Raw genomic sequence first — 221,287 nt, 5'->3', positions numbered from 1 at the left:
GGCCGTGTTTTTGGCTGGTGTTCCTGTGTCTCTTTTTGCAGCAGAACCTTTATCGAATGAAGCAGGGTTGAGTGGTTACTGGCTTAGTCAGGACCATGACGGCGTGTTCAAAATTGACCGGTGCGGGCAAAAGCTGTGTGGCCATCTTATTGGTCTGCGTTATGAGGGCACCGATGTGCCCCACGGGCATGACGGCAAAACAGAATGTAATCTGCTGATGCTAACGGATTTTCATCCAATGGCCGACAGTAATGAAGGGCGCTGGGCGGGACACATTCTGGACCCCGATACAGGGCACCTGTATGATTCGCAGATATGGTTGTCCCAGCCCGATGTGCTCAAGCTGCGTGGCTATATCGGGCTGCCCATTTTTGGTGAAACCCAGACATGGACCCGCTATACCGGCCCCGCAATGGGGCCTGTGTGCAAAATCCCCGACGCAGTTAAATAATGTGGCTGGTCTGGAGTGGGTCAGTACCGCCAGACCAGTAAAAACGTTAAAATCAATACTTTGTAAAAGCGGCAATGTAGTTAATGCCAAGGTCGCGGGTTTCTTTCCAGCCCGTGGGGCTAGGGGCCATGCCAGCTATGGCGGTCATGCGCAGGCCTGCTGCACGGGCATATTGCCCCAGTTCGGATGGCTGGATGAACTTGCGCCATTCATGAGTGCCCACGGGCAGCAGCCGCAGAATATATTCAGCACCAATCTTGCCAACCGCAAGGGAGCGCAATGTGCGGTTCATGGTGGAGACAATGACCGTACCCTTTGGCCCGGCAAGCTGGGCAAGCATGTCCATAAATGCCGCAGGATCAGTGACATGCTCAATAATTTCTAACGCAACAACCGCGTCAAACTGACTGCCTTCAGCCACAAGGTCTTCGGCACTGCCGTTGCGGTAATGCAGCGGGCCTGCATGTTCGGGGAGCGGGCTGGAGGCCAGATGCTCCTTTGCCGCGGCAATACCATTGGCCGAGGCATCCAACCCAAGTACGTCGTACCCGGCTGTGGCCAGTGCCTCGCTGGCCAGTCCGGCGCCACATCCGATGTCCAGAATTTTTGCACGGCGCGTTGTGCGGCCCCGCAATGGAAGGTGTCGGCAGGCCCAATCTATGCGCAACGCATTCATGGCGTGCAGTGGGCGCATGGGGCCAGAAGGATTCCACCACTGCTCCGCAAGGGCGCTAAACCGTGCGATTTCCTCATCAGAGACCGAAGAGGCCGCGTGTGGGCTGGTGGCGTTCATGCAACAAAATCCTTTCCTGCTGGTCTCCCCGCTGGACGAAAGGGGGCCGGGAAGGTTATGTGACGCGCCTTGTAACGCTGTGCAACCGTTCCTGTTCGTCTTTTCTGGCAAAGTCAGGAACAAATGGGGATGGGTGGCATGTTCTGCGGCTTGTCTGGTGGAGAATAAAGCTATGTCCGGTTCCGCACCCCGGATTGTCATGAAATTCGGCGGAACGTCTGTCGGCGACCTTGATCGTATTCGCGCCGTGGCCGAACGCGTCAAAAAACAGAAAGACGCAGGATGTGATGTTCTTGTTGTCGTGTCCGCCATGGCGGGGGAGACAAACAGGCTTGTCGGTTTCTGCCAGTCCCTCTCTCCTTTGCATGACCCCAAGGAATACGATTCCATTGTGGCCACGGGCGAGCAGGTGACAAGTGGCCTGCTGGCCATTGCGTTGCAAAAGCTTGGTGTGCCCTCGCGCTCGTTCGCGGGGTGGCAGGTGCCAATCCTGACCGATTCGGCGCATGGTAAGGCCAGTCTGGATTCGATTGATGGCGCAAAGCTGCTGGGCTGCATGGCCGAGGGCATGGTGCCGGTTGTTGCGGGCTTTCAGGGTGTTGCGCCTGATGGCCGAGTTTCCACCCTTGGGCGTGGTGGCTCGGACACCTCGGCCGTGGCCCTTGCCGCTGCGATCAAGGCGGATCGGTGCGATATCTACACCGATGTGGACGGTATTTACACAACCGACCCGCGCATTGTGGCCAAAGCGCGCAAGCTTGATAAAATTACCTATGAGGAAATGCTGGAACTGGCCTCTGTTGGCGCCAAGGTGCTGCAAACCCGCAGCGTAGGCCTTGCCATGCGCGAAGGGGTGCGCGTGCAGGTGCTTTCCAGCTTTGCAGATGGCCCGGCTGTTATGGAAGGACATCTTCCGGGGTCTTTGGTGGTGGATGAGGACGAAATCGTGGAAAAGAAACTGGTTACCGGCATTGCCTACTCCCGTGATGAAGCCAAGCTGTCGGTCCGGCGTATTCCGGATCGGCCCGGTATTGCCGCCGCAATTTTTGGCCCCATGAGCGAAGCCCACGTGAACGTGGACATGATCGTGCAGAGCACGGGCGCGGACGGCACGACCAACATGACCTTTACCACCAGCAAGAGCGACTTGCCGCAGGCGATCAATGTGCTGGAAAGCGTGCGGGACTCCGTGCAGTACGAAGAACTGGCGACCGACCCGGATATTGTTAAGATCAGCGTTGTGGGCACAGGTATGCGTTCGCACGCAGGCGTGGCCAGCACCATGTTCCGCACACTTTCGGAGCGGTCCATCAACATTCAGGCCATCTCCACCAGCGAAATCAAGATTTCGGTGCTGGTGGCGGCGGAATACGCAGAACTTGCCGTGCGGGCGCTGCATACCGCATACGGGTTGGATAATGTCTGATCAAAGCAACGCGATTGCCGCGACCGATGCTCCCACACAGGTAGAACTGCAACGCGCCCGCAAGCGGCTGGATGCGTTGTGGCGGCGTGGGACCGACTTTTTGGGCACGCAGTACGCCATTCTGGGCGGGGCCATGTCCTGGGTGAGTGAGCGTAATCTGGTATCCGCCATTTCCAACGCTGGTGGGTTTGGGGTTATTGCCTGCGGGGCCATGGAACCTGCACGTCTGGCGGAGGAAATTAAGGCCACCCGTGCCCTGACCGACCGTCCGTTTGGCGTGAACCTGATTACCATGCACCCGCAGTTGACCGAACTGGTGCAGGTCTGTCTGGACGCGGGTGTCGGTCATATTGTGCTGGCCGGAGGTATTCCGCCCGGTGCGGCCATCAAGGCGATCAAGGACGGTGGGGCAAAGGTTATTGCCTTCTCTCCCGCGCTAGTTCTGGCCAAACGTCTGGTTAAAATGGGTGTGGATGCGCTGGTTATTGAAGGAGCCGAGGCTGGCGGGCATGTTGGTCCGGTTTCGCTAACGGTTCTGGCGCAGGAAATTCTTCCCCATATTCAGAGCGTTCCGGTGTTTGTGGCCGGTGGTCTGGGGCGGGGGGATGCTCTGCTCTCCTATCTGGAACTGGGGGCGTCTGGCGGGCAGTTGGGCACGCGCTTTGCTGCGGCCGAGGAAAGTATCGCTCACGAAAAATTCAAAAAAGCGTTTGTGCGTGCCGCCGCGCGTGACGCCATAACCTCTGTGCAGCTGGATGACCGTTTTCCGGTTATTCCCGTGCGCGCTCTGGGTAACGAAGGCGGGCGGCAGTTTGTTGCGCATCAGGCAGATGTTATCCGCCGTTTTCAGTCTGGCGAATTAACGCGTGAGGCCGCCCAGCTTGAGATCGAGCACTTCTGGGCGGGGGCGCTGCGCCGTGCCGTTATTGACGGCGATGTTGAACAGGGGTCTGTTATGGCAGGCCAGTCTGTTGGTATGGTAACATCTGTCCAGCCTGTGGCACAGATTATTGAAGATATGGTCGATCAGGCTACTGTGGCTCTGGTACGTCAACAACGTCGTATGGATGCGGATGGCTGAATACGCCCAAGGTTCCGATCATGAGCAAGGCTCGCCATTACCCCCGCTTCCGGATGTGGAGGTTCTGGGGGTAGGCGAAGCTTTGCGTAAGCGCCGCGAGCAGCTGGGGTGGAGCATTGGCGATGTTTCCGACTGGTTGCGGATTCGCAGCGTTTATCTGGATGCGCTGGAAAGTGGAAATTCCAGTGTGCTGCCAGCAGAGGTCTATGCTCTGGGTTTTTTACGGACATATGGGCAGGCCCTTGGGTTCAATCCCGATCAGATGCTCAAGCTTTACCGGCAGGAAGGGCGGTTGGGCACACGCAAGCCCGATCTGGACTTCCCCGACCCGCCACCTGATCGGCGCCTGCCGCCAGCCGTCAGTATTTCACTGGGGCTGGTCGTTATTCTGGCAAGCTATGTGGGGTGGTACTGTTTTGTTGGTCACGCGCCGCCTGTGCCAGAGCGCGTGCCACCTGTGGCAACCCTGATGCCCGGCGAAAGTGCAAAAAATGCGCCATCGCCGCAGGTCGCCTCGATTTTACCTGACCACAACATGGCGCAGGTTCCGCCAATACCTGTTGCCGTGCAGGCCGCTCCACCACAAAGTATGCCTGTTCCGGCTAATAATGGCGCGGAGGCTGCCCCTACAGTCAGTGCCGCCAACACCGCAGAGGCAACAACACCTCCCGTAGCGTCTCCACCGCAAAATCAGGTCGCGCCAGTAACCGCGCCTGAAGTGGAGCCGCCCTCTCACACGGAACCGGCGGATACGGCTGTAGCCAGTGCAGACGCCCCCCTTATGCTCAAAGCCACGGCTCCAAGCTGGGTGCAGATCAAAAATGCGGGTGGCAAGGTTGTCTACGACCATATTTTGCAGCCGGGCGATGCATGGACTGTTCCCGCTGATAACGGGCCGTATAGCCTGACTGTGGGGAATGCGGGCGGTATAACCCTTGCTCAGGGAGCAATGACCACCCCACCATTGGGGAAAAACGGTGCGGTCTTGCGCCGTATTGCCCTTACGCCAGAAATGGTGCGGCAGGTGCAGGCCGGGGGTGGTGTAAGCACCACGCCCGCTCTTCCGGCGGTGGTTGCTCCTGTGGAACCGGAGGCAGGTTTGCCACCCAAGGTTACAAAGGTTGATGTGCCAAAGCCCGATCAGCCCGCAGCGGTTTCTGGCGCTGGGGCAGGCGGTGCTGCCGTGGCTCCGGTTGAGACGGTCAAACCCGCGCCACACCGGGCGGTAACCCCTGCGGAGCCAAGTGCGGATGACCTGAACGCCCGCCAGCTTAATGGGGTTGGCGCGCACTGAATGGCTCTTTCCATGCTTTATGTGTAGCCAACCGGCCTTGATTTTGGCAGGAAAGCACCAAACCTAGAGCGGGAGACGCCGCAGCGCCGAAATGCGGCCAGACCTCCCCCAACTGTCGTCTCGACAAAAGGATGCAAGATGAGCGGCTACCGGCCTTACCAGCATATCGAGCGTCGGAAATCTCGGCAGATCCACGTCGGCAAGGTAGCCGTCGGTGGAGATGCCCCGATTTCCGTCCAGACCATGACCAATGCCCTGACCAGCGATGCACAGGCGACCATTGAGCAGATTCGCCGTGCCGAACTGGCAGGTGTGGATATTGTTCGTGTTTCCTGCCCGGATGAGGAAAGCACGGCAGCACTTGCTGAAATTGTAAAGGAAGTGAACGTGCCGATCGTGGCCGATATTCACTTCCACTACAAACGTGCGATCGAGGCTGCCAAGGCGGGGGCTGCGTGCCTGCGCATCAACCCGGGTAACATCGGGAGTGCGGAACGTGTGCGTGAGGTGGTTCAGGCCGCCAAGGATTACGGCTGTTCCATTCGTATTGGCGTTAACGCCGGGTCGCTGGAAAAGCACCTTCTGGAAAAATACGGCGAGCCAAACCCCGAGGCTCTGGTGGAAAGCGCGCTCGAACACGCCAAAATCCTTGAAGATCATGACTTCCGTGAATTCAAGATCAGCGTAAAGGCATCGGACGTATTCATGGCGGTTGCGGCTTACCAGCAACTGGCAGATGCGTGCGATTACCCGCTGCACATTGGCATTACCGAAGCAGGCAGCAAGCGTGCCGGTACGGTCAAATCCTCCATCGGGCTAGGCAATCTGCTCTGGGCCGGGGTGGGGGACACCATGCGTGTTTCCCTTTCCGCCGCACCGGAGGAAGAAGTGCTTGTTGGGTGGGATATTCTTAAATCCCTTGGTCTGCGCCACCGTGGGGTCAAGATCATTTCCTGCCCATCCTGTGCCCGTCAGGGCTTTAATGTGGTGGAAACGGTCCAGACACTTGAAGACCGTCTGGCACACATTAAAACCCCGCTCACGTTGTCCATCATCGGGTGCGTGGTCAATGGTCCGGGCGAAGCGCTCATGACCGATCTGGGTGTGACCGGTGGTGGCTCTGGCCGTCACATGGTCTATTCCGCAGGAAAGCAGGACCATACCATTGCTGCGGGCGACATGATCAGCCACGTTGTTGAACTGGTTGAAGAACGCGTGGCTGCCATTGAGGCTGAAGAAGCCCGTGCAAAGCAGGAAGGGGCCACCCCCGAACTGCCGGATATGGCGTCCGCCAAGTAAGTTCGCCTCTCACCCGCCTTGCGCCTGCGGCATGTTCGGGGCGTGTGGCGGGTCTTATTTTGCCCAATAGACATAGATATAGGGCGCAAACCTGCAAAGGTTCTGCGTCAATCAGGAAAAACAGGCCGTGAGCAGCATTCAGCCCGTAAGAGGAACGCACGATCTTATTGGAGAAGAGCAGCGCCGCCATGCGCGCGTGGTCCAGACCGCGCGCCATATTGCCGGACTCTACGGGTTTGATGAATGGTCCACCCCCATTTTTGAGGAAACCCGCGTATTCTCCCGCTCTTTGGGAGATACATCGGATGTGGTTTCCAAGGAGATGTATTCCTTCAATGACCGGGATGGGGAAAGTCTGACCCTGCGGCCAGAAGGGACGGCGGCCGTCTGCCGCGCGCTGGTGACCAATGCGCTCACCCAGTCGTTGCCTCAGAAGGTGTTTTATACCGGTCCCATGTTCCGGCACGAGCGGCCGCAAAAAGGGCGTTACCGCCAGTTCCACCAGATCGGGGCGGAACTGCTTGGTGCTGCCGAACCGCTGGCCGATGCGGAAGCCATCGCTCTTGGTTACGCTGTGCTTGAAGCACTGGGTGTGGCCCAGTACGTAACGCTGGAATTGAATACGCTGGGTGATGCCGCCAGCCGGGATGCCTGGCGGCAGGCGCTGGTTGCGTATTTTTCAGCACATGGGGATAAGCTGTCCGAGGATAGCCGCGTAAGGCTTGAAAAAAACCCGCTGCGCATTCTCGACAGCAAGGATGCAGGCGATCGTGAGCTTGTTGCCAACGCGCCTATGATGGAAGAATTCCTGACCTCCGAGGCCCGCACCTTCTGGGATGAGCTGCGCCAGAAGCTTGACCTGTTTGGCATTGCCTACACAGTTAACCCCGCCATTGTGCGTGGTCTGGACTATTATAACCATACCACGTTCGAGTTCGTGACCAACCGCCTTGGCTCACAGGGCACGGTGCTGGCTGGTGGACGGTATGATGGTCTGGTCAAGCAGATGGGTGGGCCGGAAGTGCCAGCAATTGGCTGGGCAGCCGGGGTTGAACGTCTGGCCATGTTGCTGGAAGAGGCGCCGCAGGCTCCGCGTTCTGTTGTGATCATTCCCGTTGGTACGCCAGATGAAAAAGCCGTGTGCCAGATTTTGCAGGCTTTGCGCCAGCAGGGCGTGCGGACCGAAATCGGCTACAAAGGCTCGCTGCGCAAGCGTATGGAGCGGGCAGGCAAGCAGAATGCAAGCCACGTGCTGTTTTTGGGCGAAGACGAACTGGCCCGTGGCGTGTTCCGTGTCAAAAGCATGGAAACCGGGCAGGAAAGTGAAGTGGCCACTCAAGCCCTGCTGTCTGATGCGCGGAGCATTTTTGCGTAATGAATCTTGATGAACGGCTGGACCGGATTGCCAGTCGCGCGCTTGAACTGGAAGCGCATCTGGCAAGCGGTCTGAGTGGGGATGCTTTTACACAGGCATCCCGCGAATATGCGGAAATCGAACCTGTTGTCTCGCGTATTAACGACCTGCGGGCAATCGAACTGAGCATTATTCAGGCGGAAGCACTACTGGCCGACCCGGAAATGCGGGAGCTTGCAGGGGAAGAACTGGCCGAGTTGCGTGAGCAGCTTCCCCGGTTGCAGCGCGAGGTCCGTCTGGCGCTTCTTCCCAAGGATGCAGCAGACGAACGCAGTGCCATTCTGGAGGTGCGCCCCGCCGCTGGTGGGGATGAAGCCGCTTTGTTTGCGGCTGAGTTGTTTGGCCTGTACCGCCGTTATGCAGACCTAAAAGGCTGGCGCTTTACCGTTATGGATTATGACGAAAGCGAGCTGGGTGGTCTGCGTGGTGGCATTGCAGAAATTAGCGGCAAAAGTGTTTTCGCTCGGCTTAAATACGAATCTGGCGTGCACAGGGTGCAGCGTGTTCCTGCTACAGAGGCGCAGGGGCGTATTCACACCTCCACGGTTACGGTTGCCGTTCTGCCCGAAGCGGAAGAGGTTGACGTAACCATTAACGAGACCGAACTGCGGATAGATGTTTTTCGCGCATCGGGTGCTGGCGGGCAGCATGTGAACAAAACCGAAAGCGCTGTGCGCATTACCCATTTGCCAACGGGTATTGTTGTGTCCATGCAGGAGGAGAAAAGCCAGCACAAGAACCGTGCCAAGGCAATGAAGATCCTGCGTGCGCGCCTGTATGAGCGTGAGCGTGAGCAGGCTCATGCCCATCGTGCGGCGGACAGGCGCTCTCAGGTTGGAACGGGTGATCGGTCAGAGCGGATCCGGACCTATAATTTTCCGCAAGGACGGGTAACGGACCACCGGATTAACCTGACCCTGTACAAAATTGACCGCGTAATGCTGGGTGAGCTGGACGAGTTTGTGGATGCGCTTACGCAGGAGGAACAGGCAGCCCTTATGGCGGATGCGGGGTTCTAGCCAGCCTAGCTGATCGGGGTGGAGCAGACTTCGCCCCGGCCGGGAATGCGTTCGGCGGCTTCTGGCGCTTGCGGGTCGACCAGAAAAAAGTCCGTAAAGCCATCGGATCCCAAGGCATCAAAATGGTGGCCATCGGGGTTGTGCAGGATGCCGCTGCTGCTGACCTCGTGCGTTTCCGTCCGGCCATCTACGGTGCGAATGGTAATTTCGCCGCACAATGTGTAGGTGTGGTCAAGGCGGCCCTGTGGGGTAGGAATGCGAACCGTCTTGTAGCGCGTGGTGTCATCGAGTCGGAATACGGATGCCAGTTTGCCGTCCAGATAGATGCGTGAGACTTCGGAAATTTCCATGTCAGCTTTTTCGTCCGTGACCGTAAACTCGCCTGCCGTGGCACAGCGCAGGGGGGCGACCAGCAACCCTATGGCGGTTAACAGAACAAAAGACCGAAGAGTGAATGAAAAGCGCGAAGCGGGCATTGATGTGTAGATCGGGTGATTTGTTGAAATGACACATCAAAGCAAAGCAGAAAAAACACCACACCACCAGCCCATACAGGACCTGCTTGCCAGAGGTGCGGCACTTTTGCGCGATGCCGGGGTGGAGAACCCCCGTAGGGAGGCGCGTCTGCTACTGCAACACGCGCTGGGGTTAACGCCGGAGGCGCTGCTTGGACTTTCCTCCCGTGCGGAAGTTGCAGCCGAACCATTTTTGGCATGGGTGCGCCGTCGGGCACGGCACGAACCTTTTGCCTATATTACAGGCAGTAAAGGGTTCTGGAGCCTTGATCTGGCGGTCTCTTCCGCATCCCTCGTGCCGAGGGGGGATACGGAAACCCTGATTACCGCTCTGCTGGAACTGTACCCGGACCGCAATGCCGCTTTGTCGGTTCTGGACCTGGGAACGGGAACGGGCTGTATTTTGCTCGCAGCTTTGGCCGAATACAGGAATGCTTGGGGGGTAGGGGTGGATATTAACCCCGCAGCAGCCAGTTTGGCCCATGTTAATGCCCGGCGGTGCAACATGGCAGACCGTGCGCTGGTTATGGCTGGCCAGTGGGCGGAGGCTCTAAACCCGCAAACCCGGTTTGATGTTGTTTTTAGTAACCCACCCTACATTCCCACAACGGACCTTGCCGGTCTGATGGAAGAGGTCAGGGCGCATGAGCCTGTGCGTGCGCTGGACGGTGGGCAGGATGGTCTGGATGCATACCGTGACCTGTGCGCCCGGCTCCCGCATCTGCTGCGTGATAACGGGGTTGGTATTTTTGAAATTGGGATCGGGCAGGAGCAGGACCTGCGCGCTATAGCCGCGCAGAACGGGGTGGATGTGGTGCGTGTGCTGCCTGATCTGGCGGGGATTGCCCGCTGCGTTGTGCTACGTCACGGGCAGGCATCTACTGGAATATGAAAAAACCGGTTGGCTTTGTGGTTGGGCGTTGTTATTGTGATCGTGCTCAGTCCTGCGGCGGAATGCAGATAAATAAAATCTGCCACGGTGGATGAGCGGTAAGGGCTTTTTTCCCGGCAATAAAAACAGGTTGTCGCCAAAAACCCATTCCGAAAAACAATTCGGCCTTCATTCAGGAACATGCCTTTTGTATCGGACTGTTTCTTCATGCAAAGTGCCATGAACAGGAAAGCACTGTGATAAACCCATGAATGTAAAACGGATGCGTACCAGACACCATCGCTCCAGCGGGAGCAATGGAGCGTCCAGGCAGTTAAATGGCCAGATTCCCATGAACCGGAATCATGTTTTTGACAGTCATGGCCCCGATGTGCGGGTCAGAGGCACAGCACAGCAGCTTTTTGAAAAATATCTTCAGCTCGGTCGTGATGCGACAGGCAGTGGTGACCGCGTGGCGGCTGAAGCGTATTTCCAGCACGCCGAACATTATTTTCGTATTCTGAATGCCATGGCGCAGGCTGCCCAGCAAAGCCAGCAGGAGCGCGCCGAGCGCCAAGCCGCCAGACAGCAGCGTGCTCCGTCCCATTCCTCCGAAGATGAGGAAGATGATCAGGCGGATATGGATCATGAGGGAACGTCCGAGACCAAAGACCTTTCCACCGAGCCGCAGCCTGAATTATCCGAAGGGTAATTGAGCCAGACACCTGCACCCGACCTGTGCCATGATTATGGAGTGGGGGTGTAGGGTGGCTCTGCGGTGGTTGTTTAAGTGAAGTTCTCAGGCTGGGTCAGTATTGCAGCCCGGAGTAAATCCAAATTTTTATTTGAAATGGGAACTGTATAAAACCACAGAGGGTTTATCCCTGATGGTTTTTGCTATGCATTTTGCAAGAACAGTAGCAGTATTCGGTCTGGAAAAGACGCTATAACCATCAGGAATGAGTTCTTCCTTGTGGGGAAGATCGGGTAAGAAGATGGAAACTTTTATTTAAGGGGAAAATCACCGAGGTCTCTTGATATGTCTCAAGAGTATAAGGTGATGGTAGCGGCGGAAGGATTTGAACCTCCGACCAAGGGATTATGATTCCCCTGCTCTACCACTGAGCTACGCCGCCATTGGTTGGTGGCGGTTATGTATCTGTTCCAACGGGGGGCGTCAATCCACCAGATCAGTTTTTTTTTAGAAAACTGATTGGTTGGAAGGAATTGGATCACTGTTCCAGATTGCCGGCCCCAAAAATATAGTTGCTGACCTGCTGCTCAAGGCTGGAGGGTTCGAGCGTATGCGTGAGCATCTGCCCCGCCTGGGCCAGTGTTGTGGCTTTGCCCGGTTCGATCATCAGTGCATTGTCGGAGGAGAGGGTGCCGCTGCCAATTGTCAGTATGCTGTCTGTTGGCAGGCGAAGTGCGCCATCCAGCCGGAAGCGGACAATGGCCATTTGGGATGCGGGGTCGAGCGTAATGCTGGAAACGCGGCCCACCTTTACTCCGGAAATATCCACATCCGCGCCGCGAGCCAGCCCATTGGCCGAAACAAAACGGGCGGCAAGTTCGTAGGATGTCTTACCCGGTGTTTTTTGGGTGTTGGTCGCGTACAGGCCAAACCCAGTTGCCGCGGCCAGAACCAGAGTACTGCAAATAATAGCGCCTATGTGGTTTTGTCGGCTCATGGTCGGTTACGGCCCTTATGATGCAAAGTGTGCTTGCGCAAAAAGTTAAACAGGACGAAATCCTTGCAGCACTTAGGCGCATGGTGCAAGGACAGCAGTCAGATATCAGCCAGTTTGGAACCCTAAACCTCCATGTCCCTTTTTCAGGCACTTATCATGGCGCTGCTTCAGGGCGCTACAGAGCTTTTTCCTGTCAGCAGTCTTGGGCATGCTGTTGTCCTGCCGTCTTTGCTGCACTGGTCATATGATCTGCATGATCCGACATTCCTGCCATTTCTGGTTATGTTGCATATGGGGACATCTGTCGCGCTGCTGGTTTTTTTCTGGCAGGACTGGCTGGCTCTATGCAAAGGGGCGTTTGGGGCGTTCGGGCACCGTATTCAGTTGGAAAGCCTCCATATTCTGTGGCTGATCTGCCTTGCCACCGTGCCCGCCGTTATTGTTGGCGGCCTGTTTGAACATTGGTTGCGCAGCGTGTTTGGCTCTGCGTCTTCTGCCGCGTTGTTCCTGTTTTTGAATGGTGTTCTGCTGCTGCTGGTTGAAAAACTGCGTAACAGTGTTGTTCGTAAGGATGTCCGTTATCTGGCAAGCCTGACATCGCGCGATGCGTTGTTTATTGGTTTTTTCCAGTGCTTTGCTTTTTTTCCGGGTCTGTCGCGCTCGGGGGCCACAATCTGTGGTGGCCTGCTCCGTGGATTGCACCATGATGCAGCCGCACGGTTTTCGTTTCTTATGGCTCAGCCCGTTATTATTGCGGCAACGGTGCGTGAAGCGTTTAAAATGCGCCACACCCCCATTGATCCGGCCCAGATGCATATTGCTCTGCTGGCAGCCGTTGTGTCCGGGGTAACCGCTCTGGCCAGTACGGCTTTTCTGATGCGTTATTTCCGCAAGCATGACAGTTGGGCGATGTTTCCTTTTGCGTGGTACTGCATGGTGGCCGGGGGAGTCGCGTTTTTGATGTTCCACTTCGCAGCGTAAGTGGTCGACAGGATGAAACGTGGTCGTGCCCCTTTGCTGCGTAAAACGCTTGCCAGAGTAGAGCTTGAGAATGGGCGGCAACGCCTGAAAAAAACGCTGGGACCATTGCAGTTGACCATGCTTGGCGTGGGTTCAACCATTGGTGCAGGCATTTATGTTATGACTGGCACGGCAGCAGCCAATTATGCCGGGCCTTCCATTCTGCTGTCTTTTGTTGTGGCGGGGATTGCCTGCCTGTTTACCGCTTTGTCCTACGCGGAGCTGGCATCTGTCATGCCTGTGTCGGGGTCGGCCTATACCTATGCGTATGTGTCCATGGGGGAAGGGTGGGCGTGGGCTGTTGGCTGGCTGCTTTTGATGGAATACGGCATTTCCTGCGCGGGGGTGGCTGCCGGTTTTTCCGGGTATGCCGCCAGTCTGCTGGAGGATTTGGGTCTTCATGTGCCAGCCGCTTTGCACACCACAACGCTAGGTGTGACCCATCAGGGTTCGGATAGGCATATTGTGGGGGACTGGCAGTGCGACCTGCTGGGGGCTTTGTCCATTGTGGCTGTGACCGCGCTGCTCATTGTAGGGGTGCGGGAATCCTTTAGAATCAACTCGCTTATTGTTGTGCTTAAAGTTGGTGTGCTGGCGGTTTTTGTGGCGCTGGGTGTCTGGGAAATGCACCCGGCTTACTGGACCCCCTTTATCCCCACCTATCAGGGTGGGTTCCGCTATGGTGTGCCGGGTATTTTTCGGGCGGCATCAGTTATCTTTTTTGCCTATGTCGGGTTCGAGGCGGTTTCCACCGCCGCGGCCGAGGCCAAAAACCCCAAGCGGGATGTGCCCGTGGGCATTGTGCTCTCACTTGTGATCTGCACGGTGGTTTATATGGTGGTGGCCGCTGTGCTGATCGGTGTTGTGCCGTGGCAGTCGCTTGATGTGGCAGACCCGCTGGCCATTGCCGTTAACGCCATGCACCAGCCATGGCTGGCCCTGTTTGTTAAAATTGGCGCTGTGGTTGGTCTGTGCTCAGTGCTGATGGGGCTGCTGTATGCCCAGAGCCGCATCTTTTTCGCTATGGCGGAAGATGGTCTGCTGTTCCCCATTTTTTCCCGCCTGCACAGGCGTTACCATACCCCGTGGCTTGGCAGTATTATGCTGGGGAGCGTGGTTGCGTTGGCAACTGCGGTGCTACCCATTGATATTATTGGTGATCTGGTCAGCCTGGGCACGGCAACGGCGTTTGGGATTGTCTGCTTTACCGTCATATGGATGCGGAACACGGCCCCGGATTACAAGCGCGCTTTTGTTGTGCCCTTTGGCGGGTTTGTGCTGCGCGGCGTGTGGGTCGGCTACGTGCCATTACTTGGCATGATCTTTTGTGGATTTATGGTGGCCCCGCTCTGCTGGGACATGGTTCTGGCGTTTATGGGGGGCGACCCCGTGCCCGTATTGCTTCTTGCGTTTTATGCTTTGTGTGGATGGAGTTGTTACCGCTTTTATGGCCGCCATCATTCCCGCCTTGGACGGGAGCAGAGGGCCACATTGGCGGATGGCTCCCTCTAGTCATTAAGAGGGTAGGACGCCAGCAGCTTTTTCTGTTCGCGCCATAGGCGTAGCCCGTACCACAGGTTTGTGGGCTTCCAGCCTGCGGCCTTGTTTTTTGCCCCTATGCGATAGCTCTCGCCATAATGCAGGAACTGTGCGGCATATGCTTCGCGCAAGGTGGTGCGGGAATCCCAGATGTGAATGGCTTCCGCCCCCACGCCGTTGATTTCGATGATTTCAAAATTTTCGCCACGCGCCAGATCGTCCACGCTGCGGAACTTCAGATCAATCCGCCCGAAATAAAAATCGGGAATATCCTGCATGATCCGGTCGATCTTCTGCGTGAGTTCTGGCGTAATGTCAGGGATACCGTTGCGAAAAACAGCGCCTTTGCAATGATTGCCCGCAAAAACCAGATCCAGTCTTTCGCCTTTGGCGGGAATGGTGTTCAGGCGGTGTTGCAGGCGGGGGGTGTAGATGTGCAGAACCTTGCTGGTGCGCACGTCCTGTTTGAGTAATTCCAAAACAGTATCCTTCCCGTTGCCGGTCAGGAAAGGAATGTCCTTGTATGTCAGGGAGGTCAGGCGACCTGCTGGTTCGTCGGGGTGGCGAATGTAAAACAGCCCCGCCTCGTGCGGCCACGTAATCAGTCTTTGAATAACCAGTTCGACATTGCGTGGGAATGCAGCGCAGACCTGCGCCAGTTCGTCCTGAGAATGTACCAGTTTAACACCCGTGCCGTTGCACCCGATATCGGGTTTGACCACAACGGGGAATTCCAGCCCTTTGGAGCGCATGGCCTCCGTAGCGGCCGCCAGATCGTTCTGGCCAGTGGTCAGCGTGGCGTATGGTGCAATCCACTGGGTTGCATAGGGGCCTGCCATATCCAGCAGGTCACTCTTTTTTTCCCCACACAGACCGCCTGTTGTTATGCGCGGGTTGGCCGCAGTTGGCAGGGTTACGTCCCTGTAGCGTAGGCCCAGCAATATCCAGTATGCCACAACAGGTGTGTAAAACAGCCAGCGTGGCCAGAATTCGAACAAAGAGAGAGGATTGGGCTGTTTGTCGTGCTGGGGCATGGGCAGGGTCATATCTTGTGTTTTTGGGTGCGTGCAACCAGCCGCCCCATAAGAATGATAACAACAACAAAGCCCCCAACCCCAACCCAGCGCCATGCGCCAAGATGGGCCAGCAAAGCCCCCCCAACGCGGAGGGAAAGCATGAACAGGGCTGTTGTCCAGATCAGGGTGGCGCAAAGAGTTGCCGCCGTAAAAACAGATAATCCCGCACGGAAAAAACCACATGCGGTGTAAAGGGGCAGGCGGGTGCCGGGAATAAAACGGCTGATGAACACAACCCCAAACAGGTTTTTGCTCAGCCACGCCTGCTGCGCCTGAGCAGAGGGAACGGTAATCCAGCGTTGTGCCGGGGGCCATTTGGCAGCAAGAGCGCCCAGTGCGTACAGACCCACATCCCCCAGAACAATACCGACATAAAGGGAGATCAGGGCCAGCGGGATGCTAATTGTGTGTAAATGGACCTGAATGGCCGTAATAACGGTTGCCGCATCTTCCAGCACAAAGGTGGCCAGAATAACAATCAGAACCTGCAAAAGAGGTTGAGTGGCGGTCAGTTCCAGAAAATGGTCAAGCACAACGGAGCCTGGTCTCCAACACGGCGGATATGTTCAGCTTTTGCTGAGAACCTGCGGCAACAGGCTCTTTTACGCGACGCATGTCAAGCTTTGGGGAGCAAAGGCGCACTCAGCACCGGCATATGCCGTTCTCCATAGTCTACTGTAGATTAAAGAGAACAACATAGCCTGACAGACGTGTAAAAGCAGGATAGTGTACATGCCTGTGTCGTCTGCAAAGCGGATCGTGCCTCATGTTACGTAGAAAGTTTTTGTCTGGGGGCGGCGCTCTGCTGGTGGCCCTGCCTGTTTGTGCGCGCAATGCGGCGCAGGGGGCGAGTGGTCGCTATGCTGCATTTCTGGCTGGGGTCCGGCGGGAGGCTGTGGCTCAGGGGGTTTCTGCCTCTGTGGTTGCGCAGGCGTTTGCGCATGTGTCTGCCCCCAACCCTAAAGTGTTGCAGGCAGACCGGCATCAGCCTGAATTCACCCTGACATGGGCACAGTATAAAGACCGCGTTCTGAGCGAGAAAAAACTGAACGATGGCCTCTCCGCCATTCAGCAGCGGGCGGACATGTTGGGGCAGATCAGCGGGCTGTATGGTGTGGGCAGGGGCGCCATTGCTGGCATATGGGGGCTGGAATCCGCTTACGGCACGCGTATGGGCACGTTTTCGGTTATCGATGCGCTGGCAACCCTTGCCTATGATGGCAGGCGGGCCAGCTTTTTCCGCACGGAATTGCTCAAAGCCCTTCATGTGGCCGAACAGGCGGGGGTGCCGCCAGCAAATATGCTTGGCAGCTACGCGGGGGCCATGGGGCAACCGCAGTTCATGCCCAGTGCGTATTTGCGCTATGCCGCAAGCTACCCCGCAGGCAGGCGGGTGGATATCTGGCATAATGAGGGGGATGTATTTGCCTCCATAGCCAATTATCTTGCCCGCTGTGGCTGGCAGGCCGGACAGCCCTGGGGGGAGGGTGTGGTTCTGCCCGATGCAATGGAGCAGTCCCTTCTGGGTCGCACCCATGTCAGACCGCTTGCGTGGTGGGTGCAGCAGGGGGTAAGGCCCCGTGCTGGAGAGTTTGATATGTCCGTGGGTGAAGGTGCGGTTATCCGCCCCGATGGACCGGGTGGCGAGGCATTTATTGTATACCATAATTTCAACGTGATCCGACGGTACAATCCATCAGATTTTTATGCATTGGCCGTAGGGCTTCTGGGTGATGCCATAACGTGAAAAAAGTCGTTTTCTGGGGTTGTCTGCTGCTGGCGTCGTGTTCTCCCGCGCCGTCATCCCATCCAGACGTGCATTATACCGTGGGGACTGCATGGCAGGTGCAGGGCCAATGGTTTTACCCGCGTGAGGAGTTTGCATGGCAGGGAACCGGCCTTGCCGTGCGCCAGAACGGGCGTGAGGGGGAGTTAACGGCCGATGGTGAGGTACGCAGCATGGCCACCATGACGGCAAGCCATCCTACGCTTCAGTTGCCTGCTATTGTGACCGTGACAAATCTGGAAAACGGGCGGCAGGTGCGTGTAAGGGTTAACGACCGTGGGCCTGCACAGTCTGGCCGTGCGCTGGCCCTGTCTACGCAGGCGGCCAATCTGCTTGGTATGGGGGCCAACCCCGCTCAGGTCAGGATTGTGGAGGACGAATCCGCAAGTCGCCAGTTGGCGGAAACCCTGCCCGGAGGTGTTGCCTTGCAGATTGCTTCTGCCCCAAGGGAGCAGGTTGTGCAGTCCAGCCTTGGTGGAGCAGGGGGGACTTCAGTCGTGGCAGTTGGTGGTGGGGCGGAGGCTCCCCCGGCCGCAGGCGGCGTAAGGCTGGCTGATATGCCGGTTGCTTACGCGCAGGGCTATGCGGCTCCGGGTATGCTGTGGGTGGAAACCATGGATTTTACCTCCCGCTCCGCAGCAATGATGCAGGCTGGCGGCCATGGTGGCGTGGTCAGGCCGGTAATGTCGGGCCAAAGCATGATGTGGGCTGTCCGGCAGGGACCGTTTGCGACTATAAGTGCCGCAGACGCAGCCCTTAAACGGGCATTGGCTCATGGGTTAAATGGTTCTCACATCGTCGTCGAATAGGGAATAGCATTGCAGACTCGACGGTTTTTACTCGCAGGGGGCGCGGCCCTTTTCTCTGGTGGGCTGGGGGAAGCGCTCGCACGCCCCCGGCATGGGGCGGCGTCTTCCGCCGTGCCTGCAACGCCCGCACCAGTTGGGGGCGTTGTGCCCGAAACACCTGCCTCCACCCCGGTGGGGCCGGTGGATACAATGGCGCGCTGGGCCTGTATTCTGGATTATGGCAGCGGTGCTGCCGTACTGGAAAAAAATGCGGATGAGCGCATGCCGCCATCCTCCCTTACCAAGATGATGACGGCTTATGTCACATTTGGCATGTTGCGGGCCGGGCGGCTCAAGCTGGACCAGATGTTGCCGGTGAGCGAGCGCGCATGGCGTATGCAAGGCTCCAAAATGTTTGTCCCGCTGGGGCAGAGCGTTGCCGTGCAAGACCTTATTCAGGGCATGGTCATCCAGTCCGGTAATGACGCGTGTATTGTGCTTTCCGAAGGGATTTCTGGCTCTCAGGAGCAGTTTGTGGCCCTGATGAACGATACGGCGGCCAAGCTGGGGCTGACCAATTCGCACTTTATGAATGCAACGGGCTGGCCTGCGGACAACCATTATATGTCTGCGCGGGATGTGGCGTATCTGGCGTTGCGCCTGATTCATGATTTTCCCGAATATTACCATTTCTTTTCTGAAAAAGAGTTTGTTTTTAACAAAATCCATCAGGAAAACCGCAATATTCTGGTGGTCAAGGGGCTGGCGGATGGCCTGAAGACCGGCCACACGGATGCAGGCGGGTTTGGTCTGTGCGCGTCCTCGGAGCGGGATGGGCGGCGTGTTATTATGGCCATTAACGGCCTGCCAAGCGATGGTGCGCGCGGGCGTGAAGGTGAGCGCCTGATGGGCTGGGCATTTGCGAATTTTGAAACCGCCCAGATCATCAACAAAGGCGAGATCGTGGAGCAGGCTCCTGTATGGATGGGGGCCAGCCAGACCGTGCCTCTGGTTGCCGCGCAGGAGTTCAGAATGCTGCTGCCCCATGGGTGGAAAAACAGCACGCATGTGGCCATTGACTATGATAGCCCGCTTATTGCGCCCGTGAGCGAAGGGCAGGTTGTGGGGCAGTTGAGCGTGGTTTTGCCCGGCGGCAGAAAAGCCAGCATTCCACTTGTGGCAGGGCAGGGTGTGCCCGCTCTTGGCCTGCTGGGGCGGGCCGCCAGACGGCTGCATCTGTAGTTATGATGTCTGGTCTGTTCATCACGCTGGAAGGGGGGGAGGGCGTTGGCAAGTCCACGCAGCTCCGCCTGCTCAGGGATGCCCTGCAATCGCAGGGGCATAAGGTGCTGGCTACGCGCGAGCCGGGTGGTTCCCCCGGGGCCGAGGACTTGCGGCAACTGCTGCTGTTCGGGAAGAACCCGCTCTCCCTCCGGGCGGAAATTCTAACGCATTTTGCTGCCCGGTTTGATCATGTGGATAAGGTTATTCGCCCTGCTCTGGCCGAGGGGCGGATTGTGCTGTGTGACCGGTTTACGGATTCCACCATGGCGTATCAGGGCTATGGACGGGCGGAGGGTGACCCGGCCATTCTGGACCTGATTGCGGTGTTGCAAAACCAGTTGGGTCTCACGCCGGACATGACTTTTCTGCTTCAGGCGCCAAGGGATGTTACACGCCAACGGCTGGCCGTGCGCGGGGTGCCAACAGACCGTTACGAACAGGCGGACGAGGGTTTCCACGCCCGTATTGCCGCAGGGTTTGGAGCCATAGCAGAGCGGCAGCCCCAACGCGTGAAATGCATTACAACGGCGAATTGCAGCGAAGAGGCTGTGAACAGCCTGATCATGAAGGAAATTTTGTCCAGATTATCCCATGTCTGATACCTCGGGCATGTCTGTGCGCATGGCGTCTCTCCAGTTATGCGGGCATGGTGCGGAACTGGCTTTGTTCCGCGAAGCACTGGCCAAAGGCCGCATGCCCCACGCATGGTTGGTGACTGGCCCACCGGGTATTGGCAAGGCTACGTTTGCATTTGCGCTGGCTCGCATTCTGCTGGGTGGGGAGGCGGAGGAGCACCCTGTTGGTCGCCGTATTTCCGCTGCAACACATGCTGACCTGCTGGTGGTCGAGCGTGGTTATGACGAAAAAAAACAGCGCTACCGGCAGGAAATTGTTGCCGATGATGTACGCCCCATCAACGCCTTTTTGCGCCGTACGGCGGCAGAGGGTGGCTGGCGCGTGGTTATTGTGGATGGTGCTGAGTGGATGAACCGCAGTGCAGCCAATGCGGTTCTTAAAATATTGGAGGAGCCGCCCCCGGCCACCGTTCTGGTTTTGACCAGTTCAGCACCGGGGCGTTTGTTGCCAACCATACGGAGCCGTTGCCGCAGGCTGGAACTTGCGCCTTTGCCTCAGGCGGATATGCGCCGGGTGCTGCATACATTATGGCCGGACCTGCCGGAGCAGGATTTTCTGCGTATTTTGTCACAATCGCATGGAGCGCCGGGTAAGGCTGTGGCATTGTTGGCAGATTCAGGTGGTGGTGTGGCCGCTCTGGTTGCCGAGGTCTTGCAGGGTGTTTCCGCCCTGCGCGGGTACGAAATTGCCGAAACTGTTCTGCGCAAGGATTACGGTTTTGGTCTCTTTTTTGCCCTTCTGGCGGACCAGTTGCAAAGCACGGCGCGGCAGGCTGCAAAGGCAGGCAGCAGCCAGTGCATAACCCTTGCCGCCGCATGGGAGCAGATTATGCGCGTTCATACCGAGACGGAACGCTTTAATCTGGATAAACAGGAAGCACTTATTGAAGCCATGACGATTGCGAGCCCAGAATGACCCGTCGTTTCTATGTGACTACCCCCATTTATTACGTGAACGGAGCACCGCATATCGGCCACGCCTACACGTCCATTGCTGCGGATGTTATGGCGCGTTTTCATCGTCTGGCGGGGGATGATGTTTTTTTTCTGACAGGCACGGACGAACACGGGCAAAAAGTGGAGCAGGCAGCGCAGGCTGCCGGTGTGGCCCCCAAGGAATTTGCGGATAGTGTTTCGGCCAATTTCCGCTCCATGGCCGATGCCATGGCTATTTCGTACGATGATTTTATTCGCACTACGGAGCCGCGGCATATTGCCAGCGCACAGGCCCTTTGGCGCAAGGTGGCTGATAACGGCGCCATTTATCTGGATGCGTACGAAGGTTGGTACGCCCTGCGTGATGAATGTTTTTATGGCGAAGATGAACTGGTTACCGGCCCGGATGGCAAAAAAGTTGCTCCCACAGGTGCTCCTGTGGAGTGGGTTAAGGAACCATCCTATTTTTTCCGCCTTGCCGATTATCAGGACCGCCTGCTTGAACTGTATGAACAGCACCCGGAATTCCTTGGTCCACATGGCGCACGCAACGAAATTATCAGCTTTGTCAAACAGGGGTTAAGGAACCTCTCCATCAGCCGCACGAGCTTTAAGTGGGGCATTCCCGTACCGGGGGATGACCAGCACGTTATGTATGTGTGGTTTGATGCGCTGGCCAATTACCTGAGCGCGCTAGGCTACCCGGATACAGATGCGCCACGTATGGCGTACTGGCCTGCGAGCCTGCATCTTGTGGGTAAGGATATTGCCCGCTTCCATGCCATTTACTGGCCCGCCTTCCTTATGGCTGCGGGGATTGAGCTACCCAAAAAGGTTTTTGCCAACGGCTGGTGGACCATTGAAGGCCAGAAAATGAGCAAATCCCTGGGTAATGTGGTGGACCCAAGGGAACTGGTGGCTGATTTTGGGCTGGATGCAGTTCGGTTTTTTGTGCTGCGTGAAGTGCCTTTTGGCGGGGATAGTGACCTGTCCCGCAAGGCGCTGATTACGCGCAATAATGTGGAGCTTGCCAACGATCTGGGCAATCTGGCGCAGCGGACCCTCTCTTTGGTTGCGCGCAACTGTGGGGGTATTCTGCCCGAACGGCGGACCTTAACGGAAGAGGACCAGAAGCTTCTGGGGCAGGTGAATGTGCTGCTACAGCTTCTGGCCGCACAGTTTGAGCGGTGTGCGCTCACCGATGCGCTCGAAGATGTGTGGAAGGTAATCCGCGCCTGTAACGCCTATATCGACCATCAGGCGCCATGGGCGCTGCGCAAGACCGATGTGGAGCGTATGGCCGATGTGCTGCGTGTTCTGCTGGACGCGCTACGCGGTATTGCCACCATGCTTCAGCCCTTCATGCCACACAGCATGGCCCGCATGCTTGACCAGCTTGGCGTGGCGGAGGACGAGCGGACATTTGCAGCCCTTGAGGTGATTTTGCCCGGTGGGCGGCAACTGCCTGCGCCGCAGGGTATTTTCCCCCGTTATGTTGAACCGGAGCCGTCATGACCAATGCAACCATGCCCGGATTGATCGACTCCCATTGCCATCTTGACCATTTTTCGGACGAGGAACTGCCTGTTCTGCTCAATGCCGCCAAAGATGCGGGGCTGAGTGGCATGGTCACTATTGGCACCCGTCTGGCCCATGCCGCGGAGCAGAAGCGCCTGACCGGCTTCAGCAGCCCGGATATGCGGGTATGGTGCACGGTTGGCACACACCCCGACCATGTGGAGGAAACTCCCGTACCGCAGTTGCAGGATATTGTGGCGCTGGCCGATGCCCCGGAGGTGATTGGGATAGGGGAGACGGGGCTGGATTATTTTCATGGGCAGGAAAATGTACGCCCGCTCCAGCAGGAGAACTTCCGTAGGCATATTCAGGCCTCTCGGGAGCTGGATATTCCCGTTATTATCCATGCGCGGCAGGCGGATGCGGATGTGGCCGCTATTTTGGAGGATGAGTCCGCCAAAGGGGCTTTTCCTATTCTGCTGCACTGCTTTGCCTCTGGCCCGGATCTGGCCCGGCGGGTCGTGGCTCTTGGGGGGTATGTCAGTTTTTCAGGCATTGCGACATTCCCCAAGTGTGAGGAAATCCGTGCCGTTGCCCGTGAACTCCCCATAGACCGTATTCTGGTCGAAACAGATGCCCCGTATCTGGCGCCCGTGCCCCAGCGTGGCAAACGGAACCAGCCTGCTTTTGTGGCACACACGGCGGGCCGTATAGCGCGCGAGCGTGATCTGGATGTGGCGGTGTTTGCTGAACATACAACACGCAATTTCCAGCGGTTGTTCCGCAAGGCACGCTAGAGCGGGAGAGAGCCGGGTATGAAGGTTAATGTGCTGGGGTGTGGCGGCTCATCTGGTGTGCCTGCCTTGGGTGGGGTGGATGGGCGTGGCCAATGGGGTGCGTGCGACCCGGCCGAACCGCGTAACAGACGCTCCCGCGCATCCATTTTTTTACAGATGGAGAATGGGGCGGGTGTGCTGGTTGATACAGGACCAGACCTGCGCGCCCAGTTGCTTGGGCAGGGAATTAGTGCGTTTGAAAATGTGATCTACACCCACGCACATGCTGACCACGTTGCAGGTATTGATGAGCTAAGGGGCGTTAACCGCCAGATTGGCAAAGCCATTAACGCCTATGGTACGCCCGAGGTGCTGGGAGAACTGCAGGAGCGGTTTGGTTATGTTTTCAAGCCGAACACAACGCCCTATTTTTTTCGTGCGGCATTGGATGCCCAGCCTGTTGTGCTGGGGCAGCCCGTAAACATTGGTGGCTACACGTTTACCCTGTTTGAGCAGAACCACGGTTATGTTTCGTCCACGGGCATTCGTTGCGGGGTGTTTGCCTACAGTACGGATGTTGTGGAACTTCCAGAAGAGTCCGTGGAGTGCCTGCGGGGCGTGCATACATGGATGGTGGACTGTTTTCAAAAAACACCACACGGTGCCCATGCCTGGTTGGACCGGGTGCTGGAGTGGAAAGCGCTGATCCAGCCTGAGCGCATCGTTCTGACCCATATGGGGGCGGATATGGACTGGGGCTGGATGCAGGATAATCTTCCGCAGGGAATGGAAGCCGCGTGGGATGGCATGAGCTTTGAACTCCCCGACCCTCCTCATGCTTTGTAAAAAAGAGGGGCGGGGAGTTTTTTCCCCAAATGGGATTTAGCGGCTCATCAGCACTGTAATGCTCGCGCTTTCCAGCACGTGGCGGGTTACGCCGCCCAGAATAAGCTGCCGCAGGCGGGAGTGCGAATAAGCCCCCATAGCCAGCATGTCGGCCTCGAACTCCCGGCAGGCGGCCAGCAGGCCTTTGCCCACATCGCGCTCAACAGGCTGAAACTCGACCGCGTCTGCCTTAATGCTATGAGCGGCCAGATACTCCACCACGTCTTTTGCGCTGGGGCCACGGCGCTGGTAGTCGCCGCAGTGCAACACCCGCACGGCTTCGGCCGTTTGCGCCCATGCCAGTGCGCCACGGAGGGCGGAGGAGGATTCCGCCGTTCCATTCCAGCCAATGCAGACACGCTTGATCAGCCCCACCGGCGCGGTGCGTGGGGCCATGACCACGGGGCGTCCGCTGTCAAACAGAACGGCATGCAGTGTTTCGGATGAGGAGACCTCATCCCCGGAATCGGGGTGGGGTACCAAAGTAAAGTCAGACAGGCGGGCCTGAGCGGGAATAATTTCGCTTTCGGGGCCACGGGCCACAGTAAAGCTTATGCTTGGGGCATCTTCGGGATAAGCGCTGTGCAACGGCACAACCTTAATATCGGGGTTTTCCGCGGCATAACGTTCGAACAGCGTGTGGACGTCATGGGCATGGCGCGCACTTTCGTGATCAGCCGAGCGCATAAGGTCTTCCACCATGGCGCCAGACATGCCCTCGCCAGCCAGCGGGGCAATGTCGCGCCCGTCGGGGCGAACGTGCAGAACGGCAAGATGCGCGCCAAAGCGGCGGGCAAAGTTGCCGCCACGGACCAGAGCGGCCTCGGCATTGGACGTGCTGGGGAGTGGTAGCAGAATTTTGCGGACGTCTTTCATCGTGTCGCTCCTTTACTATCTGTGTGCGCAGTGCGCGGAATGGCGGCAGATATGGCCTGATCGCTTATGGATATAACCGCGTGACGTCCCATCCGTTCCCTTGGTGTTCCCATATGGCCCTGTCATGCAGGCGGTATGGGCGTTCCTGCCAGAATTCAAAATGCTGCGGGCAGACCCGGTAGCCAGACCAGTTTTTGGGGCGGGGAATGGGGCCGTTCCCAAACTCGGCTTCTGCATTTTTCAGGCGTTGCTCAAAAATATCACGGTCAGCCAGTGGGCGCGACTGGTCGGAGGCAATGGCCCCAAGGCGGGAGACGCGGCTCCGACTCGCAAAATAAGCGTCTGCTTCCTCATGGGAGACTTCAGAAATATCGCCTTCGATTCGAATCTGGCGGCGCAGGCTCTTCCAGTAAAAGAGCAGGGACGCGCACGGATTGGTCGCGAGTTCGCGCCCTTTGCGGCTGAACATGTTGGTGTAAAAGACAAACCCCCTGCGGTCATGCCCCTTGAGCAGAACAACACGGGCGGAGGGGCGGCCTTCTGCCGTGGCCGTGGCCAGCACCATGGCGTTGGGGTCACAGGGTTCCGCTTTTTCGGCGTCCTGCATCCATGCGTCAAAGAGCGTGAACGGGTCCGCGCTCAGGTCGATCAGGGGCTGATCGGTAAAGGGGACGGAGGGGGCGGCTGTGTCTGTTTCCGGCATGGTTCGGACTCTTGTCTAAATGTCATGGAAAGGGGCGTTGCTCGCTTTCGTGTGTGATTCCATACTCCTGCCCGATGCGAGTTAAAAGCACGGCCATGCGTCTTTGGGCTTGTTTCACGCGCCGGTGTATGCGACCACGCCTACAGAAAACCCAGAATTTTTTCCGAAACAAGTAGGTTGAGGTTCCCACATGTCTTCTCCCAACGCCGAGCTGCCCGCAAAAGGTACGCTGATGAAGGGCAAAAAAGGTCTGGTGATGGGTGTTGCCAATGACCGCTCTCTCGCATGGGGCATTGCATCCGCAGTGGCCGCGCAGGGGGGCGAACTGGCATTTACCTATCAGGGCGAGGCGTTGGGCAAGCGCGTGCAGCCTCTGGCGGAAAGTGTTGGTGCCAAGCTGGTTCTGCCATGCGATGTAACCGATGATGCGGCCATAGACGAAACATTTGCCACAATCGAACGCGAATGGGGCGAGCTGGACTTTGTTGTTCACGCCATTGGCTGGGCCGACAAGCAGTTCCTGCGTGGCCGTTACGTGGATACCCCGCGGGATGCGTTCCTGACTGCGCTGGATATTTCGTGCTATTCCTTTACAGCAGTCGCACGCCGTGCCGCAGGGTTGATGAAGAACGGCGGTTCGCTGCTGACTCTGAGCTACTTAGGGGCCGAGCGCGTTATGCCCCATTACAATGTGATGGGCGTTGCCAAGGCAGCTCTTGAGGCTTCCGTGCGTTACATGGCCGCAGACCTTGGGTCTGAGGGTATTCGTGTGAACGCGGTTTCCGCCGGGCCGGTCAAAACGCTGGCTGCCAGTGGTATTGGCGATTTCCGCTATATTCTGAAGTGGAACCAGTACAACGCACCACTGGAACGCAATGTGATGCTTGAAGAAGTGGGTGGGGCAGGGCTTTATATGCTCTCCGACCTGTCCTCCGGTGTTACTGGCGAAGTGCACCATGTGGATTGTGGGTACAACACGGTTGGTATGAAAAACCCGACCGCCCCCGATATTTCCGTTGCCGGAGACTAAGCACCGCCGTGTCCTACAATACTTTCGGGCATATGTTCCGGGTTACAACGTGGGGCGAAAGCCATGGCCCCGCGATTGGCTGTGTTATTGACGGTTGTCCGCCGCGTATTGCGCTGAGTGAGGCTGATATTCAGCCTTTTCTCGACCGCAGGCGGCCGGGGCAGTCGGCATTTACCACGCAGCGGCAGGAACCTGATCAGGTTCGTATTCTGTCTGGTGTGTTTGAGGGGCAGACGACCGGCACCCCCATTGCCCTGATGATTGAGAACACGGATCAGCGTTCGCGCGATTATGGCGATATTGCCCAGACCTATCGCCCCGGCCACGCTGACCTTGTTTATGATCTGAAATACGGCATTCGGGATTATCGGGGTGGCGGGCGTTCCTCCGCGCGGGAGACGGCCTGCCGCGTTGCCGCAGGGGCTGTGGCCCGCAAGGTGCTGGGGAGTGGTGTGCAGGTGCGTGGCGCCCTTGTCCAGCTTGGCCCCAAGGATATTGACCGGACCCGCTGGGACTGGGCGGAAGTGGAACGCAACCCGTTCTTTGCCCCCGATGCCGGAGTGGTGGAGGACTGGGCGGAGTATCTGGCAGGCATTCGCAAAGATGGTTCGTCCATTGGTGCGGTGATCGAGATTGTAGCCGATGGTGTGCCAGCAGGGCTGGGTGCTCCCATCTACGGCAAGCTTGATGCGGACATTGCCGCAGCGTTTATGAGCATTAACGCCGTTAAAGGGGTGGAAATTGGCGATGGTTTTGCCTCCGCCGCCCTGACCGGGCCAGAAAATGCGGATGCCCTGTTCATGCGTCAGGGCGCATTGGAGTTTGGTTCCAACCACGCAGGCGGTGTTCTGGGTGGCATTTCCAGCGGTCAGCCCGTGGTCGCCCGCTTTGCGGTCAAACCGACCAGTTCCATGCTGACCCCCGTGCCGTCTATTACAAGGGACGGGGTGGAAACACAGGTCATTACCAAAGGGCGGCATGACCCATGCGTGGGCATTCGCGCGGTACCCGTAGGGGAAGCCATGATGGCCTGCGTGCTGGCCGACCATCTGCTCCGCCACCGTGGGCAGGTAGGGGATAACCCTACCCGAGCAGGGCGGCCTCCAGCGTAATTGGCGCCCTGAACAGCTTGGACACAGGGCACCCTTCCTTGGCTTTGTTGGCCAGTTCCAAAAACTGCGGTTGCGTGGCGTTGGGGACTTTGGCCTTGAGGGTCAGAGCGATGGACGTAATTGCAAAACCTTCATCCGTTTTGCTCAGGCTGACATCCGCCTGTGTATCTATGGAGGTTGCTGTTAGCCCCGCATCCCCCAAAATGAGCGACAGGGCCATGGAAAAACAGGCCGCATGAGCCGCCCCCAGAAGTTCTTCAGGGTTGGTGCCGGGCTGCCCTTCAAAGCGGGTGTTAAAGCCATAAGGCTGCTGGGTTAATGCCCCACTCTGGGTGGAAACGGTCCCTTTGCCAGTTTTAATAGCACCTTCCCAATGGGCGCTGCCATGTTTGGTTATGTGGCTCATGCTGGTTTTATCCTTTTCCGTGTGTCCGATATATTTTCTCGAACATCGTATAGGGAGCCAACGCCTTGGTGGGTAATAAAGTTCACACCGGGTGCGCTGCTCTCGCAGAGATGAAAAGGTGTTTGGGCCAGAATGTGCCTATACTGCGTTCAATAATATAGCCGTGAATGTTCTGTAAAACCTTGCAAGCAGGCAGGAGTAGGGGCATTCCGGCTTATATCTTTGGCCCCGTTTCCATGCGCAGGCGCTGTGGGCGAGGCTGATAACGCGGAGACCATAATGAGTTCCACCACGACCGATACCGCTTCTTCCGTTGATGTCGTCCTGATCGGCGGCGGCGTCATGAGTGCTACGTTGGGGACATTGCTGCGGCAACTCCAGCCTGACTGGAGCATCAGCGTTTTTGAGCGTCTGGGCAGCGTTGCGGAAGAAAGCTCCAATGCGTGGAATAATGCAGGTACCGGGCATTCCGCTCTGTGCGAACTAAACTATACCCCCCAGGGGGCTGACGGTACGGTGGATATTACCAAGGCCGTGGGAGTGAACGAACAGTTCCAGATTTCTCGCCAGTTCTGGTCCTATCTGGTGGAAAACCAGATTATTGTCTCGGCCAAAAACTTTTTAACGCCTGTCCCGCATATGAGCTTTGTCTGGGGGGACGATAACGTGGCGTTCCTGCGCAAACGTTACGAAGCACTCTCCCAGCATCCGCTGTTTTCGGGCATGGAATATACGGAAGATACAGCCCAGATTACGCAGTGGGCACCGCTGATCATGCGTGACCGGCCCGCCGGGCAAAAACTGGCTCTGACCCGCAGCCTCAAGGGCACGGATGTTAATTTTGGGGCGCTTACCCGCCTTTTGTTCACCTACCTTGCCAGCACTCCGGCCTGTACACTGCACACCCAGCATGAAGTGAGTGATATTGCCCGCAATGGCGCTGATGGCTGGAAGCTGAAAGTGCGCGACCTGCGCCAGAACACCCAGCGTGAGGTTCATGCGCGGTTTGTCTTTATCGGCAGTGGTGGGGGCGCTCTTTCCCTGCTGCAAAAAACCGGCATACCCGAGGCGCGTGGCGTTGGTGGTTTTCCGGTTAGCGGGCAGTTCCTGCGTTGCACCAACCCGGACCTGATTGCACAGCACCACGCCAAGATTTACGGCAAGGCATCCGTGGGGGCGCCCCCCATGTCCGTTCCGCATCTTGATACGCGCATGATTGATGGCAATCCCGCATTGCTCTTTGGCCCCTATGCCGGGTTTTCCACACGCTTTTTGAAGCAGGGTTCCCTTATGGATCTGCCGCTGTCTGTACGTGCGGACAATATTGGTCCCATGCTGGCTGTTGCGCGCGACAACTGGGCTTTGACCAAATACCTGATCGAGCAGGTTATGCAGACGCAGGGTGCACGGATTAAAGCGTTGCAGGACTTTATTCCCAACGCGCAGGCCAAGGATTGGGAACTGGTTGTGGCGGGCCAGCGTGTGCAGATTATTAAAAAGGATGCCGCCAAAGGTGGTGTTCTGCAATTTGGTACGGAAGTGATCGCCAGCGAGGATGGCTCTGTCGCGGCTCTGCTGGGGGCATCCCCCGGTGCATCCACTGCGGCCCCGATTATGCTGAACGTTCTACAGAAATGCTTCCCGACCAAAATGCCGGAATGGACGGACAAGCTGCGCCAGATTATTCCGTCCTTCGGACAAAAACTCGCCCGTCACCCTGATATGTGCGAAGCGATTTTTGATAAAACAACGCAGGTACTGGGCCTTATCCAGTAATCTGAAGGTTCCCCCGTATTCTGGTCATACGGGGGAGCAGCCATAGCCTGACTTCAGTCAGATATGCTCATATCCGCACGGTTCCACCAGTGGGTCTGCTGGGGTGTGGTGTGGGGAATAAAGTCTGCCGGATCGCCCTCAAAGCTGACTGTGTTGGTGGGCGTTTCCTCAATGCTCAGTTCAGAGCAATATAAAACCCCGCCTTCTGCTTGCAAAAAGGCATTGACCTTGGCCATGAGCAGGCAGGTCATCAGTTCAGTTGTTGGGTCACCCGGCGTGACCACAATGCGCGCGGCCCGTGCGGGTTCGTGCGTTTTGAACCACGCCAGAAGCGGGTCATCTCCGGCAAGCTGGAAGGCGTGGTCCAGCCGTTCATCCACAAATCGGTGCCAGGTCTGTTTGGCTTTTTGAAACGAGACCGGCATGTTTCCAGCCCCGTCCAGCCGGGTCGGGCTGGTGGGTTTAAGCCGAACGGTTACAAACTCGTTGTGGCCATGGGGCAGGGCGCAGCTCTCGCTGGCACCGTGGATAAGGCGGTGGCCCATGGAAAAACGACGTGTAAAAATAAGGTCAGGCATGCTGGTCTTCTGCTTTGTAGGCTTCCCATCCTGCGCGGCGGAGCTGGCAGGCAGGGCAGGTGCCACAACCGTACCCCCATGCATGGCGCACATTGCGTTCGCCCATATAGCAGGTATGGCTTTCGTGGTTGATGAGTGTGACCAAAGGTGCACCGCCCAACTCTTCCGCCATGACCCATGTTTCGGCCTTATCCAGCCACATCAGGGGCGTGTGCAGGACGTAGCGGCGTTCCATGCCCAGATTAAGGGCGACCTGTAGGGCTTTTATGGTGTCGTCCCGGCAGTCGGGGTAGCCGGAATAATCGGTTTCACACACACCTGTTACAATGTGGCGTATGCTCCGGCGTGCAGCGAGGGCTGCGGAAAATGTTAAAAAAATCAGGTTGCGGCCGGGCACAAACGTGTTGGGCAGACCGTTCTGGGTCATTGCAATTTCGGCATCACGTGTGAGCGCTGTGTCAGAAATATCGTTCAGGGCATGCAGGGGCAGGGTGTGGTCTGGCCCCAGACGTTCTTTCCATTGCGGGTTCTGGGCTGCCAGCCCGTCCCGTATGCTCTGGCGGCATTCCAGTTCAATGGCGTGGCGCTGACCATAGTCAAAGCCCACGGTTTCCACGTGTTTGAAGCGCGATAACGCCCATGCCAGACACGTTGCGGAATCCTGCCCACCGGAAAAAAGTACAAGAGCGGATTCGGTCTGTTCCTTGGAGGACAGGGGCATGATCAGGGTATTCCCGTCAGCTTATGGGTTTGCAGGGACAAAGCCCATTGGGGGTTTTGCAGGCAGTAGGCAATGGCGGCCTGTGTATTGGCCGCCTGCGCCGGACCATCCATTGGCTGTAGCCAGAAATGCGAAAAATCCAGCCCGGCCACATTAGTCGGATCCAGCCCTGCCTGAGGGTAGACCAGTTTGAGTTCAGCACCATGGGTTTGCACCAGTGGTGCCCCGGCCTTGGGGCTGATGCACAGCCAGTCTATACTTGGGGGAGCCTGTACGGTGCCGTTACTTTCCACGGCAATAAAAAAACCTCTGGCATGCATGGCGGCAATAAGCGGTGCATCAAGCTGGAGCAGGGGTTCCCCCCCCGTAAAGACCACCAGAGGGCGAGCGCGGGGATTAGGGGCAGATTCCGGCCAGAACCCGGCAATACGGTCGGCCAGTTCCTCTGCGGTGTGGAACCGGCCACCACCGCTGCCATCGGTGCCAATAAAGTCGGTATCGCAAAACTGGCAGGTGGCCTGTGCTCTGTCCTCTTCCCGGCCGGACCAAAGGTTGCAGCCGGTAAAGCGGCAGAACACGGCCACGCGCCCTGCCTGCCCGCCTTCGCCCTGCAGGGTCAGAAAAATTTCTTTAACTGAGTAAACCATTGAGAGTCTTACAGGCCGATCCCGGTCGTATGCATGCCCAGATTGTCCAGCAAGGCCCGATCACGCTGGGCTTGCGGGTTGGGGGTGGTCAGCAGCCGTTCTCCATAGAAAATGGAGTTTGCACCCGCCAGAAAACACAGGGTCTGTGTTTCGTCATTCATGTTTTCACGCCCTGCGGCAAGGCGTACGCGGCTTTTGGGCATGGTAATGCGGGCGGCGGCAATCATACGCACAAAGTCCAGAGGGTGTACTTCATCCGCTTTGGCCAGTGGTGTGCCTTCCACGCGTACCAGCAGGTTGATCGGTACGCTTTCGGGGTGGGCTGGCATGTTGGCCAGTGCTGCAATCAGGCCTGCGCGGTCGGTTTCGTTCTCGCCCATGCCCACAATGCCACCACAGCAGACATTAATCCCCGCATCACGGACATTGGAGAGCGTGTCCAGCCGTTCCTGATAGGTGCGGGTGGTGATGATCTGGCCATAATATTCGGGGGAGGTATCGATATTATGGTTATAAAAATCCAGACCGGCCTGCTTTAGCCTTTGGGCCTGCGCATCATCGAGCATGCCAAGAGTTACGCAGGTTTCCATTCCCAGTTCTTTAACGCCTTCGATCATGGCGCAGACTGTTTCCATGTCCCGTTCTTTGGGGGTGCGCCAAGCGGCACCCATGCAAAAACGGCTGGCCCCGGCGGCTTTGGCTTTTCTGGCTTCAACCAGCACGTTTTCGATCGCCATAAGCTTTTCAGCTTTTACGCCGTCTTCGTGCAAAGCGCTCTGGGGGCAGTAGGCGCAATCCTCCGGACAGCCTCCGGTCTTGATCGACAGAAGGGTGGAGATTTGTATCTCGGTCGGATCAAATGTTGCGCGGTGAATCGCTTGGGCCTGAAACATCAGTTCAGGGAACGGAAGATCAAGCAGCGCCTGCACTTCGGCAACGCTCCAGTCATGGCGTATGTCCAGAGCTGGAGTGGTGGGGCGGGAAAAAGAGGGCGAACCATCAGGCATGGAATGTCAACCGAACCAGATATGCTAGAGGAAAGAGCAGTGCAGCATATCGTGTTTGCACCGTCAAAGCCAGTTTTTAGCAGATGCATGAAGGGGGGCATCTGCACGTCCCGCCTTCACAACGGACGTAAAGTGTTTGAATACTGGTGCCACGTTAAGTCGAACACAAAAACCATAAGGTGGGTATGATGACAAAAACAAAATCGGTTCTGGGTGTGGCGCTGGCCATGGGCGCACTTGGCGCGCTTGCCGCATGCGACCAGCACCCGCAGGAGCGTTCTGGTCGCGGCGTGGGGCTTTTGCGCATGCCCAACCCGGCTTCGGTTTACTGCGTTAAAAAAGGCGGGGAACTGAAGATGGAAACAACGGATAAAGGGCAGGTCGGATATTGCCATCTCCCCGATGGCAGCGTGGTTGAGGAATGGACGCTGTTCCGGCAGGAGCACCCCCGCCAAGCCGATTAAACGGCAAGACAGGAGACGTTTTTGATGAGTCGCCCTCCTTTTCCACCGTTTGATGCCGTAACTGCTGCACAAAAAGCCCGCATGGCAGAGGATGCATGGAACTCCCAGCAGCCAGAAAAGGTTGCCCAAGCCTATACGTTGGACAGCGAATGGCGGAACCGGACAGACTTTGTGCGGGGGAGGGCGGAAATTGTTGCGTTTCTGGCCCGTAAATGGGCGGACGAACTGGATTACAGGCTGATCAAGGAGGTCTGGGCATTCCGGGAAAACCGTATTGCCGTACGCTTTGCCTATGAGTGGCATAATGCGGCGGGCTTGTGGTTTCGTTCCTACGGGAATGAGAACTGGGAGTTTGATGCTGCCGGGCTTATGCACCGGCGGCATGCATCCATTAACGATCTGGCTATTACCAATGCCGAGCGGCTGTTCCACTGGCCAAAGGGCCGCAGGCCGGACGCACACCCGGGCTTGAGCGAACTGGGTTTGTAAGTCGTAGGAAATACACCACGGCCCGGCATGGGCAGGGCCGGTGGTCTGCGCTTGTATCTGCCCGTTCTGGGGCCGTTTTGCACAGATGAAACCAGAGAGTGCGGATGCCCTGTTTGCGCTTATTGAATAGCATAGAGCGCAAGGTGGAATGAATAGGGCGCGCCAGAGTGGTTTTGGGCACGATCTGCGGCCAAAACCTGTTTTGGGGCATAACGGTGGGGGCAGATCTGTGCTAGGTAAACGCACTTCTCCAACTGACCCCACCGGCAAGTCGTGGTGGATAAAACCGGAAAATTGAAGATGACAGTCCTGCCGACTTTCAGTGACGTGGTTGCGGCTTCTGCCAGAATAAAGGGGCAGGCCCATCGCACACCTGTTCTGAGGTCGCGCTATTTTAACGCGTTGAGCGGTGTGGAGCTGTTCTTTAAGGCGGAAAATTTCCAGCGGGTCGGAGCTTTCAAGTTCAGGGGCGCGACCAATGCAATTCTGGCGTTGCCAGAAGCTGTGCGACGGAAAGGGATTGTGGCTTTTTCCTCCGGCAATCATGCACAGGCCATTGCCTGCGCCGCGCGTGAGGCCGGAGTGCCTGCGGTTATTGTTATGCCGACCGATGCCCCCGCCATGAAGCTGGCCGCAACCCGTGGATACGGGGCAGAGGTTGTGACCTATGACCGGTATTCTCAGGACCGGGAGGAAATTGCAGCCCGCCTTGTGGCGGAACGGGGTGGGACTTTGCTGCCCTCTTTCAATCACCCGGATATTATTGCGGGGCAGGGTACGGCAGCACTGGAACTGCTGGAAGAGACAGGGCCGCTGGACGCATTGTTTGTGCCTGTTGGCGGCGGTGGTCTGGTCTCGGGTAGTGCGCTTGTCGCGCATGAGGTCGCGCCGGACTGCGCGGTGATTGGCGTAGAACCCGCAGCGGGGGATGATGCCCGGCAGTCCATGGCCGCAGGGCATATTGTAAAAATTGCCGCACCGCGCACCATTGCAGATGGCGCGCAGACAACAAGCGTGGGCGACATAACATTCGCACTCATGCAGCGGTATGTCCGCGACATTGTAACTGTGGACGATGCTGCTTTGGTCACAACAATGCGCCTGCTGGCAGAGCGGATGAAAATTCTGGTTGAACCCACAGGCTGCCTTGCTCCAGCAGCCGCTCTTGCCGCGGCTCCGCAATGGCGGGGGCGACGTGTGGGGGTGCTTTTGTCGGGTGGGAATATCGACATCAACAGATTTGCCCAGCTTGTCAGCTAAGGCGGCCAGAGACGGGTTTCTGGCTTGGGTGGAGGGGGGACTATGACGGCGTTATTGCATCGCACCGATGACGAAATTCTTGATATGTTTCCACGCCTGAAAAACCTTGGCGCGAGTGCATTTGGTGAAGATGCCGATACTTTTGGTGAAACACTGTATGACGTTATTCACGATGAACCGTACACGCGGGATCTGACGTTTAAGGTTCAGGCGGTTAACGAATTACAGGTATTGCTGGCTTACAGCAATGAAGACGTGCAGCGGGTCAGCGCCGTTGTGCTGGGTATAGACCCGACAGCAGATGTTCAGGACCCACCTGAGTGGGGCAATTTTCCAAACCTGTGGGCATTCTGGTGTGCTGTCCTGTTCAGTTTCCAGAATGACCCCGAAGTGGAAGCCGGCAAAAGGATTGAGCTGGAACCATTAGACCATCTGGGGGCGGGTGGTTATGTGCTGTCCAACCATGTCGCTCTCACGGATGAGCGCATCACGTATCGGTTCATCGTGGAAAAACGGCCAGCAGTCTCATGCTTCATATCGGCGGAAGAGGCGGAGAATGTCATTGGTGAGATACTCGAAAAAAACGCCGATAAAATCGATGACTGGCTCAAAACCGCAAGAGTGGGAGCCAAACTGGAGATTGGAGGCCCCGTTTCGGAAGAGGGGGCGTTTGTCATCCATGCCGCAGACCGGACACGCAGGCGCGCACGATACATTCAGGTTGCTATCGTCAATAAAGTATTGAACGGGATGGCCTATTATATCCATACCATCAAGCTGTATTGAGTCTGACGCTTGGGTCATCCCATCAGGGGGCGAACTTCACCCTGGACATCTTAGCTTTATGGGCACAGCTAAAAGTTGCATAAGATATATTATGCCAACAAAATTGGGTGTGCGTGGGTGATCATGAGATCGCGCTTGCGGGGTCATATAGTCGTTCAGATCCGCTTCGATGTGTGGAGAAAATGGTGCTGATGCATAGCTATTTGCGCCCCAGATGACCCGTTGGCGCTGGCGCGTGCCGGAGATAATGAGATAATTGTGTCATCCCCCGGCCATGCATGGTCGGCTACCATGATTTCCAACCAATACACACAATAAAATCGTGCAATGCGGGCTGCGGTGGGGAGGATTGTCTATTTTTATGTGTTGTTATTGCCCGAATATATCTATAAGGGGTCGTTAAATAAGGTTCTGTCATTCACTGTGGTGGGTTGTGGATATTTTGTCTTCTGGCAATACAGGTGTTGTAGAGCAGTTGCGCGCCGTGCAGGACGACCCAGTTCGCCTGCTGCGCACAGCGCATGAACTGCTTGGCAACAGGCTGGCGATCATGTCGTCTTTTGGCGCGGAATCTGCCCTTTTGCTCGCCTTTGTGGCTGAGGCCGACCCGGATATGAAAGTCCTTTTCCTCAATACAGGCAAGCATTTTCCCCAGACACTCACATATCGCCGCGAACTGGCCGATGCTCTGGGGTTAACAAATGTTGAGGATATAGGCCCCTCACCAGAACAGGTCAGCGACCGTGACCCCACGGGGGAACTCTGGGCGTTTGACCCCGATGCCTGCTGCAACCTGCGCAAGGTGGAGCCGTTACGTGTTGCATCCTTGCCGTATGACGTGCTGGTCACCGGTCGCAAGCGTGGGCAGGCCGCCACACGCGCCACAATGACCATTGTGGAAGAGCGTGATGATGGCCAATTACGGATTAACCCGCTGGCATTCTGGAGCGCGCAGGATATTGCAGCTGAAATGCAGCGCCGGGCCTTACCGCCCCATCCACTTGTGGCAGAAGGATACCTGTCCATCGGGTGTGCGCCATGCACACGTCCGGTGGATGGGCGTGAAGATGCCCGGTCGGGCCGCTGGTCCGGCCTGAACAAAACCGAGTGCGGAATTCACATAGCGGGCTGACCCGCTATGCCGTGCTTGAGGAATTAGCCTTACCCGTCAAAACTACAGGGTCGTGGAACATGGATCATCTTGATCAACTGGAAGCTCAGAGCGTTTTTATTCTGCGGGAGGCTTATCGTAAGCTGAAGCCGCTAGCCATGCTGTGGTCATTGGGTAAAGATTCCAATGTTATGGTCTGGCTTGCCAAAAAGGCGTTCCTCGGGCGGGTCCCCTTCCCTGTTATGCATGTGGATACGGGGAAGAAATTCCCCGAAATGTACCAGTTCCGTGACGAATATACCAAAAAATGGGAGCTGGACCTGCTGCTGGGCGACTGCCCGCCAGTAGAGGAAATGGACCCCTCCCTGCCGCCCGCCGCCCGTTCCGCCGCGCGTAAGACCGCAGGTCTTGCCGCCATGATCGAAAAGCACAAATTACAGGGTGTTATTGCCGGGATCCGGCGTGACGAGCAGGGTACCCGCGCCAAGGAACGTGTGTTTAGCCCGCGTGGTGCAAGCCACAAATGGGACATTCGCAACCAGCCGCCCGAATTCTGGGACCAGTATGCCACCCCGCACGAAGAGGGCATGCATATTCGTGTGCATCCGCTTCTCTCCTGGCGGGAGATTGATATCTGGCGCTACATTGAGCGCGAAGGCATTCCGCTGGTTGACCTGTATTTTGCCAAAAATGGCAAGCGTTACCGTTCCTTGGGCGATGCGGACATTACCTCCCCTGTGGAAAGCAATGCCGCCACTCTGGCAGAAGTGATCGCGGAGTTGGAAACAACCAAAACGTCTGAACGCTCGGGCCGGGCCATGGATCATGAATCCGAGGATGCCTTTGAACGCCTGCGTGTTGCTGGTTATCTCTGATAGAGTGTGGATCGGAAAAAACGAAAATGAGTGATACGATTTCTTCCTCTCAGGATGCCGCAACCCCAATCGTAATCGTCGGGCATGTCGATCACGGCAAATCCACGCTTATCGGGCGTCTTTTGCATGACACGGATAACCTGCAGGACGGCAAGGTTGCCCAGATTATTGAATCGTCCAAAAAGCGCGGCCTGAAGATTGAGTGGAGCTTTCTGCTCGACTCTCTCCAGATCGAACGCGATCAGGGCGTGACTGTTGATTCCACACGTATCCCCTTCAAGCTGGGTTCGCGCGAATACGTTATTGTGGATGCCCCCGGCCATCGCCAGTTCCTGCGCAATATGATCACGGGTGCTGCTGACGCCGAGGCCGCCGTGCTGGTGGTGGATGCGGTGGAAGGTGCGCGCGAGCAGACCCGCCGCCATGCCATGCTTTTGCATCTGATCGGGATCAGGCACGTTATTGTGCTGCTCAACAAGGTTGATCTGCTTGATTTCGATCAGGCCAAGATCGAGGCTGTTGAGGTCTCTGTTAATGAACTTCTGGGCAAGCTGGGGCTGGAAGCCGCCTATTTTGTTCCCGCCTCCGCCCGGGATGGGGACAATATTGCCAGCCGCTCCGATCGTATGGCGTGGTACAAAGGCCCAACCCTGACCGAAGCACTGGCCCGTGTGCCAACACCCGCCTCCCGCTCGGATCTGGCGCTGCGCTTCCCTGTGCAGGATGTGTACCGCTTTGGTGACAAGCGCTACGTGGCTGGCCGTATTGAACGCGGTCGGGTGCGTGTGGGGGACACCGTTGTTATTGGCACACAAAAAACCCCTGCCCGCATTGCCTCAATCGAAAGCTGGCACACAGCCCCCCATGTGAGTGCCACGGCTGGCCAGTCCATTGCCGTTACGCTTGAACCAGACGTTATTCCTGATCGTGGCGATCTGCTGCACCATGTGGATACCCCACCCACACAGGCATCGCGCGTGCGTACTCGCCTGTTCTGGCTGCGGCAGGAACCCTTGCGTGTGGGTGAGAGCTTCCGCCTGCGTCTGGCAACGGCGGAACACGCGGTTACTGTGGCCAGCATTGAATCCGTCGTTAATCTGGACGACCTGACCATGCATCCGGGCACTGAAGTGCCGCCCGAAGGCTTTGCGGAAATTACGCTTGCTGCTGCGGAGAACATCCAGTTCGATGCCTTTGCACCGGGCACGCCCGATGGGCGCGGTGTTCTGGTGGACCTGCAACAGCGTATTGTGGGGGGCGCGCCCCTTATTGGCCCGGCTGAAATTGCCGTGGGTGAAAAAGCCATTCATCCGAGTGCCAGCGCGGTTACCACACAGGACCGCCAGCGCGTTAAAGGCCACAAGGGCAGCGTGTTCTGGCTGACCGGGCTGTCGGGGGCAGGTAAAAGCACGCTGGCTCGCGCGGCTGAAAATGCTCTGTTCGCAGCAGGTGTGGACGTCAGTGTGCTTGATGGGGATACGCTGCGGGCTGGCCTGTGCAAGGACCTTGGTTTTGCTGAGGCCGACCGGACGGAGAACGTGCGCCGCGCGGCCGAAGTGGCGCGTATTCTGCGCGATGCCGGGCAGGTTGTGCTGGTGGCCCTGATCTCGCCCCTACGTTCTGACCGCGAACTGGCCCGCCAGATTATTGGCGAAGGGTTTGAGGAAGTGTTTGTAGATGCCGATCTGGGCACCTGCGAACAGCGTGACCCCAAAGGCCTGTATGCCGCAGCCCGTGCAGGCAAAATTAGCGGCTTTACAGGAATTGATGCCCCTTATGAGGCCCCTCAGGCGCCTGCCCTGCGTGTGGCAACGGGTAACGGAAGCGTGGAAACAGCTGTCTCTCAGCTTGTGTCCTTCGTGGAAGGCAGTGTGCGCACCGGTGGTAACGCCCGCCTGCGTTCCTGATATGGCAGTAAAAGTGGCTGTTCGGAGCTAAAGCGCCCGGCAGTCACTTTTCAGGCCGCGTTGTTCGCCTGTAAGGTATGATTTTTCAATAAGGTGGGCAGGCAGATATATGAGTGCTGTGTCATGACACTGTCTCGTCTTGCTTTTTTCAAAGCAGGTGGTTCCGCCCTGCCCGGTTACAGGCTGTCATTAACGCTTACACTGGCGTGGACAGGCTTTTTTATTATCCTGCCATTATCGACCCTGCTGGTTTACCCCTGGCAGGGTGGCCCGGCTGCCATGCTGAACGCTCTGCATGACAGCCGCATGCTGGCGGCCTTGTGGACAAGCTTTTCCTGCGCCGCTATTGCCGCAGCGTGCAACATTCCTTGCGGGCTTTTGCTGGCATGGACGCTGGCGCGGGGGAACCTGCCGGGGCACCGTCTGGCGGATGCGCTGATCGACCTGCCCCTTGCGCTGCCTACGGCTGTTTCGGGCATTACGCTGGCCACACTTTATGGGCCGCATGGCTGGCTTGGGTCCTTGCTGGCGGTGTTTGGTGTTAGTGTTTCCTACAACAAGGCCGGTATTGTGCTGGCTCTTATGTTCGTTGGCCTGCCTTTTGTGGTGCGTGCGGTGGAGCCGGTTCTGCGTAACCTGCCGCAGGAACTGGAGGAAGCGGCCCATCTGCTGGGGGCAAAGCCGTGGCAGATTTTTTTGCGGATAATCGCAGCCCCCGTTCTGCCTGCCCTTATAACCGGGTTTGGTCTGGCTTTTGCCCGCGGCATTGGGGAATACGGGTCTGTCATTTTTATTGCGGGAAACCAGCCGTTTAAGAGCGAAATTGCACCGTTGCTGATTGTGGTCAGGTTGCAGGAGTTTGACTACCCGGGGGCCACGGCCATTGCTCTGGTGCTGCTCTGTGTTTCGCTTCTGTCACTCGCATTGATTGGTGGCTTTCGCCGTCGTTTTGCTTTGTGGAGTGAGCCAGCATGACCCGGTATGTTGTGTGGGGTGCAAGCTGGCTTTTTATTCTTGTTGTGCTGGTCACTCCCCCGGCGCTGGTTTTGACAGAAGCGCTCAAGGACGGTCTGGCAGCATCACTTGCCACATTGTCCGACCCGGATGCGCAGTCTGCTATCTGGCTCACACTGCGGGTGAGTGCCGTAGCCGTTATACTCAATACCGTTTTTGGTATTCTGGCGGCGTGGGTGTTGGTTAAATTCCGCTTTCCGGGGCGGCAGTTCCTGCAAATTCTGGTGGAATTGCCTCTGAGCATTTCTCCTGTTGTTTCAGGTCTTGTCTGGCTCCTCCTGTTTGGTGCGCAAGGGTGGTTTGGCCCCATGCTGGAGCGGTGGAATATCCACATCGCCTTTGCTGTTCCGGGTATTATTCTGGCTACGTTGTTTGTAACGCTGCCTTACGTTGTGCGCACCGTCATGCCGGTTATGGAGGTACAGGGGCGCGATGCGGAGGAGGCTGCCGTATTGGCCGGGGCTGGGTTCTGGCAGGTTTTGTGGCACGTAACCCTGCCCGGTGTGCGCGGCGCCCTGCTCTCTGGTGTGCTGCTGACAACCGCCCGGGCGTTGGGCGAGTTTGGGGCTGTCTCGGTTGTGTCCGGTCATATTCCCGGCGAGACGGAGACCATGCCACTGCATATTGAAAATCTGTACAACGGGTATCAGTCGGTTGCGGCCTTTACCATGGCGGCTCTGCTGGCCTTTATGGCCATGAGCGCTGTTCTGTTCAGGTCCGCGCCAGAGTGGATTGCAAGGTTGCAGGAGAAAAAGGCGTGAGTATTGAGGTCTGCAATCTGGTCCGTCTGGCGCCGGGTGCCCAGCAGCGGCTGCTGGATAACGTATCGCTCAAGGTGCCCGATGGTGCATTTGTTGCACTGGTCGGGCCTTCGGGCGCTGGCAAAACCACGCTGCTGCGCGCCATAGCCGGGCTGGATAACTGCAACAGCGGTTCGGTCCTGCTCGATGACAGGCCCATGACCAGCGTAAAGGACCGTGCTGGTCGTATGGGGTTTGTGTTCCAAAATTACGCCCTGTTCCCGCATATGACGGTTGCGCGCAACATTGCTTTTGGGCTGGACGTACAGCCCCGTGCGGAGCGCCCTGCCCGCGCCCAGATTGCTAGGCGGGTGGAAGAATTGCTGGAGCTTATGCAGTTGCAGGGCATGGGGGGCAAACACCCTGCCAAGCTGTCTGGTGGTCAGCGGCAGCGTGTTGCACTGGCCCGTGCATTGGCGACCGGTCCACGTGTGCTGCTGCTGGACGAACCCTTTGGCGCGCTGGACCCTATTGTTCGTCGCTCCATTCGGGCATGGCTGCGCGAGTTGCATGATACGCTGGGCCTGACCACCATTCTGGTCACGCATGATCAGGAAGAAGCGCTGGAAGTGGCGGATCGTATTGTGGTCATGCAGTCTGGCAGAATTGTGCAGGATGCCTCCCCCATGGATCTGGACGAGCAGCCTGCGACTGAATTTGTCATGGAATTTCTGGGCGAGGCGGTATCTTTCGCCGGAGAGGTCCGGCATGGCCGCATGATCCCTGATGATGCACTGGTGGTGCCGTTTGAAGTGCCGGAAGGTGTGACGGACGGACCGGTGGTCGCCATGATCCGCCCTTACGAAATGGCCATACAAAAACCTAGCTCCGAGCAGGATGTACTGAGCATTTACGCCGCTCCAAGGGGTACGCGTAACGGCTACAGGCATTATACGCTCCAGCTTGGGGAGCGGATTGTTCCGTTCTACCGACCGGTTGATGAGGCCGATGTGCAGGTGCAGGGAGTTGCGCTGGATATTAGCCGTTCCCGCCTGTTCCGGCAGGGCCTTTTGTGTGCATGATACGCCTCTGATGCGTGATATGTTGATAAAGACGAAAATTTATGTAATTTTCTGTCGTGGAATACGCGGAAAGGTATTAGCGTGGATCGCAGGAATAATCGTCGTGATACTGAGGGCTGTAGTGTTGTTACGGCCAACCGTCTGCTTGATGGCCGGATTGTCTGGCTGGACGCGCAGGGCAAATGGCAATTGACCATTGCGCAGGCCTGCCTGTTCCCTAATGACGGAATAGAAGCCGTGCTCAGCGCCCAGAATGCCCGCGCAGGCGCGGATAACGTTGTGGGGGTTTATGGCGTTCAGGTGGAACAGACCCCGCACGGGCCATGCCCACGCACCACGCGCGAACGTATCCGTGCTGATGGACCAAGTGTTCATTCTGAATTTACGCCCTTATGGCAGCCCGCCCCCGCTGCTGTAAGTGGTTCTTGAATAAAACCCGACGGACCCAAACCATGCCCCACTCTCCCCAGCCCCCAGCAGATGTCGGCCGGTATGCATATGACGCGGTTGACCGTACTTTCCTCAAACAGCGGGTCGAACAGTTCCGTGATCAGGTGCAACGCCGGATTTCTGGCGCTCTGAGCGAGGATGAGTTCAAACCCCTGCGGCTCATGAACGGCCTTTACCTGCAACTGCATGCCTACATGCTGCGGGTGGCTATTCCCTACGGTATTGTCAGCGCCGCCCAGATGCGGACACTGGCGCTTATCGCCCGCAAGTATGACCGGGATTATGGGCATTTTACCACGCGGCAGAATATCCAGTTCAACTGGATCAGGCTGGAAGATACCCCCGATATCCTGAATATTCTGGCCGATGCGGAAATGCATGCGATCCAGACCAGCGGGAACTGCATTCGCAACGTTACATCCGACCAGTTTGCCGGTGCCGCGCGCGACGAGGTACTGGACCCCCGTGTGCATGCTGAAATCCTGCGCCAGTGGTCCACTTTGCACCCGGAATTTACGTTTTTGCCGCGTAAGTTCAAAATTGCCATTTCCGGCAGCACGCAGGACCGGGTTGCAGCCCGTTTTCATGATATCGGGCTGCTTGCGCGCAAGGGCGATAACGGGCGTGCGGTGTTTGAGGTTTATGTTGGCGGTGGTCTGGGGCGTACCCCAATTATTGGCGTAAAGCTGCGCGATGACCTGCCCGAAGAAGACCTGATTGCGTATCTGGAAGCTGTTCTGCGCGTGTATAACGCGTACGGACGGCGGGATAATATTTACAAAGCCCGTATTAAAATTCTTGTGCAGGCTTTGGGGCTTGGCGCTTTTCGGGATGAGGTCAATGCCGAGTTTGTGGCCATGGACCGCAGCCGTTATCGCCTCCAGCCCGAGGTGGTGGCGGCCATTCGCGCACGTTTTGCCGCTCCTGTGTTTGAGGCGGATGCCGCCGCAGGCTCGGCCCAGCTGGCGGTGCAGACCAAAGCAGACCCAGCTTTTGCCGCGTGGGTTGGCACCAACACGCACCCACATCAGCAGGATGGGTATTGCAGCGTTACAATTTCGTGCAAGCCGTCGGGTGGTATTCCCGGAGATGTCACATCCGCCCAAATGGATCTGCTGGCCGATCTGGCGGAGCAGTACAGCTTTGGTGAGTTGCGGATAACCCATTTGCAGAATGTTGTGCTCGGGCATGTGCGCAAGGACCAGTTGTTCGCACTCTGGCAGGTGCTGACGGCCAATGGTCTGGGCACCGCCAACATAGGCATGATTACCGATATTATCGCCTGCCCCGGGCTGGATTACTGCGCTCTGGCCAATGCGCGTTCCATTCCCATAGCCCAAAAGCTTAGCCAGCGTTTTTCCAACGCAGCCTTGCAGCAGGAAATAGGAGCGTTGCGCCTGAATATTTCTGGCTGCATCAATGCCTGCGGTCATCATCATGCGGGGCATATTGGTATTCTTGGCGTTGATAAACGCGGGGAGGAAGCCTTTCAGATCACTCTGGGGGGAAATAGTGGCGAAGACGCCTCCATTGGCCAGATTATTGGTTCGGCCATGTCGGAAGATGAAACGGTTGATGCAATCGCCAGAATTGTTGATACCTATCTGGTCCAGCGCAAGCCGGGCGAACGTTTTATAGAAACCTGCCGCCGCCTAGGCGCCGCGCCATTCAAGGACGCAGCTTATGCCACTGCTTGAGAACGGTCAGATTGTACAGGACGGATGGACGCTGGTTCAGGACGATCAGCCTTTACCCGATGGTGACATTCTGCTGCCTCTTTCCCGGTTATCCGAAGGGCTGGGGCGTAATGGCAAAGGGCGTTTAGGCGTTGTGCTTAAACCGGATGAACGGGTGGACACGCTCAAGGAAGCCCTGCCCCGGCTTGATCTGGTCAGTCTGCACTTCCCTATTTTTCGGGATGGCCGGGCCTTTACGCAGGCCCGCTCACTGCGTGAGCATCTGCACTTTACAGGGGATGTGCGCGTAACCGGGCATTTTTTGCCAGACCAGTATGAGTTCCTGCTCCGCTGTGGCGTGAGCCAGTTGGTCATTCCCGAACAGAGCGATCTGGCGGTGTGGCACAAGGCGCATGAGCGGATGACCATAGCGTACCAGCCTTCTGTTCTGAACGAGCAGACGGAAGGATTTGCATTCAGGCGGTTCCTGTCTCCCTGAGTGTACGGCGGTGCCCAGAGTCTGGAAGAGTGTAAGCGGGCTTATTCGTTCAGTTGCCGTGTGTTCCATACGGACTTATCTCGGTTTCGCATTGCGGACCACGCGCTGGACATTCAGAATTGACCCGCAATCTTACCTCTACCTGACCAGTCAGGAAGGGCGCACGGCTGTTGTGGCTTTCTGGCATGAGGTCCTGCCCCTTACTCCCGCCTTGTGGTGGTGGGCAGAACGGCAGAACCCCGCCGTAAGCCTGCGTGTGCTGGTCAGCCGTAATAGCGATGGCCGGGTTATAGCCGATGTGGTCGCACCGTGGCGGATATGGTCCATAGCTGGCTCGTCGGACGCAAGGGGCAAGTGCAAGGGAGGGGCAGCGGCCATGCGGCGCATGCGCGCCAGCCTGCTGCATGGTTGTCTGGTTGCCATTACGCCCGATGGTCCTTGTGGACCACGCCGCCAAACCCGCCGAGGAGCCGAGGCTCTGGCGCGCTTTGCTGGCAGACCTGTTATTCCCATTGGGGCATCCTGTAGTGGCATCCGCCTGAAATCATGGGATAAAATGCTGCTGCCACTGCCCTTTGGCCGTGGTGTGTTTGTCAGTGGTGCGCCGGTATGGCCTTTGGCCGCAGTTAAAACACCAGAACCCGGCATAAACCTGCAAATGCAACTGAACAGGTTGATGGATCAGGCCCAAATGGAAGAGCCTCACACGGGCGAGCACGCCGTTCTTCTTCGGCCGCATGCAACATGCCCTTCCCGCGTATGGAAGGGGCTTGGAGCGTTGTTGGCTCCTGTTCTGCCTCTCTATCTGCGTTGGCGGCAGGTCAAGGGCAAAGAGGTTGCCGGGCGTGTGCGTGAAAAAATGGGCTTTCCCTCACGTGCCCGTCCGTGTGGAAAACTGTTGTGGTTCCATGCGGCCAGTGTGGGAGAGGCTTTGTCTATCCTGCCACTGGTGCAGGCCTGTTTACGGCAAAAAGCAGATGTAAACGTGCTGGTCACAACTGGCACGGTTACGGCCAGCCAGATTGTGGCGCAACGCTTTGTGCACGACCGGGTGCTACACCAGTTTATGCCGCTTGATGTGCCACGGTGGAGCCAGCGTTTTTTGGACCATTGGGCGCCGCAGGTCGCAATTTTTACCGAGAGTGAATTATGGCCCACGGTTCTGGGGGCATGCCACGCGCGTAATCTGCCTGTTGTGCTGGTTAATGGTCGTATGTCTGCGTCTTCTTTCCGGTTGTGGAGCCATCTGCCCAGTGTTGCGCGGCGTATGCTGGAGCCTTTTGCGTGGGTCTGCGCCCGTACGGAAGAAGATGCACGGCGCTTGCGTTCCTTAGGGGCTGTCACTCAGGTCGCGCCCGGTGATCTTAAAACCGCAGCCCCTGCCCTGCCGGTGGATCAACCGGAGTTGGCGCGACTGCGGGCTATTATAGGTGCGCGCCCCGTTTTTGTGGCGGCCTCCACGCATGGGGGGGAGGAAGAGCAGGTCGCACGTGCTGTGGGTCTTGTGCGCCAGACATACCCCGACCTGCTGACCATTATTGTACCACGCCACCCCGAGAGAGGGGCAGATATTGCAGCCGGGTTAAATGCCGCACCAAGGCGTGCACAAAATGCGGTACCAAGCCCTCAGGACGCTTTTTGGGTCTGCGATACTCTGGGCGAGCTTGGACTTTTTTTCAGGTTGGCGAGTTGTGTCTTCATTGGCAATAGCCTGCCCGGTTGCCATGGTGGAGGGCATAATCCGTTTGAGCCTGCGCGCATGGGGTGCGCAATGGCAACCGGACCACGCATCAATAATTTTGAGGAGGCTTTTCTGGCGCTCCATGGCTGCGTTCAGGTTGTGCAAGATGACCGGAGCATGGCGGCATGGGTCAGGCAGATGCTCTCCAGCATCGAGGAGCGGAACCGTTTGGGGCAGCAGGCGCAACACGTGGCAACGGTGAATGAGGCTTTGCCCGATGAACTGGCAAAGCAGGTTCTCGCCCTCATATGGTAAGGCTTTCTCCACCGGCGTTTTGGGCTAATCCACAGGCCAGATTATGGTCAACCCTGCTCGCGCCCATTGCGTGGGGGGTGGCGATTGCCGCACGGCGCAGACTGCGCAGGTCTGGGTGGCGGGCATCTGTGCCAGTGCTGTGTTGCGGTAATGTAACCGTGGGGGGGGCGGGAAAAACCACGGTGGTCATTGATCTGGTACAACGCCTGATTGCACGGGGGCACCACCCCCATGTTCTAACCCGTGGCTATGGCGGGCGGGAGAGAGAGGGGACCCGGGTTGACCTTGCCTCCCATACAGCGCGGCATGTGGGGGACGAACCACTGCTGCTGGCGGGTTACTGCCCGGTATGGGTTGGAGGAGATCGTGCGCTAACTGCGCGGTTAGCCATAGAGGCCGGAGCAGATTGCCTGATTATGGATGACGGGCTGCAAAACCCATCCTTGCAAAAAACATTTTCGCTGCTGGTTGTGGATGGTGCCGTGGGGTTCGGTAATGGGCATGTTCTGCCCGCAGGCCCATTGCGGGAACGGGTTGCGGATGCTCAGGCCCGGACGGATGCGTTGCTTGTGATCGGGGCAGACCAGACGGGGGTAAGCAGGCAGATGAACGCCCTACCCGTTTTGCGGGCTGATTTGGAACAGGTTGGTCCCCCCCACCACATTACGGAGCGTCCCTGTGTGGCCTTTGCTGGCATTGGGCGGCCAGATAAATTTTTTAATGGGCTGCGTGCCGCCGGGGTGGTTCTGGCCCAGACGCTTTCTTTCCCCGACCATTACGGGTATAAACCGCGCGATATAAAGCGCCTTCAGGCACTGGCCGATGGGCTGGACGCACAGCTTGTTACAACCCCCAAGGATGCGATGCGCCTGCCTCACTCTTTTCGTCGCAATGTTGTTGAAGTGGACGTGCGGCTTGTCTGGCAGGAACCAGACATGCGCGAACGCTTGCTGGATATGTTTTTGGCCAAGCCCGTATGAGCCGCCGGATTATTGCCTTGCGTCACAGGCTGGAAGCAATGGTGGCTACGGGGCTGGTGCGCATTCTCGAACGCTTGCGCCCCGATCATTCTTCCAACCTGCTTGGTCTTTTCTGCCGTATGGTGGGGCCGTTTCTTCCAACGTCCCGCGTAATAGAACGTAATCTGGAACTGGCTATGCCAGAACTGGGCAGGCTTGAACGCAGGCGGATTGTGCGGGGGGTCTGGGAAAATCTGGGCCGGACCTTGGGCGAATTACCCCATCTTGCCTCCCTTGAGGAAAATACCCTTTCAGGGCCGGGGTTTGAGGTGCAGGGTGCCAAGTATATGGAGCAACAGGCTCTGCATGATGGGCCTGTTCTGTTTGTTTCTGGCCATATTGGTAATTGGGAAATGTTGCCCCCGGCCGCCGCACGGCATGGTGCATCCTTTGCATCCTTTTATCGTGCGGCTGGTAATCCGTTGGTCGATGCGCTGCTACGCACCCTGCGCAACAGGGCTATGGGGGGCACGCCTGTTCCACTTTTTGCCAAAGGGGCCAGAGGTGCGCGGGAATCCTTGGCCTACATAGCTGCCGGTGGGCGTTTGGGCATGCTTGTTGACCAGAAAATGAATGATGGCATTGAGGCCAAATTTTTTAATCGTCCGAGCATGACGGCCCCTGCCCTTGCCGCCATGGCGCTGCGGTACCGCTGCCCGGTTGTTCCCGGCTATGTGGAACGTCTGGGGCCAGCAAGGTTGCGTATTGTTGTGGAACCACCACTGGAGTTGCCGAATACGGGCGATAAACGCAAAGACCTGCATCTGTTGGTGCAGATGGTGAACGACCGGTTGGAAGTGTGGATCAGAAAAAACCCTTCAAGCTGGTTGTGGCTGCATCGGCGCTGGGCAAAAGACCTGTACCGTTAGGCACGTATGCCCATGCAAAACTGGTATCAGTCGGGCTTGATGTGAGCAGTCACAAAAATATCTGGCATGCGGGGGCATGAGGCATAAAGCGGGTCGCCCTGTAACAGGCTTGGCGGTATGGTGGCGGCGTTTACACTTTATGTTGGAGTAGCCATTTCCATGCCAGCCCTCCCCAGCCCTGCCCTTGCCTACCGACTGGAAGCCGCACGGGCTGTTGTGCATGACGCCGCCCGACTGGCCATGTCCATGCGGCCCCCGCCGGGTGGACCGCAGGGAGAGCTGAAGTCCGCTCAGGATTGGCTGACAGAAACAGATGGCGCGGTGGAAGCCTTTATTGCGCAGCGCATGCAGGCTCTTTTTCCTGAAGATGGTTTTCAGGGGGAAGAAGGAGGCGTAAGCCGCACAGGTAGCCTGCGCTGGGTTGTGGACCCGATTGATGGCACGTCCAATTACGCCCGCGGCCGCTGCCGGTGGTGTGTATCGCTCGGCCTGATGGATGGGGATGAACCCGTAGCCGGTGTGATTGATGCGCCTGCACTGGGTGAGGTCTATACCGCTCTGCGCGGGTATGGAGCTTTTCTGAACGGCAAACCCATCAAGGCATCCCCCATAAAGGACCCTGCCCGCTCCATGATTGAAATGGGCTGGAGCGGGCGTGTGCCCAAACCTGTTTTTATGGACAAGATGGACGCCATTATGGCGCTCGGCACCATGCCCCGCTCTGGCGGATGCGGCGCACTGGCTCTGGCGGATGTCGCCAGTGGTCGGCTTGATGGTTATATTGAAATTGTTATCAACCTGTGGGACGTGGCGGCGGCCCTTCCTTTGTTGGCCGAAGCCGGAGCGGTTGTTTCTCCTTTTCTGCAAAATGGCGGGTTGACCGGGGGCGCTACCATTTTGGCTGCCAACCCACATATTGGGCCGGTATTGGCCAAAGCGGTTTCCATTCCGCTGGAATAAAAACAAAACACAGACAGGCCTTTCTCGCGCCACAAAAGCATGCTTTTTTAAGCATCAATTTACCGGCCTTATCGTGGAGAAACCCCGGATGCATTTCTTTAAACGGCTGTCTTCAGTTTCTCTGATCCTTGCCGCGACCATGCTGGCATCTAGCGCGCATGCGCAGACGGCTGACAATGCGCAATCTACCGTTGATAAAGCAGCATTGACCGTGCAGGATATTTTTCTGGGTGCAAATGGTCAGAGTTCATTGGTGAGTAATCTGGCCAAAGCCCGTGCGGTCATGATCTGCCCGGCCATGTTCCGGATGTCCATCGCATTTGGCGGCGCACATGGAGAATGCGTGCTGCTGGCGAAGGATGCCCGAGGGTCCTGGTCTGATCCGGCGTTTTACAAGCTAAGTTCCGCCTCCTTTGGTATTCAGTTTGGTGTGCAAAGCTCCCAGATTGTCTTTTTCATCATGACCGATCGTGGCCTGCAGGCGCTGCTGGATAGCCAGTTCCAGTTTGGCTCCAATGCGGGGGCATCCTTTGCCAATATGAGCACGGCAGTTGCCAGTTCCAATGCAGGCGCGAGCAACACGGATATTCTGGTCGCCCAGAAGTCTCAGGGGGTGTTTGCTGGTGCCTCACTCGGTGGCAGCAAGCTGACCGTCAACAGTGATGAAAATCGGGCTTACTACAAACAGAGTGTTGGCCCGGAAGATATTGTTGTGAGCATGCGGGTCAATAATCCGGATGCTGATCCCTTGCGTAGCGTGCTTATGCGTTATGCCCGCAGAGCCCAGACAGCTGCCACAACAGCCCCCCGCACAGGCGGGAGTGCTGCCACAACGGATGCAATCGATAGCGATAGCACGGGCGCAACGGCCCCCAGTGGCGGAATCCAGCAGGAAAACCTGTCCCCTGCGCGTTCTGGTACGCGCTAAAAGCGGCAGAGTTGTACCAGCCACTTAAAGCCTTATGGTTTTAGTGGCTGGTTTTTTGTTTGCGGAAGAGCTGAACATTATGATTGTGGTCCACTAATGTGGCTGCAAAATTATGCCCCCCCGCGCCATTAGCCACAAAATACAGCATATCTCCCTTGGCCGGGTGCGCTGCTGCTTCCAGTGCCGCACTGCCGGGGGAGCATATTGGCCCCGGAGGCAGACCCATATTGACATACGTATTGTATGGGCTTGGGGTCTGAAGGTCCGTATGGGTCAGTGGTCTGTCCAGTGGCGGCTTACCCTGCGTAAGGGCGTAAATAACGGTTGGGTCAGTCTGCAACCGCATGCCTTTTTGCAGACGGTTGTAAAACACGCGTGCAACCGATGGACGCTCATCGGGCAGCGCAGTTTCTTTTTCAATAACCGAAGCCAGGGTCAGCAGGTCTTGTGGGCTGTTAAGCGGCAAACCGTTCTCTCGTTCCGCCCAGATGTTTTTTAATGTCTGGGCCATACTCGCCTGCATGTGGGCGAGTAGATCCTTGCGTGTGCTGTTGCGCAGAAAGGTATAGGTTTGCGGAAGTGTGCTGCCTTCAGCTGGCAGAGGAGCATCTCCCGTAAGCAATGGCGTGGCTTGAACCAGAGCCTGAATTTGCCAAGCTGTTAGTCCCTCTGGGATCGTCAGCTTATGTTGAACTGGCTTGCCGTGCCGCAAAATCCATAATGTCTGTTGAATGGACGCATAAGCGGGAAAGTGCAGTTCGGCTGCATGCAGTTGTCCATCCGCACGAGTCAGTGCAACTGCGCTTAAAAATACGCGACTACTCCACCAGTCTGCTGGAATAACGCCTGCATTTTGCAATGTGGTTAAAGTGCTTGCGTAGTTGCCATGGGGAACCACAATATCCTGCTCGGTGGATAATGGTCCGGGCGATGTGTAACTCTGCCAGCCTAAAAAGGCGGTAAGCCCCACGCCTGCAAAAAGGGCAAAAACGCCTCCTCCAGACCATTTGAGAAAACAAAAAAGTTTACTATGGCCTGAAGGAGAGGATGGTCGTTTTTTAGGTTTAGACGCCACGCACGATCAGGCTGGCGTTTGTTCCGCCAAACCCAAAGCTGTTGGACAGGGCAATGTTGATCGGGCGCTGCTGCGCGGTGTGCGCTACACGGTCGATCACACTCTCGCGCGATGGGCTGTCCAGATTAAGCGTGGGCGGTGCCACATTATCCCGGATGGCAAGAATGGAGAAAATAGCTTCTACCGCCCCTGCTGCCCCGAGCAGATGGCCCGTAGCGGATTTGGTGGAGGACATGGCCAGCTTTTTGGCATCATCGCCAAACAGACGTTCCACGGCTTCCAGCTCAAGGTCATCGGCCATGGTGGATGTGCCATGGGCGTTCACATAGTTAATGTCGGCCGTTGTCAGGCCAGCACTCTGTAGTGCCGAACGCATGGCGCGGTATGCGCCATAATGACCTTCCGATGGTGCGGTAATATGGTAGGCATCGCCGGACATGCCGTAGCCGATGACCTCGCCATAAATTTTGGCGCCACGTGCTTTGGCGTGCTCGTATTCTTCCAACACGACAATACCGGAGCCTTCCCCCATGACAAAACCATCACGGTCCTTGTCCCATGGGCGAGAAGCCTGCTGCGGTGTGGCATTAAAACCGGTGGAAAGGGCGCGTGCGGAGCAGAACCCGGCAATGCCTAGCGGGCAGACCGTGGCTTCAGCACCACCGGCAACCATTACATCGGCGTCACCAAACATAATCAGGCGGGCGGCATCACCAATGGCATGCACGCCTGTTGCGCAGGCAGTGACAACCGAATGGTTTGGCCCCTGAAACCCGTATTTGATGGAGACGTGCCCAGATACAAGATTGATCAGGGCTGAAGGGATGAAAAAGGGCGAGAGCCGCTTTGCACGTCCTTCATGCACCGTAATGGAGGCGTCATAAATGGTTTGCAGGCCGCCAATGCCAGAACCGATCATAACACCGGTGCGACATTTTTCTTCTTCGGTCTGAGGTTTCCAGCCGGAGTCCTCAACCGCTTCCGTTGCGGCAACCAGACCCATATGGATAAAGCGATCCATTTTACGCTGGTCTTTGGTGGGGACCCACTCAGAAAGCGTGAGTTTCCCTTCCTCGCGCGGTCCGTTCGGGACTTCGCCCGCAACCTGCGCAGGCAGATCACTCGCATCGAACTGCGAGATTGTACCAATCCCGCTCTCGCCTGCGATCAGACGTGACCATACGTTTTCAACACCGAGGCCGAGAGGCCCGACGATGCCCATGCCGGTGACGACAACGCGTCTCCGTCCAGAATTCATTCCGGCCGAAAGCAACAAACCAGCCCGCTCCCCATTCGACACATATCTGGTCCCTCAGCCATCTGAGGGACCATAGTCCTGTAATTTAAGGCAGATGGCCCGAAATCAGGCGGCTTTCTGCTTTTCGATATAGTCGATGGCGTCTTTCACCGTGGTGATTTTTTCTGCGGCATCTTCGGGGATTTCGACATTGAAGGCTTCTTCAAACGCCATCACCAGCTCAACGGTGTCAAGGCTGTCAGCGCCCAGATCGTCAATGAAAGACGCTTCCGGTGTGACCTTGCTTTCCTCAACGCCGAGATGCTCGACCACGATTTTTTTAACCTTATCAGCGATTTCGCTCATCTGTCTTTCTATCCCATATGCCTGCCTACCGAAAATGGCAGGTTGTTCAGGTGTTTAATCTGCGACGGACCTTGATACTGGCGGAGAAGTGGGGAGGCAAGTGCCCGCCCGGTTCCGGCCCAGCAGTAAGGTGTTGCGCGCGATTAGCACGTTTTATCTCTCCACGCCAAGGCAAACCAGACAAATACATCTGTGTTAAGCCCAAAACAGCGTGGTTGCGCTGCATGTGTGGCACATCTTAAAGCATTTTGCACCACCTGTTCTAGCGGTGCATATGCTTTTCATGTGCTTCAGGCCATGACCATGCCGCCATTAACATGCAGCGTTGTGCCGGTAACCCACTGGGCCTCGTCCGATGCCAGATACAGCACGGCGGATGCAACATCATCGGGCTGACCAAGGCGGGCAAGCGGAATGGAGGACAGAAGTTTTTCCTTCTGCGCGTCAGCCAGAACGTCGGTCATTGGGGTTACAATAAAGCCGGGAGCCACAACATTGACCGTAACGCCGCGAGGACCAGCCTCCTGCGCCAGAGATTTGGTCATGCCCACCATGCCAGCTTTGGCTGCGGCATAGTTGGCCTGCCCGGCATTGCCTGTTGTGCCAATGACGGAGGCAATATTGACAATGCGGCCCGCGCGGCGGCGCAACATGCCTTTAAGTGCTGCGCGGCACAGGCGGAAAGGAGCTGCAAGGTCAACATTGAGAACCTGATTCCAGTCCTCGTCCTTCATGCGGATCGCGAGCATATCCCGCGTAAGGCCTGCATTGTTGACCAGAATATCCAGTGGCGCGCCGGCAACGTCCTCAGCCTTGGTGATCAGCGCGTCCGCTTCTGCGGGTTCGCTCAGGTTGGCAGCGGCATAGAACGCCCCCTCCCCCAGTTCTTCCGCCAGTTCGCGAATAACGGCCTCACGCGTGCCAGACAGCACAACCTTAGCGCCCTGAGCATGCAGTGTTCTGGCAATGGCGTTGCCGATACCACCTGAAGCACCCGTAATGAGTGCGGTTTTTCCATCCAGTCGGAACATGTTGTGCAACCTGTTTTAGAGGGATTTGAGAAAGGTTTCGATATCCGCCGGTGTGCCGATGGACAGGGTCGAAACTTCGGGGGCAATACGGCGGACCAGACCCGACAGAACCTTGCCTGCCCCGATTTCCACAAACGTATCAACGCCCATACCGGTCATGGTGGCCACACTCTCGCGCCAGCGTACGCGGCCCGTTACCTGCTGGACCAGATTGGTGCGAATCGTATCCGCATCGGTTTCACGCTCGGCGGTTACGTTGGCAATAACGGGTACAACTGGTGCCGCAATATCTGCCTTGGCCAGAGCCTCGGCCATAGCGTCTTCTGCCGGTTTCATGAGGGAGGAATGGAACGGGGCGGAAACTGGCAGTTTGACCGCGCGTTTGATCCCCATTTCCTTTGCAATGGTAATGGCTGCGTCAATTCCAGCCATTTTGCCCGAAATAACAATCTGCCCACCACCATTGTCGTTGGCGATTTCCGTGCAGCCGCTGGCACTCGCACGGGCGCAGACCTCTTCCGCCTGCGCCAGTGTGACACCAATGAGTGCCGCCATGCCGCCTTCTCCCGCAGGTACGGCGCGCTGCATGGCCTGCCCACGCAGGCGCAGGAGTTTGGCTGCCTGAGCAACGTCAAATGCCCGACCTGCGGCCAGAGCCGCGTATTCGCCCAGTGAATGCCCGGCAAGCAGGCTAACCCGACCGGCCAGATCAAGCCCGCCATCCTGCTCCAGCACACGTATGACCGCCATGGAAACAGCCATAAGGGCTGGCTGGGCGTTTTCGGTGCTGGTGAGGGTTTCTATCGGACCTTCAAAAATCGTTTTTGACAGATGTTCGCCCAGAGCATCGTCAACTTCCTGAAAAACCGCGCGGGCGGCGGGAAAAGCTTCAGCAAGCTCCTGCCCCATACCAACGGACTGGCTGCCTTGTCCGGGAAAAGTAAATGCGTAAACGGCCATGATACTCACTGTTTCAAAAAACGACGCCCGGAGGCGGATGGATTGCAAGGAGTGGACGGAAAGAACCCTCGGGCCGCAAACATATACCGCCCCATGGTTCTGCCCTTCCGGCTGGCAAAAGCGGGGGCAGAATAGGGCGTGCGTTAACGCGGCACAATACGCCAGACCAGAACGAGGAGCGCATCCCACGGAATTGCAAGGCTTTCATGCCCAATGCGCCGTAATTTTACGCCCAGAGGCACGGCTGGGCGCACCTGTGGGGCAAGTGGCAGGGTATGGGCCCGCCACCCTGCCATGCGCAGGAGCAAAAAGCAGCGTAGGGTGTGCAATGGGCTTGTAACCATAGCAACCGGTACGTCCCTGCCCACACCGAGCTGAGTGAGGATGCGTGAGCAGAGCACAACAGAATCAAACGTATCTGTAGCGTTGTGTTCCATCATGATCTGTTGCGCAGGCACACCAGCCTGCGCCAGAAGATTCGCCATAACGGCGGCCTCAGTGAACCCGTTGCGAGCAACACCGCCTGTTACAATGTAGATTACCGGCCGTGTTGCGCCATAAGCCAGCGCGGTCTGCACCCTTGCCAAAAGAGCCGGTGTGGGTTTGCCGTTGGGGTGCAGGGCTGCGCCAAAAACAATCAGGGGTTCGGGGCGGCCTGCTTGTGGGGCGTGTTGCAAGTGGGATCAGGCAGGTGGGCGGAGCAGAACGCGATTCAACCGTTCCAGAGTGCTAAAGCTTTCCTGCCAGACATGCCGGAATTTTTCCGCGTTAACACCGCGTGTGGCCAGAATTTCAGCCAGTTCGCCCACAGTTCTTTCTCCGTCAATAAGTCGGAGAATACCGCGTGTCTGGGGTGGGAGCGGAATGGGCACAACCAGCGTACCAAAATGGAAAGGCAGCATGTTGTCTGGCGTCATCTGTTTGGCCAACTCCGCCCCCGGAATTTCGCGCATAATGGGAACGGCGCTTGGGTCCAGTGGGTCCGGCTTGGGTGGGGCTGCATGCTTACGCACAACATAGGCCACATGGGTTGCCATGTTCCCAACCAGATCCTCTGCAATGGCGGCTTGCGTTTGCCATGGCAGGTTTGTCAGGCGTGAGCGCAGGCGTGGGTCGGGCAAAAAGAGTGCTGGATCGTAGCGTGCCGGTTCCATAAGTGCTGTGGGTTCCAGCCCGGCCTGCTCCAGTAGGGCCAGAAAATCGGTGATGGTGTAAGAGCGGTCTCTGGGGTTGAGCAGCAGGTCATATAGCCCGGCATCTCCACCGGAGAGATGGTCGCCAAAGTTACCATTCTGGTGCAACCATGCCGTTGCGGGCAGGTTGCGCATAATGCGGCGGGCAACATCGAGCCGCTCTTCTGGCTGCTGCGTGTGTGGCGCCAGTTTTTCCAGCGCATCTTGCAGCATGTAAACGCCTGTTCGGCCATAAGGTGCATAGACCATCAGGCCCATGCCCCCGTGCGGGGCAAGGTGGCGTTCCAGAGTTTGCAGTGCCGCTACCGGGTCAGGCAGATGGTGCAGCACTCCGCAGCAATCAATATAATCAAACGCTCCCAGTCCAAGTGTGTCCAGTTCAGTCAGGGACCCCTGCACAAAGCGGATATTCTCCAATGCGCGGGTTTTTGCCCGCGCCTGTGCAATGGAAAGCGCCTTGGCTGAACGGTCTAGGCAGACAACTTCCGCCGGGCGCGCAACCCGTGCAAGCTGCGTTGCCAGCATAATTGCGGCATCCCCTGTTCCACAGCCTGCCACCAGAACCCGCAATGCCTGACTGCGGGGGCGCTGGGCGCCAAAAACCCAGTAATCCACCTCGCGCAGGTGGCTGGGACTGCCAATGAACAGGCGGTGGTTTTCGTCCTGCGGATTGCGCTCGGGGTATGGGTAGGCCTCGTACTGGGCTGCAAGCCCGGCATCACGGTCGTCTGCTGGGGGGGAGTGTGTCATGCGCCGTTACCTTTAGCGGGGAAGGAGCTTTCCGCGCTGCCATGCTTCAGCAGCTTCATCGGCACTCATGCCTTCTACCCGCATGGCGTAATCCATGGCGCTAATGATTTTGGCGCTCAACATCAGTTCGTCCAGTTCATCCACAAGGTCCGTCTCCAACTCGTCACGCAGACCATCGCGGAGTAGAAGAGTTGCCTCCATATCTGCCCCCATGGCTTTTTTGGGGTCATTGAGGATGCGCAACCCGCCCTGATGGAACAGAAAACAGGGTTGGAACAGGGGCAGAATACTGGGCGTTTCCGCGCCAAGGGCAACGTTTAGCCTTGCAAGCGCTTCCTCATCAGGCAGCACGTCAAGGCTAAAGCCCGCAGCGGCCAGATTATAGGCGCTTAACACCTGCTCCATGCGTTTTGCCAAAGAGTGAGGTGTGACAATAACGCGGCAGACATCTTGCCCAGCGGGGCCAGCCAGATCGCTCAAAGACGTGAGGGGGCTGTTCTCGTCGGAAATGCAGCAGCATGCTTCTGGCCGGAACAGGCTGCCCAATTGTGTGATGCCGGGCGAAAGCAGGGAGGAATCCTCATCCGGTAGCCATGCGGCAACGTAGAGATCAATTTCCCCTTTGTGCAGAAGATCCGCCAGGGCCTGCTTGGGGCCGGTTACAATTTCGGGTTCTACGTCGTTGGCTTCGAGAACCCGAATGATTGTGGCTGCCGTCGCCTCATGAATGGTGGACTCAGGATAGGCGAGTGTCAGGGATGTCATTTCGGGTTCCTCTGGATCGGTCGGGACTGCAGGACGTCTGCCCTGTCCTTGCCGCACCGCAAAGTGCAGTGGCAATCCCTCAAATGGAAATATCTGCTTCCATCGGGCATTTTATGCAGGTCAGGGCAAAGAAAAACCGCCACCCCAGCATGGGAATGGCGGCTGAAAAGCACCAGAAAAGTAGTTTTGGGGGGTCAGGCGGCAACAATATCCTGTTTGACCGGCAGAACAGGGCGGATCATGTTCAGGGCATCCGCAAAGGATGAAAACTGGCCCAGAGTGTTGTCACGGACTGCATCCATAACAATCCAGCGGTTGCCGCGGGAGTAAACCTTGTAAGCAGGATTGGACGTTTCGCGCACCCACACCAGAACATAGCCGGAGGACACGCCTGCCTGTTTTTCTTCTGCGGGAAAAATATCTGCATCGCAAATACCCATGGGCTGGCTGGCGGCAATCCAGCGGTCCAGATAATCGCGGTGGCGGCACATGATTTCCATCTGGAACGGGATGATCTGGCAGATGTTCTGTGTTTCCGACTGGTGCAGCATATGTCCTGTATCCCCTACATCAAAACCCGGTGGCTCTTTCTGATTTTGAGAGTAAGGGCGAAACCCGACGCCGCGCTACAGGAAAGAGCGTCCTTTCGCCTCATAAAAGGGCAGGTTGAGGGGGTAGTGACGAAAAAAACACAGAAACGCCGATTGTGGCGGTAAATTATGCACAAAAAATATCCTTATGATTAAAAAATAGGCACGCAATGCGGTCTCAAGAGGGCCGAGAGTGAGTTCTAATTAAACACGTGATCTTTTGCAGGGTTGCTCGCCGGATTGCATGGGGCCTGAAAGCTGTCTGCATGAACTCTCAGGCAGAAGCGTAACGCAGCTTGGTTGCAATCGGTTTTTGGCTCCGAGTTGGGGGGGCTTGTTTTTCCAGAACGGCTTTAAGTTTGTTAAAGGCTTGTGGGGTGGTGTTGGCTGGCGGTTACGGCCGTGGCCGATTCTTTCAAAACCGCTCTGATTATTCCATGCAGGCTGTGCCGGTGCTTATCCCGCCATAACGCAAGAGCAGTATGCGGCTTTATCCATTTTTCGGACGGATTGTGGTGTGTTCTGTGCCGCATCGTTTTTGCGGGGGATGGAACGTATTCCGGCAGGCTTCAGAAAGTGCAGCATCACAAATTTGTGACATGAAGAAAAGTGCGTGAAGCTGGCGCGGTTTTCATGCTTTTCTGTGGCAGCACACTTATGACTGTGCTACGCATGCGTTGGGCATGTTTGCAGTATTCAGGAGGGGGAATGATGGGCTTTTTGTTCAAAGCACGTAAACCTGTCAACCCATTCTGGCAGTTTGCCCGTTTTTCAATATCCGGAGAAGCTTCCGCCTTCTCCGCACTCCAGGATCAAGACCGTTGAAAAGTAACAGGACCGACCGCAGCCCCCGTTCTCCTCGCCGCGGCGGATTTGATGACGACAATTATATGTCGATGCCTTCTTTCGGTGAACGCCCCGCTTACGGTGGCGGCGGTGACCGTGGTGGGTTTGCTCCGCGTCGGCCCGCTGGTGGTCCGCAGGTTATCGCTTCCGGCCCGGAAGTGGGTGCAGCCGTCAAGTGGTTCAATGGCGAAAAAGGCTTCGGCTTTGTCGAACTCGCTGATGGATCTGGCGATGTATTCCTGCACGCCAATGCGCTGTCTCAGGCTGGTGTGCAGGGTGTAAACCCCGGCGCCACTCTGGTTGTGCGTATCGGTCAGGGCCCGAAGGGTCGTCAGGTCGCCGAAGTCATCTCTGTTGATGAAAGCACGGCTCAGCCGGAACGTCCGCGTAGCCCCGCTGGTGGTCGTCCGGGTTTTGGCGCACGCCCTGCGGCTCGCCCTGCTCCTGATCTGTCCGACGCTGAAGACACGCGCGGTACCGTTAAATGGTACAACGCTGTTAAAGGCTTTGGCTTCATCACGCCTGAAGGCGGTGGCAAGGACATTTTCATCCACGCTTCTGCTCTGGAACGCTCCGGTCTGCCCGGCCTGAATGAAGGTCAGGGTGTGAACGTGAAGGTTGTTCAGGGCCAGAAAGGTCCGGAAGCTGCTGAAGTGACCTCTGCCTGAGGCACTGCTTTTTAGCGGTAAGTAAGAAAAAAGCCTCGGTTTAGACCGAGGCTTTTTTTATGGCCGATTTCTGGCTGACTGGTTTTCAAAGCCAGCACGGTATTGCGGGTAGATGAGGGCTAGTAGTCGCCCTTCCCCTTGTTGCGGATCAGGCGGGCTTTGTCGCGCTGCCAGTCGCGGTCTGCCACGGTCTGGCGTTTGTCCACGCTCTTTTTGCCAACACCCAGACCAAGGGTGACCTTGGCAAGCCCCCGGTCGTTAAAGTGAATGTCCAGTGGCACAAGGGTAGCCCCCTGCTTGGCGATGGCCCCCATGAACTTTTGGGCCTGCTTGCGGTGCATGAGCAGTTTACGTGGTGCGCGCGAATCAAAGCGGGAAAGCACCCCGCCCTGATATTCGGGAATGTAGCTGTTAAAAAGCCAGAGTTCACCGTTGCGCTCGCCCGCAAAGGATTCGCCAATTGTTGCGCGGCCCAGTCGCAGGCTTTTAACTTCTGGCCCTTTAAGCACCAGTCCGGCCTCAACGGTTTCCTTTATGGCGTAGTTGAAGCGCGCCTTACGGTTTTGTGCGACCATGCCGTGGGAGATCATGGTGCTTTTGCTCGATTTTCCAGCCATGTTCAGCCTAGCAACCCGACTTCAACCAGTGCCTGCCGTACTTTATGGCGTGAGTCATCGCTTAAAGGGGCCAGTGGCAGGCGGCAGGTTTCCCCGGCAAGGCCAAGCAGGCTTGCCGCATATTTGGCGGGTGCCGGATTGCTCTCGCAGAACAGGGTGTCATGCAGGGGTGTCAGGCGGTCCTGAATGGCAATGGCCTCCTGCGTCCGCCCTGCTTGCCATGCGGTCTGAACGGCGGCGCACAGGGCTGGGGCAATGTTGGAGGTCACGCTAATGCAGCCATCTCCCCCCGCAGCCAGAAAAGCCACCGCCGTGCCATCTTCACCAGAAAGCTGGTTAAAGGGTTTATCCACCGCGCGACGAACCTGAAGTGGGCGGAACAGGTTGGCCGTTGCGTCCTTTACCCCGATAATATTGCCGTGCTTTGCCAGACGGGCCGTTGTTTCCACGCTGATGTCAATAATCGAGCGGCCCGGAATATTGTAAAGAATAACCGGAATGGAAACCGCGTCAGCCACCGCCATGAAGTGCCGGTAAAGCCCTTCCTGCGTTGGCTTGTTATAGTAGGGTGCCACAACAAGAGCGGCAGCGGCCCCAGCCTGCTCGGCATGGCGGGCAAGGTCTACGGCTTCGGATGTGCTGTTGGAGCCTGCGCCTGCAATAACCGGTACACGGCCATTGGCAATTTTTATCGTGCGCTCAACAACCGCATGGTGCTCGGTGTGTGACAGGGTCGGGCTTTCCCCCGTTGTGCCGACTGCGCACAGGCCAGCGGTGCCTTCCTTGATCTGCCAGTCCACCAGTTTTTCAAACGAGTCAAAATCCAGGCTACCGTCCCGGTTCATCGGGGTGATGAGTGCAGTGATGGAGCCGGAGAAGAATGTATGAGGCATGGAGCAGTCACTTATCCTGGAATGGCATCTGCGGGGGCGGTGCGCGGTGTATCCTGCCCGTTGGCGGGTGCATGGCGCCGAAAGGGCGATTGTTGATAGACGCCTAGAATTGTGGCGTTTTTGGAGAAAAATTCAAGTTCGGCCAAGGCTTTGCCCAGATGGGAATCGCCGGGGTGGCCTTCTACATCCATCAAAAACCGTGTGGCGGCAAATGTTTCGCCCGACATGTAGCTTTCCAGCCGGGTCATGTTAACGCCGTTGGTGGCAAAGCCGCCAAGCACCTTGTAGAGCGCGCCGGGGCTATTTTGCACGCTGAAAAGCAGCGTGGTCATAACATGGGGCGTATGGGGGGCGGGTTCATGTGGTGTGCGCGCCGTAATATAAAAGCGCGTGGTATTGTGGGAGGCGTCTTCCACATTACGCTGCAAAATTTCCAGCCCGTAGAGTTCCGCTGCAAGGGCCGAGGCCACGGCTGCGTCTTCAGGGTTCTGCCAAAGGGCAACCAGTTCCGCAGCCCCTGCCGTATCAAACTCGGTAACCGGGGTCAGGTTATGGTTTTTAATCAGGTTGCGGATCTGGGCCATGGCAACGGGGTGTGTATGCACGCGGCGGATCTGGTCCATGCGTGTGCCGGGCACAACCAGCAGGCAGTGTTCTACTCGCTGGAAGTGTTCGCCAATAATATGCAGCCCCGCAGCAGGCAGAAGCGAGTGAATATCTGGCACACGGCCTGCCAGACTGTTCTCACACGCCAGCATGGCCTGTTCAGCCTTGCCTGCGTGTACGGCATCTATGGCATCGGCAAAGCTATGGCATGGCAGGGTGGTCCAGCCGGGCCGGGCGGCGCGGCAGGCCATATCGGAATACGCACCATGCATGCCCTGAAAGGCGATAACTTTGTCCATCATGGCCTTTTAAGCTCCAAGCAGGCGGCGTGCCCGTTCCAGATCCTGTGGTGTATCAACCCCAAACGGTGCGATTGCAATACGTGCACAGCCAATACGCATACCATCTTCCAGTGCGCGAAGCTGCTCCAGACTTTCACGCTTTTCCAGTCCTGATGGGGGGAGTTGCACAAAGCGCGCAAGGGCGGGCCGCCGCCAGCCGTAAATGCCAACGTGGTGCCACAATGGGCCTTGCCCCCAGGGAATGGGCTGGCGAGAAAAATAGAGTGCCGCCGCCTGTTGCGTGGTCTGGTCAAAATGGCATGCAACCTTGACAACCGATGCCGCTGTCGCCTCCTCTTCCGAGGCAATGGGGGCAACCAGTGTGCCAATATCAAATGCGGGATTATCCATAACCCCAAGTACTGCGCGCAGTGTGTTCGGCTCAAGGGTGGGCAGGTCACCTTGCAGGTTGATAATGGTGTTGTACTGCCCGTGTGGATCAAGTGCCTGCACGGCCTGCCAGACCCGGTCTGAGCCTGATGGCAGGTTGGCATCGGTCAGGATGGCCGTGCCCCCGGCGCTGGTTACCACGTTGCAGATTTCTGGTTCGGCGGCGGCAACCACAACCGGGCCAATATCCGCCTTGAGTGCCGCGTCCAGCACATGCACGATCATGGGGCGTCCGGCAATGTCGGCCAGCGGCTTGCCGGGGAGCCTTGTGGAGGCAAGTCTGGCGGGGATGACAACAAGGGGTGGCATGATCAGCTTGCTCCAAAGAACCACGCGGCTTATAGCCGTGGAAAAGCGCCGCGCAGTCTAGGAAAGCTGCAATGCAAACGCAACCAGTGATAAACAGGGCAGAAATGCGGATGGATGGCAGGTTCCTGAACAGGGTGGCGGTTTCGGTCCTGCTGAGTGCTGTGGCTATGGGGGGAGCACTTGTCACCGCCCGTTCCGTTGTGCCGGATACAGCGCCAGTCACCCCTGTTTTTCGTCTCCCTTCCCAGCAGAGTGTTGCTATTGCGCCGTTTGTGCAGCGCGCGAGTGTGGCGCATGGTGGCCAGTTGGTGGGGCATATTTGCACCCAGTGCCATGCGCTTGTCGCCGGGGGCGAGAGCGCAGGACCGGTTCTGGCTGATGTTGTAGGGCGTACCATTGCCTCCCTGCCCGGCTATGCCTATTCCGCCGCATTACGCCAGCATGCCGGACAGGTCTGGGATGACCAGCGACTGTCCGACTGGCTTATGGCCCCTGCCCGTTACGCTGTGGGGACACGCATGTCTTTTGCAGGCTTGTCAGACCCACAGGATCGAGCGGATGCGATAAGCTACCTGCATACCCTGCACACTCCCTCCCCCACCCCGATAACAGGACCCTCCCGATGAGCCAGCAACAGACGATTGATCAGTTTGTGGATGTGGCAACCATGCTGGCAGATACGGCGCGGAGCGTTGTGCGCCCGTGGTTCCGCCGCGGTGTGGATGTGGACAGCAAAAAGGACGCAAGCCCGGTAACGGTTGCCGACCGAACCGCCGAGCGGGTCATGCGGGCCATTCTGGCGGAACGCCTGCCCGAGCACGGTGTGTTTGGTGAAGAGTTCGGGCAGAATAATGCAGGCGCGGACTACCAGTGGTTGCTGGACCCGGTCGATGGCACCCGTGCCTTTGTGACCGGTCGTCCGCTGTTTGGTACGTTGATCGCGCTTTTTTACAAAGGTGAGCCGGTACTGGGTATTTTGGATCAGCCCGTTCTGGCTGAACGCTGGATTGGTGTTAAGGGGCGCAAAACCGTATTTGCTTCCACCTTGGGGGGGCAGGCCTGTACCCGGCAGGGCGTGGCGCTGGAAAGTGCGGAAATGTCCTGCACATCGCCTGAGATGCTCGAACTGGCCCCGCATGACAACTGGAAGCAGCTCAAGCAGCAGGCCCGCCGCATGACATGGGGGGGGGATTGTTATGCTTACGGCCTGCTCGCCCTTGGTCAGATTGATCTGATCGCTGAATGTGACATGAATCCATGGGACTGGGGCGCGCTGGTGCCGATTGTGCAAGGCGCTGGTGGGGTCATGAGCGCATGGGATGGTTCCCCCTTGCGCATGAACGGAGACCGCACGGTGCTGGCCGCAGGTTCGGCCGCCCTGCACAGTGAAGCCGTGCGGATTCTGCGCACGGGTTCATAAGATTTATTAAGGGCAATATCGGCAAATTTGGCGGCTCAGACTATGCATTGGCCCAGTTTTGGGATAGGTCTGCGCTTCGGTACAACAGCGATGGTCAGTCCAATATGAGCACGAGCACGCACCTGTCCCTCTCCAAGGACAAGATCCGTATTCTTCTTCTGGAGGGTATCCACGATAGTGCCGTCGCCCTTCTTAAAGCCTGTGGTTACGAGAATGTCGTACGCCATAAAGGAGCGCTTGAAGGCGATGCGCTCAAAAAAGCGCTTGAAGGCGTGCATATTGTTGGCATCCGCTCCCGTACGCAGTTGACCAAGGAAGTCATTGAAGGTGCTGATCGCCTGATGGCCATTGGGTGCTTCTGCATTGGCACCAATCAGGTTGATCTGGAAGCAGCACGCCTGAACGGGATTCCTGTTTTTAACGCGCCTTACAGCAACACGCGCTCCGTGGCCGAACTGGTTATGGGCGAAATTGTTATGCTGATGCGCCGGATTTTCCCCCGCTCGGTTGAGTGCCACCAAGGTGCATGGACCAAATCCGCAGCCAATAGCTGGGAAGTGCGCGGCAAAACCCTTGGTATTGTGGGTTACGGCTCCATTGGTTCGCAGCTTTCCGTGCTGGCGGAAGCCTTTGGCATGCGGGTTGTCTACTACGATGTGGTGGACAAACTTGGCCACGGTAACGCCCTGCCGGTAGACACGCTTGATGACCTGCTGGCCCAGAGCGATGTTGTCAGCCTGCATGTGCCCCAGTTGCCGACCACGGCAAACCTGATGGGTGCGGAACAGATTGCCAAGATGAAGAAGGGTTCCTTCCTCATCAACAACGCACGTGGCAATGTTGTGGACTTGGATGCACTGGCCAAGGCGTTGGAAAGTGGCCACCTGTTGGGGGCCGCCATTGACGTGTACCCCAAAGAACCCAAGGGACCGGGTGATCTGCTGTCTACCCCCATCATGGGGCTGGATAATGTTATTCTGACCCCGCATATCGGTGGTTCCACAGCGGAAGCGCAGGAACGCATTGGCGTGGAAGTGGCCCGCAAGCTGGTCGAATACTCGGATGTGGGTTCCACGTTCGGTGCAGTCAACTTCCCCGGTGTTCAGCTACCACAAAGCCCGCGTGGCACGCGCTTCATGCATGCCCATCACAACATCCCCGGTGTTATGATGAAGCTGAATGAAATTTTCCTGCGCGAAACCTGCAACGTGACCGCCCAGTTCCTCCAGACTGATGGAGAAATTGGTTATGTGGTGATCGAAGCCGATACAGGAGGCGACACCGATCTGGATGATCGTCTGCTCAAAGCCCTGCGTGAGCTGGATGGCACGGTACGTGCCCGCCTGATTTACAAAGGTCGTTAAGCATGGGCTGCGGAGAGCAGGAATGATTTATTCCCGCATCCGCAGCTTTGCATTTTCGGGTATTGAGGCCCGACCTGTCTGGGTTGAGGTGCAAATCTCGTCAGGCTTGCCTGCATTTCTGGTTGTGGGGTTGCCAGACAAGGCGGTTGCCGAAGCGCGAGAGCGCGTACGGGCCGCCTTGACCGCCATAGGGCTGGCACTTCCAGCCAAGCGCATTCTTGTTAATCTTGTGCCTGCGGACCTCCCCAAGGAAGGCTCGCATTTTGACCTGCCCATTGCATTGGCCCTGCTGGCTGCCATGGGGGTCATTCCCGCGGAAGAAGTGGGCCGCTACGCAGCCCTTGGCGAACTCTCGCTCGATGGACGGCTTAACCCTGTTTCTGGCGTGCTCTCTGCATCGCTGGAAGCCGCTTCCATGGAACTTGGTATTGCGTGCCCTATCCAACATGGGGAAGAAGCCCTGTGTGGTGGAGATATCGCCATTCTTGCGGCACCAGATTTGCTGGCGTTGATCAACCATTTTACTGGCCAGCAAATCCTTTCCTGCCCTGTTTTTTCCAGTAACGTCCCTTCTCCCGCCACCTCAGAACCGGACCTTGCGGACATCAAAGGGATGGAAACTGGGCGTAGGGCGCTGGAAATAGCGGCGGCTGGTGGGCATTCCCTTTTACTCTCCGGGCCGCCGGGGGCTGGCAAATCCATGCTTGCCGCACGGTTGCGCGGGTTGCTGCCGGACCTGCTGCCATCGGAAAGTCTGGCTGTTTCACGCATTTATAGTGCTGCGGGATTATTGAAGGATGGCAGACCCATGCGCCGCCCTCCCGTCAGGGACCCGCACCATTCCGCCAGTCTGCCTGCGCTGGTTGGTGGCGGCGCGCGTGCCAAACCTGGAGAGATCAGTCTGGCGCACCATGGCGTGCTGTTTTTGGATGAACTGCCAGAGTTTTCGCGCGCAGCCCTTGAGGCCCTGCGCCAACCGCTGGAGACCGGGCAGGTCAGCATTGCCCGTGCCGCCGTGCACGTAACCTACCCTGCCCGCTTCCAGTTAATAGCGGCCATGAACCCCTGCCGTTGTGGGTATATGGGCGATGCTATGCGGGAATGTAGCAAAGCCCCCCGTTGTGGGGCGGATTATCTGGCCCGTCTGTCCGGCCCACTTATGGACCGTATTGACCTGCACGTAGCCATGCAGCCGTATGAACCGCTTGGTTATATGACACAGGCGGATGGAGAGACGAGTGCTACGGTTGCACAGCGCGTAGCACACGCCAGAGCACGGCAGACACACAGGCAAGGCGCGCACAAGAATGCCGAAGCGGCACTCAATGTTCTCTCCCTGACCAAAGATGCGCAGGATATGGCGCAGGCCGTGGCTGAGCGGTTTAGGTTTTCAGCCCGTGGGTATACGCGCCTGTTACGTGTCGCCAGAACCATTGCCGATCTGGCGGATGCGTCAGATGTAGAGCCTCAGCATATTGCCGAGGCTGCCACATTCCGGGTCCGCTCTAACCCGTAAGCTCTTTACAGGCTGTGATGCAGAGCATTGAAGGCCTGCTCCAGATCGTCAATCAGATCCTGCGTATTTTCCAGACCAATTTGCAGCCTGAATGCGGGGAGTTCTGGCTGTTCTGTGCCAAAACTGCGCGTTATGCCGCCAGTGGTCGGGAGTACGAGGCTCTCATACCCGCCCCATGAGGCGCCAATGCCAAACAGGCTCATGGCGTTGATCATGCGCTCCATGTTCTGCCGCGTGTATGGGGTGTTCAACACCACGCCAAACAGACTGCCTGCACCAGTAAAATCGCGCTTCCAGAATTTGTGGCCGGGGCAGTCTGGTAGTGCCGGGTGCAGGACCTGTGCAACCTCTGGACGCTGCTGTAGCCATGTTGCAACCTGTAAGGCCGTGCGTGCCTGCTGCGCCAGACGGACCCCCATGGTGCGCAGGCCACGCAGAGTCAACCAGCAGTCATCGGGGCCTGCAAGCTGGCCAAGCTGGATGGAGGCATCGCGCAGGATATGCCAGCTTGCCTGATCAGCCACGGTTACAGCTCCGGCAATAACATCCGAATGGCCGGAGGGGTATTTGGTCAGCGCCTGAATGGAAACATCCACGCCATGCTCAAACGGGGCAAAAATGCCAAATCCCCATGTGTTGTCCAGAAAAAGCCGGGCGCCATGCTGGTGTGCAACGTCTGCCAGCATGGGAACATCCTGCACTTCAAACGTGTGGCTCCCTGGGCTTTCGGTAAAAATGATGCGGGTATTGGGCCGCACGTACTCTTCCACTTCGGACCTGCTGGCACAGGGGGGGAAGTAGGAAATATCCACCCCAAACCGCCTGAGCATGTTTTCGGCAAAGCGGCGGGTTGGGCCATAAACACTATCGGCCAGCAGGCAGTGATCGCCTGCTTGTAAAAAAGCCAGCAAGGGCGTTGTGCATGCAGCAAGGCCGGAACTGACAATCTGGCAGTCCGTGCCCCCTTCTATATGGGCGATCAGCTTTTCCAGCTCATGCTGGGTGGGGGACCCCATGGCGCCATAGATACTGACGTGGTCATAACGCTCCTGCCCCTTGCGGTTCATGCTTTTGAGCGAGGGAAAGAGCACGGTGGAGCCGCGCTCTAACGCTGGGTTTACATAAGTCCCTGCCTCTGGCGGGGCTGCACGGCCTGTGTGGGTCAGGGCTGTGCCGAGTTTTTGCCATCCGGCATCAACACTGTTGCGCTCAGTCATGTGTTTTATCCATTGTAATGGGCATGTCTGGCGTGCTGCCCCATTCTGCCCAAGATCCATCATACAGGGCGTTGGATGTAAATCCTGCCAACTCTAGTGCAACATTCAAAACGGCTGCGGTCATGCCTGAACCACAGGTGGTTATGGGGTGGGTTGTGGCAGACACGCCTGCTTGCAAAAACAGGTTCTGAAGTTGTGCGGGGGGGAGGAAAAATCCGTTTTCATCCAGAACAGTTTTGTAGGGAATATTGCGCGCACCCGGCATATGCCCCGATTTTACGCCCGCGCGGGGTTCGGGGGCGGTGCCGTAAAAACGCGCAGCACTGCGGGCGTCCAATATGGGGCGGTTTTGCAGCCGGATATGTTCAAGCATATCCCCCAGCCCGGCCAGACGCGCGTATTCCGTTCTTGGATGGTAGGTTTGCGGAGTATGCCGCGCCCCATCCCCTTGTTCCACGGGAAGGTTCTGCTGCTGCCATGCGTTGAGACCCCCGTGGATAATCTGGGTTTTTTCATGCCCGAACAGGCGTGTCATCCACCATGCCCGGCAGGCGGAAGCCACATTGCCCTGATCGTAAAAAACAATATGTGTCTGCGGTGTTATACCCAGTTCGCCAAACAGATGCGCAAATCGCGCGGCGGAAGGCACGGTATGCGGCAAAGTGCTTTGCGGGTCGGAAAAAACATTGATGTCAAAATACTGGCTACCCGGAATGTGGCAGGCCTTAAAATTTTCCTGCGGGTCAAATGTTTCCCCGGGCAGCGTTGTTGTCGCGTCCAGAAAACGGACAGTGCTGTCCTTTGCAAGTGTTGGTAGAAAAGCACCGGGAATGAGAGGAGACATGACCAAAGGCCTTATGGAATTTTCAAAACAGAACATTCACGTTCACATAGTCCGTGGCAACTGGCAAACGTGTTTATTGGATTTGCGATGGGGTGCACAAAGCCTTTATCGGAACTGACTGGAAAGTCAGTGCGGAATGCGCCATACCATTAAACCGATCCGCCGTTGTCTTGATAAGAGAGACACAGAGTTTTAAGGCGTTCCGTGGTTTATTGCGCGCATGACAGATGGTCACACATTGACGGCTGAACGTATTCTCCGGTTTTTATTGCTGGCAGGGATCGCATACGGTTGCATAGCCGTACTGGTGCCTTTTTCCTCCGCCCTGCTCTGGGCGGGTGTGTTGACCTACACCACATGGCCTCTGTTCCAGTACTTGCGGCGGAGTATGGGGGCTAATGCTGCCAGCCTGATCATGACCGTGCTGTGCGCTGTTTGTGTGGTGTTCCCTCTGGCTCTGCTGGCATCGGCCTGTGTGGCGTCCGGCCCACGCTGGGCGCTCCAGCTGACAACTCTTTTCGGGCAGGTCAACCAGCTTCCTCCCCTTCCCCGCTGGTTGGACAACCTGCCTGTTTTTGGGCCGGATATTCACCATCGCTGGGCATTGTGGAGCCGGAACCTCGGGCTTGCAGCCGCAGAACTGCGGCCTTACGCGGGGGGGATTATCCAGTCGGTGCTGAGTGTGCTGATGCAGATGGCCAATGGTGCGCTGCATCTTGTTACGGCACTGTTTATTTCCTTCTTTTTCTGGATCAGCGGTTCCATTTTGTGGGACACGTTGCAGGCTGTTATTCTGCGTATTGCCGGACTTCAGGCCGGACGGCATCTTTCCATTATTGCCAGTACGGTCCGTGGTACGGTTTACGGTATTCTGGGCACCGCCATTATTCAGGGTATCCTAACCGGGCTGGGGTTGTGGATGTTTGGCGTGGCCGAGCCTGTTATTTTGGGCGGTATTGCCGCATTTTTGGCTGTTTTCCCTGTTGGCGCGCCCTTGGTGTGGATACCGGCTGCCGTATGGCTGTTTGTGACCCACCATCAGCTTAAGGGTATCCTGCTTATTCTGTATGGCGTGGTTTTTATTTCTGGCGCGGACCATCTGATCCGTCCGCTTTTTATCGCGCGCGGGTCAAAACTGCCTTATCTGCTGACCGTACTCGGGGTTATTGGTGGGTTGCTGGCATTTGGTGGCGTGGGCATTTTTCTGGGGCCAGTTCTCCTTGCCATCGGCTTTACGCTGACCATGGAGTTTGCTCAGGGCGAGCCGGCACGGCCACCACTGGATGATACAAGGAATATTGCACCATGAAACGCCGTCTGGCCCGTTTTGTTGAGCTTGCCTCCAAAGGACGGCGTAGGCATCCGGTAGCCAATGACACTCCGGGTGTGAAGATTATAAGCTGGAACCTGCTACGCCGAACCGGAGCCACAGTGCACGATGTGGCGGCCCTGATAGAGGCGGAACAGCCAGACATTCTGCTTATGCAGGAAGCCACGGTGGAAATAGACGTGCTGCCCGATGTGATCGGCGGGCACTATGCGCGCTCTCCCCTACCGGGGCGTATTCACGGCGTAGCATGCTGGAGCCGTTTGCCTTTTGCGCGGCCACCGCGGGCATGCACCATTCCCTCTGGGCCGATTGTTAAACGCCACGCCCAGATAATAGATTACGCCCAGTTTTCTCTGGCCAATGTGCATCTCTCCCATGGGCAGATGCTAAACCGCAGGCAGTTGCGGCGGATTGCTTCTTTACTGTCCGCGCCATGCGCTATTCTGGGGGATTTTAATCTGGTTGGGCCAACCCTCGTGCCCGGCTTTGCCGATGTGGGGCCAAAAGCGCCAACGCACCGCATGGTTGACCTGCTTCCCATCCGGTTGGATCGTTGCCTTGTGGAAGGCATGGTCTGCTCGGATGCGCAGGTCCTGCCCGTTTTTGCATCGGACCACAGGCCAATAGCCGTTACGCTCCGGCCAGAAATTGGCCGACGGGTGGCGGTGGCCGCTTACAGGTAGGGCATAAACAGTCTGGCAAAGGAATCCCGTATGCGGGTCAGGGTGTTCCGCTTGTCCAGATCATAATGTGTTAGCCGGTGGTTGCGATGCTGACATATGAAGTCATCCATGATTTCTGCCATGGTCACGTCATATGTTTCCATATTGATTTCAAAGTTCAGGCGTAAACTACGAATATCAAGGTTGGAACTGCCAACAAAAGACCATGCCTTGTCCACAACCATAAGCTTGGAATGGTTAAACGGCGGGTTGGCGTGCCAAACCCTTGCCCCAGTATCCAGCAGGGGCGAGATATTGGCAGCGCAGGCCCAGTCCAGTGGGCGATGATTACTGCGTAGCGGAATAATAATATCCACCTGCACACCACGCAGGGCGGCCAGACCAAGTTCAGACAAAAAACGGGCGCCCGGTAAAAAATACGGTGTCATCAACCGTATGCTTTTGCGTGAGAGCGTAATGGCCTGCAACATGGTGTATTCAATTTTTTCCAGATCCGTATCCGGGCCAGCCGTAACAATACGGGCCAGAGACGTGCCCTTACCTGCATGTTCTTGCAAAAACAGGTCCCGGTTCAATCGCTCCCCGGTTGTAAAAAACCAGTCCCATGCTGCAACCTGCGCCAACTGGTGCACAACCGGCCCTTCGATCCGAAAATGCGTGTCGGATACGGGGTGGCGCGGCTTGCGCGTGACCAGATTATTGTCGGCAATATTCAACCCCCCCATGAAGCCGATACCGCCATCCACGACCAGAATTTTGCGGTGGTTCCGCAAATTCAGGAACGGCATGCGCCACGGCAGGAGGGAGTGCATGAACCGTGCGCACGGAACCCCTTCCCTTTTTAAGTAACGGTAGATGGGGGATAAAAAATACCCGCTGCCAATGCCGTCTACGAGAACACGTACATTGACCCCTCTTTTATGGGCGGCAATCAGCCTGTCCGCAAAAAGCTGTCCGCTTGCATCGTGCCGAAAGATATAGGAACACAGGAGAATACTTTTGGTCGCTTTTTCAATGGCGTCCAGCATATGTGGGTAAGCGCCGTCTCCATCGTGCAGGCAGGTTATGCTGTTATTGCCAACAACGGGGCGGGTTGTCAGTTTACCCACCATCAAAGCCAGAGGTGCAAACTGGCCGTCCAGCTCTCTGTTCCATGAGGAAAGGTCTGCCCCTTCCTGCCTGTGTGCGGTACGGTCCCCCACCAGTTTTTTGGCCAACCGCGTTACACGGTTTATCCCGAACATAAGATAGAGAACGGTGCCCAAAAACGGCATGAGAACACAGATGCCAATCCACCCTATGGCAGATGACGTGTTCCGTTTTGTTAGAAGAATATGCAAACTGACACTGGTAACCAGAGTCAGGCGCATACACGCAACAAGAAAAGCTGTTGTGGAAAACTGGAGATCAAAAAGCATGGTGGAGAGAAGGCTTTCACAACAAGCGGCTGACGTCCACAGCATAGCGAATAAGTGTTCTGCAAAACAGGTGCGTATCTCTACCGCAAAGCGCGCCAGAGGTCTTGCCTCCTACCAGAGCGGACTGGCGGCGGAGGATGCTGTTTGCCAAAAACTGCGGAGTGCTGGTTGGAATATTCTGCTACAAAGAGCCAGAACGCGCCGGGGTGAGATCGATATTGTTGCACAACATGGCGCAATGATCTGTTTTATTGAGGTCAAACAGCGCCAGACATTGCAAGACGCAGCGGAATGTCTGTCCGCAGCACAGTCTGGCAGATTGTATAGAGCGGCGGAGTGCCTGCTACAGAGCCACCCGCACTGGCAGTATGATGAACTGCGCTTTGACCTGTTTATGCTGGATGCCAACGGTCAGATGGAATGGCTCGAAGATATTATTCGCCAGATGTAAAAAGGCTGACCAATAACCGGAAGAACCTGTTCAGGGGTAAACGCTATACTCAGGTACGATGGTGGTGCTTGCTGCTATGGACCACGGTATGCGCGGTCGGGTGGTAGCTGACCAGATGCACCATTTTACCATGTTGCGCAGAGGCCAGAACCACTTTGTGGGAGGTCCGACTGCTGGCCGATGAGGCATGACGAACAACATGCCGCACACGGATAACAGGTGGTGGAGCAGTCAGGGAGGCAAAGGTTAATTTGCTGGCTTCCAGATCGGAAAGAACGCGTTCCGCATGCACTGAAGAACTGGTGGCTATTACACTCAGACCAATACTGGCCAGAGCAAAAAGCCCGCGTACAAACGGAACTCGCGTCATTAACCTTAGCCCCCTGATCTTATGTCTGCCTGAAACTATACAAAGCAATTGCAGGCTGACAACCTATAATTCAGGCGGATGCGTTGCAGGCGATGTTTTTTTCCTGCAGCAATTTCTGCAGTTCACCAGTCTGGTACATTTCGGTCACAATGTCGCACCCGCCGACAAACTCGCCCTTAACGTAAAGCTGGGGGATGGTCGGCCAGTTGGAATAGTCCTTAATGCCCTGACGCAGTTCAGAATCTGCCAGAACATTGGCGGCTTTGAACGGTACGCCAATATGCTGAAGAATCTGCACAACGCGGGCAGAAAAGCCACACTGTGGGAAATCAGCATCCCCTTTCATGAAAAGCATGACAGGGTTGGAATCAATGTCCTGCTGGATGGTCTGCTTGATGGAATCAGTCATGGTCAGTAGTCCTTGATCGTGTGGAAGACGGCCTTGGTCAGGGAGCGGACGTACGAAGGGCAAGTGCATGCAGCTTGCCTCCCATATGCCCTTCAAGCGCATTATAAACGAGCTGATGCTGCCTTACACGCGGCACATCACGGAAGGCCTCGCTTACAATCGAACAGGAATAATGATCCCCGTCTCCCGCCAGATCGTCAATCTTGATCTGGGCATCGGGGAACGCCTTCAGAATATAAGCTTCAAGTTCTGTGGCAGACATAGCCATGGTGCTGTCTCTTCCCTATTGGTCCATCAACGCAGGAAAAAAGCTTTCGTGCGCGGATTTAAGGCGTGCAGCAGATATGGTGACACCGCTGGGCAGAATCAAATCATTTCCACCTGAGCGGCCCATCAGGCGTGCAGGCACCCCTGCCTGTGCGGCTTTGGCGCAAAAAGCTGCGGCATCGGCAACACAGACCAGATAGCGGGCCTGATCCTCACCAAACCAGAAGGCTTCTGGGCGGATGCCGGAATCAGGGCTTTCCAGTTCGCACCCATGACCTGACGCCATAACCATTTCGGCAGCGGCAACAAGAATGCCCCCGTCTGCAATGTCATGGCATGCGCTAATCTGCCCGGCCTGAATTTCGGCGCGGACAAAATCCCCGTTCCGTTTTTCTGCCGCCAGATCCACCGTTGGGGGTGCGCCTTCCTCACGCCCCAAAATCTCACGCAGCCAGATAGACTGGCCGAGTTGTCCTTTGGTCTCGCCAATCAGCACCAGATCGCTGTTGGCCTGCATGCCAAGACCAATAGCCTTGGACACATCTTCCAGCACGCCAAGTCCACCAATAGCCGGGGTGGGCAGAATGGCCTGCGTTGTGCCATCGGGCATCCGGGTTTCGTTGTACAGAGAGACGTTGCCGCTCACGATGGGGAAGTCGAGAACCTTACAGGCCTCTCCCATCCCTTCGAGTGCTGCGATGAACTGCCCCATGATCTCCGGCTTTTCAGGGTTGCCAAAGTTCAGGTTGTCCGTCACGGCCAGAGGGCGCGCACCGGTTGCGGTAATGTTCCGCCATGCTTCAGCTACGGCCTGTGCCCCGCCAGTGCGCGGGTCCGCCTGACAGTAGCGTGGTGTGCAGTCCGTGGTCAGTGCCAGAGCGATCTGTGTGTCGTCCACTTTAACAATGGCCGCATCGGCAGCACCGGGGCGGCGGACTGTCTGCCCGCCTACTGTGCTGTCATACTGGTTCCATACCCATGCGCGGGAGGCAAGATCGGGCGAGGCCACAAGCTGGAGCAGCATGGCATCGAGGGAAAGCGGTGCGTGCACACTCCCCAGTTCATCCGGCTTTGTTGGCGCAATGGAGGGACGGTCATAGACCGGGGCTTCATCTGCCAGGGGTTCGAGCGGAATATCGGCTTCAAGCTGGCCTTTATGCTTGATGACAATATGCCCGGTTTCGGTCAGGTGACCGATAATGGCAAAGTCCAGTTCCCACTTTTCAAAAATCTTGCGGGCAAGCTCTGTACGGTCGGGGCGCAGGACCATGAGCATGCGTTCCTGACTTTCGGAAAGCATCATCTCATATGCGGTCATGTTGGGTTCGCGCTGGGGCACGGCATCAAGGTCCAGCTCAATGCCCACGCCACCTTTTCCAGCCATTTCTACAGCGGAAGAGGTGAGGCCAGCAGCCCCCATGTCCTGAATGGCGACAATGGCGTCTGTCGCCATAAGTTCCAGACAGGCCTCGATCAGCAGTTTTTCAATGAAGGGGTCGCCCACCTGCACTGTTGGCCGCTTGGAAAGCGCGTCCTCATCAAACTCGGCGGAGGACATGGTGGCACCATGAATACCATCCCGCCCTGTGCGAGAACCAACATAGACAACGGGGTTGCCCACACCTGCCGCAGCAGACAGGAAGATGCGGTCCTGCCGGGCAATGCCCACCGTCATGGCGTTTACAAGCGGGTTGCCATCATATGCAGGGTGGAAGTTGATTTCCCCCCCCACGGTTGGCACACCCACACAGTTGCCGTAGCCGCCAATACCGCGCACCACACCGTCCACAATACGGCGGGTCACAGGGTTTTCCGGGCTGCCAAAACGCAGGGCGTTCAGGTTGGCAACCGGGCGCGCGCCCATGGTGAACACATCGCGCAGAATGCCGCCCACACCAGTGGCCGCACCCTGATAGGGTTCGATAAAGGAGGGGTGGTTATGGCTTTCCATCTTGAAGATGGCGGCATAACCCTGCCCGATATCCACAACACCTGCGTTTTCGCCCGGTCCATGGATAACCCATGGTGCTTTGGTGGGCAGGCCACGCAGCCATTTGCGGGAGGATTTATAGGAGCAGTGCTCCGACCACATGACGGAAAACACACCGAGTTCCGTCAGGCTGGGCGTACGGCCCATGATCGACAGAACACGACCGTATTCCTCGCCCGTCAGGCCGAATTCACGCGCCAGGGATTCATCAACGGTTACAGGCTTATTCACCGGACAAGAGCCTCCACCAGACCTTCGAACAACGGCAGACCGTCCTCTCCCCCCATGAGTGGATCAACCAGATCCTCGGGGTGGGGCATCATGCCGCAGATACGTTTGTTTTCGCTCAGAACACCGGCAATGCTGTTCACGCTGCCGTTCGGGTTGCTGGCTCTGTCATCCGCCTGCACACGCCCTTTGGCATCGGCGTAGCGGAAGGCAACGCGGCCCTCGCCTTCGAGTGCTGCAAGGGTCTGGGCATCGGCGGTATAATTGCCATCACCATGTGCTAGCGGCGTGCGGAAGATGTCTCCCTTTTTCCAACGCCGGGTGAAGGGGGTCCCTTCAACCTCCACGCGCAGGTGGCAGTCCTGCGAGAGGAACCGCAGGTCCGCATTGCGCAGCAGAGCGCCGGGGAGCAGATTGCTTTCCGTCAGGATTTGGAAGCCATTGCAGACACCCAGAATGTGCCCACCCCTGGCGGCAAAATCACGCACAGCGCCCATGATGGGAGAATGCGCCGCCATGGCGCCGCAACGCAGGTAGTCACCATAGCTGAAGCCACCGGGCAGAACGACCAGATCAATACCGCTCAGATCTGTCTCATGGTGCCAGATCATACGGGGAGCCTGCCCGGTCACGCGCCGCAGGGCAATGGCCATATCCCGCTCCCGGTTCGTGCCGGGAAATACGACAATCGCTGCTTTCATTTTTTCACGTCACACGGGTAAGAGTCATGCAGGGCCGTGAACACACTCTCGCCTACTGGTTTGGCCAGAGAGTCAGGGTGTGCTTTCAGCCAAGTCAGCACCTTGGCGCGCATGGCGCCAATGTCTTCCGATGCGGGAACACAAAAGCCCGTGGGGGCTGTGGCATCGCCTGTATTGCGGGCGTTGATCTGGGCGAGGGTCACGCCATCGGTCAGGCCGCTCAGATAGGCATCGCATGCTGTGCGGGTGGTGGAACTGGAGCACATTTTGCCCAGAGCGCCCGCCTTCATGGGGGCCAGCCGCTGGGCGTGGGCCAGACCGGGAACTGCCAATGCGCCAGCAAGGGCGATCAGGGCAAGGCGCTTCATGCCACAACCTCGACCGAGTAGTCCTCGATGACCAGATTGGCCAGCAGGTTACGGGCCATTTCGCCCGCTTTTTCGTGCGCTTCCTCGGCTTTAACGCCGAGCAGGTCCAGTTCTATGATCTTGCCAACGCGTACGTCCTGCACACCATCAAAGCCCAGTGTGTGCAGTGCGTGGCCAATGGCCTTTCCCTGCGGGTCCAGAACGCCGTCCTTCAGCATGACGGTTACACGTACTTTCATTCTCAAACTCCCAAAGTACCCGTAGGGGTTACTGAACTGTTTCTGGGCCCTTCATGTCGCCCGCGGCACCGTTTTCGGGCAGAATACCCATGCGGCGCGCCACTTCCTGATACGCTTCCTTCACGTTGCCGAGGTCGCGGCGGAAGCGGTCCTTGTCGAGCTTTTCGTTTGTGCGAAGGTCCCACAAGCGGCAGTTATCTGGCGAAATTTCGTCAGCCAGAACAATGCGCATGTCCTCGCCTTCCCAGCAGCGGCCAAACTCAAGCTTGAAGTCCACCAACTGGATGCCAATGCCGCTGAACAGGCCGCACAGAAAGTCGTTTACGCGCATGGCCATGCCCGTAATGTCTTCCAGGTCGTGGGGGCAGGCCCAGCCAAAAGCGATAATATGGTCTTCCGAGACCAACGGGTCGCCCAGTTCGTCATTCTTGTAATAGAATTCGACAATCGGGCGCGGCAGCCGCTGGCCTTCAGGAATGTTGAAACGTTTGGAAATGCTGCCAGCGGCAACATTGCGGATCACCACCTCAAGCGGAATGATCTCCACTTCCTTAACCAACTGCTCACGCATGTTGATCCGGCGGATAAAGTGGGTGGGAATGCCAATTTCTTGCAAGCGGAGCATCAGATGCTCGCTAATGCGGTTGTTGAGCACGCCCTTGCCGGTAATCACACCGCTTTTGGCACCATTGCCAGCCGTGGCATCGTCCTTGAAGTATTGCACAAGGGTCCCCGGTTCTGGACCTTCAAAGAGGATTTTGGCTTTACCTTCATAAAGCTGGCGGCGACGGGCCATGATGATCCTTACCTGTCGAAATGTGTAAGGGCGGCTGGGCGGCCGCCCCAAAAACCGGGGGAACCAAGCATGCGGTTCACCCCTTTATTGACCCAGTGTTCATAGCAGGCTTCCCGCGTGGAGGATACAGCCTGTAAGTGACGGGGCTGGCCTTACTGCTTGGGGCCAGCCTCGCCAAAGATTTTTTCAAACTGGAAATCCAGCGCCTTCAGGTGCTGGCGGCTGTCCATGGCAGCGTCAAGCACATCGGCTGGAATGCGGCCCGAAATTTCAGCGTCATCAGCCAGATTTTCACGGAAAGTCTTGCCTTCGGGCGTGCCCAGCTTGGTCCATGTGGCCATCGCGTTGCGTTGGACAATACGGTAGGCATCCTCGCGCGACATGCCTGCTTTGGCCAGAGCCAGCAGGACCTCGCCCGAGTGCACGACCCCGCCAAGGCTTTCGATATTGGCGGCCATGCGGTCGGGGTAAACCACAAGTTTGGAAATCATGCCCGACAGGCGGGCGAGCGCAAAGTCCAGACCGATGGTGGCATCGGGGCAGATGTTCCGCTCAACCGAGGAATGGCTGATGTCGCGCTCATGCCACAGGGCCACGTTTTCCAGTGCCGGAATAACAGCGGCACGGACCAGACGGGCAAGGCCGGTCAGGTTTTCGGTCAGCACCGGGTTGCGTTTGTGGGGCATGGCGGAAGACCCCTTCTGCCCCGGATGGAAGAATTCCTCAGCTTCGCGCACTTCCGAGCGCTGAAGGTGACGGACTTCCGTTGCAAGCCGTTCAATGCCGCTGGCAATGACAGCCAGAGCACAGAAAAATGCTGCATGGCGGTCACGCGGGATAACCTGTGTGGAAACAGCCTCAGCCTGGAGGCCAAGACGTTCGGCAACATAGGCTTCTACCCGTGGGTCCAGATGGGCGTAGGTGCCGACCGCGCCGGAAATGGCGCATGTGGCAATTTCGGCCCGTGCGGCTTCAAGGCGGGTTTTGTTCCGCGCGAACTCGGCATAATGGCCAGCAATTTTGAGACCAAAAGATGTGGGTTCGGCATGAATGCCGTGGCTGCGGCCAATGGTCAGCGTGTGTTTGTGTTCAAACGCACGGGCCTTCAGGGCGGCCAGAGTTTCGTCCAGATCCTTGAGCAGCAGGTCGGTGGCTTGCACAAGCTGCACGGCAAGGCAGGTGTCCAGCACGTCCGAGGAGGTCATGCCCAGATGGACAAAGCGGCTTTCCGGGCCAACTTTTTCGGCAAGCCATGTCAGGAATGCAATGACATCATGCCGGGTTTCGGCTTCGATTTCATCAATTCTGGCAAGGTCGGCATCGGAAAAAGCGGCCATGGCGGCATCGCCTTTTTCACGGACGATCTTGGCGGCTTCCTTGGGCACTGTCCCGTATTCGGCCATGGCCTCGCAGGCCAGAGCTTCGATCTCGAACCAGATTCGATAGCGGTTTTCAGGGGACCAGATTGCGGCCATGACGGGGCGGGTATAGCGCGGCACCATAACGCGAATTCCTTAACCAGAACAGTTAGAACCTCAGAACAGGTGGCGCCTCTCTAGCGGATTTCGCGCATGTCGTCTGCCCGCAATACGGAAAACTTTGACATTTTCTGCCATGTGCCAGAAATTCCCGCCATTCAATGCTTGTTTTGGAATCGGAGTTATTGTGGCCAACCTATTTGATTCTGCCAGTTTTCCGGCAGTAGCCGCCCTCCTGCAGGTTGTGCTGATCGATGTGACTCTGGCCGGAGACAACGCGGTTGTCATTGGCATGGCCGTGCGTTCGCTCAGTGGGGCGCAGCGGCGCAAGGCCATTTGGGCTGGTGTGGGGCTGGCTGCTGTTATCAGGGTATTGCTGGCGCTGGTTGCGGTCAAACTGCTCGCCATTGTGGGCCTGACACTGGCCGGTGGTCTGCTGTTGCTGTGGGTATGCTGGCGTATGTACCGCGAGATGCAGCATACGCAGGCGGAAGATGGAACGGGTGCGGCCGCACCAGGCAGCCTGCGTTCGGCCATTATCAAAATCCTGATCGCCGATTTGTCCATGAGCTTGGATAACGTGCTGGCGGTGGCTGGGGCTGCGCGAGAACATCCGGGCATTCTGGTTATGGGGCTTGCGCTGTCCGTGGTGCTTATGGGGCTTGCTGCATCGCTGATCGCGCGCCTGCTGGAGCGTTACAAATGGATTTCGTGGGTGGGGCTGCTGGTTGTTCTTGCCGTTGCGGTGGAACTGATCGTAAGCGGTGGCGGAGAGGTCTGGGGCCATTTGTCCTGAACCTGACGCAGGTGTGGCAGGCAAGCTCTTAACTCCCCGGCACAAAGAGCTTGCCAAATTATAAGAAACCCGTTGAATCTCGGGTATGACCCGTTTTTATCCTTCATGGCGGCGGCAGCTTGTCGCTGCGGTTTCTCTGGTCGGTTTTTCCCTGACCGCCTGTTCTGGCCCATCGGCTCAGCAGGTGTCTGCAACTGCGGATGATGGACCGGCCGGGAGTGCGGCTGCCTCACAGGGGGCGCCGTTGACAGGCAGCCTGAACGACCGGCTGGAAACCTGGCTCCGCCTTGTCAGCCCAACACATGCGAGTGCACAGGATTACGCGGATTTTTTGCAATCCGGCAGTATATGGCCGCGCTGGTCAGTGCTGACCCTGCGCATGCAGCAAGCGCTGGCGAACGAGACGGATGCACAGGTTCTGGCGCGTTTGTGCCATACCCAAAAGCTGACTTACGCTCCAGCCCTTGCACAGTGCGCAACGCAACTGGCGGATGATAAGCCACTCCAGCAACATCTGGCGGGTGAAGCCCTGACAGCCTGGACGGACGGGAACGATACCTCCACTGCGGCCAGTACGCTGGCTGCAACATTTGGCGCAGTGCTGACCCCCCAAAGCTCATGGCTGCGTTTTGACCGGCAGGAACGCACAGGGCTGCTCAGTGCCGCCCAGCAGACCCTGCCCTACCTTTCCACCGCCCGGCAGCCTTTGGCGCAGGCGCGTCTGGCGTTGCGGAATAATGACCCAACCGCGCAATCCCTGTTTGACGCCCTTCCCCCTTCTTCTCGCACGGACCCGTGGCTGGTGCTGGATCTGGCGCGCTGGCTACGCAAACAGCAGCGTTACGATGATGCCGTGGCATTATGGAAAGCAGGCGCGGTTGAAGCGGAAAGAACAACACGTTCCAAACTGTTCTGGCGGGAGCGGGATGGGCTGGCGCGTGAACTCATCCAGCAGAATCGGGCGCAGGACGCCTTTGCCGTGGCGAATGACACGGTCGCTGATGGGGAAAGTCGGCTGGATGCCGTGTTTCTGAGCGGCTGGATCGCGCTGCGTATGCAGCATGATACGGCAACGGCGGAGGACTTTTTTCGCCAGCTTACAGGCTCTTCGTCCCTTATTACCCGCAGCCGTGGGTTTTACTGGCTTGGACGTGCCCGTGCGGCCGGGGGCAACATGGCTTCCGCACAAGCGGACTGGACCCGCGCAACGGCTTACCCCGGCACCTATTACGGTCAGATGGCGGCAGCAACACTGGCTGGTCCGGGCAATGCCCTGTTAGCGCCAGAGCAGGTGCCAGCCTTGATCGTGCAAAATCTCAGGGCGGCCAACAATGCCGCTCCTTCATCTTCTGAAGAAAGTCTGCCGACTGGCAATGACCTGCTGCTGGCTGCTCTTAGGCTGGCATCCATGGGGGATAAGGACCACACGCGCGATTTTTTGAATCTGTTTGAAAAACAGGTTACACAAACACAGCAGCGTCAGGCTCTTTCCTCTCTGGCCTTGCGGCTTGGTGTGCCGGATATTGCCGTAACCATTGCCCGCCATGCGGGGCGGGATGGGGTGTTTATGCTGCGCTCAGGCTGGCCCCTGCCCTACACACCACCACAGAGCACTTTGCCGCGGGATTTTGTTATGGGTCTGATGCGGCAGGAAAGCAGCTTCAACCCAGATGCCATCAGCCCATCCAATGCGATCGGGCTTATGCAGCTCAAACCTTCTACAGCAGCGGATATGGTCCGTGCCGCCGGAGTGCCCCCCTCAGCCGCCACAGCTCAGGGGCTGCGGGACCCGCAGAATAATATGCAACTGGGCACAGCTTACCTGCTCCACATGCAAGATCGGTTCGGCCCCATAGTTCCCTATATGGCCGCAGCCTATAATGGCGGTCCCACCCGGTTAGCCAGATGGTTAAGCACGGCAGGCGATCCCGCACGCACCGGCGGCGACATGGAACAGATGGTCGACTGGGTGGAAAACATCCCCTACGCCGAGACACGGAATTACGTGCAGCGTGTGTGGGAAAATATGATTGTTTATAAAGCACTGGAAACACCATAATGACCCCTGCCCGTCTGATTGCAACTTTTGGTGGCTGTGGTCTGGCCCCCCGTGCGCCCGGTACCGTCGGGTCGGCTGCTGCGTTACTGGTGGGGCTACCCCTGCTCAGGCGGCCACGCGCCTTGGCTTGTGCTGCCGTTGCGGCAACGCTTGTTGGCTGGTGGGCTACAACCCGTGCAGGGGAAGGTGAAGACCATAGCTGGATTGTGATTGATGAAGTGGCGGGGATGTGGATAGCCCTGCTGGCCTGTTTGCCCGACAGCACTGCAGGTGAAGACGCCGCCAAAATCACGCATCGGTTATTATGGCCAATTGTAGCATTTGGCCTGTTCCGCATATTCGACATTACCAAACCCGGCCCCATTGGCACGTTGGACAGGCGGCATGATGCTATCGGCGTGATGGGGGATGATGTTGTGGCAGGCGTTGCCAGTGCGGGCTGTGTGCTGGCGTTGCGTAAAATATGGGCTTTGCGCTCGTAAAAGGGGCAAAATATGTGTGATCAGGCGGTGGTTTTTGGCCCTGCGGTTCTGGCGGAGGCAGCGCGGGTTCTGGATGTGTTGCGCCTTGCTGGTATGCGGGTTGTTACGGCAGAAAGCTGTACGGGTGGTCTGGTCGCAGGAGCGTTAACGCATTTTGCCGGGTCGTCAGATGTGACGGAAGGTGGGTTTGTAACTTACTCCAACAGCATGAAGCAGGCTGTGCTTGGTGTGCAGGCGAATACACTGGCGGCTTACGGAGCGGTGAGTGCCCAAACGGTCGAGCAAATGGCCGAAGGGGCGCTAAACGCCTGTAGCACAGCGGGTATTGCTGTTTCCATTTCTGGCATTGCAGGACCAGGTGGAGGGAGTGAGGACAAACCTGTTGGTCTGGTCTGGTTTGCAACGGCGTTGCGGGGGCAGGCAACCCACACAAGTCGGCAGATATTTGCTGGGGACCGGGCAAGTGTGCGCGAACAGGCCATAGTGCATGCCCTAACTCTTATTTGCTCCAGACTGTAAGCTGCCAGTAAGGCCGGGCTATTGCCTGTCAGCCGGGTTGTAAACGGGGGCTTCCAGTAATTCGGGAGCCATAACGCCTGTGCCTCTGGCTATGGTGCCATCTGGTAAAACAGGCGGCGCTGCGGACTTTTCTGGCTCTACCGCTTTGGCGCGCTGGGTCTGGGCCAGACTGCGGGCGTTAAGGGTATCTGTCGCGTCCGGGGTGTCAGCCTTTGTATGTGGGCGTGCCGTTTGCACCCCTTGTGATGGCGCATTGTTTGCCAGAGCGTGTGCGGCAGGCGTTAGCAGCCCCCCAACTGCGAGCAGATAAAATAGCTTAGGCATGATCCACTCCCTTTTGCTGATAGCCTGACTAAGACCCTGTGGGGGCTTTGCCGCGCGGTTCAGCTTACCGTTTTCTGGCCCGAAATAGCAGGGTTTGTTGTTGCGGAACCCGCCGGTAGGGTTGGGGGGCCATAAACTTCTTTAGCACGCTTGATAAAGGCGGAAACCATAAGGCGTGTTGCCTCGGTAAAGACCACCCCGATTGCGGCCTGGAGAATGCGGGAGTTGAACTCAAAGTCGACAAAAAAATCGACTTGGCACCCACTGGCATGCGGCATGAACTTCCACACATTGCGCAGATAGCGGAATGGACCGCGCTCGTAGCGGACGGTAATTGTGGTAGGCCGGTCCAATGTTACGCGGGAGGTAAAACTTTCACGGAACGGGCCAAAGCCTATGGTCAGGTCGGCAACAAGTTCTGTTTCGGTGCGTGTGCGTAAGCGTGCGGCAACGCACCAAGGTAAAAAAGCCGGGTAGTGTGCAACGTCCGCAACCAGATCAAAAATCTGGTCAGGGCGATAGGGCAGAACACGCGTCTCTGCGTGTTTAGGCATTACAGAGCCTCCTTCAGGCGTTTGTTGCGTGCTTCGCGGAGTTGCGCAAAGTCTGTATCGGCATGGTAGGAAGACCGCGTAAGGGGGCTGGAGCTTACCTGCAAAAAGCCTTTTACGCGCGCCATGGTGCCGTAGTCCTCGAATTCTTGTGGTGTCACAAAACACGCAACGGCAGCGTGTTTGACCGTGGGCTGCAAATACTGCCCCATTGTAATAAAATCCACATCAGCAATGCGCAGATCATCCATGACCTGAGCGATTTCCATTTTTTCTTCCCCCAACCCCAGCATAAGCCCGGACTTGGTAAAGATGGAGGGATCAAGTTGTTTAACCCGGTCCAGCAGGCGCATGGACTGGTAATAGCGCGCACCCGGCCGAATGGTGGGATACAGGCGCGGTACGGTCTCCAGATTATGGTTGAACACGTCCGGGCGGGCTTTAACAACCACCTCTAGCGCCTTGTCCTTGCGTAAAAAATCCGGGGTCAGGATTTCGATTGTCGTGCTGGGGGATGTGGCGCGTATGGCCTGAATAACATGGGCAAAATGCAGCGCGCCGCCATCGGGCAGGTCGTCACGGTCCACGGAGGTAATAACCACATGCCGCAGGCCCAGCCTGGCCACGGCTTCGGCCACGCGTTCAGGTTCGCCCTCATCCAAGGGTTTGGGCAGGCCAGTGCTGACATTGCAGAACGCGCAGGCCCGAGTGCAGATTTCCCCCATGATCATCATGGTGGCATGGCGCTGTGACCAGCACTCCCCAATATTGGGGCAGGCGGCCTCCTCACACACAGTGACCAGCTTGTTATCACGCATGAGGGCGCGTGTTTCGTGGTATGTCGGGTGGTTGGGCGCTCTAACGCGTATCCACTCCGGTTTGCGGGCAATGGGGTTGTCCGGTCGGTGGGCCTTTTCCGGATGCCTTATCCGGCTGGTCCCACCTTTTCGATGATCAATCTCAACACGAGTAGACATGACTTCGCCCATTTATACCCAAAGAGTGCAGATAGAACTGGAATGCCCTCGCCTGCCCGTCAAGGCGTGAAGTGGCGATGAAAAGGAAACGGGACATCAAACCCTAGAGATTGATGCCCCTCCCCTTGGTAAACTGGGACTAAAAGTGCAAAGCGCCATCATAGGCAGCAAGAACGGCCTCATGCATGGATTCAGAAATGGTCGGGTGCGGGAAAATGGTTTCCGCCAGTTCTGCTTCTGTCAGTTCACCCGTGCGGGCAATTACGTAGCCCTGAATCATCTCGGTTACTTCCGCACCAATCATGTGGGCGCCAAGCAACTCGCCTGTCTGGGCATCAAAAACAGTTTTGATCAGCCCGTCAGGCTCACCCATGGCAAGGGCCTTGCCGTTGGCAAGGAGCGGGAACCGGCCAATACGCACCTTGTAGCCTGCGTCACGGGCTTTGGCTTCGGTGTAGCCAACGGAGGCGATCTGCGGGCGGCAATAGGTGCAACCAGGTACTTTGGTCGGGTCAATGGGATGGACTTTCCGGCCTGCAATGGCTTCCACGCACATAACGGCTTCATGGCTGGCCTTGTGGGCGAGCCATGGTGCACCTGCCAGATCGCCAATGGCATAAACGCCGGGTTCGCCCGTACGGCACAGGGCGTCTGTGACCACATGCGTCCGATCGACCTGAATTTTTGTACCTTCCAGCCCGATATTTTCTACATTGCCCACAATACCAACGGCGGAAATGACCCGTTCGGCAACCAGAGTGTCGGTTTTACCATTGTGGGTCACAGGAATGCGGACATCGGTTGCCGTTTTTTGCAATGCGCCAATTTTGGCGCCGGTCAGTACGCGAATACCCTGTTTTTCAAACGCCTTACGCGCAAGCTGGCTGATTTCCTCGTCTTCAACAGGAAGGATACGGTCAGCAACTTCCACTAGCGTTACATCCGCGCCCATATTGCGATAAAAGGATGCAAATTCGGTACCAATGGCGCCAGAACCAATGACAACAAGGCTCTTGGGCATGGTTTCTGGCACAAGGGCTTCCTTGTAGGACCAGACAAACTGACCATCCGGTTCCAGCCCGGGCAGAATGCGCGCGCGTGCACCGGTTGCCAGAATAACATGCTGGGCGGTCAGGGTTGTCGGGGGAGCGCCGTCCTTGGTGACAAGAACCTTGCGCCGCCCATTGGCGGCAGTACCATCCAGCTTGCCATAGCCATTAAAAACCGGAACCTTGGCTTTTTTAAGCAGATGCGCAACACCGGCTGAAAGCTGCTTGGAAACGGCGCGCGAACGGCCAACAATTTTCTTAAAATCAAAGCTTACGCCCTCGGCCTTAAACCCATAGGCAGGCAGGTCGTGTAGCAGATGATTGATTTCCGACGCCCGAAGCAACGCCTTGGTGGGAATGCACCCCCAGTTAAGGCAGATGCCGCCAAGGTGCTGGGCTTCAACCACAGCTACGGAGAGTTTAAGCTGGGCGGCGCGCAGGGCGGCAACATAACCACCCGGCCCACCACCAATGACGATAACGTCAAAATCTGTCTGGCTCATGGTGCCAAATTTCTCCCGCAAAAGGCCGCGTTACAGAACAAGAGCCAGAGGCGACTGCACAATGGAGCGGAAAGCCGAAAGCCATTTGGCTGCCAATGCCCCATCCACCGCACGATGATCGACCGAGAGGGTAACGGTCATGACCGTTGCTACTTTTATCTCATCACCGCTCACAACGGGCTGCCGTTTGCCTGCCGCAATGGCCAGAATGGCGGCCTGAGGCGGGTTCACAATCGCTGCGAATTCCTTGACGCCAAACATGCCCATGTTGGAAATGGAGAACGTGCCGCCCTGGAATTCCTCGGGTTTGAGCTTACCTGCGCGCGCACGCGTGACCAGAGACTTGGCTTCCTGACTGATCTGCTTCAGGCTTTTGCGGTCTGCTGCGCGCACGATGGGCGTGATCAAACCTTCATCGAGAGAGACTGCGACCGAAATATCCGCGTCCTCATGCAAGATCATGGCGTCATCGGTAAAGGAAGCATTGACTTCCGGCACCTGTTTAAGAGCCAGAGCGGCCGCCTTGATCAGCATATCATTGACCGATAGCTTGAATGCATCTGGCCCGCTATCGCTGGATAGAGCGTTCAACTGCGAGCGTAGCGCCATAAGCGCGTCCAGTTCCACATCCATGGACACATAGAAGTGTGGAATGGTGGCCTTGGATTCACTCAAGCGCCGGGCAATGACCTTGCGCATGGTGGAGTGTGGCACCGTACGGCTAGCCCCCGCAGGGAGAGGCACTGTGTCCGGCGTGTGCGGCTGTGGCGCTGCGGCCTGCTGAGCGCCTGCCGCCTCCACATCGCGTTTGACAATGCGCCCATTGGGGCCTGTGCCTTTGAGGGTGGCAAGGTCCACACCTTTTGCCGCAGCAATCCGCCGGGCCAGAGGTGATGCCACAATGCGGTTGGTCGGGCGTTCTGCCTGCTGTGGTGTTACGGCAGGTGCTGGCGCGCTGGCGGTCACGGCAGGCGTAGGAGCCGCTGCCGGTGCCGCGTTGGCTGTAGCGGACGCAGTGGAGGCTTCAGGCACGGCTTCCCCTTCCTCCACCATAATGGCGATCGGGGTATTCACCGCAACGCCCTCAGCCCCTTCGGGAACAAGAATGCGGCCAAAAATGCCATCTTCTATGGCTTCCACTTCCATGGTGGCCTTGTCGGTTTCGATCTCGGCCAGAACATCGCCATTGCTGACCGTATCGCCCTCCTTTTTCAGCCAGCGGGCAATTTTACCCTCTGTCATGGTGGGGGAAAGGGCGGGCATCAGAATTTCAATTGCCATCTTGCAACACCTCAGATCAGGCTGCGCACGGCTTTAACCACGTGCTCAGGCTGCGGGAGAGCCAGTTTTTCCAGATTGGCGGCAAATGGCATGGGAACATCCACGCCCGCCACGCGTACAGGCGGGGCATCCAACCAGTCGAAGGCATGTTCAATAACCTGCATGGCAACCTCGGAGCCTATGCCAGCAAACGGCCAGCCTTCTTCCACCGTAACAAGGCGGCTGGTCTTTTTTACGCTGTTGACAATAGTGGCTGTATCCAGCGGACGAATGCTCCGCAGGTTGATCACCTCGGCCTCAATGCCCTGTTTGGCAAGTTCGGCCGCTGCATCAAGCGCTGTGCCAACCGCAATGGAGAAGGCAACAATGGTTACGTCCGTACCAGCACGTTCGATTTTGGCTTTGCCAATGGGGAGAATAAAATCCTCATCAACCGGGCAAGGGAATTTCTGCCCGTAAAGGATTTCGTTTTCCAGAACAATGACCGGGTTGGGGTCGCGGATAGCAGCGCGTAAAAGCCCCTTGGCATCTGCCGCGGACCATGGTGCAACAACTTTAAGACCGGGTACATGCCCGTACCAGCTTGCATAACACTGCGAATGCTGGGCACCCACGCGTGCGGCAGCACCATTGGGGCCACGGAAAACAATGGGGCAACCCATCTGCCCGCCTGACATGTACAGCGTTTTGGCGGCGGAGTTAATAATGTGGTCAATAGCCTGCATGGCAAAGTTCATGGTCATGAACTCAACAATCGGTTTAAGCCCGGTCAGGGCTGCCCCCACTGCCATGCCCGTAAAACCGTGTTCGGTAATAGGCATGTCCAGCACGCGCTTTTCACCAAACTCCTGCAACAGCCCCTGCGATATTTTGTACGCACCCTGATATTCAGCGACTTCCTCACCGAGCAGGAAGACGTCCTGGTCACGCCGCAGTTCTGCCGCCATGGCATCCCGCAGGGCTTCACGCACGGTAATGTCCTGCGTTTCACCCCAATCGCGTTCAGGCTCTGCGGTTGTATCCGTTATGGGGGCTGCGGGCACACTGGCCTGTGGGGTAGGCTCTGCCGCAGGGGCGCTGGCCGGTGTGTTCACACTCGACTGGCTGGCCACGGTATCGGGCACGGCCTCGCCATCTTCCACAACAATGGCGATCGGGGTGTTGACAGCAATCCCCTCCACACCTTCGGCGATGAGGACACGGCCAAGAACACCGTCTTCAATGGCTTCAATTTCCATTGTGGCCTTGTCGGTCTCGATCTCGGCCAGAACATCCCCAGCCGTAATGGTTTCCCCTTCCTTTTTCAGCCAGCGGGCAATTTTGCCTTCTGTCATGGTGGGGGAAAGGGCGGGCATTAAAATTTCAGTCGCCATAATTGCTCAGGCCTCCAGCACAACGTCCGTATAGAGTTCAGAAGGATCAGGTTCCGGGCTCGTCTGTGCGAATTCGGCTGAGTCGTTCACGACGGCTTTAATTTCGGTTTCCATGGCTTTTAGTGTGGCCTCTTCCACCCCGGCATCAAGGAGGATGTGTTTGACGTGCTCAATCGGGTCACGCGTTTTGCGGACCTGATCGACTTCATCACGCGTGCGGTATTTGGCCGGGTCGGACATGGAATGACCACGGTAGCGGTAGGTCATCATTTCCAGAATGTACGGGCCTTTGCCTGCCCGGCAATGTGCAACGGCCAGAGCGGCGGCAGCATGCACGGCTGCCACGTCCATGCCATCAACCTGTAGGCTGGGAATGCCCCATGGTTCGCCATTTTTATACAGATTGTGAGAGGCCGAAGCCCGCTCGATTGCCGTGCCCATACCGTATTTGTTATTTTCGATGACAAAAATACAGGGCAGCTTGTGCAGGGCCGCCAGATTGAAACTTTCGTAAACCTGTCCCTGCCCTGCCGCGCCATCGCCAAAATAGGCCACGGCCACTTCATCCGTACCGCGATATTTGTTGGCGAAGGCCAGACCAATGCCCAGAGCGACCTGCGCACCGACAATCCCATGTCCGCCATAGAAATTTTTCTCGCGCGAGAACATATGCATGGAACCACCTTTGCCATGCGAGTAGCCCGTGGCGCGACCGGTCAGTTCTGCCATAACGCCACGTGGGGTCATACCTGCAACAAGCATCTGGCCATGATCACGGTAGGATGTGATGAGTTTATCCCCATCCTTCAGGCACATCTGTATGCCCACCACAACAGCTTCCTGCCCGATGTAAAGGTGGCAGAACCCCCCGATCAGGCCCATGCCATAAAGCTGTCCGGCTTTTTCTTCAAATCGGCGGATCAGCAGCATGTCGTGGTAAGCGGTTAAAAACTGCTCCCGGGTCAGTGATGGGCCATTGCCACCGACTGCGCCGACCTGCTCAGATGTTGTTTCCATGTATGGACCCTCTACGATACATAGGTAAATGCGTCTTAACGTAATGTCTTGGCGGCCAGAGGACTGGTCGATCCGAGCATTTTATCCTGTTTTTTGTATAAAAAAATGCTGTCTGATCAGGGCACCTTGGTCATTTGGCGTTATATTCTCCTGATCTGCCACCGCTTTTGTGCTGTAGCCGGGTGTTGTCTATGCGCATGCCGCGATCAACGGCCTTGCACATATCGTAAAGCGTCAGAGCCGCAGCGGATACCGCAGTCAACGCCTCCATTTCCACTCCGGTTGCGTCTTTTGTTGTAACAGTCGCGCTGATCTCGATTTTGTCATCGGCGGGAACCAGATCAACCGTTACGGAGGACAGGCGCAAAGGGTGGCACAAAGGAATAATGTCAGCCGTTTTTTTGGCCGCCATAATTCCCGCAATCCGTGCCGTTGCCAGCACATCCCCTTTGGGCATGGAACCCGAGACAATAAGGTCCAGAGTCTCGCGGCGCATATGCACCTCAGCCGCGGCAATGGCCTTGCGGACTGTCTCGTCCTTGCCGGATACATCGACCATCCGGGCATGCCCGGATGAATCCAGATGTGTCAGGGGCTGTTCGCTCACGATTATTCAGACCCAAGCAATGTGCGTGCGGCCGCACCCGGGTCAGGCTGGCGGAGCAGGGTCTCCCCGACCAGAAAACCGGTTACGCCAATGGCGGCAAGCTGCGCAATTTCCGCATGCGTTTTAATCCCGCTTTCGGAGATGATAATCCGGTCGGGTGGTACTAAAGGCGCAAGCAGGCTGGTGGTGTTGATGTCCGTGGTCAGGGTTTTGAGGTTGCGGTTGTTAATCCCGATCAAAAACGTGTCCAAAGCCAGAGCACGGTTCAACTCGTCTTCATCGTGGACTTCAACCAGAACGTCCATGTCCAGACCTTTGGCGTGGTCAACCAGTTCGAGCGCCATTTCGTCCGTCAGAATAGACATGATCAGCAAAATGCAGTCCGCACCGATCATCCGGCTTTCGTACACCTGCCATGGGTCCAGAATAAAATCCTTACGCAGGACAGGCAGCGCGCAGGCGGCCCGAGCCGTTGCAAGATCCTCGTTTGCACCATGAAAGCACGAACTTTCGGTCAGTACGGAAATGCACGCCGCCCCGGCCTGTTCGTATGCAACGGCGATACGCGCCGGATCGTAATCTTCTTGCAAAATACCAGCCGAAGGAGATGCTTTTTTGATCTCGGCAATCAGGCCCACAGCGCGGTCGGCTGCTTTTTCCTTCAGCGCACGACCAAAGCCACGGGGGGATTCCTTGGTTTCCTGCGCTTTGGCCACAACTTCCTTCAGCGGGTGCAGTGTGGAGCGATGTTCCACTTCCAGCCGTGTCCGCGCACAGATGCGGGAGAGAACATCTGGTAGTTCATCTACTTTGCTGTCTGGTGTGACGGCAGAGGCAGCTACAGTGGACGTGGAGGATGTATCGTTCATGATTGTCCTGTCATGTCTCAGGCGTGTGCATCGGGGAGCGATGCACGTAAACCATTGAGCACTGCAAAAGCAGTACCATTGTCGAGCGAGCGTGCGGCGGTTGCCACACTGTTCTTGAGGCTGGCCGGGTCAATCTGGCCATTCCGCAAGATGGTCTGTTGACCGGCGACATGCAGCGCAAATGCCGCGTTCAACAGAACAGTATCACGGTATGCACCATGCGCGCCACGCAGGAGTGCTTCAAGCGCCTGCGCATTGTGCTGTGCATCGCCCCCTTTAATGGCGGAGACGGGGGCGTAGGGCAAACCCGCCATGTCGGGTTCGATCTGGTAGGACTGGATCTGCCCGCCTTCAAGCGCCACAGCCTGCGTGGGGCCAGCCAGTGTTATCTCGTCTATACCATCCTGCCCGTCCTGCGGCTGGCCGCAAACCGTCCATACACATTCTGACCCCAAGCGGGCCAGAACCTCTGTAACGGGCCGAAGCCACTGGGTGGAAAAAACGCCCATAAGCTGCCGTTTGACACCCGCAGGGTTGACCATTGGCCCCACCAGATTGAACAGCGTGGGCAGGGCCAGAACCTTTCTCGCCCCTGCCGCGTGCCGCATGGCCGGGTGATGGTGTGGTGCGGCCATAAATATAACATGGTGGCGGGCAAGCTGCTCGGCAAGAACCTCTGCCTTGGCAGACAATGGCACGCTCAGGGCCGCCAACACATCGGATGCGCCGGAAAGGGAGGAAATGGCCCTGTTCCCATGCTTGGCCACAGGCACCCCAAGGGCTGCGAGAACAAAGGCCACTGCGGTGGAAACGTTCAGGGTGCCGTAATTATCGCCACCCGTACCACACACATCAACCGTGTTTGCGGGGGCGTTGGGCACCGGGTACATTCTTTGGCGTAGAGCGGTTACCGCGCCAAACAGTTCGTCCTGTGTTTCCCCGCGCACGCGCAGGGCCATCAGAAAAGCGGCAATCCGTTCGGGTGGCACATTGCCATCCATAATACTGCCAAAGGCCGCTTCCGCTTGTGCAGCGCTCAGGGTTTTGCGTTGCGCAAGGCTGGTCAAAATACTGGAAAAAAAAGCCGGGTCCTGCGTGCCTGTCGCAGCAATTATGGGGTCAGGCATGGACCATGCCTGCCTTCCATGCCCGTGCGTTGGTCAGAAAATTACGGAGCAGGTCATGCCCGTGTTCCGATGCAATGCTTTCGGGGTGGAACTGCACACCAGAAATGGGGTGCAGTTTGTGCCGGATACCCATGATGATACCATCAGCCGTCCATGCCGTGACCTCAAGGTCATTGGGGATGCTGGAGGGTTCAAGGGTCAGGCTGTGGTAGCGGGTTGCGTTGAACGGGCTAGGAAGGCCCGCAAACACATCGCTCCCGTTATGGAAGACGGGGCTGATTTTGCCGTGCATGGGGGTTGGCGCGCGCACAACCTGCGCCCCGAAGACCTGCCCGATCGACTGGTGGCCAAGGCATACGCCAAATACCGGTATTTTGCCGGATGCTGCGGCAATCAGGTCACAGCAGATGCCCGCCTCGTTAGGGGAGCATGGGCCGGGGGACAGAACAATGGCATCAGGTGACAGGGCCATGGCTTCCGCCACGCTTAATGCATCGTTACGGCGGACGTCACATTCCTCGCCCAGCTCACCCAGATAGTGAACAAGGTTAAAGGTAAAGCTGTCATAATTGTCGATCAGTAGGATCATGGCGGAATGATGACCTTTTCGTGCGCACGGGTCAAATGACGTGAAGGAAAGGCGCGGCTATATGCGCCCTGCCCGCGCCATGACCAGAGCTTCCTCGGCAGCGCGGAAGACAGCCCGCGCCTTATGTTGTGTTTCCTCGTACTCGGATTCCGGCACACTGTCCGCCACAACGCCGCAGCCTGCCTGCACATGCATGGCGCCGTCTTTCACAACGGCCATGCGCAGGCCAATGCAGGTGTCCATGTCCCCACCTGCCCCAAAATAGCCAATGCAGCCAGCATAGGTGGCGCGGCGGGTGCGCTCGACTTCGTCAATAATTTCCATGGCGCGGATTTTGGGGGCACCAGTGAGCGTGCCTGCCGGAAAAGCCGCAACCAGCGCATCCAGTGCTTCCAGATCAGGCTTGAGCATACCCTCCACATTGGAGGAAATGTGCATGACATGGCTGAAGCGTTCGATCACAAACCGTTCGGTCACCTTGACCGAACCGGGAGTGCAGACGCGACCCACATCGTTGCGGCCCAGATCAATGAGCATCAGGTGCTCGGCAATTTCCTTCTGGTCGGCCAGCAGGTCCTGTTCCAGCGCCAGATCTTCGGCTGCGGTCTTGCCCCGTGGCCGTGTGCCCGCCAAGGGGCGGACAGTCATTTTGCCATCCCTGAGCCGCACCAGAATTTCGGGCGATGACCCCACGAGCGAGAAGGCCCCAAAATCCAGATGGAACAGGAAAGGCGCGGGATTGATGCGCCTGAGAGTCCGGTAGAGGGCAAGCGATGGCAGCGCAAAAGCCGTTGAAAAACGCTGACTGGGCACAACCTGAAAGGCATCCCCTGCTGCAATGTAGTCCTGAATACGGGTAACGGCTGCGCAGAAATCCTGATGACTGAACGTGGAGGTTGGCTCCGTAAAAGCCGGGATGCCTGCCTGTGGGGCGGGTTGGGGGAGCGCACCACTCAGGCACGTTCTGGCACGCTGGAGGAGTGCCTGTGCGCGTTCCCATGCATCTTCAGCACTATCGGTTGCGCTGGGGCGGATTGGTGTTGCCAGAATGAGTTCATCTGTCACCGTATCAAACACGGCAAACAGGCCGGGGCGCATCAGAATGGATTCAGGCAGGTTCAGGTCGTCTGGCGGGGCATCGGGCAGATGCTCCATCTGGCGCACCATATCGTACCCCAGATAGCCGAACAGGCCGCCAATCATGGGGGGGAGTTCTGGTGGCGGGTCCATGCGGGAGGCATGGATAAGGGTGCGAAGGCTGGTTAGTGGCGCGGTCGCGTCTGGCTCTGCGTGTGTTGGCAGGCCATTCTGGCAGGTGCTGGTGCTGACCTTGCCATTATGGCAGGTCCAGACAAGGTCGGGCCTGAGTGCAATGACAGAGTAGCGGCCACGGGTTACGCCGCCTTCCACACTTTCCAGCAGTAAGGTGTACTGGCCGCTGGCTCCATCAAGATGGGCCAGTCGCATATAGGCGGATACTGGGGTTAGCAGGTCTGCTGGTTCGACAGAGTAGATAATCGACCCCCTGCCCTCTTTCCATGCGGTGGCACAGGCCTCCCGGCTGGGGGATGCCGCTGTGTGTGCCTTCATGCCAGAACTCACTGGACATTCCCCCCAAATCCAGCGGCGGACAGCGCTGCCTGAATGGCGGAATTGTTAATGTGTGGGGGTACCCGTTTAGTAAGGTCCTGCACATAGCTGGCGGCGAGGTCATCGCCATAAGCCTGTGCCAGATTATTCCGCAGTTTTTGCATAACATCGGCCGAAGCAGGCGGGGTGGGTACAAAAACCTTGGTGACTACAGCAACAAAAAATGTATCCGCGTTTTCGGCCATGACGGCCTGTCCCGGCTTCATGTGCGGAATATAAGTGGCAATCTCGGACGGCAGAGCTTTGTTGGGGTTGGCAAAGGAGAAAGGAATATCGCGGGCAATCTGAATGCCGGATGCATTCTGGCCTGCAATGCTTCCCTTCTGGCGTGCTGCCAGAAAGAGCGCTGTTGCCTGCTGGTCGGCTGTATGGTGGCGGGCATCGGCCTGCCATGCGGCCAGAACGTCGGCTTTTGCCTGTTCAAACGTGCGCGGGGTGGCGGGGGTTATGGAATCAACCTCTACTGCGAACCAGCTATTGTCCGGCCCTTCGATCAGGTTCGGGCTGTCCCCGGCTTTTTGGATAAAGATCTGGTGCACAATGGCATCACGCAGCTTACCAGATGCCGGAATCGGAGCAGGCTGTTTTTCCGCCGTGTTCCCCTGAGCATCCAGCGAGCCGGAAATGGCCGCAGCCCCCACGGTGTCGGGAATGGCGTCCAGCCCTTTGCCTGCAATGGCGTCCTGTAGCTGCCGGCGGCGTTCGGTTACAACAGATGGTGCTGCGGCAGTGCGGTACTGCTGCAGAATTTCCTGTTTGGCGTCCGCAAAGGGCGTGCTGTGTGCGGGCAGAACTTTGGTGACCCGGAAAACAGACCAGCCCATTTCGGTTTTAACCGGTCCCATGACCTGCCCCTGCGGTGCCTGAAACAAGGCTTGTTTGAGCACGTCCGAGGGAATGGTCGCCGGGCGCGCGCCCGGCATTTCCACCGAGGCCGCACCTTTGACTGCACTCTGCGCCGTCTGCCAGTCGCCCTTGAGCTTCCACGCATCGGCAATTTTCTGGGCGTCAGCTTCCGATGTGGCCGTTATGAGCTGGATGTTGCGTGTTTCTGGCACGTTGTAGTGGCTGCTTTGCTCTTCATACACATGCTTGAGCTGCGCATCATCCATTGTAATCGTATCCGCCACGGTTTTGGGGGACAGAACAACAATACGCGCATGCCGCAGTTCGGGGGTGCCAAACTGCCACAGATGGTTGGCATAATACCGCTCCAACGTGGCGTGGTCCGGTGTTGGCAGGGCAGGTTGTGCGGCAACGGGAATGCTGATCAGATCAACCATACGGGTCGTGGCGCCGTAATTGACCAGAGTGTTGAACATGGTGTTGGAAACGGTCCCACCCTGCGCCATGGGCTGGAGCAGGGTGCGTACAGTCAGGTCATCACGGATCATGTCCAGCACCTGCTGTTCGTTCAGCCCCTGCGCGCTAAGGCGCTGGTTGAACACGCTGCGGTCAAACTGGCCTGTCGGCCCTTTGAAGTAAGGGAGTGCGAATACCTCGTCCCTTATGGCGGAATCCGGCACGATAATTTTAAGCTGGCGTGCGGCTTCGAGCAGTTCTGCCTGTGCAATAAGGCGCTGAAGAATCTGGCGTGCGATCTGCCCCTGCATAATGGGGGACAGAGCAGACGGGTCCTTAACCCCCATCTGCTGGGTAATTGTTGGCATTTCCGAGCGTAGGGCCATGGCCAGATCACGCGTGGGTATGCGGTGCTGGCCAACACGGGCCACCACATCGGTCTCTTCGCTCATGAAGCCGATAACGTCGCCAATGCCCCAACTGACAAAAGCCAGAAAAACAACAATGGCAATAACGCGGCCCAGCCACGATTCAACAAGTACTCGGCGCAGGTAGGAAATCATGACCCTATGGATCCACAGCTCATCATAAATGGTTTATGCTGATTGCAGCACATCTTGGGGCGGCACCATAAGCGGAGGTGTGCCGCTTGACCAGACATAACCGTTGTGGGGCAGCAATAAGGTATTGACCCTCTCTTGCCCCCGGGTGTGAGTGTATGGTTTAGCCTGTTGCCAGCAGCGCCATGGTAGACGCACAGGTTGCACTTGGCAGCACAGGAACTGGAGGAAGGGTATGAGCAGACAGATTATTGTCGGCAACTGGAAAATGAATGGCACACGCCAGGACGCGCAGGCGCTGGTGCAGGCCCTTGTTGGTGGTCTGCCCGCATCCGCGCCGGATGTGGTCGTCTGCCCGCCCTTTACGCAGCTTGCGCTTGTCCAGCCCACATTGGCAACCTCCCCCATTGGTCTTGGTGCGCAGGATTGCCACAAGGACGCGGCCGGGGCGCATACGGGGGACATTTCTCCCGTCATGCTTGCAGACCTTGGTGTGAGTTATGTGATTCTCGGTCATTCCGAACGGCGGCAAGAGCATGGCGAGCTGGACGAAACCGTGCGTGAAAAAGCCGTAGCCGCCACCAAAGCTGGCCTGACCCCCATTGTTTGTATTGGCGAGACGGAAGACCAGCGCGACAGTGGTGAATATGAAGATGTGCTTGGCTGGCAGATCAAAGGCTCGCTTCCCGATGGTTTTGCCGGTATTGTGGCTTACGAACCCATCTGGGCCATTGGAACGGGGCTTGCCGCGACAACTGACCAGATAGCCCAAACCATGTCTTTTCTGCGTGCGGAATTGGTCCGACAGTTTGGAGAGGCTGGAAAAGCTATCAAAATCCTGTATGGAGGGTCCGTAAACGCCGGGAATGCTGTTTCCGTTCTTTCCATTCCCGAGGTCGCGGGCGCACTGGTTGGTGGCGCGAGCCTTAAGGCGGATGCATTTCTTTCTATTGTCAACGCAGCATCCGCTGCCTGACATCGCTGCTTTGATCTGGAACCCGACATGACGACAGCCCTGCTGATCCTGCATTTCTGTGTCACTATTGCTCTGATTGGCGTTGTGCTGATCCAGCGGAGCGAAGGTGGCGGCCTTGGTATTGGTAACAGTCAGGGTATGGGAGCCTTCATGTCCGGTCGCGGGACGGCAAACCTGCTGACCCGCACCACTGCCGTGCTGGCGGGCCTGTTCATGCTGCTCTCGCTCCTGCTTGCAATGCTTTATAAAGGCGGCGTAAGCGGCGCTGGGCATGATATTCTGGCCCAGCCGCCGGTGGAAAGCGCTCCAGTCACCACCTCTGCGCCACCAGCGGTTCAGACACAGGCACCCCCCGCGGCTGCCAAGCCCTGAAAAATGCTGACATCCTTCTCTGATATCCGTCTGATACACAGAGAAGGCCATGAATTTTTGTCCCCCGCATGCAGCAATGTATGCGGTGGATTGTGTTTGTTTATCTCTCTCCACCCGCTCCAGTCCGTGTAGGAATTCTGCTCATGACACGCTTTGTCTTTATTACTGGTGGTGTGGTGTCCTCTCTAGGCAAGGGCATTGCTTCAGCCGCTCTCGCAGCACTTTTGCAGGCGCGTGGCTATAAGGTCCGCCTGCGCAAGCTGGACCCCTACCTGAACGTGGACCCCGGCACCATGAGCCCTTACCAGCATGGTGAGGTGTTTGTAACGGATGACGGCGCGGAGACAGACCTTGATCTGGGGCATTACGAACGCTTTACCGGCGTAAACGCCAGTAAAGAGGATAATGCGACAACCGGGCGTATTTATTCCGACGTAATCGTGCGGGAACGGCGCGGGGATTATCTGGGGGCGACTGTGCAGGTCATCCCCCATATTACAGACGCCATTAAGGATGTTGTGGTCGCCAACACCGACGATCTGGATTTTGTTCTGGTCGAAATTGGCGGCACCGTGGGGGATATTGAAAGTCTGCCTTTCCTTGAGGCTATCCGCCAGTTGCGCAATGACCTTGGCATGGACCAGACCATGGTGGTCCATCTGACATTGCTGCCGTGGATTCCGTCTGCTGGGGAGCTGAAAACAAAGCCAACCCAGCATTCGGTCAAGGAATTGCAGAATGTTGGCATTCAACCGCAAATTCTGCTCTGCCGCTGTGACCGGCCCATCCCCCCGACCGAGCGCCGCAAGATTGCAAACTTCTGTAACGTGCGCCCAGAAGCCGTTATTGCCGCGCGTGACGTAGATACAATTTACGCCTGCCCCCTTTCCTACCATGCGGAAGGGATGGACACGGAAGTTCTGCGTTACTTTGGTCTGCCCTTTGCGGAGGAACCCGACCTTACCAACTGGCAGAATATTGTGGACGCCCTGCGCCATCCAGCCAGCGAAGTCCGGGTGGCTGTTGTTGGCAAGTATACTGCATTGCTCGACAGCTACAAATCTCTGAATGAGGCCATGCTCCATGGCGGCATTGCCCACCGTGTTAAAGTGACACTCGACTGGATTGATTCGGAGCAGTTTGAAAAAAATCCGGCCACGCTGGAAGAAAAACTGGGCGGCGTGGATGCTATTCTGGTCCCCGGCGGTTTTGGCGAGCGTGGGTCTCAGGGCAAAATTGAAGCCATTCGTTATGCGCGTGAAAAAGGCATTCCGTTCCTGGGGATATGTTTTGGCATGCAGATGGCGGTTATTGAATGTGCTCGCAATCTGGCCGGGTTGAGTGATGCATCCTCCACCGAATTCGGACGTACGGAAGAACCGCTTGTTGGCCTGATGACGGAATGGGCACGTGGGAACGAACGTTTGCGTCGCAGTGAAGGTGGAGAGCTTGGCGGCACCATGCGCCTTGGCGCTTACCCGGCAACATTGGCTGCTGGTTCACGCGTGGCAGAGGCCTATGGCACCACCACTATTCGCGAGCGGCATCGGCACCGGTATGAGGTGAACATCCATTACAAGGACCAGTTGGAAAAAGCCGGTCTTCGTTTTTCGGGGCTGTCGCCCGATGGTATTCTGCCTGAAGTGGTGGAATATACGGATCACCCGTGGTTTATTGCTGTGCAGTACCACCCCGAACTCAAGTCACGCCCCTTTGCGCCACATCCTTTGTTTGCCGGATTTGTTGGCGCGGCTGTAGCCAAGGCAAAGCAGGCATGACCTTCCCTGCTGGCGTGCCGGTAAAAATTGGCGGACTGGCGATCGGCAATGATTTGCCTTTTGTTTTGATCGCGGGTCCATGCCAGATTGAATCGGCCGCCCATGCTGGGGAAACAGCGGCGGCTCTGAAGGAAATATGTCAGGCCGCGGGTGTGGGCCTGATCTATAAAAGCTCTTTTGATAAGGCCAACCGTACCAGCCTTTCCAGCACACGAGGTGTCGGGCTGAAGGAAGGCGTGGCCATTCTGGCTGATATTCGCCAGACATATGATGTGCCGGTCCTGACAGATGTGCATACCGCGGAGCAGTGTGCTCCGGTGGCCGAAGCGGTGGATGTGCTACAGATTCCCGCATTTTTGTGCCGCCAGACAGATCTGCTTCTGGCCGCAGGCCAGACCGGGGCTGCGGTTAATGTTAAAAAGGGGCAGTTTCTGGCGCCGTGGGATATGTCACACGTTGCCGCCAAGGTTGCCTCGACCGGCAATAACCGTGTTTTGTTGTGTGAACGTGGCACCAGCTTTGGGTACAACACGCTGGTAAATGATATGCGCGGTCTGCCCATTATGGCCCAGACGGGTTTTCCTGTTGTTTTTGATGCAACACATTCTGTGCAGCAACCCGGCGGATTGGGGGGGGCGAGTGGCGGACAGCGGGAGTTTGCTCCCATCCTGTCCCGTGCAGCTTTGGCGATTGGTGTTGCCGCGTTGTTCATTGAAACACATGAAGACCCGGATAAGGCTCCAAGTGATGGGCCTAATATGTTGCCCATTAGCAGCCTACCCGCCCTGCTCAAACAGTTTCGGGCCATAGATTGCCTGATCAAGGGGCTGTAGCGTATCGCTTTTCAGTTTCATCACAGAGCATAAAAAAAAGACGCCACGGATTGGATTTCGTGGCGTCTTTTTTATGTGTGGGTATTGGAGTGTGTTTACACGTCCAGATTGGCAACCTTAAGCGCATTCCCAACAATAAAGTCACGGCGTGGTTCAACCACATCGCCCATCAGGGTTGTAAACACATCGCCTGCGTCTTCCACGTCTCCAACACGAACCTGCAACAAAGTACGCATGGCCGGGTCTAGTGTGGTTTCCCAGAGCTGCGCATCGTTCATTTCACCAAGACCTTTGAAACGATTAATGGCAAGCCCTCTGCGACCCTGTGCAAGCAGACGTGTGAACAGATCAGACGGTCCATTCAGGTGGTGTTCTGCTGTTTCGAACTTCAGCACAACGCCGGTCTCAAAATCCTTTTGCAGACGGGCAAGTTGGGATGTCAGCCAGCGCGCATCAGCCCCAGCCAATGTGGCGGGGTCAATACGGTAGACTTCTCCAACACCGCGCACATTACGGGCCAGTTCCACACCATCCACGCTTGCCACGGCTTTCCAGCCTTGTTCAGTCGCAGGGGATGCGGCATCCAGTCGCTGTTGCAGAGCGGGCATACGCTGCTGGAGCTGATCCAGATCTGTGCTTAACGCACCAGCAAGGGCAACCTGCTCAACAATCCACGCTGGAATACGTGTGGAAATGCGTGAGATCGCCTGACAGGACTGCCGAACAAATGGCAGATCGGCTTCCAGTTCCGTGCCGCTGACTGTGCGGCCATCGGCATAAACAAAGCTGGCGTTATTGAGCGCTTTATCCAGCAGGTACTGCTCAAGTGCCGCATCGTCCTTCAGATAGGTTTCCTCGTTGCCGCGCTTGGCCCGGTAAAGCGGAGGCTGGGCAATGTAGAGGTAACCGCGTTCAATCAGTTCTGGCATCTGCCGGAAGAAGAACGTCAGCAGCAGGGTGCGGATGTGAGAACCATCCACGTCAGCATCGGTCATGATGACAATGCGGTGGTAGCGGAGTTTTTCGATCGAAAAACCGCCCTGATCCACTTCCCCACGGCCAATGCCTGTGCCCAGAGCTGTAATCAGCGTGCCAATTTCAGCCGAGCCAAGCATGCGGTCAAACCGCGCACGCTCCACGTTCAGGATTTTACCCTTGAGTGGCAAAATGGCCTGAAAGCGCCTGTCCCTGCCCTGCTTTGCCGTACCACCTGCGGAATCCCCTTCCACAATAAACAGTTCAGCTTTGGCGGGGTCGCGCGCCTGACAGTCTGCCAGCTTACCCGGGAGAGATGAAACGTCCAGAATACCCTTGCGGCGGGTGAGTTCACGCGCTTTACGCGCGGCCTCGCGGGCGGAAGCAGCATCCAGAACCTTGGACACAACAACCTTGGCTTCCTTGGGGTGGGTTTCAAACCAGTGGGCAATAATATCCGCTGCTGCCGCATGGACCACGGGCTGCACTTCGGAAGAGACAAGCTTGTCTTTGGTCTGGGACGAAAACTTGGGGTCGGGCACTTTAACCGACAGAACGGCGGTCAGGCCTTCGCGCATATCTTCGCCTTGTAAGGACTGCGCGTCTTTTTTGGCAATGCTTTCGGCGTATTTACCCACAACGCGGGTTAGCGCCTGACGGAAACCAGCCAGATGCGCACCGCCATCCCTTTGCGGAATATTGTTGGTAAAGCACAGCATGGTTTCGTGAAAGCTATCGTTCCAGCTCAGCGCGAACTCAACCTTGATCCCGTTGTCCGGGTTTTCCAAACTGCCGGTAATCGGCGGAGAGATCAGGGATGTGCGCGAACGGTCCAGCCAGTTTACAAAGGCTTCCAGCCCGCCTTCATAGTAAAAGGTTTCTTCCCGCACAGGGGTAACGCGGGCATCGCGCAGAATAATTTCCAAACCGGAGTTCAGAAACGCCAGTTCACGCAGCCTGCGTTCAAGAATGGTAAAATCAAACTCAATGCGCGGGAATGTCTGCAAGCTGGGTTTGAAGGTGACCTGCGTACCAGATTCTTCCGACGACGGGCCGACAACTTCGAGTGGTGCGTCACGCTCGCCATCATGGAAGCGGATGCAGTGTTCGCTGCCATTGCGCCAGATGCGTACTTCCATCCATTCCGAAAGGGCGTTGACAACGGCCGCCCCCACACCATGCAGCCCGCCCGAAACCTTGTAGGAGTTCTGGTTGAACTTGCCGCCAGCATGCAGGCGGGTCAACACCACTTCGGCGGCACTAATGCCTTCCTCGTGGTGCATGTCGGTTGGAATGCCGCGTCCGTTATCCCGAACGGTCACACTGCCGTCCGCATTGAGGGTGAGAACACAGCGCGATGCAAAACCGGCTTGCGCCTCGTCCACCGCGTTATCAATGATCTCGAATGCCATGTGATGCAGGCCGGAACCATCATCAGTATCACCGATGTACATTCCGGGCCGTTTGCGGACAGCATCAAGCCCCTTCAGCACAGAGATAGACGCGGCATCATACTCTTCGGTACCAGCAGATGGCGTAGGCTGAGAGAGGTCTGTCATAAGAATGCTGCACTCCGCAAAAAAAGAATGGAAGCCATCCAGCCTTATACTCTGCCCACGGCATTGCGACCAGCGCCCGAAGGTGCCTTTTGTCAGCAGATCGACAAAAAAGCGCCCTGCCTGAGTGTTGCAAACTGGGCATGGCCCTGTAATGGCGCAAAAGGTGCGCGATCCGTTCCGGTTATGAGCACAGTACTTTGAAAATTTTGTAGAATTTTTTGCAAAGATAGCCGGCGCTGCTCATCCAGATGAACCAGAGGCTCATCCAGTAACAACAGGGGGGCTGTTCCCCTGTGGTCCCTGACCAGCCGGGCATGCGCCAGAATAAGCCCGATCAGCAGAGATTTCTGCTGCCCGGTGCTGGCCAGTGCGGCGGAAAGGTTTTTTTTAAGGTCGGTAAGCTGGAAATCGCTCTTGTGCACACCAAGGCTGGAGCGCTCTTTTTCACGGTCTACCGTGCGAGAGGCAGCCAGTTGCTCCTTGAGCCAGTCTTCCACCTGAAGAGCAGGGGTGTGCTCAAGCCTGTCTGCTATGGCGCAGAGCAGTCGGACCTGCACTGCGGGAAATGCATCCATGTCCTGCTGGGCATAAAGGTTGATCTGTCGAACGGTCTCGTTGCGCGCGGCTGCAACCGATACGCCGTGGCGCGCCATGGCGGCCTCCAGCCCGGAAAGCCAGACCTGCTCATTGGAGCGGGTCTGTAGCAGGCGGTTTCTCTGGCTCATGGCGCGGTCATAGGCGGCCAGTTCACGGGCATGGTGGGGATATGCCGCCATGACCAACCGGTCCAGAAAGCGGCGGCGGCCCGAAGTGCTCTCACTGAACAGCCGGTCCATCTGTGGGGTTAGCCACACAGCGGCCAAAGGGTTTTCCCACGTATTCTGGTTGCGCAGGGGTTTGCCATTGAGCAAAAATATACGGCGTGGTGTGTCTGCTCCGGGTTGCAGGCCCGTGCCCAGTTCCATGGTTTCGCCATCTACCAGCATATGGGAGGCAATACCCCAGTGGGTGCTGCCGTTCTGGCCAAACTGGCCCAGTGGCGCGCCACGCAATCCTCGGCCGGGTGTCAGGAGCGATATGGCTTCGAGCAGATTGGTTTTGCCGCTGCCATTCTCCCCGGTCAGGACAAGAATGGGCGCTTGCGGGCAAAGGGTGATCTGGTCGTAGTTACGAAAGCGGCAGAGGGACAGTCTGGCCAGTTGTAACCGTGTAGAAGGTTCCTCCCCCCTGCTGGCGAACAGGGAGGAAGAAAGATGATCATGCTGTGTGGTGGTTGTCACACGCGCATCGGCATTAGAACATACAGAGCGGATGGGCTGTCCACATCCCGGACAATGGTGGGGGATGCGCTGTCAGCGAAGCAGAATTCGACTTCTTTTTCCACCTGATCGGTAATGTCGTTCAGGTAACGGGCCTGAAAGCCGATTTCGAGCGCTTCGGAATCATAGGAAATCCGGTTATCGTCCAGCTCTTCCTTGGCGGTTCCCTGCTCGGCACTGCTGGCCGATAGGGTAAGAAGGCCGGGTTCAAGCATAAGTTTGACCGGTCGGGAGCGTTCCTGACTAATGGCGGCAACACGGGCCACAGCATCGGAGAAATCTTTTTTGCCCACGCGCAGAATACGGGTATTGTTGCGCGGAATGACGCGTTCGTATTCGGGGAATGTGCCATCAATCAGTTTGGAGGTCAGGGTAATCGGACCAACCGTGAACTGAATTCTGGTTTCAGAAAGAGCAACGGCAATTTCTTCTGGCGCTTCATCAATCAGTTTGCGTAGTTCCGCCACGGTTTTGCGCGGAATAATAACGCCGGGCATACCTGCGGCCCCTGCGGGCATTTCGGCTTCCACGCGCGCAAGGCGGTGGCCATCCGTTGCAACAGCGCGCAGCGTTGGCTTGCCGTCAATGTCTGCGGCATGCAGGTAAATGCCGTTCAGGTAGTACCGTGTTTCCTCGGTGGAAATGGCAAACCGTGTACGGTCAATGAGGGAGCGCAGTATGCCGCCGTTCAACTGGAACCGGTGCGGGAACTCCCCTGCCCCCATGGATGGAAAATCGTCCACGCTCAGTACGTTCAGGTGTGTGGCATAGCGCCCCGCACGCAGGTGGAGCTGACCATCGCTATCGGTCTGGTCGAGTTCAACCTCTACCCCATCGGGCAGTTTCCGCACGATTTCATACAGCACGGAGGCGGGTGCGGTTGTGGCCCCTTCCTGCGTTATGGTGGCAGGAACGCTCTCAACGACCTCGATCTCCATGTCGGTGGCCTTCAGGCACAACTGCCCGTTGGTGGCCTGCATGAGCACGTTGGCGAGAATGGGAATGGTGTTGCGTTTTTCCGCCACGCTCTGGATATGAGCCAACGCCTTAAGGAGCGTTGCGCGCTCTGCCGAAAATTTCATTGATCCCTCTTTCCTGCACAGCAAGTCCTGCACTCCTGAGCGGAGCTGGAACCCGTCTTATCCATAACTAACAGGCCGCGCCTATCCGTCAATCCTTTTGGATATGCTGGTTTTTTAGCTTTCCAGCATGCGGCGCATCAGTTCCACGTCTTCTGCAAACGCTGCGTCCCGCTCCATCAGTTCTGTCACGCGGTTTACGGCGTGCATGACAGTCGTATGGTCGCGGTTACCAAATTTACGGCCAATTTCGGGGAGTGAGCGGCTGGTCAACTGTTTGGCCAGATACATGGCGACCTGCCGGGGGCGCGCCACGTTGCGGGCACGGCGGGCGGAGGACATGTCGGTCAGGCGGATGTTCCAGTGCTCGGCCACTTTTTTCTGAATTTCTTCAATGGTCACGCGCCGGTCGTGAGCCTTGAGAATATCGTGCAGCACATCCTGCGTGGCTTCCAGCGTTACCGGGCGACCAAACAGGTTGGCATGGGCGATCAGGCGGTTGAGCGCTCCTTCGAGTTCGCGCACATTGGATGTGATCTTGTGCGCCAGAAATTCGAGCACTTTTGCCGGAACCACCACGCCAGAGGCCGCAGCCTTGGCTTCCAGAATGGAAATGCGCAACTCAAAGGTCGTGGCATGAATATCAGCCACCATGCCGCAGCCCAGCCGGGTCCGCAGCCTGTCTTCCAAACCGGACAGATCGGAGGGAGATTTGTCGGCCGAAACCACAATCTGCCGCCCGGCGTCCACCAGCGCGTTAAAAGTGTGGAAGAACTCTTCCTGCGTATTGTCCTTCCCGATCAGGAACTGAAGATCATCAATCATCAGGACATCCACGGAGCGGAGCTGCTCCTTGAACTCGATCGTGGATTGCGAGCGAATGGCGGCAATAAAGCGGTACATGAACTTTTCGGCGGACATATAGGCCACCGACACATTGCCGCTCTTAACCAGTTCCGCCCCAATGGCATGCATAAGATGCGTTTTACCCAGACCAACGCCACCATACAGGAAAAGCGGGTTAAAACCGACGCTAGACGGCTTTTCCGCAACCCGGCGTGCGCAGGCATAGGCAAATTCGTTGGGTTTACCCACCACGAATGTATCAAAGGTAAAGCGGCTATCCAGCGCTGTCACAAGGTCGCTGCGCACTTCGGCAACGGGGCGGCCTGCGGGGCTGGCCTCGTCCACTGCGGGAGCAGCACTTGCTGGTGTGGAGGGGACTTCAGCCAGTTGGAGCGGGGCTGGGTCGCCGGGGCGGGCAACCTGTAGCTCTACGCGCCGCAGAGATGGCACTTCATTATGCCACAACTCGTTCAACCGGTCTCCGTACTGGCTGCGAACCCAGTCGCGCAGAAAGCGGGTTGGCAAAAGGAGCGTAATTTCATCACCATCAATCGGACCAAGGGCGATCTGGGTTAGCCAGGTACGGTATTCAACCTCCCCGACCTCACCTTTCAGGCGACCACAGATACGCAGCCACGATTCCGCAAGCCCCTTGTTGTCTTCCAGTCGGGAAAAGGCGCTTTCGTCATCGTCCACTCCGATTGTCATTTTTGCTCCCGAGCGGTCATTAAAAGCGCATAGGCTGCGCGAAAAACTTAACGGTGCCTGTGCTTTACGCCCAAGCCTCCGGTGCCAATTTGTCCTGATGCCGAGTGCCTTGCCTCAGCGTGACCGTGGATACTCTTTTTGGTCAGGCTTGCTCAAGGGGCATTCTCACCAGAATAAAGCAGTGTCACGCCTGCGGGCAATGAAAAAGCATTTCCGTGTTGCAGGGCAGGACTGTGGGGGAACGCACCCACACAAAAAGCAAAGCCGAACCATCGGCACGATGATTCGGCTTTGCTGCAAACAATCACTTAGGCAACCTTTGCAGGTTACCTGATCGCTTGATTATGCTGCTGCCAGCGCCTTGATGCGGGCGGACAGGCGGGAAATCTTGCGTGCAATTGTGTTGTGGTGAGCAACGCCCTTGCTTGCTGCACGCTGGATTTCCGGCTGTGCAACGCGCAGAGCTTCACGAGCGGCTGCCTGATCCCCGGATTCAATTGCGGTTTCTACTTTCTTGATGAAAGTACGCATGCGGGATTTGCGGGCCGTGTTACGGGCAGTCCGCTTTGCGGTCTGCCGGATGCGCTTACGCGCCGAAGCGATATTCGCCATGAGTTTCTATTCTGTCCAGCACTAAGAAAAAAGTAAGGCACCAACGCGCCGGATAGCCCGTTAGCACAAAGAGTAAGCGGTGCTGTAATGCACGCATGCGCTTTCAGTCAAGCATGTTCCGGTCCGAGCGCTCCAATTTTACCCGATTTTCTGATGTTGCGGGCAGAAAAAAGTGGTGCGTCCGGCTTGTGTCATATGCTGTACACCCGCGCATTTTGGCGTGCCGGGGCACTTGGGGCAAGGCTGTCCTTTTTTACCATAAACCTGCCATGCATGTTGGAAATAGCCGAGACCACCCTCTGGTCGGGCATAATCCTTCAGGCTGGAGCCACCTGCGGCAATGGCTTCTTGCAAAACGGAACGAATGGCGCGAACCAGAACGCCAGCAGCCCGTGGAGTAAGTGCGCAGGCGGGCATGGTGGGGGCAATGGAGGCCCGGAACAGGGCTTCACACACATAAATATTGCCCAGCCCGGCCACAACCTGCTGGTCCAGCAGGAAGGGTTTTATGGGGGTGCGTCGTCCTTTGCAGGCATCCAGCAGCGTTTGCGGGCTAAAGGCGTTGCCCAGTGGTTCTGGCCCCATTTTGGCAAAAGCACGGTAAGTGTCTTCCGCGTGGGTGGGAACAAGGTCCATCATGCCAAAGCGGCGGGGGTCAATATAGCCGCAGCGTTTGCCGTCATCCGTCACAAACACCACATGCTCATGTGCTTGCGGCGTTTGTGGAGAATCGAGTAGCACCCGCCCGGACATGCCCAGATGCAGAACAATCGACTGCCCACAGGACAGACGGATAAGAATATATTTGCCGCGCCGATAAAAGCTCTGGATGGTCGAGCCTGTAACCTGCTGCGAAAAATCGGCAGGAATCCGCCATCTCAGGTCGTGCCGACGGATAATGGTCTGCACAATGGCGCGATCTTGCAGGGCTATCTGCATACCGCGCATCACGGTTTCTACTTCGGGGAGTTCCGGCATGGCTATAAAGCAGGGTATAGAGGAAACCCATGACCGACAACTCTTTTGCGCCCTCCCCCGCTCCTTCTGACGTAACAGTGGAAGAAACGGATTTTGGCTTCCGTTCCGTCAGGAAGGAAGAAAAGAAAAACCTCGTCCGCGGCGTGTTCGACAGCGTGGCCGGGCAGTATGATGTGATGAACGACATCATGTCGCTGGGAATCCACCGAATATGGAAGCGCATATTCGTGACGGAACTCGGCCCCCAGCCCGGCCTGACGTTGCTCGACCTTGCCGGTGGTACGGGCGATATTTCATTCGGCTGGCTTAAAGCGGGCGGTGGTCCGGCTGTCATGACCGATATTAACCGCAGCATGCTCTCTGTCGGGCGTGATCGCGCTCTTAATCGCGGGCTTGTCTCCGACCTTTCCTTCTGCGTGGTGGATGCCGAGGCCATACCCGTAAGGGATATGTCCGTGGACCGGGTGTCCATTGCCTTTGGTCTGCGCAACTGCACGGACAAGCTTGCGGTTATTCGCGAGGCAAGGCGTGTGCTCAAACCCGGTGGACGCTTTTTGTGTCTGGAATTTTCCCGCGTGCAGGTTGCCGCACTCGCACCTATTTATGATGCGTGGTCCTTTAAGGTGCTCCCCGCCATGGGGGGAATTGTGGCCAAGGACCGGGAAAGCTACCAGTATCTGGCGGAAAGCATTCGCATGTTCCCGGATCAGGAAACACTGGCGGATATGTTCCGCGAGGCGGGGCTGTCCCATGTTCGTTATCAGTCTCTCTCCGGTGGGATCGCTGCCATCCATTCTGGCTGGCGTATCTGATCTGGTATGGCTGCTGCCTCCCCTTCCCGCTCGGTACTGCTGATTGTTGGCGGTAGTATAGCCGCCTTCAAGGCGCCGGAACTGGTGCGTCTTTTGCAGGCGGAAGGCATGCAGGTCCGATGCGTGCTGACCAAGGGAGGGCAGCAGTTTGTAACGCCCTTGACGTTGCAGGCCCTGAGTGGTCAGCCCGTGCATACAGACCTGTTCTCCCTGACTGCCGAGCAGGAAATGGGGCATATTGCTCTTTCGCGCTGGGCGGATATTCTGCTGGTTTGCCCGGCTTCGGCCAATCTGTTGGCGCGTATGGCGGGCGGCATGGCGGATGATCTGGCTGGCGCATTGCTGCTGGCGACAGATGCACCCGTAATGGCCGTACCCGCCATGAATGTACGGATGTGGGAGCACCCCGCAACACAGGCCAACGTGGCGTTGCTGGCTGAACGCGGCGTGCGGATACTCCCCCCCGCGTGTGGCTCCATGGCCTGTGGCGAGTTTGGGCCGGGGCGCATGCCTGAGCCTGTTGATATCAAAAATGCTGTGCTGGCTTTTTTTAGGCAGCAACAAAACAAGGTTGGGCCTTTGGCCGGGCGGCGCGCACTGGTTACTGCAGGGCCAACGCATGAACCGCTGGATCCTGTGCGCTACCTTGCCAACAGGTCATCGGGCCAGCAGGGGTTTGCCCTTGCTGCGGCGCTGGCTGATCTGGGAGCCGATGTCACGCTTGTAAGCGGGCCAGTCTCCCTCCCTCCCCCTGCGGGCGTGACGTATCTGGCGTGTGAGACCGCGCGTGAGATGCATGCTCTTGCCATGGGGAGCGGGCATTTTGATGTGGCGGTCTGCACGGCAGCCGTTGCAGATTGGAGGCCCGCGCATGAGGCCGGACAAAAAATAAAAAAAACAGGCGCACTAGATGCCGCGCCCTCCATAAATCTGGTGCCTAATCCCGATATTCTCGCCGAGCTTTCAGTTCCGGGGCCGGACAGGCCTAAACTGGTGGTTGGTTTTGCCGCCGAGACTGAAAATCTGATTGCCCATGCCTCGGCCAAACGGCAGCGCAAACAGTGCGACTGGATTGTGGCGAATGATGTAAGCCCCCAGACCGGCATAATGGGTGGGCAGGAAAATCAGGTCGTGCTGATAACGGCGGATAGTGTTGAACCGTGGCCCAGAGCGAGCAAAGCAGAGGTGGCAAAACAGCTGGCCGCGCGTATAACGGTCTGGCTTTCTGAATAGCGTTGATACAATATCTGGTTGAAATCCAAGGAGCAGTGCATGTCCGCCTCTGAAAAACCGTCCGGCACCGTAGGTATAAAGGTTCGGCGACTTTCTCACGGGCTGGGCTTGTCTCTGCCAGCATATGCAACAAGCGGTGCGGCTGGTATGGATCTTCTGGCAGCACTTGAGGCGCCCATGCGCCTTGAGCCGGGGCAGAGAGGGCTGGTCCCGACCGGATTGAGCATTGCCCTGCCCGCCGGGTATGAACTGCAGGTGCGCCCCCGTTCGGGGCTGGCACTTAAACACGGTATTGTCCTGCCAAACGCTCCGGGTACTATCGATGAAGATTACCGTGGTGAGGTAGGCGTTATTGTTATGAACGCCGGACAGGACGCCTTTGTTATAGAACCCGGAATGCGTATTGCGCAGGCGGTTATTGCGCCCGTGATCCGTGCCACATGGATTGAGTGCGACACTCTGGATGAAACCGAGCGCGGCGCGGGAGGGTTTGGCAGTACAGGAACGGGAGCATCATGAGCGACCGGCAGCAGGAATTTCCGTTCTCGCCAGAGCTATGCTCATCGCTTCCGGCACCGTGTCGTGAACAACATGGAAGCTGGCTGGCCGGGTTAATTGTTTTTTCTGTTATTCTGCTCTGCGTTTCCTGCCTTCCTGCGGTCATCCCATCGTTTTCTGGTGTGGTGGAGGCATTGCCGCTGGGGTTGGTGTACCTGCCAGATTACGCAGTGCAAACCATAGGCCGTATGCTGGTCGGGTTGGGTTTGTCGCTCCTGTCTGCCCTTCTGTGCGTGGCCTTCATTTTCAGGAGCCGCTGGGCGGCAAAGTGCCTGCTGCCGCTACTGGATGTTGGGCAGTCTTTTCCGGTTCTGGCCATTCCTCTGCTTGTCCTGCCTTTTGTGCGTACCCAGATGCCCACACAGGCTGGTGGTGCGGAAGTGGTGGTTATTATGACCATCTGGTGCAGCCAGTTCTGGGGCATGGTGCAGGTGCTTTGTCAGCGGTTTTATGGTGTTCCGGCAGAACTGGAAGATGTTGTCTGCTGTTTTGGGCTGACATCATGGCAGAAGTTCTGGCAGTTGGAAGTGCCATTTGCCATTCCCGCTCTGGTGCGCAAAACCATGCTGTCCATGGGGGGGAGCTGGTTTGCCGCACTCTATGCGGAAAGCGTGGTGCTGGATGGCCATAACTGGCTTTTTGCGGGTATTGGCTCTTATGTTCGGCAGGCCGCAAACGAGCGTAATGTGGGTGCGTTGCTCACAGCACTGGTCTGTATGCTGGCGATTATTGCCCTTTTTGACCAGTTTTTGTTCCGCCCGCTTTCTGTCTGGGCTGTGCGTTTTCAACCTGGCAAAGTTGGAGAACCACACCTTGCGGAACCTTGGTTCCTCAGGCTTTTGCGACGCACGCATGTGTTCCGCCTATGTGTTCTGTTTTGTGTGAGTGCTGGACGCAGGTTCAGCCGCCTGCCTCTTGGGTCGCGTTATGTGCAGGAACATACGGTTGAGGGTGGTAAAGGTCGGTATGGCAAGGCTGTGGGGGGCATGGGTCTTCTGGCGGTTGTGCTTGCCAGCGTTCTGGCATGGCCGCACCTGCATGCGGCTTATGGTCTGCCTGTGCTGCTTACCGTTCTGTTTTGCGGTGGCATGACCGGCTTACGTGTTTTTATGATGGTTGGCCTTGTTTCTCTTATCTGGATACCTCTGGGTGTCTGGCTTGGGCTTAAGTCATCCAATGCGGGGCGTATGCAGCGGTTAATTCAGTACTGCACGGTTTTTCCCGCCAATCTGTTTTTTCCATTCTGGGCAGCCGGACTGGCCGCCTGCCCATTTGTGCCAACCTTTTGGCAGTCGCCACTTATTGTGCTGGGGGCGCAATGGTACATTGCCCTTGGGGTTCTGGCTGGTGCAAGCGCTTACCCGTCTGACCTTCTCGAAGCCGCGCGTAACCTGAATGTTAAGGGCGGGTTATGGTGGCGCAGGGTACTTTTGCCCGGGATTTTACCCTATTATCTTGCGGGTCTTGTGGCGGCGACCAGCAGCGCATGGAATGCGGCAATTGCTGTGGAATGGCTCCAGTGGGGGCATGTAACGCTCAGTGTGCATGGCCTTGGTAGTTTTATGGCTGAGGCTTCCGCGCGGGGGGATGTCGCTTCCGTGGCGCTGGGTGCCGTGGCTATGTGTCTGTTTATGATGCTTTTGAACGCTTTTTTATGGCGTCCCTTATCTGATTATGTTTCCCGCCGTCTGAAACTGAATTGAACGGATTAACCTGAAATGGTGTTTCCCTCTCAAACTGGGCGTGCTGCCTCGCAACAGACAGTTCTGGCGGAATTGCGCAATGTCCGGCAATTTTATCACAAAGACAGCACGGCTGATGTTCAGGTGCTGGATGATGTGAATCTGACCATCCATGCGGGTGAGATTGTTGGGCTTCTGGGGCGTTCGGGGTCAGGTAAATCTACTCTTTTACGGATTATCGCAGGGTTGCTGCCGCCAACATCGGGCGATGTGTTGTGGAAAGGTGAAGCCCTTAAAGGCCCAACGCAGGATGTGGCCATTGTCTTTCAGTCCTTTGCGCTCTTCCCTTGGATGACGATTGAGGAAAACGTAGCCCTTGGTCTGGATGCCAAGGGAGTGCCTGCCGCAGAACGTGATGCACTGGTGGAAAACGCGATAGATCTGATCGGTCTTGGTGGGTATGAGAACGCATGGCCCAAGGAACTTTCGGGCGGTATGCAGCAGCGCGTGGGTCTTGCACGCGCACTGGTGGTTAATCCGGCACTCCTGCTGATGGATGAACCCTTTTCCGCTCTGGATGTTCTAACAGCGGAGAACTTGCGCACAGATCTGGTAGAACTCTGGTCAGACAATAAACTCCCCGTACAAAGTATGCTGATTGTGACGCACAACATTGAAGAAGCGGTGTTGATGTGTGACCGGATTGTGATTTCCTCCTCCAATCCGGGGCGTATTGCCCATGTTCTGCCAGTTCCCTTCCCGCACCCGCGTAATCGTGAGGATGCAGCTTTCCGCCAGTTGGTCGATCATATTTATGCCTTGATGACACAACGCGCCCCGATTATCTCGGAAGCAGATCTGATGAACCGCACCACAACGGCGTCTTCCATGGCGCCAGGGTTCAGGGCGTTGGTTCCGGTGTCGATCACCATGATGATTGGTATGATGGAGGCTCTGGCCGGACCACCGCTGAATGGTCGGGCGGATCTGCCTGTGCTTGCGGAAAAACTTCAGTTGGAACTGGATGACCTGTTCCCCTTAGGGGAATCCTTGGAACTGCTGGCGCTGGCGGAGTTGGAAGATGGAGACATTCTTCTGACCAACGAAGGCGTTCATTTTGTTTTGAGCGATCTGGATGAGCGCAAGGCCATCATGGGGCATGCGCTGCGCCACCATGTGCCATTGGTCAAAATGATCTGTGCCCTGCTGGACGAACGACCTACACATAGCGTTAAAGCCGAGCGCTTTAGGGACGAACTGGAAGCCAGTATGTCACCCGACTATGCCCGGCAGACGCTCCAGACCATTATCGGTTGGACCCGCTTTGCGGAATTGTTCGACTATGATGAAGAGAGCGATCGTTTTTTTCTGCCAGAAGATAGCCGCGAGTAATTATGCTTCTGGCCGCAGTATTGCGCCAAGTGCCTGCCGTGCCTTGGCCAGCTTGGGGGCTATAACTGCCTGACAATATCCAGCATTAGGATGTTGTGCGTAGTAGTTGTGGTGTTCAGGTTCCGCAGGCCAGAATTGATCCAACGGCAAAAGCTGTGTTACTGGCCGGGCTCCCCATAAGTTGGTATCGGTTATGTGCTGGAGAACATCTTTGGCGGTATCACGCTGGGGTTCTGAAGTATAAAAAATAACAGACCGGTACTGGGTTCCAACATCATGCCCCTGCCTGTTCAGGGTTGTTGGGTCATGCAGAACGAAAAAACTTTCCAGAATTTGTCGGTAGTCAAGCACCGCAGGATCGTATTCCAGCAGAACAACTTCGGCATGCCCTGTCTGGCCTGAACAGACCTGCTGGTATGTCGGGTGTGCCGTAGCACCTCCAGCATAACCCGGGATTGCGGAAATTATACCACGCATCTGGCGGTAAACGGCATCGAGGCACCAGAAGCAACCACCACCCAGTACTGCTGTTTCCACCATGCGTCTGTTCCTTCCATCAGGCGGCCCCGCCTTATAGATACGTCAGGCGGGGCCGGTTTGTTCAGGCTATGCGGGACAAGGCGGCCTTTAGCCGCACGCATTCCCCTTGCTGGCTTTCCAGACGATCCCGCATTTCCTGCACGATCTCTGGTTTGGCGCGACTGACAAAGTTTTCGTTCCCGAGTTTCTTTTCAGTTTTGCCGACCTCATCCTCCGCTTTGGAGAGTTCTTTTTTCAGCCGTTCGCGTTCGACCGCCAGATCAATTAACCCTTCGAGTGGGATAATGACGGTGGCTTCATCCACAACGGCCTGAGCAGAACCTTTGGGAATATCACCCGCGAGTGAGCTGGTTTGTGTTACGCGGGCCATGCGGCAGATGGCTTCCTGCCACCGTTCAATACGTTCCAGCGTGACAGGGGCTGCGTCCTTGAGCAGAACCGGGGCTGTTTGCGATGGTGGGACGTTCATTTCCGCCCGCACCGTGCGGATTTCCGTAATCAGGCGAATAATCTGCTCGCATTCCGCTACGGCCTCATCAGCCCCGGTGGGGGCTACGGGGAGCGGCCATTCTGCGGCGATCAGGCTTCCTTCCTCACCAAAGCCAAATTCGTGCCAGAGCGTATCTGTTACAAATGGCACAACAGGCTGGAGCAGGCGCAGGATCACGCCAAGAACATGGCCCGCAACGGCGCGGATTTCTGCTGCTTCCTGACTATTGTCCGAGTTGAAGACCGGTTTGGCGAACTCAAGGAACCAGTCACAGAAACGGTTCCACACAAAGCGGTAGCAGGTCAGTGCATATTCATCAAAACGATACGCGTCCAACGCACGGGTTGCATCCGCAATGGCGGTTGCCGCTTCGGCCAAAATCCAGCGACCGAGTGGTGATTTGACCTGCGTTGGGTCAAAGTTTACGGGTGCGCGCACACCGTTCATTTCGCAAAAGCGGGCAGCGTTCCAGAGTTTGGTAATAAAGGATCGATAGTCCTCTACCCGCTTGCGACCAAGCTTGACATCCCGCCCAATGCCTGTGAGTGCGCAAATGGTAAAGCGCATGGCATCTGCGCCGTAATCATCGATCAGTTCCAGCGGGTCAATGCCATTGCCCTTGCTTTTGGACATTTTCTGTCCGTGCTCGTCGCGGACGAGACCGTGGATGAAAATGTTGCGGAACGGCACATCGTGCATGAAGTGCTGGCCCATCATCATCATTCTGGCAACCCAGAAGAAGATAATGTCAAAACCTGTGACCAGAACATCCGTTGGGTAGTAACGGTCCAGTTCGGGTGTTTTGTCTGGCCAACCAAGCGTGGAAAACGGCCACAGGGCGGACGAGAACCATGTGTCCAGTACGTCTTCGTCCTGCGTAATAGGCTCGGCCTTGCCGTAATGGGCCAGAGCCTGCTTTTGCGCATCATCAGCGTCATGGGCAACAAACACGTGCCCATCGGGGCCATACCACGCGGGAATACGGTGCCCCCACCACAACTGACGGGAGATGCACCAGGGCTGGATGTCACGCATCCATGCAAAAAAAGTGTTTTCCCACTGCTTGGGAATAAAGCTGGCCCGACCGGATGTAATGGCTTCGATAGCCGGGCCTGCAAGTTTGCCTGCATCGCAATACCATTGGGTGGTCAGGCGGGGTTCAATAACCGCCCCTCCCCGTTCCGCATGAGGGACCTGATGGCGGTGGGGTTCAATTTTTTCCAGCCAGCCGGTTTCTTCCAGCCTGGCTACAATGGTCTTGCGGGCTTCCTCTCGTGTGGTGCCAGCCAATGCGCGCACAAAAGCCGGGTCAGCCAGCCCTTCATGCGCGCTCAGGTCTTCTTCAATTTCGTCCAGCACAATGCGGGCCTGCTCGTCCAGCACGCTGATCATGGGCAACTGGTGGCGGCGGCCAACTTCAAAGTCATTAAAGTCGTGGGCAGGTGTAATTTTGACCGCACCTGTCCCTTTTTCCGGGTCGGAGTGTTCATCCGCCACAATAGGGATCAGCCGTCCGGTCAGAGGCAGACGAACGCATTGACCAATCAGGTTTTTGTAGCGCTCATCTTCGGGGTGGACGGCCACTGCCGTGTCACCCAGCATGGTTTCAGGGCGGGTTGTGGCAACCGTAATGGTGGTATCGCCCTGCCCTTCAACCGGGTAGCGGATGTACCACAGGTTGCCTGCAACATCCTTGCTTTCAACTTCCAGATCGGAAATGGCGGAGCGGAAGGCCGGGTCCCAGTTAACAAGCCGTCTGTCCCTGTAGATCAGGCCGTCCTTGTAGAGAGAGACAAAAACTTCCTTCACCGAGCGGGACAGGCCCTCGTCCATGGTAAAGCGTTCACGCGGCCAGTCCAGCGAGGCGCCAAGGCGGCGCAACTGGCGGGTAATGCCGCCACCCGATTCTTCTTTCCACTGCCACACGCGTTCAATAAAGGCTTCGCGCCCCATATCCTGCCGGGTGGTTTTCCCTTCTGCCGCCAATGTGCGTTCAACAACCATTTGCGTGGCAATGCCCGCATGGTCAGTTCCGGGCTGCCACAGGGTGTCAAACCCCTGCATGCGTTTCCAGCGGATCAGGGTGTCCTGTAAGGTCATGGTCAACGCATGGCCCATATGGAGCGTGCCAGTAACGTTGGGTGGTGGGATCATGATGGTAAAAGGTTTTTTGTCGCTTGCTGGCTGGGCAGAGAAAGCCTTCTTGCTTTCCCATAGTTCGTACAGCTGTTTTTCAGTTTGTGCAGGCTCAAAAGTCTTGTTCAGCATATTTATCCAACCACGCCACGTAAAAAAGGCGGAAGGCATCTAGCCCCCGCCTTTGCAGAGCAATTAACAGACCACAGGATTGTGTTCCGCCTGACGCTGTTTTTTGTAGGAACACGCAGGCGGAACAGAAGAAAACCTTACAGACCGCGCTGCGTCAGGCGTTCAACTTCCTTGCGTACAGCAGCCTGCACAATGCTCGCCAGATGGGCATCAAGCCATTTTTTGAGGAAAACGCGCACTTCCTGGCGCACGATGTCTTCAACCGTCAGAGACCCTTCATGCGTGACAGCCACTTTTCTCTCCTCATGTTCTCTAAGATATTTTTCCTGCAGGCTTTTCTGCAGAACAGCGAACGAGTTGGCGGTATCGGAAACCGTTTCGTCATTCAAGGGAATGGGCAATGGACCAGACATGGTATGTTCAGCCTTTTTGTTGAGTTCGATCTGCCTGAGATCCGTTACAGATAATACTTCATCATGATCCACGGCCCGCGGTTGCACAAGATCGGCTTTGCTGCCTGCTTTGGCTGCATCCGTGGTGCTGGGGGGGGCAGCGGGAGCATCTTTTTCTCCCGGCTGCGCAGAGTCCATCATGGATGGAGACAGAACGAGCACATCTTCGTCCTCGTCCGGGTCATCCTGTGGCTCCGAGGCATGTTCTGCTGTAGCCGAAAGGTGCTCATCATGCAGTACCTGCCGAATGGAAGACAGGGTATCCGCTACTGATTTACCTGTCTCTTCAGATGAGTCCTGAGGCGACACCATACAAACATCCCTGTTACTTCTGGCTTAACATTATCGACCCGGCTGGTTGAGCGCATAATCGCTCAACCCCCATAACCGATCCTTTACCGCGTTATAGTATGCCTTGTCATCATAAAGGGGAACATTCAGCTTTAGATCGGCTGCGGTCAAGCGGCCAATGGCTGCGGCCACGTTGTAAGAGGCAATAACCATGTTGCTCAGGCTCTGCACAAGAGCGACCTGCGCCTGCAGCAGGGTCTCCTGCTGCTGGAGCACGGCCAGCGTTGTGCTGGTGCCAACCATGGCCTGCCGCTCCACGCCGTCCAGCGCTACTGTTCCGGCCTTGATTGCGATCCGGTTACTGGCAATGGAGGCCTGATAAGTAACCAGTTTCTGCCAGTTGGAAACAGCATCTTGCGCGGCTGCGCGGCGCTGGACGTCCACCTCGCGGTGTGCTTCCTGCGCCAACTGCTTGGCTTGACGGACGGCAGCATATTCCGACCCGCCCTGATAAATGGGAATATTAAAATTGAGAGCTGCGTATTTACTGTCGTTGATCTGATTGTTCAGGGCCTGATTGACCTGATGTTGGTAACCCACCGTTGCGGAGACTTTAGGTAGGATGGTGGACATGGCAACGCCCACGGAATCCTTGTGGGAGGCTTCGGTAAAAAGCGCGTGAATGACATCCGGGTTGTTCTTGACCGCCAGAGCGGCGGCTGTCTGTTCGTTTTTAACCGGCAGTATGAGGGGCTGCGGTGGCACAAGGTTGGGGGGGGGCGCCATGCCAATAACCTGCATGTAGGTTGCCTGAGCGGTCTGCAATGTGCCTTCCGACTGTTGCCGCGTAGCCTGTGCGGAGGCATAGGCCGCCTCTGCCTGTGCAACATCGGTCCGTGTGATTTCCCCTACCCTGTAACGCTCATTGGTGGCGCGTAACTGCTGTTGCAGAACCTGCTCGTTATTGATGTTCAGTTGCAGGAGTTGTTCATCTTCAATCACGCCAACATAAGCGCTGACCACCTGCCGGAACACCTGCTGCTCAACCGAAATAAGGTGGGCGCGTGCCGCCATAACCTGATTAACGGCCTCATGCGTGGCGGCAGTTGTTTTGCCCCCGCTATAGATGGGCTGGTTGATGGCAACACCAGCGGAATATCCCGGTGTATCGTAACGCCGCAGGGACTCGTGCGTGCGGGGGTGACCAACGCCCTGATAATCGTTGATCCCGTTGTAGTACGAAAGCCCGACCTGACTGGTTATGGTGGGGTGCCAGCCAGCAAGTGCCGTTGGAACCTCCTCATCTGTCGCACGGAGTGTGGCGCGGGCGGCCTGTAAGGTCGGGTTGGTCAGATACGCGGCAGCCAGAGATTCCTGCAAGGTATGCGGAATAAAAGAAGGAGAGCCGCTTCCATCGTATTTTTGCGCCCATGCGGTGGTGCCGCACAGTATGACCGCCATGCTCAGGCCGGTTTCGCAAATACGCCGCATAAGGCTGCTCCTGCTTGCCAGTTACCGCAATGTGCTTGCGGCACCGTTCAATGCCATGATGTGAGATTAAATTCCAATTTATAGTTTATGAGGGTCAGAAATGCGGCGCCCTTATGGTCGGGTTCTAAAAGGAAAAAGCATGTTCAGGGGTCATGCCCGGTAGCAGGGGGGCCTGCGCTTCGAACAGAAAACGCACTCTGAATGGTTTGGAATATCCGGGTTCCCTGACCGCACTAAAGGCTTCTGACAAGGATTGGCCGGTTTGCAGCAGGCCTACAATGCGGCCATGGGCGGCAAGCTGGCTGTCGCAAAAGTCGGGCAAGGCCGCAATGCAGCCATCAAAATAGATCAGGTCGTACGGTGCCGTGTTCGCAAACCCTTGAGTGAGCGGGCCATGCTGCCAGACAACCGCTGGCGCCTGCGCATGGCAGAACGTCTGTCCGACCTGTGCCAGATCAGGGTTGGATTCGAGGGCTGTCACCCGCAGGCCCAACTGAGCAAAAAGTGCGGCGGTGTACCCGGTAGAGGCGCCAACCACCAGAACATGCTGCCCAGCAACAGGGGTGGCCGCCTGCACAAGCCGTGCAGTTAACAGGGGTTGTGCCAGTACACGGTCCTGTGTCAGGGGCAGGCTTGTATCTGCGTAGGCCGCATTGTGCAGGTCGGGCCGCATGCACTGCTCACGCGGGAGGTGGCGCATGATCTCCAGAATACGCGAATCGGTAATTTCTGACGGACGAAGCTGGTCGTCCACCATCAGGTTACGCGCTTGGGTGTACATGGCTGCATCCATTGATGGTGTTCCTTGAGGCATGGCCGTGGCCGCATGGGCATTCATGTTGCGTAATCTCCTGATGAAGCATCGACCCGATTGACCCGTGCCGACCATAGACAAGAGTCTGTCTGACATACTGCTTTCAAATTGGCACAACACAACGGCTTGACCAATTTGAAAGAAAAGGACATAAGGCTTCCACCATACACCGTTGGTCCGGTGGCAGAATGGTGATGTAGCGGACTGCAAATCCGCGTATGTGGGTTCGATTCCCGCCCGGACCTCCACTTCCCCTTGAAAATAAATGACGCCTGTTGACATTCCTCGCGGAAAACTGCGCTTTGTCACTCCGTGCCTTATGACATGGAATGATGCCGGGAGACGGGGAATGACAGGTATTCTGGGGGTATATTTGGGGGTAGCATCTCCATGCCGGGGGTATCGGGGGTATTCATGCTGACTGATGCCGCTGCCCGTAAAGCAAAACCACAGGAAAAGCCTTACAAACTGGCCGACTCTGAAGGGCTGTATTTGTTGGTCCAGCCTAATGGTAGCCGACTGTGGAGAATGAAGTATCGCATTGGAGGGAAAGAGAAGCTTCTCTCCTTTGGGAAATACCCCGAGGTTTCTCTGGCTGGAGCCAGAAAAGCTCGGGATGATGCAAAAGCAGAAATTCGCTTATCCAGAGACCCTTCCCTCACGCGTAAGCAACGTCGCGCGGAAGCCGCGTGCGCTCAGAACCATTTACAATCTGTAGGTGAAAGCTGGTTGAACATGAACTGCTCCAACTGGAGTGCCGTTCATCTTGAGCAAGTTCAGAGAAGCCTAGAAAGGTTCATCTGGCCATCTTTAGGCAATATTCCGATTACAGAGATCACGCCGCCAATGGTTTTGGCAGTCATTGAAGGTATTGAGCGTAGCAATGCCAAAGAAACAGCGCGGCGCGTAAGGCAGAGGTTATCTGCTATTTTTACATACGGTATTGCCCGCGGCCTTGGCGATGCAGATCCAGCAGCCGTAATTAAGGGAGCACTGGCGCCTTTGAAAAAGGGGCGCATGCCGGCAATCACTAACTTAGCCGAATTACAAGAGATGTTGCGGATAGCAGAAAGTCTTCCCGCTCATCCGGTGACAGTGCTTGCTCTGCGGTTTCTGGCACTTACGGCTGTCCGCCCAGGAGAAGTCCATGCAATGCCTTGGACAGAGTTGGAAGGTGATACCTGGACGATCCCGGCAGACAGAATGAAAATGCGTCGTCCGCATGTTGTGCCGCTCTCTCGTCAGGCATTGGAGGTATTAGAGGCAGTGAGGACCCTGAGTGGCCGAGGCCCCATGGTTTTCCCCAATGCGCGGTGGGCTCATAGGGCCATGTCAGAAAATGCTTTGGGCTATTTTCTGAACAGAGCGGGCTATGCAGGAAGGCACGTGCCGCATGGTTTCCGGTCTTCCTTTTCATCGATCATGAATGAACGGCACCCAGAAGATCGTGCTGTTATTGACCAAATGCTTGCGCATACAACGCGGAACCAAGTCGAGGCAGCATACAACCGGGCTGAACATAGAGAGAGAAAACGGGAGTTGGCTCAGGAATGGGCGGACATTTTATTCGATAATTTTCCCGACCCGATAGAACTTCTGGGTAAAAGTAGACGGTAAGTCTGCATTTAATTCGTGATAATTACCTCGCCACGTCGCCCCCTGCCCTTTTCACCTCGACTGATTGAATAGTTCACCTCTACCGCCTCTACGTGAAATGCAGAGAATATGCCCCTTACTTCTGGTCTGTCGTTCAATGACAGCACAAAACGCCCCCTGATCTGGGCCAGTTGCTCCGCCATCGCCACGAACTCGGAGCGAGCAAACGGCGCATTGTAGTCCTTTTCGTTCCCATAGTAGGGCGGGTCCAGATAGAAAAGCGTGTCCGGGCGGTCATACCGGGTAATTACGTCTGTATACGGCAGGCACTCGACCACCACCCGACTTAACCTCTGGTGGGCCTCATCCAGTATCTGCCCCAGCTTATGCACATCAAAGCGAGCTGGATTGATAGCCACCCCGAATGCCCCATTGACCTTCCCACCAAACGCTAAGCGCTGAAGATAAAGAAAGCGGGCCGCTTTGTGCAGGTCCGTCAGCATGATGGGGTCGCTCTTTCGCAGGCGTTCAAAGTCTTCCCTGCTGGTGATCTGCCACCGCAACACATCCATCAGCGGTACATAATGCCACTTCAACACCCGGAACAGATTGGCCACATCCCCATTCAGGTCATTGATCACCTCACAGGGTGATACAAAGTCCCGGCGGAAAAACACGCCGCCCATCCCAACAAATGGCTCCACGTAAGCCCGGTGCGGGATGCCCCTGAGCAATGGAACAATCTTTTTGGCCAGCAGCTTCTTGCCGCCTAAGTATGGGGCGACGGGCGAGACAGGTATGCAATCTCTCAGATCGCTCTCATTCCCATAGAAACTCTCATCCATACTCCTTGCCCTCCAATAATCTTGACTCTCACGCCTCGTATGTTCTCTATACGTTCTCAATGGAGGGTACAAGCATGAGCGCACGCTATGCGGGAGATCGCACGACTGGCTTTGCCAGCCCGGCAGCAGATGCTGTTGAAGGGCCGATAGACCTTTCCCAGATTCTGGACCTCAAAAACCCCAGCCGCTACCCGGTGCGCGTGCGTGGCGCGACCTTTGCGGAGCGCGGTATTCTGGATGGGGATATTCTCATAGCAGATACCGCGGGCTCTCCGCAGGCAGGGCAACTGGTCATTGCCTGGGCGGCCGGGCGTGTGCTGCTGGCGGAGTTGCAGAAGCGAGACAAGGCATGGTGGCTGCTATCGGGTGATGACACGCATCCACCACTTCAGGTTGATCCTGCGCGTGATGTGGAGATCTGGGCCAACGTCACCAGTGTGGTGCGCGAGAAAGCCTGATGCTGTACGGGTTGATCGACTGCAACAGCTTCTACTGCTCCTGCCAGCGCTCCTTTGACCCGGAGTTGAAGCACAGGCCAGTTGTCGTGCTGTCCAACAACGATGGGTGCGCCATAGCCCGCACAGCGGAAGCCAAGCAGCTCGGCATCAAAATGGGAGAACCATGGCATCTGGTCCGCCATGAGCGGAAGCTATCGGACGTGCGCTGGTTCTCCAGCAACTACCCGCTCTATGCGGACATGAGCCGCCGCGTCTATCAGGTTTTGCTGGATTACAGCCCGAGGGTTGAGCCGTATTCCATTGATGAGATGTTCCTCGATCTTTCCGGCTTTACCTCGGAGCTACATGCCCATTGCGGGGCCATGCGTCAGGCCGTTCAGCAGATCACCAAGGTGCCGACCTGCGTGGGATGGGGGCCGACCAAGACCATAGCCAAACTGGCCAACGGGCTGGCCAAGGACAGGCCGGAGCTGGAGGGGCTGTGCGACCTGACAGATCCGCAGACACGCCACAAATTTTACCGCAACGTGTCTGTGGGGGAAGTATGGGGCGTTGGCCGCCGCCTTCTCCCCAGACTGCACGATGCCGGAATGCGTACCATAGAGCAGTTTGTGGAGGCCAAGCCTGCGCATATCCGCAAGATCATGGCCATAACCGGTTTACGGTTGCAGGCTGAATTACAGGGGGAAAGCTGCCTCCAGATATCGGAAATGGCAGAGGCCCGCAAAGGTATGGCCTGCACCCGCTCCTTTGGCCGCCCTATTACCACCTATGAGGAAATGCATGAGGCCATAACTGGCTTCGCAGCCAAGGCGGCCGAAAAACTGAGAGCAGAGGATCAGGATGCCGCCCATATTGCTGTGTTCATTCAGACCAATCGACACAAGCGGGACGAAGGCTGGTACGCTAACCAGTTCAGCATCAGTTGCGAGCCAACCAATGATACTTTTGCCATCTGTCAGTACGCCTCCCGCCTACTAAAGCGGATATGGCTCAATGGCTACCGTTATGCCAAGGCGGGTGTCATGCTGAACGATCTGGCACCACATGGGCAACAGAGCACCCTTTTCAGCACGGCCAGCACGAAACCAGAGCAAGAGAGCCTTCTAGCCGCCATGGACGGGATCAACCAGAAATTTGGGAGCGGTACTCTTTTCCCGCTCTCGGCAGGCATCAAACGAGACTGGAAGCCCAGGCGGGCCATGCTCTCAGCGCGCTACACGACCCGACTTGATGAGATTATGGAAGCTCAGACGTGGTAACTATGTCGGCTTCCGCCCTCATGTCGGACATACGGAGGACAGAGTCCACTTCCTCATAGCGGACACCAATGGTTGGAAGCCCTGCCGCTGAGTTTGGCCCAAAGCTGCCAGGCGGCTCGGGCCATGAACAGGAAAAAGCGGTCGTTGTAGGAGGCTGGAGATTCGATGAAAATCGACTGGAAACGGACGTAGTGGAGTTGAAAGAAGAACATCAACGTTTCGGCTCAGTTGCAGGCAGCGCGGCGGAACGACCACAGCAACCGGTTATTAGTGGCCGGTTCCGTAGATAGCGGTAGTGCAGCGTAATCACGGTTCCGTCTCAGATTGCTTCGGACCCTGCTTAAAATCTGCATAGGTCCGCACATCACGCCACTCGTTTGCCTGCTGCCGCTGCACCTCCACAAGCCAATTAGGCGGCGACGGCGGATAGGGCTGTAGCTCCCGCTCGCCAAACGCGAACCACACGATGGCGCGCTCGCCGACATACTGCCGAAGCAGGTCTTCTCGGATGTAAAGGATGCTGCCGTCGAGCCCATCGACGCCGCCGAGAGTGATTGTGGCTCGGGTTCCATCGGGGAGGAACTGGTCGAAGGACTGTGGGCTGCTGCGGAGATCAAACCGAGCCGAAAAGAGACGCGACGGCACCGGGACACTACCCGCACGGTTCATCTCGCTGTGGTAGCTCTCCCACGCATATTTATGCGCGAGCACCTCAATGTTCACCCTATTTGCGTCAATCCTAACCTTTTCGCGGTAAGCATCCTCGTCGACGCCTACGGAGGCAAAGTGTGGATGCCATGGAATCTCGCCTGCGAAGATATAGTAGTCACTTGGTAGGTCACGAGCCTTCCAAGGCCGCATCCCGTCTTTGAGAGCCGAGCACAGCAGAGGCGCGCTCGCATCCTCTGTTGCGAAGGCTGAGATGAAAGCCCAGACTTCGCGCCCGAGGATACGATCGGAGACCTTAATGAATCCATGAGCGGCAAGCCACGGGCCACGATGCTCATCGATCATCTCCCTTCGAAAGAGACTCAATGGCATCGACGTGTTGCTTTCACGCATCCAGCTCTCGTCGTCTTTTATGCTCGGGAGTAACCATGCGTCAGGAGCCAAGATATTGCCGTCTGTGGGTGGCTTCTCCGGGAATGACGGATCGATGTCGACATCAGAAAATGAGTAATTCTTGCGTGGGAACTGCTCGCGTTCCTCCAAGAGGCCCGCATATGTAAAGAAGCCAATCCAGCCGTATTTCTTCCCATAACGTTCTGCATGCGGCCGGTTTCTGCTGCCATATCCATAGGCATCGTCAGTGATTCTGTTGTCTATTGTACCGAGGGTCGTCTGTCGCCATCCAAGTGCCCACACGACTCCGCGCACATAAGCCACCGCCGCTCGATGTCCCGCGTGGTCCATGTCATAATTGCCGCGATCGTCGAACAGCCTCCCCAGCGTGTAATTCTTAAAGTCCATATGGAGCGTCCGTCCTGCTTCGTCGGCTCCCGCATCACCATCCGTGAGAATTTGGATGGGATCAGGCGAGGCGAATGCCCATGGACCACTCAGCACGTTAGGCAGCGTGGACATGTAGAACTTCGTGGCGAAGGCGACGATACCTCGAACGTACAGTCGCGCGAGGTAGTGCAGCGTCGGCGCAGTAGCTGACGCCCCCACGAGCGCCTCTGCGAGTCGATGGAGGAACAGCTTCAACGGGGCGGCAAAATCGGCGTCTCCGAACTGATGACCCATCACAACGCCGTAGGAGGCCGCCAGCATGCGCTCACCCACATAGGCATCGTTCACGGCAAGCGAGTCTATGGTCAGTTCGAAGAGTTCCTCAGGATTGGCCCGTCCGAACCAGTAGAGAGCCCGTGTCGCTTGGTCGCGTAGCCGTCGGACTGTGCTTGTAAGTGTCCACATCACCCAGCGAGCGCGCAGTAGATCACCTGTGCGCATTCGCCGGGCCCGCCAACGCTGTTCCAGGCGCTCGAGGTCCTTGAGGTGATTGCCATTCCCGTCTCGGTGCTTTCGAAGCCACTCCGTCCATCGCCGGTCCCGCTCAGAAACCGCCATCGTTCGCAATGCCCGGTCGAGCCCCTCAGCATTCAACGGATGACCTAACACGCCGCGCACGTTCCAAAATCGAACGAGAATCTCTGCGTCGCCTTTCCGCACGAGATCCAGCAACCGATCAACTGTTGCTGCGTCAAAGAACGTTTGTTCGAGTTGGGCCGCTAGTCTCAATGCACGTCCGCACAGTGGTTCGTCCACCATTTGCCAGATCTGCTTCGCGTGAAATCTCCGAGGTAACTGACCAACTAGCGAAGCGACGATATCGTCGGCGAGTGGATGACGGTCGTCATAATCGCCAGCAAGTAATGTCGTCGTCGAAGACTGCCGAATCCACGTCTCAAAGTCACCCTGTCCATGCTTCACTAGCAGCGCGTTTGCGACGATATGGCCAGCAAGCAAGTCATAGACGGGCATGAACGCGCCGTGTCCGTCAGAAGGTATGCGGATAAGGACTCCTTCATGTTCCAGTGCACGGACAAGACTTTGGTCCCACGGTCGCTGCGTGTCATTCAGAATGGTCCGTAGCTCATCAAATTCGATGGAACGGTTTCTTTCTTCCCATAATTTGTTGGCGATGACTGAGATCGCTTTATTCACGTCATGTGCGTAAAATCGGTGTGCGCGAGAGGCCAACTCGACGACCCGAACACAAGCTTGTTCCAGATAGAGATCGAAAAGTGCTGTCAGCGAACCCGGCATTGCGTTGACGCCGACTATTTGCTTCCGGGTTGGATTTGTAACTTCGCAAAAGAGCCTTAGCGTGAGTGGGTGCTTCAGAAATTGAGGCAACATAGCATCGGTATAATCGATTTTCCAGTGGTGGAAGTGTTCACGAATTGCCTGAATGGTCTCTTTTCCGTAGTCCTGCATTTCTACTCGACACATTCCATCGGGAAGAGCATCGTTTACAAACTCCGGACGCAGTGTACAGACCAAAAGCACATACGGATACTTCGTGAGTGTGGCCTCCAATGATGCGAGCAAGGCTTTCCACATCCGTGGATCTTCGGCTTCGTTCAGGCCATCAATGACTACGGGAAGACGATGGCCCGTGCGCTGCCCAGCAGCATCCACCGCTGCGAGCAATGCCTCCATGCTGGGCATAGGTTGGCTTGCGATTGATAGGCGGCGAGCCAGATCGTCGGCAGAGTAAGTCGCGTGCAACTCTCGGCCGTGTAGCAGCACTCCAGGAGGGCGCGTCGCCGTGCCCGATGTCAGCTGAGCCGCGAGTTGCGTCTTCCCGCAGCCTGCGGGTGCAAGGACCGCAACTGCCCGCGAAGCGAAATCTGTTTCGATCTCATCGAGTAACCGTAATGCACCATGACATGCTGCAACCGCGTTTGTCGAGTAGAGACCAACTCGATGGTTCCCGGATCGAAGCTTCCGAGGGGCTATTGCTACGTCAGTGGGGAGCTTACGTGGACGTGCAGTTAGCTCATCGCGAAGCAGGTCAAGATCGCCGCAGCAGATGCCTTCAGCAACCTTATCCAGGGTGTCTGCTGATTGTCTCGAAGTTACAATGACGTTAGTTACTACCGGCGCAAACAGAGGAGGCGCTGGTGGCGAAGTCTCTACCGCTTGCGCATTCGTGCGCAGTTCTGACGATAGTTCCTGCAGTACGTTCCATGAATTCGATTCACCGAGCATTCTACGCAGTTGCCGCTCAGCTTCGCCAACGTGGTGCACGTCGGGTTGCCACCTTGTTCGAATCGGGGCGACGGCATGCTCGTGGCACTCCCGCAGGGTATCAGGCGTCAGTACAAGCTCACCAAAGTAGGTGCTTCTAAGAACAGCTGCCTGGCCATTGAGGAGGTTATCAACCTCGTCACTGGTCCACAGATGCAGCCTCATCTTGGATGAAAGGCCGATGAACCACTTCTGGTCACTCTTTGTCAGAGTCCGACGTGTCCACAGAACCCAATCGGTAAGGCCGGGAAGGTAGGTCTCGGTCTTTCGCAATCCCTCTTCGATTTTCGCACGTCTTGTCGCCCCCAACTCACCACTGGAAGAGAGTTCGTACCATTTGCACTGCCAGCCCCACCAACGGCTTGCATCTCCGAGCCCATCGCATTGAGTGTCGAGTTTAAGATGAAACTCGACGCCTGGCTGGTTCGCGAGGGCATGAAACACCCCGAAACTTCCAAACTTTTGGCGCACGATCCCTCGGCAGAGCAGCTCAAAGTTCTTCTCGGGGCTCCCCGGCAAATTTGTAAAAATCTCCCATTTTAGTGCGGGCATCGTGTCTCAACACCCTCTTCCGTGAGCAGTCCCGGGGAAATCGTGGGCGGAGTACACCTCAATACGTGCACCTTTCAAAACCATAATCTTGAGAAATGCCGAGATATCGAGCTCTTCTGTCGTCAAAACTATATCATTGCCTTCGACCCTGACGCTGGCCTCGTAGGCGAACTGTTCAACCTCCTGTGGTCCGATCGAGACGTCCAGGCGCCCGAGTAGGTTGAGCATCTCTGTGCCGTAACGATCCGAAGGGCTGCCGAGAGTCAAAGTGCCATTAGACTGATCCTTGGCCACTTGCTCCGTCAGTGCATCGATGATCTCCTTGGCTCTCGTCGCCTTCGAGGCGTCTTGGAAGTGCCCGATCATTACCAAGTTCGCCGAATGTTCAGTGCCATGATGATGCCAAATTTTCATGTGTCGTTTCCCCCAATGTCGTTGGCAAGCTGATCCATGGCCTGTAGTAAGCCTCCCTCACCGAGCCGCACGCCAGCCTCAGCATAGGAAGAAGGCTTGAGCACGCCCTTTGCGTCTATGTGTGCATAAGCAAGGAGGCCGCGCTCTTCCGCCAGCGGATTGCAGATCGGAAAGCCGTCGGCGCTTACCTCATTGATGCATAGCTTTAGAGGTCCTCTGTAAGATTCGACCCAGAGGCGAAGGCCATGCAAGATATCCGGAGAGATGACCGGGACCCCGCGTACCGGCACTTGCGGGAGCACCAGAAGTTCACTGGCTCCAGCATCTGCAGCAATGATAGCGACCTCGTCGAGGTCAAACAGTGTGCGTTCATTAATCACAACATTGACGCCGAAATCGGAGATGCACCGGATATGCTTCAGACAAGTAAGAAGTGCGGGGAAGGAACGCCGACGAATTGACTCATAGGTCGTTCCGACGCCATCCATACTCACACGTACGAAGTTGACGCTGCCACAGAGGCTCTCCGCGAGAGCGCCATCAATGTGGTGGCCGTGGGTTGTAAATGAAACGGAGAGCTGGGTCTCGCGCGCGACGTAGTGACAGAGCCTTTCAAATTCGGGGTAGAGCGTTGGTTCTCCACCGCCAAATCCGACGCCAAGGGCACCATGTGAATCGAGTTCGGCTAACCATTGCGTGACGAGGTCGAACCGAAGCTGGTCGCGGGACTTTGGCGCGTAGCAATGAGCGCAAGCCAGATCGCAGCGGTTTGTGAGGGCCATGGAGACCTGTCGAGGTGCTCTTGAATGGAGTGAGGCCGGAATACGAACTTCGTCAATGAGGACGTTCAGGCCAGAAGTGCGATTGAAAACGTGGAGTCCCGCAGGACCATAACGCAACTTCCAACTATTAGTCTGGTGGCTTTTTTGCGATGTTCTCACTGTCATACAATTTCTTATTGCTTGGTCGGCTCCCAGAGCGTCACGTTGCATCACATCATAGCCCTCCTTAGGATAATCATAGTACAATCTCTTCGTCACTGCCATTGGGAAGATGGCGGCATCCACTCCCGGTTCAGTCACGACAGATGATTTCTTTCGGTAAATGAACCGCTATTGGAATCGCCGCCGTCCTTCGGAACGGGTATCGCGGGCGCGTAGCCGTCTGGCCCACCCAAGCTTCCAATTATAGGAATTTCCGCTTTTGGGAGGCTGATTAGGGGGCAAGAGAGACTGGGACGGGGCGCTTTGTTGTCAGAGTCCTCGACAGTATGAATGGTAGTTTGGGGATTATCACACCTGACAGCAGACCTTCCGCTCCCCCCCCATATCTGCCTCTACACTTGGCTATGTGGTAAGCTGTAGCAGCCAACGGCTCTCCGCTGCCCATGAGCGCCGTTGGTCAGACCATTTTCCCGTCGTCAGGAAAATGCTCTTGCTACATGCGCTTTAATACACACGGCATGCATTTCATATTGCATCTTGTGTGTATCGTGTGTATATTCTGTTTATGAACAGCGCAGCACTCATCAAAGAAATGATAAAGGCCGGATGGGAAGAAGTCCGGGTCCGGGGCTCACACCACCAGTTCCGGCACCCTGACCATAATCACACGGTCACTGTGCCTCACCCAAAAAGGAACTGGGCAAGGGATTAGTTGCTGCAATCAGGAAACAGGCCGGGCTGAAATAGCCCGGCGAGGAGCAAGAAAAATGCGCTACCCTATTGTTATTGAGCCCGGATCGGACACAACGGCATTTGGTGTTGTTTTCCCCGACCTGCCCGGCTGCTTTTCTGCCGGGGATACTCTGGACGAAGCTATCAAGAACGCCTCTGAAGCCGCTGCGCTGTGGATTGAAGATGCCCTTGATAATGGAGATCCGGTTCCTGCCCCCTCCTCGTTTGATGCCGTGCGGGACAACCCGGAGTGGAAAGGCTGGATTTTCGCTTTGACTGATGTGGACCCCATGCTGTTCGACACATCAGCCGAGCGTGTAAACATCACCCTTCCCCGCCGTGTTCTGGTACGTCTTGACCGCCGGGCTAAAGAGGAAGGAGAAACCCGCTCAGGGTTTATTGCCCGGATGGCAATGAGCGCATAGGTGGATGGGTCTGCCGCTCACAAGCCAGCACCAAAGGCCGACAAGCTGAATACGACCCCAGCAGCGTACCGCTAGGTCCGGTGTATTCCACCTGAGCCACGCGTCCCTGTCGCATCCGGGCGACAAAGTGACACGTCCCGTGGCCGGACAGGTCCAGCTCCAGACTAAATGGCCCTTTGAAACTCAGCGGCCCCTGCACCTGCTGATCCTGCCGCCATTGCAGCACCTCGCCGTCTGGCAGGGTAGCCACGTTATCCGGCACTCCAGCGCAGGCGATAAGGTCCGAGCGGGGCATGCCGACAAGATCGTGCTTGGCCTGTAGCGGGACGTTGGAGCAGGCAGAGAGGGCCAGTAGGCAGGCCAATGCTTTAATCTGCATCATCCTGCCCTTTCGTAAGTTGCCCCCAGAAGCTGCCAGCGCTTGCCCGCCAGCGCCATATGAGCGCCAGCAGGAGCATGCCGAGGCCGACAAACGCGCCCCCGGCGATAGCAAAAAATTCGTTGTCTGGCGTCATCCTATGGTCCGGCTATAAAGTGCGAGCCAGTAAACGCCCGCGAAGAAACCGACCACGAGACCGGCTACGCCACACCCAGTGGCAATCAGATAGGTCATTGTGAATTACTCGCTGCATAAGCATAAAAGACAAAACCGCCGAGAAGCCCTACGGCCACCCCGGCGATAGCGGTTGCTGTGAATGCAATGACCGTCATGGCGTCAGGAACTCCACATTCTGCGCACGGAGCGCATCAAGGTCAGGGCCGGTTGGATACAGGCCATTGGCCAGCGTGAGCTGCGGCCAAACGAGGCCGTGGGCCTCCATGATCCGGCTATGCAGCCAGCCCCATGTGACCTTCTGAATTGCCCCCCACGTCAGCAGGTCCACCGTGTCGGAATCGGACAGGCCGCTATAACTCCAGCCCAGTAGACAATGGCCGCCAGCGCTGCCCGGCGTAGTATCCCCATATGCGCCGTTGTCCGCCTCCAGCACGCATGCGCCATTGGTCGCTTCAATCTGATTCATGTCAGACTGGGAAAGCAGCACGCCGAGATAGACAGTCCCGAGGCAGGCCATGATCAAAGCCAGAGCATTGCGGTCCTGCGCGTTGGCGGTTCCCCATAACGGGTAGTAGTCCCCAGATGCCAGACGGTAGCCACAAACCACCGCAAACCTTAGAACATCGACCTCCACGCCACCCTGGTCTGTTTCCGGACAGCCCGGCTTGTATCCGGTGCTTTCGGCATAGAACTGGATAGCGTTATCGTCATCCACACCGATCTGAAATCTGCCGAGGGCCGCCGTGGCACGCAGGGCATTGGCCAGCCCAGCACTGGTGCAATCCCCAAGCAGGTCATTCCCCAACATGAGCGGGGCCGGGTTGATATGCGACCGGTCCAGCACGGCAGGAGCCTTGCGGGCCATCATGCGCAGGCCGTCCAGGCGGGGCTGGCCCGGAAGAACAACTGCCGGGCGACACCCGAGCTTGCGCCCGCTCATAGATACCACGCCCGCGCATAGACGCTTGCAACCCATGCTCCGGCCACAATGGCGCCAGCCGAGGCGACCAAGGCGAATGGCCGCATTACTTCACCCCCAGAATGGCCAGTGCCTGCGCCTCGGTCATGCCGGTGGCGGGGTTGGAAGCCCCCACAAACACCATATCGCGGGTCATGCGTACACGAACCGGCGCGCGGGTGGCGGAAATGCCCAGCAACGCCTCAAACACACTGACGATGGTAGCCAGAGCGTTAGACGCCGTTTTGGCGTCGGCAATGACGGTCGCGGACAGGACTGCGCCAGACCCGGCAATGGCGTTGTCAATCGCGCCGGAAACTGTGGTCATGCCAGTAAGAACACTGCTGACACGGGTTTGCCATGACGCATCATTATAGTTGATGGTCAGCGTGGATCCGGCGGCATCCGAGAAAGCGGACAGTGCCCCGGAAAGTGCTGTATCGGCAACGCTGATGGCCGCAGCATAGGGTGCGAGTGCCGGGAAAGCGGACAGGAAGCTGCTCACGGTGGCGGCCGCGTTCAGGCCTGCCTGCCCGTAAGCCTTTACCTTGGCCACATCCAGCGTGATGGTGGTCACGCCATTCGTGGTCGTAACAGCACAACCGGCCATGGTGGCAACAGCCACAAGAGCACCGACCGACATAAGGGCATTCCCCATAAAGCGGCGCTTGCCCTTATCAACAGCGTCGATCTGAACGGCATGAACACTCTCGGGGGTGCCGGAGCGCAGGATATTACGCAGAGAAATCAGTTTCATCATTGATCCCTTAGGCAGATAACAAAAAAAGCCCCGCTGCGTTGGCAACGGGGCGCATGGGTCAGGCCGGGGCCTGTGTGGGGTCTGTGGCAGGCTCTTGCGTAACCTGTGCGGCAACCGCACTTCCCGCTGTCAAAGCGGCCAGCTTGGTCATGCCGGAGAAAATTTCGGACAGGGCCGTATCCACTCCATTCAGGTCGAGTGCCGGATCCAGCCGGGGCACCAATGTCTGCACCAGCAGGCTGACTGCCGTGCCTGCGAGGTTGAGGTCGGCCTTAACTGCGGCATCTTCATGCTTGCCCGCGATCTGGGAGACCAGGCCATTCAGGGCTATTGTGGATTGAAGTTCGCTCATGCTGGATTGCTCCATAAAAAAAGCCGCCTCTTTGGGCGGCTGTGCGTTGGGGGAGAAAAGCGTGGTCAATCCGGGGGACTGTCCCGCGCCAAAGGGCTGGGCGGAACAATTGCCCGGCCAGCCACAACCGGGGGGCGAAGGCCGCTCCCCTTGCTGATCCAGAGGGTTGTCAGCGCATTGGCTGCTGCCCCCCAGTTGCAGGCAATAAAGTTGAGCACCCGGTAAGCCAGCATCAGAACAACCTGCATGCGGCCATGACCGGTAGGAGGTGTGAGATCTGTGCAGGCAAGTGCTACGGCAATCCATGCGAGCAGAACGTATTCGCGGTACGGGTCTGGAATGCTGAGAACAATCCCGACCAGAACCGTGGGCTTGCTCACAGCTTTAGCTGTCAACACAGCCGTTCTGGCGGGCTGGGGCGGTGTATCCACCATCAATTTTTCCCTGGTCAAAAGGCGCCACGCAAGTTGGCGCAACAGAGCAAGCCGCATGGCTGGCTCCTTTCCTCAGGCTGCAATGGCCTGCTGGAACAACCCGACGTTGTGGGCCGCATTGGCCGCCCCCAGCGCCGTGTTGTAATTCTGTTTGTGGTAGGCACTGAGTGCGGCCGCATCATTAGCGGCTGGTAGTGGAGCTGGCGCGCGCAGGTACTTCACTCGCGCCATGGCGCAGGCGTAGCGCAAATTCCAGACCATGGTTATCGCTGGCTGTTGTGCGACCAGACCACAGAGATGCAGAAGCGCATCTGAGAAGTCTGGCTGATAGCGCAGCCAGTTTGTCCAGCAATCATCATGTGTTGCGGGTTCCATTTGCCACAGGCCTAATGCTGGCCCTTGGATCTGGGCCAGATAGCTCAGACCACTTTCCGCCAGCGCAGTGCCGGCCAGCAGGTTAACAGCGGCATCCCCGCCCTGCCCCATGGCCTGAACAACAGGCAGAACAATGCGAGCTTTGAACTGGGAGAGGTTAAGGCCGGTCATGCTGCCCCGCCTCCTGCTGGTCATCATCTATATGCGGGTGGCGATGGAGAAAATGCACACCCCCAAAAGCCCAGTCATCCCATGTCTGGCTGGATAGGAGCGTTCCACCAATCATGCCACCAATGGTGACAATAATGCCGATGACAGTCCCCCATATCTTGATCTTCTCTCCACGCAACCTGACTGCCCGGAGCTCCTGCTCTTTCAGCTCATTCTGCCGCTTTTGTGCGCCAGTATGCTCAGCTAATTGGCGGACAAGCCCTTCCACACTGCCCCGAATATCCGAGAGTGCCGAAACTGAAGCCTCCGAACGGGCATTCCCTTCCGCGCGAACCGCCACGACTTCGCGCATCAGGTTGTGCTGCTCTTTTCCCAGTCCATCCAACCGGCCGTTAATCTGAGAAATTTCTTGCGCATGCTCACCCACGATTGCGCGCAGGTCATTATCAGACGCGCGCTGTCCCGCGCTCTGTGCTTCAGTCATTCGTTTTATCCGGGCATAAAAAAACCGCCTCACAGGGCGGCGGGTCGGAGCGTGGACCTTGATGCAAGTCAGGCTGTTGCAGCCGTTGCTGTCAGCACATCCGTGGGTTGGGTGGGCAGTGCGGTGCTGGTGGTGTCCGTTCCATTGGCAATGGCGTTAATGGCCAGCACATAGGCTTTCATATCCGCTGTAAACACCTCACCCATTGCAGCGGCAAGACTAGCCTGCTGTTGCACCCACGCTTGCGCTGTTTGGGCCTGCGTTGTGAGCGGAACAACAGGTGCGGGTGGTGTGTATTGGACCAGTGCGCCATTGCTCACGCCATACGGGCCTGCCGTTCTGGCCGCAAACTGCTCCGCTGTCAGAGGCAACAACTCAGAAGCTGGCGGGAACCCAGTGGTATCGGAATAAAAGTCCATATCCAGCCAGCCAAGAACCTTGGTGGGTTGCGGGGCTGTGGTGTCATATTGCGCGTAATAGCGATTTGGGTAGGCGTTCGTCATTGGGCTTCACCTATAACGGTCAGGTTCAGGGCAACGGGTTCTGATGCCACAACATGGGCACTCGCGCCGCCCCCTGACCAACAGGGCAAATCAAGGAGTATTCCCACGTTAGTTGTGCCGCTGTTGGCTGGGGTTTGCGGAGTAGCAACCTGCAACTGGGCTGCATATCCATTGGGGGTCGCACCCGCCGCTGCGGTCACGCTTGGAACAGTTCCGGCTTTGTAGGCAAATGGGAATGCCTGATACATCTGGCTATGTGCCGCAATGATCTGGAACGACTGGGTTAGGATATTCCCCTGCCTTGTCCAATAAACTGCGCCCAAGGCGGATGTAGCGGGAATGACACCTGTGGAGCCGGGTGCGTAACTCTGGGTTGTGCCGTCCTGCATTGTAGCAATCAGGTTCCCATCTGCATCTTCCTGCACATCCACTACGCGGACATTGGTGCCACTGTCTGCGGGCACAGAGCGGATATACCGCCCTTCGGCAATCCGTGCGCTCAACACCTGCTGGGAAGCAAAGTCATTCGGATCAGGGGCCAGAACCTGCTCCGCCCCGCTCAGATCAAGCTCCATGACTGCAAGCGCCACGCTGCCCTTATTGGCTGTGCCCGGTGTGCCGCCGCTTATGGTCAGTGTGGCATCTGGAGTAGCATCCCCCTCGGCTGGCGCACCTGCCGCCCAGAAACGGTGAGTGGTGGTGCCAGCAGTGGTTTTGTCACCCCAATCCATTTCGCCTTTGACGTTGCCGCCGGCCAGCAACAGGTAGCGTAGGTCGGCCTGCTCTTCGGTCATAACCCCAGCAAAAAAATTCACCCAGTTTGCATTCTCAGCACCTGGCACGGTCAGGTTGTTCGCCTTGGTAGACTGCCAATAATTGCCTGAGGCATCGAACGCGATAGCACCTAACGGGTAGCCACCAATCAACTGAGCCAAGGATGCACTATATGGCGCGACACCATACTGAGCCGGAGCAAAAATGGTCTGCATGGCCTTGAGGACCTGCGACCAGTCTGCGTTGCTCGGAGTAATGCCCGCAGCTTTGATGATGGCGATCAGTTCTGCCATCATCATATTATAATGCCATGCGGGTGCATCTGTTGCCAAAAGACCGGTCGCCGGGTTCCCGTCGGTTGCCCAACCGGGTGTGCCAGAGGCGGGGGCCGTGTCGGCCTGCGCCTGTGTGACCGTGTTGGCTGCGATCAGCAGATCCATGTCAGTTCCCGTAATTGAATAAAAGGATTGTATGGGCCGGGGCGCGGGCTTTCAGCTCGCATTGCAGAACATTGTTGCTCCACTGCGCCCATGGCTGGCCGAAGTTGTCACCAAACTTCAGCCGGTTGATTGTAAACTGGGGGGCATTGACCTGCCACGCGTAGGCCCATGCCTCACCCCCAAATGGCGAGCCAAAGCGTGCCCCAAAGCGTCGGGGAGCAAACTGGGTGATGGTGATGTCGTAACCAAGGACCTTGGCAAAGGCGACGAAATACGGGACCGAGCACCCATTGCTATCTGTCAGCCGTGCCACAACCTGTGCGCGTCTTTGAGCAATGCTTGGATTGGTGCCTGCACACGGGTCTGGCAGACCCAGAGTTGCCTCCCATTCCGGCAGAAGCTCCGTCGTGCTGGTGGGAAAAGCATCGACCAGCAAGTTGGATGCCCTGTCCGAGCTGCGCGCAAAGCTTGCTGCCCATGCCGCACTCAGTTGGTAGAGCACGCCGCCCGGCTCCCTTGGCCAGATCGGACCGGTTGGCAGCAGGCTCATAAATGCGGAGCGGAACATATCCTTGGTAAAGACAGGTGGCATGTCAGCTCTCGAAGGTGATGGTGCCCAGCGTTGGCATGGCAGCGGCATTAGCACCTGTAACTGGCCCCGTAGGCTGGGAGACGCTGAAGGTGCTCAGGTTCAGGGCGGACAAGGCTTCATCCCAGTTGTTGGGATGGATTGTGCCTCCGGGGGCGGATAGGCGGAGAAACATGTCCGTCAATGCGGCCTTGATAAGCGTCTGGTTGGCAACCGTATTACCGGTGCCCAGATCCGCGATGGTAAAGTCCACGGGCTGGGGCACGGGGCTACAGACAATGACAAGAGCATCGACCGGCTGCGACTGATAAAGCGCGTTGGCAATGACCAGCTGGTCCCCTGTTGCCGTGGCATAGCGTGTATCTGAAATACTTGCCCCATCGGTCCCATTTGGGAAGCCACCACTGGCTGCATCGGCGTCATCCAGCATGGGGTAAACCACCATTGTCCCGGCTCCAAAGCCCAAGGGATTAACCCAAGCTCGGGTTACGCCGGGCACAGCCAGAGCCCAGTCGATGTAATCCTGTTTTTTGCCGTTTTCTCCATCCCCTTGCCATGCAAGCAGGACACGAGAGCGGAAGTCCTCCTCTTCCTCGATATCCGTGCCACCACCAAAAGCAGAAGACACCTGCCCCACTGTCTGGATACCAGGGACAGGGCTGGATAATGTTGCAAGGCTGCCTGATGGCAGGTTGCCAGCACTTCCTGTTACGCTGCATGTGGCAGGGGCCGTGGCAACACTATTGGTGGTTGTGCTGTCGGCAGTTGTCGTGGCTGTTAGGCCGCCCGCTAGAGCGATACTGGTACCCGATGGAATGGTACCATCCCCTGTAACATTGAAGGAAACGCTGCCAGAGGCTGCGGACGGTGCCTTGCGGGTCACACCTTTTAACGCCCCCCAGCTTTCCAGATATTCATCCGTTGCAGTCCAGGGGACCGCCTGTTGGGATATCCAGTCCAGATAGGCGTAATGGAGGTAGGAGAGGCCCGCCAGCGCGTAACAAAGAACACTGAGAACAGAAAAGCGTAGCACGGCGGAAACACCGGATATTCCACCGTCCAGAACATCCTGCAGCGCCTGCTGCCGCAGGTCGGTCAGGGTTGGTCTTGCATATGGCATTATAGCCCTTTCCATGCCCATGAGAACAGGAACACTTGCGGCGCAACCTGCCCCGGTTCCTGTACTGTCACGCGGAATTCCACCGCCTGCCTGTTGGTGGCACTCCATTGCGCGGCAACCACCACGCTCTGGGCCACGCCATCATCCACCAGCCATTGCAGCGCTTCCTGACATATAGCCTCGACCTCACGCGGGACGCTGGATTGCCCGGCCTTTATGGCGCGCTCCATTTGCCACAGCCGCGAGCCTATGGGGCTGTCGGCCCAGGCATCGGCCCACCAGCCACGGCGGTTGTTTGTGCGGGATCCTGAAGCGCCAGCAGCAGGAGAAATGCCAACTGCGCCGTCGAGTGTGGTTATGGTGTCTGGTGCCACCCGGTCCGTGAACAGGCTGACCATAACGGCGGAGGCCAGAGCGCTGCCAAGGAGCAGGTCACCGCTGCTGACAATCCATTCCCCTTCCGCACGGGCTACGTTCAACGAAAGTGCGATATCCATGCTTTATTCCGGTGCCCCTGTAGTGCCTGGTGCAGCCTGCACGGGATGCTTGTGGTTGGTCAGGCTGATCTTGCCGGCCAGCACGTCCCCCTTTGCCGAAATATCTCCGGTGCTGGTTATGGGGCAGTTAAAGGCGGCCTCAGACGCAGTGACATTGAGGGGGCCTGATGTGGAGATGGAAATACTGCCATCCGCCTTGAGCCACACCCGCGCACCTGTTGTAACGTGGTAGAGGCATGCATCCCCCGGTTGCAGGTCCCGGGGGTAAGACCGTTGGTCCCCAGTCGCCACGGCAACACCGCGAGACCGGTCCCCCGCCTGAAATAGCACCACGACATCAGAGCCCGGAAGAGGGCAGCTGTGGAAACCAACCTGCTGGAGCAGAGGCACATCACTGCGGAGTTCTCCGCCGGCCAGTGCAACCTGTACAGTATGGGTAGAGGCCGCCTCATCCGTATTGGCCGTCAGGCGGCCCAACCCCAGAGCCATGGACACACGCCGGCTCATGCGGCTGAATGCGTTGGACATCAGGAATTCCTTGTGGTGGCTGCCACACCCTCGCTCTGGGCAAGAGGCAGGACCAGTGGCTGGGGTTTGAATGCCTGCGGGGGCATCAAAACCAGATTGGCGTGGGTGCCGCTCTCGCTTTGCACAAACTCGATTTCGGCTATTAGCAGCTCCTTTTTGAAGCCTGTCTGGGGTCGCGAAACCGTACAGAGCGTGTTGGGTTGCCAGAGATGCCCATTACTGTCCCGCCAGCTATCGCTGGTGATTTCCACCACCTGCGACCGCCCATACCGACGTGCGACCTCCCACTGCACCCGTTGGCGGGCTACAGCGTAATCTGCATCCCCTGTTTCAACCGGGATGAGTAGTGTGCGTGGCCGCTTTACCCCGCCATCATTCGCAGACGCCTGTACAGGAGCAGTCTGTGCCTGCATCTGCTGTGTCTGCTTGTTGCCATCTTCTGGCGGACTAAACAGCACTGCCATGTTCTGGATAATGGCCTGCACATTGCTGTAGCGGCCACTGAGCGAGCGAAGGACGGACATGCGCTCAATGTTCTTCCCCATCGTCAGGCACCCAACATTTTTGGTGCCCAGAGGGGCCAGCACGATGCTGCCGTCTGGCTGGTCGTAAAACAGGCACCCGGCCAGGCGCGTAGCGCGCTCGATGACCTCATACGCGGTTTCGGTCAAAATAACAGAGAACTGCTGGATATTGGTTTCCCCTGCCCCGCCAATGGACCTGACCTGTATGCCCGCCTGCTGGCAGACCTGCTGGGCAATGCCCAGCACGGTCGTATTGTTCATCTGGTAGGTGGAAAACAGGGCCGAGCATTCCACTGCATCAACCGACTTGGACGTGGCAATAATCCGCAAGGAATGCTCTTCAGGTCCAGTGTCTTCGGCAATACTCTGGACGTAGCCGGTCAGGACCGGATCATTACCGATAAGGATACTGCAGGCATCCCCTTCGCTGATTGAAAGGTCACTGCCTCCAGTTGCAGTGGGTTGCCAACTGGATGTTTCCAGCATGGCCGCCCAGGGCATGATTTCCAGCCCAATACGAATGGAAACCCGCTCCCAGCCGGTAATGACGTATTGGCCAATCCTGATTGTAACGCCCTGAGCCGTTTGACTGTCATACCCAAGCACTGTGGATGCATCGCTCAGAAGGCTCATTGGGATCTCCGCAATATCAGGAGGACAAAGCTTGGAAATTTGTCGGCATGAAGGCTGGATGAATGGGGCTTGCCCTGCCGATCAGATCATCCGATCGGGAGCCATCCGCATATAGCTGTTGTGCCAGCACAAGGGCGGGCAAAGGCTCGTTGCGGGTAACGGTAATCTGGTCCGGTAACAGGCTGGCCTGCTGTGCCAGAAAGGTGGTCAGGAACGAGCGAAGGTCCCGTAACGCCCGCCAGACATCCGTGTAGCCCTCATCCGCCGCTTTGGTGGCTGCCGCATCCATTTCCGTGGCAACCAGCTTACGGAGTGCTTCTGCCTGATCGGATGATGTTGGGTTCCAGTCCGCACAGGTCAGAGCGATGGATGCCAAAGCCATCTGCCGGCACATTGCCGCCGTGGCAGAACGGGCCGTTACAATAGCTGCCCCAATGGGGGCCAATGTCGCGCTGGCTTCCACATCGAATGTGGCGAGGGAGAGCAAAGCGGCCAGCTGCGCGCCGGGATCTGCAAGAGACGTCCGTACCAGCTCCGCCACGTTCAGAGCAGCACTGGATAAAGCATCCGCCGAACCACCTGCCCCCAGATCCGCCACGGCACTTTCCATGGCTACGCGGGAAGTTGTCAGATCAGCCAGAACGGTTGACACCGTGGCCGTATTATCGACCACCGCAGCATTTCCTGATGTGTATCTGCCGTTATTGCCAGGAAGGATACTGATCGCTGAGGCCATAGCCCGAGGTGAGCGAACAGCTTGATTGGCAACCCTCCCCCACCCCGTCGCTACTGCCTGCGCGGCTGCAACAACAGGCTGGCCAACGGCTAAAGCGGCAGTGGCTGTTTTGACATAACTGCTGGCGGAAACAGCCTGCGCCACAAGTGCGGCAGCGGCTGCCGCGGCATCAAGGGCAATCTTGATTGTACTGCCCAGCAGATCCTGCTGCTCTAGGAAATCGAACGAGACATCAATCCGACCCGTGATGCCGTCTGGTTCGCCCCATGCAAAATTCATGCATGCGGCTTTGATGACCCCAATGGTAGGGTGGATCAGCAACCCGGGGCCTGCCGTTTCTGCCGCCATGACCAGAAGATCACGCTGCGCAGCGGCTGTTGCACCCGTTACAAACCCATGGATATGATAGACCCGCCCCCGTTTCCCCAGGTCCTCAACATAGACCCCATCCCTGTAGGGATACTGGTGCACAGCCTGCTTGCGCCCGGTCTCCCCCCCACTGCCCAGAACGGCAAAAGGCACCGCACGGAATGAGCACTGGAGGAACTCCAGTGCTGTGCTGATAAGTGAGCCGGACATGTATCAGTTACCTAGAGCGGTATTGGTTGGATCCATCGCCCGTTGTTGCGAGATGGACGCCACCTTCAGGTTGGAACTGGCTGAGGTGACTTTGACCGAGGATCCGGCCGGGGCATTTTCATGGCTGATCTCAACCCGCAGTCGAGAAGTTGTGCCATCTAGACCACTGCTATTACCTTGCCCATTAGGAGCCGGAACCGATGCTGCTGGTGCAGATGGAGGCTCGTGATAACCACGAAGAAAAGCAGACCCACGCGCTAAATCATCATCTTCTCCAGATCCTGGCTTCAAGAAGTCCCTAGTAAACATCCTCATGGCTGCATCTGCTGAAGCAGCATGGGCAAATTGTGCGAATTGGGCCGGATTATGTTGGCGATAATAACGTAAAGCTGCCGTTGCCTGACCATTCACATCAGACTTCCAGACATCCACCCCTTGCTCCGCTAATATCTGATCTCTGGTTGACCTAATAAACTGGTAGGCTCCTCTGGCTGAGGAAAATGGGTTTTTTGCACCAGAAGATAGATGAGATTCAGCGACCCCCGCAGCCGTCACACCTCTGATGGCACTCTCATTCAGACCAAGATCGCCATTACCTCTGAGTGTTTTCATCAACGCGCTGCCGCGCTGATTATCTTCTTCAGAAGAGACTAGATCATCAGGATCCTGACCATAAATTTGACGGTATGCCCACGCATAAGGTGCCGCCAGTGTTTTCATCCCGGGCAGGTTGGAAAACCATTCACGGTTAGCTTTTTGCTGATCTGGTGTGACCCCATTTTGCGAAGCATCAGAAAGGGCTTTATAGGCTTCGAGTAACGTCAATGCTGTGCGAATGGACGCCCCGCTGCCTGCAATGCCGCTAATTGCTCCCCCGGCTGCGCCACCAGTTGAAGCAATGCTTTTCATAGCGGCGACAATACCCAAAAGAGAGGCAGTCAAACTGGCGAGCCCAGCCAGCGCAGATGCTGTCCATAACACGGCCATACCTATGCCTACATCTTTGGCAACAGACTTCCAGCCACCGAGCTTGTCCACCACAGATGAAATTGTTTGGAATACCGCTGTGACCTTGGTTTTTATCTCGTCCCAACCGCCATTTTTGAGCCAAGTAACCAGTTGCCTCACATAACCGGCAATATCCTGAGAAATCCACTGCCGGTTTACAGCAATCCATTCAGCCATCTGCTGGAGCACGGGAGTAATCGCGGGCTCAACCGCCTCGGCCACACTGTAACCAAATCCCTCAACTGCCAATGAAAGCTGGCGCTGGGAATTTTGCATTCGGGCGGCGGCATCTGCCCCCTTCTGGTTCATCACCCGATACCGCTCAGCAAGGCGGATATTCTGCTGGTATTCCTGTGCTGTTTGCTGGAACACAGGCAACAAGCCCTGCCCGGCATCACCAAACAGCTTGAGGGCAGCAATGCTCTGGGCCGCAGGATCCTTGATGCCACGGATCTTGTTGGCAATCCGATCAAACAGTTGCTCGGGAGAGAGCTTCTTCAACTCCTCCATGGAAATACCAAGAGCCTGAAACTGCGCCGCAGCCTCCGGGGCAAATCCGTTGACCGCCTCCCACTTCTGAGTGGAAAGCTGGCCCAAAGCGCCTGACATGGCATCAGCAGAGCCACCAGACAGACGGGCTGCATTGCGCAGGGCCATAAGCCGGCCGGGGGCCATACCCATGCTGCGTGCAGATGTGCGCAAATTTGTGCCAACCTGCGCCCATGCGCTGGCCAGTTTATACACCCCGGCAATAGAGGCGGCCCCAGTCAGCGTTCCCATTTCCGGCACCAGCCGACCGACTGAGCGGAAAGTTTTCAGGGTTGAGCGGGAGAGGTCCTGCATACCCTTATGTAGGCGGGTTATCCCTACCACGTCAGAAAAGCGTCCTAAAGAACGCTGTAGATTTCTGATAGGTGCCTGCAAGGATGCTACGCGGTTATTAAACGCATCAAACTTTTTACTGGCCCGGTCTGTCGCATCCAGAACAATGCTAACGGTTGCGCCCATTTTTTGCCTCTTTGCGCTGCCGCTCAGCGATACGGTTGGCCTGACCGACCCAATGCACCAGCATCTGGCCGCTCAGGCCTTCTGCTTCGGTCAAGGACATTCCGGAAAAGTAGGCCATCAGATCTGCTGGGAGGGATTCCCAGTTTGATGGCCAGTCATAAAAAAACCGGTCAGATAATCTGCGCCCTTGGCAAACTTGCTGATCGGCATTTTCAGCACTGCCGCCATAGGCCAGCCACTTACGGCACTGACAAGATCAATCTCGGCCTGCAGGAAGTCAGCAAAACTGCCGCGCGATTCCGTGGCTTTGTACTTGCGCCGTTCGGAAACAACCGGCTCACGCAGGATCATTTCCGAAAAAGACTGATTGACGGCTTCTATCGGAGGCGTGAAGAGCAGGATCAGGCTTTCGAGGCATTCCGGCTTTTCATTCTGTTTGCGGCGGGCATTTTCCTCAAAAGCAGAAGCGTAGGCTACAGCTTTGTCTAAAATGCGTGTTGGCAGCTGGTCTACTGCCACTTTTGGCCAACCCGAAAGACGACATGTCAGGTCGATCTGACTGTCATAAATGCTTTCGATGCTCGGATTTTTGCCAATCACCTTGGCAGACTGCAAGCAGTGGAAAACCGTAGGCTCCCGTAGGTGTAATTCTTTCCATTCTACACCACCCTTGGTTGTGATGGTGTTGTCCGGATAGAATACGCCGTCCTGAACCTGTTCGGCATCATCCTGCTCAGCCACGGCACCCAGGACCTCAGCATCAGTCAGAGCGCTCACGATGCGGTATCCTCCGTAACAGTGTCGCTTTCGACCTTTAGCTCGAAGGTGCCTTCCTGCGTGTTGAGGTTGATCTGTTCAACCTGCCAGCCATTCACGCAGGTAATCACCTTGCCATTGGCCAGAACAGCTATGATTTCCAGACCGGATGCGCCCTGAAAGTCGGACACCTTGCGGTCGCGTCGGTCACGCAATGTGGCCTGAATAAAGCCCTGCCCGGGCATGGACTGAAACCCCTCGACCATGGACTGGCCCTTGAGGGTTTCGTTTACATCCCCAGAAGGCTGCCACTGCAGTTCCCCGACCACATTCCATGCCTCACCATTGATCGTAAGGGAGGCAGACCCCGCGAGGGGGCCACGATAAACACCCATGTTTCTTGCTGTCCCTTATGATTTGGTAAAGCGAATGTCCGCCGCCAGCACCCACAGCTGGTTGGAAAAGTCGTACGGCAATTGCAGCATGACCTGCCCGCCCCCGGCGTTTTCGTAGGCAATCTGAGCTGCGAAAGTATCCGGGTTCTGGACCCAGAGCTGTGTTGCCTGCCAGCGATAACGGGCAACGGCGGATGCCGCGATCAGCTGAGCCGTGGTTGCCTGTGCGCCTGCCGGGATCTTGCTGCCATTCGCCACAAGGATGTAGCGGCCATACAGGGACGCAAGATATGTCCGCATGTCCTGCATGCAGACCTGAGCGGTCAGCAGCGTTTCAATGTCCAGATAGCTGTCATCAGGCACGCCGGATGCGTTTTCCTGATAGGTGGTCACCAGCCGTTCGGTCAGGACCGTTCCGCTATCATCCACTGTAAAGGTAGCCAGCCCATCGTGGAGGAAGCTATTGCGCTCATCAAAGGCAAAGCGCCCTGCATCTGTGGGGGGCATGACAGTCAGCGCCAGACCACGCACAGGCAATGCGGGGTTTTCGCGCATGGAAACAGCAGTAACAGCGGTCAGCTGCGCCGCCCATGACATGGGGGACGATGGACTATCCGATATGGGCATAACGGTCCCGTGCGGGTCGTTCTGCGCCAGACCGAACGTGGTCGCCTCACCATAGGTGCCACGCAGGGCAGTGATATGGTGCCCATAGAGTTGCTCCATGGGTGACCAGCGGCCAATGCTGTTATCGAACAGGTCCTTGAACGCTGTCAGGCTGGCTGTGTCGGTATAAGGATGGGCGACCAGGTCATAAACACGGGTGCCCATGCTGGCCAGTGCTGTAGCAAGGCTGGTGGGGTTCTGTGTTCCGCCAGAAGGCTGGGCAATGGTCACGCTCAAACCGGACGGAATGCTCTGCCCGCCAGCGGTCCCCAGCAGGGAGACGCCAAGCTGGATGGCATTACCAGCCAGCCCTTTGTTCAGGGCTGTCACCGTGGCAACACCAGCGGCTGCCGTCACACTGACTGGTAAACCCGTCACACCCTTGGCCGCGATCACCACATTGGCAGCCACAGCCTCTGCCGTATCCCCTACGGACACGCCTACCGGCACAAGCTGGTCGGCAATATACAACGCCAGAGTGCCTGCCGATGTGGCTGTGCCCGCCAGCGTAAAACTCCCCACGGCGGGCTGGGAGGCCGCATCGTCCAGAAGAGGCAGAACCCAGACTTCGCCAGAGCTATCAATCGTCCGGTAATCACGGACCATAATATGGCACTGGGAGCCCTCGCCATATTTGGCAATGGCATCACTGACCCCACCTGAAATTGCCAAAGCACCGGGGGTGCCTGTGCCCGTGGCCAGCATTTGCCCAACCAGCAGAATGCGGCGCGCGGCACTGGCGGTATTGGCCCCGGTGTTGTCCAGAGCCAGGTAAAAGCCAGGTACACGGTTGCTGGCCGAATACCCCGGAACCATGATGCTGCTCATGCTGCGGTCCCTTTTGGCTCAATTGTGGCGGGCTGTACTGTGGCCGGAGCCTGCGCTGCGGGAGAGGCTTTCTGCACATCACCACACGCCAGAGCGCGCAGCCAGAAAGCCGTAGACGGCACCTCGGCCCCCTGTTCAGACAGAAGACGCAAGGATGCCGGCCACCGGACCGTGCGGCCCGGAGCTGGTTTTACAAACATGTTGGCGAACCTCAGCTAGAGGAAAGAGGCACATTGATCCCGGCAAAATCTGCATTGCCGTTAGCCTGCACCTGCCCGACGAGCTCAGTGATGGGCGTGCCCTCTTGGGGATAGTACTCGATGTATTCCAGCCCCAGCAGCATACGCACTTCGCCAGTATGCTCGGCTGTCTGGCTGTTAATCATCAATTCGGTTTCAATGTCCGTGATCTGGGTAATCATGCCTTGCAAAGTCGGGTCGAGCACAAGGGCAAACTCGATCTGCTCAGCAAATATATCCAGATTAGCAGAAACCGCTGTTGGCGATTTGCCACATAGCAAGGCACGGATTGCCAGTGTGCTAACCCGGGTAAAGCCTGACCCATTGCGGCCTGTGCTGGTCGCCCTGTCCCGTGGCGCTGTTAAAAGTATGGCAGGGAGCATATCAGGCGTTGCAGGCAAACTGCGGTCAACCATGATGTTCTCGCCAGCAAGAGTTTTACCGGCAATGAGCGCCTTGGCCGCAGCCTCCTTGAGCAACACACGGTAGAGGGTCATGGGCTGGAACTCGCAACATTGAGGAAAATATCTGCCCCACCGTGGCTGTCTTTCTGAACTTCCCTGATCGTGTAGGTCTTGCCCCGGACCACCATAGTGTCGCCCTGCAATGGCTCAGTAGGGAAGTCAGATAGGGAAACGCCCAGGTGCGGCACACCCGTGGTCAGGTTTGTCGGCATAAGCCCATCGGCATCTTCAATGACGGCGAGCGGTCTGTAGCCCTCATCAAATATGGCTGGAACCTGCTGTGAAATGCCATTGGACGCAGCGGTCCAGATGACAGGACCTTCCCTCTCTGGATCCTCGCCAAAGATCCGGAGATTAGGGGCAAGAACCAGGCTTGCCCAATCTATCGCCATGGCTACTCAGCCGCCGAGACGGCCAGACATCAGGATTTCTGGACGTGTGCAAATGTGCAACGGGTAGGAGTAGGCCTCCATACGCCACCAGAAATTACGGTCACGGTCAAAAATGGGAATGATGTAAATGGGCCGCCCGAGGGTATTCACCCACTCCACTGCCTCCCCTGGAGCCAGTGCGCGCTGGAACACGCCGGGTGCCCCTTGGGGGAAAAACTTCACCTTGTCAGTAGGTACCGCAATGGTGGAGTTATCGTTCGAACCACGATAGTTGAACCAGCTGATCCCGCCAAAATCCATGGCTTCAAACGCGGTGCCCTTGCGCAGCTCACGCGCGGCTTCCCAGTTGAAGTAGGTAGTCAGAACGTCTTTATGGGCAATCAGATAATCCCAGAAGTCATCGCCGCACATGGCCATGACACGGGTGGAGGGAAGCCACGCGCCCTGCGCCTGACGTGCCATATACCGCACGATCTTGTTGCACTGCTGGCGCAGGCTGCCCAGAACAGGATCAGCCGCATCAAGGTTGAAGCCAATTTCCTTCGGGCGTGTGATGCCAAACTCTTTTGCCCAGTCAAAGAGCAGTGTGCCGTCCGCGTCCAGCAGAAGGCCCTGAACTGCCGCAAGCCGGTGCAGCTCCCAGGTGTATTCCATGTTGGCCGTAAGACCGGTTGGGCCGGACAGACGGCGCGCTACTTCGGTCTGGACCTGCATCAACACGGATTCCGTCCCGAATTCACGCACGTTCTGCAATTCTGTGGCGTAAACGGTATCGCCATGTGCCAGACGTGGCGCCTCAAAATAGCGCATCTTGCGCTTTTCCGTACGGCGTTCGGTAAGGGGGGCACCACGGTCACTGGTCGGAATAACGATCAGCTGCTGATCACGGTGTTCGACCGCAAGTGCCGTGGTCCGAATGGGCAGATCTTCAAAAAGCCCCAGATCACCAATGCCAGTCGGCAGGAAGGGAACCCGGTCCACATAACTTGTGAGAGAAATAGAGGTAAACGGATCCTGCCGGAAGACGTCAAGAATACTCATATGCCAATCCTGAGCTCACAAAAAAACCGACAGCCTTCATGCTGTCGGTTTGATGCCGAGCTATTACTTCAGGTGAAAAAGAAACGAGGTGAAGCGCGCCTTAGCGCGCAACAATACCCGCTACGGCCAGTTGGTTCAGCGCTTCGGACTGTAGGGTTGCAACATTGGCTGCACTCGTAACGGCAGGATCCCAGCAGAGCTCCTGTTCGTTAACTTCTGCCAGACGTGAGACAACGGCTACGTGCCGGGCCGTTTCGGCCTCGACATACACACGATCGAACAGAACAGCAGCAGCCGCTGCCGCCCCCGTATATGGGACGTACTGCTTGGGGCCACCTGGCACGACAACAATGGTGAACGTGTCTCCGGCAACAAAAGCTGTGGTTCCTGCGGATACAGTGAAGGACAGCCCCCCTACACCGAGCGCAGTGCCTGCCACTCCTACCCCAAGCTGTGAGCCATCCGGCCCGGAAACAGTGTAGTTTGTCGCATCCGTAAACGCGATTTCGTAATTGGAGGGCTTTGTGCCTGCTGCAACGGTAATGGATCCGATGGTCCCATTGCCAGTATTGCTGCCACCCACCACAAAGTCGGCAATGACTGTCGAGACATCACTGAGGACAAGCCCGGCCTCAAATGAAATATCGGCCGAGGTTTCGTTTACCAGCTCCCCTTTGTCGCGTGAGAGATAGCCATTGGCTTCACGGACAAGGAAGGCACCGGTGTAAAAATGTTCGTTCAGAACAGGACTGACCATGTGGGCCGCCTTTCCTTTTCCAAAGTGGTGGAAGAATTACTTGCGGGTAACGCCTGCGCGCTTCGCTGCGGCATCCCAACCGGCATCAATGCTGGTCTGGCGCGACATACCGGGGGCATTGGCGCTCACACGCTGCTGGCCAAACTGGGCCATAGCATCCGCCAGCGCGCTCCCACGACGGGATGTCCCTTTTGCCGCTGCTTTCAAAAGGCCTTTGGCCTCAGCCCGGGGAAGTGACGTATTGAAGGCAAGGTGAGCGGCAAGATCTGGCCGATCCGCTGCAGCCTTGGTTGCAAAGATGGCGGCACAGCGCGCACGCTCCCGCGCACGGGCTGCCCGGGCTTTAGGGTCGTCGTTATCTTCTTCGTCTTCTTCATCATCTTCCGGATCACCATCATCGTCCCCACGGGCACGGCTGCGGCCAGATAGCGTGGCATTGTCGTCCCCCTCACCATCATTGCCGTCATCCCCACGCGCACGGCGGCCAGATGGAGCATTGTCCTGGTTGTCGTCACCCGGGGCGGTGTCGTCATCATCACCACGAGCACGGCGGCGACCAGATGGTGTGGCGTTGCTATCATCTTCCGGATCACCATTATCGGCACCGGGAGGGGTGTTATTTTCCTGGTCATCATCCTCAGCGCGGCGGGCACTGCGGCCTGCTGATGCGCCACCAATCAGGTGAGAGAACGAGAGAGCACTCTTCAGGCGTGATTTCGCCATTCGGGTATATCCTTGAACAGACTGCGCAAGCGCAGGTCAGAGAGAGCGGATGAGGTTTGCAAAAGCTGCGTCGGGTGCGCACACTTGGTCGGCCAGTCCGGCGGAAACCCCGGAAGCCCCCATGAATGTGCGTGCCTCAAACCCTTTTACGACCGAGGTTTTCAATCCCCGGTTGCGGGCAACCGTTTCGCAGAACAGTGCGCCCATCTGGTCAATATCGGCTTGGATACGGGCCAGTGCGCCTTCGGATAGGCTCTCATATTCGGAGCCTTCCGCTTTGTAAGCGCCATACCGCACCATTGTGACCACCACCCCCGCCTTGGAAAGCGATTGTGAGAGGTCAACATGCATAAGAATGACGCCTATGGAGCCGGTACCACCCGTGCGCGGCACGGTGATACGGTCTGCTGCCGAGGCCAGCGCATAGGCAGCGCTGAAGGAATTCTCATCCAGAATGGCATGAATGGGCTTTTGCCCACGGGCCTGAAAGATGAGGTCCACCAGATCAAAGCAACCGGCCACTTCCCCGCCTGGACTGTCAATATCGAGCACAATGGCTTTGACTGACTTGTCATTCAGGGCGTCAAGGAAGTTCAGGCGGATGCCATCATAGCCAGTCATGCCTGAAAAAGGGCGCAGGCTATTCAGTTTTTGCACCAGCGTGCCCTGAATGGGAATGACCGCAACACCAGCCACCACGTCATAGGCTTTTTCAGCGGCACGGTCTGTTTCGTCCAGAGCAATCATGCCCGGCCCCATGGCAATGGACCGGCCATCATGGAACATATGTGCAATGCCCAGACGGTCCGCCAAGGCCGCTACAACGATCTCGGCTTTCTGCGGATGGATGGCAATGGGTGTATTGAACATCCGCTGCGCAAGGTGAGGAAGGCGGCTCATTGTGGATCCGGTGTTTGTGTTGTCTGGTTCACGGGCGCCCCCATGGCCCACTGCGGGAATGGAAGCCCGCGCTCTTTCATCATCTGTCGTTCAGCGCGGCGCTGATCGAGCACCTCTTCATAATCAAGGCCCTGTTCGGCGCATTCGCGTTCAAGCGTGCCAAATCCAGCATCCAGCCCCAGTACGGCACCTTGACGTTCGGACACCGGGTCAACCCACCCACGACCTGGGCCAATCCAGTGGCAACGGGAGTAGGCTGTCCGGGCTTCAAGAAAATCCGGTGCATTGTTGGGGAGTGGCAGGCGCTTCTGGTCGAACATCTCTTCCAGCACCGAGCAGTAAACCGGGTTGGCAAAACTGACAGCAAAGTCGCCCCGCCGGCGGTTCATGGTCTTCCACATTTCCAGCATGGATGAGCGGGAGGAACTGTAGTTCGTCTTGGAATAATCCATGCTTAACTGTTCGGCAGATGTGCCGATAGCGGCTGCAAAATTACGAAGAAAGGCACTCTGAAAGGCATCAAAACCGCTGTTTGGTCTTGTGGACGCAACAGTTTTAACCTCTTCGCCGGGCGGCATGACCGGCACCCGAACACCACCAATGGTCAACGGGTTATCCTTATGCCAGCCTTCCCGCAGGTTCTGGTATTCGGTCAGTTCGCCATCTTCCATGCCTGATCGCACATCTTCGGGATCGTACGGGCTTTGCACAAACGTGGCAAAAATGGTCTGGACAAGAGCTTGCTGGAGTTCGGCCTGATCATACCGGCCAAGCATGCGAAAGCGGTTCAGAATGGGAATAAACACACTCAGACCGCGATGCTGGCCTGCATCATCGAAGTCATAGGAATGTACGACAATGGAGCGCCCCCACGGAGTAAAGCGGGGTATGCGGTCCCAGATCATGCTTTCCACCGCATCGAAATAATCAAATTGGTGGGCCTGGCGGATGTGATAGGCGATATGCGCCCCGTTATCGTCTATTTCCACCCCGCCACGCATCGTGTGGGTATCCATCTGCTGGTACGGGTTGGAGAGCCGGTCCGGGTGAATGAGCTGAAGGGCAGTCGCGTAATCGGCCCCCTGCTCTATCCGCTCCGGTAGCCAGCGCATGACCCCCAGAGCTTCTCCATCTTTCATCTGATGCATGAAAGCCAGACGAAAGAGCTGGGTGATTGTCAGCTTTTGGGCCGCATCACAAAAAAGCAGTGGGTTTTCTGACCACATACGCCATTCGGCTTCCGCAGCCTGCCTGAATTCACGAAACCACACGGCATCAAATGCTTTACCGTAGCGTCCTTTCAAAGCACGATAATCAGGCTTGGCAACCAGGCGGAACTGCGCGCCTACCACGTTGTCGGTAATACGGTTGATGCTGCCACGTGCCCAGCCGTCATTGCGGAACAGGTCCCGCGCCCGCGCAACCATGCGGTCACGGTCGAGATTGATCTCCGCATCAGGTGAGCGCAGCCACGGGTTCCATTCAGAGCTTTCATTGCTCATCATGTCCGCGCCGTCATAGGCGAACATGCCGCCCGTGCCCCCCATCCAGTTGCCGGGCAACGTCATGGGGAATGAAGCCTTCGCACCCTGACCTGCGCCTGTGCCACTCAGGTTGTTCCATGCGCGGCGTAACAGTCCGGGTTTTTTCAACGGTAGCGTATCCTCATCGCCCGCCGTGAAGTGCTTACCCCCAAGAGGGTGTTCAGTTCACGCAGGTTGTTACGGAGTTGAGCCTCAGAAGCGCCGGCAAATGATACGTTCCGGCCACCATCACCCTGATTGTAGCCAGCCGACATGGGCCGTGTTCCATTGAGCAGAGACAAAAGGGCCTGCTGCGCCGCATTGCGGGCTTGGGTAACCTGTGCCTCCGTCATGCCTGCATAGGTGCCCCGGGGCACAGGAAAGACAGATTTTGCCATTAGTAATTCCAGCGTGATCGGCGGGGACCTGTAGTTGTGGGCTTTGCAAGCGCCGCATCAGTTTTTCTCTGGTCCGGTCTTGCCTGAGCCCTACGTGGTGGTGCCGCTTTCCGGGCCTCTTCGGGTGGGTTTCCTCTGGGCTCAAAAGGCACATGCCCACTGGCCCGTTCCTGCTCCATGAGGTCTGCACGTTTATTCAAAGAGAAACCTCGATAAATCAGCCCGCACAGGGCTGCGTAGCTGTACACGGCAAGGTCAAGGGCCTCGTTCGCGCGGCCGGGAATTTGCTCCCACACACGGTATATCTGGCCGTTTTTGTGCTTTCTGACTGACCGTTCGGCCAACAACTGGGCGAAGTAGTTAATGTCCCGGTCTGCGGGAAAATGCATGTAACCGGGTGCCGGTTGCCCCGGTTCAGGCAACACAAGGTGCAGGCGGCTCCGGATGACATCCTTGGCCGCATTGACGCCAATGATGATGGGCCGGAAGCTGGCCTTGCTGCGCGATGTGGGCCGCTTGGTCGGCCATACGGGTGAGCGTGCGCCACCGCGTGCGGACTCCCCTTTGACGGCCCATATTTTTCGTCCAAGACGCGCGCGGCAGAACTCGTAGACCTTTTGGGTATGGTGCCCGCCGGAATCTATGCATGCCGCCATGACTGAGAAAGGCCTGCCATCAGCCCTGAACCAGTGGCGCTTTAATGCTTCATCAACCCTGTTCCAGAGCTCAGGCCCATCGGGATCACCCTCGATAACGATATGAGCGATAGACCACCGCTCTTCGTTCCGGCCCCAACCGACAAACTCCAGCTCAACACGGTCATCTTGAACGTCCCCACCAACGGTGATCAGCACTACACCATCAGGGACTTCACCCGCCCAATTCTCTACCCTGGCAACGAGTGCAATTTCATTCAGTGCACCGTCGCCTCTGTCCTCATATGGCAGGCCAAGGGCTGTATTGATGAAAGTTTGGCGCTCTAGCGGTTTGTCTTTAACCTCCAGCCATTCAGCCACCAATTTTGACCACGCAGCATTCGGAAACAGAGAATACCCGGCCCAGATATGGAACGAGGCGTGGCCTTTGAACGGACGTGAAGCAACCCATTTCCCCTGGGCAACCATGTCTGCCTTCTCGGCTTCATCAATGACGCAGCCACAGTGCTTGCACACATAGTGAGCAGTCTCTGGCAGGTGGTGGCCATCCGCGTCCTTATCCCATTTTATGCCATAAGGTGTGTCTGGCCCGCCCCATTCCAGTGCCTGGAACTCATGACAATGCGGGCATGGCACGTGATAGTAGCGGCCATCGCCTTGATCAAACGAGCGCTCAATGCGGCTTATGCCAGCGACAGTAGGAGTGGACCCCAAGGCTATCAGCCGGTTCCAGTAGGTCTCTGCTCGTTTGGACCCAAGGGCGATCTGGTCACCCTCTGAACCAGCGCCACCCACCGGGTAACCATCCACCTCATCAAACAGCACAATTCGCACGGTGATACGACGAAAGCCGCCCGGGCTGTTTGCTCCCACAAGTGTAAGGGAGGACCCATTGAGAAGGGTCTTTTTGAGCAGTGTATTCTCGCTGCTCTTGGCCTTTGGGTCTCCTGTTAGTGCTGCAAGCTCGGGAGTATCACGCAACATGGGCGCGATTTCGGACTTGCTGTAACTCTCCGCATCGCTCTCACGCGGCTGCACCATCAAAATGGGTGATGGGTCCTGATGCAAATAGTAGCCAATGGCGTGGTCAAGGATCTTGGTGTAGCCCACGCGGGCCGACTTCATGACCGAGATCTTCTCCACAGTAGGATCTGTGAAGGCATCCATGATGCCAACCTGATACGCGAAGGCCTCAAACTTGCCTGTTTGTGCGCTGGTCTCTGCTGAAAGCACAGCATATTCAGCGGCCCATTCGCTCAGGGAGAGTTTGGGCGGGGGTTTAAGGTTGGCCTGCCGTTGCGCCACCAGAGCAGCGACAAAATTCTTATACCCCTGTGGGTATCGTAGAGCCTCCATCTGCGGTCAGTTCTTCCAGGGCTCGTGTGATGAGAACCCTTAACCTCTCCTGCACGTCTGCAACTGTTTTACAGCGATGGATTGAAGGGGCATGCTCTGCCGGCAACGCCAGAAGTTTGCGCCGCACGGCAGCGTATTCCTTGCCCACCCTGGCCGTAACAACAGCAATTTCAACCACAGATCCTGAGCGCTCATCAAAATCCAACTGTTTGATGCGTGCCTTTGCATTCTGCTCAAGCAGCAATGCTGATTTCATGTCCAACAGGCTGCCTGCCGGTGGCTCAAGGTCAGGTGAACTGGAACGATCCGGACTGACCACCTGAGGTGCAACCTCTGGCGGGGGTTGCACCTCAGGTGGCAGGGGTGGTTGCACCCCTGAGTATGTCTCCTTTTTAAGATCGAGCCATTCATTAAAAGAAGTAAGATTTACGCGGTTGCCTTCTGAAATGATTCTTCCAGATGCAAGATGTTTTTGAATTGCCGACCGGCTTACACCCGCGCGCCTTGCGGCCTCACTCTGGCTAATTGTGTCAGCACTCATGCCTAAACTGCCACCTGCAACTGCAACCCGAAAAAAAATCGTTAGCTAGGGATCAAACGCACTCGCGCAATACCCGTGATCGGGGCACCCCCCAGGAGGGACCCAAGAAGGGGGGGGGTACCCCCAGTGACGGGAGGGGCCAACATGCCGGTCACCGCGCTGAGCGGACCGCCTTTTCAACGGCAGCCTCAAGCGCCTTGGTCCCCTGCTCCCGCACCAGCTCGAGTGCGACCTGATCAAAGCCCAAACGCTTTCTGACGGGTCTGTTGGACTTAAACGCATAGAGCAGCTTCAGCCCTGCCCTTTTTCCACCTACAGTCCCAAGCTTCCCCTTGGTGCCGCGCTGGCCACTACGCTGATTACCTGTTGGCGGTCGCTGCCATATCCCGCGAATACCTCGCACAGTCCCAACAAAAACATCAGGCCGCGCTACCAGACGCTTGATCAGACCTCTTGGTATCTGACCATAGGCATCGGTCTTGCCATCAACAGGCACGAGCAGATCCCCGTCCCCACCCTTCGCACCGACCCAATGATCACCACCCGTTTCATATGGAGACAGGTATTTATCCTGTGCGGGCCTGATGGAGACGACTGCGGTCAGATCTGACTTGCTCGCCTTCTTCTCAACCTGTGTGGCACGCTGGGTGAAAGGCCTCGGGTCCTTGAAGATATCAGACATGGCCGAGTTCTCTTTGCGCATGACCTGAAAGGCCAGGTCATTCAACGCAACAGAGGCGGCAAATGGGATCTGTTTGGCCATGTCTGAAAGCTGCCGTTGGGCAGCCTTCACATCGACCTTGATGCGAAAGTCAGCCACAGACCCTGTTCGCCCGCTCCATACAATCAGCCGCCCGCTCTTTGGCCCAAACACAAATGCCTGGACGCCGGTCACTCTGGGCCATGTAGGCATAGTACTGGGCCGCCCGGATCCATACTGCATGGTCTGATGTCTGCTTGCTTCCATGGAACGGGTGATTGCGCTTCGGGCGTCTGTTGGAATGACTGTTGCCTTGCTGCTTCATTTCTTCCTCTCAACAGACCGACCGGCCTTGAACATCAGTTCATGCAAACGACGAATTTCCACGTGACAGTCCCGCAGAAGCAGCTCTTTGCGCCCCAACTCTCGCCTAAGCCTGAAGTTGTCCCGACGGCCTGAAAGCACGTCCGTGAGCCAGCGCTTCATGCCTTGGCCAAATCTAGCGGCACCATGTTCCATGCCTGGTCCGGCGTTTCCCGCGTATGCAGCCTGAGGTAGGACTTGGTGCAGTCGGAGCGGATACTATTGGCAATCGCTTCCATGGCCTCTTTCCACTCAGGATCCGGCACATCGAGCCTGCGCAGACCAAGGATTTTGCTGGTCTGCATCCTCCCTTCCTTGCCCACGTCAAATGCATCCATGACGACGACCCGGAGACTGGCATTTGCCCCCTCGGTCCAGCGTTCAAAGAGCTGGTCCAGCAGCGTCTTGGCCACATGGATTTCCGGGCCGAACGTAATGCTCTCGCCCATGGCAACAGTCACACGCAGGCGACCGTCATAGGTGCTGAGCGTGATGTTGCCCTTCTGGCCGCCCATGCTGACCCCATACTTTTCATGCAGGAGGGATTGCAGGGCAGCCACATCAGCAAACCCGGCGCGCTTGAAGGCGGCAAGTTGCTCCGCAAGCTGCGCCGCCGCTTCATGCAGGCGGCGCACAAGCTCATCTTCCAGAAGGTGTTCGGGTTTGACGGCCTCAAGCGGCACCAGTCGCCCCTTGGTGTCCTTCATGTAGCCTTCGGGCACGGTATCGGAAGCAGTCGTCATGGTGATCAATCCAAATAGTTTGCGGAGCCATCCCCTTCTCGGACGTGGCTGTATCTTGTCGTCGTGGCGAGCGATGCGTGCCCCAGCGTGGCCTGCACCACATGCACCGGGGCATTGTTATCGAGCGCGTGCGATGCATGGGCGTGCCGGAGCCAGTGGGCCGAAACAGCCCCAGATAATCCGGCACGCCGCGCCGCCCGCTTGACGATGCGGTGGGCCGCATCATGCGAAAGCGGGCGGCCATCGTGGCCGGGGACAACGGGCGCATCCGACCCGCTATCAACCCGTAGCGCCACGAGCTGCTTGTAAAGCTTTGCAGGGACCTGAACGGCCCGCGTCTTGTTGCCCTTACCGAACACAGAAGCCACGCCACCCTGCTGGCGGCGCGTAACATCCCGCCAACGCAGCGCGCAGGCCTCTGAGATGCGGAGCCCCATGCGATAGAGCACATCCAGTAGCGCCCGCTTGCGCGGTTCCATCTCGGCCTCGATCATGGCCAGAACCTGCTCGCGTGTGAGAATGCGCTCATTCAACGTGTCGCGCCCGCGCTCCAGCCGGAACGCTGCCCCGGCATTATGCGTGAGAACGCCCGTCCCCGCCGCGTAAGCCAATAGGGATTTTGCAGCGGACAGCTTGCGCCGCCGTGTGGCATCGGACGCATCGCCCATGCTGTCGTACCATGCTTGCAGGTCCGCCAGAACAATCTCAGCCAGTGGCTTACCCGCATGCGCCAGCAGCTCGCGGGCATCACGCTCATAAGCCCGCCGGGTGTTCTCCCCACGGTTGTGAAGCCACGTTCTCAGCACGAGATTATCAGCAGAAACTGAGGCCGCTTTTGCAGCCCCCGGCGCGGGCGATCTTGCGCGATCTCCGCTAACCATATGATTTTCCTACATTAGTGGTCTATTTCGACCCCTCAAAATCCGCGTGATAACTGCACTTATCTTGCGGGTTTATGGGGGTGTCTGCGGGTTATCTTGCGGGTGCCGCACGAGCGGGTGCAAGATAACTCCGGGTTATCATTGCGGATTATTCGGACGGCACGCCGCCGATTTTCCGACCACAACTCCCCCATCGGGGAGCGCGCCAAGTGGACCGAACCACACCTGCAGGGAGCTGCTCACTGACTTGGCATTCCATCTCACGCCGTGCGGCACATTCCACACGCTGCAAAATGCCTTCCCCAACGCAAAGTAACCCGTCAGCCATGGGCCGCAGGTCCGTAACACGGCAGCGGAGCAAATCCGCCGCGCGCACAATAGTGTTGCGTAAAAGAAGGGGCGTCTCGCTCAGATCAATATCGGAGCGATGCCGGGCTGTGCGTGGAAGGTACAGCTTTGCCACCAGGCAAACCGCGCCATCCAGCGCCAGTATCAGAACAGGCTTTTTCCCATACAGTGCAATTTGGCCACGGCAGAAACTCTGCCCTTTGCCCATGCAACCGCCATTTTTTGTTTTGGAAATAAAAAAGCCGTGGACCCTAATGGGCACACGGCTTCGAAGATTTTGATAAGTTAGTGCGCGTTTGGGGTAAGCGTCAATATTTTAATCAGCCATTCTGTTTTCTACTGATTAAAAGGCGAAACCTGATGCTGCAAAGACTCCGCTTGTTTGTCCTGCATTGCCGAAAAGCCGATTCCCGCAACAATGCATGCTATTAACGTGATGATACCCAGAACAATCAAGGGACGACGCTTTTCACGAGAAGAAGCTAAAGCTATTTGAAGGATTTCGACCCCTTTAATGAGCAAATAGAATGATAGTAAATAAGTCAGTATTTGCAGCATTCCAGCCATTGCAAATCTCCTAAAATGAATGTTTATTTTTCATATTCTGTAGCAGGGCTAATTACTTGTTCTCTGCATGCGCTTCCATGTAACTTTTTCGCCATTAACCGACGAGCAGATAATCCCACCGATCCCGGCGCCTATAGCTAAAGCGACGACCCCATAAATCAATCCAAATGAAAGAGCCCAAGCAAGTGCGCCTCCAGCACCCCCGCCGACCATTCCGAACATCTTTAAATCGTCTTCACCAGGACCCACATGCCTTTCGGCCTGACATCCTGAACAAACTGTCGCACCTGGAGGTATGATAGTCTTGCAAAAAGGACATTGTTCTTGCTGCATTATCTGAACCTTTTAAATACATTTGCTTTTGAATTAATCTCATTAAATTTTTTTTCGTCAAGACTAAATAATCGAGTAATTTTTGCGTGTATTCTCCTTACATTAAAACTCTTACTCTCTTTTATTTTCAATACCCTGTAGCCTCGCCTGCAATCCCAACTGAACCAACCGCCGTATAGCTTCCGGGCGTGTCACATATGGCGGGCCATTTGCGGCTATCCATGCGTCCACCTCATCCAAAACAGCACGTTCGAAACGGACATTAACCGCTTCAGAATCAACCTTTGGACGCCCCTTTTTTGGTTTTATAGCGCTATCTATTGACATAATGATTTTATAGCGCCAAAAAAGCCGAGAAGCAAGCGGGGTCGAGCCGCTTGCTTCCCTAACCTCAAGCAAGGGACTGAACCCCATGCCTATGGCTGATGCCTTATCTACCACACACCGCCGTTCGTTGCTCGCTGGAATCATGGCTGTGCCATTTCTGGCCGCAACTGCTCATGCAGAGGCATACCTACATGCCGATGCGGCCTTACTGACTGCGTTCGGTCAATTTCAGGACTGCCGCAAGCGTATAGACGCACATTGTGTGGCAAAAAATCATGTCTTCGGGACGCCGGAAGAACGGCTGCACGAAGACAAACTCAATGCGCTCGTTATTGAACAGGATGAGCTTGTTGCTGCTATGGCAGCCATACCCGCCACAACGCAGGCCGGTCAGCAGGCCAAAGCCATTGCAGCACTGACCATGCTGCGAGACCAGATTGCTCCGGGTGAGGAGGAAATGGGAGACAGCATGACGTGGCTCGAAGTCTCGTTACTGACAGACCTCACGCGGGAGGCCGCAGCATGAGCAACATCATCCCCTTCAACTTTGAAGACCATGCGGTGCGCGTAATCACACAAGACGCTCAACCGTGGTTTGTGCTGTCTGATGTGTGCAACGTGCTGGATATAACGAACAGCCGCAATGTGATCGACCGACTGGATGAGGATGAAAAGGATGTCCATACTGTGGACACCCTTGGCGGCCCCCAAGAGATGAATATCATCAACGAAAGCGGCCTCTACAACCTCATTTTCACCAGCCGCAAACCCGAGGCCAAGCGGTTCCGCAAATGGGTAACGGGCGAAGTGCTGCCGAGCATCCGCAGGACGGGCAGCTACGCCATGCCTACGGACAAAACAGAGTGGTTCAACCGCTTTGCCCGCATTTTGTGCCTGTGGGATGCAGTGGGCGAGGCCGCAGCCCGTCAGGAATGGGCAACTTGCGCCCTACCCTGCCCCATGCCGCGCAAACCGGCCATCCGTATGCTTATGGAGGCAGCGCTGGACCTGCCGCCCCACCTACTGCCCGTTCCATCCACCAAGGCCATAACCAACCGCCATAACGGCGCACTAGGCGGCCGCCCCCGAAAGGACGAAACACCCGAACAGGCCCGATTACGCCGCTTCCACATGGTGGATAAGGAGGTCACACCAGCACCAGACGGCTCCAGCGCGGTCGTGGTTACATACGCAACACACAAGGGGGCTTAGGCCCCCATCTTTTTGGGAGGTTGTCTATAAAATCAAAGTGTGCTTCCACGCTCCTTTTACTCGTTGGAGATATCCATTTATGACTTGGCAGCTTTTTAGCTCAGATTTGCCTTTTTTAAATGAAATCACCGTTTTCCAAGTCAAAACAAAAGGAGAAGTCGCATTATCATATGCGCCACTTGGCACAGCTTCATTTGCTTTAATAAGCATGATTATAACTATTTATATTGCAGCGAAGGCACGCAAAATATCAAGTGAACAAAAAAGAATTGCTCAAGACAAACTTGATCTAGATTTGCTCGATAAAAGATATAATGTAGTTAGGTCATATATTGATTTTTTTAAGTATTTAGTTAATTGCCCGCAAGATAAGGATGACATAATAACCCAAAAGATAAAATTTGAGCAAAATTATTTATATTTTGATATTTTTTTTCCAGAGAAATACAAAAATTTATTTGTTGATTCTAGAGAAATTTTAAGAGTCTTAGCTAAGCATAGAGTAGACGCAATAGGTAATCAGTATTATAATAGCGATCATTTTGATGAATTAGAGAATTCCATTAGTAAAACGTATAATTATTTGACTGAAATGCGAATATTATTAAAGGAATATTCTCCTAATTTTATCCGATACCCCCCCACATCTTCCCCGGCATCACTTGATAAGCCTCAACCAACTGCTCCAGCAGTAGATCAATCGCCCCCGACACCCTGAGTTTGTGGGTGCCTTTGGCTCTAGCAATAGCCTGAACGCTCATCCCGTCCACCATCATCTGGCGCAGGAAGGTCTCCCCAACCTGCCCCAGTGCTTTGCGGACGTACTCGCACCGGGTTACGGCGGCTGCGCGGGATAGCATTATGGTGTGCGGGTCCGGCACGCCGCCTTTGCGGCCAGCCTCCGGGTCTCTGGCGCCAAGCACGCCTGTTTCATAATCCCGCGCCCAGTGTTCGGCGGCGGCCACGTGGGCATCGGTAATGGTGCCAGCACGGCGCAAGGCATACAGCGCCCCGGATGACCGCAGGCGCTTTTCGGGCGGCAGGCTCTGGTGTTCCTGAACGTAAACTTCCGTTACGTCGCCTTTGGCAAGGCGTTCCGGTGTGGCGTTGACTGTTTTGTGCACGTTGCTGCCCCGTGTGGTTTGGTGTACCTTCCTTGGGCGTCACGGGGTTTCTCATACGCATACAAACGGCGGCGCAGGGTGCAGGCTTCCAATTCCGCCTCTGCCCGCCGTTTTTGTTCCTGGGCAAGTGTCGCCCTCAATTCCTCAAATGCTGTTATCGGGTTGGGCTTGCCTTCAGCCCGCAACTTCAGGTTCCGCAGGAGTGTGCGCAGGCTCATGCCGCCACCGCCTCTGTGCTGCTGAAAAACTGCTGATAGGCTGCCCGGTCATATGGCACGTCCGGCAGGCCATGTTCTTGCGCCAGATCGGGCCACTGGCGGGTAACCGCGCCAAAGTCCCGGCAGTCGGCAAAGGCTTTTTTCCAGACCTGCGTGGCCCGGCCCCATGCGTCCTCCAGCTGGCGCATATCCTCGGTTTTGTGGGCGTCTGCTGGCGGGGCCGAGGGCATGGCCTCCATAACCTGCTGCGCTTCAATGCCGCGCAGCACTTCATCCTCAAACACCTTCAGGCGGCGCGGCTCCTCGCCATTGTTGCGTATGGCGGCCTGATGCTTCTGAATGGCAGAGATTATGGTTTCTTCCGTTGCCCCCAAGCCCATCCAGCGGCGGGCAAACGAGATGGCAAAGGATACCTGGTCACTCATGCCCGAGACCGAGACCATGCGGGCGGCTACCCGGCGCACCAGAGCATCGTCCAGTTCGGTTTTGGGTTTTTCGGTTTCGCCAGAAGTAGAACCAGAAGGAATATATGTTCTCTCTAACTCTAGATCTATGGGAACCGAAGAAACCGAATTTTCCATAACCGAAAACCCATTGGGTTTTTTGTTTGGGTTTTCAGCAGCAGGTTTTCCACCCGCAACAGTAGCCACCAAAGGCATATGCCGCTGGGCCTGTTGCTGTTCCACTTCGCGCGCACGGCGTGCCCGGGCCTGCTCGGCACTCTCGCCCTTGCGCGGGCGGCCACCTGCCCCACCATTCTGGCGGGCGGTCACCACTTTGCGGCTCATGCCTTCCGGCATGTCCCCACTTTCCTGCCACTGCTCCCACTGTGCATCGGCCAGCGCCTTGCGGGCTTCGCGCTCTTCCTTGCGGAGCAGCTTGGCATAGAGGTGGGGGCTGAAGAGCGCACCCACATCATCCCGCGCCATAAAGCCGGACTGGAGAATAGTGGGCAGCGTACGGGCCAGTACATCGCCTTCCAGCCATGCCTGTGTTGCCACCTGCCCGTCTGCCAGCACCAGTTGGCCAGCGCGGAACACGGTTGAACGCAGTTCCTTAAGCGCATCGTGCAGGTTGGTTACAACCCCGCGTAGTTCTGCTGGCATGGAGCGCAGCATTTTGAACGGGGTTACGGTTGAGGGGTCAAACTCAGCAAGAACAGGCCGCATCATGCTACCCCCATAAAGTGTTGCATCAGTATCCGGGCCATGTCACCCGCGCCTGCTGCCTGCTGCCTGCTGCCTGCTGCCTGCTGCCTGCTGCCTGCTGCCTGCTGCCCTAACCATTGGCGGAGTCCTTGCCGGCAACAACGCTGGGGCGGCTTTGCTCCTGCACCTTGTGAACAAAGGCCAGTGCGCGCTCCAGCAGTTGCTTGGCGTGCATCATTTTGGGGGCAATTTCCTGCGCCTCCTGCCGGTCCACAACGCCATCGTCCAGAATGCGCATGGCCGTGGCCATTATGTCGCCAGAGGCAATGGCGTATTCGCTCATGTCCTGCCCAAAGTCACCGGGGCCGACATGCAACGGAATGGCCGCATAACCCAACGCCTGCGCCATAGCATGCAACAAAAACGGGTGTTCCGCGCAGTGGTCCAGATCCAGCGCCACATCCAGCGGAATAACCGCATCCCGCGCGCGGTTGGAGTAATCGGAAAACTGCGTTCGCCCTACCCTGCCAATACAGGCTGCGGCATCTATGCCGCCCACATGGGCAATGGCCTGCTTGATGGCGGTTTTTATGGCGGGAACACACGCAGCGGAAAATGGCTGTTTCATGCCCTTTCTCCCTGCATAGGCGCAACACGAGCCGGTGTATTGCCACACCGGCTCGTACGCCTCACCATGACGCCCGCAAAGTCAGTCATGGAGAACCAAAAATGTTGAATGAAGAACTGCAACGCCGGATGCTCCAGCATATGCTGGAGAACATGCCAGACGGTGCATGGATGGGAGAGTTTGAAGAACTTGATCCCCAAACTCTCATTTCCAACCTTAACTATCTTGACGATCTGGGCCTCTGCACTAGCGGCGTTGCACATGACCAGTCGGGCGATGAGCTTGTTTATCCATCCCGAATTACGGCCAAGGGTGCAGATTTCATCAGTCAGGACGGTGACCTTAGCGCCAAACTGAACACTGTCACTATCCGATTGGATGAAAGCACTATCAAGCAGTTGCTTGCCGCCAAAATTGACCAGGCCGCCATTAGCGAAACAGAAAAGAAAACCCTCAAAGATCATCTGATGGCCCTTTCTGGAAAGGGCCTCGAAGCCTTAACAGCGGACTTGGTGGGCAAAGCTGTTGATCAGTTTCCGGGCGCCATTCATCTACTGAAAACAACATTTCACCTCTAATGGACCCCAAGAAGGAAAAGTGTGCGTAAACGCCCGGTTGGCCAGCCATATGCACCCAAAAGCCATTGAGGTAATTCCGGGCAAAAGCCCCAGACACACGCAAGATGCTTTTACCTTCGGGCGTCCAATCCAGAAGAACAGTCAAAGCGGCAAAGAAGAGGCGAGATTGTCTGGAATTTTCTTCTTTTGGGGAACCATTAGGCGCGAGCATTTCAGCTTCGGCCATCCGCTGGGCAAAGGGCACTCCAATATCAACAAACCCTTTTTTGTCACATTGCCCATGCAGCTCTTCAACTCTGCTAGTAGCAGCATTGCCGCCAGCATGATCGGACAAAGAAGTAAGCCCATATTCAAGCCCTACAATACGGGCTGATTGGCAGTTATCTCCCGGCTTCATGCCCTTCCTCCCTGCATAGGCGCAACACGGGTCGGTGTATTGCCACACCGGCCCGTACGCCTCACGATGGGGTTGCTAGACTGAACCACCGTGAGAACTCTTGAATGATTTATTGGACTGTTATGGCCATCCTCGGGCTTGTCGCCTTTGGGGTCATAGGCTGGATTGGCATAATTCTTTATGTCGCTGTGACCACCATCTTTGGGAAAGAGACCAAACAGACAAAAGTAACCGGCTCTTACGATCGGCGCCCTGCACGTGATAAAGCCCCGATACGAGTAGATTACGGTAATGGCATGCGCCTTGGCCGCTACACGGCCGGAGCCTATGGCGATGCTCTGACACAGGTAGATGGAGGGAAGAAAAACATCTTCTCCCGGCTTGTCATCACCTACGCTGATGCCCGAGAAGACCTGACTGCCCGAATAATCGACGTGCAAAGCTTCACGCTGGCAGCCACCCCGGACGGAGAGATCGTCCCCTTCAACCTGACTGCCTTTTGCGAACTGCGGCAGGCCCAACGTAATTTTAGGGCAGATCGCATCCTGCTGGCGGCTGATGGCCCAACGGGGAAAGACCTTTCCGATCTGCTCGGCGCTCTCCAAACCGCTCCCAATACCGTATCTTTCGACCGAAAAACTGCCATTCTGCAAAAGGTCGCAACGGACGAAGTGGAAATTGAATACCAGTTCCGGGCACCAAACTTTAAGCGGGTTAAAGTAAGACCAACCCAGATCGGTTACACAGAACACGCACGAGGCAACGACAGGGAGCGGGCTCTGCTCTTCATTGATGGAATGATGGAAGGGAAAGACACCCCACAACGCTTTAAGGTCGACAGAATCCAAAGCACCTATCGTGCGGATAGCGGCACCGAAATTACCAACCTTGCAGCCTTCTTCCTGCAAAAAAAGGCTCCGCAGGCCTCTGTTCCATTCGCCTAAACCGGACGACACACTGTTTGGCCGAACCGAGTTCGGCTGACAGGCAGAGCTACCCGCAGCATGATTGGTCGCATGAAAGACCATCATGCTGCCAATCCATTATTGTTCCCAACCTCAAGCAACCAGTCGGCAGGCTTAACCTGTCCGCCCGACAACTCCTCAACCTTCAGGACAATACGAAGAGGGACACTGCGCCGACCACTTGCGTATCCATGCAAGGTTGTGACGGAGCACCCCAACTCCTTCGCCATGGAAGAAAGAGTAATTTTTTCGGCTTTGAGATATGAGCGTATATCCATGTCAGATTTTTTCGCACTGTGCGAAAATTTAATCAAGCGTAATTTCGCAAATGAGGTCTGATTAAGTTTTACGCAATGCGCGAAAATAGAGCTATGGCTGGCACTCAATTCACCTTGCATATTCATCTTCGCGCATGGCGTAAGCATCGCGGGTTGACACTAGAACAAACTGCGAACATGATCGGATCAAAGCCCAATACTATTTCGGGCTGGGAGACGGGTGGCCGCAAGGTGGATTTAGACGATCTCAAAAAATTGGCTGATGCCTACGGCGTAGATCCCGCTGCACTCTTATTCGCACCGCCCGGTGGCCCCAAATTTGAAGCCATGAAAGAAGCCAGCAATTTAATCGAAGATATGTCCCCTGAGCACGCCAAAGCTTGGCTTGATTTGGGTAAAGCTATTGTTTCCAAAAAACCTGATGCCTAATTATTTCGCATAGCGCGAAAAAATATTTGACAGAATATTTCGCATAGTGCGAATAATCCTCCATCACAACCCGTGATGGAGAAACCCCATGCCGAAACCGGCAGACCCAGCACAAACCCCGTGCGTGTCCTATGATGACAACGAGCGCATCAGACGCATCTGCATCCGCGTAGCCGAACACTCACGCGGTGGGCAGGACCGGGCGGTCCGCAAGCGAATTTTCGACGTAACGGGAACCCTGCTGCGGGAGTGCCATCTGCACACCCGCCCGCTTGATCTGGCCACCATGGAATGCGCCAGCATTGAGCAGGTTCTGTCCGACCTCTCCCTGCTCCGCAAAAACCTGAACGTAGGCACCGGCTACTTCCCGCCGACCATCCGCCTGCGTTTCCAGCAGCATAATCAGGAGGCAGCATGACCTGCCCTTTAAGCGCGCAGCTTGTGGCCACGCGCCAGCGCAAAGCCGCGACCCAACGCAAGATCGGGCTGTTTCAGGCCATGGCCGACACCCTGTTCCTCCGTGCGGATGAGCAGGAGCGCTGGCGGGAGGCCTGCATGGCCAGCAACAACCCAGATGGCGCGGGCACATGGCAGCGCCTGGCCAACCATACCCGGAACGAGGCGCACGAATACGTCCGCCGCATCGACCTTCTGCAAGAGAACCTGCGATGAACAGCCAGCACTTTAACACTCACCGGGCCAAGCTGGAGCAGCTGGTCTACACCCACGCCCCCAGCGACCATGTTGCCAGCGCCATGCTGCAACACATCAAGCATATGGCCGCAGCCATGCAGGCGGAGGAAGCCGAGGCCACAACCCGCCTCCACCAGTCCCACGCCCTGCACCGCGCCCCGGTCGCGCGCATCCGCCAGTTCATTCTGGGCGAAGTGAGGGCCGCATAATGCCAGCTAACCAGATTGACCTGGAGGAACTGCTTGGCACCAAGCAACCCGCTACCCCCCGGCAGGAGCCACAGCGCATCCGGTGGGACAAAGCCTTGGGCAAACGTATCCGCCACCGGCGCACCCAACTCAGCATGAGCATGGACCGCGTGGCCGAGGCCGTGGGCTGCTCCTACCAGCAAGTTCAAAAATACGAGCTGGGCCGCAACGCAATCAAAGCCGCACTGGTGCCCGTGCTGGCAGAAACGCTGGCCGTGCCAGTTACATGGTTTTTCGAAAGTTCAGACGCATGAGTGAACAACTCTCACAGACCGAGCCATTGGAACAATTTCTTACCGCCAAGGAGGTTGCGAGTTGCCTGAAGGTAACGACTCGCACGCTCTACAGGCGGATGGATAGTGGCAATTTCCCCAAGCCGGTAAAGTTCAGCGAAAATTGCGTACGCTGGAGGGAACAGGATGTTAAAAGTTGGATATCAAGCCTTGAGATGCCTCGAGCTACAGCCGTATCAGCCTCATCGATTCGATGAGGGGGCGGACCTGAGATACCCCCGGTACCGAAAAATTATGGGGGTATTTTAGGGGGTATTTTCTAATGGTGGAAAACTTTTACTAATATAAATCAGCATATTGAATAATATGATCGACAGACGCCCGGACCTCCACTTCCCCTTGAAATAAATAATTCTACGTCCATGGCTTTACATGGCTGTGTAGCGGTTTGATCAGAACCACAATGATACGTGGCAATAGCCTCTTTTCAGATTGAGGTTCTGATCAGTACAGGTCGCAGCAGGTCGTCTGCCCGAGGTTTAAGGGCGGGTAAGCTTTTTGTATTGGGCCATCAGACGGTTCCGGCGCAGGCTGGATAGTTTTTGTAACCAGAATACTCCGTCTAATTGATCAATCTCATGCTGAAGGCAGATTGAGCGAAGGCCAGTCGCTTCTCTTTCCTTCAATTCCCCATTCAATTCGGCATACCGGATTTTAAGCGAGCCTGAGCGCGTCACGCTCGCCACCACACCGGGCATGGATATGCTCCCCTCCTCGTTTTGTACCATATTGTCGGATTGCCAGATAATTTCGGGGTTAATGTAAATTTCCGGTTTATCCGCGTCTGGCAGATCCAGAACAACCACGCGCAGGCCTACTCCAATATGTGGGCCGGTTATGCCGATGCCCTGAGCTGCGCGTACTGTGTCCAGCAGATCGGTGGTGAGGGTACGCACAGCGTTATCAAAAAGGACCACAGGGGCGGCTTTCTGCCGTAAGCGCTGGTCGGGGAAAAAGACAATGGGCTGCACGGTCATGAAGTATCTTTGGCTGCTCTGCGGTTTGTTCCAACTCGCTCCAGATATCTTGGCTGCCGTGTAGCAGTCCATGACTTATGTGGCGGAGAAAGTGCTGTGGATTGTATCGGGTCTTGAGCCATATTCAAGAACGCGTTGGGGGCTTGCCCAAAGGCGCATCTGTTGCCACAGTCAGTGAATGAGGACCAATAAAGTACTTATTTGTGGCGTCAGGCCGTGTGAGTTTGAGCAGAGTTCTCGCCAGACCACGCAGGCATGGCGGCCAGAGTGCAAAAGATAATGCAACAACCTGCTTTTCAACCCGACCATGCCGATAGCCGGCGTTCCCTGCCTGAAGCATTTGCCAGCATTCGGGTGCCGCAGGATAATACCCATTGGATGCGGCGTTTTCTCAGTTACGTTGGTCCTGGGTATATGGTGTCTGTTGGGTATATGGACCCCGGCAACTGGGCAACGGATTTGCAGGGGGGCGCGCGTTTTGGCTATGCACTGCTGTCTGTTATTGTGTTGTCCAATTTTATGGCAATTCTGTTGCAGGCATTGTCTGCCCGTTTGGGTATTGCGACCGGCCTGGATCTGGCACAGGCATGCAGGCAGCGTTTTCATCCCGTGTTGAATATTCTGCTCTGGGTGGCCTGCGAACTGGCCATTATTGCCTGTGATCTTGCGGAGGTCATTGGTACCGCCGTTGCATTGCAGTTGCTTTTTCACATTCCATTGCTTGCGGGTGCGCTGATTTCCAGCCTTGATGCGCTTCTTGTTTTGTTTCTTATGAACCGTGGTTTTCGGTATCTGGAAGCGTTTATCATAGGGCTGCTGAGTATTATTGCCCTGTGTTTTGCTGTGCAGCTTATTGCGGCGGCTCCCCCGTTGGCTGCTGTTTTTTCCGGGTTAAAGCCTTCGCTTTCAATCCTGACCAATAGTCAGATGCTCTATATTGCCATTGGCATTATTGGGGCGACAGTTATGCCCCACAATCTGTACCTGCATTCATCCATCGTGCAGAGCCGGGCGTATGAGAGAACCGAACGTGGCCGCAAGGATGCCATACGCTGGGCCACATGGGACAGTTCCATAGCTCTTATGCTTGCACTGTTTATTAACGCAGCCATTCTTATTGTGGCAGCCGCGGCGTTCCATACAACCGGGCATCAGGATGTTGCAGAAATTCAGGATGCCTACCATCTGCTTTCCCCCCTTCTGGGGCTGGGGGTTGCATCGACCCTGTTTGGTCTTGCTCTGCTTGCGGCAGGCACCAACTCAACCATTACAGGCACATTGGCCGGGCAGATTGTTATGGAGGGTTTTCTGCACCTCAGATTGCCGCATTGGGCGCGGCGGCTTGTAACCCGCGGACTGGCGATTGTGCCTGTTGTGATAGGGACTATGCTGTATGGTAATACAAGTGTTGGTCAGCTTTTGATGGCCAGTCAGGTTGTGCTGTCCATGCAACTGCCTTTTGCGGTTATACCGCTGGTTCTGTTTGTTTCTGACCGCAGGCTTATGGGGGGCTTTGTTATTTCCCGACCTTTGGCGGTTTTGGCATGGTTTGTCGCGGGTCTGATTCTTATTCTGAACTTCAAACTGCTGTATGACACCATAATTCTTTAAGGTGGCACCAAGCCATGACACACCACCTTCTTACGGCCACAGGTACAGGAACTTAACATAATAAGCGTTGGTTTCTGGTGTATTCCGGCCTTCGATAGAGTGTGCGTAGCGCGTTGTAAAACTGATGGTGCGGCTGATGTTGAACATAATTCCCAGACCGGGGGCGATCTCTCGGCTGCTGGAATTGCTCAGATCGTAATGTGCGCTCTGGTCATATGTTCCACCAACATTTTGCCAGTCAAATGCAAAAAATGGCTCGACCAGTTTGCTTGCTTTCCAGCTAAAACGTAAATTGCTGTAAAAGACAACGCCGGGCGAATAGCTATGCTGGTTGGTTTTGTGTTTTGTCGAGCCGACAACCGTGCCGACATCACCATCAAAGCTGAAGTGCTTCCACTCATAGTCAAAAATAATGCTGGATATGTTGGCCCAGTAACCGGAGGCCAGACTATCGCGCGTGCCTGATGGGGTTTGCAGGAATGTCTGAAAACCCAGAGTGCTCTTTGTATTGGGCTTAAACCATGCGGCCGGGCCGACTATTGTGCCACCCAGACCGCCATAATTTGTACCGCCTGCCAGAGTATAGTTTTCAGATTGTATGACTTCAAAAGCAAAGCCAACGTGTGGGAGTGCGTCAAACGTACGAAAATGTACGTATTTGGTCAGCCCCGACCATGTATGGCTTCCACCGTGGGCAGGCACACGCTCCCCCGTGCCGTTATAGGTGTTCCCCGATGCGTTGCCATTACCGTACTGGACCAGCACATTGAATGGTTTGTAATCCACCGGCAGGTCATATTCATGCGGGCCAATAATACCCAAGGTTATGTCCGCAGCATAAGACTGGTGTGGAACAGGTAACAGAAAAGCCGTTCCACAAAGGCTGAGGGCCAGCATAAGCCGTTCCGGATTTGCGCCAAACCGCATGAAAAGTCTCCATTATGGAGGCTGCCGTTGAAAAACAGATGGCAGCATGTTGGTGTGATAAACGACCATTTGTAAAAAGCAGGCCACGGTGCTGTGCCTGCTTGGAACGGAGGTGTTTACATATTGGCAGCTTAAATACGAAAATAAATGAATAGACTATAAACATAATACGCATGAGTTCACGGGAGTGTGTCTGTCTCCTTAAAAAACTGTTCCATTTTTGAGACAGGCAGAACAGTGCGGAAATTTTAGCAGGGAATATCCACGAATATTTTTTAGGCTGGATTGAAATAGTTATAAAAAACCCTTGCAACATAATGAAATGCTGCAAGGGTAGGTTTAGTAAAATGTTAGAGATTGGTTATTTTACAAACTGCGTAATGGCGGCATTAACCGCCGCAGCATTTTCCAATTGTGGCATATGGCCAGACTGAGGGAGAATGGTCACGGTTATGCTGTCTGGCAGACCCTTTGCATCGTTAGGGGACAGAACTTCGTCGTCAGCCCCCCAGATGATCTGAGATGGGCCGGAAAAACCGGTCAAGGCAGGGCGCAGGTCATCCGCCTGCTGGCCATGGGGAAAGCAGGCCTGTGCAATTGTCTGCAAGCTTTGCAGTGCTCCGTCCAGCCGTTTGAAACGAATGATATCTTCAATCATTTTGCGCGAAATCAGAGTTTTGTCGTGCACAAGATAGTTCAGAACCGGCTCAAGCGTTTTACGCCGATCTGCGGAGATAAAGCCGTCAATAAAATCCATATTGATGCCCTGTCCCAGCCCGGCTGGGGCAATGAGGGAAAGAGAGGCAACTTTTTGTGGAAAAGCTTTGGCAAGCTCCAGTGCAATAGCGCCACCAAGTGAATGACCAACCACGTGGGCTTGGGTGATATCCAGCTTATCCAGCAAAGCGGCGGTCGTTGCGGCAAAGGTTGCGGGCTTTCCATCCCCTACGTTTTTGGATGACCCACCATGGCCCGGCAGATCGAAGGCAATTGTACGCCGGTCGGTGGAAAGGCTGTTCTGGTTCAGCATCCAGTTGCTCAGGTCTCCACCAAAACCATGTATGAACAAAAGGGGCGTGCCATCGCCCTGCCCCGCTTTTTGCACACGGAGGGTCAAGTCTCCAACGCTTAGCAGAACAGGCTCCGCATGATCGGCCTGTGTGGGGGCGGCACTGTCGGATGAAAAATCAGCCTGAAATTTTGCAATAAATGCATCAATATCGGCGTCACTCACCGCAGGGTCTGCCAGAACACCCAGTAGCGCCCCTACGGGGAGTGTCTCGCCTTCTGCTGCAATCTGGCGGCGTAATGTGCCCGAAGCCGGGCTTTCGTAACCATTGGTGATTTTGGTGGTTTCTATGTCTGCAATTTCCTGCCCTGCGTCTACATGCCCACCGGGGGGAATGTTCCAGCTGGCAATTTTACCTTCGGTCATGGCCAGACCAAATTTGGGCATAGTGATGGGGGTAATAAGGTCTGTCATTGTTCAGGCATCCTGCTTTGTTTTTTTATAGGCCATGACCGACCGAACCGCAGATTCAATGCGGGCGGCGTCTGGCAGGTACAGTTTTTCAAGCACGGTTGCGAAGGGGACTGGCGTGTGCGGGGGCACAACCCGGCGGATGGGCGCTTTGAGCGATTCAAAGGCTTCCTCCACAACCAGTGCGGCCACGTCTGTTGCCATGTTGCAGCGTGGGCTTGATTCATCTACAATGACCAGTCGTCCGGTCTCTTCCACACATTCCAGTATGGTTGCACTATCCAGAGGGGATGTGGTGCGTGGGTCTATAACCGTGCAGCTTATGCCGTCTTTTTCCAGCCGGTCTGCTGCCTCGTTGGCAAAGTTGACCATGCGGCCGAAGGCAACAATGGTCACATCATCGCCTTCACGCGTCAGATTGGCTTCACCAAATGGAATGGTATAAGGCTCATCTGGCACCTCTTCCTCATCATCATACATGACCTTGTTTTCCAAGAAGATCACGGGGTCATCGTCCCTTATGGCCTCAATGAGCAGGCCCTTTGCTTCGTAGGGGGAGGAAGGGATAACAACTTTAAGACCGGGAATATGGGTAAAAAGCGGGTAAAGTGCCTGACTGTGCTGTGCAGCCGCATTAAAGCCCGCGCCATACATGGCGCGGATCACCAGCGGCGTGCGGGCTTTGCCGCCAAACATATAGCGGAATTTGGCCGCCTGATTCATGATCTGGTCAAGGCAGCAGCCCACAAAGTCCACAAACATCAGTTCGGCAACCGGGCGCAGCCCCGTGGCGGCGGCACCAACGGCTGCCCCAATATAGGATGCCTCGGAAATGGGGGTATCAAACACACGGTCGGGACCGAACTCGGTGTATAGTCCTTTGGTCACACCCAGTACACCGCCCCACGCATCCACTACGCCAGCAGAACCACCCTGCCCGCCTGCAATATCTTCCCCCATAAGAATAATGCGTGGGTCACGCTGCATTTCCTGCCGCAGGGCTTCGTTAATGGCCTGACGGAAGCTTTTTTTGGACATGATAATACTCCGTTTCGCGCTCGGCTCAGTAAGAGACGTAAACGTCTGCTGCGAGGTCTGCTGGTTCGGGTAATGGGGCGCTTTTGGCGGCTTTTACGGCGGCCTCTATTTCGTCTTTTACACTGGCGTCAATGTCATCCAGAGCGGACGGGTCGAGCAGGCTGACTTCGGTCACGCGCTGCCGAAAGTTTTTCAGGCAATCCCGTTCGGCGCGCTCTTTGGCGACTTCACCATTAACCCGGTAGGTCATGGCGTCCCCTTCAAAGTGGCCATACCAGCGGGCCAGATGAACATGCAGCATAACCGGACCATTGCCTGCGCGCGCATGGGCTATGGCTTGTCCAGCAGCTTCATGCACAGCAAAAAAATCCGTGCCGTCACATTCAAAGTAAGGCATGCCAAAGCCTGCCGCGCGGGCCTTTTGTGTGCCTGCACACGCATAGGACGCGCCAGTCGCCTCGCCATAGCCGTTGTCTTCGCAGACAAAAACAGCCGGTAACTGCCAGACCATGGCCAGATTCAGGCTTTCCAGCGTTGTGCCTTCATTGGAGGCGCCATCTCCATAAAATGCTACGGCAACGCCGCCATCCTTGAGCACTTTGTGCGAAAGGGCCGCACCGCAGATAAGTGGCGGCCCACCGCCAACAATGCCATTGGCGCCCAGCATTCCCAAAGACAGATCCGCAATATGCATGGACCCGCCCTTGCCGTGGCAAATGCCAGTCTTGCGTCCGTAAATTTCGGCCATCATGCCATCTACGCCAACGCCTTTGGCAATGCAGTGACCGTGGCCCCGGTGGGTGCTGGCAATTGTGTCTGTATCGGTCAGGTGTGCGCAAACACCCACCCCCGATGCCTCTTCACCACAATAAAGGTGAACAAACCCCGGAATTTCGCCGGTAGCGAACTCGACGTGAAGTCGTTCCTCAAAATCGCGGATTGTCCGCATGGAACGGTAGGAACGCAGAAGAATATCGTGTGCGATCTGCATATCTGCCCCCGGGCATGGGTTGGAAAAAAACGGAATGATTCCGCCCCATTCCGCATGAAAAAAATAACAGTGCGAAGCGGGTATGCACTCAGTTATGAGGAGGTATGCTGGTGGGTAAAGGCCGCTCAAAATTCGTCTCACGCGTATTTGAGAATGCTGGAGGCGAAGTGTCGCAGATCCGAAACGTAATACACGCCAGAAGAGTCTTTTTGTGGATGGATGAGCGCACATGAACTCACTCACTATGCCCTCAGGCGTGTGGTCTGGCCTGTCCCCGCTGATCAGGAACTCATGGCGTCGGTGTGCCGAGTTGCACGGTATTGCCACGGACACCCCGCTGAGCACGGATATTTTGTGTTCGGCGGAACTCCGGCAGGCGCGTGAGCGCATGGGCGTGACAATGAAAATAGCCGACCCGGAACTGGACCGCTTGCACGGGATTGTTTCCACCTTGGATTACAATGTGCTGTTAGCCGACCCGGCAGGCATTGTGGTTGCTCGTCGTGGCGCCCCTTTGTTTGAAAAAGGATGTCGGCGTTGGCACCTGTGGCCGGGAGCCAACTGGGCGGAGGCCGTGGCAGGAACCAACGGAATTGGCACCTGCCTTGTGGAAGGCCAACCCGTGACTGTCCATCGTGATGAGCATTGGTGTACGGGACTGCGTTACCTGACCTGCTCGGCTGTGCCTTTTTATGGTCCCGATGGTTGCGTTGCCGGTGCGCTGGATGCCAGTTCCATCCGTTCGGATCCATCTGGGCGTGTAGCGTTGATGATGGAAGCCGTTCTGGTCGATGCTGCCCGAAGGCTGGAAAGACGAAGTTTTTTGGAGGCATTCAGGAACAGAACGGTTTTATTGCTCGGTGAAGGCAATGGCATATCGCTGCCCATGATCGCGCTGGATGACAAGCGTATTGTTGTGGGGGCAACCTATGCAGCCCGGTCGATGCTCGGGATAGAAAACCCCGAACACGCCAGTGTCTGTTTTGATCTGGGAGCCAGAACCGCAGGCGTGCCGGATTTTCAGGAAGCGGAACGTACGGTTATTGAGGGTGCATTAGCCATGGTGCAGGGGAAAATTGCGCCTGCTGCACGCCTGTTGGGTGTGAGCCGTTCTACCCTTTACCGAAAGTTGAAAGCTCTTGCTGCGTTGCCGCCTTCATCAGCCGGGTAATGTCTGGCGTGCGGTTACAGCCGGTCCTGCACAAATGGCAGCACGTTCTGGCAGATCACCAATTCTTCGTGGGTAGGTTCAACACGCACCCGAATTGCACTGTCTGGGCTGCTGATGATGCTGGCATGGCGTATGTTGGCGTCCTGATCCAGCTTAAGGCCTAACCACCCGAGTGCCAGACATACGTCCTGACGTAACTGGGCATCGTGTTCGCCTATTCCGGCGGTAAAGACCAGACCATCAAGCCCTTCCATAATGGCGGCCAGGGCACCAATTTCTTCCACAATCCGGTAGGCGGAGAGGGTGAGTGCCTGCTGGACATGGCCGCGCAATACCGGGTCTTGTTCGGTGTCCATGTGTTCACGCAGAACGCGCATGTCTGACGATACGCCAGAAACACCAAGCAGTCCGGACTGGTGGTAAAGCGTGTTCACAACTGTGTCCCAGTCGGCTTTTTCTTCCCTGATCATGTAGAGCAGAGCGCCGGGGTCGATCATGCCGCACCGGCTCCCCATCATAAGCCCATCCAGCGCTGAAAACCCCATTGTGGTTTCCAGGCTTTTGCCGTCCTTCAGGGCGCACAGGCTGGCTCCATTGCCCAAGTGAGCCAGAACAGTTCGCCCAGCTGCCAATGCGGGGTCAATCTGGTGCAGACGCTGGGTTAGAAAATCGTAGGAAAGACCGTGAAACCCATAACGGCAAACACCTTTGTCCGCATAACGCCGGGGGAGTGGGAGCAGGCGCGCAATATCGGGCATGGTCTGGTGGAAGGCCGTGTCAAAACAGGCAATCTGTATCAGATCAGGGCGGTAGTCCGTAATGGCGTGAACAGGGGCAAGGGTCTGGGGTTGATGGAGTGGCGCAAAGGGGGTCAAGGCTTCCAGTTGGGTCAGCACCTCTGGCGTTACCAGTACGGGAGCCAGAAAATGGGGGCCACCGTGGACAATTCTGTGCCCGACACCAACAATATTATGCCGCCCCTGCTCGTGTTTGCTTAACCAGTCAAAAAGATGTTCCAACGGCTTTTTTTGAAGGAGCGGATAGGTTGCTCGCTCTATAAGCTGATCGTTCTGGTCCGATGCAAAAAAATGGAATGTATCAACGTCATATTCAAGCCGCCCTTTGATCAGCTTTTTGATGGTCGTTCTTTTTTCTATCTGGAAAACAGTAAATTTAAGGCTGGATGATCCGGCGTTAAAAACAATAACAACATCGGATAGGGCTGTATTCCTGTCTGGCATAGCGATTAAAACGCCGCATCCTGCTGCGCCAGATGTCTGGCGTATAGGGCGCCAATGGCCGCCGATGCCAGACGGGCCTGCACACTGTCTGCCCGGCTGGTCAATACAATAGGAACTCTGGCGCCAAGTGCTATTCCTGCTGAGTCAGCCTGAGCCATGAAAATCAGGTTTTTTGCCAGCATATTCCCGGCTTCCAAGTCGGGTGTCACCAAAATCTGTGCGTGTCCGGCTACAGGGGATGTCAGGTTTTTTATTCTGGCGGCTTCAGGGTCTATGGCATTATCCATGCCGAGAGGTCCATCAAGCATACCGCCTGTTATCTGGCCGCGTTCGGCCATTTTGCAGAGGCTTGCTGCGTCCAGCGTGCTGGGTATTTTGGGGTTAATAACTTCTACAGCCGAAAGAATGGCAACTCTAGGTTGGCCAAGCCCCAGCCCGATATGCAGATCAATGGCATTTTGAACAATATCGCGCTTGGTTGAAAGATCGGGAAAAATATTGATGGCGGCATCGGTCACAAAGAGCAGTTTTTTGTAACCCGGTACAGCGAGCAGAAAAACATGGCTGATCCTGCGGCCTGTACAAAGGCCATTAGCAGGAGCAACGACGGCATGCATTAATGTATCTGTATGGAGGCTTCCCTTCATCAATCCCTGCACCTGCCCTGTTCTGGCTAGGTCAACGGCTTTTTGTGCTGCAATTTCTGGCGTTTCGGCCGGGATAATTTGGTAAGAGCTTAGGTCTATCCGGTGTTCACGCGCTATTGCGTGCATACGGGCTTCATCCCCGATCAGCACGGGCTGGATAATGCCTTTTTGTGCGGCCTCTAGCGGCCCTGTCAGGGCGTGGTCCTCACATGGCCAGACAAGCCCGTAGGAAACAGGTTTATGGGCAAGAGCACGATTGATGAGGTCCGAAAAAAGCTGGTGGGACGTTGGCTGGCGCGAGAGGGATGCAGTTCCTGCAAACAGGGATGAGGTTTGTCTCATATTGGGTCTGACCCGCTCTTTGTGTGCCACAGGTTGTGCAACGGGGCTGGAAGGTTCGCCAGCCAGTCACGCCCGCCTAATGAATAGGCGAATTGGGTATTCTGGCGGATACAAGATTGGGTGATGGGATATGCTGTGCTGTCACATTGGGCGGAGGTCCGCTGTCCACCACGATCACCGCCATACCGGCAAGGGGGGATGGTGTTCTGTCCGTTCGCAACAAGGCCCGAAAGCGCTTGTCCGTTGCCGCCTTGCGTTCATATTCCACATCAAGCAGGCCATTTTTGTCGATGTAGATGTTTAGGGCCGCCGGAATGCGGATGCACCCTGCCGAGGCCATATGCCCGAGTTGACGTTCCAAAAAAACAGGGTCAGTTGCGTGCATTTCCAACCGTATGGGGCCTTGCTCCCGGCTGGGTAGCCACCCTTTTTCAGCAACCTGCCAGCCAAAGTCCCAGACACGCATGCCTTTGGTGCCATTCCCCATGATACCGTTTTCATTTTTGGTACCCTGCGCGCGGTAACCCAGCCTGTCTGCTGTGTTGGTAAAAATACCAATGGGCGTAATATAATGGTGTTTACGACCAATTGTGCCTGTGGAAATGCGTGTGCACCCGATTATGCTCCACTCAGGCGTGTTGGGGCGGGCCACAACAATACAGGCGCGCTGTACGGAGGGGTTGCGGTCGGCAATCACAACGGCTTGCGGGGTCTGAACCACGTAACCGGACTGGCTGGCCTGCTGGCGGGCCAGGGTAAGCCACGTATCTTTCTGGTTGCTGCTTGGAGTAAACGCTGCGGGCACGTCTTTTTGGAAAAGAAGTCTGAGCCGGTTTATTTCCGCTTGAATCTGGGGTTCATCCAGCTCAGCAACTGGAGCTGGAGCTGGAGCTGGAGCTGGAGCTGGAGCTGGAGCTGGAGCTGGAGCTGGAGCTGGCAGTGTTGTTGATGATGTTACAGAAGCCGCCTGCACAGGTTTTGCCTGAGCAGTTTTGGCTGAGGGTGCGGGTGTTGGGGCTTTTTTTGCCGCTGGAATATGCAGGGGCGCGCCTATGTCTCCATTAGGAAAAAAAACATGAGGCGAGGACTCCCCAACAGCCTTGGAGAGTTCATCAGCAAAATCCGCACTGGCGGAATAGGGCGCTGCCTGAAGAGTTTGAGCAGCAAAAAGGCAGCCAAACATAATCGGAAAGATTAAGTGTCTCGCCGCGCACACCGGGTTCTGTTCTCCTGTTTTTCAAGTGCTCGCGACTATGGCACTTCTTGCCCATAAGCGAAATATCCAAGATGAAGAGTTTATTCTCAATATGTTGCATGTAAGGGCTGCACTCTGGTTGGGCCTTAGTTGGGCACCCTATATGCCCGCCCTCCTGCACTGCCGGATAACTGGCAGTTTGCTCTGGGTTGCAGCTAGGCATCTCCCCTGCCTGTTCGATGGTTCAGCCTGTGATGAGGGCGGCATATGGGAGCGCTTGTTGCCGATCGTGCATGGTGCAGGAGTTTGAAGTTGCGGTTGATTGTGACCTAAACACAACACGCAGCTATGGCTTTGGGCTACCAGCACGGAAGTTATTGACAGTAATTATCATTTGCATATACGTCCCTATCCACATTTTATGGTGATGTGAGCCAAAAAACGCATAGCCCTTTTGTTCTGATCTGGCAGTTTTGAGGTGCTGGGGATAACGGGTTTGCTGGTGGTCTGATGCCTTCCGGCAAGAAGGCATGTCGTGACAAAAGTGGGTTTTGCCGACCTGTAGAAGAGCAGCAAGCCAGATTATAATGGCAGCCTATGAAGTTGGTTATGCGCTTGAGGCATGGGAGTAAACAATGTCTGGCCTGATTTTGCTTGCAGCGGGAGGCTGCACGTTGATGTGCGGCGTGCTGCTTTACCTTTCATCCAGACATCAGCGCATTTTTGCTCATCGACCGAACTCCCGGCTCTGTCTGTCCGGTGCTGTGGGTATGGCAGCATTGGCTATTCTCCTGCTTGGAGAGGTAGAGGGCAAGGCAAGTGCGTGTTTTATGGTTGTGTTGCTTCTGATGGCGGTGTGCAGTTTTTTTCCCTTACTCGTGGCTATGCGTCCGGCTGGCAATAATCGGTCATGACTGAATTGCGGCTTAATAACAGGCAGTGGGCGACCAAGCTTATGGCTGGCCTTGTGCCCGGCGCGCTGTTTTCTTTTGGCTGCATGGCTGTTGTGGGGCGGTTATGCCACACCACGGGGGACGCCCGAACGGTTTGTGCACAATTTTTAATGTGGATGGCCGTTGTGGTTTGGCTTGCCCTGCTTGGTAGCTGTTTTCTGTTCCGTTCTGGCGTGCGGGCATGGGTAGTAATGGGGGGAGCGGCACTGTTGGTCTGGGGAATGTATGGAGTGCTGGCGAAAGTTATCATGCCATGAAAATTCGGCCCGATATTGTGCAGGTGTACAGGGAAGTTCATAGCTGGGTTGGCATTCTTTGTGCCCTGTTCCTGTTTGTAGCGTTTTATGCTGGCTCCATAAGCATGTTTGAGCAGCCATTACAGAACATGCTAACCCCTGCTCCCGCCCTGCCACAACCCATTGCGCTTACGGAAACACCCGGGCTTTTGCAAAAAGCTTTTGCAAAATACCCCGATGCCAGCAAACACTATACCATTGTTATTAACCCCGATAATGCACACCCTGCCCGCCTTATGTGGCCGCAGGACCCCACGCATCGTGGCCACGGACCGCAGGACTTTGTGCTTGGCGCATTGTCACCCGCTGGTGATGTGGTTACCGCGACCCGAAGGCCGTCTGAAATTCCTTTTTTTATTGATCAGTTACACGAACAGGTCGGTCTGCCATTGCCGCATATGGTGGCGCGCTACGTTATGGGCTGTGTGGCTCTGGCTTATTTTTTTGCGTTAGTGTCTGGTGTTATTGCATTTCTGCCAGCCCTGAAAAAAATGCTTTTTGCGGTCAGGCTTGATACGGGGGCACGTAAAGTCTGGCTGGACCTTCATAACCTTGTGGGTTTTTTCTCGCTTCCGTTCCATGTGGTTATTGCCATAACCGCAGTTGTTTTTGCTTTCCATGACCCGATTTATGCTCTGCAAGGTAAGCTGTTCCAGCAAGGGCAGGTCACAGGCCAAGGTGCCATGCATCCGCATGGACATTCAGGTGGTAAAGGTAAGGGGGGCACAGGCGATGTGGCCAGTCTGGAGGGGCAGATGCCGCCTCTGGCCATTCTGGATGCTTTACAGCAGCAGGCCCCCGGTTTTGTTGCGGACACACTGGATTATACAACGCAGTTGGTTAAAGGAAAAAGCCAGACAACGCTCAGAATTGCGGGGCATGATAACCGTTATCCCATGCGCGGGGCGACAAATGGTTTTGCCGTGGTTGACCCGTTGAGCGGTAAGGTCCTGTCGGCAGATTATCTGCCGGGGCATCAATCTGCCGGGTTTGCGGCCTTGACCGCACTGATTGCCCTGCATTTTGGTAGTTATGGTGGGCTACCTGTGCGCTGGGGCTATTATTGCATGGGGCTGGGTGGAGCTTTTTTGTTTTATACCGGAAATCGGTTGTGGATTGCTGCACGCCAACGGCGTGAAATTGGCGCAGGTTTGCAAACACGCAGCACATGGCTGCTGTCCTGCCTGACGACCGGATGCATTACTGGATGTATGACGGGTATTGCCATCTTATTTATTTGCGCGCCGTTCCTCCAGTTGGGAGGGAGTTATGCACAAGCCACAGTTTTATACTATGTTGCGTTTCTTTTTTGTATGGGTTTGTCTTTTTTTCTAAAAGAACGTCAGCGTGAGCCAATGTTGTTCGCTCTGGCTGGTATTGCAAATATTGCGGTAGCCTGTGTCATGCTTTTATTCATGACGTGGGGCCATGCAGGTCTGCCAGCACTGAGTGTGGCCATGGTTGCGCTGTTTCTGGGGTGTTTTCTTTTGTGGTCTGTCAGGCGGTCTGCGTATCGGGTTTCTGCCTGACGGAAGCCGTAAGGCTAGCCTCTGCGCTAAGGCGCAGAGGCTGTGTGTGTTATTCTTGGTAAATAATAACGGAACGGATGGATTTTCCGTCATGCATCAGATCAAATGCATGGTTAATATCTTCTAGCCCCATAGTATGGGTTACAAAGGGTTTGAGGTCGATTTTGCCCTCCATGGCGTCCTCCACCATGCCGGGGAGCTGGGTCCGCCCCTTAACACCACCAAATGCGGTGCCTTTCCATGTGCGCCCGGTAACGAGTTGGAAAGGACGGGTGGAAATTTCCTGCCCGGCCCCTGCAACGCCAATAACAACAGATTGGCCCCAGCCACGGTGGGCGCACTCAAGAGCTGCACGCATGACGTTAACATTGCCAATACATTCAAACGTATGGTCCACACCCCACCGGGTAATGTCCAGAATGACCTGCTGAATGGGCTTGTCGTAATCCGTGGGGTTGAGGCAGTCAGTTGCTCCCATGGAACGGGCCAGTTCAAATTTGTCCGGATTAGTGTCGATGGCAAAAATTCTGCCAGCTTTTGCCTGTCGCGCTCCCTGAATAACTGCAAGCCCAATGCCGCCAAGGCCAAAAACAGCAACGCTATCGCCCGGTTGCACTTTGGCGGTGTTGTGCACAGCGCCTATCCCGGTTGTTACCCCACATCCAAGCAGACAAACGTGTTCATGATCTGCATGAGGGTTGATTTTGGCAAGGGAAACCTCGGCAACGACTGTGTATTCACTAAAGGTGGAGCAGCCCATATAGTGATAAAGAGGCTGACCGTTGTAGGAAAAACGGCTTGTGCCATCAGGCATGACTCCTTTGCCCTGTGTTTCGCGCACGGCAATGCACAGGTTGGTTTTGCCAGAAGTACAGAACTCGCACTTGCCACATTCGGCCGTGTAAAGTGGAATAACGTGATCGCCTGGAGCGACTGAGGTCACGCCTTCGCCAACCTCGACAACAACCCCTGCCCCTTCGTGACCCAACACACAGGGGAACAGCCCCTCTGGGTCGCTGCCAGAGAGGGTAAAAGCATCCGTGTGGCATACCCCCGTGTGGGTAATGCGGACCATGACCTCACCCTTTTTGGGAGGGGCTACGTCAATTTCCACAATTTCAAGGGGTTCGCCAGGAGCAAAGGCAACAGCAGCACGAGACTTCATGGTCGTTCCTTTTGGGTTATTTCAGATAGGTGCGGATGAGGGACAGAATGGTATCGATACTTTGCTTTTTTTCAGAGGCCCGGTCCGGGTCGGAACCAAATTCCTCATGAAGGTACATCCCCATGACTTCGGACATAAGCCCGTTAACTGCGCCGCGGATTGCAGCAAGTTGCTGGAGTACCGGGGGGCAGTCCGAACCAGATTCCAAGGCCCGTTCCAGTGCGTCACACTGCCCGCGGATACGCCGCAGCCGGGTGAGCGCCTTTTTTTTATCTTCCGGGGTGTGGGGCATTCTGCGTGGTCATCCTTTGGTACTATGGGGGAGTATAGTATCATACGCCAGATATGGCTATGACTTTGTTATCAACCTGCCGCTATGGCAGGACATTTTGGTCCGTAAAATATTCGTGCGGGTTGTTATACTGCTATCGTTTTTTTTCGGTAAAACAGAGAAGTAATGCAATTATTATACTGTTAATGGATAGCAGCATAATACAGATGGCGATATCTGGCACAATGGAGGCCGATAAACTGATCTTGACCGCCAGACCAAAAATAACCAGCGCAACAAGGCGGAGCACAATAACCTGTTTTTGTGTTGCAGATGTGGTTCGCAAGCCAAATCTGCTGCGCACAAAGGCAAGACTACAGGACCAGATCAGGCAGGATGCAAAAATAGTGGCTTCAGTCAGGCAAAAAACTGTATCAGTCATGGCGGACCTGATCGGGCAGCATGCGTAGGCTACCAAGGGCAATAAGGCCAGTTAACGCGCACAGGCTGTTGACGCTCAGGTGGAGTGGTGTGCCCCATGCAGCCAATGGGGCCGTAAAACCATCAATAGCCGGAATGGCCAATCCAAGCACACCGGTTGTCCATGCGATTATGCGCCAGCTTTTGTTAAGGGGCAGAAACATAGCCAGCAGGAGGCATCCTGCCCATACGCCAAAAAAACCAGCAACTTCCAAAGTGGACCGTGCAGCCCAGAGTGCAGGAATAAGCCTGTTAAAAACAAAAATACTCAGGCAGGCGGTTACAAGCCCACCGATCAGGGCAATATTCAGGCGTTGGGCAAGGTGAAACGTTTTGGCAGGCTGTTTTTTTTGCCTTGCAGTATAATAAATCAGGCCGCTCGCAACCATAACGGAGGATGCCAGTCCGCCCCCAAACCAGAGCCAGCGCAGCATAGGCCCCATGCTACGGCCAAGGTGCAAGCCATTCAGAATGTAAAAAGCATCTTCAATCTGCGATGCCTCTCTGGTTTTACTCAGGAACTCCCCACTCTGAGAGTCAAATGTAACGGATAGGTCGTTTGAGTTCAGGCTGTTCTGTCTAATGCCGGAGAGTGTTGTTTTGCCATCGTCAAAAAGCACATAAGATGGGGCAATTCCCAACCGTGCGTGAGCTTGCTGGAGCATACGGCTCAGAGACGCCTGTGGCGCCCAGTGTGGATTTGTCTGTTGGGCCACGCCTTCCTGTATTGGGGCTGGTTGCTCAAACTGTAGGACTGGCAGAGCATTTTCGGCGGTCAAAATCAGCCCTGTCCATGTGATCATAATATGGAAAGGGAGCATTGCACTGCCCGTAAGCACATGGATGTCCAGCAGGCTGCGCGCCATGGACGCTTTGAGCCTGAGTGTAAAATAATCTGGCACAAGGCGTTTGAGGTGTAGCAGAACGCCAGACAACACTATGGCGGCAAAGGCAAAAGCAATGCCCGCAACCAAACGCTCGCCCCATGGGCTGGGTATGCGTAGTGTGTAATGGAAATTAAAGAAAAAATTCCCCCCCTCTGTTTGTCTGGCTGGAAGTGTCTGCCCGGTTTGCGGGTCCAGAACTGGCCCGACAAAGCTATGGCCATCGTAATGCAGGACGCGAAGAGTGGGATCCCGTGGTTCGGGCAGTAGCAGGAATGACGGTGGGTCTCCTGCGTGATCACTCTCAAGTAGGATCTGCTGTGCTCTGTCTATGGCGCGGGGTGTCAGGCGGGCATTGTGCGGGATCAGTGCTGTTTCGGGCTGCATCCAGCGGGTTAATTCGGTATCGAACAGGGCCAGTGTGCCGGTAACAAAAATAGCAAAAGCAGCCCAGCCGGTTACAAGCCCGGCCCAACGGTGCAACCATGCCAGACGGGAGCGGCGTGCAGGGGTCATGCCTGCAAGACCAGTGCAAGGCCGCCACTTAACGCCAGCCTACCGCCGCCGAGCAAGGCGTAAAGGGGGTTAGTGACCCAGAATGCCCAAACCATGCCCAAAGGTGCCAATGCACTGGCCATTACGCGGTAGGCTGGAGTGACCGCTTGAGCAAACGCCGGAAAAAACGCCACAAAGGCAGATCCCCACAGCACAAGAGCAAGCCAGACGAGTATTGCCGCGGCAATGCGGCAGGCATAGGTTTGGGGGAGCGTCACACATAACCCCAGATAATGCCGGCCAAGGCCCCTTCCCCACTTTGTGCACAGCTTTGGGTTGGTCTTGTGCATGACGTGTGCGGGTAGGAACGTGTTAAAAGCGTGGCAGGCACGATACCGGGTTTTCCTCTAGGTAGATATGCTCGATTAACGCCTCCTTGTGTAATGCGAATTACTCTCACCCTCAAGTCTGGGGTGGGTATGTTTGGCTCTTACGCCACATAAAAGATTATTGCTGTAGAGTTCGGGCCAGATCGGCGAGTGCGCTGATCTGGCGTGTCAGGAACTCGCGCGTTGGTCCATCGCTCAGCGTTAGGGTGTCAGGGTCAATTTTGCTGGGCACAAGGCCGATCATGGCCTCGGGCTTGTTCAGAACGAACGCATCGAGAAAAACAAGACTCTGCCGCAGATGATACTGTGCCCGCGCCCCTCCGATCTGTCCGGGAGATGCGGTTTGAATAGCCACAGGTTTTTTGGCTAAAGGCTGTGGCGTTACGCGTGAGAGCCAGTCTATGGCGTTTTTGAGCACGCCGGGGATGGAATAATTATACTCAGGCGTGACAATAATAACCCCATCTGCCGCCTGAATCTGTGCCGCCATGGCCAGCACTGCGGGCGGAAAAGCCGCATCCTGCACGTCCTGATTGTAATGCGGAAAGTCGGCAATGCTCCCCAAGGCAGAAATGGAAACCCCTTGCGGCGCCAGTTGAGGAAGACTGCGGGCAATAGCTGCGTTAAAAGAAGCACGGCGCAGACTGCCCAGCAGCGTTACAAAATGCAGTTGTGTAGAGGTTGTCATGCTCGTCTACCTTTTTTTTGAAGGCCCCTGTTGTGGCTTACTGGGTAAGCACGGGTTGCTCAGGTGTGAATGTTACCAAAACGCCCATTATTGAAGTCTTCCATGGCCTGCCGGATTTCCGCTCGGGTGTTCATGACAAAAGGACCATACCCTTCAATCGGTTCGTTCAGGGGCGCTCCGGTCAGTACAAGAAAACTGCTCTGCTCCTGTGCCTGAATACTCACCTCCGTTCCCTCGTGGTCCAGTAGAACGAGTTGCGCACTGCCAAGTTCCTGTGCGTCATTAATACTCAGCCGACCTTCGAGCGAGACAACGGCTGCGTTGTGTCCTTCGGGGAGGGAAAAAGTGACCAATCCACCCTGCTTGAGCTGTACATCCCAGACGTTCAGCGGGGAAAATACGCGGGCTGGGCCTTGGATGTGGTCATAATGACCCGCAATAATCCGTACCGATCCCGCGCTGTGTGGCAAGGGGAGTGTGGGAATGTCTGCCGCCAGCAGGGTTTGGTAAGCGGGTGGTGTCTGCTTGTCTCGAGCGGGCAGATTGACCCAGAGCTGGACCATTCTGAACGCTCCACCCGTTGCCGCATAGGCCTGGGAATGGAATTCCTGATGCACAATGCCGCTGCCTGCCGTCATCCACTGCACATCGCCCGGACCAATGGTGCCGCCTCCGCCAGAGGAATCACGGTGTTCGACCTCCCCATCATACACAATGGTCACCGTCTCAAAGCCCCGATGTGGGTGCTCCCCTACGCCCCGGCGTTCATCTGTAGGCTGGAACTGGTGCGGGCCTGCGTAATCGAGCAGTAGGAACGGGCTGAGATGTTGGCCCAAAGTCGAGTAGGAAAACAGGGAACGGACGGGAAAACCATTCCCCACCCAATGCCCACGTTCGTTGCCGTAACGCCCCAGAACTTTTTTGTGCATGGTTCTTCTCTTGCTTTATGGGGGCCTGCGTTAGGCTCGGCCCTTTTGCTTAATCCTGAACATAGAAGCCCCACAGCGTTCTATAAAGATCGACAGATCAAACATTGCGTTGCATAAATAGAACGATGAGAGATCTTAACGACTACTTTTATTTTGTTCAGGTTGTGGATTTTGGCGGTTTTTCGTCTGCGGCACGGGCAATCGGCGTACAAAAATCCTTGCTAAGCCGACGCATTGCCCTACTGGAAACGCGTTTGCATACCAGATTGCTGCAACGCTCATCTCGCCATTTTTCAGTGACCGAAACAGGCCGCAGGTTTTATGGGCATTGCAAAGCCATGCTGGCCGAGGCGGAACTGGCTGAGCAGTCCATTGCCCAGTTGCAGGCAGAACCGTGCGGCATAATACGCATGAGTTGCCCCGTGGCTTTGTTGAATTTTCAGTTTGGGGCCATTCTGGCGCGGTTTATCATGCGTTATCCGTTGGTGCGCTTACAGTTGGAGAGCACAAACCGCCGGGTTGATATTTTGCAAGATGGGCTGGACCTTGCCGTGCGGGTAAGATTTCCGCCGATTGAGGCATCTGATCTGGTTATGCGTGTGCTCGATACCAGCACGCAGTGCCTTGTGGCGGCACCTGAGTTGTTGACCGCAGGTGTGCGTTCTCCGGCTGATCTCACCGCTTTTTCCAGTATGGATTTTCATACCAGTCCGGCGGAACAGTCTTGGATTTTGGAAGATGGCCATGGGCAGACTGCCACAGTTTATCATGAACCGCGATTGGTGACCGATGATATGGCCGTACTGCGTGAGGCGGCTTTGTCAGGCATTGGTGTTGTGCAGCTTCCCACAATTATGGTTTGGAAAGACGTTCAGGCCGGTCGGCTTGTTCAGGTTCTACCGCAATGGACACCACGTGCAGGCATTGTGCATGCGGTCTTTCCTTCCCGCAAAGGATTGATGCCGGGTGTCAGGGCTTTGCTTGACTTTATGGCTGAAGAGTGCACCCAGCAAAGGCAGATGGCGACATCCACCTTTCTGGCGCAGAACGTATGAGGGCATATGGCCCCACAGACTCTGGTATTCGGCACCTTGAGGGTCTAATAATTACTACAAAATATTATTTATTGCGGTAATAAATCCCGGTGTTATCGCACTGATAGATTGTTTGGTCTGAACTAAAAAAGCTTGTTGATGGCTGTGTTCCAGTAATGACGCAATGATGGTCCTGAACAAACTGATCCCACTGTTGCTGGCGATAATTGTGCAGGATTGTCGATCCCCCCCACATTATCCCGCCGACAATGACGAATGCTGAAAACCACAAAACAAATTCTTTTGTGTTCTTGCTCATGTTTCATGTCCTTGCTGAATGGATAAGGATTCAGCTACTGGTTTTGACCTTCGCCCATTGGAAACAGAGCGATAAACGCTATCTAATTACTTTTTTCGTCTCTGGCAAATAGCGTATTGCTAACGTTTTGCAGGTAATGAATTATCAATTTATTATATTTATTTATAATCGTATGGCGCCAGAACGGTCAATTTTGAGAGTGTCGCGTGCATGGAGAGGCTCATATGCGCGAACTGCGTCAGGATAAATATTTGGAGAGTGGGTAAGGCCACTATGAAGCAAAAGGCTACCCACCCGCAGCCGCGAGGGATAGCCTTTTTGTAAAATCATTCAGCGTAAAAGGTTGGGTCGCTCAGACTTAGGCCGCAGCCAGAAGTTGGGCGTCAGAAGCTGAACCAAAGAATTCATAATGGATATGTGTTTGCGGCACTCCCTGTGCTTTGAGAGCCGTAATGATGTCCAGCATGAACTGGTCTGGACCGCAGACCCAGTAATGAGTGTCCGGTTTGACCTGTGTAGCAAGCCATTCGGGGGTAATACGGCCTGCGTGCAACGTGTGCTCCGGTGTGGAGGACGCATCCGCCGACAGGCCCATGCTATAGAAAATATCTGCCTTGATCAGGCCTTTGCTGGTCAGTTCCCGCACATAGGCCCCAAAAGCCTGAGTGTCTGGCGTATGTGCTCCGTGTACAAAGTGGACCGGACCATGTGGCTGTTTTTCAAGCTCACCCAGTGCGGATATAAACGGCGTTAAACCTACGCCAGCACTGATGAACATGGTGTTGACATCCGGCTTGGGGGCGCAGGCAAACTCTCCCGCTGGTGCGGAGACCTGTAATTCATCCCCTACCCTGACTGTGTCATGAAACCATGAGGAAACAACGCCGCCTTCGGCCTTGCGGATGCTCAGCCGGTAGTGGTCGGAGGCCGGTGCGGAGGAAATGCTGTAGTTGCGCCGTTGGGAGCCGTGGTCGGGAATGTCGAGCTTGAAGCTCAGATACTGGCCCGGTTGGTGCTGCATAACCGGTTGACGGTCTGTTGGCACAAGTTCAAACGACCGGATTGTGCTGCTTTCAACAACAATCTTGCGCACGGTAAAGCTGCGCCAGCCAGTCCACCCACCGGGTGTTGCGGCATGTGCCTGATAGATCTGTTTTTCACGACCGATCAGAACATCGGCCAAAAACCAGTAAGCCTTGCCCCATGCGTCCATAATTTCGGGTGTTGCGGCATCTCCAAGCACATGGGCAATGGCACCCAGCAGGGCTTCCCCCACAAAGGGGTAGTGCTCTGGCAGAATGTTAAGGCCTACGTGTTTTTCAGCAATACGTTCGACCATGCCACCAAGGGCGCCCAGATTGTTGATATTGCGGGCATATGCCAGCACCGCCAGAGCCAGAGCCTTTGGCTGCTCCCCGTCTTTTTGGTGAGACATATTAAATAAATCACGAATTTCCGGCTTGGATAAAAGCCGACGGTACATTTCTTGCGTTATATCCAATCCATGTGCTTCCAGAGCAGGAACACAGGCGGAAACAATTGTCCGGGTTTGGTCATCAAGCATGGTGCTCATGATATGCGTCCAAAAGATGTAAAATACAGGTACCTTTAATAGGGGTGGCGCAATAAGATGTCAATAAAATACATCTTATTGCAGTGGTGAATATGTCCTGACGTAGCCATGACCGCTATGAATAAAAAGCACCCAGACATGCAAAACTTGCATATCGCAGGGGTAATCGGTTACAAGGGACAAAATTCAACAAAAAAGGATGCAATATGGCAAATCTGTCAGCGCTTATGACCGACGCCGCAATTTTTGTATTGTTCCCATGGGCTTTGTGGCGGCTCTTGCAAAAAGCGCTGCCAATAGCCGTGTTGCCAATCCTTGTGGGTATTGCTCTTGCTGTGTGGCACGTGCCTGTGCAGCAAATGGGTATTCCCTCCGTTTATGGGAATAACATTGGTTGGGTTGCCGTGCTGGTGCTGGCTTTTACCGCTGGTCTGGAAATGTGGCAGCATCCCGGTGGGGAACCTTCAGGGCAGGACTTTGCCCAACCTACGATCGGCCGCCTTTTTGGTGGGGCTGCGGTGGCTCTGGGTGTTCCCTTCTGCGTGGGTTCATTTCTGGCTTATACCGTTTTTTTGCACCTTCATGGCTGGCAGGCACCCGATGCCACTCCCTTGGTGGCGGCAGCATCCATCGGTCTGTGCATTGCGGTCAGCGCCCTGCCTGTGCTGATCGGTGTTGTGCGTGAGCTGGATGTTGCGCAAAAACCTCTTGGGCAATTAGCTCTCAAGCTGGCTGTGGTGGATGATGCCGCATTATGGATCGGGCTGGCCGCGCTCCAGTTCGCAGCACGTGGGTCTGCCGCTTTGCATGGCTGGACGGGGCTGGAGGCACTGGCGGTTTTTTTGCTGGTGGGGCTTGCTGCTGCGGGTTACTGGGCTTCTCACCACTTCCGTCATCCGCCCTTGGCCGTTATCTGGCTTGCTGTGCCGGTTTATCTGGCTGCCGGGTCTTGGGCCAGTATGCAGCTTGGTCTGCACGAACTGATTGGTGCTTATTTTGCCGGTGCAATCATGCCGCCTAGTTGGGTGCGGCGTTTGCCGGTGGAATCTGTGGGAACATTTGCGCTGATCTGGTTTGCTCCGATGTTTTTCGGCCATAGCGGACTGCATATTAATGGCGATGCCTTAACATGGCCCTCAGTTGTGGCGTCTTTGTCGCTGGTTGTTATTTCGATGATAACCAAAATTGCCGCGGTCTATATTTATCCCCCAGCAGCAGGGCTTAAGCCACGGCAGGCATTGGGGGTTGGCGCTCTGCTCCAGTGCAAGGGGCTGATGGAAATTGTAGCCGCGACCATTCTGCACGGTCAGGGCATGCTCTCCGATTTCGGGTTTGCGTCCCTTATGGTTCTGGCGGTTATTTCAACAACCCTGACAGGGCCACTCTTCCGCCTGTTGGCTCCACGCAAGGTATAACGCACGGAGTGTGAACTGGGCCGTCTGGCTCTGCTGGGCTGACGGCTTGGGGTGTTAAAAGCTGGCGTATCTGCTTCACAGCATTGTCATGCGGATGGGTCTTGGCAAAAAGGCTCACATGGCCAAGACCTGAACGGGGGATAGGGCCATGTGTCAGGCGTCCCCTGTTGTTTCAAAGGAGCTGGAACCTGCATGCCCAGCACTCCCATAACTGTTCAGGATAAAGCTCCGCATCTGCTGGTGTGGCTCGCGGTTGCACTTTTCCTGTCCTACCTAGCAGTCGCCATGTCCATGCCGACAACCTCGGTCTATGTTGCAACATCGCTTCATATGGGCAATGCCCTTGCCGGGCTGGCTGTTGGCGTTGCGTTTGTGTCCACCATTATAACACGTGGCTTTGCCGGTCGCTTTGCAGACCATAAGGGGGGCAAACGCTGCATGCTGTTTGGGCTGGTCTTTTACACCCTGAGTGGTGCGCTGTCTGCCATGGTCACATGGATGCCAGCAGCATGGGCCGCCTTTGCGATGCTAATGGTGGCCCGCCTTACACTGGGTCTGGGCGAAAGCCTGACCGTTGTCGGGCTGCTGGCATGGGGCATTGGCCTTATGGGGCACCAACGTTCGGGGCGGGTTCTCTCTGTTGTAGGGATGGGTATGTATGGCTCCCTTGCCGCGGGGAGTCCTGTGGGCTTGGCTTTGTACAATCAGGGCGGATACGCGCTGGTGGCCCTTGCCTGTCTTGCAACACCGTTGGTGGGTTTTGCCATGGCCGCTCCTGTGGTGGCGGTGCCCCCACACGGTGGAGACCGGCAACCCATAAGCCGGATTATCAATAAAATTTCCGATCTTGGGCTGGTGGTTTTTTTCCAAGGTATCGGGTTTGCAGCGATCGGGGCATTTATGCCTCTTATGTTCGTGCATAGGCACTGGCCGCATGCGGCCATGGGGCTGACATTTTTTGGTCTTGCGTTCGTGCTGGTCCGAATTCTGTGTAGCCACCTGCCAGACCGATTGGGCGGCGCGCGTGTTGCGTTTGTTTCCATGGTGGTGGAAACCTGTGGCCAGCTTTTGCTGTGGCAGGCCCCCACTCCCAACGTGGCCTTGGCTGGTGCATTTTTGACGGGCTGCGGCTGCTCCATGATCTTCCCTGCCATGGGGGTGGAAGTTGTCCGGCGTGTTGCGCCACAAATGCGGGGCACAGCCATGGGGGGATTTGCCGCTTTTCAGGACCTTGCATACGGAGCGACCGGCCCCCTGACGGGCTTGCTGGCTGAATGGGTGGGCGATAGCGCCGTTTTTATGGTCGGGGGCCTTGCGGGCATTGGCGGGCTTGTGCTGTCCGCCCGGCTGGCATGGCATGAGCGCGCCGCAGTGGCGGCGGACTAAAAACAACAGGATGGATAGGATATGAAACCCGTAGTTATAGCCGCCTCCCTTTTGCTGGCCGTGCCCGTTTTGGGGCATGCGCAAACAACCCCTGTGGCCCTGACCCATGTTAGGATCATCGATGGTACAGGAGCCGCTCCAATAGAGAATGGAACCGTTCTTATGCAGGACGGAACAATTGTGGCGGCTGGGCGGACTGTACCTGTGCCCTCCAACGCTCAGATTTTGGACCGGTCAGGAATGAGTGTTTTACCCGGCCTCATTTCTGATCATAGCCATGTTGGTCAGTTGGTGGGTGTTCAAAGTGGGGCGCAATTCTATACGGCGGACAACATTACTTCTGAACTCGCGCAGTATCGGCGCTATGGTGTGACAACTGTGACCGCTCTGGGCAACAATGTGCCGCGTGTTTTTGATCCCATGCGCAAAGATGCGCATATGGGTCTGCTGCCCGTAGATCTGTTTGGGGTTGATCAGGGTATTGGTGTGCCAAAAGGGGCTCCCCCTGTGCATGTTGCACCGGATCAGCTCTTCAGGCCCCGCACGGTAGAGGAAGCCCGGCAGGATGTGGATGCAATGGCGGCCGAAGGGACCGACCTGATTAAAATATGGGTCGATGACTTTGACCACTCTCTGCCGGTCAAAATGGATCCGGCCATTATTCAAGCCGTGGTGGATGAAGCGCACCAGAAACACTTGCGCGTTGCAGCCCATATTCATGATCTGGATGATGCCGAGCGTGTCGTCACAACCGGGGTGGATATTCTGGCCCATGGCGTGCGCGACAAACCTGTGCCCCCCTCCTTTGTGGCAATGCTCAAGGATCGGGGGATCTGGTACATTGCGACACTGGAACTGGATGAAGCAACAACCGCATGGGCCGACCAGCCCGCATGGACCAAAACGCCTTTTGTTGTGGCCGGGCTGTCCATCCCTTTGCAGCAGCAGGTCAACAACTCTGCATGGCAGCAGGAGAACAAAACAGGCAGCAAAGCCACTTTTGCGCGTACATCCCTGACAACAAACCTGCAAAACTTGAAAATACTCTGGGCTGCAGGTGTTAAAATAGGATTTGGCACGGATAGCGGGGCAACCCCGCTGCGGGTTCCCGGTGTTGCAGAGCATCGGGAACTGGCCCTGATGGTTCAGGCCGGTCTGCCTCCCCTTCAGGCACTGCATATTGCCACGCAGCAGGCTGCGGCACTGCTGGACCTGCATGACCGCGGCGTCATTGCAGCGGGCAAAAGAGCTGACCTGCTAATAGTCGCAGGCAACCCCGCAAATGCAATTTCCAACGTCGATCGCGTGGTGGAAACATGGGCGAATGGTTCTGTCGTGGCAGGCCCCATACCAGTTAAGGTCCAGCAAAACGCTCCCTGAGCAGGTTGGGGCGGCAGGGCAGCGGTGCTGCGTTTTGAATGGAACGGGAATTAGGGAGGTAAGAATGTATAAAATCGGGACGACCTTACTAACCGCCAGTTTTTTGGCAGGAATGCTGAACGCTGTGCAAGTGCGCGCTACTCCCATAATCAACAATAATGACCCTGCTTTTGGCCGTAATGGACAAGTCCAGATTGTTGCCAGCATAACCGCACCAGACCCATCCGGCGTTGCCGTGGTGGATGGGCGGCTGTTCCTCACTTTTCCCAAGCATGATGGGGACCATTCCGGCCCGGTTCTGGCAGAGTGGAAAAATGGTCGGCTGATCCCTTTTCCCTCGGCGGCATTCTCAGCCTCGTCAGATGGTCCCCCGCAGTCGCGCCTGATTTCCCCCCATGGGCTGACAACAGACACGCGGGGAAACCTGTGGGTTATTGATGATGGTAAGATCAAAGGGCAGCCAATTCCGGCTGGTGGCGCCAAAGTGGTTGGGATTAACCCCACAACCGGGCAGATTATTGCCAATGTTCCCCTAACCAGTGCGCTACTCCCCCAAAGCCATATGAACGATCTGCGCGTTGATCTGACGCATGGTGCAAAAGGGATGGCTTATGTCACGGATAGTTCGTTTGATGGGCATCCCGCGCTGGTTGTGCTGGACCTGGCCACTGGCCAGCAGCGTCGCGTTTTGGAGAATACGGTCTCAGTCCTGCCAGATACCGGATATCAGACCGTCTTGGATGGGCGGGTATTGCATTATGACCCTACCCACCCGACTTTTCCCGCAGGTGGGGCGGATGGGATTACCCTTTCTGTTGATTCTGGGCGTGTCTATTACGCGCCCTTGGCTAGCCGGCGGTTATACAGCTTGCCAACAGACAAACTGGCCGACTTTACGGTCAGTTCCGCTCAACTGGCATCTCTGGTTGTGGATGAGGGAGAAAAAGGTGCCGCGGACGGGTTGGCAACAGATCCGTGGAACCGAATTTACACCACAGCAGCCGACCATGATGCCGTGTTCCGCCGCAACCCGGATGGCACATTTGACCTAGTCGCATCCGATCCACGGTTTGTTTGGCCAGATGGTATTTTTGCCGATCAGCATGCGGTTTATGTTGTGTTAGGGCAGTGGAGCCGCCTGCCCCGCCTGCATAATGGGCAGGATATGCGCAAAGCTCCCTTTTTGGTTGCCAAAATACCCATTACGCCACCCGCCACACATTAAAGCAGGTGTTGGGGGTAAAAGAAAACTGAGTGTTAAGTCACAGGTTTTGCGGTGTTGAAGGAAGAATGCAAATATTATCAGTCCGGGCGGGGGAGATAAGCGTAAGCCCTGCCTGTTGCGCTGTTCTGAGTGCATATGCCGTAGGTGCGGAGAGGGAAACAAGTGTTCGCATACCTGCCGCAATGGCTTTGCTTGCCATTTCGTAGGAACAACGGCTGGTTATTAGGCAGAACCCATCCGTAAAATCCAGGGAAGTTTGCAAACCATGCCCGATAAGCTTGTCCAGAGCATTGTGCCGCCCCACATCTTCCCGGATCGATGTGATATTGCCATTGGTGCTGCACCATGCAGCAGCATGCAGCATGCCAATTCCAGCGTTAAGCGTCTGGTGCTCCCGCAGGCATGCTAACGCGCTGCGTATTGCTGATAAGTCGGGGGTATAAGGCTGAACAGTGGTTTGAACACGTGTGACAACGCTGTTCATGTCCGAACCACAAATACCGCAACTGGTACGGCCAGCTATTGGCCGACGGCTGCGCGCAAGGACCGTACGGAGTGCATCGGCACTTATCCGGAGGTCAGCTTTTAATCCACCGGGGATAGGAAGTATGGAAACATTTTTGATTTCAGATGTATTTTTGATAATACCTTCAGTCATGGAAAAACCGATGGCAAAATCAACAACATTGTGCGGTGTAACCATCATGACCGCGTATTCAATGCTATTATAGACCAATGCCAAAGGCACTTCTTCTGCCAGTTGTAGAGTGTCTTCAGTTCGTTTTACTGCGTGGGTACTGGATTTTTCCCAAACTATCCGCTCTGCCCGACTGGGGGTTGAAACGGTAAATGGTAAATGCTCATGTTCCACGGTAGTCGCTCCGTGCCAGAATATGTTCAAGGGTGCGCACTTCTGCCAGATCCTCAGGGGTATTAATATTGAGGAACGGGTCAACAGAGAACAAAGGTGCAAAGTCAACCGCGCGGGCATTCAGGGCCGAGGCCAGTGTGCAAACCCGTGTCTTCTGTTTCTGGTTCTGTTCCGTTATGCCTGCCAGTTGTGCCGCCAGCAATGCACGGGCAGGAGCAACAGGCCATAACGCGATCAAAGAGTGGCGTTGCTCCGCATAAACAGCATAAGACGGAGCCGGCAGCAAAGCCCTGACCAGATTGTCCGGAATAAAGGGCGTATCGACTGGCACACTAAGCAGGGCGTCAAAGCCTGCGGCCTCGGCCCATTCCAGCCCACTCAGTAATCCGGCAAGAGGGCCTACGTTGTGTTGTGTATCGGCCAGAACAGGGTAGTCCCATGCGTTAAATCTTTGCGCATCGCCATTGGCACTAATGGCAATACCGGCACATTGTTTTTTAAGGCTGGCAATAACCCAGTCCATACAGGGCCTGTGGTCGACCTCCATAAAAGCTTTGTCGGCGTAATGCATCCGCCTGCCCTGCCCGCCCGCCAGTACCAGCCCTGCAATTTTTATGGTGTGCTGCATAATAAAATTTGTCTCTACCTGTTTGTGCTGGTCATTGTGCGTGAGCCTGATTAAAAATCAACGGCTCCCTCTAATGCAACCCGGGTTGGCTTGGTCCTTATGCCTCTTTATCGCACACAACGGATTTTTGGCATTATCGGACGGAGTGGGTCTGGTAAAACACATCTTATCAGCCGTCTTATCCCGTTTTTTTGCCAGCAAGGGCTGAGTGTTTCCACAATCAAACATACCCACCATGGTGTGGATATGGATGTGCCGGGGAAAGATACATTCCTGCATAGGGAAAGTGGCGCTTCGGAAGTTATGTTGGCAACGCCTGCCCGTTGGGTTTTGCAGCATCAGAGTGCAACACCACCAACATTGCATGATTTGGTAAAAGCCATGCAGCCCGTTGATCTGATTCTGGTTGAAGGCTTTCACGCCGATGTGCCAGCCAGTATGGAGGTCTGGCGATCTGTAACGGGAAAGCAGCCACTTTTTACAAACACCTCCCATATTCAGGCTGTTGCTGCGGACAATTCATCTTTACGTAACCCTGACGATAAAAAGATTTTCTTTTCAGTAGATGATACAAAGTCCATTGCAGCCTATATTCAAGAGCATGCCTTTGTCTGGGCGGAAACTGGGCAATAAAGTTCTGTATTTACTTATGCTAGGCAAAATGGACTTGCGTAGCACCAGTCACCAACATGCAGACCTTGCTTTGCAGGAATACGCAAGATCCCATCCGCGCGGGAAAAACAGAGGATGTCAGATGCACCTTGTGATGGCACAAGGGAAAAAACACCTTCCTTGCCGCTTGGTGCATAAGTAACTGGCACAAAGCATGTTGCATCAGATGGGGGGAGGCACGCAAAATCGCTTCTGCCACCGATAAGGGAAGATGCGCTTAATTCCCCTTCACAACCTATAAACGAACGGAGAAACGGTAGAATAAAAAACTGGGCACATATGACCGTAGCCCCCGGATTTCCGGGAAGACAAAAAACGGGTTTTTGTCCCAGCAGCATCAGCGTAAATGGTTTGCCCGGTCGCATTTTTACCCGCCGGAACACGCAGGATGCCCCAAGTTTTTCCATAACAGGCAGGACATTATCTGTCTGACCAACAGATATTCCACCAGTTGTTATAAGAATGTCGGACTGAGCCGCGAGTTCGGTTATGGTATCGAACAGTTCCTGCGGGCTATCAGAACCGACCACGCGGCTGAGAACACGTATCCCTTTGCTTTGCAGCATAGCCTGCAGGAGTGGGGTATTGATTTCCGCCCGACTGTCAGGAGCGTTGGGAGCAAATTCGGCACCACTCGCAATAATGCCAATCCGACAGGTCTTATAAACAGCGACCTGTTTTACATTCTGGCTGACCAGCAGGGCGATGTGTCGCCAGTCAAGTTTTTGTCGGGCGGCAAGAAGCAGGGAACCTACCGAAAACTCTTCCCCTTTTTGCCGTATATTTTTACCAACTGCTATGTCAGGCCGGGCAAGGTGAAGCATGCCATTGCGGACCTCAACGCGTTCACGCGCAATAACGCAGTCCGCACCGGCTGGCAGGCGAGCACCGGTTAGAATTGTAGCGGCTGTGCCCCTTTGGTGCGGTTCTGGCTGGTCTCCTGCGACCACATAGTCCCGTAAGGGAATGCGTGCAGTCTGTAAGCTGGTATCTGGGATGTCCGCACAGCAAAAAGCATATCCATCCATGGCGGAAATATCTGCTTCCGGCCGAGGCGTGAGCGCATGCAGATCGCTGGCTAAAATGCGCCCATCTGCCTGGCTGATGGGAATATATTCAACCTCTGGGGCAGGCAATTTTTTGATGAGAGCCGATAAAAAAGACTGTGCCTGCTCATACTCCACCATGGCTGGGGCTTGTGTATGTCCAATTACTGCCGATGGTCGAGATAAATGCACACTACAGTCCATGACGTTGTTACGCAGGGAAAGAAAACGGGTTTATGCCAACACGCACAAAACCTTCTTCCTCCATGGCTTTGTCCAGAGACAGGCTACCCAGATCATCTGCTACGGCCTCTAGTTCGGGGTCATAGTCCAGACGAAATGTTTTGATGTAGCTTTTGCAATCACCACAGGTTTCGATCTGGATAGCGGATTTGGCGTCATCCAGTGTCCAGTGGTCAATTTTCCCGCTCGCACCACAGTCAACACAAACAGCGCGGACTCTGTGCCAGCGGACCTCGCACAGGCTGCATTGCAGGTATCGTATGCCCTCACGCGCGCCTCCAAGTACCAGACTGGCAACGGGGGGAGCATGGCAGCAGGGGCAGCAAACGGCCTGCGCTGCAGGGTGTACAACGGCCTCGTTCTGCCGGAGTGCTATGGCTTGTGCCCAACTGGAGGACAGTGCTGCCCACACAACAACGGCAACACCGGCGTTCACCTGCTGGTAGTCCGAGCGCAAAAGATGCGCTGCATTATTAATGAGCAGGGTTTTGTTGGAGGACAGATCACACAGGCTTTGTCCCATATCTGGTGGGAGCATGGGAGCAAGCTGTTTTGCCAGAATTGTATAAGCAGACTGCCAGTTTTGTAAGCTGGATAGGTTGGTTCCTAGCTGCGTGTCGTCTGGTCCATGCTTAAGCAACGCATGAATGGCCGTAGCCTCCGTTTGATCAAGCGGAGCCTGCGCCAGAATCTGCTGTTGGGTCTGCACCAGTTGAGAGAGAAAACGAAAGTAATCTCTGTTTTCTCTTTGCAGTTCGGCCTGTGCGTTCAACCGTTTTATGCGCCGTGCATAAAGCGACCCCAGCATGGGAAAAATGGCAGGTTCAATTGCCATAACGCCGGGAGTGCGTTTATCCGGAGCAACAATGTCGGACGGTGTCAGCATCAGCCATGCCTTTTGGAAGGAAGAGGTTTAGTCGGAGCAACTTCCTCTTCATACCAGCGGTCATGGTGCTGGCGTGCCCATGCGCGTGACACATAGCCACTGATCATGCCACCAATTGAACCACGGACCCATATGCCCATGTAAATATGCCCGATAACCAGCAATATAAGAGCAAGCCCGGCCACTGAATGCGCCAGAAGTGCCAGCCGTAGAACGGGGATTGGGAAAAGTGCGGCAAAATATGCGCGCCAGATCATTAACCCACTGACAAATAAAAGACTGATAAGGGACATAATTCCCCAGAACAGAATTTTTTGCCCCGCGTTGTATTTGCCAATCTGTAGTTTTTGCCCATGCTTGTTCAGCAGCACGTCCACAATGTGTTTGAACCACACCAGATCCGTGCGGACGAAAAGGTTGTGGTGCACAAAACGGACAAACATGCACATGAGCAGCCCAAAAACAGCGATCCCCAAAAAGGGATGCAGGACCCTTGCAAGCTGCGGCGGACCAAGCACATACCCGAGCCAGTTCAGGCTCGGGAAAAACCATGAAAGGCCAGAAAGAGCGACCAGCGTGAAGCACGAAACCATGCTCCAGTGGAACATACGGTCAATAAGTTTGGTACGTAAGACCAGATTATTCTTATCCATTACGCATCCCTCCCGTCTTTATTCGGGCCTTGTTCCGCATCTTCAAGTTCTTTTTCAGGCTCAGTCGGGGGTGTTTCATCCGTCGTGTTTGCACCCACACCCATGTAATGGACAAAAGCCCCGGCCAATGTGGCTATAAAGCCGAGTGCGCCAACGGGTTTAAGCCATTCCTTCCAACCACGTACTACGGGGCTTATGTGCGGGTCATCAGGCAGGCGGTGGTACAGGCTGGGCTGGTCTGCATGCGTGAGAACATACATAACATGTGTGCCCCCAACCCCCGCGGGGTCATACAGCCCTGCCCCGTCATGCCCACGCCCTTTGAGTTCTTCAACCCGTGTGGCGGCAAGGTCTTTCATCTCGGCTTTGGAGCCAAAGGAGATGGCGCCTGTCGGGCAGGTTTTGACACAGGCAGGCTCCTGCCCCACGGCCACCCGGTCTGCACAGAGTGTGCATTTATAGGCCCGGTTATCTTTCTGGCTGATACGCGGAATATCGAACGGGCAACCGGCAATGCAGTACCCGCAACCAATGCATTGTTCGGATTGAAAATCGACAATGCCGTTTGCAAACTGCAAAATCGCCCCCGGGCTTGGACAGGCTTTCAGGCAGCCCGGCTCCGCGCAGTGCATGCAGCCTTCTTTGCGCAAAAGCCATTCCAGCTTGCCAGCCTCGTCCTCTCTCTCATCAAAGCGGATGACGGTCCATGTCTCGGGGGTCAGGTTGGCGGGATTGTCATACACCCCCACGTTATGCCCGACCTCATCACGCAGATCATTCCATTCAGAACAGGCGACCTGACATCCTTTGCAGCCTGTGCAAAGGGAGACGTCAATCAGCTTGGCCACTTCCTGTTCATGGCTGCGGGCTTGTGGCAGTGGCGTCAGTCCGTTGGTGGCGGAACGGCGGATAATGTCTTGTGACTGCATACCCATCAGCGCACCTCAGACTTTCTCAACATTAACAAGAAAAGCTTTGAACTCAGGCGTTTGGGAATTGGCATCCCCAATAGCAGGAGTAAGGGTATTGGCCAGATAACCCTTGCGGGTGGCCCCCTTAAAGCCCCAGTGGCAGGGCACGCCAACCTGATCAAGGTCCTTGCCCATAACGTTCAGCCGTTTTAGGCGCTTGGTCACCACAGCCTTGGCCTCGATATGCCCACGGTGGGAGGAAACGCGCACCATGTCTCCTGCCTTAATGCCCAGCTTGCCAGCCAGCTTGTCCCCAATTTCAACAAACTGTTCAGGCTGCATAATGGCGTTCAGTCTGGAATGCTTTGTCCAGTGCCGGAACAGCTCGGTAATGGAATAGGTTGTTGCCACATAGGGGTATTGGGCTGGGTCGCCCATACGGGGTTTTTCATCTGCGTAAAAGCGCGCTGCCGGGTTTCTGAGCGCAGTTTTACCCAATGCCGAGGCCAGAACCGGGGTCTCCGTCGGTTCATAATGTTCGGGGAAAGGCCCATCAACCAGCTTGTCCCCACCGGCAAACAGAAGGCCGACACCCTCGCTATGCATAATAAAAGGCCCCACCCCGCTGTTTGGGGGAGATGTTACGGGGTAGTCAGGCACATCGCCTCCGCCCCAGCGCTGGCCGTCCCATGCAATAATCTGCCGTTTGGGGTCCCATGGACGCCCCTGCACATCCAGCGAGGCGCGGTTGTACAGAATGCGGCGGTTTGCAGGCCATGCCCATGCCCAACCGGGTGTGGCACCCAGACCTGTATCGGTGTTGTCGCGGCGGGCCATCTGGTTGCCTGCTTCGGTCCATGAACCGGCAAAAATCCAGCAGTAACTGGCTGTGCTGCCATCATCCTTCATCACTGAAAAATCAGGCAGCAACTCGCCTTTGCGTACAACAACCCGGCCTTTGTCGTCCGTTATGTCAGCCAGCGCATACCCGTTGGCTTCCTTGGCCACTTCCTCTGGCGTGGGGTCTTCGGGGTCTTTGTAATTCCACTGCATGTTCAGCACGGGTTCGGGGCAAGCGCCGCCTTCCTTTGCGTACAGGGCGCGGAGTTTGGTAAAGATGGTGCCTATGATGTGCCCATCATTCCATGCGTCCCCCGGAGGTTTAGCCCCCTCAAAGTGCCACTGCAACCAGCGTGCGGAATTGACGATGGAACCATTTTCCTCCGCAAAGCAGGACGCGGGGAGTCGGAAGACTTCTGTTTGAATATCTTCAGGCCGAACATCGTTAAAGGTACCCTCATTCTGCCAGAAGTTGGATGTTTCCGTATCCAGCGGGTCCATGGTGACCAGAAAGCGCAGCTTGGACAGGGCATCGCGCATGCGGTTTTTGTCCGGCATGGCGGCCAGAGGGTTAAAGCCCTGCGCAATGTAGCCGTTGACCTTTCCCTGATGCATCATTTCAAAATAGGCCAGCATATCGTAACTGCGGTCCCATTTTGGTAGCCAGTCGTAGCCCCAGCTATTTGCGGGGGTCGCGTGCTCGCCCCACAATGTTTTCATCAAGCTGACAAAGAACTTGGGCGTGTTATGCCAGTAGTTGACCTGCCCGTGTTCATCCGCATGGGGTGTTACGGCCTGTAAATAGCCATCCAGCGTCTGCTGGGTGTCCTTGGGGAGGTTCATGTAACCCGGAAGACGGAGAGAAAGCAGGCCAAGGTCCGTATAGCCCTGAATATTCGAATGCCCACGTAGGGCGTTCAGGCCACCACCGGGCATACCAACATTGCCCAGCAGAAGCTGGATCATGGCGGCAGTACGGATAATCTGTGTGCCGTTGGTGTGGTGTGTCCAGCCAAGTGCGAATAAAATGGTGGATGTCAGGTCAGGCGCGCTGGTTGCCGCCAGTGTTTCGCAGACATGCAGGAAGTCTTTTTCGGGCGTGCCTGTAATCTGCGCCACAACTTCGGGCGTGTAACGCGCAGCATGCTGGCGCAGAAGGTTGATAACACAACGTGGGTTTTGCAGTGTTGGGTCAACAACCGCGTAGCCCTGCGCATCGCGCTCATATGCCCACGAAGATTTGTCGTAGCTTCGCTTTTCCGCATCATAACCGCTAAAAAGCCCTTCATGAAAACTAAAGTCCTCACGCACGACAAAAGGTGCGTTGGTGTAGGACTTAACGTATTCATGCTGGATCTGATCATGGGTTAGAAGGTAGTTAATAACCCCCAGCAAAAATGCGCCATCTGATCCTGCGCGGATAGGTGCATAAAAATCGGCCACTGCGGCGCTACGGTTGAACCGCGGGTCCACAACCATAACCTTGGCGCCATTGCGGATTTTGGCTTCCATGACCCATTTGAAGCCAACTGGGTGTGCTTCCGCCGGATTGCCGCCCATAATCAGCACAACATTAGCGTTTTTAATGTCTACCCAGTTGTTGGTCATGGCGCCCCGCCCAAGAGTAGGCGCGAGAGCGGAAACGGTTGGTCCGTGACAAAGCCGGGCCTGACAGTCCAGCGCCAGCATGCCCAAAGACCGCGCGAACTTGAAGTCCAGCAGCCCCGTTTCGTTACTGGCGGCGGATGAGGCAAGCATGCCGGTACTGAGCCAGCGATTAACGGTTTCGCCTTTTTCGTTCTTTTCAATAAAATTTTTATCGCGGTCGTCTTTAAGAAGGCGGGCAATCCGGTCAGTGGCTTCTTCCCAACTGATCCGTGTCCACTCCTTGCTTCCGGGCGCCCGATAGGATGGATAATGCAGGCGACCTTCGCTGTGAATAAAGTCAACCAGTCCGGCCCCTTTGGGGCATAGGGAACCACGGCTTACGGGATGGTCTGGGTCACCTTCGATATGAAAAATACTGGGTTTGGCGTTTTTTGCACCATCACCCAGAGAATACATAAGCAACCCGCACCCCACGGAACAGTATGTACAATTATTCCGTGTCTCTTTTGCGCGCAGTAATTTGTACTGCCGTGTTTCTTGCGCAAAAGCCAGTGGAGGGGCAAAACCAAGGGCAATGGCGCTGGCTCCCCCTACGCATGTGCCCGCACCCTTTAAGAACTCTCTGCGCCCCAGAGCCATCTGAACCATCCCGGTTTTGTAAAGAAATAGTAATACGCTTTAGCATATATATACTTTGCGGCTTCAAGCATTGATCCGGATCACATTTTGGTACCATCTAACCAAATATTTAATATTTTATGCATAAATCTGCATGAGTGTTGCATAAAAACATACATGAAATAGCGGGACGGATCAGAGAAGGCTAGCTGTCTATATTTACCGGAATATAGACAGCTAGCCTTCCTGCTTGGATTATACTTGGCTCTGTTAATCAGTCTGAATCCCTGCCCCCCCTAATGGGAAATAAGGGGGTGCGCAGGTTAAGCCTGCGGCGTTGAGCAATCATTTTATTTTGGTGGAATGTAGATACCTGATCGCAAAGGTATAGTTTGTGATCAGGTGGCATTTATAGCAAAAATGGTGTGGAGCTTTTGTCAGCTCCACACCACATTAAGACGACGGATTACTAGGGAAAACAGGTGGGTTTGAATGTCTGTTTACCCATGTATGCCCTTATGCATCGGCTTTTAGAAATTCCTGATAATATTCATCTGCCATTTTACGCAAAGCGCGGCCAATGGCGGCATACTGGTATTCGCTCAGGTTTGCCAAAGAGGCACGGGCTGCTGGTTTTTGCACGCCAAAACCTTCACCGGGCAGCAGAACAATGCCGGTTTCATCCGCTATGCGGAACAGCATTTCGCCCGTGCTGGCACGCTTAAGCATCCACTTGGCGAATTTTTTGCCATAAAGGTCACGCGCAACGGTCTCTAGGTCGATAAGCGTATAGTAATCGACGGCATTCGCGTCTTCTTTTGGTTGAACACCAAGCTCGCGGTACAGCGTTGCTTCCCTGCGGCGGATAACCGCCTTGAGTGACGCTTTGTAATGACCTGTTTCGTCCATCAGGGCAAAAAGTGCAAACAGCACCATCTGCACCTGTTGGGGGGTGGAAAGACCCGCCGTATGATTCAGAGCCACGGCACGACTGTCGGCCACAAGGCGGTCAATGAACTTGAGCGCATCGGGGTCTGTTGTCAGGCTTGAGTAGCGGCGACCAAGTGCCTTTTGGGTGCTGCTTGGAAGGGCGCGGAGCAGGCCATCAATGGCGTTGTCTTTGTGAACACCAATAACCCCCAGGCGCCAGCCGGTTGCACCAAAATACTTGGAAAAGGAATATACCAGAATAGTATTGGCGGGGCAGACCGCATAGAGCGAGCGGAAGTCATCAGCAAACGTGCCGTAAACGTCATCGGTCAGAATCATCAGATCCGGGCGATCGTTTTTAACGATTGATGCAATCAGTTCCAGAGATGCATCATCCATTTTGACGGATGGTGGGTTGCTGGGATTGACGCAGAAGAAAATTTTGACTGCGGGGTCTTTCAGTTTTTCCAGTTCCGCCGCAGGGTACTGCCAGTTCATATCTGGGTCAGCATGGATGGAAACAACTTCCAGCCCGTATTCTTCCAGTTGCGGAATTTCAATGTAAGGAGAAAACACAGGCAGGCCGATGGCGACTTTGTCCCCTTTTTTAACCAGACCATTCTGTTTGAGCGTATTGAAGATATAAGCCATGGCGGCAGTGCCGCCTTCTGTGGCAAAAAAATCCGTGCTTTCAACCGGCAGCGAACTTCCTACCATTTCACGCAGAACGTACAGGCCTGCAATTTTTTCGCTCATGCTCAGCATGCGTGGCGGGGTTGGGTAATTGCACCCCAGAATTCCCTCGACCATTTCATGCAGGAATGCGGAGGCGGACAGGCCCATCTGATCGCGTACGTAGCTTAAAGCCCGACCAAGGAAGAAGATTCCATTTTTGTCACGATTTTCGGACAGAAAGCGTTCAAATCTTTCCTCAATCCCTTCCACGCGAGCCTGCCCACCAACGCCAGCGGTCATGTAGGAAAAAGAGAGTTCAGATTCAGCAACCGCGAATTGACCCAGATGGAAAAAAGCCGAACGGGGTAATGTCGCCAGAAAATTAGGGTTGCCGCGACCAGCATTCAGCATGGCACGGTCCGTACGGCTGGATGCCAGACGAATAAGCTCGTCTTTTAGCTCAAAGGGGCTAAGGTTTTTGAATTTTGCGTAATCAATAGCCATCATGTTCTCGCTCTCGTAAAGTGCAAAACAGGGTCAGGAAAAAGCCACGACCAAAGGCCCCAGAAGGGTTAACAGCACATTTGCCACGGCATAGGTAATGGCAAAGGGGGTTGTGGGAACGGAATTGCCAGCTTTGTTAAGAACCTCGCCAAAGGCTGGGTTGGCGCTGCGCGAACCGGCAAGCGCTCCGGCAAAAATGGCTGTATTGTCGTAACGGAGCACGTAGCGCCCGAACAGCATGGTCAGAACAAGCGGCACAAGGGTAACAACAACACCGAGCATGAAAAGCGTAACACCATGTTCGATAATGGTCGCCACGGCCTGTTGGCCAGTTTGTAGCCCCGTGACAGCAACAAAGCCAGAAAGTCCCAGATCCACCAGCAGGGACGAAGAGGCCAGAGGCATGTTCCCTTTTGTGCTGTGCTTACTCTGGTACCAACCGAACAAAAGCCCGGACAACAACGCGCCGCCACCACTCCCCAAAGTGAGTGGAACAGAACCCATACGAATAACGATAAGGCCCATCAACAGCCCGATTACCAGACCACAGCCGTGGAAAACCAGATCGGTTTTAACGCTATTGGTCAGGATAGGCCCCAGTTGAGTTGCGACCCGCTGCACGTCCTGACTGGTGCCATAAAGTGACACAATATCGCCAGATGCGGCATGTAAGTCCGCATTGATTGTAACGGGCTTACCGTCACGGCTGACGCCCACAAGGTAGACGCCATGGCGCGCGGAGGCCGCCAGCATTTGCACACACTCTGTAAGCGTCTTGCCAAAAAATGCTTTATTAGTCAGGCAGATGTCACGGCGGACCATGGTCACGTCCATGCCTTCGGCATTGCGTAGTTCTGTGCCTAGCGCCTGCCCTGCCCCCAAAACTTCGGCTCGGTGCCCGAACAGCAGAACCTCATCCCCAACAGCAAGCTGCGTCTCTGGAGCCAGCCCGAGTGCGCTGCCTTTGCGGCGTATCTGCTCGACTGTAACGGCCGGGGTTTCAATTTTCTGGACTGTCAGCCCTGTCTGTCCGACAGTAAAGACCCGCCCTACCAGTTCTGGCAATGCAGGCTGCTCCCCATCCGCATAGATGTGGACACCTCCCATCTGGGCGGCCTCGGCTTTGAGCGCGTCTTCACGAATGCCGCGTTTTGTCAGCCATGGCAGAACGTTTACACAAAGGATAATGGGTCCCAGTGAGCCAAAAATATAGGTTACAGCATAACCAACCGCAACATTCCCCTGCATCTGCTGGACCTGAGCCAAGGGAAGCCCCATTTTTTCCAAAGCGGAACTTGCTGTGCCAATAATGGCTGATTGCGTTAGCCCACCTGCGGCAATACCTGCGGCCAGCCCCTTATCCAGATGAAAGATGCGGGCAACCGTAACAACGGTCAGCAGGCCACTTATGGCCAGCACAACAGCCATAAGCACTTCGCGCATGGATTGCCGCCCCAGAGAGCGAAAAAACTGCGGACCGCTCTGAAAACCCACGGCATAAATGAAAAGCGCAAACAGCACAGCCTTAATGCCGGAATCAATGTGAATACCAATCTGGCTGATAGCGACTGCTGCAAGCAGTGATCCGGCCACCCCACCAAGCTGGAAGGAGCCAAAGCGGATTTTTCCTATGCCGTAGCCGATAGCAATAGCCAGAAAGAGTGCGATTTCTGGGCAGGAATTGAGCAGTGTCTTAACAAAAATCATTATTTCCATGCAGATAGAGGCTTCGCTTCTCTGGTTTTTCAAAGCCTACATCTCTGTTGTAACGCAGCGTAATGTCAAGTGACTCTTTATAGCTTTAGTAAATAAATACGCACAAATGGTTGCTAAAGCGGATTGTTACGATACAATTATAAACTACACTTACCAGTTATATCTAACATTATTTCTATACTGTATGGATTTTTCGGGTTGTTAATGTTAAACGTTTGCCTCCTGAAATCTATTTATTGTATGCGGCAATGAAAGAAAAAAATGGTAAATATAAATAAAACTAACAAAAATAATTATCAGTATTTTTTTGCCGCATCAAGTATCGCTTTGGCTCTATACACCAGTTCAGCTCACGCAGCGGATGGTCAATGGTACACAGGGTCTTTGGTTTCCCCTTCCGGGGCGGAAGCTCATGCCGGTCTATTGGGTGTTGAGCCATATTATAGTTACACACAGCCCATAGGGCATTTTGCCCCCGATGGGAGTAGCCACCCACAGCATCCACGGCAGCAGACATTCAGTAACTCAACTATGTGGAAGTATGGTATTACTGATCATTTAAGTATTCAGGCCCATACCGTAGTCAATTATGGCTGGGAGCGAGGCCACGGTCATTCCTCCGGCCCAAAATTTGGCGATTTTCCTGTGGATATGGTCTGGAGATTTATAGACCCAGATCCCAAAAAATACATTCCAGCATTTAACCTTTTTGCAGGAGTGTATTTTCCCACGGGGGATTATAACAAATTACAGAACAAACAAGACAATAATGGCACGGGAGCTTACGTTTTCCGTATGGCCATTACTGAGCAGTCTACATACGTTGTGAATGGAAACCACGCTCTGCGCCTAAGAACATGGGGGTGGTTCCGTCATGCTCTTGCCTCTACTCAGTTGGAAGATGTGACCAGTTACGGAACAGGAGCCGGGTTTCATGGTCGTGGGCGTCCGGGCATGAGTGGCCAGAGTGGGTTTTCTTTAGAATATGGCCTGAATAAATCTTGGGTTTTGGCAATGGATCTGGCGCGTGACTGGGCTAATGGTTCGCGTGTCTGGGGTACGGATGCGCATGGCAAGCATGTCGACCGGATAGCAGGTAGTAGCGGAGACTGGCAAATTGCGCCCGCCGTGGAATATAGCTGGACACCTCGATTTGGGGTGATCGTTGGTTCTGCAATATACTATGCGGGGCATAATACTGGTGTAAAAGTTTCGCCGCAGTTTGCCGTTAATATGGTTTATTAAGTTTCGTAAAAACAAAAAAGGCATCTCACCTAAAAGATGAGATGCCTGAACTTTACCCAGCCAGTTTGCGAATTACACTAAGGTAAATTCATTCAGCAAACCTTTAAGCTGGCGTGCCTGCTGCGCCATGCCTGAGCTTGCCGCTGAAGTTTCTTCCACCATGGCAGCGTTCTGACGTGTGCCTTGGTCAATGGTCGATACGGCGTTGTTGACTTCCTGCAATGCCGTAGCCTGCTCAGATGCCGCTTCGGCAATAGCTTTCAGGTGATCGCCAATGTCGGCCACGCTTGAAATAATCGTGCTAATGGCGTGCCCCGCCTCCTCCATAATGGAAACACCGGACAGAACCTGCCCACGAGATGTTTCCACCAGTTCTTTAACTTCCTTGGAAGCATTCCCCGCGCGGTTAGCCAGATCACGGATTTCCTGCGCCAGAACACGGAAGCCACTCCCGGCTTCGCCTGCCCGTGCGGCTTCAACGCCGGTATTAAGCGCCAGCAGGTTGGTCTGGATCGCAATGTTGGACATAACGTTCGTGATTTTGCTGATAGCTTCGGACGAGCGTTCGATCTCGGACATTGCTGCCGTGGCGCGGTTGATCATCACCCCGAATTGTTCGGTAATGTTCTGGCAGTTATTAACAAACGTATTGGCTTCGGTCACGCGGGCTGCTGTGGATGTTACCGTGGCTGTGATCTGTTCCACAGCGGCAGCAGTTTTTTCAACTGAGACAGCCTGCTGTTCGGTTCTATGTGCCAGATCCTGAGCTGCGCTGTTAATTTCACCGGCTGTAATATCAATAGTTTCTGTCGTGTCGTTTACAATCCCCAGTGTTTCACGCAGGGATTCAATGGCGCCATTCAGGTTGTCGCGCATTGGAATGTAAGCTGTGGGGAGTTCTTTATCCATTTTCTGCGACAGGTTGCGTTCTGCTACCTCGCTTAGAATAATGCCAAAACTATCGGCAACAAACGTCTGTTCTTTCTGGATCACTTCATCGCGGGACTTCTGGCGAGCTTTTTCTGCTTCTTCCAGATACACGGAAATCGTCAGATCCATTTCAAGCATCACAGCCGTGCACAGGCTCGCAATGGCTTCACCCATTTCTTCAGTGGAAATGGTTGCTTTTTTTGCAAACAGGCCAGTTTTTGGCGTCAGGTCGGTAATAACGCTACGGATCAGATGATCCATAACAATGGCGTAACCGCCAATGTACCAGCGTGGTTCCAGACCAATTCGTGCATGCACGCTACCGATCGTATGAACTTTTTCCGCATATTTCTGATCGAAGTTTGCGGAGGAAATATTTTTCCAGTGCTCCTGCTGGGCCTTCTTTGCGTGTGCAATTTTGGACTCAGTTGGGAAAAATGCACTTGTTTCTGGTGTTTTACGAACCTGTTCGTAAAATGCATCCAGTGCAATAGGCAGTTCACGGTCGATAATGTCTTTGATCAGACGAATGGAGGCACAGTCCTTGTCTGTCAGTTTCATGAACTTGCGGCGATACTCCAGATCCGCGAAATCCTGCGCACGGTTTTGTGAATGTCTTATTTCGGTAGAGATGCTATTCATTTTACTTCTCCTACATCTGTTTATCTGTGGCTGTGTTTTCTGGTCGGGAATGCCCTCCCGCCCAGAAAATATTTGGTACAATTTAGATTAAGTCTTTGGGTGCGGTAGATTAGAAGCCCTTTACGTCATGGTTATGGCGTAAAGGCTGGTCGGGTCTGGACCCAATGCAAAAGATCAGTTGGTGGCATGGGGCGGGCAAACAGATACCCCTGCATGACATCACATCCCATGGTCCGAAGGCGCGCCTCCTGGAATGTGTCTTCCACGCCTTCCGTCACCACATGCACGCCAAGTCTTTTTCCGATATTGATTGCAGCTTCAGTCACAATCAGGGAACTGACATCTTTTTCAAAATTAATGATAAAGCTCCGGTCAATTTTGATTTCTGTGAGCGGCAGATGGGAAATGCGCGACAGAGAAGAAAAGCCCGTTCCAAAATCATCCAGAGACAGACCAACACCGATTTCTCGCAAAGCGGTCAGTGTTGTCATGGTCTCTGTGTTCTGCTGCATCATGCCGCCTTCTGTTATTTCAATCGTCAGACGGTTAGCGGCAAGGTTGTAACGTGCAAGCAGATTGACAATCTGTTCCGTCAGGCTGGGGTTGCTGAAATGTGCGGCAGAAAGGTTCACACTCACAATGGGAACATGCAGGCCAATTTTATCCCATTTGACGATCTGCTGGCACGCTTCCTCCAAGGACCACAAGCCAATGGCCTCAATCTGAGCAGTTTCTTCTGCAATTGGAATAAAACGAGAGGGAGGAATAGTGCCCAATGTGGGGTGATGCCAGCGGGAAAGGGCTTCCACCCCATAGAGCATATTGTTTTTGATGCTGATCTGGGGTTGGTAGAACAACTCCAGTTCAGAATCCTGAATAGCCTTGCGTAAGGCCGATCCAATAATAACGCGCGCCCTTACATCATCATTCGCAATGCTTCCCAGCAACCGGAAGCTTTTCCGCGCGGTTTTTTTGGCTTCAAGCATGGCCATTTCGGCACGGTTCAGAATGTGCTCGATTTCCAGCCCATCGTCAGGGTACAGGCTGATGCCGATACTCAACGAAATAATAATTTCCTGACTGTTGATAACAACCGGTTCGCGCATTGCCGCTGTCAGGCTGTCTGCAAAGGTATTGGCAATATCATGATCACCATTGGGAATGATGACCACAAAGTCATCCCCACCCAATCGGCCGGTTATAAAGTTGCTGCGGCATTGCGCGCTCAGGCGTTGGGCCATGGTTTGCAGCAGCGCATCGCCTTTATCATACCCCATGAGGTTGTTGATGTCCTGAAACAGGTCAACATCGAGCACAAGCAAAGCAAACGGGGTATTAGCAGCCTGAAGAGTCATTTCCTTCAGGATTGTCGTCACGGCATTGCGGTTTAACAGGCCGGTCAGTGCATCATAACGGTCCAGACGGCTCAGTTGCTGGCGGGTTTTTCCCCGCTCAATAATGGCCGCGCAGGACGGAACGCACCCTGCGACAATTTTTTGGGGCCAGTTGGTGATTTTATCCCGATTGCGCGAATAGAGGGCAAAAATGCCAATCAGTTCCCCTGCCCCGTTGCAAATGGCTGAAGCCCAACAGTCCAGAAATTCGCTTTCGTACCCATTCCCGGCGTCGCTGCCCCAGACAATGGCGCGCGCTTCTTCTGGAGCCTGCGTGAGCGCGGTTCTGTCGGCTTCCGTTAATACAATGCGCATGAGCATTGCTATTTTTCTGCGCGATAGCCCCTCGCCCGAGAGAATCTCAAGGTTTTGTTCAGAGTTCACCTGTAAAAGAACAGCAACACTATTAGGAACGAGCTGTTCGGCCTCGGCGCAGAGCATGTCTGCGATGTCCTGCTCTGGAGATTCGCCAGAGAGTTCATGAAAAACGCGATTCTGGAGGTCTAATATTTTTCTGCGATGGCTTTCTTCGGTAACACCTTTAAGAAAGGCCATATAGTAGCGCTGTTTGTCTGGACCAATAATGGCGGTTGAGATGGACATTTCCGCCGCAACATAATCACCATTGGTGCGCGTAAACACCACCTCCCGCGAGGTGCCGACTATGTGATTAACACCTGTATTGCGATTATGGTTAATATAGCCATCATGTTGCGCGCGCTGTTCAAGCGGCACAAGGCAATTCACATTTTTGCCAATAACATCCACGGCGGAACAGCCCCAGAGTTGTTCGGCCGCAGTATTGAAGAACACAACGTGATTAAGCTGGTCAATGATTACAACACCGTCGGCGGCCTGCTCAAGCATATCAAAATATAATGTTGTGTCATTTGACAGTGTCGAAGAGTTGGATGTGAGCATTGTTGGGCCTTGAATGCGTCTAGGATATGCAGTGTTGCAGGGCGAAGGCGTTATTTTGGCAAGATTGTAGCCGGATGACCTCATTGCGATTACTAAGTCCGCAAGCATGGTCCTTGCGGTGAACAAATTGAGGTTTGGTCATCTGGCATAATGACGACCTCAAAAATTATAAGTGTACGAGATAATAAACCCACACAGCCATGCCAGAATTTACAGACTGCTCCATAGGTCAGAATATCAAACGCATCATCCACTTTTTATTCATCTACGCCGTCACAAAAGAATAAAATTTAGACAATATCAAGTGCATTGAGGGTTTGTTAACAGAATTTCACCCTTTTGGGGTTTTGTGGTGTGTCTGAATGCCTAAATAAGCTACGAATATGTTTGGCGCCTGTTCTCTAATGCCAAGGCTATATTTATATAGTATATCAATAAGCTGACAGAACTCATTCAGGTCGCAAATTAGCTTGTCGTGACTCTACCTCATGCAGATGCCTGTTTAATGAAGTTTTAATTTTTTTGCAATGGTTCCGAGTTTTTGATCTGCTTTGCTTTTGGTAAAAAGAGTGCAAGCGCCTCTTTTTGCCTTTCAACTGCATGATTTTATTGTGATGTGGTGGTCTATGCCTATGTGACGCGGTGGTGGGTAAAGTTTGATATTGGCGTCAGAGATAAGCGTTGGGCATGCCAAGGCTGAATTAAATAAAAAACAATTTATGGAATGAAAAGGTGTTTAAGAATGCTATGCATTTTTAAGAAAATGTGGCTGGGGGACCTGGATTCGAACCAGGGCTGACCGGGTCAGAGCCGGTAGTTCTACCGCTAAACTATCCCCCAGCAGGACGACGTTCCGAAGTGTAAAACACCACTTCCGTGCCGGTGACGCTCTACTAGCACCGTCATTATGGGCTTGCAACCCCATCCAATAAAAGAATTTTGTTTTGCATGCATATTTATCTTGTCCCTGACCGCTACGGTCCGCAGAATAAGCAAAGATCAGTGCAACCCTCGCTCTTAAAGGACCGGACAGATGGATTACCCTCCTCCCGTGGCCGGCCCTTCGGTCAGCAGGCTTTTATCCACCGTTGCTGGCGGGGGTGGGGAGTCGGAATTTGTTGGGGCGTTGGATCTGGGCACCAATAACTGCCGCTTGATGATAGCTGCGCCAACGGCTGGTGGCTTTAGGGTGGTGGACAGCTTTACGCGTACCGTACGGTTGGGAGAAGGGTTGCACCATACCGGCCGCCTAAGTGATGATGCCATGGATCGTACTGTCGAGGCCCTGCAGATTTGTGCAGACCGGTTGGCGCGGCGGAAGGTCGGTTTGTTTCAGGCCGTTGCTACGGAGGCGTGCCGCAGGGCAGTTAATGGGCCAGCGTTTGTGCAGCGGGCACAGGCTGTTTCAGGCTTTGATATCCATATTATCTCAGGCCGGGAAGAAGCCAGTCTGGCGGTCGAAAGCTGCGCTAATCTTATTCATAATAACCGCTTTGGTCCGCCGCGTGGTCGTGCGCTGCTGTTTGATATCGGCGGTGGGTCCACTGAAATAGCTTGGATACGCACAGAACCCACACAACAAACAGAAGCCCTGATCGGTTATCTTAGTCTGCCTGTAGGCGTGGTCACGCTATCCGAGCAGTTCGGTCCCATGGAAAACCTGACACCAGAGCGTTACCGCGCTATGGTCGAGCATACGCGCACGTTTTTGCATGAATTTGAGAGTGTTCATCGCATTCGCTCCGAGATTCGGCGCAATCAGGTGCGGCTGATTGGCACAAGCGGGACGGTTACAACCCTTGCCAGTCTTATTCTGAACCTCCCGCGTTATGCACGTGCCGCAGTTGACGGGTCTTTGCTTCCAGCAAGCAGTGCCCGGCTGGCCATGCGTAAGTTGCAGGAAATGGGGTTGGCCAACATTGAAAATCACCCCTGCATTGGCCCGGACCGTGCCCCTTTTGTGCTGCCCGGCTGCGCTATTTTTGAAGCTATTCACGATATATGGCCGATGCAGGATATTATTGTTGCCGATCGTGGGTTACGAGATGGCATGATTCTTCGCATGCTGCGCAAAGCCACCTCCATGTCACGCCGCTCTACGCGGCCCCAGCATGTGCGACAGGCTCTTTCCACACAGAATTTGATGCAGGCAACAGGTTTATGAGCGACAAGAAACCCCGTTCATCAGGGCATTCTTCCACACTGCGCGTTCCCGGACGGGCACGCAAAAGTAGCGCAACCCCCGGCGGCAAGCTGGCAAAGGACGATTCCGATGCCCCGCAGAGAATGCGTACGCAAACAGTTGCCCTAAGAACCGCGCGTGGCCGCACAACCGCCCAGCAGAAATGGCTCGCGCGGCAATTGAATGACCCATACGTGCAGGCTGCCCATAAACAGGGCTGGCGCTCCCGGGCCGCATTCAAGCTGATTGAGCTGGATGATAAATTTGGTCTCATTCGTCCCGGCATGCGGGTTGTGGACCTTGGGGCCGCACCGGGGGGCTGGACGCAGGTTCTGGTCAAACGTGGTGCTGCGCGGGTTGTTGGAGTTGATTTGCTCCCCGTGGACCCCGTGCCCGGAGCCGACATTGTAGAGGGTGATTTTACCGCCCCCGATATGGCGGAAACCCTGACAACCATGTTGGGCGGGAAAGCAGATCTTGTTGTTTCGGACATGGCGCCCAATACAACTGGGCATGGGCCGACTGATCATATCCGCATTATTGGCCTGACCGAGGAGGCCCTGCACTTTGCGTTCGAAATTCTGGCTGAAGGCGGCGGGTTTGTTGCCAAGGTTTTTCAGGGTGGGTCAGAAAAAGCAATGCTTGATACCTTAAAGCAGGCTTTCTCTCTTGTTCGTCACGCCAAACCGCCTGCCAGCCGTAAGGATTCGTCTGAACTCTACGTTGTGGCAACCGGCTTCCGCCCTCACAGGCTGACGGGTTAAGGTGGTATTGCTTGGAATGACCGACCGGAAGGCCAGTTTGGCCCTGTGAACTGAGTGTGGGTAGAAGTGTTTCCATATGACCGATACAGTGCTTGATGTAAGGGGGCTGAACTGCCCCCTGCCCGTCCTGAAAGCCAATCGCGTTTTGCGTGGGTTGCCGGGGGGCGCACGCCTGCGGGTTCTGGCGACAGACCGGGCGTCTGTGTCCGATTTTCAGGTCTTCTGCCGGGAGACAGGGCATGCTCTGGTCTCGTTCGCAGATGAAAATGGTATTTTCTCCTTCACGATCAAACGGCGCGCGCAGGATGGATAATTTTCGCTCATAGCTGAAATTCCATCTGCCATTCACATGCAAGGCTTGGCAGAAGGCCCCTTCTCGCGCTATTGGCTGCCCTTCATGAAGGATAGGGACGCCCGCACGATGTCGGACAACATCACTTCGCTGTCTTTTGAAGAAGCGCTTTCCGAATTGGAAAAAATTGTGCGCGGCTTGGAAGGTGGCCAGATGAAGCTGGAAGATGCCATTAAGGCCTATGAGCGCGGCGCGGCCCTGCGGCAGCATTGTGAGGCCAAGCTGAGTGAAGCTGAAGCCCGCGTGCAGGCGATCGTGCAACGGTCCGACGGGTCGTTGGACATGAAACCGATGGACTGAGACGTCGATGACTGAGCCGACACAAACCACAATCATTCGCGCAACTGATGCTGCGCTCCTCAAGCAGGACATGGGCGCGCGAGCGAACGTGATAGAAAGCGCGATCGACGCCCTGCTTCCGCCCACAAAAGGAGGAGATGCAAGGCTGATAGATGCCATGCGTTATGCCACCTTGGGCGGTGGCAAGCGCCTGCGCGGCTATCTGGCTGTGACCACCGCCAGCCTGTTTGGTGTGCCCGACAGCCAGTCCGCCAGAGTGGCCGCATCTGTTGAGATGCTGCATGCCTATTCTTTGGTGCATGATGACCTGCCTGCCATGGATGATGATGACATGCGGCGTGGCCAGCCTTCCACGCATCGCAAGTTTGACGAAGCAACCGCCATTCTGGCCGGTGATGCTTTGCAGACCAAAGCGTTTGAAATTCTGGCAGACGCCCTGACGCACGCAAGTGCGGATGTCCGCATTGATCTGATCCAAAGCTTTGCCGAGGCATCGGGTGCTGCTGGTATGGTCGGCGGTCAGATGATCGATATGGAAGGTGAAGGGCGCGCCCTGCCCTTGGATGAAGTCCGCCACCTGCATGCGCTCAAAACCGGTTGCCTGATCCGCTATTCGGCTGAGGCCGGGGCTATTTTGGGTCAGGCATCTCCTGACCTACGTCAACGCCTGAGAGCATATGGCGCCAATATTGGTGCCGCCTTCCAGATTGCGGATGATGTGCTTGACGCCACAGCCACGGCGGAAGAGTTGGGCAAGACCGCGGGTAAGGACGAAGCATCAGGTAAATCTACCTTTGTGGCGCTCCTTGGCATTGATGGTGCAAAAAAAGAGGCCATGCGTGTAACGGAAGCCGCCATTGCCCAGCTCGCACCTTTTGGGGCACAGGCCGATCGGCTGCGAGATCTTGCCTACTACGTGATCGAACGGAGAAACTGAGATCATGGCCGACCAGAACGCCGCGTCACCGATTCCCACTCTTGGCCGTTTTCCCGCACTGGACCGTGTTCGCGTTCCCGCGGACCTGCGCAACCTGTCTGTTGAGCAGCTCAAGCAACTGGCGGACGAACTGCGGGCCGAAACGGTAGACGCGGTTTCCACCACGGGTG

At 56.0% G+C, this 221,287-nt stretch carries 230 protein-coding genes, 3 tRNA genes and 1 pseudogene (1 of these 234 cut by a window edge); 97 read left to right on the top strand and 137 right to left on the bottom strand.

The features are described from left to right. Positions 1-451: the 3' portion of a DUF2147 domain-containing protein gene (locus AABE20_RS01165; RefSeq protein WP_338331447.1), read on the top strand. The gene continues 62 nt to the left of window position 1, outside the view; the window shows 451 of its 513 coding nt (coding positions 63-513); its start codon lies off the left edge, out of view; the stop codon is at positions 449-451. Positions 452-503: 52 nt separating this feature from the next. Here AABE20_RS01165 and ubiG read toward each other — a convergent pair whose 3' ends face one another. Further along, complete coding sequence (gene ubiG / locus AABE20_RS01160) at positions 504-1,244, bottom strand: bifunctional 2-polyprenyl-6-hydroxyphenol methylase/3-demethylubiquinol 3-O-methyltransferase UbiG (RefSeq protein ID WP_338331446.1); 741 nt, start codon at positions 1,242-1,244, stop codon at positions 504-506. Between the two features lie 172 nt (positions 1,245-1,416). On the opposite strand from ubiG, the gene AABE20_RS01155 reads away from it, so the two are divergent. The 6 genes from AABE20_RS01155 to prfA all read left to right on the top strand — a co-directional run bounded on the left by AABE20_RS01155 (position 1,417) and on the right by prfA (position 8,777). Further along, entirely contained in the window at positions 1,417-2,670 is a 1,254-nt protein-coding gene (locus tag AABE20_RS01155) for an aspartate kinase (protein ID WP_338331445.1), read from the top strand. After that, positions 2,663-3,751: an NAD(P)H-dependent flavin oxidoreductase gene (locus AABE20_RS01150; protein WP_338331444.1), complete on the top strand. Its 1,089-nt coding sequence runs from the start codon at positions 2,663-2,665 to the stop codon at positions 3,749-3,751. Before AABE20_RS01155 ends, AABE20_RS01150 begins: the two co-directional genes overlap by 8 nt. After that, positions 3,744-5,045 (top strand): helix-turn-helix domain-containing protein, encoded by a 1,302-nt coding sequence (locus tag AABE20_RS01145; RefSeq protein WP_338331443.1) that lies wholly within the window; start codon positions 3,744-3,746, stop codon positions 5,043-5,045. Before AABE20_RS01150 ends, AABE20_RS01145 begins: the two co-directional genes overlap by 8 nt. Positions 5,046-5,183: 138 nt before the next feature. Next, on the top strand, positions 5,184-6,344 hold the full coding sequence (gene ispG / locus AABE20_RS01140; RefSeq protein WP_338331442.1) for a flavodoxin-dependent (E)-4-hydroxy-3-methylbut-2-enyl-diphosphate synthase: 1,161 nt from the start codon (positions 5,184-5,186) through the stop codon (positions 6,342-6,344). Between the two features lie 127 nt (positions 6,345-6,471). Beyond that, entirely contained in the window at positions 6,472-7,719 is a 1,248-nt protein-coding gene (hisS, locus tag AABE20_RS01135) for a histidine--tRNA ligase (RefSeq protein WP_338331441.1), read from the top strand. Then, entirely contained in the window at positions 7,719-8,777 is a 1,059-nt protein-coding gene (gene prfA, locus AABE20_RS01130; protein ID WP_338331440.1) for a peptide chain release factor 1, read from the top strand. The genes hisS and prfA overlap by 1 nt, the downstream gene beginning before the upstream one ends. Positions 8,778-8,782: 5 nt before the next feature. Here prfA and AABE20_RS01125 read toward each other — a convergent pair whose 3' ends face one another. Next, a complete protein-coding gene (locus AABE20_RS01125) occupies positions 8,783-9,127 on the bottom strand; it encodes a hypothetical protein (RefSeq protein WP_338331848.1) in 345 nt (114 codons plus the stop codon). 154 nt (positions 9,128-9,281) lie between these two features. On the opposite strand from AABE20_RS01125, the gene prmC reads away from it, so the two are divergent. Next, positions 9,282-10,184, top strand: coding sequence for a peptide chain release factor N(5)-glutamine methyltransferase (gene prmC / locus AABE20_RS01120; RefSeq protein WP_338331439.1), 903 nt, complete (start codon positions 9,282-9,284; stop codon positions 10,182-10,184). On the opposite strand, the gene AABE20_RS01115 is transcribed toward prmC, so the two are convergent. Next, entirely contained in the window at positions 10,157-10,393 is a 237-nt protein-coding gene (locus AABE20_RS01115; RefSeq protein WP_338331438.1) for a hypothetical protein, read from the bottom strand. The two genes, prmC and AABE20_RS01115, sit on opposite strands and share 28 nt — an antisense overlap. A 38-nt stretch (positions 10,394-10,431) precedes the next feature. Here AABE20_RS01115 and AABE20_RS01110 point away from each other — a divergent pair, with 38 nt between their 5' ends. Next, a complete protein-coding gene (locus tag AABE20_RS01110; RefSeq protein WP_338331437.1) occupies positions 10,432-10,875 on the top strand; it encodes a DUF4167 domain-containing protein in 444 nt (147 codons plus the stop codon). Between the two features lie 349 nt (positions 10,876-11,224). On the opposite strand, the gene AABE20_RS01105 is transcribed toward AABE20_RS01110, so the two are convergent. Then, positions 11,225-11,299: transfer RNA gene (locus AABE20_RS01105), tRNA-Met, on the bottom strand. A 96-nt stretch (positions 11,300-11,395) separates the two neighbouring features. Beyond that, positions 11,396-11,854, bottom strand: a complete 459-nt coding sequence (locus tag AABE20_RS01100; protein ID WP_338331436.1) for an MlaD family protein — start codon at positions 11,852-11,854, stop codon at positions 11,396-11,398. A gap of 132 nt (positions 11,855-11,986) precedes the next feature. Between AABE20_RS01100 and AABE20_RS01095 the strand changes: the two genes are divergently transcribed. Both AABE20_RS01095 and AABE20_RS01090 read left to right on the top strand, forming a co-directional pair. After that, on the top strand, positions 11,987-12,835 hold the full coding sequence (locus AABE20_RS01095) for an undecaprenyl-diphosphate phosphatase (RefSeq protein WP_338331435.1): 849 nt from the start codon (positions 11,987-11,989) through the stop codon (positions 12,833-12,835). 12 nt (positions 12,836-12,847) lie between these two features. After that, positions 12,848-14,386: an amino acid permease gene (locus AABE20_RS01090; RefSeq protein ID WP_338331434.1), complete on the top strand. Its 1,539-nt coding sequence runs from the start codon at positions 12,848-12,850 to the stop codon at positions 14,384-14,386. On the opposite strand, the gene AABE20_RS01085 is transcribed toward AABE20_RS01090, so the two are convergent. Further along, complete coding sequence (locus tag AABE20_RS01085) at positions 14,383-15,447, bottom strand: ATP-grasp domain-containing protein (RefSeq protein ID WP_338331847.1); 1,065 nt, start codon at positions 15,445-15,447, stop codon at positions 14,383-14,385. The two genes, AABE20_RS01090 and AABE20_RS01085, sit on opposite strands and share 4 nt — an antisense overlap. 8 nt (positions 15,448-15,455) lie before the next feature. Next, positions 15,456-16,022 carry a DedA family protein gene (locus AABE20_RS01080; protein ID WP_338331433.1) on the bottom strand — a complete coding sequence of 189 codons (567 nt, stop codon included), beginning with the start codon at positions 16,020-16,022 and terminating at the stop codon, positions 15,456-15,458. Between the two features lie 233 nt (positions 16,023-16,255). Between AABE20_RS01080 and AABE20_RS01075 the strand changes: the two genes are divergently transcribed. The 8 genes from AABE20_RS01075 to AABE20_RS01040 all read left to right on the top strand — a co-directional run bounded on the left by AABE20_RS01075 (position 16,256) and on the right by AABE20_RS01040 (position 24,058). Continuing rightward, complete coding sequence (locus AABE20_RS01075; RefSeq protein ID WP_338331432.1) at positions 16,256-17,236, top strand: lytic murein transglycosylase; 981 nt, start codon at positions 16,256-16,258, stop codon at positions 17,234-17,236. Between the two features lie 80 nt (positions 17,237-17,316). After that, positions 17,317-18,084 (top strand): septal ring lytic transglycosylase RlpA family protein, encoded by a 768-nt coding sequence (locus AABE20_RS01070; protein WP_338331431.1) that lies wholly within the window; start codon positions 17,317-17,319, stop codon positions 18,082-18,084. Positions 18,085-18,093: 9 nt separating this feature from the next. Further along, a complete protein-coding gene (locus tag AABE20_RS01065) occupies positions 18,094-19,305 on the top strand; it encodes a D-alanyl-D-alanine carboxypeptidase family protein (RefSeq protein ID WP_338331430.1) in 1,212 nt (403 codons plus the stop codon). A gap of 2 nt (positions 19,306-19,307) precedes the next feature. Beyond that, positions 19,308-19,946, top strand: coding sequence for a dTMP kinase (gene tmk / locus AABE20_RS01060; RefSeq protein WP_338331429.1), 639 nt, complete (start codon positions 19,308-19,310; stop codon positions 19,944-19,946). After that, positions 19,939-20,898 (top strand): DNA polymerase III subunit delta', encoded by a 960-nt coding sequence (locus AABE20_RS01055; protein ID WP_338331428.1) that lies wholly within the window; start codon positions 19,939-19,941, stop codon positions 20,896-20,898. The genes tmk and AABE20_RS01055 overlap by 8 nt, the downstream gene beginning before the upstream one ends. After that, positions 20,895-22,433, top strand: a complete 1,539-nt coding sequence (gene metG, locus AABE20_RS01050) for a methionine--tRNA ligase (RefSeq protein WP_338331427.1) — start codon at positions 20,895-20,897, stop codon at positions 22,431-22,433. The genes AABE20_RS01055 and metG overlap by 4 nt, the downstream gene beginning before the upstream one ends. Before the next feature lie 11 nt (positions 22,434-22,444). Next, complete coding sequence (locus AABE20_RS01045) at positions 22,445-23,233, top strand: TatD family hydrolase (RefSeq protein WP_338331846.1); 789 nt, start codon at positions 22,445-22,447, stop codon at positions 23,231-23,233. A gap of 18 nt (positions 23,234-23,251) precedes the next feature. Then, on the top strand, positions 23,252-24,058 hold the full coding sequence (locus tag AABE20_RS01040) for an MBL fold metallo-hydrolase (protein ID WP_338331426.1): 807 nt from the start codon (positions 23,252-23,254) through the stop codon (positions 24,056-24,058). Between the two features lie 36 nt (positions 24,059-24,094). Here AABE20_RS01040 and AABE20_RS01035 read toward each other — a convergent pair whose 3' ends face one another. After that, positions 24,095-24,973, bottom strand: a complete 879-nt coding sequence (locus AABE20_RS01035) for a universal stress protein (protein WP_338331425.1) — start codon at positions 24,971-24,973, stop codon at positions 24,095-24,097. 64 nt (positions 24,974-25,037) lie between these two features. Next, positions 25,038-25,676 carry a pyridoxamine 5'-phosphate oxidase gene (gene pdxH / locus AABE20_RS01030; protein ID WP_338331424.1) on the bottom strand — a complete coding sequence of 213 codons (639 nt, stop codon included), beginning with the start codon at positions 25,674-25,676 and terminating at the stop codon, positions 25,038-25,040. A gap of 190 nt (positions 25,677-25,866) precedes the next feature. Between pdxH and fabI the strand changes: the two genes are divergently transcribed. Then, positions 25,867-26,706: an enoyl-ACP reductase FabI gene (gene fabI / locus AABE20_RS01025; RefSeq protein ID WP_338331423.1), complete on the top strand. Its 840-nt coding sequence runs from the start codon at positions 25,867-25,869 to the stop codon at positions 26,704-26,706. Between the two features lie 8 nt (positions 26,707-26,714). Then, positions 26,715-27,818 carry a chorismate synthase gene (aroC, locus tag AABE20_RS01020; RefSeq protein ID WP_338331422.1) on the top strand — a complete coding sequence of 368 codons (1,104 nt, stop codon included), beginning with the start codon at positions 26,715-26,717 and terminating at the stop codon, positions 27,816-27,818. On the opposite strand, the gene AABE20_RS01015 is transcribed toward aroC, so the two are convergent. Continuing rightward, entirely contained in the window at positions 27,790-28,224 is a 435-nt protein-coding gene (locus tag AABE20_RS01015; protein WP_338331421.1) for an OsmC family protein, read from the bottom strand. The genes aroC and AABE20_RS01015 overlap by 29 nt on opposite strands. Before the next feature lie 249 nt (positions 28,225-28,473). On the opposite strand from AABE20_RS01015, the gene AABE20_RS01010 reads away from it, so the two are divergent. Beyond that, positions 28,474-30,000 (top strand): malate:quinone oxidoreductase, encoded by a 1,527-nt coding sequence (locus tag AABE20_RS01010; RefSeq protein ID WP_338331420.1) that lies wholly within the window; start codon positions 28,474-28,476, stop codon positions 29,998-30,000. A gap of 53 nt (positions 30,001-30,053) precedes the next feature. Here AABE20_RS01010 and AABE20_RS01005 read toward each other — a convergent pair whose 3' ends face one another. Genes AABE20_RS01005 through bioB form a run of 4 tightly spaced genes read right to left on the bottom strand, consistent with a single transcriptional unit; the run spans position 30,054 to position 32,953 of the window. Next, positions 30,054-30,578: a 6-pyruvoyl trahydropterin synthase family protein gene (locus AABE20_RS01005; RefSeq protein WP_338331419.1), complete on the bottom strand. Its 525-nt coding sequence runs from the start codon at positions 30,576-30,578 to the stop codon at positions 30,054-30,056. Further along, positions 30,571-31,299: a 7-cyano-7-deazaguanine synthase QueC gene (gene queC / locus AABE20_RS01000; RefSeq protein WP_338331418.1), complete on the bottom strand. Its 729-nt coding sequence runs from the start codon at positions 31,297-31,299 to the stop codon at positions 30,571-30,573. The genes AABE20_RS01005 and queC overlap by 8 nt, the downstream gene beginning before the upstream one ends. A 2-nt stretch (positions 31,300-31,301) precedes the next feature. Next, entirely contained in the window at positions 31,302-31,946 is a 645-nt protein-coding gene (queE, locus tag AABE20_RS00995; protein WP_338331417.1) for a 7-carboxy-7-deazaguanine synthase, read from the bottom strand. 8 nt (positions 31,947-31,954) lie between these two features. Continuing rightward, entirely contained in the window at positions 31,955-32,953 is a 999-nt protein-coding gene (gene bioB / locus AABE20_RS00990; RefSeq protein WP_338331416.1) for a biotin synthase BioB, read from the bottom strand. A gap of 188 nt (positions 32,954-33,141) precedes the next feature. On the opposite strand from bioB, the gene AABE20_RS00985 reads away from it, so the two are divergent. From AABE20_RS00985 to AABE20_RS00900, 19 genes and pseudogenes are all read left to right on the top strand, one after another. Continuing rightward, positions 33,142-33,417: a putative hemolysin gene (locus AABE20_RS00985; RefSeq protein WP_338331415.1), complete on the top strand. Its 276-nt coding sequence runs from the start codon at positions 33,142-33,144 to the stop codon at positions 33,415-33,417. Between the two features lie 24 nt (positions 33,418-33,441). After that, the gene (locus AABE20_RS00980; RefSeq protein ID WP_338331414.1) at positions 33,442-33,906 is read left to right on the top strand and encodes a nuclear transport factor 2 family protein; all 465 of its coding nucleotides are present in this window, start codon (positions 33,442-33,444) and stop codon (positions 33,904-33,906) included. Positions 33,907-34,206: 300 nt separating this feature from the next. Beyond that, positions 34,207-35,166 (top strand): threo-3-hydroxy-L-aspartate ammonia-lyase, encoded by a 960-nt coding sequence (locus tag AABE20_RS00975; protein WP_338331413.1) that lies wholly within the window; start codon positions 34,207-34,209, stop codon positions 35,164-35,166. Between the two features lie 84 nt (positions 35,167-35,250). Beyond that, a pseudogene (locus AABE20_RS14355) lies at positions 35,251-35,580 on the top strand (hypothetical protein); the annotation flags it as partial. Further along, positions 35,557-35,952, top strand: a complete 396-nt coding sequence (locus AABE20_RS14350) for an RNase A-like domain-containing protein (protein WP_408740647.1) — start codon at positions 35,557-35,559, stop codon at positions 35,950-35,952. The pseudogene AABE20_RS14355 and the gene AABE20_RS14350, both read left to right, overlap by 24 nt. Before the next feature lie 433 nt (positions 35,953-36,385). Continuing rightward, positions 36,386-37,084 carry a phosphoadenylyl-sulfate reductase gene (locus AABE20_RS00965; RefSeq protein WP_338331411.1) on the top strand — a complete coding sequence of 233 codons (699 nt, stop codon included), beginning with the start codon at positions 36,386-36,388 and terminating at the stop codon, positions 37,082-37,084. A 59-nt stretch (positions 37,085-37,143) separates the two neighbouring features. Then, positions 37,144-37,938 carry a sulfate adenylyltransferase subunit CysD gene (cysD, locus tag AABE20_RS00960; RefSeq protein ID WP_048853880.1) on the top strand — a complete coding sequence of 265 codons (795 nt, stop codon included), beginning with the start codon at positions 37,144-37,146 and terminating at the stop codon, positions 37,936-37,938. Between the two features lie 26 nt (positions 37,939-37,964). Beyond that, positions 37,965-39,845, top strand: coding sequence for an adenylyl-sulfate kinase (gene cysC, locus AABE20_RS00955; protein WP_338331410.1), 1,881 nt, complete (start codon positions 37,965-37,967; stop codon positions 39,843-39,845). A gap of 123 nt (positions 39,846-39,968) precedes the next feature. Continuing rightward, positions 39,969-40,820, top strand: a complete 852-nt coding sequence (cysT, locus tag AABE20_RS00950; RefSeq protein WP_338331409.1) for a sulfate ABC transporter permease subunit CysT — start codon at positions 39,969-39,971, stop codon at positions 40,818-40,820. Then, on the top strand, positions 40,817-41,620 hold the full coding sequence (locus AABE20_RS00945; protein ID WP_338331408.1) for a sulfate ABC transporter permease: 804 nt from the start codon (positions 40,817-40,819) through the stop codon (positions 41,618-41,620). The genes cysT and AABE20_RS00945 overlap by 4 nt, the downstream gene beginning before the upstream one ends. Further along, positions 41,617-42,681, top strand: a complete 1,065-nt coding sequence (locus AABE20_RS00940) for a sulfate/molybdate ABC transporter ATP-binding protein (RefSeq protein WP_338331407.1) — start codon at positions 41,617-41,619, stop codon at positions 42,679-42,681. The genes AABE20_RS00945 and AABE20_RS00940 overlap by 4 nt, the downstream gene beginning before the upstream one ends. Before the next feature lie 81 nt (positions 42,682-42,762). Next, on the top strand, positions 42,763-43,110 hold the full coding sequence (locus AABE20_RS00935) for a DUF2849 domain-containing protein (protein ID WP_338331406.1): 348 nt from the start codon (positions 42,763-42,765) through the stop codon (positions 43,108-43,110). Between the two features lie 23 nt (positions 43,111-43,133). Continuing rightward, on the top strand, positions 43,134-44,828 hold the full coding sequence (locus tag AABE20_RS00930; protein ID WP_338331405.1) for a nitrite/sulfite reductase: 1,695 nt from the start codon (positions 43,134-43,136) through the stop codon (positions 44,826-44,828). Further along, a complete protein-coding gene (locus AABE20_RS00925; RefSeq protein ID WP_338331404.1) occupies positions 44,815-45,306 on the top strand; it encodes a DUF934 domain-containing protein in 492 nt (163 codons plus the stop codon). The genes AABE20_RS00930 and AABE20_RS00925 overlap by 14 nt, the downstream gene beginning before the upstream one ends. Before the next feature lie 91 nt (positions 45,307-45,397). After that, positions 45,398-47,302 carry a glycosyltransferase N-terminal domain-containing protein gene (locus AABE20_RS00920; RefSeq protein ID WP_338331403.1) on the top strand — a complete coding sequence of 635 codons (1,905 nt, stop codon included), beginning with the start codon at positions 45,398-45,400 and terminating at the stop codon, positions 47,300-47,302. Then, on the top strand, positions 47,296-48,282 hold the full coding sequence (gene lpxK, locus AABE20_RS00915; RefSeq protein ID WP_338331402.1) for a tetraacyldisaccharide 4'-kinase: 987 nt from the start codon (positions 47,296-47,298) through the stop codon (positions 48,280-48,282). The genes AABE20_RS00920 and lpxK overlap by 7 nt, the downstream gene beginning before the upstream one ends. After that, positions 48,279-49,190: a lysophospholipid acyltransferase family protein gene (locus AABE20_RS00910; protein ID WP_338331401.1), complete on the top strand. Its 912-nt coding sequence runs from the start codon at positions 48,279-48,281 to the stop codon at positions 49,188-49,190. The genes lpxK and AABE20_RS00910 overlap by 4 nt, the downstream gene beginning before the upstream one ends. A gap of 159 nt (positions 49,191-49,349) precedes the next feature. After that, positions 49,350-50,150, top strand: a complete 801-nt coding sequence (locus AABE20_RS00905) for an inositol monophosphatase family protein (RefSeq protein WP_338331400.1) — start codon at positions 49,350-49,352, stop codon at positions 50,148-50,150. A gap of 88 nt (positions 50,151-50,238) precedes the next feature. Further along, on the top strand, positions 50,239-51,078 hold the full coding sequence (locus AABE20_RS00900; protein WP_338331399.1) for a lipid-binding SYLF domain-containing protein: 840 nt from the start codon (positions 50,239-50,241) through the stop codon (positions 51,076-51,078). A 40-nt stretch (positions 51,079-51,118) separates the two neighbouring features. On the opposite strand, the gene mltG is transcribed toward AABE20_RS00900, so the two are convergent. The 9 genes from mltG to AABE20_RS00855 form a co-directional block, all read right to left on the bottom strand. Further along, positions 51,119-52,153: an endolytic transglycosylase MltG gene (mltG, locus tag AABE20_RS00895; protein ID WP_338331398.1), complete on the bottom strand. Its 1,035-nt coding sequence runs from the start codon at positions 52,151-52,153 to the stop codon at positions 51,119-51,121. Then, entirely contained in the window at positions 52,143-53,411 is a 1,269-nt protein-coding gene (gene fabF, locus AABE20_RS00890; RefSeq protein WP_165990430.1) for a beta-ketoacyl-ACP synthase II, read from the bottom strand. Before fabF ends, mltG begins: the two co-directional genes overlap by 11 nt. 105 nt (positions 53,412-53,516) lie before the next feature. Continuing rightward, a complete protein-coding gene (locus tag AABE20_RS00885) occupies positions 53,517-53,756 on the bottom strand; it encodes an acyl carrier protein (RefSeq protein ID WP_025825175.1) in 240 nt (79 codons plus the stop codon). 290 nt (positions 53,757-54,046) lie between these two features. After that, on the bottom strand, positions 54,047-54,787 hold the full coding sequence (gene fabG / locus AABE20_RS00880) for a 3-oxoacyl-[acyl-carrier-protein] reductase (RefSeq protein WP_338331397.1): 741 nt from the start codon (positions 54,785-54,787) through the stop codon (positions 54,047-54,049). 15 nt (positions 54,788-54,802) lie between these two features. Beyond that, entirely contained in the window at positions 54,803-55,747 is a 945-nt protein-coding gene (gene fabD, locus AABE20_RS00875) for an ACP S-malonyltransferase (RefSeq protein WP_338331396.1), read from the bottom strand. Between the two features lie 143 nt (positions 55,748-55,890). Further along, positions 55,891-56,424 carry a YdcF family protein gene (locus tag AABE20_RS00870; RefSeq protein ID WP_338331395.1) on the bottom strand — a complete coding sequence of 178 codons (534 nt, stop codon included), beginning with the start codon at positions 56,422-56,424 and terminating at the stop codon, positions 55,891-55,893. A gap of 6 nt (positions 56,425-56,430) precedes the next feature. Beyond that, a complete protein-coding gene (locus tag AABE20_RS00865; RefSeq protein WP_338331394.1) occupies positions 56,431-57,690 on the bottom strand; it encodes a class I SAM-dependent methyltransferase in 1,260 nt (419 codons plus the stop codon). 12 nt (positions 57,691-57,702) lie between these two features. Continuing rightward, the gene (locus AABE20_RS00860; RefSeq protein ID WP_338331393.1) at positions 57,703-58,455 is read right to left on the bottom strand and encodes a glycine betaine ABC transporter substrate-binding protein; all 753 of its coding nucleotides are present in this window, start codon (positions 58,453-58,455) and stop codon (positions 57,703-57,705) included. Between the two features lie 194 nt (positions 58,456-58,649). Further along, entirely contained in the window at positions 58,650-59,006 is a 357-nt protein-coding gene (locus AABE20_RS00855; protein WP_338331392.1) for a hypothetical protein, read from the bottom strand. Between the two features lie 860 nt (positions 59,007-59,866). On the opposite strand from AABE20_RS00855, the gene AABE20_RS00850 reads away from it, so the two are divergent. After that, positions 59,867-60,559 (top strand): cold shock domain-containing protein, encoded by a 693-nt coding sequence (locus AABE20_RS00850; RefSeq protein WP_165990423.1) that lies wholly within the window; start codon positions 59,867-59,869, stop codon positions 60,557-60,559. 119 nt (positions 60,560-60,678) lie between these two features. Here the strand turns inward: AABE20_RS00850 and smpB are convergent, their stop codons facing one another. Genes smpB through AABE20_RS00830 form a run of 4 tightly spaced genes read right to left on the bottom strand, consistent with a single transcriptional unit; the run spans position 60,679 to position 63,718 of the window. Next, complete coding sequence (gene smpB / locus AABE20_RS00845) at positions 60,679-61,176, bottom strand: SsrA-binding protein SmpB (RefSeq protein ID WP_338331391.1); 498 nt, start codon at positions 61,174-61,176, stop codon at positions 60,679-60,681. A 2-nt stretch (positions 61,177-61,178) separates the two neighbouring features. Next, positions 61,179-62,069 carry a 4-hydroxy-tetrahydrodipicolinate synthase gene (gene dapA, locus AABE20_RS00840; protein WP_338331390.1) on the bottom strand — a complete coding sequence of 297 codons (891 nt, stop codon included), beginning with the start codon at positions 62,067-62,069 and terminating at the stop codon, positions 61,179-61,181. Positions 62,070-62,080: 11 nt separating this feature from the next. Then, positions 62,081-62,977, bottom strand: coding sequence for a prephenate dehydratase (locus AABE20_RS00835; RefSeq protein ID WP_338331389.1), 897 nt, complete (start codon positions 62,975-62,977; stop codon positions 62,081-62,083). Positions 62,978-62,983: 6 nt separating this feature from the next. After that, positions 62,984-63,718 (bottom strand): 3-deoxy-manno-octulosonate cytidylyltransferase, encoded by a 735-nt coding sequence (locus AABE20_RS00830; protein WP_338331845.1) that lies wholly within the window; start codon positions 63,716-63,718, stop codon positions 62,984-62,986. Between the two features lie 107 nt (positions 63,719-63,825). On the opposite strand from AABE20_RS00830, the gene AABE20_RS00825 reads away from it, so the two are divergent. The 4 genes from AABE20_RS00825 to AABE20_RS00810 all read left to right on the top strand — a co-directional run bounded on the left by AABE20_RS00825 (position 63,826) and on the right by AABE20_RS00810 (position 68,015). After that, positions 63,826-64,341 carry a c-type cytochrome gene (locus AABE20_RS00825; RefSeq protein ID WP_338331388.1) on the top strand — a complete coding sequence of 172 codons (516 nt, stop codon included), beginning with the start codon at positions 63,826-63,828 and terminating at the stop codon, positions 64,339-64,341. After that, the gene (locus AABE20_RS00820; RefSeq protein ID WP_338331387.1) at positions 64,338-65,135 is read left to right on the top strand and encodes an inositol monophosphatase family protein; all 798 of its coding nucleotides are present in this window, start codon (positions 64,338-64,340) and stop codon (positions 65,133-65,135) included. The genes AABE20_RS00825 and AABE20_RS00820 overlap by 4 nt, the downstream gene beginning before the upstream one ends. A gap of 104 nt (positions 65,136-65,239) precedes the next feature. Beyond that, on the top strand, positions 65,240-66,499 hold the full coding sequence (serA, locus tag AABE20_RS00815) for a phosphoglycerate dehydrogenase (protein ID WP_338331386.1): 1,260 nt from the start codon (positions 65,240-65,242) through the stop codon (positions 66,497-66,499). Positions 66,500-66,521: 22 nt separating this feature from the next. Next, positions 66,522-68,015, top strand: a complete 1,494-nt coding sequence (locus AABE20_RS00810; RefSeq protein ID WP_338331385.1) for a YifB family Mg chelatase-like AAA ATPase — start codon at positions 66,522-66,524, stop codon at positions 68,013-68,015. A gap of 5 nt (positions 68,016-68,020) precedes the next feature. Here the strand turns inward: AABE20_RS00810 and metC are convergent, their stop codons facing one another. Both metC and AABE20_RS00800 read right to left on the bottom strand, forming a co-directional pair. Then, on the bottom strand, positions 68,021-69,232 hold the full coding sequence (metC, locus tag AABE20_RS00805) for a cystathionine beta-lyase (RefSeq protein WP_338331384.1): 1,212 nt from the start codon (positions 69,230-69,232) through the stop codon (positions 68,021-68,023). After that, positions 69,225-70,076: a sulfurtransferase gene (locus AABE20_RS00800; protein WP_338331383.1), complete on the bottom strand. Its 852-nt coding sequence runs from the start codon at positions 70,074-70,076 to the stop codon at positions 69,225-69,227. Before AABE20_RS00800 ends, metC begins: the two co-directional genes overlap by 8 nt. Before the next feature lie 220 nt (positions 70,077-70,296). Here AABE20_RS00800 and AABE20_RS00795 point away from each other — a divergent pair, with 220 nt between their 5' ends. After that, the gene (locus AABE20_RS00795) at positions 70,297-71,385 is read left to right on the top strand and encodes an AI-2E family transporter (protein ID WP_338331382.1); all 1,089 of its coding nucleotides are present in this window, start codon (positions 70,297-70,299) and stop codon (positions 71,383-71,385) included. Next, positions 71,382-72,089 carry an endonuclease/exonuclease/phosphatase family protein gene (locus AABE20_RS00790; protein ID WP_338331381.1) on the top strand — a complete coding sequence of 236 codons (708 nt, stop codon included), beginning with the start codon at positions 71,382-71,384 and terminating at the stop codon, positions 72,087-72,089. Before AABE20_RS00795 ends, AABE20_RS00790 begins: the two co-directional genes overlap by 4 nt. Here AABE20_RS00790 and cls read toward each other — a convergent pair. Continuing rightward, on the bottom strand, positions 72,080-73,507 hold the full coding sequence (gene cls / locus AABE20_RS00785; protein WP_338331380.1) for a cardiolipin synthase: 1,428 nt from the start codon (positions 73,505-73,507) through the stop codon (positions 72,080-72,082). The genes AABE20_RS00790 and cls overlap by 10 nt on opposite strands. 70 nt (positions 73,508-73,577) lie before the next feature. Here cls and AABE20_RS00780 point away from each other — a divergent pair, with 70 nt between their 5' ends. Next, on the top strand, positions 73,578-73,958 hold the full coding sequence (locus AABE20_RS00780; protein WP_338331379.1) for a YraN family protein: 381 nt from the start codon (positions 73,578-73,580) through the stop codon (positions 73,956-73,958). A gap of 49 nt (positions 73,959-74,007) precedes the next feature. Here the strand turns inward: AABE20_RS00780 and AABE20_RS00775 are convergent, their stop codons facing one another. From AABE20_RS00775 to purB, 9 genes are all read right to left on the bottom strand, one after another. Further along, positions 74,008-74,328 carry a hypothetical protein gene (locus AABE20_RS00775; protein ID WP_338331378.1) on the bottom strand — a complete coding sequence of 107 codons (321 nt, stop codon included), beginning with the start codon at positions 74,326-74,328 and terminating at the stop codon, positions 74,008-74,010. 70 nt (positions 74,329-74,398) lie between these two features. Beyond that, complete coding sequence (gene grxD / locus AABE20_RS00770) at positions 74,399-74,737, bottom strand: Grx4 family monothiol glutaredoxin (RefSeq protein ID WP_338331377.1); 339 nt, start codon at positions 74,735-74,737, stop codon at positions 74,399-74,401. A 37-nt stretch (positions 74,738-74,774) separates the two neighbouring features. Beyond that, on the bottom strand, positions 74,775-75,005 hold the full coding sequence (locus tag AABE20_RS00765) for a BolA/IbaG family iron-sulfur metabolism protein (protein ID WP_025825210.1): 231 nt from the start codon (positions 75,003-75,005) through the stop codon (positions 74,775-74,777). Between the two features lie 15 nt (positions 75,006-75,020). Beyond that, positions 75,021-77,225 carry a phosphoribosylformylglycinamidine synthase subunit PurL gene (gene purL / locus AABE20_RS00760; RefSeq protein WP_338331376.1) on the bottom strand — a complete coding sequence of 735 codons (2,205 nt, stop codon included), beginning with the start codon at positions 77,223-77,225 and terminating at the stop codon, positions 75,021-75,023. Further along, entirely contained in the window at positions 77,222-77,923 is a 702-nt protein-coding gene (gene purQ / locus AABE20_RS00755; RefSeq protein ID WP_338331375.1) for a phosphoribosylformylglycinamidine synthase subunit PurQ, read from the bottom strand. The genes purL and purQ overlap by 4 nt, the downstream gene beginning before the upstream one ends. Next, on the bottom strand, positions 77,920-78,291 hold the full coding sequence (locus tag AABE20_RS00750; protein WP_338331374.1) for a Rap1a/Tai family immunity protein: 372 nt from the start codon (positions 78,289-78,291) through the stop codon (positions 77,920-77,922). The genes purQ and AABE20_RS00750 overlap by 4 nt, the downstream gene beginning before the upstream one ends. Then, a complete protein-coding gene (gene purS, locus AABE20_RS00745) occupies positions 78,288-78,530 on the bottom strand; it encodes a phosphoribosylformylglycinamidine synthase subunit PurS (protein WP_338331373.1) in 243 nt (80 codons plus the stop codon). Before purS ends, AABE20_RS00750 begins: the two co-directional genes overlap by 4 nt. Positions 78,531-78,558: 28 nt before the next feature. Next, positions 78,559-79,326, bottom strand: a complete 768-nt coding sequence (gene purC / locus AABE20_RS00740) for a phosphoribosylaminoimidazolesuccinocarboxamide synthase (protein ID WP_338331372.1) — start codon at positions 79,324-79,326, stop codon at positions 78,559-78,561. Positions 79,327-79,478: 152 nt separating this feature from the next. After that, the gene (gene purB, locus AABE20_RS00735) at positions 79,479-80,828 is read right to left on the bottom strand and encodes an adenylosuccinate lyase (RefSeq protein ID WP_338331371.1); all 1,350 of its coding nucleotides are present in this window, start codon (positions 80,826-80,828) and stop codon (positions 79,479-79,481) included. A 163-nt stretch (positions 80,829-80,991) separates the two neighbouring features. On the opposite strand from purB, the gene AABE20_RS00730 reads away from it, so the two are divergent. The 4 genes from AABE20_RS00730 to AABE20_RS00715 all read left to right on the top strand — a co-directional run bounded on the left by AABE20_RS00730 (position 80,992) and on the right by AABE20_RS00715 (position 84,660). Next, a complete protein-coding gene (locus AABE20_RS00730; RefSeq protein ID WP_338331370.1) occupies positions 80,992-81,600 on the top strand; it encodes a YjbE family putative metal transport protein in 609 nt (202 codons plus the stop codon). Between the two features lie 85 nt (positions 81,601-81,685). Further along, positions 81,686-83,659: a lytic transglycosylase domain-containing protein gene (locus tag AABE20_RS00725; protein WP_338331369.1), complete on the top strand. Its 1,974-nt coding sequence runs from the start codon at positions 81,686-81,688 to the stop codon at positions 83,657-83,659. Continuing rightward, positions 83,659-84,141 carry a phosphatidylglycerophosphatase A family protein gene (locus tag AABE20_RS00720; protein ID WP_338331368.1) on the top strand — a complete coding sequence of 161 codons (483 nt, stop codon included), beginning with the start codon at positions 83,659-83,661 and terminating at the stop codon, positions 84,139-84,141. The genes AABE20_RS00725 and AABE20_RS00720 overlap by 1 nt, the downstream gene beginning before the upstream one ends. Positions 84,142-84,153: 12 nt before the next feature. Beyond that, complete coding sequence (locus tag AABE20_RS00715; RefSeq protein WP_338331367.1) at positions 84,154-84,660, top strand: CinA family protein; 507 nt, start codon at positions 84,154-84,156, stop codon at positions 84,658-84,660. Between the two features lie 18 nt (positions 84,661-84,678). Here AABE20_RS00715 and AABE20_RS00710 read toward each other — a convergent pair whose 3' ends face one another. From AABE20_RS00710 to AABE20_RS00650, 13 genes are all read right to left on the bottom strand, one after another. After that, positions 84,679-84,984: a hypothetical protein gene (locus AABE20_RS00710; protein ID WP_338331366.1), complete on the bottom strand. Its 306-nt coding sequence runs from the start codon at positions 84,982-84,984 to the stop codon at positions 84,679-84,681. A gap of 59 nt (positions 84,985-85,043) precedes the next feature. Further along, the gene (locus AABE20_RS00705) at positions 85,044-85,538 is read right to left on the bottom strand and encodes a type II toxin-antitoxin system RatA family toxin (protein ID WP_338331365.1); all 495 of its coding nucleotides are present in this window, start codon (positions 85,536-85,538) and stop codon (positions 85,044-85,046) included. Beyond that, positions 85,538-86,512 (bottom strand): lipoyl synthase, encoded by a 975-nt coding sequence (gene lipA / locus AABE20_RS00700; protein ID WP_338331364.1) that lies wholly within the window; start codon positions 86,510-86,512, stop codon positions 85,538-85,540. The genes AABE20_RS00705 and lipA overlap by 1 nt, the downstream gene beginning before the upstream one ends. Positions 86,513-86,651: 139 nt before the next feature. Further along, positions 86,652-88,064 (bottom strand): dihydrolipoyl dehydrogenase, encoded by a 1,413-nt coding sequence (lpdA, locus tag AABE20_RS00695; protein ID WP_338331363.1) that lies wholly within the window; start codon positions 88,062-88,064, stop codon positions 86,652-86,654. 30 nt (positions 88,065-88,094) lie between these two features. Continuing rightward, entirely contained in the window at positions 88,095-89,345 is a 1,251-nt protein-coding gene (locus AABE20_RS00690; RefSeq protein WP_338331362.1) for a pyruvate dehydrogenase complex dihydrolipoamide acetyltransferase, read from the bottom strand. A gap of 11 nt (positions 89,346-89,356) precedes the next feature. Continuing rightward, positions 89,357-90,718: a pyruvate dehydrogenase complex E1 component subunit beta gene (locus AABE20_RS00685; protein ID WP_338331361.1), complete on the bottom strand. Its 1,362-nt coding sequence runs from the start codon at positions 90,716-90,718 to the stop codon at positions 89,357-89,359. 6 nt (positions 90,719-90,724) lie between these two features. Continuing rightward, entirely contained in the window at positions 90,725-91,735 is a 1,011-nt protein-coding gene (gene pdhA, locus AABE20_RS00680; protein WP_338331360.1) for a pyruvate dehydrogenase (acetyl-transferring) E1 component subunit alpha, read from the bottom strand. A 130-nt stretch (positions 91,736-91,865) separates the two neighbouring features. Next, entirely contained in the window at positions 91,866-92,342 is a 477-nt protein-coding gene (gene moaC, locus AABE20_RS00675; RefSeq protein ID WP_338331359.1) for a cyclic pyranopterin monophosphate synthase MoaC, read from the bottom strand. A 2-nt stretch (positions 92,343-92,344) separates the two neighbouring features. Continuing rightward, on the bottom strand, positions 92,345-93,211 hold the full coding sequence (gene trpC / locus AABE20_RS00670; protein ID WP_338331358.1) for an indole-3-glycerol phosphate synthase TrpC: 867 nt from the start codon (positions 93,209-93,211) through the stop codon (positions 92,345-92,347). Positions 93,212-93,228: 17 nt separating this feature from the next. Continuing rightward, entirely contained in the window at positions 93,229-94,338 is a 1,110-nt protein-coding gene (gene trpD / locus AABE20_RS00665) for an anthranilate phosphoribosyltransferase (protein WP_338331357.1), read from the bottom strand. Next, the gene (locus tag AABE20_RS00660; RefSeq protein WP_338331356.1) at positions 94,331-94,927 is read right to left on the bottom strand and encodes an anthranilate synthase component II; all 597 of its coding nucleotides are present in this window, start codon (positions 94,925-94,927) and stop codon (positions 94,331-94,333) included. The genes trpD and AABE20_RS00660 overlap by 8 nt, the downstream gene beginning before the upstream one ends. A 57-nt stretch (positions 94,928-94,984) precedes the next feature. Next, a complete protein-coding gene (gene trpE, locus AABE20_RS00655; protein WP_338331355.1) occupies positions 94,985-96,517 on the bottom strand; it encodes an anthranilate synthase component I in 1,533 nt (510 codons plus the stop codon). 8 nt (positions 96,518-96,525) lie between these two features. Then, positions 96,526-98,442 (bottom strand): peptidylprolyl isomerase, encoded by a 1,917-nt coding sequence (locus tag AABE20_RS00650; protein WP_338331354.1) that lies wholly within the window; start codon positions 98,440-98,442, stop codon positions 96,526-96,528. A gap of 232 nt (positions 98,443-98,674) precedes the next feature. On the opposite strand from AABE20_RS00650, the gene tpiA reads away from it, so the two are divergent. The 4 genes from tpiA (at position 98,675) to kdsA (ending at position 102,398) form a co-directional block, all read left to right on the top strand. Further along, positions 98,675-99,415 (top strand): triose-phosphate isomerase, encoded by a 741-nt coding sequence (gene tpiA / locus AABE20_RS00645; RefSeq protein ID WP_338331353.1) that lies wholly within the window; start codon positions 98,675-98,677, stop codon positions 99,413-99,415. A gap of 27 nt (positions 99,416-99,442) precedes the next feature. Beyond that, the gene (secG, locus tag AABE20_RS00640; RefSeq protein WP_338331352.1) at positions 99,443-99,787 is read left to right on the top strand and encodes a preprotein translocase subunit SecG; all 345 of its coding nucleotides are present in this window, start codon (positions 99,443-99,445) and stop codon (positions 99,785-99,787) included. Positions 99,788-99,930: 143 nt separating this feature from the next. Continuing rightward, entirely contained in the window at positions 99,931-101,565 is a 1,635-nt protein-coding gene (gene pyrG, locus AABE20_RS00635) for a CTP synthase (protein ID WP_338331351.1), read from the top strand. Next, positions 101,562-102,398: a 3-deoxy-8-phosphooctulonate synthase gene (kdsA, locus tag AABE20_RS00630; protein WP_338331350.1), complete on the top strand. Its 837-nt coding sequence runs from the start codon at positions 101,562-101,564 to the stop codon at positions 102,396-102,398. Before pyrG ends, kdsA begins: the two co-directional genes overlap by 4 nt. Positions 102,399-102,493: 95 nt before the next feature. Here kdsA and gyrB read toward each other — a convergent pair whose 3' ends face one another. From gyrB to mutM, 6 genes are all read right to left on the bottom strand, one after another. Continuing rightward, the gene (gene gyrB, locus AABE20_RS00625) at positions 102,494-104,932 is read right to left on the bottom strand and encodes a DNA topoisomerase (ATP-hydrolyzing) subunit B (RefSeq protein ID WP_338331349.1); all 2,439 of its coding nucleotides are present in this window, start codon (positions 104,930-104,932) and stop codon (positions 102,494-102,496) included. A 92-nt stretch (positions 104,933-105,024) separates the two neighbouring features. Continuing rightward, the gene (gene recF / locus AABE20_RS00620) at positions 105,025-106,173 is read right to left on the bottom strand and encodes a DNA replication/repair protein RecF (RefSeq protein ID WP_338331844.1); all 1,149 of its coding nucleotides are present in this window, start codon (positions 106,171-106,173) and stop codon (positions 105,025-105,027) included. Positions 106,174-106,208: 35 nt separating this feature from the next. Next, entirely contained in the window at positions 106,209-107,333 is a 1,125-nt protein-coding gene (gene dnaN / locus AABE20_RS00615) for a DNA polymerase III subunit beta (protein ID WP_338331348.1), read from the bottom strand. 114 nt (positions 107,334-107,447) lie between these two features. Beyond that, positions 107,448-108,884: a chromosomal replication initiator protein DnaA gene (gene dnaA / locus AABE20_RS00610; protein WP_338331347.1), complete on the bottom strand. Its 1,437-nt coding sequence runs from the start codon at positions 108,882-108,884 to the stop codon at positions 107,448-107,450. A gap of 342 nt (positions 108,885-109,226) precedes the next feature. Further along, on the bottom strand, positions 109,227-109,496 hold the full coding sequence (gene rpsT, locus AABE20_RS00605; RefSeq protein ID WP_165990377.1) for a 30S ribosomal protein S20: 270 nt from the start codon (positions 109,494-109,496) through the stop codon (positions 109,227-109,229). A gap of 138 nt (positions 109,497-109,634) precedes the next feature. Further along, complete coding sequence (gene mutM, locus AABE20_RS00600; RefSeq protein WP_338331346.1) at positions 109,635-110,474, bottom strand: bifunctional DNA-formamidopyrimidine glycosylase/DNA-(apurinic or apyrimidinic site) lyase; 840 nt, start codon at positions 110,472-110,474, stop codon at positions 109,635-109,637. Between the two features lie 29 nt (positions 110,475-110,503). Here mutM and AABE20_RS00595 point away from each other — a divergent pair, with 29 nt between their 5' ends. Genes AABE20_RS00595 through AABE20_RS00575 form a run of 5 tightly spaced genes read left to right on the top strand, consistent with a single transcriptional unit; the run spans position 110,504 to position 116,151 of the window. Further along, a complete protein-coding gene (locus tag AABE20_RS00595) occupies positions 110,504-111,286 on the top strand; it encodes a class I SAM-dependent methyltransferase (protein ID WP_338331345.1) in 783 nt (260 codons plus the stop codon). 6 nt (positions 111,287-111,292) lie between these two features. Continuing rightward, complete coding sequence (gene coaBC, locus AABE20_RS00590) at positions 111,293-112,519, top strand: bifunctional phosphopantothenoylcysteine decarboxylase/phosphopantothenate--cysteine ligase CoaBC (protein ID WP_338331344.1); 1,227 nt, start codon at positions 111,293-111,295, stop codon at positions 112,517-112,519. A 39-nt stretch (positions 112,520-112,558) separates the two neighbouring features. Further along, on the top strand, positions 112,559-113,038 hold the full coding sequence (gene dut, locus AABE20_RS00585) for a dUTP diphosphatase (RefSeq protein WP_338331343.1): 480 nt from the start codon (positions 112,559-112,561) through the stop codon (positions 113,036-113,038). Continuing rightward, complete coding sequence (locus AABE20_RS00580) at positions 113,035-114,780, top strand: ABC transporter permease subunit (RefSeq protein WP_338331342.1); 1,746 nt, start codon at positions 113,035-113,037, stop codon at positions 114,778-114,780. Before dut ends, AABE20_RS00580 begins: the two co-directional genes overlap by 4 nt. 15 nt (positions 114,781-114,795) lie before the next feature. Beyond that, complete coding sequence (locus AABE20_RS00575) at positions 114,796-116,151, top strand: ABC transporter ATP-binding protein (protein ID WP_338331341.1); 1,356 nt, start codon at positions 114,796-114,798, stop codon at positions 116,149-116,151. Here the strand turns inward: AABE20_RS00575 and msrA are convergent, their stop codons facing one another. The 5 genes from msrA to AABE20_RS00550 all read right to left on the bottom strand — a co-directional run bounded on the left by msrA (position 116,152) and on the right by AABE20_RS00550 (position 122,521). Then, positions 116,152-116,688, bottom strand: coding sequence for a peptide-methionine (S)-S-oxide reductase MsrA (msrA, locus tag AABE20_RS00570; RefSeq protein ID WP_338331843.1), 537 nt, complete (start codon positions 116,686-116,688; stop codon positions 116,152-116,154). It abuts the gene before it with no gap. 64 nt (positions 116,689-116,752) lie between these two features. Beyond that, positions 116,753-119,449: a valine--tRNA ligase gene (locus AABE20_RS00565; RefSeq protein ID WP_338331340.1), complete on the bottom strand. Its 2,697-nt coding sequence runs from the start codon at positions 119,447-119,449 to the stop codon at positions 116,753-116,755. A gap of 137 nt (positions 119,450-119,586) precedes the next feature. Beyond that, a complete protein-coding gene (locus AABE20_RS00560) occupies positions 119,587-120,213 on the bottom strand; it encodes a DUF2497 domain-containing protein (protein ID WP_338331339.1) in 627 nt (208 codons plus the stop codon). A 30-nt stretch (positions 120,214-120,243) separates the two neighbouring features. Next, positions 120,244-121,683, bottom strand: a complete 1,440-nt coding sequence (locus tag AABE20_RS00555; RefSeq protein WP_338331338.1) for a TolC family outer membrane protein — start codon at positions 121,681-121,683, stop codon at positions 120,244-120,246. Between the two features lie 124 nt (positions 121,684-121,807). Continuing rightward, positions 121,808-122,521, bottom strand: a complete 714-nt coding sequence (locus AABE20_RS00550) for a protein-L-isoaspartate O-methyltransferase family protein (protein ID WP_338331337.1) — start codon at positions 122,519-122,521, stop codon at positions 121,808-121,810. Between the two features lie 150 nt (positions 122,522-122,671). Here AABE20_RS00550 and AABE20_RS00545 point away from each other — a divergent pair. Then, positions 122,672-122,745, top strand: a tRNA-Cys gene (locus tag AABE20_RS00545). A 166-nt stretch (positions 122,746-122,911) separates the two neighbouring features. Continuing rightward, positions 122,912-124,114, top strand: coding sequence for a tyrosine-type recombinase/integrase (locus AABE20_RS00540; RefSeq protein ID WP_338331336.1), 1,203 nt, complete (start codon positions 122,912-122,914; stop codon positions 124,112-124,114). A gap of 8 nt (positions 124,115-124,122) precedes the next feature. Here the strand turns inward: AABE20_RS00540 and AABE20_RS00535 are convergent, their stop codons facing one another. Next, positions 124,123-124,938 carry a DNA adenine methylase gene (locus tag AABE20_RS00535; protein ID WP_338331335.1) on the bottom strand — a complete coding sequence of 272 codons (816 nt, stop codon included), beginning with the start codon at positions 124,936-124,938 and terminating at the stop codon, positions 124,123-124,125. A gap of 74 nt (positions 124,939-125,012) precedes the next feature. Here AABE20_RS00535 and AABE20_RS00530 point away from each other — a divergent pair, with 74 nt between their 5' ends. Both AABE20_RS00530 and AABE20_RS00525 read left to right on the top strand, forming a co-directional pair. Next, the gene (locus AABE20_RS00530; protein ID WP_338331334.1) at positions 125,013-125,396 is read left to right on the top strand and encodes a LexA family protein; all 384 of its coding nucleotides are present in this window, start codon (positions 125,013-125,015) and stop codon (positions 125,394-125,396) included. Then, on the top strand, positions 125,396-126,658 hold the full coding sequence (locus AABE20_RS00525; RefSeq protein ID WP_338331333.1) for a Y-family DNA polymerase: 1,263 nt from the start codon (positions 125,396-125,398) through the stop codon (positions 126,656-126,658). The genes AABE20_RS00530 and AABE20_RS00525 overlap by 1 nt, the downstream gene beginning before the upstream one ends. A gap of 306 nt (positions 126,659-126,964) precedes the next feature. Here AABE20_RS00525 and AABE20_RS00520 read toward each other — a convergent pair whose 3' ends face one another. Genes AABE20_RS00520 through AABE20_RS00510 form a run of 3 tightly spaced genes read right to left on the bottom strand, consistent with a single transcriptional unit; the run spans position 126,965 to position 132,462 of the window. Further along, positions 126,965-130,966: an NACHT domain-containing protein gene (locus AABE20_RS00520; RefSeq protein WP_338331332.1), complete on the bottom strand. Its 4,002-nt coding sequence runs from the start codon at positions 130,964-130,966 to the stop codon at positions 126,965-126,967. A 6-nt stretch (positions 130,967-130,972) separates the two neighbouring features. Beyond that, complete coding sequence (locus AABE20_RS00515; RefSeq protein ID WP_338331331.1) at positions 130,973-131,380, bottom strand: DUF6375 family protein; 408 nt, start codon at positions 131,378-131,380, stop codon at positions 130,973-130,975. Then, on the bottom strand, positions 131,377-132,462 hold the full coding sequence (locus AABE20_RS00510; RefSeq protein ID WP_338331330.1) for a radical SAM protein: 1,086 nt from the start codon (positions 132,460-132,462) through the stop codon (positions 131,377-131,379). Before AABE20_RS00510 ends, AABE20_RS00515 begins: the two co-directional genes overlap by 4 nt. Positions 132,463-132,889: 427 nt before the next feature. On the opposite strand from AABE20_RS00510, the gene AABE20_RS00505 reads away from it, so the two are divergent. Together AABE20_RS00505 and AABE20_RS00500 are read left to right on the top strand one after the other, a co-directional pair. Beyond that, complete coding sequence (locus tag AABE20_RS00505; protein WP_338331329.1) at positions 132,890-133,036, top strand: type II toxin-antitoxin system HicA family toxin; 147 nt, start codon at positions 132,890-132,892, stop codon at positions 133,034-133,036. A gap of 55 nt (positions 133,037-133,091) precedes the next feature. Then, positions 133,092-133,481, top strand: a complete 390-nt coding sequence (locus AABE20_RS00500) for a type II toxin-antitoxin system HicB family antitoxin (protein ID WP_338331328.1) — start codon at positions 133,092-133,094, stop codon at positions 133,479-133,481. On the opposite strand, the gene AABE20_RS00495 is transcribed toward AABE20_RS00500, so the two are convergent. From AABE20_RS00495 to AABE20_RS00315, 37 genes are all read right to left on the bottom strand, one after another. After that, positions 133,453-133,863, bottom strand: coding sequence for a hypothetical protein (locus AABE20_RS00495; protein ID WP_338331327.1), 411 nt, complete (start codon positions 133,861-133,863; stop codon positions 133,453-133,455). The genes AABE20_RS00500 and AABE20_RS00495 overlap by 29 nt on opposite strands. A 325-nt stretch (positions 133,864-134,188) precedes the next feature. Continuing rightward, positions 134,189-134,977, bottom strand: a complete 789-nt coding sequence (locus AABE20_RS00490) for a hypothetical protein (protein ID WP_338331326.1) — start codon at positions 134,975-134,977, stop codon at positions 134,189-134,191. An 85-nt stretch (positions 134,978-135,062) separates the two neighbouring features. Continuing rightward, entirely contained in the window at positions 135,063-135,752 is a 690-nt protein-coding gene (locus tag AABE20_RS00485; RefSeq protein ID WP_338331325.1) for a hypothetical protein, read from the bottom strand. Positions 135,753-135,813: 61 nt separating this feature from the next. Further along, positions 135,814-136,107, bottom strand: coding sequence for a hypothetical protein (locus AABE20_RS00480; protein WP_338331324.1), 294 nt, complete (start codon positions 136,105-136,107; stop codon positions 135,814-135,816). A 65-nt stretch (positions 136,108-136,172) separates the two neighbouring features. Further along, on the bottom strand, positions 136,173-136,541 hold the full coding sequence (locus tag AABE20_RS00475) for a hypothetical protein (protein ID WP_338331323.1): 369 nt from the start codon (positions 136,539-136,541) through the stop codon (positions 136,173-136,175). Between the two features lie 72 nt (positions 136,542-136,613). Continuing rightward, positions 136,614-137,087 (bottom strand): hypothetical protein, encoded by a 474-nt coding sequence (locus AABE20_RS00470; protein ID WP_338331322.1) that lies wholly within the window; start codon positions 137,085-137,087, stop codon positions 136,614-136,616. Then, positions 137,074-137,571: a hypothetical protein gene (locus AABE20_RS00465; protein ID WP_338331321.1), complete on the bottom strand. Its 498-nt coding sequence runs from the start codon at positions 137,569-137,571 to the stop codon at positions 137,074-137,076. The genes AABE20_RS00470 and AABE20_RS00465 overlap by 14 nt, the downstream gene beginning before the upstream one ends. A 68-nt stretch (positions 137,572-137,639) precedes the next feature. Next, positions 137,640-138,074 carry a hypothetical protein gene (locus AABE20_RS00460; protein WP_338331320.1) on the bottom strand — a complete coding sequence of 145 codons (435 nt, stop codon included), beginning with the start codon at positions 138,072-138,074 and terminating at the stop codon, positions 137,640-137,642. Further along, positions 138,071-139,288, bottom strand: coding sequence for a hypothetical protein (locus AABE20_RS00455; RefSeq protein ID WP_338331319.1), 1,218 nt, complete (start codon positions 139,286-139,288; stop codon positions 138,071-138,073). The genes AABE20_RS00460 and AABE20_RS00455 overlap by 4 nt, the downstream gene beginning before the upstream one ends. Before the next feature lies 1 nt (position 139,289). Next, complete coding sequence (locus AABE20_RS00450; protein ID WP_338331318.1) at positions 139,290-139,880, bottom strand: YmfQ family protein; 591 nt, start codon at positions 139,878-139,880, stop codon at positions 139,290-139,292. Position 139,881: 1 nt separating this feature from the next. Beyond that, entirely contained in the window at positions 139,882-140,997 is a 1,116-nt protein-coding gene (locus AABE20_RS00445) for a baseplate J/gp47 family protein (protein WP_338331317.1), read from the bottom strand. Continuing rightward, on the bottom strand, positions 140,997-141,494 hold the full coding sequence (locus tag AABE20_RS00440; RefSeq protein WP_338331316.1) for a phage GP46 family protein: 498 nt from the start codon (positions 141,492-141,494) through the stop codon (positions 140,997-140,999). Before AABE20_RS00440 ends, AABE20_RS00445 begins: the two co-directional genes overlap by 1 nt. Before the next feature lie 3 nt (positions 141,495-141,497). After that, positions 141,498-142,022: a phage baseplate assembly protein V gene (locus AABE20_RS00435; protein ID WP_338331315.1), complete on the bottom strand. Its 525-nt coding sequence runs from the start codon at positions 142,020-142,022 to the stop codon at positions 141,498-141,500. After that, positions 142,022-143,179, bottom strand: coding sequence for a phage baseplate assembly protein (locus tag AABE20_RS00430; protein WP_338331314.1), 1,158 nt, complete (start codon positions 143,177-143,179; stop codon positions 142,022-142,024). Before AABE20_RS00430 ends, AABE20_RS00435 begins: the two co-directional genes overlap by 1 nt. A gap of 16 nt (positions 143,180-143,195) precedes the next feature. Beyond that, the gene (locus tag AABE20_RS00425) at positions 143,196-144,494 is read right to left on the bottom strand and encodes a DNA circularization protein (RefSeq protein ID WP_338331313.1); all 1,299 of its coding nucleotides are present in this window, start codon (positions 144,492-144,494) and stop codon (positions 143,196-143,198) included. A 3-nt stretch (positions 144,495-144,497) separates the two neighbouring features. Further along, entirely contained in the window at positions 144,498-146,510 is a 2,013-nt protein-coding gene (locus tag AABE20_RS00420) for a phage tail tape measure protein (protein WP_338331312.1), read from the bottom strand. Next, positions 146,494-146,628, bottom strand: coding sequence for a hypothetical protein (locus tag AABE20_RS00415; RefSeq protein WP_260400872.1), 135 nt, complete (start codon positions 146,626-146,628; stop codon positions 146,494-146,496). The genes AABE20_RS00420 and AABE20_RS00415 overlap by 17 nt, the downstream gene beginning before the upstream one ends. After that, the gene (locus tag AABE20_RS00410; protein WP_338331311.1) at positions 146,628-147,287 is read right to left on the bottom strand and encodes a phage tail assembly protein; all 660 of its coding nucleotides are present in this window, start codon (positions 147,285-147,287) and stop codon (positions 146,628-146,630) included. Before AABE20_RS00410 ends, AABE20_RS00415 begins: the two co-directional genes overlap by 1 nt. Next, the gene (locus AABE20_RS00405) at positions 147,284-147,661 is read right to left on the bottom strand and encodes a phage tail tube protein (RefSeq protein WP_165992083.1); all 378 of its coding nucleotides are present in this window, start codon (positions 147,659-147,661) and stop codon (positions 147,284-147,286) included. Before AABE20_RS00405 ends, AABE20_RS00410 begins: the two co-directional genes overlap by 4 nt. 15 nt (positions 147,662-147,676) lie before the next feature. After that, positions 147,677-149,155: a phage tail sheath subtilisin-like domain-containing protein gene (locus tag AABE20_RS00400; protein ID WP_338331310.1), complete on the bottom strand. Its 1,479-nt coding sequence runs from the start codon at positions 149,153-149,155 to the stop codon at positions 147,677-147,679. Continuing rightward, on the bottom strand, positions 149,152-149,355 hold the full coding sequence (locus AABE20_RS00395; RefSeq protein WP_338331309.1) for a DUF2635 domain-containing protein: 204 nt from the start codon (positions 149,353-149,355) through the stop codon (positions 149,152-149,154). Before AABE20_RS00395 ends, AABE20_RS00400 begins: the two co-directional genes overlap by 4 nt. 11 nt (positions 149,356-149,366) lie before the next feature. Beyond that, the gene (locus tag AABE20_RS00390) at positions 149,367-149,891 is read right to left on the bottom strand and encodes a hypothetical protein (protein WP_338331308.1); all 525 of its coding nucleotides are present in this window, start codon (positions 149,889-149,891) and stop codon (positions 149,367-149,369) included. Further along, positions 149,888-150,250, bottom strand: a complete 363-nt coding sequence (locus AABE20_RS00385) for a head-tail joining protein (protein WP_338331307.1) — start codon at positions 150,248-150,250, stop codon at positions 149,888-149,890. The genes AABE20_RS00390 and AABE20_RS00385 overlap by 4 nt, the downstream gene beginning before the upstream one ends. 6 nt (positions 150,251-150,256) lie before the next feature. After that, a complete protein-coding gene (locus tag AABE20_RS00380) occupies positions 150,257-151,291 on the bottom strand; it encodes a major capsid protein (RefSeq protein WP_165926174.1) in 1,035 nt (344 codons plus the stop codon). A gap of 100 nt (positions 151,292-151,391) precedes the next feature. Then, positions 151,392-152,048: a head decoration protein gene (locus tag AABE20_RS00375; RefSeq protein WP_338331306.1), complete on the bottom strand. Its 657-nt coding sequence runs from the start codon at positions 152,046-152,048 to the stop codon at positions 151,392-151,394. Between the two features lie 36 nt (positions 152,049-152,084). Next, positions 152,085-152,771 (bottom strand): hypothetical protein, encoded by a 687-nt coding sequence (locus AABE20_RS00370; protein ID WP_338331305.1) that lies wholly within the window; start codon positions 152,769-152,771, stop codon positions 152,085-152,087. Between the two features lie 36 nt (positions 152,772-152,807). Continuing rightward, on the bottom strand, positions 152,808-153,671 hold the full coding sequence (locus AABE20_RS00365) for a S49 family peptidase (RefSeq protein ID WP_338331304.1): 864 nt from the start codon (positions 153,669-153,671) through the stop codon (positions 152,808-152,810). Continuing rightward, positions 153,668-155,323, bottom strand: coding sequence for a phage portal protein (locus AABE20_RS00360; RefSeq protein ID WP_338331303.1), 1,656 nt, complete (start codon positions 155,321-155,323; stop codon positions 153,668-153,670). The genes AABE20_RS00365 and AABE20_RS00360 overlap by 4 nt, the downstream gene beginning before the upstream one ends. Then, on the bottom strand, positions 155,320-155,592 hold the full coding sequence (gene gpW, locus AABE20_RS00355; RefSeq protein WP_165926170.1) for a gpW family head-tail joining protein: 273 nt from the start codon (positions 155,590-155,592) through the stop codon (positions 155,320-155,322). Before gpW ends, AABE20_RS00360 begins: the two co-directional genes overlap by 4 nt. Next, complete coding sequence (locus AABE20_RS00350) at positions 155,592-157,604, bottom strand: phage terminase large subunit family protein (RefSeq protein ID WP_338331302.1); 2,013 nt, start codon at positions 157,602-157,604, stop codon at positions 155,592-155,594. Before AABE20_RS00350 ends, gpW begins: the two co-directional genes overlap by 1 nt. After that, the gene (locus AABE20_RS00345; protein ID WP_338331301.1) at positions 157,573-158,145 is read right to left on the bottom strand and encodes a hypothetical protein; all 573 of its coding nucleotides are present in this window, start codon (positions 158,143-158,145) and stop codon (positions 157,573-157,575) included. The genes AABE20_RS00350 and AABE20_RS00345 overlap by 32 nt, the downstream gene beginning before the upstream one ends. Before the next feature lie 151 nt (positions 158,146-158,296). Beyond that, positions 158,297-158,965, bottom strand: coding sequence for a hypothetical protein (locus AABE20_RS00340; RefSeq protein WP_338331300.1), 669 nt, complete (start codon positions 158,963-158,965; stop codon positions 158,297-158,299). 362 nt (positions 158,966-159,327) lie between these two features. Continuing rightward, positions 159,328-159,951: a DUF3164 family protein gene (locus AABE20_RS00335; RefSeq protein WP_338331299.1), complete on the bottom strand. Its 624-nt coding sequence runs from the start codon at positions 159,949-159,951 to the stop codon at positions 159,328-159,330. 5 nt (positions 159,952-159,956) lie between these two features. Beyond that, complete coding sequence (locus AABE20_RS00330) at positions 159,957-160,832, bottom strand: tyrosine-type recombinase/integrase (protein ID WP_253543807.1); 876 nt, start codon at positions 160,830-160,832, stop codon at positions 159,957-159,959. Positions 160,833-160,980: 148 nt separating this feature from the next. Next, positions 160,981-161,388: a hypothetical protein gene (locus AABE20_RS00325; RefSeq protein ID WP_338331298.1), complete on the bottom strand. Its 408-nt coding sequence runs from the start codon at positions 161,386-161,388 to the stop codon at positions 160,981-160,983. 128 nt (positions 161,389-161,516) lie between these two features. Next, positions 161,517-161,747, bottom strand: coding sequence for a hypothetical protein (locus AABE20_RS00320; protein ID WP_338331297.1), 231 nt, complete (start codon positions 161,745-161,747; stop codon positions 161,517-161,519). Between the two features lie 444 nt (positions 161,748-162,191). Then, positions 162,192-162,551 (bottom strand): hypothetical protein, encoded by a 360-nt coding sequence (locus tag AABE20_RS00315; RefSeq protein ID WP_338331296.1) that lies wholly within the window; start codon positions 162,549-162,551, stop codon positions 162,192-162,194. Here AABE20_RS00315 and AABE20_RS00310 point away from each other — a divergent pair. The 3 genes from AABE20_RS00310 to AABE20_RS00300 all read left to right on the top strand — a co-directional run bounded on the left by AABE20_RS00310 (position 162,550) and on the right by AABE20_RS00300 (position 164,337). After that, positions 162,550-162,933, top strand: coding sequence for a hypothetical protein (locus AABE20_RS00310; RefSeq protein WP_338331295.1), 384 nt, complete (start codon positions 162,550-162,552; stop codon positions 162,931-162,933). The two genes, AABE20_RS00315 and AABE20_RS00310, sit on opposite strands and share 2 nt — an antisense overlap. Continuing rightward, entirely contained in the window at positions 162,930-163,619 is a 690-nt protein-coding gene (locus AABE20_RS00305) for a BRO-N domain-containing protein (RefSeq protein ID WP_338331294.1), read from the top strand. The genes AABE20_RS00310 and AABE20_RS00305 overlap by 4 nt, the downstream gene beginning before the upstream one ends. Positions 163,620-163,698: 79 nt before the next feature. Further along, positions 163,699-164,337: a hypothetical protein gene (locus AABE20_RS00300; RefSeq protein ID WP_338331293.1), complete on the top strand. Its 639-nt coding sequence runs from the start codon at positions 163,699-163,701 to the stop codon at positions 164,335-164,337. Here AABE20_RS00300 and AABE20_RS00295 read toward each other — a convergent pair. From AABE20_RS00295 to AABE20_RS00285, 3 genes are all read right to left on the bottom strand, one after another. After that, complete coding sequence (locus tag AABE20_RS00295; protein WP_338331292.1) at positions 164,246-164,743, bottom strand: hypothetical protein; 498 nt, start codon at positions 164,741-164,743, stop codon at positions 164,246-164,248. The two genes, AABE20_RS00300 and AABE20_RS00295, sit on opposite strands and share 92 nt — an antisense overlap. Before the next feature lie 214 nt (positions 164,744-164,957). Beyond that, positions 164,958-166,133 carry a hypothetical protein gene (locus tag AABE20_RS00290; RefSeq protein WP_338331291.1) on the bottom strand — a complete coding sequence of 392 codons (1,176 nt, stop codon included), beginning with the start codon at positions 166,131-166,133 and terminating at the stop codon, positions 164,958-164,960. A 106-nt stretch (positions 166,134-166,239) separates the two neighbouring features. After that, positions 166,240-166,737, bottom strand: a complete 498-nt coding sequence (locus AABE20_RS00285) for a phage regulatory CII family protein (RefSeq protein WP_338331290.1) — start codon at positions 166,735-166,737, stop codon at positions 166,240-166,242. Positions 166,738-166,838: 101 nt separating this feature from the next. Between AABE20_RS00285 and AABE20_RS00280 the strand changes: the two genes are divergently transcribed. The 3 genes from AABE20_RS00280 (at position 166,839) to AABE20_RS00270 (ending at position 168,656) form a co-directional block, all read left to right on the top strand. Further along, a complete protein-coding gene (locus AABE20_RS00280) occupies positions 166,839-167,315 on the top strand; it encodes a hypothetical protein (protein ID WP_338331289.1) in 477 nt (158 codons plus the stop codon). A gap of 49 nt (positions 167,316-167,364) precedes the next feature. After that, positions 167,365-167,688, top strand: a complete 324-nt coding sequence (locus AABE20_RS00275) for a hypothetical protein (protein WP_338331288.1) — start codon at positions 167,365-167,367, stop codon at positions 167,686-167,688. Positions 167,689-167,834: 146 nt separating this feature from the next. Further along, complete coding sequence (locus AABE20_RS00270; protein WP_338331287.1) at positions 167,835-168,656, top strand: hypothetical protein; 822 nt, start codon at positions 167,835-167,837, stop codon at positions 168,654-168,656. A gap of 83 nt (positions 168,657-168,739) precedes the next feature. Here AABE20_RS00270 and AABE20_RS00265 read toward each other — a convergent pair whose 3' ends face one another. Further along, positions 168,740-169,081: a helix-turn-helix domain-containing protein gene (locus tag AABE20_RS00265; RefSeq protein ID WP_338331286.1), complete on the bottom strand. Its 342-nt coding sequence runs from the start codon at positions 169,079-169,081 to the stop codon at positions 168,740-168,742. Here AABE20_RS00265 and AABE20_RS00260 point away from each other — a divergent pair. The 6 genes from AABE20_RS00260 to AABE20_RS00235 all read left to right on the top strand — a co-directional run bounded on the left by AABE20_RS00260 (position 169,031) and on the right by AABE20_RS00235 (position 170,815). Then, positions 169,031-169,384, top strand: coding sequence for a helix-turn-helix domain-containing protein (locus AABE20_RS00260; protein WP_338331285.1), 354 nt, complete (start codon positions 169,031-169,033; stop codon positions 169,382-169,384). The genes AABE20_RS00265 and AABE20_RS00260 overlap by 51 nt on opposite strands. Positions 169,385-169,472: 88 nt before the next feature. Next, positions 169,473-169,802: a hypothetical protein gene (locus AABE20_RS00255; RefSeq protein ID WP_338331284.1), complete on the top strand. Its 330-nt coding sequence runs from the start codon at positions 169,473-169,475 to the stop codon at positions 169,800-169,802. Next, positions 169,799-170,056, top strand: a complete 258-nt coding sequence (locus AABE20_RS00250; RefSeq protein ID WP_338331283.1) for a hypothetical protein — start codon at positions 169,799-169,801, stop codon at positions 170,054-170,056. The genes AABE20_RS00255 and AABE20_RS00250 overlap by 4 nt, the downstream gene beginning before the upstream one ends. Beyond that, positions 170,053-170,286, top strand: coding sequence for a hypothetical protein (locus AABE20_RS00245; protein WP_338331282.1), 234 nt, complete (start codon positions 170,053-170,055; stop codon positions 170,284-170,286). Before AABE20_RS00250 ends, AABE20_RS00245 begins: the two co-directional genes overlap by 4 nt. Beyond that, positions 170,286-170,579 carry a helix-turn-helix domain-containing protein gene (locus AABE20_RS00240; RefSeq protein ID WP_338331281.1) on the top strand — a complete coding sequence of 98 codons (294 nt, stop codon included), beginning with the start codon at positions 170,286-170,288 and terminating at the stop codon, positions 170,577-170,579. The genes AABE20_RS00245 and AABE20_RS00240 overlap by 1 nt, the downstream gene beginning before the upstream one ends. Next, positions 170,552-170,815 carry a helix-turn-helix transcriptional regulator gene (locus tag AABE20_RS00235; RefSeq protein WP_338331280.1) on the top strand — a complete coding sequence of 88 codons (264 nt, stop codon included), beginning with the start codon at positions 170,552-170,554 and terminating at the stop codon, positions 170,813-170,815. The genes AABE20_RS00240 and AABE20_RS00235 overlap by 28 nt, the downstream gene beginning before the upstream one ends. A gap of 282 nt (positions 170,816-171,097) precedes the next feature. Here the strand turns inward: AABE20_RS00235 and AABE20_RS00230 are convergent, their stop codons facing one another. After that, a complete protein-coding gene (locus tag AABE20_RS00230) occupies positions 171,098-171,595 on the bottom strand; it encodes a peptide deformylase (protein WP_338331279.1) in 498 nt (165 codons plus the stop codon). Positions 171,596-171,874: 279 nt separating this feature from the next. On the opposite strand from AABE20_RS00230, the gene AABE20_RS00225 reads away from it, so the two are divergent. Next, on the top strand, positions 171,875-173,206 hold the full coding sequence (locus AABE20_RS00225) for an Nramp family divalent metal transporter (RefSeq protein ID WP_338331278.1): 1,332 nt from the start codon (positions 171,875-171,877) through the stop codon (positions 173,204-173,206). Between the two features lie 30 nt (positions 173,207-173,236). Here AABE20_RS00225 and AABE20_RS00220 read toward each other — a convergent pair whose 3' ends face one another. The 4 genes from AABE20_RS00220 to AABE20_RS00205 all read right to left on the bottom strand — a co-directional run bounded on the left by AABE20_RS00220 (position 173,237) and on the right by AABE20_RS00205 (position 177,642). Continuing rightward, the gene (locus AABE20_RS00220) at positions 173,237-174,103 is read right to left on the bottom strand and encodes a transporter (protein WP_338331842.1); all 867 of its coding nucleotides are present in this window, start codon (positions 174,101-174,103) and stop codon (positions 173,237-173,239) included. 391 nt (positions 174,104-174,494) lie between these two features. Next, the gene (locus AABE20_RS00215; protein ID WP_338331277.1) at positions 174,495-175,616 is read right to left on the bottom strand and encodes an acetoin dehydrogenase dihydrolipoyllysine-residue acetyltransferase subunit; all 1,122 of its coding nucleotides are present in this window, start codon (positions 175,614-175,616) and stop codon (positions 174,495-174,497) included. A 3-nt stretch (positions 175,617-175,619) separates the two neighbouring features. Beyond that, positions 175,620-176,651, bottom strand: a complete 1,032-nt coding sequence (locus tag AABE20_RS00210) for an alpha-ketoacid dehydrogenase subunit beta (protein WP_338331276.1) — start codon at positions 176,649-176,651, stop codon at positions 175,620-175,622. Between the two features lie 25 nt (positions 176,652-176,676). Beyond that, entirely contained in the window at positions 176,677-177,642 is a 966-nt protein-coding gene (locus AABE20_RS00205) for a thiamine pyrophosphate-dependent dehydrogenase E1 component subunit alpha (protein WP_338331275.1), read from the bottom strand. Between the two features lie 229 nt (positions 177,643-177,871). On the opposite strand from AABE20_RS00205, the gene AABE20_RS00200 reads away from it, so the two are divergent. Beyond that, the gene (locus AABE20_RS00200; RefSeq protein ID WP_338331274.1) at positions 177,872-178,813 is read left to right on the top strand and encodes a helix-turn-helix domain-containing protein; all 942 of its coding nucleotides are present in this window, start codon (positions 177,872-177,874) and stop codon (positions 178,811-178,813) included. Between the two features lie 14 nt (positions 178,814-178,827). Here the strand turns inward: AABE20_RS00200 and AABE20_RS00195 are convergent, their stop codons facing one another. The 3 genes from AABE20_RS00195 to AABE20_RS00185 all read right to left on the bottom strand — a co-directional run bounded on the left by AABE20_RS00195 (position 178,828) and on the right by AABE20_RS00185 (position 182,226). Continuing rightward, a complete protein-coding gene (locus AABE20_RS00195; RefSeq protein WP_338331273.1) occupies positions 178,828-180,054 on the bottom strand; it encodes an acetate/propionate family kinase in 1,227 nt (408 codons plus the stop codon). Between the two features lie 5 nt (positions 180,055-180,059). Then, a complete protein-coding gene (locus tag AABE20_RS00190) occupies positions 180,060-181,043 on the bottom strand; it encodes a bifunctional enoyl-CoA hydratase/phosphate acetyltransferase (RefSeq protein WP_338331272.1) in 984 nt (327 codons plus the stop codon). A 76-nt stretch (positions 181,044-181,119) separates the two neighbouring features. Further along, positions 181,120-182,226, bottom strand: a complete 1,107-nt coding sequence (locus AABE20_RS00185) for a L,D-transpeptidase (protein ID WP_338331271.1) — start codon at positions 182,224-182,226, stop codon at positions 181,120-181,122. 647 nt (positions 182,227-182,873) lie between these two features. Between AABE20_RS00185 and AABE20_RS00180 the strand changes: the two genes are divergently transcribed. Together AABE20_RS00180 and AABE20_RS00175 are read left to right on the top strand one after the other, a co-directional pair. Beyond that, positions 182,874-183,152, top strand: a complete 279-nt coding sequence (locus AABE20_RS00180; protein ID WP_338331270.1) for a hypothetical protein — start codon at positions 182,874-182,876, stop codon at positions 183,150-183,152. Between the two features lie 220 nt (positions 183,153-183,372). Next, the gene (locus AABE20_RS00175) at positions 183,373-185,016 is read left to right on the top strand and encodes a PepSY-associated TM helix domain-containing protein (RefSeq protein WP_338331269.1); all 1,644 of its coding nucleotides are present in this window, start codon (positions 183,373-183,375) and stop codon (positions 185,014-185,016) included. 49 nt (positions 185,017-185,065) lie between these two features. Here AABE20_RS00175 and AABE20_RS00170 read toward each other — a convergent pair whose 3' ends face one another. The 7 genes from AABE20_RS00170 to AABE20_RS00140 form a co-directional block, all read right to left on the bottom strand. Continuing rightward, a complete protein-coding gene (locus tag AABE20_RS00170; protein ID WP_338331268.1) occupies positions 185,066-186,181 on the bottom strand; it encodes an S-(hydroxymethyl)glutathione dehydrogenase/class III alcohol dehydrogenase in 1,116 nt (371 codons plus the stop codon). Between the two features lie 16 nt (positions 186,182-186,197). Beyond that, positions 186,198-186,473 (bottom strand): metal-sensing transcriptional repressor, encoded by a 276-nt coding sequence (locus AABE20_RS00165; RefSeq protein WP_338331267.1) that lies wholly within the window; start codon positions 186,471-186,473, stop codon positions 186,198-186,200. A gap of 133 nt (positions 186,474-186,606) precedes the next feature. Further along, a complete protein-coding gene (locus AABE20_RS00160; protein WP_338331266.1) occupies positions 186,607-186,894 on the bottom strand; it encodes a hypothetical protein in 288 nt (95 codons plus the stop codon). Then, a complete protein-coding gene (locus tag AABE20_RS00155; RefSeq protein WP_338331265.1) occupies positions 186,887-188,332 on the bottom strand; it encodes a PepSY-associated TM helix domain-containing protein in 1,446 nt (481 codons plus the stop codon). The genes AABE20_RS00160 and AABE20_RS00155 overlap by 8 nt, the downstream gene beginning before the upstream one ends. Further along, the gene (locus AABE20_RS00150) at positions 188,329-188,589 is read right to left on the bottom strand and encodes a hypothetical protein (protein ID WP_338331264.1); all 261 of its coding nucleotides are present in this window, start codon (positions 188,587-188,589) and stop codon (positions 188,329-188,331) included. Before AABE20_RS00150 ends, AABE20_RS00155 begins: the two co-directional genes overlap by 4 nt. 229 nt (positions 188,590-188,818) lie before the next feature. Beyond that, the gene (locus AABE20_RS00145; protein WP_338331263.1) at positions 188,819-189,388 is read right to left on the bottom strand and encodes an NADPH-dependent FMN reductase; all 570 of its coding nucleotides are present in this window, start codon (positions 189,386-189,388) and stop codon (positions 188,819-188,821) included. A gap of 59 nt (positions 189,389-189,447) precedes the next feature. Continuing rightward, on the bottom strand, positions 189,448-190,317 hold the full coding sequence (locus AABE20_RS00140; RefSeq protein WP_338331262.1) for a pirin family protein: 870 nt from the start codon (positions 190,315-190,317) through the stop codon (positions 189,448-189,450). Between the two features lie 125 nt (positions 190,318-190,442). Here AABE20_RS00140 and AABE20_RS00135 point away from each other — a divergent pair, with 125 nt between their 5' ends. Beyond that, positions 190,443-191,372 (top strand): LysR substrate-binding domain-containing protein, encoded by a 930-nt coding sequence (locus AABE20_RS00135; protein ID WP_338331261.1) that lies wholly within the window; start codon positions 190,443-190,445, stop codon positions 191,370-191,372. A 64-nt stretch (positions 191,373-191,436) separates the two neighbouring features. Here AABE20_RS00135 and AABE20_RS00130 read toward each other — a convergent pair whose 3' ends face one another. Both AABE20_RS00130 and hmpA read right to left on the bottom strand, forming a co-directional pair. Further along, positions 191,437-191,670: a hypothetical protein gene (locus AABE20_RS00130; RefSeq protein ID WP_338331260.1), complete on the bottom strand. Its 234-nt coding sequence runs from the start codon at positions 191,668-191,670 to the stop codon at positions 191,437-191,439. 358 nt (positions 191,671-192,028) lie between these two features. Then, entirely contained in the window at positions 192,029-193,243 is a 1,215-nt protein-coding gene (gene hmpA, locus AABE20_RS00125) for an NO-inducible flavohemoprotein (protein ID WP_338331259.1), read from the bottom strand. Positions 193,244-193,449: 206 nt separating this feature from the next. Between hmpA and AABE20_RS00120 the strand changes: the two genes are divergently transcribed. The 4 genes from AABE20_RS00120 (at position 193,450) to AABE20_RS00105 (ending at position 198,649) form a co-directional block, all read left to right on the top strand. Beyond that, the gene (locus AABE20_RS00120; RefSeq protein WP_338331258.1) at positions 193,450-194,658 is read left to right on the top strand and encodes a cation:proton antiporter; all 1,209 of its coding nucleotides are present in this window, start codon (positions 193,450-193,452) and stop codon (positions 194,656-194,658) included. Positions 194,659-194,850: 192 nt separating this feature from the next. After that, the gene (locus AABE20_RS00115) at positions 194,851-196,044 is read left to right on the top strand and encodes an arabinose transporter (RefSeq protein ID WP_338331257.1); all 1,194 of its coding nucleotides are present in this window, start codon (positions 194,851-194,853) and stop codon (positions 196,042-196,044) included. 21 nt (positions 196,045-196,065) lie between these two features. Next, a complete protein-coding gene (locus AABE20_RS00110) occupies positions 196,066-197,424 on the top strand; it encodes an amidohydrolase family protein (protein ID WP_338331256.1) in 1,359 nt (452 codons plus the stop codon). A gap of 64 nt (positions 197,425-197,488) precedes the next feature. Then, positions 197,489-198,649 (top strand): L-dopachrome tautomerase-related protein, encoded by a 1,161-nt coding sequence (locus tag AABE20_RS00105; RefSeq protein WP_338331255.1) that lies wholly within the window; start codon positions 197,489-197,491, stop codon positions 198,647-198,649. A gap of 37 nt (positions 198,650-198,686) precedes the next feature. Here the strand turns inward: AABE20_RS00105 and fdhD are convergent, their stop codons facing one another. Next, positions 198,687-199,520 (bottom strand): formate dehydrogenase accessory sulfurtransferase FdhD, encoded by an 834-nt coding sequence (gene fdhD, locus AABE20_RS00100; RefSeq protein WP_338331254.1) that lies wholly within the window; start codon positions 199,518-199,520, stop codon positions 198,687-198,689. Beyond that, complete coding sequence (gene mobA, locus AABE20_RS00095; RefSeq protein ID WP_338331253.1) at positions 199,510-200,148, bottom strand: molybdenum cofactor guanylyltransferase; 639 nt, start codon at positions 200,146-200,148, stop codon at positions 199,510-199,512. The genes fdhD and mobA overlap by 11 nt, the downstream gene beginning before the upstream one ends. A gap of 99 nt (positions 200,149-200,247) precedes the next feature. Here mobA and mobB point away from each other — a divergent pair, with 99 nt between their 5' ends. Beyond that, on the top strand, positions 200,248-200,781 hold the full coding sequence (gene mobB, locus AABE20_RS00090) for a molybdopterin-guanine dinucleotide biosynthesis protein B (protein WP_338331252.1): 534 nt from the start codon (positions 200,248-200,250) through the stop codon (positions 200,779-200,781). 14 nt (positions 200,782-200,795) lie between these two features. On the opposite strand, the gene AABE20_RS00085 is transcribed toward mobB, so the two are convergent. The 7 genes from AABE20_RS00085 to aspT all read right to left on the bottom strand — a co-directional run bounded on the left by AABE20_RS00085 (position 200,796) and on the right by aspT (position 211,441). Beyond that, positions 200,796-202,007 (bottom strand): molybdopterin molybdotransferase MoeA, encoded by a 1,212-nt coding sequence (locus tag AABE20_RS00085; RefSeq protein WP_338331251.1) that lies wholly within the window; start codon positions 202,005-202,007, stop codon positions 200,796-200,798. Between the two features lie 70 nt (positions 202,008-202,077). Further along, positions 202,078-202,995: a formate dehydrogenase accessory protein FdhE gene (gene fdhE / locus AABE20_RS00080; protein WP_338331250.1), complete on the bottom strand. Its 918-nt coding sequence runs from the start codon at positions 202,993-202,995 to the stop codon at positions 202,078-202,080. Next, positions 202,995-203,648 carry a formate dehydrogenase subunit gamma gene (locus AABE20_RS00075; protein ID WP_338331249.1) on the bottom strand — a complete coding sequence of 218 codons (654 nt, stop codon included), beginning with the start codon at positions 203,646-203,648 and terminating at the stop codon, positions 202,995-202,997. The genes fdhE and AABE20_RS00075 overlap by 1 nt, the downstream gene beginning before the upstream one ends. Continuing rightward, positions 203,648-204,583, bottom strand: a complete 936-nt coding sequence (gene fdxH / locus AABE20_RS00070; protein WP_338331248.1) for a formate dehydrogenase subunit beta — start codon at positions 204,581-204,583, stop codon at positions 203,648-203,650. Before fdxH ends, AABE20_RS00075 begins: the two co-directional genes overlap by 1 nt. 9 nt (positions 204,584-204,592) lie before the next feature. Continuing rightward, entirely contained in the window at positions 204,593-207,646 is a 3,054-nt protein-coding gene (gene fdnG / locus AABE20_RS00065) for a formate dehydrogenase-N subunit alpha (RefSeq protein WP_338331247.1), read from the bottom strand. Between the two features lie 495 nt (positions 207,647-208,141). Then, positions 208,142-209,734, bottom strand: a complete 1,593-nt coding sequence (locus AABE20_RS00060) for a bifunctional aspartate transaminase/aspartate 4-decarboxylase (RefSeq protein ID WP_338331841.1) — start codon at positions 209,732-209,734, stop codon at positions 208,142-208,144. Positions 209,735-209,767: 33 nt separating this feature from the next. Next, the gene (aspT, locus tag AABE20_RS00055) at positions 209,768-211,441 is read right to left on the bottom strand and encodes an aspartate-alanine antiporter (RefSeq protein WP_338331246.1); all 1,674 of its coding nucleotides are present in this window, start codon (positions 211,439-211,441) and stop codon (positions 209,768-209,770) included. Positions 211,442-211,711: 270 nt separating this feature from the next. Here aspT and AABE20_RS00050 point away from each other — a divergent pair, with 270 nt between their 5' ends. Continuing rightward, positions 211,712-212,695, top strand: coding sequence for a hypothetical protein (locus AABE20_RS00050; protein ID WP_338331245.1), 984 nt, complete (start codon positions 211,712-211,714; stop codon positions 212,693-212,695). A 72-nt stretch (positions 212,696-212,767) separates the two neighbouring features. On the opposite strand, the gene AABE20_RS00045 is transcribed toward AABE20_RS00050, so the two are convergent. The 3 genes from AABE20_RS00045 to AABE20_RS00035 all read right to left on the bottom strand — a co-directional run bounded on the left by AABE20_RS00045 (position 212,768) and on the right by AABE20_RS00035 (position 217,422). Beyond that, entirely contained in the window at positions 212,768-214,267 is a 1,500-nt protein-coding gene (locus AABE20_RS00045) for a protoglobin domain-containing protein (protein WP_338331244.1), read from the bottom strand. Between the two features lie 131 nt (positions 214,268-214,398). After that, positions 214,399-216,582, bottom strand: coding sequence for an EAL domain-containing protein (locus tag AABE20_RS00040; protein WP_338331243.1), 2,184 nt, complete (start codon positions 216,580-216,582; stop codon positions 214,399-214,401). Between the two features lie 766 nt (positions 216,583-217,348). After that, positions 217,349-217,422 (bottom strand) — tRNA-Gln (locus AABE20_RS00035). Positions 217,423-217,615: 193 nt separating this feature from the next. Between AABE20_RS00035 and AABE20_RS00030 the strand changes: the two genes are divergently transcribed. The 6 genes from AABE20_RS00030 to AABE20_RS00005 form a co-directional block, all read left to right on the top strand. Then, the gene (locus tag AABE20_RS00030) at positions 217,616-218,746 is read left to right on the top strand and encodes a Ppx/GppA phosphatase family protein (RefSeq protein WP_338331242.1); all 1,131 of its coding nucleotides are present in this window, start codon (positions 217,616-217,618) and stop codon (positions 218,744-218,746) included. Beyond that, positions 218,743-219,528: an RlmE family RNA methyltransferase gene (locus tag AABE20_RS00025; RefSeq protein ID WP_338331241.1), complete on the top strand. Its 786-nt coding sequence runs from the start codon at positions 218,743-218,745 to the stop codon at positions 219,526-219,528. Before AABE20_RS00030 ends, AABE20_RS00025 begins: the two co-directional genes overlap by 4 nt. Before the next feature lie 76 nt (positions 219,529-219,604). Then, positions 219,605-219,841, top strand: coding sequence for a sulfurtransferase TusA family protein (locus AABE20_RS00020; RefSeq protein WP_338331240.1), 237 nt, complete (start codon positions 219,605-219,607; stop codon positions 219,839-219,841). 84 nt (positions 219,842-219,925) lie between these two features. Next, the gene (locus AABE20_RS00015; protein ID WP_338331239.1) at positions 219,926-220,180 is read left to right on the top strand and encodes an exodeoxyribonuclease VII small subunit; all 255 of its coding nucleotides are present in this window, start codon (positions 219,926-219,928) and stop codon (positions 220,178-220,180) included. Positions 220,181-220,187: 7 nt separating this feature from the next. After that, a complete protein-coding gene (locus AABE20_RS00010; RefSeq protein ID WP_338331238.1) occupies positions 220,188-221,117 on the top strand; it encodes a polyprenyl synthetase family protein in 930 nt (309 codons plus the stop codon). Between the two features lie 4 nt (positions 221,118-221,121). After that, positions 221,122-221,287, top strand: a 166-nt coding sequence (locus AABE20_RS00005) for a 1-deoxy-D-xylulose-5-phosphate synthase N-terminal domain-containing protein (protein ID WP_338331840.1), incomplete at its 3' end; no start/stop codon positions are given.

It is taken from the genome of Acetobacter zythi, from assembly GCF_963921165.1.
Classification (GTDB): domain Bacteria; phylum Pseudomonadota; class Alphaproteobacteria; order Acetobacterales; family Acetobacteraceae; genus Acetobacter.
The sequence above is the reverse complement of the archived record's forward strand: the minus strand, read 5'-3'. Positions and strand labels throughout refer to the sequence as shown.

What these genes read in the sequence shown, in the direction of transcription:
- ubiG (WP_338331446.1), bottom strand. Translation starts at nt 1,244, where the DNA reads ATGAACGCCACCAGCCCACACGCGGCCTCTTCGGTCTCTGATGAGGAA.
- AABE20_RS01155 (WP_338331445.1), top strand. Translation starts at nt 1,417, where the DNA reads ATGTCCGGTTCCGCACCCCGGATTGTCATGAAATTCGGCGGAACGTCT.
- AABE20_RS01150 (WP_338331444.1), top strand. Translation starts at nt 2,663, where the DNA reads ATGTCTGATCAAAGCAACGCGATTGCCGCGACCGATGCTCCCACACAG.
- AABE20_RS01145 (WP_338331443.1), top strand. Translation starts at nt 3,744, where the DNA reads ATGGCTGAATACGCCCAAGGTTCCGATCATGAGCAAGGCTCGCCATTA.
- ispG (WP_338331442.1), top strand. Translation starts at nt 5,184, where the DNA reads ATGAGCGGCTACCGGCCTTACCAGCATATCGAGCGTCGGAAATCTCGG.
- prfA (WP_338331440.1), top strand. Translation starts at nt 7,719, where the DNA reads ATGAATCTTGATGAACGGCTGGACCGGATTGCCAGTCGCGCGCTTGAA.
- AABE20_RS01125 (WP_338331848.1), bottom strand. Translation starts at nt 9,127, where the DNA reads ATGGAAATTTCCGAAGTCTCACGCATCTATCTGGACGGCAAACTGGCA.
- prmC (WP_338331439.1), top strand. Translation starts at nt 9,282, where the DNA reads ATGACACATCAAAGCAAAGCAGAAAAAACACCACACCACCAGCCCATA.
- AABE20_RS01115 (WP_338331438.1), bottom strand. Translation starts at nt 10,393, where the DNA reads ATGAAGAAACAGTCCGATACAAAAGGCATGTTCCTGAATGAAGGCCGA.
- AABE20_RS01110 (WP_338331437.1), top strand. Translation starts at nt 10,432, where the DNA reads ATGAATGTAAAACGGATGCGTACCAGACACCATCGCTCCAGCGGGAGC.
- AABE20_RS01100 (WP_338331436.1), bottom strand. Translation starts at nt 11,854, where the DNA reads ATGAGCCGACAAAACCACATAGGCGCTATTATTTGCAGTACTCTGGTT.
- AABE20_RS01095 (WP_338331435.1), top strand. Translation starts at nt 11,987, where the DNA reads ATGTCCCTTTTTCAGGCACTTATCATGGCGCTGCTTCAGGGCGCTACA.
- AABE20_RS01090 (WP_338331434.1), top strand. Translation starts at nt 12,848, where the DNA reads ATGAAACGTGGTCGTGCCCCTTTGCTGCGTAAAACGCTTGCCAGAGTA.
- AABE20_RS01085 (WP_338331847.1), bottom strand. Translation starts at nt 15,447, where the DNA reads ATGCCCCAGCACGACAAACAGCCCAATCCTCTCTCTTTGTTCGAATTC.
- AABE20_RS01075 (WP_338331432.1), top strand. Translation starts at nt 16,256, where the DNA reads ATGTTACGTAGAAAGTTTTTGTCTGGGGGCGGCGCTCTGCTGGTGGCC.
- tmk (WP_338331429.1), top strand. Translation starts at nt 19,308, where the DNA reads ATGATGTCTGGTCTGTTCATCACGCTGGAAGGGGGGGAGGGCGTTGGC.
- AABE20_RS01055 (WP_338331428.1), top strand. Translation starts at nt 19,939, where the DNA reads ATGTCTGATACCTCGGGCATGTCTGTGCGCATGGCGTCTCTCCAGTTA.
- metG (WP_338331427.1), top strand. Translation starts at nt 20,895, where the DNA reads ATGACCCGTCGTTTCTATGTGACTACCCCCATTTATTACGTGAACGGA.
- AABE20_RS01045 (WP_338331846.1), top strand. Translation starts at nt 22,445, where the DNA reads ATGCCCGGATTGATCGACTCCCATTGCCATCTTGACCATTTTTCGGAC.
- AABE20_RS01040 (WP_338331426.1), top strand. Translation starts at nt 23,252, where the DNA reads ATGAAGGTTAATGTGCTGGGGTGTGGCGGCTCATCTGGTGTGCCTGCC.
- AABE20_RS01035 (WP_338331425.1), bottom strand. Translation starts at nt 24,973, where the DNA reads ATGAAAGACGTCCGCAAAATTCTGCTACCACTCCCCAGCACGTCCAAT.
- pdxH (WP_338331424.1), bottom strand. Translation starts at nt 25,676, where the DNA reads ATGCCGGAAACAGACACAGCCGCCCCCTCCGTCCCCTTTACCGATCAG.
- fabI (WP_338331423.1), top strand. Translation starts at nt 25,867, where the DNA reads ATGTCTTCTCCCAACGCCGAGCTGCCCGCAAAAGGTACGCTGATGAAG.
- AABE20_RS01015 (WP_338331421.1), bottom strand. Translation starts at nt 28,224, where the DNA reads ATGAGCCACATAACCAAACATGGCAGCGCCCATTGGGAAGGTGCTATT.
- AABE20_RS01005 (WP_338331419.1), bottom strand. Translation starts at nt 30,578, where the DNA reads ATGCCTGACCTTATTTTTACACGTCGTTTTTCCATGGGCCACCGCCTT.
- queC (WP_338331418.1), bottom strand. Translation starts at nt 31,299, where the DNA reads ATGCCCCTGTCCTCCAAGGAACAGACCGAATCCGCTCTTGTACTTTTT.
- queE (WP_338331417.1), bottom strand. Translation starts at nt 31,946, where the DNA reads ATGGTTTACTCAGTTAAAGAAATTTTTCTGACCCTGCAGGGCGAAGGC.
- bioB (WP_338331416.1), bottom strand. Translation starts at nt 32,953, where the DNA reads ATGCCTGATGGTTCGCCCTCTTTTTCCCGCCCCACCACTCCAGCTCTG.
- AABE20_RS00985 (WP_338331415.1), top strand. Translation starts at nt 33,142, where the DNA reads ATGACAAAAACAAAATCGGTTCTGGGTGTGGCGCTGGCCATGGGCGCA.
- AABE20_RS00980 (WP_338331414.1), top strand. Translation starts at nt 33,442, where the DNA reads ATGAGTCGCCCTCCTTTTCCACCGTTTGATGCCGTAACTGCTGCACAA.
- AABE20_RS00975 (WP_338331413.1), top strand. Translation starts at nt 34,207, where the DNA reads ATGACAGTCCTGCCGACTTTCAGTGACGTGGTTGCGGCTTCTGCCAGA.
- cysD (WP_048853880.1), top strand. Translation starts at nt 37,144, where the DNA reads ATGGATCATCTTGATCAACTGGAAGCTCAGAGCGTTTTTATTCTGCGG.
- cysC (WP_338331410.1), top strand. Translation starts at nt 37,965, where the DNA reads ATGAGTGATACGATTTCTTCCTCTCAGGATGCCGCAACCCCAATCGTA.
- cysT (WP_338331409.1), top strand. Translation starts at nt 39,969, where the DNA reads ATGACACTGTCTCGTCTTGCTTTTTTCAAAGCAGGTGGTTCCGCCCTG.
- AABE20_RS00945 (WP_338331408.1), top strand. Translation starts at nt 40,817, where the DNA reads ATGACCCGGTATGTTGTGTGGGGTGCAAGCTGGCTTTTTATTCTTGTT.
- AABE20_RS00930 (WP_338331405.1), top strand. Translation starts at nt 43,134, where the DNA reads ATGCCCCACTCTCCCCAGCCCCCAGCAGATGTCGGCCGGTATGCATAT.
- AABE20_RS00925 (WP_338331404.1), top strand. Translation starts at nt 44,815, where the DNA reads ATGCCACTGCTTGAGAACGGTCAGATTGTACAGGACGGATGGACGCTG.
- lpxK (WP_338331402.1), top strand. Translation starts at nt 47,296, where the DNA reads ATGGTAAGGCTTTCTCCACCGGCGTTTTGGGCTAATCCACAGGCCAGA.
- AABE20_RS00910 (WP_338331401.1), top strand. Translation starts at nt 48,279, where the DNA reads ATGAGCCGCCGGATTATTGCCTTGCGTCACAGGCTGGAAGCAATGGTG.
- AABE20_RS00905 (WP_338331400.1), top strand. Translation starts at nt 49,350, where the DNA reads ATGCCAGCCCTCCCCAGCCCTGCCCTTGCCTACCGACTGGAAGCCGCA.
- AABE20_RS00900 (WP_338331399.1), top strand. Translation starts at nt 50,239, where the DNA reads ATGCATTTCTTTAAACGGCTGTCTTCAGTTTCTCTGATCCTTGCCGCG.
- fabF (WP_165990430.1), bottom strand. Translation starts at nt 53,411, where the DNA reads ATGAATTCTGGACGGAGACGCGTTGTCGTCACCGGCATGGGCATCGTC.
- AABE20_RS00885 (WP_025825175.1), bottom strand. Translation starts at nt 53,756, where the DNA reads ATGAGCGAAATCGCTGATAAGGTTAAAAAAATCGTGGTCGAGCATCTC.
- fabG (WP_338331397.1), bottom strand. Translation starts at nt 54,787, where the DNA reads ATGTTCCGACTGGATGGAAAAACCGCACTCATTACGGGTGCTTCAGGT.
- fabD (WP_338331396.1), bottom strand. Translation starts at nt 55,747, where the DNA reads ATGGCCGTTTACGCATTTACTTTTCCCGGACAAGGCAGCCAGTCCGTT.
- AABE20_RS00865 (WP_338331394.1), bottom strand. Translation starts at nt 57,690, where the DNA reads ATGACACACTCCCCCCCAGCAGACGACCGTGATGCCGGGCTTGCAGCC.
- AABE20_RS00860 (WP_338331393.1), bottom strand. Translation starts at nt 58,455, where the DNA reads ATGACATCCCTGACACTCGCCTATCCTGAGTCCACCATTCATGAGGCG.
- AABE20_RS00855 (WP_338331392.1), bottom strand. Translation starts at nt 59,006, where the DNA reads ATGCTGCACCAGTCGGAAACACAGAACATCTGCCAGATCATCCCGTTC.
- smpB (WP_338331391.1), bottom strand. Translation starts at nt 61,176, where the DNA reads ATGGCTGGAAAATCGAGCAAAAGCACCATGATCTCCCACGGCATGGTC.
- dapA (WP_338331390.1), bottom strand. Translation starts at nt 62,069, where the DNA reads ATGCCTCATACATTCTTCTCCGGCTCCATCACTGCACTCATCACCCCG.
- AABE20_RS00835 (WP_338331389.1), bottom strand. Translation starts at nt 62,977, where the DNA reads ATGATGGACAAAGTTATCGCCTTTCAGGGCATGCATGGTGCGTATTCC.
- AABE20_RS00825 (WP_338331388.1), top strand. Translation starts at nt 63,826, where the DNA reads ATGGATGGCAGGTTCCTGAACAGGGTGGCGGTTTCGGTCCTGCTGAGT.
- AABE20_RS00820 (WP_338331387.1), top strand. Translation starts at nt 64,338, where the DNA reads ATGAGCCAGCAACAGACGATTGATCAGTTTGTGGATGTGGCAACCATG.
- serA (WP_338331386.1), top strand. Translation starts at nt 65,240, where the DNA reads ATGAGCACGAGCACGCACCTGTCCCTCTCCAAGGACAAGATCCGTATT.
- AABE20_RS00810 (WP_338331385.1), top strand. Translation starts at nt 66,522, where the DNA reads ATGATTTATTCCCGCATCCGCAGCTTTGCATTTTCGGGTATTGAGGCC.
- metC (WP_338331384.1), bottom strand. Translation starts at nt 69,232, where the DNA reads ATGACTGAGCGCAACAGTGTTGATGCCGGATGGCAAAAACTCGGCACA.
- AABE20_RS00800 (WP_338331383.1), bottom strand. Translation starts at nt 70,076, where the DNA reads ATGTCTCCTCTCATTCCCGGTGCTTTTCTACCAACACTTGCAAAGGAC.
- AABE20_RS00795 (WP_338331382.1), top strand. Translation starts at nt 70,297, where the DNA reads ATGACAGATGGTCACACATTGACGGCTGAACGTATTCTCCGGTTTTTA.
- AABE20_RS00790 (WP_338331381.1), top strand. Translation starts at nt 71,382, where the DNA reads ATGAAACGCCGTCTGGCCCGTTTTGTTGAGCTTGCCTCCAAAGGACGG.
- cls (WP_338331380.1), bottom strand. Translation starts at nt 73,507, where the DNA reads ATGCTTTTTGATCTCCAGTTTTCCACAACAGCTTTTCTTGTTGCGTGT.
- AABE20_RS00775 (WP_338331378.1), bottom strand. Translation starts at nt 74,328, where the DNA reads ATGACGCGAGTTCCGTTTGTACGCGGGCTTTTTGCTCTGGCCAGTATT.
- grxD (WP_338331377.1), bottom strand. Translation starts at nt 74,737, where the DNA reads ATGACTGATTCCATCAAGCAGACCATCCAGCAGGACATTGATTCCAAC.
- AABE20_RS00765 (WP_025825210.1), bottom strand. Translation starts at nt 75,005, where the DNA reads ATGGCTATGTCTGCCACAGAACTTGAAGCTTATATTCTGAAGGCGTTC.
- purQ (WP_338331375.1), bottom strand. Translation starts at nt 77,923, where the DNA reads ATGAAAGCAGCGATTGTCGTATTTCCCGGCACGAACCGGGAGCGGGAT.
- AABE20_RS00750 (WP_338331374.1), bottom strand. Translation starts at nt 78,291, where the DNA reads ATGAAGCGCCTTGCCCTGATCGCCCTTGCTGGCGCATTGGCAGTTCCC.
- purS (WP_338331373.1), bottom strand. Translation starts at nt 78,530, where the DNA reads ATGAAAGTACGTGTAACCGTCATGCTGAAGGACGGCGTTCTGGACCCG.
- purC (WP_338331372.1), bottom strand. Translation starts at nt 79,326, where the DNA reads ATGGCCCGTCGCCGCCAGCTTTATGAAGGTAAAGCCAAAATCCTCTTT.
- purB (WP_338331371.1), bottom strand. Translation starts at nt 80,828, where the DNA reads ATGGTGCCGCGCTATACCCGCCCCGTCATGGCCGCAATCTGGTCCCCT.
- AABE20_RS00725 (WP_338331369.1), top strand. Translation starts at nt 81,686, where the DNA reads ATGACCCGTTTTTATCCTTCATGGCGGCGGCAGCTTGTCGCTGCGGTT.
- AABE20_RS00720 (WP_338331368.1), top strand. Translation starts at nt 83,659, where the DNA reads ATGACCCCTGCCCGTCTGATTGCAACTTTTGGTGGCTGTGGTCTGGCC.
- AABE20_RS00715 (WP_338331367.1), top strand. Translation starts at nt 84,154, where the DNA reads ATGTGTGATCAGGCGGTGGTTTTTGGCCCTGCGGTTCTGGCGGAGGCA.
- AABE20_RS00710 (WP_338331366.1), bottom strand. Translation starts at nt 84,984, where the DNA reads ATGCCTAAGCTATTTTATCTGCTCGCAGTTGGGGGGCTGCTAACGCCT.
- AABE20_RS00705 (WP_338331365.1), bottom strand. Translation starts at nt 85,538, where the DNA reads ATGCCTAAACACGCAGAGACGCGTGTTCTGCCCTATCGCCCTGACCAG.
- lipA (WP_338331364.1), bottom strand. Translation starts at nt 86,512, where the DNA reads ATGTCTACTCGTGTTGAGATTGATCATCGAAAAGGTGGGACCAGCCGG.
- lpdA (WP_338331363.1), bottom strand. Translation starts at nt 88,064, where the DNA reads ATGAGCCAGACAGATTTTGACGTTATCGTCATTGGTGGTGGGCCGGGT.
- AABE20_RS00690 (WP_338331362.1), bottom strand. Translation starts at nt 89,345, where the DNA reads ATGGCAATTGAAATTCTGATGCCCGCCCTTTCCCCCACCATGACAGAG.
- AABE20_RS00685 (WP_338331361.1), bottom strand. Translation starts at nt 90,718, where the DNA reads ATGGCGACTGAAATTTTAATGCCCGCCCTTTCCCCCACCATGACAGAA.
- pdhA (WP_338331360.1), bottom strand. Translation starts at nt 91,735, where the DNA reads ATGGAAACAACATCTGAGCAGGTCGGCGCAGTCGGTGGCAATGGCCCA.
- trpC (WP_338331358.1), bottom strand. Translation starts at nt 93,211, where the DNA reads ATGAACGATACATCCTCCACGTCCACTGTAGCTGCCTCTGCCGTCACA.
- trpD (WP_338331357.1), bottom strand. Translation starts at nt 94,338, where the DNA reads ATGCCTGACCCCATAATTGCTGCGACAGGCACGCAGGACCCGGCTTTT.
- AABE20_RS00660 (WP_338331356.1), bottom strand. Translation starts at nt 94,927, where the DNA reads ATGATCCTACTGATCGACAATTATGACAGCTTTACCTTTAACCTTGTT.
- trpE (WP_338331355.1), bottom strand. Translation starts at nt 96,517, where the DNA reads ATGAAGGCACACACAGCGGCATCCCCCAGCCGGGAGGCCTGTGCCACC.
- AABE20_RS00650 (WP_338331354.1), bottom strand. Translation starts at nt 98,442, where the DNA reads ATGATTTCCTACCTGCGCCGAGTACTTGTTGAATCGTGGCTGGGCCGC.
- tpiA (WP_338331353.1), top strand. Translation starts at nt 98,675, where the DNA reads ATGAGCAGACAGATTATTGTCGGCAACTGGAAAATGAATGGCACACGC.
- secG (WP_338331352.1), top strand. Translation starts at nt 99,443, where the DNA reads ATGACGACAGCCCTGCTGATCCTGCATTTCTGTGTCACTATTGCTCTG.
- pyrG (WP_338331351.1), top strand. Translation starts at nt 99,931, where the DNA reads ATGACACGCTTTGTCTTTATTACTGGTGGTGTGGTGTCCTCTCTAGGC.
- kdsA (WP_338331350.1), top strand. Translation starts at nt 101,562, where the DNA reads ATGACCTTCCCTGCTGGCGTGCCGGTAAAAATTGGCGGACTGGCGATC.
- gyrB (WP_338331349.1), bottom strand. Translation starts at nt 104,932, where the DNA reads ATGACAGACCTCTCTCAGCCTACGCCATCTGCTGGTACCGAAGAGTAT.
- dnaN (WP_338331348.1), bottom strand. Translation starts at nt 107,333, where the DNA reads ATGAAATTTTCGGCAGAGCGCGCAACGCTCCTTAAGGCGTTGGCTCAT.
- dnaA (WP_338331347.1), bottom strand. Translation starts at nt 108,884, where the DNA reads ATGACAATCGGAGTGGACGATGACGAAAGCGCCTTTTCCCGACTGGAA.
- rpsT (WP_165990377.1), bottom strand. Translation starts at nt 109,496, where the DNA reads ATGGCGAATATCGCTTCGGCGCGTAAGCGCATCCGGCAGACCGCAAAG.
- mutM (WP_338331346.1), bottom strand. Translation starts at nt 110,474, where the DNA reads ATGCCGGAACTCCCCGAAGTAGAAACCGTGATGCGCGGTATGCAGATA.
- AABE20_RS00595 (WP_338331345.1), top strand. Translation starts at nt 110,504, where the DNA reads ATGACCGACAACTCTTTTGCGCCCTCCCCCGCTCCTTCTGACGTAACA.
- coaBC (WP_338331344.1), top strand. Translation starts at nt 111,293, where the DNA reads ATGGCTGCTGCCTCCCCTTCCCGCTCGGTACTGCTGATTGTTGGCGGT.
- dut (WP_338331343.1), top strand. Translation starts at nt 112,559, where the DNA reads ATGTCCGCCTCTGAAAAACCGTCCGGCACCGTAGGTATAAAGGTTCGG.
- AABE20_RS00580 (WP_338331342.1), top strand. Translation starts at nt 113,035, where the DNA reads ATGAGCGACCGGCAGCAGGAATTTCCGTTCTCGCCAGAGCTATGCTCA.
- AABE20_RS00575 (WP_338331341.1), top strand. Translation starts at nt 114,796, where the DNA reads ATGGTGTTTCCCTCTCAAACTGGGCGTGCTGCCTCGCAACAGACAGTT.
- AABE20_RS00565 (WP_338331340.1), bottom strand. Translation starts at nt 119,449, where the DNA reads ATGCTGAACAAGACTTTTGAGCCTGCACAAACTGAAAAACAGCTGTAC.
- AABE20_RS00560 (WP_338331339.1), bottom strand. Translation starts at nt 120,213, where the DNA reads ATGGTGTCGCCTCAGGACTCATCTGAAGAGACAGGTAAATCAGTAGCG.
- AABE20_RS00555 (WP_338331338.1), bottom strand. Translation starts at nt 121,683, where the DNA reads ATGCGGCGTATTTGCGAAACCGGCCTGAGCATGGCGGTCATACTGTGC.
- AABE20_RS00550 (WP_338331337.1), bottom strand. Translation starts at nt 122,521, where the DNA reads ATGAATGCCCATGCGGCCACGGCCATGCCTCAAGGAACACCATCAATG.
- AABE20_RS00540 (WP_338331336.1), top strand. Translation starts at nt 122,912, where the DNA reads ATGCTGACTGATGCCGCTGCCCGTAAAGCAAAACCACAGGAAAAGCCT.
- AABE20_RS00535 (WP_338331335.1), bottom strand. Translation starts at nt 124,938, where the DNA reads ATGGATGAGAGTTTCTATGGGAATGAGAGCGATCTGAGAGATTGCATA.
- AABE20_RS00530 (WP_338331334.1), top strand. Translation starts at nt 125,013, where the DNA reads ATGAGCGCACGCTATGCGGGAGATCGCACGACTGGCTTTGCCAGCCCG.
- AABE20_RS00525 (WP_338331333.1), top strand. Translation starts at nt 125,396, where the DNA reads ATGCTGTACGGGTTGATCGACTGCAACAGCTTCTACTGCTCCTGCCAG.
- AABE20_RS00520 (WP_338331332.1), bottom strand. Translation starts at nt 130,966, where the DNA reads ATGCCCGCACTAAAATGGGAGATTTTTACAAATTTGCCGGGGAGCCCC.
- AABE20_RS00515 (WP_338331331.1), bottom strand. Translation starts at nt 131,380, where the DNA reads ATGAAAATTTGGCATCATCATGGCACTGAACATTCGGCGAACTTGGTA.
- AABE20_RS00505 (WP_338331329.1), top strand. Translation starts at nt 132,890, where the DNA reads ATGAACAGCGCAGCACTCATCAAAGAAATGATAAAGGCCGGATGGGAA.
- AABE20_RS00500 (WP_338331328.1), top strand. Translation starts at nt 133,092, where the DNA reads ATGCGCTACCCTATTGTTATTGAGCCCGGATCGGACACAACGGCATTT.
- AABE20_RS00495 (WP_338331327.1), bottom strand. Translation starts at nt 133,863, where the DNA reads ATGATGCAGATTAAAGCATTGGCCTGCCTACTGGCCCTCTCTGCCTGC.
- AABE20_RS00490 (WP_338331326.1), bottom strand. Translation starts at nt 134,977, where the DNA reads ATGAGCGGGCGCAAGCTCGGGTGTCGCCCGGCAGTTGTTCTTCCGGGC.
- AABE20_RS00485 (WP_338331325.1), bottom strand. Translation starts at nt 135,752, where the DNA reads ATGAAACTGATTTCTCTGCGTAATATCCTGCGCTCCGGCACCCCCGAG.
- AABE20_RS00480 (WP_338331324.1), bottom strand. Translation starts at nt 136,107, where the DNA reads ATGAGCGAACTTCAATCCACAATAGCCCTGAATGGCCTGGTCTCCCAG.
- AABE20_RS00475 (WP_338331323.1), bottom strand. Translation starts at nt 136,541, where the DNA reads ATGGTGGATACACCGCCCCAGCCCGCCAGAACGGCTGTGTTGACAGCT.
- AABE20_RS00470 (WP_338331322.1), bottom strand. Translation starts at nt 137,087, where the DNA reads ATGACCGGCCTTAACCTCTCCCAGTTCAAAGCTCGCATTGTTCTGCCT.
- AABE20_RS00465 (WP_338331321.1), bottom strand. Translation starts at nt 137,571, where the DNA reads ATGACTGAAGCACAGAGCGCGGGACAGCGCGCGTCTGATAATGACCTG.
- AABE20_RS00460 (WP_338331320.1), bottom strand. Translation starts at nt 138,074, where the DNA reads ATGACGAACGCCTACCCAAATCGCTATTACGCGCAATATGACACCACA.
- AABE20_RS00455 (WP_338331319.1), bottom strand. Translation starts at nt 139,288, where the DNA reads ATGGATCTGCTGATCGCAGCCAACACGGTCACACAGGCGCAGGCCGAC.
- AABE20_RS00450 (WP_338331318.1), bottom strand. Translation starts at nt 139,880, where the DNA reads ATGCCACCTGTCTTTACCAAGGATATGTTCCGCTCCGCATTTATGAGC.
- AABE20_RS00445 (WP_338331317.1), bottom strand. Translation starts at nt 140,997, where the DNA reads ATGCCATATGCAAGACCAACCCTGACCGACCTGCGGCAGCAGGCGCTG.
- AABE20_RS00440 (WP_338331316.1), bottom strand. Translation starts at nt 141,494, where the DNA reads ATGGATATCGCACTTTCGTTGAACGTAGCCCGTGCGGAAGGGGAATGG.
- AABE20_RS00435 (WP_338331315.1), bottom strand. Translation starts at nt 142,022, where the DNA reads ATGTCCAACGCATTCAGCCGCATGAGCCGGCGTGTGTCCATGGCTCTG.
- AABE20_RS00430 (WP_338331314.1), bottom strand. Translation starts at nt 143,179, where the DNA reads ATGAGCCTTCTGAGCGATGCATCCACAGTGCTTGGGTATGACAGTCAA.
- AABE20_RS00425 (WP_338331313.1), bottom strand. Translation starts at nt 144,494, where the DNA reads ATGTCCGGCTCACTTATCAGCACAGCACTGGAGTTCCTCCAGTGCTCA.
- AABE20_RS00420 (WP_338331312.1), bottom strand. Translation starts at nt 146,510, where the DNA reads ATGGGCGCAACCGTTAGCATTGTTCTGGATGCGACAGACCGGGCCAGT.
- AABE20_RS00415 (WP_260400872.1), bottom strand. Translation starts at nt 146,628, where the DNA reads ATGGCCTACTTTTCCGGAATGTCCTTGACCGAAGCAGAAGGCCTGAGC.
- AABE20_RS00405 (WP_165992083.1), bottom strand. Translation starts at nt 147,661, where the DNA reads ATGGGTGTTTATCGTGGCCCCCTCGCGGGGTCTGCCTCCCTTACGATC.
- AABE20_RS00400 (WP_338331310.1), bottom strand. Translation starts at nt 149,155, where the DNA reads ATGAGCAGCATCATGGTTCCGGGGTATTCGGCCAGCAACCGTGTACCT.
- AABE20_RS00395 (WP_338331309.1), bottom strand. Translation starts at nt 149,355, where the DNA reads ATGTTTGTAAAACCAGCTCCGGGCCGCACGGTCCGGTGGCCGGCATCC.
- AABE20_RS00390 (WP_338331308.1), bottom strand. Translation starts at nt 149,891, where the DNA reads ATGACCCTCTACCGTGTGTTGCTCAAGGAGGCTGCGGCCAAGGCGCTC.
- AABE20_RS00385 (WP_338331307.1), bottom strand. Translation starts at nt 150,250, where the DNA reads ATGGCGATAGATTGGGCAAGCCTGGTTCTTGCCCCTAATCTCCGGATC.
- AABE20_RS00380 (WP_165926174.1), bottom strand. Translation starts at nt 151,291, where the DNA reads ATGAGTATTCTTGACGTCTTCCGGCAGGATCCGTTTACCTCTATTTCT.
- AABE20_RS00375 (WP_338331306.1), bottom strand. Translation starts at nt 152,048, where the DNA reads ATGGTCAGTCCTGTTCTGAACGAACATTTTTACACCGGTGCCTTCCTT.
- AABE20_RS00370 (WP_338331305.1), bottom strand. Translation starts at nt 152,771, where the DNA reads ATGGCGAAATCACGCCTGAAGAGTGCTCTCTCGTTCTCTCACCTGATT.
- AABE20_RS00365 (WP_338331304.1), bottom strand. Translation starts at nt 153,671, where the DNA reads ATGAGCCGCCTTCCTCACCTTGCGCAGCGGATGTTCAATACACCCATT.
- gpW (WP_165926170.1), bottom strand. Translation starts at nt 155,592, where the DNA reads ATGGCAAAATCTGTCTTTCCTGTGCCCCGGGGCACCTATGCAGGCATG.
- AABE20_RS00350 (WP_338331302.1), bottom strand. Translation starts at nt 157,604, where the DNA reads ATGGAGGCTCTACGATACCCACAGGGGTATAAGAATTTTGTCGCTGCT.
- AABE20_RS00345 (WP_338331301.1), bottom strand. Translation starts at nt 158,145, where the DNA reads ATGAGTGCTGACACAATTAGCCAGAGTGAGGCCGCAAGGCGCGCGGGT.
- AABE20_RS00335 (WP_338331299.1), bottom strand. Translation starts at nt 159,951, where the DNA reads ATGACGACTGCTTCCGATACCGTGCCCGAAGGCTACATGAAGGACACC.
- AABE20_RS00330 (WP_253543807.1), bottom strand. Translation starts at nt 160,832, where the DNA reads ATGGTTAGCGGAGATCGCGCAAGATCGCCCGCGCCGGGGGCTGCAAAA.
- AABE20_RS00325 (WP_338331298.1), bottom strand. Translation starts at nt 161,388, where the DNA reads ATGGGCAAAGGGCAGAGTTTCTGCCGTGGCCAAATTGCACTGTATGGG.
- AABE20_RS00320 (WP_338331297.1), bottom strand. Translation starts at nt 161,747, where the DNA reads ATGGCTGGAATGCTGCAAATACTGACTTATTTACTATCATTCTATTTG.
- AABE20_RS00310 (WP_338331295.1), top strand. Translation starts at nt 162,550, where the DNA reads ATGGCTGTGCCATTTCTGGCCGCAACTGCTCATGCAGAGGCATACCTA.
- AABE20_RS00315 (WP_338331296.1), bottom strand. Translation starts at nt 162,551, where the DNA reads ATGATTCCAGCGAGCAACGAACGGCGGTGTGTGGTAGATAAGGCATCA.
- AABE20_RS00305 (WP_338331294.1), top strand. Translation starts at nt 162,930, where the DNA reads ATGAGCAACATCATCCCCTTCAACTTTGAAGACCATGCGGTGCGCGTA.
- AABE20_RS00300 (WP_338331293.1), top strand. Translation starts at nt 163,699, where the DNA reads ATGACTTGGCAGCTTTTTAGCTCAGATTTGCCTTTTTTAAATGAAATC.
- AABE20_RS00290 (WP_338331291.1), bottom strand. Translation starts at nt 166,133, where the DNA reads ATGATGCGGCCTGTTCTTGCTGAGTTTGACCCCTCAACCGTAACCCCG.
- AABE20_RS00285 (WP_338331290.1), bottom strand. Translation starts at nt 166,737, where the DNA reads ATGAAACAGCCATTTTCCGCTGCGTGTGTTCCCGCCATAAAAACCGCC.
- AABE20_RS00280 (WP_338331289.1), top strand. Translation starts at nt 166,839, where the DNA reads ATGTTGAATGAAGAACTGCAACGCCGGATGCTCCAGCATATGCTGGAG.
- AABE20_RS00275 (WP_338331288.1), top strand. Translation starts at nt 167,365, where the DNA reads ATGCACCCAAAAGCCATTGAGGTAATTCCGGGCAAAAGCCCCAGACAC.
- AABE20_RS00270 (WP_338331287.1), top strand. Translation starts at nt 167,835, where the DNA reads ATGGCCATCCTCGGGCTTGTCGCCTTTGGGGTCATAGGCTGGATTGGC.
- AABE20_RS00260 (WP_338331285.1), top strand. Translation starts at nt 169,031, where the DNA reads ATGCGCGAAAATAGAGCTATGGCTGGCACTCAATTCACCTTGCATATT.
- AABE20_RS00265 (WP_338331286.1), bottom strand. Translation starts at nt 169,081, where the DNA reads ATGAATATGCAAGGTGAATTGAGTGCCAGCCATAGCTCTATTTTCGCG.
- AABE20_RS00255 (WP_338331284.1), top strand. Translation starts at nt 169,473, where the DNA reads ATGCCGAAACCGGCAGACCCAGCACAAACCCCGTGCGTGTCCTATGAT.
- AABE20_RS00250 (WP_338331283.1), top strand. Translation starts at nt 169,799, where the DNA reads ATGACCTGCCCTTTAAGCGCGCAGCTTGTGGCCACGCGCCAGCGCAAA.
- AABE20_RS00245 (WP_338331282.1), top strand. Translation starts at nt 170,053, where the DNA reads ATGAACAGCCAGCACTTTAACACTCACCGGGCCAAGCTGGAGCAGCTG.
- AABE20_RS00240 (WP_338331281.1), top strand. Translation starts at nt 170,286, where the DNA reads ATGCCAGCTAACCAGATTGACCTGGAGGAACTGCTTGGCACCAAGCAA.
- AABE20_RS00235 (WP_338331280.1), top strand. Translation starts at nt 170,552, where the DNA reads ATGGTTTTTCGAAAGTTCAGACGCATGAGTGAACAACTCTCACAGACC.
- AABE20_RS00230 (WP_338331279.1), bottom strand. Translation starts at nt 171,595, where the DNA reads ATGACCGTGCAGCCCATTGTCTTTTTCCCCGACCAGCGCTTACGGCAG.
- AABE20_RS00225 (WP_338331278.1), top strand. Translation starts at nt 171,875, where the DNA reads ATGCAACAACCTGCTTTTCAACCCGACCATGCCGATAGCCGGCGTTCC.
- AABE20_RS00220 (WP_338331842.1), bottom strand. Translation starts at nt 174,103, where the DNA reads ATGCTGGCCCTCAGCCTTTGTGGAACGGCTTTTCTGTTACCTGTTCCA.
- AABE20_RS00215 (WP_338331277.1), bottom strand. Translation starts at nt 175,616, where the DNA reads ATGACAGACCTTATTACCCCCATCACTATGCCCAAATTTGGTCTGGCC.
- AABE20_RS00210 (WP_338331276.1), bottom strand. Translation starts at nt 176,651, where the DNA reads ATGTCCAAAAAAAGCTTCCGTCAGGCCATTAACGAAGCCCTGCGGCAG.
- AABE20_RS00205 (WP_338331275.1), bottom strand. Translation starts at nt 177,642, where the DNA reads ATGCAGATCGCACACGATATTCTTCTGCGTTCCTACCGTTCCATGCGG.
- AABE20_RS00200 (WP_338331274.1), top strand. Translation starts at nt 177,872, where the DNA reads ATGAACTCACTCACTATGCCCTCAGGCGTGTGGTCTGGCCTGTCCCCG.
- AABE20_RS00195 (WP_338331273.1), bottom strand. Translation starts at nt 180,054, where the DNA reads ATGCCAGACAGGAATACAGCCCTATCCGATGTTGTTATTGTTTTTAAC.
- AABE20_RS00190 (WP_338331272.1), bottom strand. Translation starts at nt 181,043, where the DNA reads ATGAGACAAACCTCATCCCTGTTTGCAGGAACTGCATCCCTCTCGCGC.
- AABE20_RS00185 (WP_338331271.1), bottom strand. Translation starts at nt 182,226, where the DNA reads ATGTTTGGCTGCCTTTTTGCTGCTCAAACTCTTCAGGCAGCGCCCTAT.
- AABE20_RS00180 (WP_338331270.1), top strand. Translation starts at nt 182,874, where the DNA reads ATGTCTGGCCTGATTTTGCTTGCAGCGGGAGGCTGCACGTTGATGTGC.
- AABE20_RS00175 (WP_338331269.1), top strand. Translation starts at nt 183,373, where the DNA reads ATGGGTAGTAATGGGGGGAGCGGCACTGTTGGTCTGGGGAATGTATGG.
- AABE20_RS00170 (WP_338331268.1), bottom strand. Translation starts at nt 186,181, where the DNA reads ATGAAGTCTCGTGCTGCTGTTGCCTTTGCTCCTGGCGAACCCCTTGAA.
- AABE20_RS00165 (WP_338331267.1), bottom strand. Translation starts at nt 186,473, where the DNA reads ATGCCCCACACCCCGGAAGATAAAAAAAAGGCGCTCACCCGGCTGCGG.
- AABE20_RS00160 (WP_338331266.1), bottom strand. Translation starts at nt 186,894, where the DNA reads ATGACTGATACAGTTTTTTGCCTGACTGAAGCCACTATTTTTGCATCC.
- AABE20_RS00155 (WP_338331265.1), bottom strand. Translation starts at nt 188,332, where the DNA reads ATGACCCCTGCACGCCGCTCCCGTCTGGCATGGTTGCACCGTTGGGCC.
- AABE20_RS00145 (WP_338331263.1), bottom strand. Translation starts at nt 189,388, where the DNA reads ATGACAACCTCTACACAACTGCATTTTGTAACGCTGCTGGGCAGTCTG.
- AABE20_RS00140 (WP_338331262.1), bottom strand. Translation starts at nt 190,317, where the DNA reads ATGCACAAAAAAGTTCTGGGGCGTTACGGCAACGAACGTGGGCATTGG.
- AABE20_RS00135 (WP_338331261.1), top strand. Translation starts at nt 190,443, where the DNA reads ATGAGAGATCTTAACGACTACTTTTATTTTGTTCAGGTTGTGGATTTT.
- AABE20_RS00130 (WP_338331260.1), bottom strand. Translation starts at nt 191,670, where the DNA reads ATGAGCAAGAACACAAAAGAATTTGTTTTGTGGTTTTCAGCATTCGTC.
- hmpA (WP_338331259.1), bottom strand. Translation starts at nt 193,243, where the DNA reads ATGAGCACCATGCTTGATGACCAAACCCGGACAATTGTTTCCGCCTGT.
- AABE20_RS00120 (WP_338331258.1), top strand. Translation starts at nt 193,450, where the DNA reads ATGGCAAATCTGTCAGCGCTTATGACCGACGCCGCAATTTTTGTATTG.
- AABE20_RS00115 (WP_338331257.1), top strand. Translation starts at nt 194,851, where the DNA reads ATGCCCAGCACTCCCATAACTGTTCAGGATAAAGCTCCGCATCTGCTG.
- AABE20_RS00110 (WP_338331256.1), top strand. Translation starts at nt 196,066, where the DNA reads ATGAAACCCGTAGTTATAGCCGCCTCCCTTTTGCTGGCCGTGCCCGTT.
- AABE20_RS00105 (WP_338331255.1), top strand. Translation starts at nt 197,489, where the DNA reads ATGTATAAAATCGGGACGACCTTACTAACCGCCAGTTTTTTGGCAGGA.
- mobA (WP_338331253.1), bottom strand. Translation starts at nt 200,148, where the DNA reads ATGCAGCACACCATAAAAATTGCAGGGCTGGTACTGGCGGGCGGGCAG.
- mobB (WP_338331252.1), top strand. Translation starts at nt 200,248, where the DNA reads ATGCCTCTTTATCGCACACAACGGATTTTTGGCATTATCGGACGGAGT.
- AABE20_RS00085 (WP_338331251.1), bottom strand. Translation starts at nt 202,007, where the DNA reads ATGGTGGAGTATGAGCAGGCACAGTCTTTTTTATCGGCTCTCATCAAA.
- fdhE (WP_338331250.1), bottom strand. Translation starts at nt 202,995, where the DNA reads ATGCTGACACCGTCCGACATTGTTGCTCCGGATAAACGCACTCCCGGC.
- AABE20_RS00075 (WP_338331249.1), bottom strand. Translation starts at nt 203,648, where the DNA reads ATGGATAAGAATAATCTGGTCTTACGTACCAAACTTATTGACCGTATG.
- fdxH (WP_338331248.1), bottom strand. Translation starts at nt 204,583, where the DNA reads ATGGGTATGCAGTCACAAGACATTATCCGCCGTTCCGCCACCAACGGA.
- fdnG (WP_338331247.1), bottom strand. Translation starts at nt 207,646, where the DNA reads ATGGCTCTGGGGCGCAGAGAGTTCTTAAAGGGTGCGGGCACATGCGTA.
- AABE20_RS00060 (WP_338331841.1), bottom strand. Translation starts at nt 209,734, where the DNA reads ATGGCTATTGATTACGCAAAATTCAAAAACCTTAGCCCCTTTGAGCTA.
- aspT (WP_338331246.1), bottom strand. Translation starts at nt 211,441, where the DNA reads ATGATTTTTGTTAAGACACTGCTCAATTCCTGCCCAGAAATCGCACTC.
- AABE20_RS00050 (WP_338331245.1), top strand. Translation starts at nt 211,712, where the DNA reads ATGGTAAATATAAATAAAACTAACAAAAATAATTATCAGTATTTTTTT.
- AABE20_RS00045 (WP_338331244.1), bottom strand. Translation starts at nt 214,267, where the DNA reads ATGAATAGCATCTCTACCGAAATAAGACATTCACAAAACCGTGCGCAG.
- AABE20_RS00040 (WP_338331243.1), bottom strand. Translation starts at nt 216,582, where the DNA reads ATGCTCACATCCAACTCTTCGACACTGTCAAATGACACAACATTATAT.
- AABE20_RS00030 (WP_338331242.1), top strand. Translation starts at nt 217,616, where the DNA reads ATGGATTACCCTCCTCCCGTGGCCGGCCCTTCGGTCAGCAGGCTTTTA.
- AABE20_RS00025 (WP_338331241.1), top strand. Translation starts at nt 218,743, where the DNA reads ATGAGCGACAAGAAACCCCGTTCATCAGGGCATTCTTCCACACTGCGC.
- AABE20_RS00020 (WP_338331240.1), top strand. Translation starts at nt 219,605, where the DNA reads ATGACCGATACAGTGCTTGATGTAAGGGGGCTGAACTGCCCCCTGCCC.
- AABE20_RS00015 (WP_338331239.1), top strand. Translation starts at nt 219,926, where the DNA reads ATGAAGGATAGGGACGCCCGCACGATGTCGGACAACATCACTTCGCTG.
- AABE20_RS00010 (WP_338331238.1), top strand. Translation starts at nt 220,188, where the DNA reads ATGACTGAGCCGACACAAACCACAATCATTCGCGCAACTGATGCTGCG.